The organism is Methanohalophilus mahii DSM 5219, from assembly GCF_000025865.1.
GTDB classification, from domain to species: domain Archaea; phylum Halobacteriota; class Methanosarcinia; order Methanosarcinales; family Methanosarcinaceae; genus Methanohalophilus; species Methanohalophilus mahii.
Genome location: NC_014002.1, coordinates 978,976 through 1,209,661 on the forward strand (window position 1 = coordinate 978,976; position 230,686 = coordinate 1,209,661).

Sequence of the window (230,686 nt, forward strand, 5' to 3'; positions counted from 1 at the left end):
TAAGGGCCAGATCCTTATGTTCACTTATCCCCTTATTGGTAATTATGGTGTCAGCGATGAATGTTTTGAATCAGATGGTGTAAAGGCCGAAGGCCTTGTAGTCAGGGAAGCATGTCCTGACCCTTTTCATCACAGTTCAAAACGCACCATTTACAAACTCATGGAAGATGAGGGAAAACCCGGTATTGCCGGGGTTGACACCCGGATGCTCACCCTGAATAACAGGGAGCATGGTACAATGAGAGCTGCCCTTATTAATGGAAGTGATGACGGCGAGGCAGCTGTGCAGCTTGCAAGGGAGCAACCCAAAATATCTGATATTGACTTAATTTCCAAAGTTACATGTAAAGAAGCATATACTGTAAAGAGTAAGGTTAATACTGCTGATAAAAAACACGTTGTACTTATTGATCTGGGTATGAAAGCCCATATTATGGATAGCCTGCTTGCAAGAGGGATGGATGTAACAGTAGTTCCTGCATCAACACCTGCTCCAGCAATAAGTGATTACGAACCTGATCTTCTTTTCCTTTCCAATGGTCCCGGAGATCCACAGAATGCGATGGATGCCACAAAGGCTGTCAACTATTTTGCATCGGAATTGCCCATTGCAGGTATATGTCTGGGTCATCAGGTTATTTCAAGGGCTATGGGCGCGGATACATACAAGCTTAAATTCGGACACAGAGGGGCCAATCAGCCGGTAAAGGACCTTTCAAGTTCAATTGTACATATTACTTCCCAGAACCATGGATTTGCCGTTGATAACGATTCTCTTGAGGCAACTGATCTATACACTACAGAGCTCAATACCAATGATAATACAATAGAAGGTGTGTCACACCGGGATCTCGATATCCTGAGTGTACAATACCATCCGGATGCACACCCTGGACCAATGGATACTGAAAAACGATTCTTTGATAGAATTTATAAAATGACAGGGGGCGATAAATGATGCCAATAAGGACTGACATTAAAAAGATAATGCTCATAGGTTCCGGTCCAATTATGATCGGGCAGGCCGCAGAATTTGATTTCTCGGGAAGTCAGGCCTGCCGCTCCCTGCGTGAAGAAGGATTTGAAGTCGTACTTGTAAACTCCAATCCGGCAACTATCATGACAGATCCGGAGATGGCGGATGCTGTTTACATTGAACCTCTGGAAGCCCCGCTAATCGGTGAAATCATTGAAAAAGAGCGGCCCGACGGTATAATTGCCGGATTGGGTGGACAGACGGGCCTTAATGTTACAAGTGAACTTGCAGAGCTGGGTATACTTGAAAAATACGGCGTAGAGATGCTGGGTACACCTCTTGATGCAATCACAAATACCGAGGACCGGGAACTTTTCAAGCAGACCATGGAAAACATCGGGGAAAAAGTTCCCCGCAGCAAGGCTATTTCCTCTTTGCAGGAAGCAGAAGAAGTGATAGATGAACTTGGTCTTCCCATTATTGTCCGCCCGGCCTATACCCTGGGAGGTGCAGGCGGGGGAATTGCCCATACAAAGGAAGAACTATTGCAGATCGTGGATAGGGGAATCCGGCTGAGCCGCATAAATCAGGTGCTTGTCGAGGAAAGTGTCCTGGGCTGGAAAGAATTTGAGTATGAAGTAATGCGTGATTCAAATGATACCTGCATTGTTATCTGTAATATGGAAAACATTGACCCTATGGGTGTCCATACAGGTGAATCAATAGTAGTTACCCCTTCCCAGACACTTAATGATGAAGAGCACCAGATGCTCAGGACCGCAGCTATCAAGATAATCCGGGAATTGGGTATTGAAGGTGGATGTAATATTCAGTTTGCAACAAAGGACGGCGAATATCGTGTAGTGGAGGTCAATCCTCGTGTGTCCCGTTCTTCAGCTCTTGCCTCCAAGGCGACCGGTTATCCGATTGCCCGGGTAACCGCCAAGATTGTTGTGGGAATGGCACTTGATGAAATCCTCAATGATGTTACAAAGAAAACCCCTGCATCCTTTGAACCAACCATTGACTATGTGGTTACAAAGATACCCAGGTGGCCTTTTGACAAGTTTGTAACCGCAGACAAGACACTTACCACGGCCATGAAGAGTACCGGTGAGGTTATGGCTATCGGAAGAACTATCGAAGAGTCCATGCTAAAAGCCATCCGTTCTCTGGACAACGATATGGATTTTGATGTCAAAGGCAGGGATGATCCGGAGATTGTCACATTACTCAAAACGCCGACAAGTGAACGGCTTTTTGTAATCTATGAGGCCCTGAAGAAAGGTTATTCCATAGAACAAATTTCTGAATATACGGGCATAGACCATTTTTTCCTGCAAAAAATGGCCAATATTGCAAATATGGAGTCCCGGGTTGCAGAACAACTTTTCCAGAACGGAGAAGCAAACATCGATCTTCTTCTCAAGGCCAAGAGAATGGGATTTACCGACAGCAGGATAGCCAAATGTTGTTCAAAGACCCGGGAAGAAATAAATGATATACGCAGGGATGCGGCTATCACTTCCACTTACAAGATGGTTGATACATGTGCGGCAGAATTTGCTGCAGCGACCCCTTATTATTATTCATGTTACGAAACCATGTGCGAATGTGAGCCCACAGACAGAAAGAAGATCCTGATTCTGGGTGCCGGTCCCATACGTATCGGGCAGGGAATAGAATTTGATTACTGTACGGTGCATGCAGTTCATGCTATCCGTGAGGAAGATATAGAAGCCCATATCATCAATAACAATCCTGAAACGGTTTCTACTGACTATGATACTTCGGATAAGTTGTTCTTCGAACCCCTTACTCTTGAAGATGTAATGAATGTCATTGACAGGGAAAATCCTGACGGGGTACTCGTACAATTTGGAGGCCAGACCTCGGTCAACCTTGCAATCCCCCTGCAGAAGGAACTTGCCAGGCGCACAGACCTGAAGACGAAGATCATGGGAACTTCTCCTGAAAATATGGATGTGGCAGAAGACAGGGAAAAATTCAACCAGCGTCTTGCAAAAATGAATATCAATCAGCCGGATGCAGGCTATGCAACCTCTGAAAAGGAAGCCCTTGAGGTTGCAGATGATATTGGTTATCCGGTCCTTGTACGTCCCTCCTATGTACTTGGGGGAAGGGCAATGGAGATTGTTTATGATTCCGCAGATCTGGAGCGTTACATGATAGAAGCTGTCAGGGTATCACCCGAACATCCCATCCTGATTGATGATTTCCTTGAGGGCGCGGTGGAGATCGATGTGGATGCTGTCAGTGATGGTAAGGATGTCCTGATCGGTGCTATCATGGAACACATCGAAGAAGCGGGAGTACATTCCGGTGATTCTGCATGTGTGATTCCTCCCTATGACCTCTCTGAGGAAATCCTTGAAACGGTTCGGGATTATACCAGAAAGATTGCTATGGCACTTGAGGTAAAGGGTCTTATAAACATCCAGATGGCAACCAAGGATGGAGAAGTTTATGTACTGGAAGCAAATCCCAGGTCCAGCCGTACTATCCCCTTTGTATCAAAGTCTTCGGGGATTCCCCTGGCAAAGATCGCTGCACAGGTTATCATCGGTCACAGTCTCAAGGATCTTGGTTACCTGCAGGACAGGGAACCTCTCCTGAAGCATTATTCTGTCAAGGAAGTCCTCCTTCCGTTTGACAAATTGCCAGGTGCAGATCCGGTGCTTGGCCCTGAAATGAAGAGTACGGGTGAAGTAATGGGTATTGATTATGACTTTGGAAGAGCATTTTTCAAGGCCCAGCTAAGTGCTGATAATCTCCTTCCGCTGAATGGAAAAGTATTCCTGTCCATCAGGGAGCGGGATAAGGAAGCAATTGTGGAAATTGCCCGCAATTTGCAGGAAATGGGACTTGAACTCATGGGTACAAAAGGTACCGCGCGCTATCTTTCCGATAAAGGTATCAGTATGGAGGCTGTCATGAAAGTTCATGAAGGTAGCCCCAATGTGATTGATATGTTAAGGAGGGGCGATGTTGCCTTTATCATAAATACTCCCACATCCCGCCAATCCAGGAAAGACGGATATCATATACGCAGGGCAGCGGTGGATTTCAAGGTTCCATACATTACAACCATACAGGCTGCGCGTGCTTCAGTTGAAGCCATTAAAGCAATGGCTGAGGGCAGCAGCACGATTAAATCAATTAACGAATATCATGAAGAAATCCGCCGTAACAATTAAGTTTACGGCTGATTTCATTCCTTTTTTATTGTTTAGGTTGAGGTATTAATAATGGTCAAAAAGGCAGTACTGGCTTATTCAGGTGGTCTGGACACTTCAATATGTGTTCCCCTGCTTAAGGAAAAATACGATTGTGATGAAGTAATAACAGTGGCAGTGGACGTAGGACAGCCCCGCGAAGATGTCGAGGAGGCTACCAAAAAAGCCCAGGACATCAGTGATCTGCATTTCACTCTTGATGTGAGGGAAGAATTTGTAAAGGATTATATTTTCCCTCTCATAAAGGCCAACGGGGATTATGAAGGGTATGTAATGGGAACATCCATTGCCCGTCCCCTCATTGCTAAAAAGGTCGTGGAGATCGCAGAAAAGGAAGGGGCTTCGATGCTTGCCCATGGCTGTACAGGTAAAGGCAATGACCAGCTGAGATTCGAGGCTGTATTCAGACTTACCGATATGGAAGTTGTGGCTCCGATGCGTGACATGAACCTGACACGTGAATGGGAGATAGAGTATGCAAAGCAGCATGGCATTCCTGTCTCTGTGACATCTTCCAAACCCTGGAGTATCGATGAGAATATCTGGAGTCGCAGTATCGAGGGCGGCAAACTGGAAGATCCGGGTTATATCCCGCCCGAAGAGATCTACAACTGGACAGTGGACCCAACCCTGGCTCCGGATGCACAGACCATAGAAATAGGTTTTGAAAGAGGCGTTCCTGTGTCCCTTGATGGCAAAACCATGGATGGTGTAACTCTTATCGAAAAGATGAACAGGATTGCCGGATCCCATGGAGTCGGAAGGACTGACATGATAGAGGATCGTGTGCTGGGATTGAAAGCCAGGGAGAATTATGAGCACCCTGCTGCTACCGTTTTATTGACTGCCCACAGGGATCTGGAAAAACTCGTGCTTACCCGATCTGAACTCAAGTTCAAGGCTATGGTGGATGCCGAGTGGTCCGAACTTGCCTACCTGGGGCTTGTGGATGAACCCCTGTATGAAGACCTGAATGCCTTCATAGACTCCACACAGCAGCGTGTTACAGGCACTGTGACTGTGAAGTTGTACAAAGGTAACGTCTACATCATGGCCAGGACTTCACCCAATGGTTTGTATTCAGAGGACCTTGTATCCTTTGACAGCAAGGTCATAGATCAGCAGGATGCTGAAGGTTTTTCCAAGTACCATGGCTTCCAGGCACGCCTGTATCGCAGGTTTGTTGCCAATAAATAATTTTAGTGGGGGACTTAATGTCCTCCCAAATTTAGATTGAGGCCTACCACTCCAATTACTACAAAAAGTATAGATACCATTTTTACTGCCGTGGCAGGCTCTTTGAACCAGAATATCCCGATAGCTGTGATCATTGCAGTTCCCATTCCAGCCCATATTGCATAAGCTATGCTTACGTCTATTCCTTTCAGGGCAATCGTAAACAGGGCAAAGCTGATACCGTAAAACAGGAATATCCCGATAGAGGGCAATATATTGGAAAAACCATCAGATAATTTCATGCAGGTGGTGCCAAACACTTCAAAAATAATGGCTCCTATCAGATAGATATAACTCATGATTCTTTTTGGAGTTATATCGTATAAATAGATTCATTCCTCTAGGTGCATAAGGATTAATAGAGAAGGCATAGGTATCCTTTCCTATGCCTCCATTATCGTACCCCACCGATAATTAACCCGCTCGGGTCCCACCCCGACAGGTTATGTTGAGAGAAGTTTTCTCCCAATCACCACATAATCTAATAGTTTGGTTTTGTATATAACATAATCTCTCTTGATTTTTTGATATCAATATAATATTATAGTCCCATTGAAAATTACAAAGAGATATTAAATTCACCGTATGAAATACTTATTCGAAAATAGCTTGCAGGCAATTTTGATATTGTATATACAGCAACATATCTGTGATACTTAAATGTTTTGAATTTTTGAGAAGTTGGATTTGAATATAGTTGGTATTTAGCCTGTAACAATCAAAAGTATATTGAGAACATGGATGCCCAACCATGTTCTCATTTAGTCCTCCACTCCAAGTATCAGCCGTAGTCCCCCAACTCGGCTGATCCAGCCCGGAAAAATGCTGCACAAATCCCGGACAATTCCTACATTCTCATGGACAAATATAACACAACCGCCTTAAAATCCGATAATGGCTTCGTATATTTGTAAAGGGTTAAAAATTTTCAAAGCCGTATTAAGAATCAAGATCATTCCTGCTTCTTTCTGGATTCGATAATCTCCAGACCGCGACGAAGCATCACTTCTCCCAGGAAAAGCAACAGGGCAACCAGAATGAAATACATCTTCCAGCTGACAGGTTCCATACGACTCTGGAGAGAGTTCTGCCGGGCGTCTGTGAGGAGGTTTGCTCTGGCTTCCTTTTGGCTATAAACCTTACCGCCATTTCCGGCAATAAGGGAAGGTAAGTCTTCATTCAACCCAACATCCCTGTACTCAATGGCATAGTTTACAGCAATTGGATAACCACTCACATAATGCATCCCGACTGTTTTCGGGAAAATCTGGGCTTCATAGGTGTTTTCCCCTACAAAAGCCAGTTCAAGTTCATCGCCCCTGTATGTAAGTTCCGGAACCTTCTCATCATACATTGTAAGAGTGAGTGTGGCAGGTAACCCGAACCATGTGTCTGGTGCCTCCACAACTGCTCCCTCTTCGGGTTGTGGATTGGCTACAGCCCAATTTACAGTTGCTGATATCAACTGTGAATTGTTACCGGAATACATCTGTGAACTCCAGCCTCCAGCCTTGCCACTATCTGTGGTGATCGAAGCAACTCTTCCAAGTCCATATCTCCATGTGGTTACAATAGGTTTCCCATTTGAGGCAACGACAAGCCTGTTTGCTCCGGGTTTTGGAGTAACATCATTGTAGCCGGTTATGTTTGCTTTCACATTTGAATTCTGAGTTATGAAATGTGAGGGATTGAATTCGAAAAGCTGGTAAGATGAAGTTGATTCATTTTCATTTAATGGTGGTTCAACCGATTCATCTGGAATAATATTGGCCCGTTGTCCTGCATCCAATTTGAAGTAATTATTGGTTGTACCTTCTATGTTCTCAACAAGTTTTTCAGCATATGCATTACCCGACCCATCTTGCTGGGAAGGAGCTGAAGACCTAATATGAACAAAATAGAAATTCACATTATCTTGCTTCAGGTCTTTGGCTATGTTTAGGCTTTCTTCATAGGAATCTTCTATACCCCCATCAGAGATTATTACCAGGTCCAATGTCTCTGTTTCTGTATTAAGCCATTCTTGTGCAACTTCAAGACCCTCGTGAAGCAATGTTTCACTTGTGGTGCTTGGTCGCAATTGACGCATTTCTTTTTCCAGAAATTCTCTGTTGCCTGCATTACCAAGATACTTCAATCCATCAGAAACATCATGTCCTTCCTTGCCAAAAGCGATGACTCCCATATAGGCTCCTCTTAGTTCCTCCTTCTGGACTAGGTATATCGCATTACCCAGTACTTCTGAAAGTGTGCCATGTTTTTCAGTACTAGGAGATATATCAAGTACGAGGACAATATCCCTGCCTCCTTTCCATTGTGTCGGAGTGGAAGTTACCGGTAATATATCCTCAATTGAAGAATTCAGGTAATCCCCATATTCGTAAGAACGCTCTCCTCCAGTAACAACAACTCCTCCTCCATTGGATACATATTGCTTCAAAGCTGCCACATCAGATTCGGATATTCTGTTGCCGGGCATATTATCGATTACCACAGCTTTTTTGGAATCAAGATCAGATATGTTGGAAGTAGTAGAGGTATCATAAAGGTTGTATAGGATATTGGAGAGCGGTGAGTCCGGTTCATCAGTTATGTACTGTACTTTGGGTTTCGGTACCACGTATACCGATTTAGTGAAATAGTTATTGATAGCCTCAGCTTCATCTGCCTGTCTGCTCAGTTCAACTTTGATTTCATTTGCACCCAGATCATTGAATTTATAAGGAATCTGATAACTTCGTTGCTTGCTGCTCTGTGTGAAGGTGCCGCTACGTATCAATTTATCATCTGCATAGGCCTTGAATGTATATTCCACAGGTACTTCTTCTGCCTGTGAAACAATTATTTCAAACTGGTATTCATTCCCTTTGACTGCGGTCTTGTCACCTTTTATCTGAATACTGAGATCGTTTGATTCAAGTTCCGGTGTAACTGCATATACAGTGGACCCTACATTTTGTGCAAAATCCAGCCCTTCTTCAAGGTCCTTACCATAGTTATTGTTCCCATCAGTCACCAGCACTACCTGATTATCACTGCTGGCATACTGCGCCACAGCATCCCCCAGCGCTGTCTTATCACCGGTCAGCCTGACGAGACTGGTCGGTGTTTTGGTGGCAAGGCTTTCGTAGAGTTCATCGGCCACTCCTTCCTCGAAGAGCTGCATGCTGTTGGTTTCATCCGAAATAATCACAAGATTCGGGTTTTCCTGCTCTGTAACCTGGCTTACCAAGGTAAAGGGAGAGGCTAGGGCTACTATCAACAGGGACAGAACAATTGCCCTGGAAATAAGCAGTTTTTTGTTACCACCCTTAAGCATAAAGTATAGAGCACCTGCAATAACAGGTAATATAAGTGCAAGGACAATGGGTTGTTCAAAGGAAAGCATCAGAGTTCACCCCGGTTGCGTATAATCAGAATCTCAAGTATGGCCAGGAGTATGGCCAGTATAATCAGGTAATTGTCCAGATAGTTCTTTGCTTCATAACTATCCTGACGGACAATATCAGGGCTGTCCCTCTTCTTGTCAGAAACACGTTCCATTACTTCCGATCCTTGCCTGGTAGTGTCCGATTCCCGGTCACTGTACAGGTTGACCGCCACGGTACGTCCTCCTATCTTATAAGTCCCCACTTCTTCGAAAACTACCTTCTGTGTAGTCATTGTACTCGTGGGTGTCTGTACAGTCATTTCACGGGCAAGGGATGTGACGTCTCCTGTCTCCAGGTTATAGTCACTTATATCCCCGCTGCCACCGAGCCAGGCTGTAAGCTTTGCCCAGAGCACTGGATATTCGGGCAGGTTGTGGAAATTGTTCCAGGGCTTGCCCAATTCGTCATTGAAGCCGAAATATACCAGTGTGCCATCTCCCACAGACCAGTGGGCAAGTAAAGGATCTCCCTGCTCAGTTGCAACCAGCACGTTTGCATCATTGCGCGGTGTGGCATTGAGGTATTTATGTATGGCAATCTCGTTGAATTTCACATCATCGGTCAAGCTTGAGGATTGGACAACTTCCAGATCGATACCCAGAACACCCTGCGATTCAGCCACATTATCGGGTATAACAGGAAGCATATTCTGGAATTGGTCTGTGGCATTGCCACTTTCAAGCATCTGGCTGGCCACAACCACAACCCGGCCGCCATTGTTCAGGAAACTGTCAAGCCTTTCCACCTCGTTGGATGTAAGGGAGCGGTTTTTCAGCCCGATGACCATTATCTTGTAATCATCGGTGGAAGAAGGAATCCCTTCAGACGTAGAAATATTCACAGAAGCCAGGGTAGAAAGGGCAATCTTTGATGGTAACTTTTCTTCATCCGAAACAAACAGGGTTTTCGTATCCGATTGGGTTGGAACCATGACATATGCATTATTGTCCGCAGGAAGGTTATCCTCATCTGCTATTGATATTGATGTAACTCCGGTGGACAGGGGATTCACACGAAACTGGGCAGTATCGGAAGGGCCCACATTGAGAGAGCGCTTTACCGAACCGGCCGGGTTTTCAATTTCTATATCAACCCTTTCGGTAAAGTCATTATAATTCTTGACAACACAGGTATACACATAATTTCCATCTTCAATATCTATCCAGCCGTCTATTATTCCCACATTGCCCACTGCTGAGCCTACATCAACAAAGGCAGTATCAATTCCATAGGACTGGGCAAGTTGTTTTGTAGATACCGGATCTTCTCCTTCCCAGCTGGCAAAATCGGATACTACCACAATCTTACCCCCTCTCTGAGAAAGCAGTCTCATCCCTTCAGACATTGCCCCGGAAAGGTCAGCTATCGTGTCGCTAGGCTCGATACTGGCAAGCGCATCGGATGCTTGCGAAGAACCTGTGTTCTCAACAATGATTTCCGGACTGCTTTTGGCCAGTATTACACTGTTCTTCTTGCTGAGATATCCTGCAGCCAGGCGTGTTGCATCATCAAGCCGATTGCCTGCCTGCATACTTGCAGAAGCGTCAATGACAATTACAGTATGTTCATCGCTCAGGTCCTCCTGAGAGGTGTAAAAAGGCGCTGCTGCAGCGGTGGAAAGCAGTATTAGTACAAGCAGCTGGATAAGAAATAGCGGATCCTTCAGCAGTTTCCTTATCGATGAAAAACGTTTTTTCTGCTTTTCCACCTGCATTAAAAACATCAGGGAAGGTATACTTAGCTGGACGGGTTTGGGCCTGAGAAGATAAATTATTATTAAAGGGATCACACTTGCAAGAGCGGCCAGGGCCATTATGTTATCAAAGGGCATTACCATCGCCTCCTGTTGCTCAGTGTTTCAAGGAAAGCCTCAAAGATTGGTTTCTCGGTTGAAAACTGGTAAAAGTCCGCTCCTGCATGGTCACAGGCTTCCTGTATCCTGTAGACATGCTCATTGAGCAATTCCTGATAATTCTTTTGGAAATTCTTGCTGACATAGGTTTGCAATTCTTCACCACTTTCCATATCAGTCAATTTTGCCAGACCATCGATTTGCAGATCCGTTTCAGTTTTATCCATTACCTGTATCACAATGAGTTCATGGACTGAAAGCCTGTATATAGCGGATTCAATGGATTTTGGGTCATCCAGAAAGTCAGAAATTATTATTACAAGCGAGCGTGAATGTATTGCTTTTTCGTATTGTTTCACGCATTCTTCAATGGATGTCTTGCCCCCGGTTTCTGCTTCTGCCAGCCTGTCGATAGCCCTGAGCAGGTATTTCCTGCCACGTTTTGGCTGGCTGAAACTCACATCGGTGGCAAATGTGGAAATTGCAAACTTGTCATTATCTTTTGTTACAAGATAGGCAAACCCGATAGCAAGCATCGCCCCATATTCAAATTTGGTAGGCCCATCCGATGAAAATTCCATGCTGTTGCTTGCATCCAGCAGGATATGGTTAGTAAGGGATTTACTTTCCTCAAATTCCCTGACATAGAGTTTTTCGGTACGTGCATAGGCATTCCAGTCAATAGTCCTTGGTTCATCGCCCCAGTGATACTCCCTGTATCCACGGGTATCCAGTCCCTTCCCACTGTGGATTGAGCGACGGCTACCGGCGTACACACTGGATACTCGCTTGCGTACCATAAAAGAGAACCTGTCAAGTTCCTTCAGGAAACTAACATCAATGCTATGTCTTTTTTCAGTCATTGAAAGGGCCCTTTGTTAGTTGTGGGAAAAGATCATTCAGTTCTTTTGATAATTTCACCAACAACCTTATCCGGAGTGATTCCCCTGCGCTCAGATTCGAACGTCAGCATTATGCGATGCCGCAGAATTGGATAAGCCATTGTATCCACATCTTCCTTGCTTACATAATTACGCCCGTGAATAAGTGCGCGGGCCTTGGCTGCAAGTACCAATCCAATAGAGGCTCGTGGGGAAGCACCGTATTCCAGATGTTCTTTCCAGTTACGTGTTGTCATAACTACCCTGATGGCATAGGCCTTTATGTCCTCGGCAATAGGTACTTCCCGGGTCAGGCGTTGCAGTTCCAGCACCGAACTTTTCTTGAGAACCCTGTTTACTTCAGGTATATCCACCATGGTGTAACGTCGCACGATTTCTTTTTCCTCATCAAAAGAGGGATAATCAAGCAGGACCTTGAGCAAGAACCTGTCCAACTGGGCCTCGGGCAGAGGGAATGTACCTTCCATCTCTATAGGATTCTGGGTTGCCAGAAGGAAGAAGGGTTTGTCCAGGATAAATGTATCATTTCCTACAGTCACCTGTTTTTCCTGCATTGCTTCAAGCAGGGCAGACTGGGTTTTAGGGGATGCCCTGTTTATTTCGTCTGCAAGCACGATGTTGGCAAAAACAGGTCCTGCTTCGAATTTAAATTCCTTGTGCCCGCCGCTTTCCTCTATAATATGAGTGCCTGTGATATCCGCAGGCATCAGGTCCGGAGTACACTGGATTCTACTGAATGTCAGGTCCATGACCTTTGCAATGGTGGATATTGTAAGGGTTTTTCCCAGACCCGGATTGCTTTCCACAAGTGTATGCCCATTACACAGGATAGAAACAATAATCTGCTCCACTGTTTCCTTCTGTCCCACAATTACCTTTGAAATCTCATTGAAAAGATTGGTAAAAATATCACTGGTATTACGGTAGATATCCGCTTCACCTGATTGAGAACTTTTGTCCATATAATTACTCCTGCTACATTATCTGGTTAATTCTTCAAAATATGATTTTATGATTGATTCATACCCCTTTGGTAATTCTTCACGATAAGCCGGAGCTGTCATCTGTCCGACTTCATATGATGAAGAAGGTTTAAATTCCGGCTGGTTTCCATCTTCTTCACCGGTAGGTGTAAAACCGGATTCTGATCCCGGCGGTATACTCAGGTCCACCTCTTCGCCTTCCACCACGACTACCACCGGTTCACCTGTAATATTCTCTCTTCCATCCTCGTTTCCTTCTCCATCAGAAGGGAAATAGTCTTCAGGCGTATCACCATTACCGGGAATCCCGGGGATGTTGTCGATTATTTCTTTCATTCCTTCGGGAGTTATGTCTGTGCGAAAATCCGAATATATAACTATGCCAAGGGCTGAGGTAGTGAAAATTAAAAGGATAAGTGTAACCTTGAGTTTCTTCCTGTCAAGAAAAGCAGATGAATGGATTTCCTTTGTACCTTCCAGTACTGAATGAATCAAATCCTTAACTATAACATTGTTCAGATTACGGTTATCATAGGCTGTCCTGAGCCTTTCTTTCAGGGCCGGATATTTCTCTTCTGCCAGTAAGATAACTGAAGTGCTCTTTTCTCTTCTATAGAGCAGCAGAGTTACTGTCAGGGAAATTCCAATGGAAATAAGAAGAAGGGCAATAGTTGAAAATGAAATTGTCAGTGAAGCAATATCATAACTTTTCCCGGCATATAATTCCAGAGCTCTTACAAGTCCAAAGACATTTTCCATATTTATTAAAAGCAGGACAGTATAAATGGCAAGGGTCAGGATGACAAATTCTGCCAGTTTGAACAACCGCTGGTATTTGCGAACAGCCCTTTCCTGCCGATTGATGAATTGTTCTAGATCCTCTGCCCCGGTCATCGAATTTCACTCTTCCATATAACTTTGGTAGGAACCCAGATTCTTTAACATATAAACGTTCTGCTTCAGGTTGTCAAGCGCTTCTTTTACGTTGGGATCATTGATACTGCCATTCATATCGATATAGAATACATAGTCTCCCAAGGACATTTTGGAAGGACGTGATTCAATCCTTGTCAGGTTGATGCCTCTTGTAGCAAGTTCCCCCAGCATCTCATAAAGGGCACCCGGGTGGTCCCTATTAAGATAAACGATAATTGAGGTTTTGCAGTCATGTGTACAGGTTTGAATTCTTGGATCTTGCTTTCTGGCAATTACTACAAACCGGGTGAGATCAGGTTTCCAATCCTGTATATCTTCTGCAAGAATGTCAAGCCCAAAACTTTCAGACGCCTTTCTGGATGCAATAGCAGCCATTTCCGAAAACTCCGTTGCCAGTTTGGCGGCATGCGAAGTACTTCCTGTAGTCCTGATTTCCACATCCGTGTAATTCTTCCGGATGAAATGGCGACATTGTGCCAGTGCCTGGGGATGGGAAAGAATTATTCTTATATCCTCTTTCCTCCCCCTTGAAAGCAGACAGTGATGGATATGAACCACAACTTCCCCAATGATTGAAAATTCATGCTCCAGCAGCAGGTCAAGGGTAACACCGACAGAACCCTCTATAGAATTTTCTATTGGTACAACACCATAGTCTATGGAATTTTCCTGAAGGACTTCAAATACTTCTGAAATATCCTTCAGATATGAAATATCCGGATTTGTTTCAAGGTGTGCTTTCCATATATTTGCAGCTTTTTCTGAATATGAACTTTCAGGCCCCAATATGCCGATTTTCATTGGTTTTTATAAATGACTGATATTTAAAATAATTTGTGATAAAATAGCATATAGATAGGTCTGCAACTCCCGTAAAAACCTATCAATTGCGCATTATCCTGAAAATCATTGTCAGGCCTGTGAGATTAATAACTCCTATCAAAATTCCTCCCACAAGGTGCATGTTGTTTTCCGGGGAAGTAGTAGAGTCCTGATTTTCATCTTTTTCCTTTATTTCAATTACCCTCTCGTTTTCAATGGATAGCGTCTCTTTGTATGTCTTACCACTGCTATCAATCACTGTTTCCAGAGTGTATTGTTTATTTTTCTCCAGACCGGTTATGTAGTACACGGAATCATTGCTTCCAGAACAAACTTCTTCGCCACTGCTGCTAAGTTTCATACTGGTAATGCTAGGTGACATGACCTTTATCGCTGCAGATTCTTTCAGGTTTTTTTCCTTTCCCTCACAAAAGGAAGGCCTTTCTGGAATGCCAAGTGTACTCAACAGAATTGGTGCTACATCTTCCTGGCCAATAGTTTCCTGAATTCGTTGTTGTTTAATGTTGGGGGACAAAATTATCAATGGCACATTGCGAACCTCATTTGCAGAGGCATATTTGTCTGATTTTGCCCCACCTCTTGCTTCAGCATCAGGAAATGCCATACCATGGTCGGAAGTGATAACCAGTGCCAGATTGTTTTCCTGGCATTTTTTATAAAGAGGCACTATCATAGAATCAAGGTTTTCGATACACTGACTATAACCTTCATAACCCCTGTAGATTCCTGCAGTTTCAAGCGCGGCAATATTGACGGTCATGAAGTATTTTGTATCCCTATCTTCATTTTCAAGGATACTGATAGAGTCCATTGCTGCATCAATAGCCAATTTATTGTATGTATAATATCTCTGGATTGTCCCGGAAGGCGTACTTTCCACTCTGGAGAGTGCTTGGGATGCATGTGATTCAAACTCTTTTTTAAGAAGTGGCAGGACATTCATATCCTTATTCCCGGATATCTCAACCTGCATTACAGGTTCATTTATGGAATTGGTTGTGTCATGGAGAACAATGTCATTTTCTGCAACTACTTCTTCGGAGTCACCTCTCTCAAATATCCCAATTGTCAGGTATCCATGTTTCCTGACAACATCATAAATACTGGCATTATCATAACCCACCATTGTGTCATCTGCATCCCTGTTACCTGTTATGATAACATTGTGTCCGCTGTTACCTTTCAGCTCAGGGACATAAACAGAATCAAAAATCGCAGCCTGATTATATATTTCTGGAAGATTTGACAAACAGGGTTTTTTGAGAACGGAATCATCGATTGCTTTTATATCCAGCTCAGGATTAATGTAACCATTGCCAAGACCATCAACTACCAGTACCACTACACCATCAGGAGTATTTGTATTTCCTGCTTCAATAAATGTTGCACATCCGGCCAGGTTTATTGTTATGCATAACAATAATAAGAGGAGAAGTGTTTTTCCACTCTAATGGATTTGTCTTTTAGAAAATTTCATCAGGAATAAAAATAGTGATTCATATTAATATTTTATGCTATGCTGTTTTATTTTTACGTTGAGAGTTGTTTTCCAGTTTACTATTATATAAATATATTTCTTTATTTTAAGTATATCGACTCTAATTTTTTTTCTTTAATATATAATCAATATCAATCAACATGTTTTACTTATAAATTATAAAATATATATTTTATATAACAATTATATTTATATATAAGTTTGTAATGCACCTATTTTGACTTTATTATATAAGTATTATGTATATGTATAATGTATTTTTGTTTGCCATGCAGATAATATGATTATAAAAGCAATATCAAAAGAGACTTTTTTTCAAAAAATAAAAGTTTTGTTCTTTAATTGACTTTTGCAGAACTTATATATAAAACATATATGTAATACAAATGTTTATATATAATAAAATTACAAATTTAATTGATTATAATGTGCCTCACGCAATGGCACATACTCATAGATTGGAGTGTTGAAAGTATGTCAGAATTGACTCAAAAAACCAGATTAACGAATGCTTTAAAGGGCGAGTCTGTAGACAAAGCCCCGGTTGCCTCTGTTACACAGACTGCAACAGTAGAGCTCATGGAAATGACCGGTGCATCCTGGCCCGAGGCTCATTCAGATGCTTCCAAAATGGCAAAACTGGCATTGGCATCCCATACTGAAGCCGGGCTGGAAGCTGTAAGATATCCATTTTGCCTAACGGTCCTGGCTGAAGCCATGGGTTGTGAAGTGAACATGGGTACCCAAAACAGGCAACCCTCAATAACAGAACATCCCTACACAAAAGGAACTGACGATCTCAAAATGCCTGATAACCTGGCTAAACTGGGCAGGATTCCGGCAGTAGTTGAAACAACAGGTATCGTGAGAGATAGTGTAGGTGAAGATGTGCCGATCATAGCAGGAATGGAAGGACCGGTTACCCTGGCCTCAGATCTGGCCAGTGTCAAAAAATTCATGAAATGGTCTATCAAGAAGCCTGATGACTTTAACACCATCCTTGATTTTGCCACTGATGCATGTATCGAATATGCCAATATCCTTCTGGATAGTGGAGTAGACATGATATGTGTGGCAGACCCGGTCGCATCTCCTGACCTTATGAATCCGGCCACATTCAATGACACCCTTAAACCCTGTCTTGCAAAATTTGCAGAAGCTGTTGATTGTGTAAAAATACTGCATGTATGTGGCAATGTAACACCAATCCTGGATATGATGGGAGATTGTAAATTTGAAGGTTTGAGCATTGAGGAAAAGGTAAAGGATGTAAAGGAAGCCAAAAAGACAGTTGAAGGACGTGCTACACTTGTTGGTAATGTTTCCAGTCCTTTCACAATTCTCAGTGGAACTCCTGATAAGGTAAAAGAGGAAGTGAAAAAGGCTCTGGATGATGGAATTTCTGTAGTTGCCCCTGGTTGTGGTATTGCTCCAAATTCCCCTCTTGAGAATGTAAAGGCACTGGTTGAAGGAAGAGATGAATACTTTTCCTGATTGTATAGGGGATGCCTGATCGCATCCCTCTTTAAACTAAAAGAGGTGGTTATATGAAAGTGGGAGTTGCTATTGATCTTGGAACCAGTGGTTTCAGGGCTCAGAAAATAGATATTGAAAGTGGTGAAATCCATAAAACGGTGATTACCATGAACAATCCTCTTCCGGGGGCCAATGTCATGGATCATTTGGATTTTGCCATGAATTATGGACAGGATCTTGCCCACGAACTAGTAATAGGTGCTTTCCGGAATATTCTTGAGGAACTTGGGGTTCATTCATCTCCTGACAGAATCGCGATTTGTGGAAATCCTATCCAGTTATCCCTGTTTCAGGGAATACCAATTGATGATCTTGCATATGCGGGACAGAGAAAAAAAGCAAAATATAACATAAAAGAACAGGAACGCAAAGCAGCTATTGTAAAAAGTATCTTTATTCCGGGTCTTGAAGATCTTGATAATTGCAGTGTTGTTATTCCTCCTGCAATCAAACATGAAGTTGGAGCTGATGCTCTTGCACTTATTGTTAAATCTGGTATGCTGGACTGTGCAGACATTTCAATTGCAACGGATTACGGAACAAATGCCGAGATGGCTTTGAAAGTAGGAAATGTAATATATACAGGCTCAGCTGCAGCTGGACCAGCCCTGGAAGGACAGGAAATTGAAGATGGTACGATTGCCAGGCCTCATGCGATATCGGATGTGTCTTTTGAAGATAAAGCACTACGTAATTATGTCCTTAATGATGAAATGGATACTGTACAGGGCGACCTCGTAAAACCAGACGATGGCACGGTAATAGATAAGGGAGACATAGAAGCACATGGTATTACAGGAACAGGTGTAATTTCTTTAATTGATGAATCTATCAAAAATGGTCTTGTAGTACTCCCAAAGATCAATCTGAAAAACAGCGTCATCCAATTGCAGGATGGAATAAAGTTTAACGAACATGATCTTGTAGAAGCTGGCAGGGCAATTGGGGCCATAAGGGCAGGTCATATAACTCTTTGTAATGCTGCCGGAATAGGAATGGAGGATATACAAACTGCATATATGTCAGGTGCTGCAGGAACCTATATGGATGCTATTAAGGCGCACAATATTGGTATGATCCCTTATGATGTAAGCAAAATTAGCCAAATTGGAAACACTTCCTTGATAGTTGCCAAAGAAATTTTGCTTTCTGAGGACAGATTATGGGAATTGCAGGAAATTGCAGAGGAAATCGTTGGTACACATGTCATGTTTGCTATGGATGATGCATTTAAGGATGCCTACATTCTCGAACTTTCCTATTGGGGAGAAGGCATGCCTTTCAAAGTCCTTAAAAAATACCTGAAGAAAAAGAAACTACCTACAATAGATGTTGTAAAATCGGTTCCTGATGTTGAAAAGCGTGTAGTGAAAGATATTCCTGTACTGGGAGAAGAAGGCCTTCATGTTCTTGATAAGGTTGGAACATATCTTACAATGGTCATTGAAGGCTGTGAAGCCTGCCATAAGTGTGTAAAGGTCTGTCCTAATGATGCCCTTTCTATGGAAGATAACAGAGTATTGATACGTACTGATCTATGTGATGGTGCTCATTGTCAGAAATGCATACATGCTTGTCCACATGATCTGTTTAAATGGGAAAATCTGGATGTTATGATGCAGGAACCATCAACTGAACAATAATCGATGGAAAGGTTTAAACGAATGAAAGTACTCGTTGTGGGAGGATTTTTAGGAAGTGGGAAAACCACTACAATCCTCCGCATTGGTAAATATCTTGGGGAAAAAGGTCAGAAAGCTGCTATAATAGTAAATGAAATAGGTGAAGTTGGAGTTGATGCTGATATCATCTCCAGTTATGGTTTTGATTCTATAGAGCTCACAAACGGGTGTGTATGTTGTACTCTCAAGAGAGATATGAGGTATACAGTAGATGAAATATATAGGAAAATGAAGCCGGATATACTACTTGTTGAACCCACAGGTATTGCATTTCCTGGTGTAATAAAAGAAGATATCATGCTGATGAATTTAAAAGATGTTGAGTTTGCACCTCTGGTAACAGTAATTGACGGCAGCCGTTTCAAGCAAATAATGAAAGAAACGAAACAGTTTTCCAAAAGACAGATCATTGATGCTGAGATACTGGCCATCAACAAGGTAGATCTAATAGAAGATTTGTATATACCGATAGTTGAATCTTCAGTTCAGCAGATGAATCCTCAGGCACATACAGTCCGTTTTTCCGCAAAAAGCAGGGATGAAGAGTTTGCCGAATTCATTAGTACACTATTAAGTGATGAAACATCCTTTGAGGTAGATAGAAGGAAAGAAAGTATCAATAAAAGCCCTGATGCAGAAGAAATTGTTGCAGCTAGTGGGGATAATTCGATAGAGTATTCAAAAATGGCTACTTATGCATCTGAATACAATCTTAATCATGATTATATTGAGCCTGAAAAAGCCCAATCAATAGTCTCAAACCTGATGGAAGATCTAAAAAAAGAGATAATAGTGATGAATCCGGAATTTGTTGGTCACATGAAAGTGATTTTGCAAGCCGGTACTGTAAATGTACGCTCCAGCGTCACAGGAGCCGAAGAACAAACTCAAATTGAAACTATAGAATCATATTCTTCTCACCCTTCTGTTAAGATTCTCTCTGCAATTTCAAATGTTCCTCGTTCGGAATTAATGGAACTTGTGGATTTCTTTGTCAAAGAAAATTTCACAAATCATGGTATAAAAATAGTGAAAACTGCTGTCCATCAGCACAACCATGAAAGTCACAACCACGACAATCACAATCATTCAGAAGGTGTGTAAGGTGCAATGTTTCTAAAGGATACGCTCACACCTTATGAACACGAATCATCGATTGGAGTGAAGGAAGCGAGTCTGAGGTGTGAGCACATTGCCAATGAAATAGGATATATATAATAGTTACGCAATCCCCTTATATATATGAGACTGATTTGTTTTGTATAATATTAAGTTTCGATGTATTTGCATTGGCAGGAACATTATGGAAAAACCTACTTTAAAAAAAGGGCAAATTTATCTTGAACCCGCATTAGACTTTCTGGATATCGGTATTCTTCTACTTGATAGTAAATTTAACATAATACATGTAAATTCCAAAATGGACAGTTTTTTAGGACATCCTGGAAACCTTTTTGGAAAATCAGTTTTCGATATTGAAATATGGCCTTTCACCAAAAAAGAAATTGTTGAATCCCTCGAAAATATACCTTCTAAAAATGAACCAACGATTTATTCCATTGAAGATAGTGCAGGTGAAGCCTACAATTTTACAGCTCATTATTTGAATCCTGCTTTGCCTGATGCACCGGCATTTATGGTCACACTTGAAAATCATCCTTTTTCTGAAAATGAAACTGAAAAATTTGAAGACCTGCTCTCCATTTTCACATCGGGTATTTCTGAAGGAATAATCATAATTCAAGATGAGCAAATCCAGTTTGCAAACCGTAAATTCGGAACAATTGTTGGTAAAACGTGGGATGAAATAAAAGGTACGCATTTCCTGGATTATTTTCCGATTCAATATCGTCGGATGTTGTACAAAAAATATACCAAACGTATTGAAAAGAAAATATACAGGGAAATGACATATGAGGTCGAATTGCTTTCAACATCAGGTAAAGTCACTCCTTTTGAGTTGTCCTCATCACTTGTTGAGTATGGCAATCGACCTGCAGTGATGGTTGTATTCCGGGATATATCAGCTAAAAAGGAAGCAGAGGAACATCTCAAAGAGGCTGAAAAGAAATACAGGTCGATTTTTGAAAAAACACCGATTGGAATAGTTTATTTTGACAGGAAAGGTAGAATAAGACATTCCAATGAAGCCTTTAAATCTATATTTAAATCTTTTATTGCTGAAAAGGCAGAACCTGAAATTTTTGATTATATTCCTGATAAAGAAGTATCTGGAGAGATTAAACAGGTGCTTTCCGGAAACGCTCTTTCTTACAGGGGAGAATATGAGGTAAATACTCAATATTCATCCAAATCGATAAAAATCACATGTAATTCTTTGCTCCTCGATGGTGTTTTACAGGGGGGGATAGGCATCTTTGAAGATATTTCCCTGCAAAAAAGTGCTGAAAGCACTCTTCAAATGAACAAATCCCGCCTTGAAGCCCTTTTAAAATTAAATCAGATGGAAGTATTTTCTTTCGATGAAGTAGCCCGTTTTGCTCTTGAACTTATAGTTGAATTTACAGACAGCAATAGGGGTTACCTTTGCAAGGTGGGGCTGGATGGCAAAACTGAAAAAATACTGTATACTCCTGATACAGAAGATCTGGAATCATTCGTATCTGGAAGAATTGAAAATCTTGATTTCAAAGATAGAAAATACAATGTTTTGGATGCGGGAAAGACTGTTGAAATACCAATTTTCGAAAATGAGCAGCTCGAAATGGTTGCAGGGTTTAGCAGGAATATAGCCTTCAAAGAAATGGAAAAAGATCAATTAGAACTTTTTATACAGGATATATGGACTACGATAAAACATAAAATGGCCGAGAAATCGTTACGTGATTCTGAAAACAAATATTCTTCTCTTGTGGAAAAGGGCAATGATGCAATAGTAGTAATTCAGGATGGTAAACTTAAATATGCAAATTCGATGTTTTGTGAATTTGTAGACAACGATTGTGATTCAATAATTGATACGGATTTTAAGAATTATGTTGCTGAAGAATACCGCCGCATGGTGGCCAAAAAAAGCCAGCAATATATACAGCAAAAGGAGATGTCTCATTCCAGGGATGAAATTGAACTGGTTACAAGGAATGGTAAAAAAATACCTGTAATCGTAAGCACATCTGTGATCGACCATGAAGGCAAACCTGCAGTAATGGCATTTATAAGCGATATTACACAACAAAAAGAAAAGGAGAATGAACTTCTTGAAACGTTTAAGGTCCTGAAAGTGCTTCAATCTGTAATTCGTACCAGTCCTGCGATAGTTTTCTTTTGGGCCCCGGAGGAAGATTGGCCGGTGGAATTTGTATCTGAAAACATTGAAAATTTTGGTTACAGGCCCGAGGAATTTACTTCTGGAAAATTACAATATGGGGATATCATACATCCTTCTGATCTGGATTATGTCCACCAGAAACTTGCAAAATATTCAGATGAAGGAATGTCGGATTACAATCTGGAATACCGCATAATCACAAAAAAAGGAGAGGTGCGTTGGGTTGAAGAACGAGGTTCCATCCAATATGAGAATAGTGAAATAAGCCATTACCAGGGAATAATCCTTGATATCACTGAAAGAAAAAGAGTAAATCGTTTTTTGGATATTGATACCGATATTGGGAATTTCCTGACTCCCACCGGTGATATGCAGGAAATGTTTGATCAGTTACTCGAGCTAGCTCTTCATATCGAAGGGGTGGATGCAGGTGCCCTTTATATTGTTGACAAATCCAGTAAAGACCTTAATATTGTAGCGCATCGTAATATTTCCGATGAATTTGCTGAAAATCATTCTACAATTGAAAAAGATTCACTTAGAGGGAAGTTCCTGTTAGTACAATATCCCGTATACAAACTCTATTCTGAGATCTATCCCTTCTCTAAATCCAAAAAAGGCAAAGAAAACCTTTTGGCAACAGCCATTATCCCTGTAATAACCAATGATAATTTATCTGCGGTATTGTTTTTGGGATCTCATAAAAATTATGAGATTCCATATTCTATACGTAACTCGCTTGAAACTGTGGCAAACCAGATAGGTTCTGTACTTGACAGGATAGAAAAAGAAGCAGGTATCCAGAAAAGCCAGTATGATTTACAGGTTCTCTTTGACACAATATCTGAGATGATTTATGTAGTGGATTCAGAAGGTTGCATCCTTTACTCCAATCTTAACGTTTCAAAAACCCTGAAATATTCCAAACAGGAAATAACAGGTATGAATTTTATAAAAATTCATTCACATGCTCAGGTACTTGATGCTGCAAATGCCTTTAATGAAGCACTCAAAGGTAACAAACAGCAACACTTGTTCACTTTGATGGACAAAAACAATAATCTAATAAATGTCGATACTACAATGCAAAAGGGGGAATGGAACGGTAGTGAGGTAGTAGTAGTTGTCAATAGAATTGTTGAATGACGATAAATTCATAAATTATTACTACAGAGTAATAGAAAATCAGTAATGCAGTTAGAGTGGGGCAAAAATGATAGATATCAATCCTAAAAACATCTTGATACGCTACAACATATTGGTTGAAAGCGACATGACTCCTGAAGAAGTGGCAGAACAGCTGTTCCCCACAGATCCCCACATTCGCCGAGTTGCCAAATCTGTTTTTGAAGGTGATGAAGATGAAGTTGTTGCTGGTTTGCAAAAAACAATTGATTCCGGAGTAGACCCCCTTTCACTTATAAACAATGCTCTTATGGCAGGAATGGAAGTAGTGTCTACTCTCTATGATTACGGATTGTTGTACCTGCCGGATGTTATTATCTCTGCCCAGGCAATGATTGAAGGTATAGAATACTGCAAGGAACAATCAAAACAGGTTCATGAATCAAAGGGTAAGATCATTTCTTATGTTGTGGAGGGTGATATACACGACATCGGAAAAACGATTGTAACTGTTCTTTTACGTGCCAATGGTTATGATGTTATTGATCTTGGAAAAGATGTGCCTGTTGAAGAAGTTGTGGCCGCAGCCAAAAGAGAAAAACCCATCATGCTTTCTGGAACCGCTTTGATGACCACAACAATGCATGCTTTCAAAGATGTGAATTCGCGACTGCTTGCAAGTGACATAAATGTACCTGTGGTCTGTGGTGGAGGTGCTGTTACTCAGGATTTTATTTCCGATTATGATCTAGGGGTATATTGCGAAGAAGCTGCAGACGTACCAAAAATTGCAGATTCCATCCTGCACGGATTGAATATAAGGAAATTAAGGGATACTTTCCATAAACACTGAGGAGATCCATATTATGTCTGTTAAACGTTATTCTTCCATGGAATATGACAATTTTGAAGACCTTCTTTTTGGCCACTCAAAATATCCTGTGAAAACCGGTCTTGATCTGGAAATCGGTGCTGGATATACCACTGCTGAAGTCAATTATGCTCCCCGTCCGGATGCGGCTGAAAATAAGGCTAAGCTTGTAAACGAATACGAGCGTATTACCCGTGACATAATGGAAAGGATGGTCCAGGTTGGTTTTCCATCAGTAGTACTTGAAACTGAACATGTGCAACAGATGACACACAATCCTGAATGGGGGGCTGATATTGCAACTGCTCAAAAAGCTATCATGGAAGAATATCATGATGAATATGGTATCAAATGTGCCCTCAGGCACACAGTGGGTGATGTCAGGGGAGATAGGGAAAGCATCGATCTGCGGGGAGATGCTTATTCCCGGATACTTGAATCGTTTGAGCAAGTTGCTTCTTCAGGAGCGGATATGTTGTCGATCGAATCCCTTGGAGGTAAAGAAGTATTTGATCATTCTATCCTGAGGAATGACATGCGGGGAGTAATCTTTTCAGTTGGTATACTTGGCGCGCTTGATGTTGAGTATATATGGAAGGATATCTGCAGTATTGCAAAGAAAAATAAAGTAGTACCTGCGGGTGATACGGCCTGTGCACAGGCAAACACTGCAATGTTTGTTGCAGGGGGACTCCTTGACTTCAAATTATCCCATAGTGTGGCATCTGTTGTAAGGGCTATTTCCGCATCAAGATCCCTTGCTGCATATGAAGCAGGTGCAATTGGTCCGGGCAAGGACTGTGGTTATGAGAACAATATCATTAAAGCAATTACCGGTTACCCCATTTCCCAGGAAGGCAAAGGTTCCACATGTGCCCACTCGGATCTGATGGGCAATATGGCCATGCAATGTTGCGATCTATGGTCCAATGAATCTGTGGAATACCGGGGAGATTTTGGAGGAACCACTGTACAGTGTTGGGGAGAAACCCTTTCTTACGATTGCAGCATGATGAATACGGCATTGGAAGCCGGAGTTGGTAAAACCCTGCGTGATGTGCTAATGGTTTCGGACAGATACAGGGATCCACAGGCATTCATACTATCTTATGACAATGCGTATCGTATTGGTGAAATAATAACTGCCCATCCGGATGATTTGTACCTGAGGGGAAAAGAGGCAGGCATAAAAGCTTGTGAATTAATAGAAAGTGGTTCTGAAGGATTCCTGGCGTTATCCAAGTTTGAAAAAGCCACAATAAAGAAAGCCCAAAATGACCTAAAATCATTGGACGAAGACATGGAATCTTTTATTTGTAATTGCCTGGATACCTATTCATCTGAAGTGGAAACCTTTAATGCATCAAATTATGGCCTTTGATTTCTATAATTTTAACTACTAATTTTGTTTTTTCAGGTTCTCCTATATATAGTTATTTCTATTCATTGTGTGATAATTAATTTATTAGTAATGTCTTTTTGAAAACGCTATTCTGCAACGTGTGTATAATTAGAAGTATTTTATGTATATATTAAATAGTAATTATGTATTTATATTATTTATTCAATTGATCTTTATCATTATTATATATAAGTATTGTTGCAACTAAAAGTAGTTATTTTTTGAATAAAGGTGTATATACTGAAAAAAAAAGCAACCTATAGCCACTTTTTTGACTGTATAAATATATAGATATGAATGCAGAATAATCAGCAATCTTTATATATAAGCACCAAACAATAGAAATGTTTATATATGATTATATCGCATTTGAATATGAGGTTTGATTAAACCTCACAATTGATTGGAGTTGGGCCAATCGCCATCAGGCATTGACCCTAGATATATTTAAAACAAATATGGAAGGAAGTGTAGAATGACCAGTTTGGACTTAGACCCCAGTGAAATTCTGGAAAGGTATAACGTCAAAATGGAAAAAGCAATGACGCCGGATGACGCGGCAGCAGAACTTTATCCAAAAGACGATCTGATTCGCCCTATTGCAGAATCAATCTATGAGGGAGAAGAAGATGACACAGTAGAGGGCCTTAAGAAAGCAATTAAAGCCGGTAAGGATCCAATTGCTTTAATTGATGATGCCCTGATGGTGGGAATGGGAGTGGTAACAAAACTCTATGATGAGGGTATAATTTTCCTGCCAAATGTAATGATGTCTGCAGATGCAATGCTTGATGGTATTGATTTCTGTAAATCCCAGGCCAAGGAACCACCTGTATCCAAAGGTAAGATCGTATGTCATGTTGCAGAAGGTGACGTGCATGACATCGGCAAGTCTATTGTCTCAGCCCTCCTGAGAGCAAATGGTTTCGATGTAGTGGATCTTGGACGTGATGTGCCGGTAGATGAGGTAATTGAAGCTGTGAAGAAAGAAAAGCCAATGATGGTAACAGGAACCGCTTTGATGACCACAACAATGTATGCATTCAAGGCTGTCAATGACAGGCTTCTTGAAGCAGGTATAAAAGTCCCATTCCAGTGTGGTGGCGGTGCTGTAAACCAGGACTTCGTATCAACCTATGAACTAGGAGTATACGGAGAAGAGGCTGCCGATGCACCAAAGATGGCAGAGGCAATTCTTGCAGGCGCAGATCTTGGCAAACTCAAGGAACAATTCCATCAACACTGAAGAGGTGAGCAAAATGACAGTAAACAGATACACCAAGATGGCATATGCCAGCGCAGACGATATGATTTTTGGAAACTCTCCCAATCCTGTAAAAGCAGGTCTGGACTTAGAGATTGGTGCGGGTTACACCACACCTGAAGTAAACTATGCACCAAGGCCAGAAGCCGGTGAGACCAAAGAGAAACTTGTGAAGGAATATGAGCGTATCACCCGTGACATAATGGAACGGATGGTTCAGGTAGGTTTCCCGGCAGTTGTACTGGAAACCGAGCACGTTCAGCAGATGACCAATAACCCAACCTGGGGTGGAGAGGTCGCAAACGCACAGAAAGCCATTATGGAAGATTACCATGATGAATACGGCATCAAATGCGCTCTGAGACACACTCCTGGTGACATTCGTGAAGACCGTGATTACCTGCAGCTGAGGGGAGAAAAATACAATACCCTTATGGAATCTTTCGAAGAAGTTGCATCAAACGGTGCAGATCTCTTATCCATCGAAACCATGGGTGGTAAAGAAGTCTTTGACCGTGCAATTCTGAGAAATGATGTGCCAGGTATGCTTTTTGCAATTGGTTGCCTGGGTACTATGGATATGGAATACATCTGGCAGGACATTGCCAAAGTTGCCAAGAAGAACAATGTCGTCGCAGCTGGTGATACTGACTGTGCACAGGCAAACACTGCAATGTTCATTGCAGGCGGACTTCTTGACAAGAACCTTGCCCACACCCTTGCAATAATTGCCAGGTCTATATCCGCCCCACGTACCCTTGCTGCCTATGAAGCAGGTGCTGTCGGTCCGGGTAAGGACTGTGGCTATGAGAACACCATTGTAAAGTCCATTGCAGGTGTCCCGATTGCCCAGGAAGGTAAATCTTCCACCTGTGCCCACTCCGATGTAATGGGTAACCTGGTAATGCAGTGCTGTGACCTCTGGTCCAATGAATCCGTAGAATATCACGGTGAATTCGGTGGTACAACTGTACAGTGCTGGAGTGAATCCCTTGCATACGACTGTGCACTGATGAATGTCTCCCTCCAGACAGGTCAATCCAAGAACCTCAGGGACATGATGGTTCTCTCCGACAAGTACAGGGATCCACAGGGATACATCCTGGCCTATGACAATGCCTACAAGATCGGTGAAGCAATTGTCAAGGATTCAGATGATATCTATCTCCGTGCAAAGAACGCTGCTGTAGAATGTGTGAACCTGCTTGAAAATGCAGATCCCAAACTACAGATGACCAGATTCGAAAAGAACGCACTTGCTGATGCAAGTGAAGCTCTGGCTGGACTTACTGATGATTCAGATAAGTTCCTCAGCGACTCCCTTGAACAATACAAAAAGGAAGTCAAGGTATTCAGGCCGGAGAACTACGGTCTCTGAACGGCAAACATACAGACATTTAGCTGTGGACTCCTTTAGGGGTTCACAGCCCCAATCACCTTGTAATCTTCTATATAGCGTAGCTAAGAAACAAGGAGGAGATATAAAAGCAATGCAATACTTACAACCTCCCTTTACTCCTATTTTTTAGTTTAAATTAATTGTGAGTTATTGTAACTTTTAGTCTGTATCGATCTATTAATTCAAATGATAGAGGTGATATTTATGGAAGGAAATATTGAAATGGTGCAAGCCGATGTAGCCGATAAAACGGCCAACCCGGCACCACTTGGTTTCACGGGTCTTGGGCTTTCAGCAGTTTTACTAAGTCTTACATATGTAGGTTTATTCCCACTTGACTCAATGGTAGTCTCAATGGCAATATTCCTGGGTGGATTCGCCCAGGTGTTTGCAGGTATAATGGCATGGAAGAAAGGAGATGTATTTGCTGGAACTGCCTTTAATGCATTCGGGCTTTTCTGGTTCTCACTTGCAGGGCTGATTATTTTACAGTCTCTTGGATGGGCCGCTGCAGCTGAACCAATGTCAATGGCTGCTTATCTCTTCATATGGGGTGTTTACACCTTTGTGATGCTCATAGGTACCTTGAAAATGTGCAATGGCAGCAGGGTCATACAATTTGTGTTCCTTACCCTGTTCATCCTGTTCATCCTGCTTGCAATTATCAATGCTACAGGAATGACCGGTTTACTTGTTATTGCAGGTATTGATGGACTCCTACTCGGATTTGGTTCACTGTATGCAGCTCTTGCTATGGTACTAAATGAAATTTGTGAGAAGCCTGTGGCTCCAGGTATTTAAAACAAAACATATGGGTATATTTATGTCATTTATTTTGGAGGATTGGAAATGTACAGGAAAACATTGTTGGAAAAATACTTTTTCCTATTTGTATTCCTGATTTTTTTTGTTTCCATACCAAAGATATTGTATGGATATTTTTACGATATAGTCTACCTCGAAACAAGTGGGTATTATTCACTGTTAAGAGGATTTACAATTGTGTTTATTGCCGGTACTTTTTATGTTACTTCCCTCTCACCCAATTCCCTGCATCCATATGGTTATTCTAAATATGCAAAAATGGGTCAGTTTTTGGTGGCTCTTGGAATTGGAATAATTTCGTTACTTTTAATAGGCCATTCGATTATAGGCAAATATAGTTATCATAAAGTCCCCTTTGTTGATATATCAGGATACATTATAGTCCTGCTTTCTGCCATGTTTTTTCTACTATTAGTCCATTCCATGAAAAAGATCCAATTCCCCTTGCAGGAAGATAAAAAATATAATAAGTCTAACAACATCAGAGAAGAAGTGGCTTTAACTATAATTACATTAATAGGTTTGATAGGTATTGAACATGGATATTTTTTTATTGATATCGTGCTTTCAATCTTTTTCTTTTCATTTTTGGTTAAAGAAATCCTTTCTTTAATTTGGGAGAGCAGCATTTTTTTGAGTGATAGATTTAGCCTTGATGAAAAGCAAATCTGCAATCTTGTAAATTCAATAGAGGGGGCCAGCGAATGTCACAATGTAAGGGCACATGGAACTGATTCCGACCTTTATGTTGACCTGCATGTGCGTATGGACCCCAAAATAAAAATCATTCAGACCAAACCAATCGTTGAACAAATAGAATCATCCTTAAAAGCAAGTTATTCATCAGTCAGGGATGTTACTGTACATATAGAACCTAAAAAGAAGAAGGGAGATTTTATATGAAATATAGTCTGGGCATAGATGCCGGCGGAACTTATACTGATGTAGTCATCATTGAAAACAATTCAGGAGAGGTAGTTAGTTCAAACAAAGCACTTACAACCTATCCTGATTTGCTTGAAGGCATTGAAAATTCAATTGATGGACTTGATTTTCAATATCTTGAAGATATTGCAGTAGTTTCTGTCTCTACAACTCTTGCCACAAATACGGTCCTCGAGAATACAGGATATCCTGTAGCACTTATACTGATTGGGGAACACGGAAGTGAAAGTGAAGGTTTTCCTTCCCAGCATATATTTCATGCAAACGGTGGCCATGATCACAAAGGTCTGGAAATGCAGGAACTTGACATAAAAACCATCGAATCCTTTGTTGAGAATGTAAAGGATAAAGTATCTGCCTTTGCAATTTCGTCTCATTTCAGTATCCGTAATCCGGATCACGAAATAAAAACAAGAGAAATGATTCAAACAATTGTTGATATGCCAGTTGTTTGTGGTCATGAACTCTCCCAGGACATCGGAGCTTATGAAAGGGCTGTAACAGCTACACTGAATGCACGGCTCATTCCTGTAATAAAGCAATTTATTGAAACTATAGTTAAGGAGATAAGAAGAAGAGGAATCAGTGCCCGACTCTTGATGCTTAAATGCGATGGATCCGTAACTGGTATTGAAGATGCACTCAAAAAACCTATAGAAACCGTATTTTCAGGGCCTGCTGCAAGTCTCATAGGAGCTTCTCATTTAAGTGGAAGGCATACCTGTGTCACAATAGATGTGGGAGGTACAAGTACAGATGTTTCATCCATTTCAAAAGGAGTACCTGAACTAAGTGAGTCCGGTGGAATTGTAGGAGGATGGAAAACCAGAGTACGTGCAATTCATATGGAAACCTCTGCAATGGGGGGAGATAGTGGTATCTGGACGCGTAAAGGGGGACTTTTCATAGGTCCTCGTCGCGTAATTCCCCTCAGTCTTGCAGCAGAAATGTACCCGGGATTCGTATCGAAATTGAAAAATGCTTCTCATCCACAAAGGGATATCTGTGATGAAAATATCCAACCAGCTAGGTTTTTCGTTAAAAATGGTTCTGGCAAACATGAGTTAACCGACTCTGAAAGAAAAGTACTTGATGTACTTGGCAATGAACCTATGTCTTACAGGGAACTGACCTCCATCTCCAGAAGCCACATTTCATCAAATATGCTGGATTCCCTTATAAGCAAACGATTTATCCGGGTTATAGGTTTTACTCCGACAGATGTATTACATGTACTGGGAGATTATGAACAATGGAATGTGGAAGCCGCATCAATCGGGGCTGACATTCTTGCAAGATTTGCTTTTAGCAGTAAGTTTGAAATTTGTGAAACACTGAAAGAAAAATTCGCTCTCAATATGGCATATGATTTGATGTGCTTCTCCCTACCAAATATAGAAAAAGAGAGTATAATGGATACACTGACCGGTAATTATTCTGCTACCTTTAAGATGAAATTACCTGTAGTTCTTATCGGTGGTCCTGTAGCTCCTTATGTAAAATTACTTGGAAAGATTGTGGACGCTGATATAATCCTCCCCGATCATGCAGATGTGGGAAATGCGATTGGGGCTCTATATGGTAAAGGAATAAAAAGGCTTGAATACCTTATAAGGCCTGCATCTTTATCAGAACCTGATCAGGATTTCATTGTTTTTTCCCAAAATGGAAGAAAGAGTTTTCAAACTTACACGCAAGCCTATGACTATTCCATAGATAATGGCAAAAATGTCCTATTTGAATATATGAAAAGCTGTGGTATCAAAAAAGATCAGATATCCTTCAACATAAAGGAAAAGAAAATAATTCCTGAGGGGTGGAAACATCCTCCTATGGAAACACAATTGACAATTATGGGAATAGGTACATCCCCACTTTAATTTCAAAATGTCGTATCTTTGTAGATTTCAATACCATTCCCTGAAACTCAACCTATATAAGTTTTATTTGATCTTATTTTATAAGTAACAAAAAGGGTCAGGAAAAGGATAATTGCAAAACTCGCAAAGATTGTTTCTAACCCCATTATTCCTGTCAGGGCTCCTGCAAATATAGGCATGATTGCAAGACCTCCGTAGGTATATGTGCTGTAGAGGCCCATTGTGATCCCTTTGTTCTTACTCATTGATGCCAGCAGTGTTGGTAATCCGACCATCGCAAGTCCTGAACCAGACCCCAGCAATGCAAATCCTACAAAAGGCAACTATATGGTCGCCAGGGTTCCTGAAGCTGCTACCACAATACCCATATTGATCATTTGTTTTGATTCCATGGATGTATGTGATACCCAAATGGAAGATATCATTGTGCTGATATAACTTACTGCAATGGCAATTCCCAGTTCGGATTTGGAAAGCATGCCTGTACTGTAATCAGGATACAACGAAAGTAATACACCGTTGGTACCTATTAGTACAAAAACGATAATCCAGATTCCTGTATAAGATCTGTCTACCAGAAACCCGGAGGTCGTAGAGACCTTTTGCCGAATTTCAGCAATGATCGGAGACTTCGATTTTTCTTTATTCCTCCCATTTTGGTACAGGTATCCTATCCCTGCAATAAGGGTCAAGAAAGATATAACAGTAAAGGCCATTATACCATATTTTAAGCCTGTAGTAGCCAAAAGACCACTTAAAGCAACACCTGCAGCAAGTCCTGCATTTAAAAGAAAATTAAATTCTCCCATATACTGTTTTCTCCTGCTGAATGAGCCAAGGTAAGAAAATGCCGCAGGGAAAAATGCACCACATGCAGTTCCTTCCATAAATCTTGCAAGAATCAGCAGGTGAATTTCATTGGTAAAAAGCATTATAATTCCTGAAAAAAATGTCAACAACAGGCTGATCGTCACAAATCTCATGAACCCATATCTTTCTGCCAGTATCCCAAAAGGCAACATCGTAAGCAAAGCTCCTATAAAGTAGGCAGAAAAAAGAAGACTTGACAATTCAACTGCATGATTTCCAGACCCGAATCCTGCAAGTTCAGGAAGAATAGGTATCACTGCATTGGACAATCCCATTATAGTAAATATAGATAAATAAACAAGTAATCTACCCTTTTCCATCCATCTACCGCCTGTTGAACTGACTGCACAATGGAGGAGTGCATTAATAACAGTTGCTATTGCTATCTGAAAATATTATAACAAATAGAAATGTTCAGGAAAATGAATATCTAAAATGGCCAGAATGAGTTCGAAAAAAGTTAGATTAATAAGCCCTTTGTCAACGCAGGACTCGGTATTTTCGGAAGAACATCGAAGATTTAAGTACAGAAACGGTTCCATTATTACGCTTGACGATATAATCTCCCGCTTTGCCATTTACGGTTCCTCTCTTTGTTTCCACGCTGAAGTCGGTCAACATCTTTAAAGCATGACCCACAGGGGTTTTTTCATTTGTTTCCATCATTTCCGAAACTATAGTCTCTTTGCTTAGTTCACTCATATTGAAACCTCCCTAGAATAGACCCGAAAATAATTATGATACTATAACGTATATACCTAACCGATGAATTAAAATTTTTAATTAGTAAATATTCATTAATTTGCAAACATTGCATTTATCCCTTAATAAAACCAAGTGATATTTATGATAATTACCCTAATTGGAATGGCCGGTGTCGGAAAAAGCACTATTGGTAAACTTCTTGCCTCCCATTTAGGCTATAGCTTTGTTGATGTAGATGATCTTATCAAGCAAAGAATCGGTGGACAATTACAGGATTATCTTGATGAAAAAGGAGATTCAGCTTTTATCAAAGTTGAAGAGGATGCCATACTGGATTTGGATTTAAAGGACAAAATGGTGATTGCTACAGGTGGTAGTGCAATCTACTCAGAAACTGCAATGAAAATCCTTTCTGAAAAATCTTTAATTATACTGCTTGATGATACCTTTCCAAATATTAAAAAAAGGATATCCCACCCCTGGAAAAGGGGGCTTGTGGGCTTGCGGGAAAAAGGAATTAGGAAATTGTATCTGGAAAGATGTCAATTGTACCGGAAATATGCAGATATTGTTGTTGACATCAATGAAATGACAAACAAAAAGAAAGTTGTAGATGATATTGTGGAAAAGAGTAAAGTATTCTATAGTTCCACTTTTTGATACTTTCAGTTTGTGAGTGCCTGTATTGGTGCCGGTATACGACCTGCTTTTTTAACAAACCCTTCCGAACTGAATTTGTGGACAGGCATGACCGGACAGCTTCCAAGCAATCCTCCGTACTCAACAATGTCTCCCGTATTTTTGCCAGGTGCAGGAATAATACGCACTGCTGTTGTTTTCCTGTTTATCATTCCTATAGCCATTTCATCGGCCATGATTGCCGAAATCGTAGAGGCAGAAGTGTCTCCGGGAACTGCAATCATATCCAAACCCACCGAACATACAGATGTCATTGCTTCGAGCTTATCCAGTTTCAGTGAACCACGTTTCACAGCCTCTATCATTCCTGCATCTTCACTTACAGGTATAAAAGCCCCACTTAGTCCGCCTACAGAAGATGATGCCATTGCACCGCCTTTCTTTACGGCATCATTCAACAATGCAAGAGCTGCCGTGGTTCCGTGGGTGCCACAGCTTTCCAGCCCCATTGCCTCAAGGATAGCTGCTACACTATCACCAACTTCAGGTGTGGGTGCAAGTGAGAGGTCCACTACTCCAAAATCAGCTTCCAGTCTGCGGGATACTTCCCTGCCGGTCATCTCTCCCATTCTTGTGATTTTAAAGGCGGTTTTCTTTATACACTCAGCAATTTCCCCAAGGTCAGGATTATCTAGGTCCCTTATAGCAGAATTCACAACACCGGGACCGCTCACGCCCACATTTATGACGCAATCAGCCTCACCGACTCCGTGAAAAGCACCAGCCATAAAAGGATTATCTTCCGGGGCGTTTGCAAAAACTACGAGTTTAGCACAGCCAATACCGTCCCTGTCCCTGGTAAGGTCTGCAGTTTCTTTAATCACATTTCCCATAAGATGCACAGCATTCATGTTTATGCCGGCTTTCGTAGTTGCCACATTAACAGAAGAACAAACTTTTTCCGTAACTGCAAGAGACTCCGGGATTGCATTAATAAGCCGCCTGTCGCCAGCTGTCATCCCTTTGTGGACAAGAGCGGTAAAACCACCTATGAAATCTACTCCAATGTCATTGGCTGCTCTGTCAAGAGTCTGTGCAATGGAAACTATCTCTTCCTGTGTGAAAGTTTCTGCAATTGTGGCAATTGGTGTAACAGATATACGTTTATTGATTATGGGTACTCCATACAATTGTTCGACTTCGTCGGCAACATCAACCAATTTGTTGGCGCGATGTGTTATCTTTTCATAAACATTGTCATTAAAAGTATCAATATCAGGATGGGCACAGTCTCGCAGATTGATTCCCATTGTGACAGTTCGTATGTCAAGGTTCATGCTGGAAATCATCTGAATGGTTTCCATTATTTCTTCAGGATGAATGAACATTTATACCACCTCTTTTGGGAATTCAGATACGGTGCATGAAACGGAATACATCGTCTTTCTGTACCTGGATCTCAACACCAAGTTCATCTCCAGCAGCATTTATTGCATCCTGGAACGCATCAAGGTCAAATCCTTTTTCTTTTGACTCTGTAAGCATTATCATGGTGAACAGGTCTTCCATTATAGTCTGGCTTATATCCACAATGTTCACCTCGAATTGGGCCAGTACATTTGTTATATGTGCTACTATCCCTACTTTATCTATTCCAATTACAGTGATAACAAAACGTGTGGATGTCATAATCAGTCCTCCTCGATATGTAGAATACGGTGGAACTACGATTTCATCATATTTAATAGTGCATCAAGTTACATAGCGGGATAACAAAAATAAAACATAATTTAAATAAATTTCCAAATATAGTCCCTTATGTATCAGAGCAATTCTAATAAAGTTTACTTGTTCAATTATAAAAAATAATTTTTAATAAGTGTTATATATGATGCAGTTGCAACTTCTAGTTACACAATAAAAGGGTGGTTAACACATGCCTTGCTGGGAATATGATATAAAACCTATAAGAACTGATGACTGGAGTAAGACAAAAGACGAATTGAATGAAATGGGTAACGAAGGTTGGGAATTAATCAAGTTCTGTGGACCTTTGGATGGACAGGGAGATTCTGATGCTTTTTTCAAAAGGCTGGTTGATGAAGCAAATATCTGAGTGATTTTCACTCTCCCATTTCATCCATATCTTTGCATATGCAAAATTTGCATAATGCAATTTCCACATCTTTTTGTTTGTTTTTTACAGGACAATAATATGCATTGTCCTTTTTTGCAATTTTGCGACCTCCGGGGAATTCCATATTTAAAGGATGGAGGGGTTTACCTGCAACAAATATTAGATATATTGAAGTCAATTTGACCATATCTGTGAACAACTTGTTTTTTTCATTATCCTCCTCCCGCATTAAATCGATACGCTGAATTAGTTCCAGGCAATCTTTCCTGTCAAAGGTTGGGAGTTGAGGGGTTGCCTTGTATTTTCTAATCTCATCTATGGTTTCATAAAGATGCCTGAATAATTCCTCGCCATACATCTGCCTGTATTTTGAAGGGAGGTTTTCAGTACTTTGCAATATTCGGGATCTTATTTTCATAAAATCCGAAGGAGTAAACCGGTTTGCCTTGTTTTTGAGATTGGTAATCAATTCTTGCCCATTGTCGACATGATCGCAGATCATACTTATTTCCAGCCACATTTTCCGGATCTACATATCCCCTTTTTTTCAAAATATTGCTGATGGTAATCTTCTGCAGGATAAAATTCAGAAGCAGGCTTAATTTCTGTAACTATAGTGTTGAATTTGCCTGATTCCTGTAACTTATGAAGAGAACGTAAAGCAATTTCTTTTTGTTTAATGTCATGATAAAATATAGCAGAGCGATATTGTGTTCCAATATCGGGACCCTGTCTATTAGGTGTTGTGGGGTCATGGATATTCCAGAAAATATCCAGCATTTGTTCATAACTTACAATTTGTGGATCATAAGTAACCTCAACAGCTTCAGCGTGGCCTGTGCGCCCGGTACAAACTTCTTTGTAAGAGGGATTGGACATACTCCCTCCAGTGTAACCAACCTGTGTACTAATAACGCCTTCAACTTCTCTGAATGCTGCCTCAACTCCCCAAAAACATCCTGCAGCAAATGTCGCTTTTTCTATCGATTTCAAACTCATGTGTAATCCCCATTATCTCATTGATTTTCTGCCAGATATAATTATTCAATAGTTTCTAGGGAATGGTTTATATACTATGTTCGCATATACTCGAACAATCTATTTTTACTACATCGAGGAGGTAAAGAACATGAATGATCGCAAAAAAGATGACAACAATGGAGATGAAAATAATTCTTTTGAAGACATCGAAGACCTTCTTCAGTATGTTTTTGAAAAGATGAGGGAAGGTAATGACAATAAACCCTTCATATACGGGTTTTCCATTGCTCATAATCCCATGAATAATGATCAATTCAATGAACAGTCACCGTCAGCAGAAGAAACACCAGAGGATGTTTTTGTAAAAGATCAAACTCCCCAGGTTGAGACATTTAAGACTGACGAGGAGGTTTACGTAACAGTTGACGTTAAAGTTGAAGAAGACCTTGTGTCAATTTCTTCACGCCACAATGAAGTAGACGTTGCGGTCCATTTCCCGGATGCTGGACGCACTGAGACACAACACGTAACTCTGCCTGCAAGTGTTGATCCAGATAGTGAGTCAATCAGCTGCAACCACGGAGTAATGGATATTAGGTATAAACGAAGAGTGGCTTCCCCTTCGAATTGATCTTATTTTAATTTATTTCTCCTGTTTTATTTGCCAATTAAAGGGATTTCTTTCATCCCAAGCATAAATTAATAGTGTCAAGTAGCATTCGTGAAGAAGTAGGAATGGTTTTCCAGCACTTTAACCTCTTTCCTCATATGACAGTCCTGAGAAATGTCTCACTTTCTACCATTATTGTGAGAGGGGATAGATAAAAAAAGCAAATATCCGTGCGATGGAACTCCTCACGAAAGTTGGATTAAAGGACAAAGCAAATGCTTATCCAGCCTCCTTTCAGGCGGCCAGAAACAGAGAGTGGCAATTGCAGGAACTCTTGCAATACATCCGAAAGTGATGCTATTTGATGAACCTACTTCGACGTTGGGTCCTGAAATGGTGGGAGAAGTATTGGCTGTCATCCGGGACCTTGCAAAAGAAGGTATGGCCATGGGTTGTCGTCACGCATGAAATGGGTTTTGTAAGAGAGGTAGCTGATAGGGTCTTCTTCATGGACGACGGCTTGATAGTGGAAGAAGGTAACCCTGGGGACCTTTCCACAAATCTTTCTTTTTTATTAGTTATTTATTAAGATTTTTTTGAATTTTTCATTCGGAAAAGTATGTTTCATAAAGTGTACTATCTATAATATATATAATACAATTAATGAATGAACGTTTGTTTTCAAAAGTATTCATTTTGAAGCATATATTGAACTACTATAAAATACCACATAGTATATTTTATAGTAAATATGTTTTAATATACATACTTTTATGTTGTTAGTGCACAACGTTACAAACAAAGCATGCAATTCTCACTTAAAAAACACAGTATTTATGTGACAATCCTGAAAAGTGAGAGATAAAAAAGTAAATAAATATTATAGTAGTATATTTATATATGCATAATTAAGGCAATACTCCTATGAGTGGCGTTTAGAAAAGGATATGAAAGACATAGCAAAATTTCCACTTTCATCTCATACTTGAATAAAGAAGCGAAAGAACTCATGCAAGAAATAATTAAGAATAAAATTATAAGATTATATGTATATATACTTTTATTGTGCGCTACCCATATACCTAATAGACAAAAAAGGCCATATAAAGCATAGGCATATTCACGCCATAATCATAGGGTACTCCACAAAAAATAACTATTCAATCGCCCCCTTATTTTATAGAGGTCCTCCTGGCAAAAGTATCTGCCTTTACCTATATTTTCCTACATTCATATAATATATGTGAATGAATTTGACAACTAGGTGTTAAGCACAGATTCAGTAAACATAATTATTTCATATACTATATGAATAGAGTGGTTCCACTCCACTACCGCCCCATTTAGTGTACAATAAAATAGAAGAAACGCATATTTGTCAAATATAAATATTCTGTTCATATATACTATGTAACAGGTGAGATGTACCTGGCCAGCATTTAATATGCCAACTCTCACTCAATGTTACTTCACTTCACAAGATAAACATAATAATTAAATTGAGGATTTCTCCAGGAAAAACTTTGCACTTTTATTATGCAAAACATTAATAATTAAAAAGAGTGCACTTAAGATGAAATTTACTAATGTAACTATTTTTAATTACTTATACTATTTTAATTTATTGTAATTAATATATAATACATAAAATAAAATAAACTAAATAATTTTAAGTTGTATATTTTATCAAAATAGTTTTAATGTTAGTCCGCAATATTCCATACAAATTTAACATAAAAAATAAAAATGTTTTTGCAAAAAAAAGAGCGCCAAAAAGTGAGAATTAAATCTCCAGGTAATAACCAAACAATTCATTGAATCGTGGATATTTTTTCCTTGCATTATAGAGATACTGGCGAACATATTTTTCACCCTTTGATTTTTGAATCATAGCTTCGATTTCTCGAGAGGAAAATACAGCCTCTAGTTTTATTGCAGCAATGTTTTCAATATCGGATATCGAGTTACTTTCAACTAAATTGGTACAGTCTTGTGAGGCGTTTTCAATAATTGACACCGGATATTCCCCCACCCACTCCCATGCAGGATCGAAAAGAATTATCCTTAGAAGAGAGCAATCTCCACAGCGACATACTACTGCCTTATAATCCTGAAAATTATGATAAGTGAAGGAATACAACAGACCTCCGCATTCACTACACACCCCCATTTCATTTACTTCTTCTTCAAAAGGAGGAATTAACCTATTATCATCTATGCACAATAGTTTATTTGGCAGTGAATAGCGCAAGGTTGATTTATCAAAAGAAACATTCATTATATTAGGCCTCTATTAAAGTTACAGAAACAACATTACATTACAAACATATAAATAGTTTAATTGTATATATATGAATTAATACATAGATAGGGGTAATTCTATGAAAGCTATTAGATCTAAGATAAAAAACCGTCTCAAAAAGTTCGTAGAACTTGACGTGAGCGGACTGCGTACCCATATACTATCTATTCTTCTCAACGTAAAACAGTTTACGGTTGATGATCTTCACGAAAAGATCAACAAGCAGTTCGACGTATCCAGAAGTGTAGTGGCCTCCATGGTTGGTTATATACATTCAAAATTGGGCATTTTAAGGTCCCATAAGGAGTCATACAAGACCCCTACAACGTACTCACTGAAAGAAGAGTATGTGGACTTGATACAAAATGCCATTACCGCGCGAGAAAAACCATCTACATGAATGAGTATTCATGGTATCAATAAAGGATGCCCCACGCACATCCACAACTCTAATAATACGTTCTGATTCGGGGTCCCGGATTACCCATTCCAGAGATCCTTATTATAGCCTTATGCGCAGGCTTTTTCAGGAAGATGCTACCGCACGTCGTGGTCAGCAATTTCTGACTATAATCGAAGAACGCCAAAAGAGTGGCAATGCTGTTAAAACAAGTGAATGGGAGTCAATAATGAAAGAGCTTGACGTTGGACGAGCATCTTTCTATGCAATGCGCAACAAATTACTTGGTGCGGGACTCATATCTAACAAGAATAAGGAATACCGTTTATCCAGTCAGTTCAGTAAGGATCTTATAGATATGGCCAACTGGTGGTCTACTGCTATATTAAATAAAGACCCGGATGAAATATAATTCCCGATAATTTTATATACTAAATATCCAATGTAGGATACGTTTTCGTAGCAGCCCGGTAGTGTAGTGGTCAATCATGTGGGACTCTGGATCCTGCAACCTCGGTTCGAATCCGTGCCGGGCTACTGAACCTTTTTTGTTAATATTTCAAAACTTTTTTACTTATTGCTATATGACTGATCTTAAGTGTACCATATAAATATATACAAGAGATACTGAGATATTAGTCATAGGTAATTAATCTCCAATATACGATGTGTTGGAGGCAATAGCATTAAGAAAAAGAAGGATGAACCGAATACAAAATGTGTCGAAGCTGCATTGAGAAAGCGGACACATGATCTGGAAGAGCGGGTCAAGGAATTAGACTGCCTCTACCAGATATCCAGAATTGTCGAAAAGAGAAGCGATCTGGATACAATTTTACAGGAAATCGTGGAATTCATTCCTTCCGCCTGGCAATACCCACACATAGCTTGTTCAAGGATTATCCTGGAAGAAAATACATTTACAACCCCCAATTTCCAGGAGAGTCAGTGGAAACAGGCCTCCCCCGTAATTATTGAAAACCGACATGCTGGTTACCTTGAGGTCTTTTACCTTGAAAAGAAGCCACATTCAGATGAGGGGCCTTTCCTCAAGGAGGAGCGCAAGCTGATTGACGCCTTAGCTGAAAGAATAGGAGATGCCATCAAACTGATGCGTGCAGAGAAAGAACTCAGCATCTACCGCAAGAAGCTGGAAGAAATCGTAGAAAAGCGTACTTCTGAACTGACCCTTGCCAACCAGCAACTACAGAAGGAAATTGCTGAACGGGAACGTGCCGAAAAATCCCTCCGTGAATTTGAAGATATGAGAATAAAAGAGATTCACCACAGGATTAAAAACAATCTGCAGGTAGTCTCCGGACTGCTGTATCTTGAATCGACAAATTATAATCCCAATAAAGTAGTGGAAGCTTTCAAACAAAGTGAAAACAGGGTGCGTTCTATAGCCCTTATACACGAAAAGTTATACCAATCCTGCGACTGCAAAACCCTCGACTTTTTGGATTATGTTAATGAGCTTATGGAATATCTTATGCACTCCTATGATCTTGATACTAACAAAGTAATTGTAAAAATCAATGTGGACAAAGTCCATCTTGAGATGGACAGGGCCGTACCCCTTGGAATCATAATCAATGAGCTGGTTTCCAATGCCCTGCAACATGCTTTTAATGAAGGACAGGATGGTGTAATCGATATCCATTTCGCTAAGGAAAATAGTGGTTATAGCCTAATTGTGCATGACAGTGGTGACTTCCCAAAAGAAATAGATTTCAAAAATGCAGAATCCCTTGGGCTGCAACTTGTAACAAATCTTGTTTCCCAGATAGACGGCACAATCGACCTGAACACATCTGAAGGTACGACTTTTACGATACACTTCTGACCACAGGAAACTCGTATCTGGCCTATAAAAAGTAATGATAGCAACCCTGGAGAAGGTTGCTGAAATATTTTCATTTCCCAATACTTTTTTCGGTTTCCATCACCTTCAGATATATCCTGAGTATCGAATCCGGATTCAGAGAAATGGAATCAATGCCTTCCTGCACAAGGAATTCGGCAAATTCCGGGAAATCACTTGGCGCCTGACCACAAATTCCGCTGTGCTTATTGTTTCGTTTTGCACCTTTTATTGCCATGGATACAATCTCTTTTACAGCCTCATCCCTCTCATCAAAGGTTGAAGCCAGAATCTCAGAATCCCTATCTACACCTAGTGTGAGCTGTGTCAGATCATTGGACCCGATAGAAAAACCATCGAAATATTTGCTAAACTCATCGATCAGGAGTACATTACTGGGAATTTCACACATCACATATACCTGCAGGCCGTTTTCACCCCTCTTAAGGCCGTGTTTTCCCATCTCTTCGATAACTTTGCGGGCTTCCTCAACACGTCTGCAGAAAGGAATCATCAGAATAAGGTTGGTAAGTCCCATTTCATCCCGAACCTTTTTCATAGCCCTGCATTCAAGGGCAAACCCTTCCCTGTATCTTTCATCATAATAACGCGAAGCTCCCCTGAAACCAAGCATGGGATTATTTTCCTTTATCTCAAAATCTTCCCCACCCAACAGGGTTGCATATTCATTGGATTTGAAATCGCTCATGCGCACAACTACAGGCTTTGGGTAGAATGCAGCTGTGATTGTCGCGACACCTTCGGCAAGCCTTTCCACAAAGTATTCCTCTTTATCCGAATATCCCTGTGTCAATTTTTCAATCTGGTCGACTACATCCAGATCTTTGACTTTTTCCGTATGGACCAGTGCCATCGGATGAATTCCTATATAGCTGTTTATAATAAACTCAAGTCGAGCCAGTCCAATTCCATCATTGGGGACCCGGGACAGTGCAAAAGCTTCTTCAGGATTACCCAGATTCATCATTATTTTTGTTTGGGTCTTGCTGACATCTTCCAGCTCTGTGGTTTCCTTATGAAATGCAAGCTGGCCTTCATAGACCCTGCCTGTGTCTCCTTCAGCACAGCTTACCGTGACTTGCCTTCCCGTTTCAAGGATTTCTGTGCTGTCATCCGCCCCCACAACCGCGGGAATATCGAGCTCACGACTGACAATCGCTGCATGACAGGTCCTGCCTCCTTTATTGGTAATAATAGCTGCCGCATTTTTCATCACAGGTTCCCAATCAGGAGTGGTTGTATCTGCCACCAGGATTTCCCCAGGTTTAAAGGAAGACAAACCAGAGACATCCTTGATAACCTGCACCCTGCCCGAGGATATCCTGGATCCAACACTTCTGCCTGTGACAAGCACCTTGCCTTTTTCATCCATGTAATAGGTTTCAAGCACATCTTTCCTTTTTTGGGATTGTACGGTCTCCGGCCTTGCCTGAACGATGAACAATTCTCCTGTATCACCGTCCTTTGCCCACTCTATGTCCATGGGCATTGCCTTATTCGATCTGCCTGAATAGTGCTTCTCAATAGTGGCAGCATACCTGGCAAGCTGTAGTATTTCCTCATTGTTGATGCAGAAGATTTTCCTGTCACTTTCAGGGACTTCCACATTACGCGTAAGTACCCTGGAATCCCCCCGGCCGTAGATCATCTTAATCTCTTTGCTGCCAACCTTTTTGCGGATAATGGGCTTATAACCTTCCTCGAGGGTTGGTTTGAATACGTAGAACTCATCCGGATTTACCAGCCCCTGCACGATATTCTCACCTAACCCATATGAGCCGGTGATAAAGACCACATCCTCAAAGCCAGTTTCTGTATCGATGGTGAACATCACTCCGCTGGACGCAAGATCGGAACGCACCATTTTCATTATGCCAATAGACAGGCCCACATCAAAATGATCGAATCTGTTATTTATCCTGTAGGAAATGGCCCGGTCGGTGAACAAAGAAGCAAAACAGCGACTACATGCATCATTCAGGGCATGGTAGCCATGGATGTTGAGGTAGGTTTCCTGCTGGCCTGCAAAGGATGCATTCGGCAGGTCTTCAGCAGTGGCTGAACTGCGTACTGCAACATCGGTATCTGCACCATACTGTTCACACAGTTTGTCGTATGCAGTTTTTATTTCATCCCATAGATCTTCAGGGATAGGTGCATCCAGGATTGTATGCCGGGCCTTTTTGCCGACATCAGCAAGGTTGCTGAGATTCTTCGTGTCCAGTTCATCCAGAATCTTTCTTAAATCCCCCACCACACCTGCTGAGTCCAGCACATGCCAGTAGGCTTCAGCAGTGATAGCAAAACCGTTAGGAATCCTTATATCCTTATCAGTAAGTTCCCTGTACATTTCACCCAGGGATGCATTTTTTCCTCCCACCAGGGACACATCATCAATCGTAATCTCTTCAAACCATCGTATGTATTTGTTATCGCTCATTGTAACCCCACTACTATTTTCAATTAGTTGATTATATGATTCAGGAAAGTATTATGTGTTCCTGTGGGTACTAAAAATCTATAGGTGGACAAACTGCGATACTTTTAATAGCTATTAAAAAGAATATAATTGGAAGTTATGAGATTAAATTATCTGGTGGTCAAATTAATTCCATTCTGGTTAACCGCAGGTATAAATGGTTGTTTTGAATTTGTTCAGACTGGAAGGAATCATCCTGCCAGGCATTTTTTATAGAGTTATCATTGGTGCGGTCCAACTATACATCAAGAGGAGAGAAAGGGTGTACGACAGTAATACTACATTCAGGGAAATTGAAAATGAATGGATAACCATGTCTGATGGCTGCAAACTTGCAGCCAAAATATGGTTACCAGAAGGTGCGGATGAAAAGACCGTACCTGCTGTTCTTGAATATATTCCTTATAGGAAACGTGATTTCAAAGCGATTCGTGATTCCAAAATACATAGATATTTTGCCCAAAAGGGTTACGCGGCTATAAGAGTGGACTTGCGGGGTAGCGGGGATTCAAATGGGGTACTGGAAGATGAATACCTGCCCCAAGAACTCAATGATGGTATCGAAATCATCGAATGGATTGCCTCACAACCCTGGTGTACTGGCAATGTAGGAATGATAGGCATTTCCTGGGGTGGTTTCAATGCTCTCCAGATAGCGGCAAAGGATACACCCCATCTAAAAGCGATAATTACAGTTTCATCATCTGATGACCGTTATGCAGACGATGTTCATTATATGGGAGGTTGCCTGTTAACGGATAATCTTTCATGGGCCTCAACAATGTTTTCCTATAACTCTCTTCCACCAGACCCTGCTATTGTAGGGGATAAATGGAAAGAGATGTGGCTGGACAGACTGGAAGGAAGCGGACTATGGCTAAAAAAATGGCTTCAGCACCAGAGAAGAGATGAATACTGGAAGCACGCTTCAGTTGCAGAAAATTATGAAGCTATTTCCTGCCCTGTATTTGCAGTAAGTGGATGGGCGGATGGATATTCCAACACTGTATTCAGGCTCATGGAAAACCTGCAGGTTCCACGCAAGGCCCTTGTCGGAGGATGGGGACACAAGTATCCTAATTTCGGTGGAGAGGGGATCGGAATTGACTTTTTGAGAGAAGCCACACGCTGGTGGGACAGATGGCTTAAAAAGATTGATAATGGAGTAGATAAAGAACCCATGTTACGCCTCTGGATGCAGGATAGTGTCTCCCCTCTTATTTCAAGTTGTCCTGGCAGATGGATAGCAGAAAATAATTGGCCTTCTGCCAACATTGAAAATCAAGAATTTTTATTGTCAAAAGGTAGGATCCATCTTGAAGAAGATGAAATCAAAAATGAAGATATGAGGATTAGGAGTCCCTTAAGTGTTGGGCTATTTGCAGGTAAATGGTACTCATACTCAGAGTCAACAGATCTTCCCCATGACCAAAGCGAAGAAGATGGAGGAGCCCTTGTTTTTGATACACCTGAATTAGAGGAAGATATTGAAATAGTTGGATCTCCGGAAGTAGAACTCGAATTAGAGTCAGACCAGCCTATAGCTATGATTGCCCTGCGACTAAACGATGTATGCCGGGAAGGAACCTCCACAAGAGTTACTTATGGACTTCTGAATCTTACACACAGGGATGGTAATGAAAATCCCGCTGTGCTTGAAGTTGGTAATACGTACAGGATTTGTATAAAAATGAATTACGTGGCACAAAATTTCCCTGCGGGCAATAAAATACGGCTGTCTATTTCAACTTCGTACTGGCCTTTTGCATGGCCGAGTCCTGAACCTGCAGCTTTGACTATAAAGAGCAAAGGTAAACTCATACTACCTGTAAGACCAAAAAGCAAAGAAGATGACAAATTACCAGACTTGGGAGAACCGATATTATCAGAACCGATCCGATCCACACTTCTGGAGCCTGCAAAGAGAGAATGGACAGTGCAACATAATCTTGCAACAAATGAAGTGAAACAACAGATAATCAACAATGATGCCTTCTTACGGCTGGAGGATATCAACTTGGAAATTAGAAAAGAAACAACTGAAGTCTATTCTTATCTGAATAATAATTATGATACAGTTAGGGGAGAAGTGGAAAGTACAAGAAGTCTGGCACGTGGTAATTGGAAGATAAAAACACTTACAAGAACAGTACTTACGTCCACACCTACTCATTTTCAAATTCGGGCAATCCTTGATGCTTATGAGGGTGATACACGAATTTTTAGCAAAAGCTGGGATGATTTGATTCTACGTGATATGATTTGAGGGAGAAATATGAAGAAAAATATTTTTGTTGTAGGAATGGATTCCTTCAATCTGGAAAAACTTAAAAAAGTGCCAGCTGCCGAAGGATGTGTATTTCATTCAGCTATTGATATAGATGAGATACGGAATGTGGAAAATTTTGATATGGATAAACTATTATCAACTGCAGAAAGCAGAATGAGATCGGTTGAAGGTGGACCAACCGGTGTAATAACTTATTTCGATTTCCCTGCACAGGACATGGTTCCAATTCTGGCATCAAGAATGGGTTTACCGGGCCCGAGTTTTGAAAGTGTCCTTAAATGTGAACACAAATACTGGAGCCGGTTAGAGCAGCAAAAAGTAATTTCAAATCATATACCCACATTCTGTGCATTTGATCCTTTTGCTGAAAATATATTTGATACTATAAATATGCCATTTCCTTTCTGGATAAAGCCTTTCAGATCATTTCGTTCATTCCTTGCTTTTGAAATAGAAAACCGTGGGCAATTTGAGGAAGTAATGGAAGAAATACGTGAAGGTATTAATTTTATCCATAAACCATTCATGCAACTTTTACAGGACCAGAATCTCCCTGCTGACATAACTCAAATGAAAGAGAGCTGTATTGCAGAGACACCTCTTTACGGAAGACAATGTACCCTGGAAGGCTATGTGTATGATGGAAAAGTAAAGGTTTATGGTGTTGTGGACTCTGTAAGGGATCAACATTTTTCTTCTTTCTCACGTTATGAATATCCTTCATCATTACCAAAATGGGTCCAGAAAAAAATGATTAATGTTTGCGAACGATTCATCAGATCTATTGAATTTGATAATTCGGCCTTCAATGTTGAATTTTTTTATGACCCATTTCATAAACAGGTATATCTGCTGGAAATAAACACGAGAATATCCCAATCTCATGCTGACCTTTTTGAGAAGGTTCACGGAGTTTCACATCATCAGATCATGCTACAACTTGCACTTGGCGAAAAACCAAAACCTCTGGGAGACGAGGGCAAATTCAAGCATGCAGCAAAATTCATGCTCAGGACATTTGATTCCGGTAAAGTAATTGCAGTTCCGTCAGATGAAGAAATTGAGTCGGTTATGAATGAAATGCCTGGTACAATAATCAAAGTGCTGGTTCAAGAGGGACAGCAACTATCAAAAATGGAGTTGCAGGACAGTTATAGCTATGAACTTGCAGATATTTTTATAGGAGCAGATAAGAGATCCGAACTTGTAAATAAATATGATCGGGTGGTTGAGAAGATAACTTTTAGTATTCAAAAAGAATTTTAATATTATTTAACAATACATACTTGCTTAAATGTTCAAAGGTCTATTGAATATTTAGGTAAGTATACCTCTCTTCAATAAATTTCTATTTTGGATTTCCAGGGATTATGTAGTGATTTTTTAGGATGAGTTATCCTAATCCCTATGTGACACTACAGATTTTGAAAAAATTGTAATCCTTGAAAGCCTGCTTCTCAAAAAAGTAAGGAGCGCCTTAAGTGAGCCTATAAAGGGCCGGGCCTGGCTGGCAATCGCTAAGAGGATATAGAGTTACACGGCAGTACATATTGTTGTTGAAAAAATCCTAAGAAACAGGGTAATGTATTCTGTTTAAGCTTACAATCCAGCCATAACAAATAACTTTTTAACTATCAGGATAGATGTAAATACTTAGAGCATCATCTAGCTGAAATAGTTATTATGAATAATAAGCGGAGGATCACATGTTAGAAGTAAAGGACCTTACTGTTGAGGTTGGTGGAAAAGAGCTGCTAAAAGATGTAAACTTCAAAGTGGAAAAAGGTTATACAAATATCATTCTGGGGCCAAACGGTGCAGGAAAATCTGCTCTTTTGATGACATTGATGGGATTTAGTGGTTACAGGATAGTAAGTGGGCAGATATTATTCAAAGGTGAGGATATTACCCATATGTCTATTGACGAAAGGGCAACAAGAGGAATCGGGATTATGACCCAGCGCCCTCCGAACATGAATGGGGTCAAACTGAAAAACCTCTTAAAACTGATAGCAGGGGATAAGGACATGGAACATATGGCAGAATCCCTTGATATGATGCGATTCATGGAAAGAGATATTAACGTGGGATTTTCAGGCGGAGAGATTAAAAGATCCGAATTATTACAACTTGCTGCCCAGAGACCATGTATATATTTGTTTGACGAGCCAGAATCAGGTGTAGACCTTATGAGCATTGACATTATCGGAAGCACAATTAATAATTTGATTCATGGTGATTCAGCCTGCCCCGGTGACCGTAAAGGCCATGGCAAATCAGCTTTAATCATTACACATACAGGTAAGATTCTGGATTACATAGAAGCAGATCGTGCTTATGTCCTCTGCAACGGAACAATAATGTGTGAGGGTAATCCAAGGGAGATGCTTCAGGAGATCAAAGAAAACGGTTACGAGGAGTGTATTACATGCAAACTGAAGAAAGCCTGAAAAAAAGGGCAGAAGCAGCACTACAAAAGGAAGCTGCATACGGAGAAAAATTTGATCTGGATAAGTATTCGATTGCTCCAAAGGAAACTAAATACACTGATAACCTGAAGGAACTCGATGAAAAATCCCAGAGAACTCTTCTCAATGTAGGAGTGATTCCCAGCGGGGAAGGCAGAGGTGGCAGCCTTGTAATGGTTGATAATGCCATATCCCATTCTTCAGTTTCCGATAAAGAAATTGAATTGATGCCTCTTCACTTTGCAATGCAAAAGCATGATTGGCTTAAAGATTATTCCTGGAATCTGGTGCCAGTGGATGCAGATAAATACACTGCGACCAGTTATCTGGAAAACGCCAATGGTTATTTTATAAGAGCTCCTGAAGGAGTCAAAACAAAATTACCCATCCAAACCTGTCTGCTAATGGGTTCAAAAGACGTCTCTCAGACAGTCCACAACATTGTAATCGTAGAAGAAAATGCCAGGCTGGATGTAATTACAGGCTGCTCCACAAGCAGCGATGTGGATAAAGCTATGCATCTGGGCATTTCGGAAATGTATGTAAAGAAGGGTGGTACCCTGAACTTTACCATGATCCATAATTGGGCAGAGCAAATTGGTGTACGTCCCAGAACAGTAATTCATCTGGAAGAAGGTGCTACCTTCATCAACAATTATGTTACTCTCAAAGCGGTAAAATCCATTCAGAGCTATCCGACAGCACGCCTTACCGGCAAGGGAGCATTTGCCAGGTTTAATACCATTGCAGTGGCACATCCCGGTTCTGAATTGGATATTGGTAGTCGTGTTATATTTGATGCACCCAATACAAAAGCAGAGCTTGTCTCCAGGACGATCACAACCGGTGGAACCGTTATTGCAAGAGGAGAAATGATAGGAAATGAAGTCCAATCAAAAGGCCACCTGGAATGCCACGGACTTGTCCTGAGCAAAAAAGGTACACAGAGAGCAATCCCCATCCTTGAAGCAAACGTGGATGATATTGAACTGACACACGAAGCAGCTGTTGGCAGGATTGCAAGGGAACAGGTAGAATACCTGATGGCGCGTGGTCTTTCCGAAGAAGATGCTGTAGGAATGATAGTGCGTGGTTTCCTGGATGTAGGTATTTCCGGAATCCCGGATGAGCTCCAGAAAGATATTGATGAAACAATTGCACAGATAGGCAAAAGCGCAATGTGATGCAAAAAGCATCACATATTCTCTATTTTTAGATCAATCACTTACCTTTTTTGCAGCTTCATCCAGTTCCCTGAGTTTTGTAGGAATAGGATTGTCCTTCAGAAGTTTTGCCATATAAGCAAGATTGTTTACCATATACCTGACGGTCCTGTTTGTGTAAAGATGCCTGTCTCCTCCTGCATCAATATAACTTGGGCCCGGACCCGCATCTCCCACCCAGTAGCAATCAGCATTAGGTGGAATTGTACAGCCAAGATGGGTCAGATTGAAAAGTGTATTTGCAGAAACATTGTGTGCTCCATCCTCATTGCCCGTCACAATAACTCCAGCTACCTTACCGTAAAGTGGATATTGCCCTGTTTCGGGGTCAGCATCTGCATAAGATCCATCCAGTCTTTCAAGTACCATCTGTGCCACTGCAGATCTTACTCCAAACCATATGGGAGATCCAATTATTAGTATATCACAGGCTTTTATTTTTTCAAGAATCTGTGGCCACTCGTCATCGCCTCCTTCATCAGAAGAAACACCAAAAGCTATATTGTGGTCTACAATGCGTATTACCTCACTATCTACACCAAGATCCTGAAACAGTTCAATTGCTTTATCGATAAGGGCTCTTGTATGCGATACTTCAGGTGATTTTTTCAGTGTACAGTTTAAAAAGAGAGCTTTCAATGACATAATGAATATGTTGGTCAGTTGTGACATATAACCTTTTCCTAAAATGAAATGAGTCACAAATGTAGCAAATTATAAATAATTTTATAAACAAACAAATTGTATCAGGAATTTTATATACTGTCACATATGCTTGGAATCATGCTTGATGATGCCGGATATGATGTAGAGGTGAGAGAAGGACCTGGAGGGACTTTTGTAAATTACAAAGTCCTTGAAAAACACCTGATGTCCTTTAAATATAAAAATACAGATTAAATTTCAAGCATCCTGTCAAGGGCTTTTTTTGCTTTTTCCCTTACACTTTCCTCTACAGTCACTTCATATTGCATTTTTTCCATTGAATCCAGCAAAATAGAAGGTGTAACCATTTTCATGTTTGCACATGAGGCAAAGGGAGATGCAAAATAGAATGTTTTATCGGGATGCTCTTCCTTGAGCCTGCATAGAATACCATTTTCCGTCCCGATAATAAATTCGTTTACATCTGGTTTGCCCGCTCTTTCAATAATTCCCGAGGTACTGAGTACGGCATCTGCCATTTCAACAACGTCGGGCCTGCATTCCGGATGAGCCAGGAATTCAGCATCCGGATGCTCCTGCTTTGCCATTATGATTTCTTCCGGCATTATCTGGTGATGAACCGGACAATAACCTTCCCAGGAAATAATTTGTTTTTCTGTGTGAAGGGAGACATAATGTGCCAGGTTCTTATCTGGCACAAATATTACTTTATCTTCTTTAAGGGAATTTACCACATTGACTGCGTTTGAGGAAGTACAACATATATCGCTTTCTGCCTTTACAGCCGCTGAGGAATTCACATAACATACAACTGCAGCATCAGGGTTTTTTGCTTTTGCTTTTCTGAGGGATGAAACATCAACCATTGCTGCCATAGGACAATGAGCATCCTTTGCAGGCAGTAGTACCTGCTTATCCGGGGAAAGAATAGCCGCACTCTCCGCCATGAAATCCACTCCGCAAAATATAATGACATCGCAGTCATGTTCCACTGCCTGACGGCTCAGTCCCAGTGAATCACCCGTATAATCTGCCAGTTGCTGTATTTCGCATCGCTGGTAATTATGGGCCAGAATAACAGCATTCATTTCTGTTTTCCGTTCTTCGATTTTAGCAATTATTTGATCCATATAAATCATCTTAATTTTTAATTCACGGCGTTAACTATATTTGAGAGGCAAATATATTAAATTGTTGGACAATAACTTAAACAGGTGATATTTTATGGAAAAGATAGATATTAAAGTTAAAGGAATGGCATGCGGCCACTGTAAGATGGCAGTTGAGAAGGCATTACAAAAGATTACGTCTGTATCCAAAGCTGAAGTAGATCTTGAAAAATGTGAAGTCCACGTGGAATATGAACCTGATATAAGTGTAGAGGATCTGAAAAAAGCTGTCAGGGATGCAGGTTACGAGGCATAATACAACCATGGCTGAGATTCTTTTACATGTAAGCGGTATGAGTTGCGGACACTGCACAAAAAGTGTCCACGATGCCCTTGAAAAACTGGAAGGGGTGAAATCCGTAGAGGTTAATCTTGACAGTGGCATTGCTACAATCAATTATGATCCTTCATCCACAAGTGTTGAAACTATGAAGGAGACTATTAGCCAGGCCGGATATTCTGTCGAAGATCAGGAAGAGAATGCATGTGAGGGAACCTGTCCTGTAAGTATTGAAGAAATATCGAAACAGGATGCTGAAAAGACCCTGTCATTGAATATTTATGGCATGTCCTGCACTGCATGTGCCAAACGTATCGAAACCGGCCTTGAAAAAGTAGATGGAGTACGGGAAGTCTCTGTCAACTTTGCTTCTGAAAAAGCGTCTGTGACCTATGATACAAATAAGCTGGACTTAAGGGAGATACGCGATCGCATAGAATCCCTTGGATACGGAATTCGTAGTGACCGTTTGACTCTGAATATTACCGGGATGAGCTGTGCTTCCTGTGTATCCAATGTAGAAAAGGCGCTTAAAAATCAACCCGGTGTACTTGAAGCAAATGTACATCTATCCCTGGAAAAAGCGGATATCATTTTCGATAGTTCCATAATGGACCCTGAAGGGCTTATCAAAGTCATAGAGAACACAGGTTATGGCGCGTCAATACCGGAAGATACAAAAAATAATTTGAAGGACAAACAAGAACAGGAAAGAATTGAGCAACAAAAAAATGTTTTGATAGCCTTTGCTCTGACATTGCCCCTCACCCTTGGTGCCATGCAGGGAATGCTGAGAATTGATCCTTATGTGCCTGATATTCTCGCCAACAACATTGTTCAATTCACCCTGGCAACCCTCACTCTGGTTTTCCCCGGCAGACAGTTTTTCACCGGAGCTTTTCGGGGATTGCAGCACGGGTCTGCCGATATGAACTTGCTGGTAGCCTCGGGTACCGGAGCGGCCTTTATTGCAAGCACTGCAGCAGCCTTCCTGAACCTGGGTGCGGGATATGAACATACGTACTTCGATTCGGCTGCCATGCTTATCACATTCATCCTTTTCGGACGTTACCTGGAAGCCAAAAGCAGGGGCAAGACATCAGAAGCGATACGTAAACTTATGGGACTGCGGGCAAAAACTGCCCGTATAATCATGGATGGTGAAGAAAAAGACATTCCTGTCGAAGAAGTAAAACCAGGTGACATCGTTGTTATAAAACCCGGGGAAAAGATACCGGTTGATGGTGAAGTCATAGAAGGTGATTCTGCTGTTGATGAATCCATGATCACAGGAGAAAGCATCCCTGTCGAAAAAAGCACTGGAGATACAGTCATCGGTGCAACGATAAACAAGACGGGGTCATTCAGGTTCAAAGCTACAAAGGTCGGTGCTGATACCGCCCTATCACAGATCATAAAACTGGTGGAGAGGGCCCAGACATCAAAGGCACCCATCCAACGCCTTGCAGATATTGTAGCAGGGTACTTTATTGTCATTGTGATGACCATTGCCATGCTAGCATTTTTCTTCTGGTTCTTCATAGGCTACGGCACATTTAATGTTGCTGAGCTTACAGGTGTTGCCAGCCCTTTCCTTTTTGCATTGCTGATTGCCATCACGGTGCTTGTTATCTCATGTCCCTGTGCGCTGGGCCTTGCTACACCTGTTGCCATAATTGTAGGTACGGGTATGGGCGCTGAAAATGGAATCCTCATACGTGATGGGGAAAGTCTGGAGACTACTCCCAAAGTAGACACAATCGTGTTTGATAAAACCGGTACCCTTACAATTGGTAAACCCTTCCTCACAGATGTTGCAACAACAGGCAATTATGAAGAAAACTACCTGCTTCAGGCAGCAGCTTCAGTTGAAAAACTTTCCGAGCATCCGCTGGCTGAAGCAATCGTTGAAGGAGCAAAATCCAGAAAACTCCAGCTAAAAAACATATCCGGTTTTGAATCATTTTCTGGAAAAGGAGTTGCAGGAGAATGGGATGATCATTCAGTGATTATAGGCACCAAACGCTTGATGGAAGAAAAAGCAATCTATCCGGGTGATGTAGCCAACTATTCGAATAGGTTTGAAGATGAAGGGAAAACAGCAATACTGGTCGCCATCGATGGTACAATCGCCGGTGTTCTTGCTGTTGCCGATGTATTGAAGGAGGAGGCACCATCAGTAATAGCCCAACTGCAGGAAATTGGACTTGGAGTTGCCATGATAACCGGCGATAACAGCAAAACTGCACAGGCAATTGCAAGACAGGCAGGAATTGATACGGTCCTTGCAGAAGTATTGCCCGCTGATAAGGCAGCAGAGGTTGAAAAACTGCAAAAGCAGGGCAAAAGGGTAGCAATGGTAGGGGACGGGATCAACGATGCACCGGCCCTTTCTCAGGCAGATGTGGGAATTGCCATGGGTGCAGGAGTGGATGTCGCCATCGAGTCTGCGGATATTGTCCTCATCAAGAATGACGTGAAGGATATTTTAAAGGCCCTGAATTTGAGTAAACTTACGATGAAAAAAATCAAACAAAACCTTTTCTGGGCTTTTGGTTACAATACACTTGGCATACCCATTGCAGCAGGTGTGCTCTTCCCGGTATTTGGGCAAACACTAATTACACCGGCAATGGCAGCAGCATTTATGGCTATGAGTTCGGTCTCTGTGATGACAAATTCCCTGCTGATGAAAAGGAAAAGGATTGAGTAATTATGGATAAGAAAAATGAGAATAAGACCAGGATCCTGGCTCTTGCAAGCTCTATGATTACAACAGCCCTTTTTGCGGGAGTTGCCATCTTTGTCAATAATGAAAATCCGGGCAAATTTACAGATGTTGATATTGTCGCAGGCTCGGTTTTTGTATTTCTAATAAGTTTTATCATTTTCCTGCTCATCTGGCCTATACTTTCTGATAGATAATCCAGATTTGTTTTTTTATTTCATTACATTGCAGATATACAATAAACGAGATTGTTGTTACTTGTTAGCATGAATCACGGTCTCACAATTCACAAATATATTTAAAATATTGTTGTTTAAATGATTAAAACTTAAATCATGAATAAATATGATAGTTAAAAGGCAGGGCTTAATATGCAAGAAAAAATAAAAGAAATTTCATCACGTGTCAAAGAGTTGCGTGGTTTATCCGGTATAAGTACAGAGGAAATAGCCTCCAACCTTGATATCTCACTAGAAGAATATAATAAATACGAATCGGGAGAACTTGACATCCCTGCAAGTATCCTTTTTGAGATTGCACAACTGCTCAAAGTTGATATGACGGTGCTGCTTACCGGTGAAGATCCAAGGATGCATATTTTCACCATTACCCGTAAAGATGAAGGAGTAAGTGTGGAAAGAAGAAAACAGTACCAATACGAAGGACTGGCTCCAAATTTCATTCACAAAAAGGCAGAACCATTTGTAGTTACCGTTGAACCCCAATCCAATCAGGATTCCACCCCCAATTCCCATCCCGGACAGGAATTTGATTATGTACTTGAAGGGTCCCTGAAAGTTACCATCCATAACAATGAGATAATTCTCAACGAAGGTGACTCAATATACTTCGATTCAAATTACAACCATTCAATGCAGGCGGTCGGAGACAAAACTGCAAAATTCCTTGCAATAATCTTCTAAATTCCAAAAATAAACAAAACGGGTGCAAGAATGACCTCACTTATAGATAATTTTTTGGCAAAAACAGATTTTGAATCATACGATGATTTCCACGCTAATTTTAAGATCAACATCCCTGAGAATTTTAATTTTGTATATGATGTTGTTGATGTGTATGCCAAGGAGCAGCCTGAAAAAAAGGCTCTTGTCTGGTGTAACGATAACGGTGAAGAAAAGATATTCACTTTTGCTGATCTGAAATATTACAGTGAAAAATCTGCCAGCCTTTTCAGTAAATATGGAATAAAAAAGGGTGATGTGGTAAAACTTACCTTAAAGGGAAGATATGAATTCTGGGTATGTATACTGGGATTGCACAGAATTGGTGCCATCGCTCTTCCCGGCACGCATATGCTAACAACCAGGGATCTCAAATACCGCATTGAAAGAGCAGACATACAAATGGTCGTCAGTAATGCTGATGAAGGGCTTTTAGATCACATAGATGAGGCACACAAGGATTTCAAAGATGTGCTCAAGCACAAATTTGTAATTAACCACAATCGTCCCGGCTGGATTAATTTTACAGAAGAACTGGAAAAATCACCCGCCGAATTTGTACGTCCAAAAGGAGAGGAAGCAACACAGAACAATGACATATCCCTGATGTATTTCTCATCCGGCACAACCGGCTTCCCGAAAATGGTACAACATGATTTTACATATCCCCTTGCCCATATACTCACAGCCGGCTACTGGCAGAATGTAATGGACAATGGTCTGCATCTCACAGTAGCAGATTCGGGCTGGGCAAAATGTGCCTGGGGAAAAATCTACGGCCAGTGGATTTGCGGCTCAGCTGTCTTTGCTTATGATTATGAGAGATTCGATGCCAGGAATATGCTGGAAAAAGCCAGCCATTATGGTGTGACCACATTCTGTGCACCACCTACAGTATATCGCTTCCTGATAAAGGAAGACATGAGCCAGTACGATTTTAGCAGTCTCAATTACTGTGTGGTTGCAGGAGAGCCTTTGAATCCCGAGGTGTATGAAAAATTCCTGAAATATACCGATCTCAAACTAATGGAAGGATTCGGCCAGACAGAAACAGTTGTAGCCATTGCAACATATCCATGGATGGAACCAAAACCCGGGTCAATGGGAAAGCCCTCACCAATCTATAATATACAGTTGATGCGTCCTGACGGAAAACTTGCCGATGTTGGAGAAGAAGGAGAAATTGTAATCGATACATCACAGGGCAGACCCATAGGTCTGTTTGCAGGCTATCGTGCAGATCCTGAAAAGACAGAGGCAGCCTGGCATGACGGTTATTACCATACCGGTGACATGGCATGGAAAGATGAAGACGGATATATGTGGTTTGTAGGACGAGCAGATGATATCATCAAGAGCTCTGGTTACAAAATAGGGCCATTTGAAGTTGAAAGTGCACTTATGCAGCATCCTGCGGTCCTGGAATGTGCAATCACTGCATCCCCTCATCCTGTACGTGGGTAGGTTGTAAAAGCCACCATTGTACTTACCAAAGACTATGAAGCAAGTGAGCAGCTCAAGAAAGAGTTGCAGGATCATGTAAAGAAGGTTACCGCACCCTACAAGTATCCGAGAATTGTGGAATTTGTACCCGAACTTCCCAAGACCATAAGTGGCAAGATTCGCAGGGTAGAAATCAGACAACATGACGACGAAAAGGGAGACAATTGATTTATATTTCTTTTTCCTTTTCTACTTTTCAGATCATTAGAAGGCATCAAGAGTTGATTTTATGAAGGAAGAAAAAGCAGAACCATATCCTCTAATCAATATTATTGAATGCAAAGGCTGTGCCAGATGCATTACTGCCTGTCCAAAAAACGTGCTGGAAATGAGTGATGAACTCAACAGAAGAGGTTACCATTATGCCCAGTATAAAGGCCAAGGATGTACCGGCTGTGCCAATTGTTATTACACATGTCCGGAACCTCTTGCAATAGAAATACATATCCCTGTTAAAAAAAGGTGTTAAGATATGGCTACACAACTTACAAAAGGTAATGATGCGGTGATAATAGGGGCACTCTACGGAGGATGTGACTGCTACTTTGGTTATCCCATAACCCCTGCAAGCGAAATTCTTCATGAGGCATCCAGAACCTTCCCCCAGGTCGGCCGTAAATTCGTACAGGCAGAATCCGAAGAAGCCGCAATAAGCATGGTATTCGGAGCAGCTTCTGCTGGACACAGGGTTATGACCGCATCCTCTGGCCCGGGAATCAGCCTGAAACAGGAAGGTATATCCTATCTTGCAGGTGCACAGCTTCCATGTGTAATCGTTGATATCATGAGAGCCGGACCCGGTCTGGGGAATATCGGTCCGGAACAGGGCGATTATAATCAGGTCGTAAAAGGTGGCGGACATGGGAATTATCGTAACATCGTGGTTGCACCCAATTCAGTCCAGGAAATGTGTGATTTGACAATCAAGGCTTTTGAGCTGTCTACAAAATACAGAAATCCTGTAGTGGTACTGGCCGATGGTGTACTCGGGCAGATGGTCGAACCACTGAAATTCCCTGAAAAAGCAGTCAGGCCGGAAATAGATAATTCCTGGGCCGTAAGAGGAAACAAGGAAACCTACCAGAACCTTGTAACTTCCATTTTCCTTGACTTTAGCGAACTGGAAGAATTCAATTATGAGCTGCAGGAAAAATATGAGACGATAAAGGAAAGGGAAGTCGATGTCGATGAATACATGATGGATGATGCAGAAATCGTCCTTGTGTCCTATGGAATTAGCAGCCGGATCTGTCGCTCTGCTGTTGAACTTGCCCGCAAGGAAGGTATCAAGGCAGGACTTTTCAGGCCTATTACACTTTTCCCGTTCCCCGAAAAAGAACTGGCCGATCTTGCCGAAAAGGGTGTCAATTTCATTTCAGTGGAAATGAGCAACGGACAATTGATGGATGACATAAAACTGGCAACATGTTGCAAAAAACCTGTGGAATTGGTTAATCGCATGGGTGGCAATCTCATTACAATGGACCAAGTACTGGGTAAAATAAGGGAAGTCGCAGGCAAGGAGGAATAAAAATGGAAGAAAAAGTTATAAAGAAACCGGATTCCCTCTACGATGAATTCACACGCAAGGGTGGAGCCGCTCCGACTGCTACCCACTATTGCCCGGGTTGTGGGCATGGCATCCTCCACAAACTTATTGCTGAAGCCATGGACGATCTTGAGATTCAGGACCGTACAGTCATGATCAGTCCCGTGGGATGTGCTGTTTTTGCCTATTACTATTTCAATTGTGGCAATCTGCAGGTAGCCCACGGCAGGGCACCTGCAGTTGGAACAGGCCTTTCCAGATCAGAAGGGGATGCAGTTGTTATCTCATACCAGGGTGACGGTGACCTGGCTTCCATAGGCATGAATGAAACAATCCAGGCTGCCAACCGTGGGGAAAAGATGGCGGTATTCTTCGTCAACAATACCGTATACGGAATGACCGGAGGCCAGATGGCACCCACCACACTCATCGGCGAAAAAACAGTGACATGTCCCACAGGCAGGGATCCCAGGTTTGCAGGATATCCCCTGCATATGTGCGAACTGCTCAATAACCTGGACGGGCCTGTCTTTATTGAAAGGGTATCGGTGTCAGACATCTCCCATATACGCAAGGCCAGAAAGGCAGTCAAGAGGGCTCTTGAGATCCAGAAGGAAGGCAGAGGTTATGCATTTGTGGAAGTGCTTGCAGCCTGTCCTACAAACCTGAAACAGAATGCCGAGCAGAGTACAAAATTCATTAATGAGGAAGTGGAGAAGGAATTCCCGCTGGGTAACCTCAGGGACCTGGCTGAAAAAAGAGAACCACTTCCCTGCCCTGTAAGTGATTTTTCAAAGGAAAGTATCGATCAAATTTACAATATCGGCGATTCCGCATCCCCTGATGCTGTGGAGGATCCGGGATTTACACGTGTACTTACCAAGATTGCAGGGTTTGGAGGCCAGGGGGTGCTCAGTATGGGTCTGATACTGGCCCGTGCAGGATGTCGTGCCAAACGATTCACTTCCTGGTATCCATCCTATGGTCCGGAACAGAGGGGAGGTACATCCAACTGTTCAGTGGTTATTTCAGGAGAGGAAATCGGCTCCCCTGTAGTATATGAATCTGATATCCTGGTTGCCATGAACCTGCCATCACTGGAAAAATTTGCCTCTGATGTCAAACAGGGAGGAATTATCCTTTATGATGCCACTGTAGGTGACTTCAAGGCTCCTGAAGGTGTAAGGGCAATTAAAGTACCCGCCACCCAAATTGCAAAGGAGGGAGGCTCTGAAAGGGCTGCCAATACTGCAATAATAGGTGTATTAATGCAGCTTGGAGTAACAGGTCTTGATATTGGGGACTATATGGAGGCCATTGAAGAGACTTTTGCAGCAAAGCAGAAACTCATACCTCTCAACCAGCAGATATTGAAAGAAGGAGCAAAATGGGCTTCTGAGAATCTCTGATATCATACATGGAAATGATATCAGCACTATTACGACCAATTGATATGGATTATCCGGACAACCGGATAATCGTTTATCTTTCTACCGCGGTATTTGTTGCAGCTATCTCATATCAGATTCTTTCAGGAGAACAGCTGATTGAGGCGATGATATCGGCTGGTAGAGCTGCTCTTTCTATCTTTTTTGCGTGGGCACTTACAAAAGAGATTGACCCTGATTATCCACATGCAGCATTGATTGCTGCTGGCATTGGGATTTGTTGTCTGTTATTTTTAGAGATTCCATTTATATTGCCCCTTGTATTGCTCTTATTCCTTTTTCGAATTACAAACCGAACCACTGGGATAATACCTACGCTGTTTGACAGTATACTGATCCTTCTTACAGGCACATACCTGATATATACAGGAAACTGGATGCAAGGACTGCTAATGGCTTTTGCTTTTTTAATGGATGCCAGACTAAATGAACCCGTCAAAAGACATTTCATTTTTGCTTCTATTGGTCTTATTATCAGCCTTTTTGTTCTTTACGGAAGTAATATCGAAATCCTTTTTCCATCACAATACAAGATTTTTATTTTACTGCTATTAATTGTGTTTTCCATTGTAAAGATTATAGATGCTGAAGTTCCCCGCACTTTATCTGATGTGAAATCAAAACCATTGCCAAAGGAAAGAATAATTGCCACCCGTATGATTGCGCTCTTAACTGGCTTGCTGACACTATTTGTATGTCTGAATTCATTTAGTTCAATTTTCCCTCTCTGGGTGGCAATTGGTGGATCAACTACATATTATATAATACAGAAAATCAAATGAGGGGAAATTGATATCAGTTATCCAATAAAAATAGTCAGAAATATCCTCGCATCCATTCTGGTATTTTTGGCAATTGGAATTATCGTAACTGAATTTTTTGCAGATACTATTTATTTTTCTCTTTTTTGGGAATATCTGCAGGTTTGGTTGCAGCAATCATAGTTCTGGTTTACCTGCAGATAAAGCATACCTGTGGAGAATGGAATTGGTTGAAATACGCTGGACAGAAGGGATTGATGGTTTTAATGAGGTCTATCAGGTACGCAGAAAAGTATTCATCGGTGAACAGAATGTCCCGGAAGAACTCAAAAGCGATGAAAATGATCCGATCGCCAGGCACATAACAATTTTTGATAAAAATAAACCAATTGCAATCGGAAGGTTGTTTGAAAAAATTATATGTTTTACACAGGCAGGGTATGAGGATTTGCCCATGTGCGGATACGCATGTATATGGGATAATACAAACTAATAAATAATATTGGAAATATACAAGATGTAGCATGAATCTTCGGTTGTTGTTTTTAGTAAGTATCATCTTTTTATTGATTCCATCGGGTAGTGCAGGGCAAAATCCAGAGGCGATGCAGAATCAGAGTGACTGGATTTTGCTCAAGCATTCTCATATAAATACAGATGAAGCAGGTTCTTCTATCCAGACCCAATCAGTAGTTCCTTTCGAAAAAGGATACTATATAGTGCAATTTACGGGAATCATCCAGCCAGAGTGGCAAGAGGAAATCCAAAATATCAGTGGTATTTATGGTTATATCCCTGAAAATGCCTATGTTCTCTATCTTAATGATACAAAAGCCAATCACATAAAGGCACTTCCCTATTTCAAATGGATGGGTAAAATAAAGCCTGAATATAAAATAGAACCCGAAATAAGGAAAACAAAGGGAAATATCACACTCAATATCAAATTATACAAAAATGATAGGGCCCTGAATACAACGGATTATATCGAAAAAATGGGAGGAATTGTGCTATCCGGCAATTCCAGATTATTGCAAGTGCATATTAATTCCTCACTTATTGATTCTATTGCTGCTTTAGAAAATGTTGAATGGATAGAAAAGCATCATAAACCTGTCATCTTAAACAATAATGCCTCCAGAATAATGAATGTAACAACCATTCACCAAAACTATAGCCTTACAGGATCAGGACAAATAATAGGAATTGCAGACACCGGAGTGGACACCGGATATAACAATGAATCGATGCATGATGATATAGAAGGACGTATCATCAATATCTCCTCATGGGGAGATGAGGATGCCTCGGACACCCATGGTCATGGTACCCATGTTGCAGGTTCAGCACTGGGCAACGGTTCACTGTCCGGAGGAAAATATAGCGGTACAGCCCCTGCAGCAAATTTGGTTTTCCAGGCAATCGGGGATGAAGATGGTGATCTGCCGGGTGTCAGTACTTCAGAAGATTTATTTGAACTACTCAGCTTTGCATATGCCAAAAATGCAAGAATTCATAGTAACAGCTGGGGAAATTCAAACAATTCCTATACGACTTATTCAGAAGTTGCAGATGAATTCATATGGAACCATACGGACATGTTGGTATTGTTTGCCGCCGGAAATTATGGTGAAAATGGAAGTTACACTGTGGGTTCACCTGCCACCGCCAAGAATATTCTCACAATCGGCGCCACGGAAAATCTGAGGCCTGAAAAAGACTCATTAGGGGATAATCCAGATGAAATAGCTTCTTTCAGTAGCCGGGGACCTACCGCTGATGGAAGGATCAAGCCCGACCTTGTGGCACCCGGGACCTGGATTATTTCCATCCGTTCAAGCAAAACAACCAATGAATCTATTTTCTGGGAACCACTCAATGACAGTTATGCCTACATGGGTGGCACCAGCATGGCTACTCCTCTTGCTGCCGGCACATCTGCTCTTGTCAGACAATATTACATGGAGAACCTATCCATAAGCCCATCTGCTGCATTGATCAAAGCAACCCTGATAAATGGGGCTGATGACCTTGGTTACAACAGAACAACACAGGGATGGGGAAGAATCAATCTCACTGCATCTCTTTATCCACCAGCACCTGCTGAGGTGGCATATTATGACAATATATCCCTGACTACCGGTGAAACATGGCAGACAAAACAATATGTTAAATCAAACCAGACACCTTTTAAGGCAACTCTTGTGTGGACCGATCATCCGGGAAGCACTAAAGCAGAAAAGGTGCTTGTGAACGATTTGGACTTTACAATCATGGTACCTAACGGCAGCATTCTTTATGGAAACGGTGGTGAGGGACCGGATCGGCTCAACAACATTGAACAGGTATTATTGGCTTCTCCTGATACAGGAAACTATACGTTATGTGTAAATGGATCAAATATTCCCGAAGGGCCCCAACCTTTTGCGTTTGTAGTTTCTGCAGATATTGATGTCACACCTCCAGCATCAATTACTGACCTTCATGCATCAAACATTGGATGCACATGGATCAACTGGACCTGGTCAAATCCGGATGATACTGACTTCAACCACACCATGGTATATCTTGATGGTGAATTAAAGGGAAATGTATCCAATGAATACTACAATGCAACCGACCTGTATCCAAATACAACCTACGAAATCGCCATCCGTACGGTTGATGTGAATGGTAACATCAACACAACCTGGCAAAACGATTCTGCTACTACAGATGAAGATACCCTGCTCCCCGTGGTTTACTCCGCATCTCTGGACAATTATACCCCGGGTATGGATGAAACGATCACTTTGAATGTCAATGCCACTGATGCAGAGAGTGGTATAGGAAATATCACCGCATTTATGGACGGAACATCACCGTCAATCCCCCTGGATTACAACACTACCTCCGGAAACTATACTGCTACCTTCTATGCTGAATACGGCTGGCACAGTATGAATATTTCTGTGACAGATAATGCCTCTAACACTCGCTGGGATAACAGTACTTCTTATGAAGGAAAAGATGTCACCTCCCCTGTTATCACTTCGGTAATTCTGGATAATCACATCCCTGAAGTTGGAGAATACATTGCCTTGAAAGTCAATGCCAGCGACAACATCGACATTATGGATGTCACCGCCTACAACGGTTCGATGTCCACTACTGTAGAACTGACATTAAACGATGGCAACTATACTGGTAACCTCCTTGCAAACCCCGGTCTCAATGCAGTGAATGTCTCAGCTACCGATACCTCCGGTAACACGGGTTGGTATAATGATACTTTTTACATTGCAGGAGATGATGAAAAACCCGTTATCAGTAATGTAAGCATTGATAGTCCTACTCCTTTTATTGGTGATCCTGTAATACTAGAGGTAAATACAAGTGATAATATTGGTATCCTCAATGTCACCGCCTACAACGGCTCGATGTCTTCTCCCATAGAACTGATTCTGGATACAGACGGCAACTATACCGGCACACTAATCGCAAATTCTGGAATCAATACCGTAAATATTTCAGCTACTGATGCTTCTGGCAATACAGCATGGGATAATTCCACCATCTATGACGGTCAGGACAAGCCAGGTGATTCCAATAACGAAAAAGGAAGTAGTGGAGGAGGCGGAGGTTCTGCAACAGGTGAGGAGTATTCCAACATAAAATTCAAAGATTTTTCCATTCGATCAGTCAAAGCTGAAGTACCCACCATCTATAATTTCGAAGAAAAAGAAAATCCGGTCATCGATATCGACCTTATATCGTCGAAAAATAGTGGCCAGGCAAAATTAATCATCGAAGTTCTGAAAAACACTTCGACACTAACAAATGAGCCACCAATTGATACAGTGTATATAAATCTCAATATTTGGGCAGGTAGTAGTGGATTTGAAAATCACATCCGGAATTCTTCAGTAACTTTCAAGGTGGAAAAAGAATGGATCACACAAGAGAATATCGACATCGAAAACATTCGTTTGGAAGTTTTTGAAGACGGTCAATGGATTTCACTGCCAACAGAATATATCGATGAGGTTGGTAATTATTTACATTTCAAAACTGCTACCGATAAATATCTAAATTCACCATTTGTAATTGCAGGAAGCGAAATGGAACAAAAGTCCAATGCCGAAAACGATAATGTTATTGCTGAAACTAATAACTTGAATACACAAAAAACAGACACAAATGAAAGTGTCAATAATGTATCAGGAGAAGCAGAGAAAAATGTATTAGGTTCAGAAAAAGTGATGGACAAGATGCTGCCTGCATGGATTTTGATAATAGCATTTATTGTAAGAAGAAAATTGGAATAAAAGATATAATTCTGTTATTTAAACAGATCACATATCTTTCTGACTATTCTGATAATAAATCATATTTTCAACACCTTTGCGTTCAGAGATATCATAGAACAACACCAGTGTACCCAGTAGTTTACCTGCTTCATTACGAATGGGAGAGCCGATTACATCTACAGGAATCCGGGTTTTGTTTTTAGTAACAAGCACTGTATGACTACCAAGGCCGTAAAACATACCTTCCTTCATGACTTTATGGATAGGATCATCTGCCTTTTCACCAGAAACTTCATTCTCAACCACGAAAACTTCTGACAAAGGCAAACCAATTGCTTCATCCTGATCCCAGCCGGTTAGGGCCTCTGCAAATGGGTTAATGAATTTGACCAGGCCTTCTTCATCTGTTGCAATTACTGCATCCCCGATACTGTTGAGCACAGCAGTAAGCCATTTCTGGCTTTCTTTGAGCCTGCGTTCCATTTCATATTTGTATAATGCAATTTCTATGTTTGTACGCAACTCGGACTCTTCAAATGGTTTGAGGATATAACCAAAAGGCTCAGTGAGCTTGGCCCTTCGCATTATACTGTCATCGGCATAAGCTGTAATATAGACTAAAGGAATATCATAATTGATTTTTATGAAATGAGCAGCTTCTACACCATCCATACCGTCTTTGAGCATTATATCCATGAGTATAAGATCCGGCAGGTCATCCTCACAGGATTTCAGTATGTCCAGTGCTTCACTACCACTGTAAGCAGGAATAATGTCATAATCATTCAATAGATAAGCCGTAAGTAATTCGACATTATCAGGCTCATCGTCGACTACAAGAATTTTTGTCCTTATCCCCTCATCTGCCATATTGACACCTGGTTATTATAGTTCCATCTGAACAGTATTGAACAGTATCTATCAAGTAAATTTCAAAAACCTTTGGTATTTGATTTTGTATATACATAGTTAGAGAGGGTAATATATAATGATTACTGATTAAAATCAGCAGTCAGCCTATTACATTCATATTAGATACCCATATTGAAGGGGTAATAATACTACCAACCATCCGGACATCATCTCCGGCACCTTTCACATTCCTGAGCAACTCAAAAATATTGCCTGACACCATAAGTGACTTGATCGGTTTTTCTATCTGGCCATCCTTAATCACAAAAGCATTGCGACCTTCCACTGAAAAATCCCCGGATATCGGGTTTGCGGTATGTGCACCTATTACATTTGTAACAAACACACCATCTTTTATCTCAGAAATTATGTCAGAAGCTGGATAGTCAAAAACTACATTGCGGGTGCCAACGCTTGGAGTGGAAGTATATGAACCTCTTACAGCATTGCCTGTACTGGACCGTTCTTCCTTACCAGCAGTATAGGAATCATAGATGTAAGATTTGAGTAAACCATCTTTGATAATCCCGGTGGATTGTGAAGGAGTACCCTCATCATCAGAAACCGAAGATGCAATACCTCCATTCAGGATACCGTCATCAGTTATTGTAAGGTTTCGGGCTGCAATATCGGTATTCAGTTTTCCTGTCAGGCTGGATCTGCCTTTCTGTATATTATCCGCCTCTAATGAAGATAAGAATGAAGATTCAATTATGTCCGAAAAGGCAAAGGGATGAAATACGACATCTTTCTGTCCGCTTTCCACAGAAACACCATTTTTGCATGAATTGGCCAGGTTTGCGGCTTCTTTCCCGATTCCATAGAAATCAATATCCATATCACGGGATATACGGAAATCGTATGCTGTAGATGGAACATCAGAAGTTGTGATCACATCAATAAAACCCGATACTGCAGTGCCCTTTTCCTCAACTTCAACACTATTAGTGTTCATGATAAGCTGGTTGGAAACCATACGAGAAAAGGAACCCGAAGGGGCCATTATATCGCTAAAAGAACAAACACCATCGATCATTTCTTTTGTCAGGGAGATGCAATCCTCAAGCTCAAGTTCATTGACCTTCTTACTGAAAATGCCATTCACAGCCGGATATTTACCATTAGAAGGTAGATTTTTCCAATCTTCATCTGAATTGCGCACCTTTGCCATTGCAATTGCACTATTCACAGTTTCCTCAAGCCGATTGAAAATGTTGGTACTTGCAAATCCTACTGCACCGTCTTTAACAACCCTTATCCCCAGCCCCTGACCTTGTTGGTTCCTGGCACTTTCGATAAGATTGCGACGGACACTTGCAGAAGTCACCTGATTTTCTGAGATAAATACCTCAGCCTCATCTGCTCCATATTTATTGGCAAATTCAAGGACTTTATTGCCAATATCGTAATTTTCCATTACTGGACACCTCCCACAAGGGCATCCGAAATAAGAAGATGGGGAGAGCCGTCTGATACCGGAACCGCCTGACCGCTTTTGCCACATCTACCCGAATGCATTTTAAGATCGTTTCCTACAAGTACAACATTTTTGAGGATTTGAAGAGTATTGCCAGACAGGGATACATCACGCACAAGGTCTCCGATTTCCCCATCTTCCACAATATAGCCTTTCTCGGCATTAAACTGAAAGACTCCTTCACCTGTATTAACCTGTCCACCACGGGAACCCGCAAGGTATATTCCGTCACCCAGTTCTTCCAGCATTTCATCAAGATTTGAATTTCCATTGTCAACATATGTATTACTCATTCTGACAACGGGTGCAGAATATCCCTGACTGCGACTGTTACCTGATGCGCCACCGAGTTTACCTGCGGTTTCTCTGGAATGTAGATATGAATTTAATATTCCATCCGTGATAATATCCGTTCTATGAGATTGCATTCCTTCTGCATCAAAGGGATAGTAACCGAATTTATGAAGGGTAGGGTCATCTATTATATTTACAAGGGGTGAAGCTATTTCTTCACCTATTCTATCTGCCAGGATTGAACTGCCTTCCAGCACCAGATCGGCTTCTGAGGCGTGCCCAACCGCTTCATGGGCAAATACTCCGGCAAGTTCAGGGTCAAGAATAACGGGACCTTTACCTCCTTTTGCCTGACGGGCACCCAACAAATCCACAGCTGTCTTTCCGGCAGATTGTGCCTTTTCCAGGATTTCAGGGTCACGGAACATTTCATAACCGCATACGTCAAAGTTGCTTTCTCTTCCTACCTGATAAGCTGCACCGTCTGAAGCAATGGCAGAAATTGCAAATCCAACTCTGGTAAGTTCATATTCGCAATCCGCACCTTCAGAATTTGTATAATGAATCTTCAGGGTAGATTCAGAGTATGATGCTGATGTACTGCTAATACCCTTACATGAAGCGTTATTGGAAAGATCTTTTAACAACTCAACCTTTTCTTCAACCGGAACATCCCGGGGATTTTCCTTTATAGAAGGCAGATTGTCAACATTGGGTTCACTGTAAGATGCAAGAGATACTTTTTCTCTTGGACTGTGTTTATCCACATCAGAAGCCAACTCTATAGCTGCTTTTATTGCAGCATCGATACCATCGACACCTTCAGATGAAGTATAACCCCATGAACCGCCACAAAGAGCACGTACCCCACAACCATTACCATAGTTGGTTTTTATGTCCTCTATCTTCCCATTGTCGAGAAGGATAGAAGTTGATTCACCCTCTATCCACCTCACATCATGAAATTCTGATTCTCTCATTTACTGGATTTCCTGTAAGTATTGTTTAACCGGGCACGGAGTCGGGAAGTTCCAGATCAACTTTCATATCTGTCAGCTCCTTGAGTTTTTCCCGCATTCCTTCCTTTTTGGAGCCCACAAGACTGTGCTCTATAACTTCGGATATTGTTTTGACAGGAATTATTTCGACCTGATCCTTGTAAGCTTCTTCAATCAATACATCATCCTTGTTTGTCCAGGGTATAATAACTTTTTTAATTCCACCCTGGGCTGCGGCTTCGATCTTGTAGGTTACACCGCCAACCGGCAATACGTCACCTCTTACAGACAAAGAACCGGTCATAGCCACACTCTGATCAACAGGTATGCCTTCAAGTGCCGAAATTACGGCAGTTGCAATGGATACAGAAGCACTGTCTCCCTCAACTCCTTCATAGGTACCGACAAACTGGATATGAATATCCCTATTCATTATGTTCTCGCCTGTTACCTTCTTGATAACTGCTGACACATTAAGAACCGCTTCCTTGGCAATATCCTTGAGCATACCGGTGGCAATTACTTTGCCTTCAGCATGTGATTGAGGAGGAGTTACTTCTGCCATTATAGGCAAGACGATTCCAGAATCTCCGCCCATTACAGCAAGCCCATTGACCTTACCGACAGCAGCACCTTTCCTGGAAAACAACTGGTAATCTTTTCTTCTTTCAAGATAGCTGTCAGCAAGCTGTTGTTCTATGGAGCGTGCCATGTTCTTGGCTGCAAGTACATGTTTTGCAGAGGTAATCTTTGCACTCTCAGCATGTGCAATATCTCCTGCTACCCTCACAAGTCCTCCAAGATCACGCAATTTCAAAGTTAGATGGCCTTTTCTTCCGGCCCGTCTGCGTGCTTCCTGTACGATTTCATCAACTGCGGACTGATCAAAATCAGGTATATGTCCATCCCGCTTAACTTCCTGTGCCACGAACCGAACAAGATACTTGCGGTTATCAGCAGTGTCTTCCATGGATTCACGCATGTAGAGCTCATATCCATAACCCTTTATACGTGACCTGAGTGCAGGATGCATTTTTTCCACAGCATCCAGATTACCTGCAGATACCATTATAAAGTCACAGGGAACAGGTTCTGTTTTCACAAGGGCACCGGAACTGCGTTCTGACTGACCTGTAATCGGATATTCTTTCTCCTGTATTGCCGTAAGCAGGCTCTGCTGGGATTCAATTCTGAGAGTGTTGATCTCATCAATGAATAGTACACCCTTGTGGGATTTGTGAATGTCTCCACTCTCTACCCTGTCATGGGAAGGAGTTTCCAGACCTCCTGACTGGAATGGGTCATGCCTGACGTCTCCGAGAAGGGCCCCTGCATGGGTACCGGTAGCATCAATATAAGGAGCATTGTCCTGTTCGTAATTTGAAACCAGCAGTTTTGGGACCATCATTTCTTCTTTTGGCATAAAGTTCTTTGCAAGAATCAGCATCATTATAGCTGCAATGATACCCCAGAGAAGTTGACCCACATAGAAAGAATACATCACAATACCAAAAATAAGGAACATCATCAACATATTCCTTGATTGGGATTTCTTTCTGGCCTCCATTTTATGAGCCATAACAATCTCCCTGCCCTTTCCGGCAGGAACAGTACGAATACGTGGATTGTTGTTGTCTTCAACGTTGGGATATGCAAGGATATCCTGCAGTTCCTCCTTTGGAAGCAATTCTGCCATTGCCTTTGCAAGCATGGATTTGCCGGTACCTGGAGTACCGATCATCATAACATGTCTTCGCTGGCTTGCAGCTTTTTTGACAACCTCCACTGCATGCTCCTGACCAATGATCTGATCGATCAATAGTTTAGGCACTTCGATGGAACTGGTGGTGTCAAATGATTCTTCCAATTCCTCATCTTTAGAAGCCATTTCTTCCGCCATAGTTTACTCACGTTTAAATCAATATTAAAAGTTCACAATCTCTAGAGTCTATCAAAAGTATATAATCAATGTATTGGCATGATGCATGAAGTAAACTCATTTCTGATAAATATATTTAACCGTTCAACTTGTCCTTTTCGGGAAAAATTGCATTGCATATTGTGACAATAATGTTTGTTTATTTCCAAGTCCATAACATAATTACAGTGAACATAAAGTACAATAAATTTGTTAAAAGGAAGAAACATTCTATATATAAAGACTTGTATAGTAATCAGCGGTGTACCAATGGAAAGGCTATCTACAGGAATTCAGGGTCTTGACAAAAAGATTGGTGATGGATACCCGGGGAAAAAAGGAATTCTTATCACCGGTGCTCCCGGATCAGGTAAAACGATTTTTGCAATGCACGCAATAAACCAGGCATGTACAGATGGGAAAAAATCTGTAATAATGGCAACAGAAGAGACCGAAGAAGATATTACCCAACAGGCCAAAATGTTTGATTTTCCTTTTGACAAATATATAGAAAGCGGTTTACTTGAAGTTGTAAAAATCCTGGAAATGAGAAGCCGTAGCGTAACTAAAGCTGCTGAAATGATAGATGGATTGAGTTTAAAAGAGGTTGACATCATAAGCCTGCCTGAACTGATACCTTATGATGCCGAAGTAATCGTAATAGACAATATCGGAGTTTTCGCAATTGGTTTAACACCGCGTGAATTTCGTGATCAGTTTGATACACTGAATCTTTTACTTTCACAAAAAGATGTGACAACACTTTTTGTAATGGATGAGGCTGCCCACCAGATGACCCGTGGGGTTGCAGATTACTCGACCTTTGGCAATATCGATTTATTGGTAAAAGAAAATCCATATACAGGAAAAATGGAACGTTTTGTTTTCATACCAAAGATGAGAAATACACCCATTTCACTTGACCCCATCCCGTTTGATATTACATCTAAAGGCATAGATATAAAGGGTAGGAAAGATAATTGACAGCACTTTTTTTAAAAAGACTTATTAATCAAGTATCCCAACCATAACATAGAAAATATGGAAAGCGAAATCCCACCCAAAATACTCATCGTAGATGATGAACCACAAAATCTGGATCTAATGGAAGCATACCTTTCCCACTTATATGAAATTACGCTGGCTGAAAGTGGAGAGGAATGCCTCCAAAAAGTGGAAGAAAAAGACATAGATCTTATTCTTCTTGACATTATGATGCCGGGTATGAGTGGCTATGATGTTGCTAAAACTTTAAAGGAATCAGAAAGTACACGCCATATCCCGATCATTATGGTAACCGCACTATCTGAAAAAGAGGATCGCATTAAAAGTATTGAAGTTGGTGCCGATGATTTTCTTACAAAACCCGTAAACCGTGTGGAACTCCTAACCCGTGTAAAGTCATTGTTGCGCATCAAAAGCCTCCACGATGAGCTGGTGGCTGAAAAAGAACATCTTAAAATGCAAAACCATATTCGCAGGGTTTTGACCTCAATTATTCCCGCACTACTAAGTAGTGCGCCACCTGAACAGAAGAAAATAATCATTCGTCAAATGGTTGATATGGTAGAAGATATTGTACGTAGTTCATGCACTGATTGTGAGAAGGAAATTAAAGATTCACAAGATGTAGCCAGAATTTGCTGTGAGGCCATGAATCAACTGGGAGCCAGTTATTTTGTGGACGGTGACGGTGATCAAAGTGGGTGTTCAACAATAAAAGCACACAAGTGTCCATGGGGAGAAGAAAGTAAAATAAACCCCATTATGTGCAACCTCACTACCGGTGTATTCTCAAAGATGGTAAACGGAGTCACCGATGGAGAAGTTAACGTCAATAAAACAATGGGTAATGGGGATGACCACTGTTGTTTTGATATTTGTATAGAAGGAGAATGAGAGTTCATTCTCCTTTGAGTTTCAGGATACGGATTGCCATATGGGCAGCATTTGCCCCGTTATCAATACCAACAGCTGCAACCGGTACACCGGGTGGCATCTGTGCTGTGGACAATAATGCATCCAGCCCCCCAAGCTTTGCACCAACAGGCACCCCGATAACAGGTTTGCCAGTCTTTGATGCTATCACACCGGGAAGTGCGGCTGAAAGTCCGGCTATCGCAATGTAAACGAAAGCATCGTCCTTACCTACATATTCTTCCAGTTCATCGGGATTACGGTGGGCAGAAATTACCTGTACATCATAACTGTAATCTGTGTTGTCCAATACATTGGTTACACGATTCGAAATCGCCCTGTCCGATTCAGATCCCATAACTATTGCAATATCTACCATTTTTGTACCTCATTTTAGGGAAGATTACCTTCGCCGCTTAATTCATGTTGCCTTTCTATATTCATCTGTATAAGGAGATTGAAAATCTGCTTTACCACAGTGGAGTCTAAACCTTTTTCAATAGCAATAGACACAGCTCTTTCTATCACCACATCATTTTGCCTGTTGTCATTGATAGGAAGGTTGGCCTGGTGTTTGTATTTCAAAATATCATCTGCAAATTCAACTCTTTTTGCAATGAGTTCCACCAGTTCCCTATCAATATTCTCGATCTCCTGTCTTACATTTTCGATTGTCATAAAAACCAACAGTTCCCTGGTTTAAATTGCTCCCTCATTATTGATCTTCGTCCTTATCAGCTTTCCGCCTGTACCACCCTTTTCCCAGGCCTTTGCAACTTTGTCCAGAACGGAGCTATCTCCCATTGCCACATATGCAGGACCGGTACCAGAAAGGGTGACGCCTTCAATACCACTTTCAAGGGCTATCATCATTGGTTCGGTATCAAAACCCAAAGCACCACAATAAAGAAAACCATTTAATGTCATTGCTTTCTCAAATTCCCGATGGATAACAAGGTCATAAGCCATGTCTATCCAGGGTCCAATTAATTTTGATCTTGCTACATCAGTATCCGAACTATATGCCTTTTGAGGAGGAACAAAAACAAGTACTTCACTATCTTTCTTGATACGTTTAAAAAGGATATCTTCCCTGTTATCAGTTACTACCACACCACCAAAAAAAGATGCACAGGCATCATCGAAAGCCCCCGTGATTGTCACTCCGGATTTTTTGGCAGCTTCGACTCCCAATTTCACCATATCCAGAGGTTCCATTGATTCTTTTATGGCATCCAGAGTAGCAATAATAACAGCATTCGCCGCAGCACTGCTACTTTTTAGCCCGCTTGCATGAGGGATTTCACTTCTTGTATGTACCGTACCCTGCATTTTCAAATTAAAAAGATCGAGAGTTATGCCAACTGCATTCTCGATCAGCGTGGTATCCATATCCTCATTTTCTTCAATGCTGCCTTCTATAGGACCATCGCCCTGTGATAATTCAACCCTGGCAAAAGTCTTGAGGTCCAATCCAAAAGCTGCACCTTTCCAGGTAGAAATTGCATTGAGGATGGTGCCTGCACCCAAAGCTTGCCCATATCCTGTTACAGTCATGAAAAATCTCTCCTTATCTCAGAGTTGCTGTTCAAACATTTCTTTAAGCTTACTTATATCAGCAATAACCGATTCCCGTTCTAATTCAACGGGATTTTGCTCCCTGCTGTATTTATCCGTCAACTTGTCAATAAAATCAAGTTCAACATGAGCAGAAGTAAATTCCGGACGGTATGAAGACAAATCTTCAAGCGGTATTACTGCAACACTGCCCTTTGTAGTCTTTGCTTCCAATCCTTTAACTACAAGTGAATAATTGAATTCCAGGAAACCATATGTACGAGCCAGGTTCCTGGAGGTATCCTGAACCTGTTGTGCCCGTTTTGCATTCATACGCCGATAGGCAGCAGTTGAATCTTTATATTCCAGAAAACAGACCCTGTTTTCTCTCCACCAGACAGCATCATATTCTGCAAGAGTGGATGAATTGCGGGAAGCCAGAACATTGAACAATACACCATTTACATCCGAAATGTCCAGATTTTGTCGAAAATCATATTCAGATTCTACAATATCGGGCCTGGTGCGCAGGCTGTAAGGCTCTTGTTTTCTAAATTCCAGCATAGATGGAAATAAAGCTACCTTTTATTTAAAATTGACCAAGGAAGAGAAAAAAGGGAAATTATCTCCTTATATCCTTCTTCCCCATTTTGATATCTCCGACACCCAGGAAAGTAAACCTTGTTTCCATTGGAACACCGACCCCATGCACCTGAACATCCTTGCGGTCAACATCTATAGTAATTTCACCCTCGTCCAGTTCGGCTTCATGCATATAATCCATTATCAGTCTATGACCGATCTCTCTGGCAGCCTCCACAGCCTCTTCATGGGACTTGAAAGTTTCATTTCCGCCGGGATAGAACATTGATACTGAAGAAGGACGCAGATTATATTTGGATTCGCCAAAATTCGGACGAATCAGAACTTCGATACGCTTTATTCCCTTACCTGCAAGCGCCCCTACAGCATTGCCCACCTCGGCATATTCAGGCAGGATTATTTCTGCATCTACTAACCTTTGTATATCATTTACATAGGCCTGTACGGGACCTCCAAGCAGCACCACGGGAACATCCACATGAAATCCGCCATAATGATTGCCACGGACAACTTTATTGATCTGTGAATCCTCGAGATCATGGAAGACATAGGAAAGAAGGTTCTGTGCCATGTTCTTTGCAACTTCATCCTTAACTTTACCGGCGATTTCATCGGCATCCAGGTCTGCAAAATATCCAAGTATTTCTGCACCTACTCTTGATGCTTCAATGTCCCACTCATCATATTCCCCAAGAACATGAAGGGCGTCCGTTGGAGTAAAACCTATAGCCTGTACCAGACGTTTCTGGATCAGGCTTGCCATGACCATAGGCGATGGCAGTGCCTTGCTGTCCCAGTAGATTTCACTCACTGTCAGGGGTTCATCCTTTATTCGAGAAAGAAGATCTTCTTCACGATCTGTAAGTTCAATGGGTTCCTGTTTGGTCCTGATAAAGAATTTAGTGGGCTGGATATTTTCCCCCAGCTGGCTTTTCAGGATACTCTGCCCTTTCTTGAGTTTTGTAACGATTTCCGGATATTTACTGGCAGCCACACAGAGAGGAATGACCCGACGTGGACCTATGAAAACATTATGATTCTTGACCCACACATGACTGTCCCCACCCATTGCAGAGGTTTCCATTCTGATGGCTTCTACCTTGGTTGGCCAACCACCAACAGTTGCCCCTTCATCTGTTATTTCAGGGAGATTATCAATAACCATAGCAACGTCTGTACTTGTACCTCCGACATCAATGACCAGACAATCTTTGCTTTTGGCAAGATATGAAGCCCCAACAAGGCTTGCTGCAGGACCGGTAAATATTGATTCTATCGGGTGTTTGAGAGCTTCTTTCATACCCACTATGGAACCGTCGCATTTGAGCATCATGAGTTTTGCATCGATTCCCCTTCGACCTATCTCAGATGCAACTGTTTCCATAAACCGGGTAGATATGGGCAAAAGCTGGGCGTTTAGATAGGCTGTAACACCTCTTTCATATGCTCCCAGGGACTGGGAAAGTTCATGACCACAGATTACAGGCAAACCGGTCATTTCATCTATAACTTCCCTTGCCTTCAATTCATGTTCCGGGTTTCTTACACTAAAATATGAAGAAACCGCAAATGCTGATACCTTATCCTGAACTTTTCCTACAAATTCTTTTATAGAATCCATGTCAAGGGAATTTTTTTCGTTCCCTCCGGAAGAATGCCCCCCCTGTACTGATATTGAATACTTGATTGATGAGTCGTTTGGAACCTCTTCCCCTATCATGATAAGGGCTACCGGATAACCTGTGCCTTCCAGAATAGTATTGGTCGCAAGAGTAGTAGAGACCGATACCAGAGATACTTTTTCCATGTATGACTGGTCCAGACCGTCAAGCACTTCCTGAATTCCATCCAGTAAATCCGGATAGGTCGTGCGGGCCTTTCCATGATCAATAATCTTCCCATCCGAATCCCGCAGGATTACGGCATCTGTATATGTTCCACCGGCATCTATACCAAGACTGTATTTCATTTGAACCCTCTGGCAATTTTTTAATTAGAAGACTATGATATTTAATTTTAGATCAATTTTTTAATTCCTCTAATGCAACAATACCGTCAACCTGCACAACGATAAAACTTTCGCTTTTTTCAAGTAACAAAGGAGGTTTTTCCTTATTACTTAAACATAATGAAATACTGAAAATACACCTGTATTTCAGCAGTTGTGTTTACATTCAATAACCATCAATTTTTCAAAAAACGAACGTGTCTCAGCTACCACATAGGCACTGAAACCCTCTCGCTCCATGATATCAAATACTTCCCTCCTACCTGTAAGGGAAGAAATGAATAGCAGAACACTCCCACCGGGTTTGAGATAGTCGGATACTTCAGCAAAAAAGGTTGCTATAATATCCCTTCCCTCAACTCCTCCATCAAAAGCATAATTGAGCCACCCCTCTAACTTTTCTTCTTCGGAAGTCGGGAGATAGGGGGGGTTAAACAGTATGACATCAAAATATGCTTTTTTTGTGAGTCCGCCAAAAAGGTTACTGCGGAAAACCTGAATACCGTTTTTATATGCGCATTCAAGAGCATCAGGATTTATGTCACAACCTGTAGGTTCTACGTTCTTATTAGCGGCAACCACTGCAGAAACAAAGCCGCTTCCCACGCCCATTTCCAGCACTTTCATGCCATCACTTATGCGGTCTATTGCAACATCTGCAAGCAGGAAAGAATCTTCCGCAGGTTCATACACATCATTTTCAATGCTAACAAAAGCATTGCGATATGAAATGGGAGCCATTAGTTATCCCTTGCTTCATAGATAATATTTGATATGGTTGCAAAATCTTCAGGGAAAAGCTGCTCGGCACGTTTTCCCAGGAAATCTTCAGGAATTAAACGAAGAATATCTTCCTAGTCTGCCAGAGGAGGATTACATTTTGTAAGAGCATTTTTCATTTTCTTGCGCCTCTGGCCAAAGGCAGCCTCCACAACCCTGAAGAAGAGTTGCTCATTCTTCACCTCAAAAGCCGGTGGCCGGGGTACCACTTCAACTACTGCAGACCAGACTTTTGGAGCGGGAGTAAAAGCAGAGGGAGAAATTTTGCGAAGGAGTCTAACATCAGCAAAATACTGTGTATCCACTGAAAGCCGACCATAATTCTTAGAACCTGGGGCTTCTACCATTCTTCTGGCAAACTCGTACTGATACATTAAAATCCCTTTTTCAAAACCGTGGTTAAGAAGGCGGAAAGTTATGGGAGAAGAGATCGAATAGGGTAAATTTGCTACCACTTTATTGAAGGTAGGCAGTTCAACCTTCATTGCGTCCCCTTCAATTATATCAATATTGGATACATTATGGAATCGATCCTGCAGCACTGCCACCAGACGGGAATCCCGTTCAATCACAATAACCCTGCCTGCCCTGGAAACCAGACGCTCTGTAAGATTACCGATCCCGCCACCTATCTCAAGAACGACATCATCAATTTGCAGGTCTGCAGCTTCTGCTATTGAATCCAGTATCGGTTCATTTACCAAAAAATGTTGGTCAAGGGAGCCACCCCTGATCCCATATTTTTTAAGAATAGAGTATACCAAACCTACACCCTTTATTCATTGTGAGGGCGGCGATGTGGCCTCGTGAAAAGTCTGTACTTGATATTATCGTCTTTCAGTTCTTCGATGATACGATTGACAATAGCTTTCTGGGGCGTATGTACTCCACCCACACGTTCATGGAGTTCTTCAAGACTTTTGAACTCACCTTTCTTACGTTCATCAATTATTGCCCACATGAGTTTTTTGCCAATACCGGGTAAAAGCTCTAGCATGTGCTGGCGAGTAGTTATGGGATGAGCTTCATTGAAGAACTTTACAAAACGTTCCTCATGATGTTTTACCGATTGTTCCAGTACATATGGAAGTTCAAGTTGTGCACCACTGGTAAGATCATGGTAATGAATCCGATGCTTGACATGATCAATTTCTTCCCTGTCACCTTCTCCAATATAAACCCTGGACTGTATCTGAGGAGTGACTTTATCCTTGGGGACAAGTTCCATGAGTACGAATTTAGAATCACCCACTGCCTGGACTAAAGGTATTTTCTGGTATGTGGGACGCGGATCATTAGGATTTCCATAAGGAAGATAATCCAGAACCCATGCGTACTCTTCTCTTTCAGCTTTTTTCCCCTTTGTATTCATTATATCCTCCACGGAGCAAGTAAGACTATTGATATTATCTAAAAGAAAAAGTCGTATATGGAATATAAATTTATTCCATATAATCCATTACGAGTTCAAGGATGGTGTCAAGCTCTTCATCTGTAAGAGTGTATCTCTCTTTGGCATAAAGTGTACGGAGCTCATCCCTGGAAAGTGGCATTGTGTCCACTATCCGAATTGCAATCTCCGGTTTCATTTTCTCCACTTCAAGCAATTTGTTGAAAAACTCGCGTGCCTTTTCAGCACTTGTCCTTGAGAACATGTCTGCATGGTTTATGGCTTTACGCAGCTCATATCCAAGCTCTTCTTCATTATTGACACGTTCTTCCAGAATCTGGTGGAGAATTCCCCTGACCTCGGGTAACGTAAGTAATTCTTCATCAAGAACTTTTTTAACTATCATTGGAAAGCACTCATCCATTCTGCCTTGAGTTGACCTGCCTTAAAGACAGGAATAATGCAACAGACTAAACTATCAGAGGCAAGGCAGATATAGCTATTTCTGCAAGCCTGTGATATTTACATTTCTGACCAGAAATCAGTATTTCTGGGGTTTAAGGTGCTGGGGCAGGACAATTACCTGCTTATTTGCATTTCCTTCACGTACCTCAAGGATGTAGGCACGTCCACGCTGAGAGAGTACCTTACCGGTCTTTCCCTGATATCTGGGATTTGGCATTCCTTTCTGGACACTGGGATCAATATCGATATGAACTCTCTGTCCTTCACTGAAACTCTGGATAGCCCTGCTCACAGGAGAGAGACCTCTTTCCCTGATTGTCTTTTTAAGCTTGTATCTTGTACAGTATCTTTCACCATTTGATTTTGGCATAATGTTCCTCCGTTGATGATATATAAATTATAATTCGGTTAATTAGATCTTCACATCGACCACATCGAGGTCTTCAACCATTGCATCAATTCCAAGCAAACCGGTGAGGCTCGGGGTCGTGCGTCCCTCGTCACTGGATATAAGCTCTTTCACATAAAGCCCGCCTTCACAATCAACCCTGATTATTGCATGATCCTGATGATATTCGAGGAGTTCTATCGAATGCACCTGACGTTTCCTTACAAGATCAGCCCTTCGATGCGACACCCTTTGAGGTGTGCGCTGTTCGATAAGATTACCCTTGAATACCTCAAGAGCAGACCTTATGGCGTCTTCCGTAACAGGGGCATTGAATGTAACTTTAAGCTTATAAACTTTATCCGCCGTAGAGTTCTTAAGGGTCTGAATTCTGGCCTTGTCCGCAAATTTGAGACCTTCAACTTCAATTTTACCGTCAGCTTTGTTGTTTATTTGTTCTTCCAGATCAGAAAGATTGTAGTCACGCCTGCCCGGATTAAGAGCTTCTATCACAAAAGGGCGACCTGCACCAAGCATTAAGGCATCGATGTCTTCCCTTCCCGCACCGTGGAATTTAGTATCGTCACTGTCAAATGCTTCAATTACAGGTTCACTGACCAATTCATCCACGGATTCAGGATATTGCTTACCTGTATCATCGCAGCTCGGACATCCCTTGCCCTTACATTTGCGGCAGGGCCATCGGGTCTGGGGTATGCCGCGCACAAGTTTGCGATAGCGACCTTCCACGTATACCGAGCGGATTTCCAGTATAATTTTTTCTTCTGCTATGTCAAGCATAACAACAACATCAGGCATCTTGATGTTTACTTCCTTGCCGCTGCGGGCTGCCAGGCGTTTTCCTATCTCCCTGTTAAGTTCGGTTTTCAGCTGCTCGGCATAATCAGCCCCGCATTCAGCCCAGAGGATCTCTTCATTCTCAGCCAGCAGTCCACTAACCTTTGTACCCACGACAAAAGTGGAATAATCGACCCCTTCAAGAGCCTTTATAGCTCTGTCCACCCATTCATCCAGATTATCAAAGAGCCCAATGCATACCCAGCATTCTTCTTCCTCGCAGGATTCATTCAGTGTCTTACATGCGTAAGAGTTGGAAGGAGCGAGTTTTTCCAGTAGATCCTTATAACCTTCTTCTTTCATCATACGTGCAGCTTCTAAAGAGAGGGATAGTTTGATAGCCTCTCCTCTTTCAGCATTTGTCAGGCCGGTAAGCAAGCGGGCAAATTGCCTGCCCATACAATTGTCGCATATTGGGCCTTCCTCAATGATTCGTGCTGCTGTTTGCATTATGGTCATGTATTCACTTCCAATAGCAAAAAGGTTAATATTCTTTTTCCCTGCGGTCAAGTTCGTTGTGCAAAATTGTAATGCAATGGTCTGAATGGAGCGATATCGGACCTATATTAAGTTTTATTGCACCGGCTTTTTCTATCTGGGCCTCTTCTTCTTCAGTAACACCATTGTGATCACCCAAGATAAAGACCATGTCCCCTTTGGGAAGGGTTTCTTCACGGATTTCCTTTCCGTCTTCAAGCAGGTAATAAAGGGAGCAACCCCGGGATTTGAATTCTGAAAGAATGGAGGATAGGTTTGCATCACGCACGGTGACACCAGGAGTGGAACGGACCTCAAAGTCAGAAGAATCCTTATCGAGTGCCTTTTTGATCAGGGAGCCGCTGCTTCTTTCATCCGGATTCAGGTAACGTACAGTCTCACCATCGAATTTTATAAGCCTGCCCGGGTCGGGTTCTCCCAGAAGCAACAGGTGGACCTGTACATCCCGGCGCAAGTCATGGGAGAGAAAAAGGGCTGAATTTACACACCTGCACAGTATATCCATCCTGCCGGCAGAACCAGGCAGGTCATTCAGGGAAAAATCATCGGCTGTATGAGCCTTATGGGCAATAATGAGAAAATGTTTCATGATATGTTATCCTTTTAGTTTCTGATGCCGATAAAATATTCAGTACTATTTAAATTTGATTATGTATTTCGCTAATACAACAAGTTTGTGAACTACCACCCTATGAATAGGGTGGCTTCCTGCTTCATTATTGAATCCAGCGACTCAATTCCACAGGCTTAAACTGTAGTCCCTACAGCACCGCCATTCATAGCACCTACAGATATTGTCAAAATTATGAAAGGCGTAACTACAAAAAGAGCATTTCAAAAATTCCCTGAACTGAGAAATAAAGAATTTTGGGGAAAACATTTGTGGTCTCCAAGTTACTACAGAGGAACACATGGTCAAGTATCTGCTGAAACGATCAACAAATACATAGATGGTAATAACAATAGAGGAGCGTAATTCATCCGCCGTTTAAAAACGGTGGTATTCTTACTATGTCTCGATAAATTTAAAGGAAGATTAAATTATTGTAAATCCAACAGGAGTCACACAAATGGCAGACGAAATCGATTATGATATTATTGGGAATGACATGCAGCTTGTAGAGATCGAACTTGACCCTTCCGAAAGTGTAAGGGCAGAGGCCGGAGCCATGATGTATATGGGTCAGGACATCAAAATGCAGACATCAACCGGGGGTGGACTTTTCAAGGGACTCAAGAGAATGGTTACCGGTGAGAGTTTCTTCATCACTTCCTTTACCAATGAGGGCGACGGCAAGGAAAGGGTCGCATTTGGTGCACCTTACCCGGGCAAGATCATTCCTATAGACCTGACAGAAGTGGGTGGAAGTTTCCTGTGCCAGAAAGATGCTTTCCTTTGTGCTGCCAAAGGTATAGAGGTGGGTATTGCATTTTCCAAGAAAATCGGTGCCGGCCTATTTGGAGGAGAAGGTTTCATCCTCCAGCGACTTGAAGGGGACGGTTTGGCTTTTGTGCATGCCGGTGGAACGATAATCAAAAAAGAACTGGATGCAGGAGAGACCATGCGTGTGGATACCGGCTGTCTTGTGGCTTTTTCTGAATCTGTGAACTATGACATAAAATTGATAGGCGGATTTAGGAATGCATTGTTTGGAGGAGAAGGAGTGGTCCTTGCTACAGTATCAGGCCCCGGTACGGTGTACCTGCAGAGCCTGCCATTTTCCAGGCTGGCTGACAGGATTGCAGCTGCAACGGGTCTTGGCCCAGAGAGAAACAGGGGCGAAGGCGGCGGTTTGAGCGGCATTCTCGGCGGCGATAAGAAATTCTAAGGAGTAACAATGATGCGCATACTTGCAATGTCCGATGCACACGGAAATTATACACGCATCCCTGCCATACTTGAGAGGGCAGGGGATGTGGATCTGATACTGGTTGCAGGAGATATTACCAACTTCGGGCCGGATGAGCAGGCCCTGGAGATGATGGGGATGTTTGACAAAACAACCCTGGCCATTCCGGGCAATTGCGACCTGCAGAGTATCTGCAATCTTCTGGATGAGTCAAAGGCCATAAATCTCCACGGCCGTTTGTGGACCATGGGAAATGTGGCTTTCATAGGGATGGGCGGATCCAACCCCACACCCTTCAAAACTCCCTATGAAATCGAGGAAGAGGAAATTGCAGCAACCCTGGACAAACTGGCTGCTGAAGGAAGACAGAAGGGCGATTACCTGGTGCTGCTGTCCCATTCACCCCCTTACTGCACGCTGGATCGCATCGAAGCCGGCAATGTGGGCTGTAAGGCCGTAGCCGATATGCTGGGCAAGGTGGACCTGATCGTCTGTGGCCATATCCATGAGGATAAAGGGGTCATGGAAGTGGAAGGTACAACTGTCGTGAACACGGGTATGGCTTCGGAAGGATCGGCCGCTCTTATTGATCTGGATGAGAAGTCAGGCAAACTGGATATCGAGATGCTGCAGGTCTGATCTCAGGGGTCGATTTCCAGCAGGTCCGAGGCGATATGCACCTCACCTTTGAACCGGCTGCGCAGATATTCCAGTGCTTCCTGTTCACGGCCCTGCATTTGCGGGTAAAGATGGGTCAGGTAGAGTTTGCCGACATCAAGCTTGTCGAGATAGGGCTCCAGCATTTCCGGTGTTGTGTGGCAGTCAACATCAAACCCCAGGGGAAACGAACATTCATGGATGAGAACATCGGCCCCCTGTGCCAGTTCCATGAGGGAGTCGCAGGGCTGGGTATCCCCGGCATATACCATTATTTTCCCTCCATCCTCGAGCCTGTAACCCAGGGAGGGTACACTGTGCACTCCTGCAGCACAGCTGAGCCGACAATCACTACCGTCAAGTGTAATTTGCCGGCCGGGTGTAAGTTCGGTGACACAGAGGTCAAACCTGCCCTGTAAATAGGGATACAGCCCGATCAGGCCGTCCAGCCAGTCCCTGGTACCATGTGGCCCGTAGATGACGCAATCGCTTTTCTCGCACAACCAGCGGCTCTTGAGCAGGGGCAGGACATCGGCCACATGGTCCAGGTGGAGATGGGTCAGGATGATTGCATCAACATCCCGGGGATCACGCCCGCTTTCAAAGAGGCGTTGTAGCACACCGGCCCCGCAGTCAAATAGTAATAAACGGCCGTTCTCGGTCTCAACCGCAATCCCGGACTGCACCCTGCCGGGCCAGGGGATTGCCACACCGCTACCAAGGAATTGTATTTTCATGCTTACCATAATAAGGTTTAAGTAACTTAACTCTAATTATGGATTCCGAATGGCTTTATAAAGCTCATTCATTCAACCACCGGCAAAGGCTAATTCTAAAACATCTTCCTGCGAGGGTTGCCCAGCCCGGTCAAAGGCGCCGGACTTAAGATCCGGTTTCGAAGGAATTCGAGGGTTCGAATCCCTCCCCTCGCATCGCTTTTTTGGGATATAGGTAACTCTATTTTTTTTGTACGCAAAAATTTTAACCAGATGCCATTCAAATTTATTCTCGAAGTTTGTCTGAAATATGCATTAATGAAATTTCAAATCAAGTTGTTCTAACCTTCTAGACCAACTTTTTTCATGCCTCTCTTTTTTCCATTTTTTTGTCTGCTCTGTATCAACAAAAACACCCGGTATATTATCAATCCAAGAAGGGTTACACAGATTGAAAATATATTCTTTTACAGTGTTTTCAAACTTAGGCATAAAATTGGGTAATATTTCGGACTCAATAATTTCTTCTTTCATTTCATCAGATATCTTTTTGAAATTGATATTTGTCATGATTTGAGCTTCAGGAAGCATTTTGTAATTTATGGTTTCTTTTACATCAAATAAGCATAAAATTCCATACCTTGCAAAGTAGAACCCAACTTGTTCAATTGTTGCTCCATCTATTTTTTCTTCGCCAATTCCACCGAGTCTACCGAGAATGTAGTAAGCCATAATCTGATTGAACATATCTTTTGTAATCGATAAATTTCGGCTCGTTTTTATATCAATTATTTTGTTGTCGATAACAATATCTGCTTCAGCACCACCAAGGAGTTTAGATGCATCATTAAATCTAGGACTTAACAAACAGTGTGATTCAGCTTTAAATTGATTAAAATCAACAGCATTTATTAAATTATTTAAGTCTTGGATATCTTTAGGATCAATTTTTAAAAATGGATTTTTTTTATACCTATTCGCTGAATGATAGTATTCATCTAAATGTGCAAGTAAAATAGAACTTATCAACAAATCGGATGTAAGAATACCAGTATCTAAAAATTCCTAATATACTTTTACTGCAAAATTGAAATTATTTTTTGCCTTTTCATAGATTTCATCTGAAACAGCATTATAGATATGTAATTCACTATTGTTTCTTTGAATTTCCATTATATTAAGAGATTCTTTTGCAATGCAATTTTCAAGAATGGAATTTTTGTTGTGATACATTAAATGCGCTTTCAGTAAATAATCAAATGCCGTACCAAGTAAACAATGTTTAGAAGATATAACTGGTGCTCTGATGTCGCCTACTAATTTTCTTTTTGGTTTTTCAAAGGCATTTGAGAATAAAATTTTTGCATTTTTTTGTTTTAAAAACGGTGTTAATCCCATATGTAATAAAAAGTGTAGAATAAATATATAATTATTCCAAACGTATATTTCATATCAACAATTTTCATAGTTTCTAATAATTTTTCTCACATTCCTTGCCTTAAAATTCAACTCTCCTTCCTTTGCTCTTTTTCTTCAAATAAGCCAACGCACTCCTATGTTTAATTCCAATCATTCTTGCCTCTTCAGGAGTCAAACCAAGAATGTATTGTCTGACTTCTTCCTCATCAATGAACTTTTGAGGCTTTACAACATCCAGCTCCTGTTCATCAATATCATTAGCCTCTTTGCCAATATACACAAACCCATCAATATCAATATGCTTCCTCTCAAGAGCTCCAATATCACCCTCAAACTTATGCTCCGGATAGTTCTCTAAGGATAATTTGTATTACATGAAACAGAATGCTAAAATTGATAAGCCATTTACTCTAATACTAATATTAAGGAAAAGCTGGAGATGTAGGAATAATGATAATGACAGGTACAAAAGGAGACACACAGGAATGAACGGAATTAACCTTAATGTCATACCATGTGAAACAAATTTAAAAACCGATATTAAGGACAATGTTAATCCCTGTCCAGTTTGTAACGTTTCAGGTAGTTTTGTAAAAAATATTACTGTAAGACATATGATATATGATGACCTGTTAGAAAATATAGGTAATTTTGACTATTATTTATGTATGAATGAAGATTGCAAGATTTCTTATTATAACAATGATTTCAGAGTTAAATTCGAAAAAAGTGATGTAAAAGTACCAATATGGTTTAAAAAAGGTGCAAACTCGAAATATGCCTGTTATTGTAGTAAAGTAACAGAAGAACAAGTTATAAACGCTGTGATTAATGATAAGGCAACTAATATGAAAGAAGTTTTAGAAATCACAGGAGCAATGACTAATCCAAATTGCCAGATAAATAATCCTTCAGGCAAATGTTGCCATCATACAATACAGGGAATTATAGATAGAGCATTAATTGATTAATATAATTTAAAATATTTCATTGGTGACATGTTTTCCACAGGAAGTCGAAAGGAGGATAAAGTAAATGAGCGGCGATGTAGTTCATTATGAACATAGTCATTTTGATTACGATTGGCTAAATGACAGTATGTACATTTATCCTCGGGACCGCAAATACAAATCCTCATTGATGTTAGATGACATCATCCTTGACGTGGACGAAAATAACAAGTTTGTCGGGATTGAGATACTTGATGCATCCAGGAAATTCAATATTAGTAAATATGAGATGCGTGAACCTGTTGAACTAAATGTAAATTTTGAAGTGGAAGACAGTAAACTTACTCTCAATCTGAAAATGACTTTTGTAAAAAGGAATCATCCCGTTGCAAAGACCGTTTCCGTTACAGGTAACAACGAGATGAATTTGTCCCCGGGGTCAACCACCCTGGCACTGGCATAATTTTTACTTAAATTTCACTTAGTGTTTCGGTCAAAAATATAGCACCTGAGAAACCCGAACTGCTGAATCCACCCGACCCAACTTTGCCTTTTATTTTTCTCACTTCACTTAAGATCTGTTTTGGAAGGATTTCGAGGGTTCGGATACCTCACTAGCATCGCACTAATCACTTGGAATATAGTTATCTTCGATCTTTTGTACGATAGTTTATTTTACATACCATTATGAAGGAAATCAAAAATAAAGTTACTTGCAATACAAAAAAATGAACAGGATTAGCAAAAAAGAACTGAATAAATAAGTGTGCGATGTCTTATGACATTGAACTTCTTTCTTTTATTCTTTTTATTTAGAATTTTTTCTTTTTTACGATAGCAACCTCTATGACTGAATAAAACAATCAGTATTGCAAAAATAAACTGGCATCTCCACAAGTCTATCTAGATAAAATTTAATCAATTTGGTTAAATTTATAAATGTAGGGTTTCTATTCTATCGAAGTTATCAATAACAAATGCATACCCATTTAATCCATCTATGCCTGGGTAAGTACAAAAACGTTAGATTAATGGAGATATACTAAATGGGAAAGATTTCTCTTTCAGAGTTGGAACAATATTTGTGGGATGCGGCTAATATTTTAAGAGGACCTGTGGATGCCTCTGATTTCAAGGCGTACATCTTCCCTTTACTGTTCTTTAAAAGGATCTCAGATGTTTATGATGAAGAATATCGTCAAGCTCTGGATGAGTCCGGCGGGGATGAAGAATATGCATCATTCCCTGAATTGCATGATTATATAATTCCTGAAGGGGCACACTGGAATGACGTTAAGGATACATCTACCAATGTTGGACAGGCACTCCAACATGCGTTCCGGGAGATTGAGAAAGCGAACCAGGATAAATTATACGAGATATTCGGAGATGTCAATTGGGGTAACAAGGAACGATTATCCGATGAACTTCTCAATGACCTGATAAACCATTTTTCGAGTAAGAATCTTTCCAAATCATATGTCGAACCTGACATGCTGGGCCAGGCTTATGAATACTTAATTAAAAAATTTGCAGATCTGACCAATCGCAAAGCTGGAGAATTCTATACCCCAAGAACAGTTGTGCATTTAATGGGCAATATTCTCAAACCACAGGAAAAGGAATCCATATATGATCCTGCATGTGGTTCCGGTGGTATGTTACTGGAAGCGGTCCACTATGTAAATAGTAGTGGTGGAGATGAGAGGACCCTGAAACTTTATGGACAGGAAAAGAATCTCACGACTTCATCCATTGCAAGAATAAATCTGTTTTTACATGGAATTCAGGATTTTCAAATTATCAGGGGTGATACGCTAAGAAATCCTTCATTCCATGAAGGCGACCAACTTTCCCAGTTTGATATAGTTATTGCCAATCCACCGTTTTCTCTGAAAAATTGGGGACAAGAGCACTGGTCTCATGATCCTTTTGGCAGGAATATCGCAGGAACCCCGCCCAAAAGTAATGGGGATTATGCCTGGGTGCAGCACATGATTTCTTCTATGGCCCCGGTTACCGGAAGAATGGCAATTGTACTTCCTCATGGTGCTTTGTTCAGAGGGGCAGCGGAAGGTAAAATCAGGAAAAAACTGATTGAAAACGATATGCTTGAAGCAGTGATTGGTCTTGGTCCGAATCTGTTTTATGGTACAGGAATTAGTGCATGCATTCTTGTTTTCAGGGCCAGAAAAGATGAATCAAGGAAAAACAAGGTCCTTTTTATCGATGCTTCGGAGCAATTCCAGAAGGGACGCAACCAGAATTTCTTCCTTCAGGAACATGCTGATAATGTCCTTGACTGGTATGAGAAATATGAGGATGTTGAGGATATCAGTAAACTGGTAGATATTAAGGAGATTGAGGAAAACGAATTTAATCTTAACATTTCCCGCTATGTCAGGAAAAAACTTGTTGTCGAGGAAATTGACCTGGAAGAAACTTTCCAGGAACTGAATCAGGCCTATGATGAATTCCTTGAATCTGAAGAAAAAATGAAATCATTACTGAAAGAGGTGGGTGTATTATGAGTGAACCAATTTCCCAGCAGCAATTGGAACAGTATCTCTGGGGTGCAGCAACACTGCTTCGGGGTGTCATTGATCCCGGAGAATATAAGAGTATAATATTCCCACTGATGTTTTTCAAACGGATTTCGGATGTGTATGATGAGGAATACCAGCAGGCCCTTGAAGAGTCCGGCGGAGATCAGGAGTATGCTGAGTTTGCAGAGAACCACAGGTTCCAGGTTCCAGCCGGTGCTCACTGGAACGATGTCAGGAATGTTTCCATAAATGTGGGACAGGCGATCAAAACTGCAATGGATGATATTGAGAAAGCCAATCCTGACAAACTTACTGGTATTTTCGGAGATGCGAACTGGACCAATAAGAACAGACTCAGTGATAATATCCTGATTGACCTTATTGAACATTTCTCAACCGTCAACCTTTCTATTACAAATGTACCACAGGACGAATTTGGTAGCGGTTATGAATATCTGATTAAGAAATTCGCCGATGATAGTGGTCATACAGCGGCTGAATTCTACACCAACCGAACAGTTGTAAGACTGATGAGTTTAATTGTGGATCCCAAATCCGGTGAAAGCATTTATGATCCCACATGTGGTTCCGGAGGAATGTTGCTCAATGCGGCTCTGCTTGCCAAAGAAAAGGGGCAGGAATATCGAAATATCAAATTATACGGTCAGGAAATCAATATCATAACTTCTGCTATTGCAAGAATGAATATGTTCCTGCATGGGTTCGAAGATTTCTATGTCATAAGGGGTGATACTTTATCAAATCCTGCTTTTGTGGAAGATGACCGGGTTAAAAAATTTGATATCGTAATTGCCAATCCTCCCTACTCAATAAAGAAATGGAATAGGGATGGCTGGATACACGATTCATGGAACAGGAATACCTATGGCACACCTCCACAGGGTTGTGCTGATTATGCATTTTTCCAACACATCATTGCATCCATGAAAGAAGATACTGGCAGATGTGCGATACTATATCCTCATGGAGTATTGGAAAGAAATAATGAAAAGAAAATGAGAAAAGAAATTATAGAAAATGACCTTATTGAATGTGTCATCGGGCTTGGAAAAAATCTGTTTTATAATTCATCTATGAAGTCCTGCATCGTAATTTGTAACAAAAACAAGCCAGAAAATCGAAAAAATAAAATTTTGTTTATCGATGCAAAAGATGAAATCTCCATTAACACGACACAGGCAAAATTGGAAAGTGAACATATTGATAAGATCCATGCTGCGTATTCGGATTTTAAATCGATAGAAAAATTTGCAAATGCAGTGGACATAGAAGAAATTCGAGACAAAGATTACAATTTAAACATACGTATGTATGTGGACAATAACCCTTACATTGATAGAGTTCTTTTGGATACTCCTTTAGAACAATATGTTGACGATTGGATGAAAAATAGTGAAAAAGTAAAACAATCTACGGATGAATTAAAAGTGGCCTTGAAGGAGGTCATAGACAATGGATGAAAAAATACCAAACGGGTGGGAAATTGTAAAATTTGGAGATGTCGTTGGAAAAGTAAGCGACAAATTCCAAGATAGAAGTGCATGGCATTTTGAACGGTATATTGGCGGGGAGCATTTTGATGAAGGTGCAATACGTGTTACGAAATCCAATCCCATAAAAGGTAATGAAGACGTAATCGGATCTGCTTTCCATATGCGATTCAAACCGGGTCATGTTTTGTATGTATCCCGTAACCCACGTTTACGCAAAGGAGGGATGGTAGATTTTGAAGGAATTTGCTCAAATACTACATATGTATTACAAGCTGATGAATCCAAGCTATTACAATCACTTCTTCCATTCATTATCCAAACAGAAGCCTTTGTGAAACATACTACAAACTCAGCTCATGGTTCTACTAATCCCTTTTTGAATTGGAAAGATATTGCAAATTACAATCTATTGTTACCTCCAATTGAAGAACAGAAGAAGATGGCTGAAATATTATGGTCTATGGAAGATAATATTGAGAAGAATGAGAAATTAATTAAAAAAAATAAACAATATAAAAAAATAATGATAAACCAATTATTGACTAAAGGCATCGGGCATAAAAAGTTCAAAGAAACTGAACTTGGACGTATCCCTGAAAATTGGAAACTATCTAAGTTATCAGATATCATGAATATTATAGGTGGGGGTACACCAAAGACTTCAGTTACTTCTTACTGGAATGGAAATATACCTTGGATATCAGTAGAAGATTTCGATTCTAACTCTAGATATATAAGTTCAACAAAAAAAACAATTACAAAAGAAGGTTTGGATAATAGTTCTACTAAAATATTACCCAAAAAAAGTCTAATTATTTCTGCTCGTGGTACTGTGGGGTTAGTGTGCCAATTAAATAAAGAAATGGCTTTTAATCAATCTTGCTATGGATTAATTGGAAAAGGGGATGTTATTGATGATTTTTTATATTATTCTCTCCTTTTTAATATTGAACAACTAAAGCATAATGCTTATGGTTCTACATTTAACAGTATCACCAAAAATAATTTTGATATTGTTGATGCAGCGATTCCACCAATTGATGAACAAAAATTAATTGTAGAGAAATTAGGTTTATTCGAAAAGGTTTTGTCTGATTATAATAAACAGTTGGAAAAAACTAATACATTGAAAAAGAAACTCACCAACGAGTTCCTATCAGGTAAAATAAGAATTCCAGAGGGGGTACTGGAAAATGTTCAATGAGGCCAATTCAGTCGAAAATTTAGTTCGAGATCTTGTGGCAGAGATGAGGTGGGATTTTGTCCCGGCAGACACACTTCCCAGAGAAGAATCCGAGGTTCTGGTTGAACAGTACCTAGTAAATTCATTGGTCAAATTGAATCCTGCAATTGCTGAAGATCCCGGGCGTGCAAATGAAGTTTTGTATAAACTCCGGGCTATTATCCAGAGTTCCAGAGGAATGGGACTTGTGAGGGCAAATGAAGAATTTGCCGAGTGGCTGCGCAATGAAAAAACCATGCCTTTCGGGGAAAACGGGGATCATGTATCTGTTAAATTGATAGATTATGAAAATATTGACAATAATGATTTCATTGTAACAACCCAGTACACTTTCAAATCCGGCCAGGAAAGACGTCCAGACCTTGTTTTGCTGGTAAACGGTATTCCCCTAGTTGTAGGGGAGGCAAAAACTCCGGTCAGGCCCGCAATATCCTGGGTGGACGGGGCAATTCAGCTGGAAGAATATCAAAAATCCATACCGGAACTTTTTGTACCCAATGTCTTTTGTTTTGCCACCGAAGGAAAAACCTATCGTGTTGGCTCAATCAAATTGCCGATTGAAAAATGGCAACCCTGGAGAAATACAAAAGATGATGTCTTTGAACAGCTGGAAGAAGTCAAAAACTCCATTCGCAGGATGCTCAAACCGGAAATTGTTCTTGAATTACTGAAAGATTTTACCTTGTATAGCACCTCCAAAGGCGGCCAGCAAATCAAAATCCTCTGTCGTTACCAACAATATGAGGCCTCAAAACAGATTGTAAAAAGAGTAATTGATGGTCGGGTAAAAAAAGGTTTAATCTGGCATTTTCAGGGTTCAGGAAAATCCCTGCTAATGGTTTATGCAGCAATGCAGCTTCGCCATAATCCACATCTTCGAAATCCCACTGTAGTTGTGGTGGTAGATCGAATTGACCTGAACTCCCAGATAAGTGCAACCTTCAATGCTTCAAACGTACCCAATGTGGTTATTGCCGATTCAAGAGAGGAATTACAGACACTCTTGCAACAGGATACAAGAAAGGTAATCATTACAACCATCCATAAATTCGGTGAAGCAGACGGAGTTCTCAACGAAAGGGAAAACATTATCGTACTTGTTGACGAGGCCCACAGAACGCAGGAAGGAGATCTGGGTAAAAAAATGCGGGATGGCCTGCCCAACGCATTCCTTTTTGGCCTGACCGGGACACCCATCAATACCAGAGACAGGAACACCTTCTGGGCATTTGGTGCGGAAGAAGATGAAAACGGTTATCTTAACCGATACTCCTTCGAACAATCCGTAAAAGACAAAGCTACACTACCAATCTATTTTGAACCAAGGCCTGTTGAACTGCATATTAACAAAAACATAATTGACAGTTCATTTGATTGGATGGCCCAGGAAAATAAACTGGAATATGGAGATAAAGCCGAATTATCCGACCATGCCGGTAAATTTGGAATTTTAACCAAGGCTCCTGACCGCATAAGTAAAGTCTGCCAGGATATTGTTAGTCATTACAAAAAACATGTGGAGCCGAATGATTTCAAAGGACAGGTAGTTGTTTGGGACCGTGAAGCATGTCATCTGTACAAACAGGAAATTGACAAATACATGGACCCGGAAGAATCGGCAGTTGTAATGACCTTGCGCAAAGGTGATCCTAAAGAATGGCATGAAATGTATGCTTTAACAGATGATGAACAGGAAAAATTACTGGACCGCTTCCGGGATGTCAATGACCCACTAAAACTGCTGATTGTCACTTCCAAATTATTGACCGGTTTTGATGCACCAATCAATGAAGTGATGTACCTGGACAAACCAATGAAAGACCACACTCTTTTGCAGGCAATTTGCCGTGTAAACAGGCCTTACCCAAATAAGGATCATGGATTGGTTGTTGATTATCTGGGTATATTCGACAATGTTGCAGAGGCCCTGAATTTTGATGTGGAAGAAATGCAAACCGTCATTTCCAATATTGACCTGTTGAAACAGGAATTACCAATTGCAATTGAAAGATGTCTCAGCCATTTCCCGAATGTTGACAGGGAAATCGATGGTTACGAAGGCCTACTTGCAGCTCAGGACTGTTTGAGAACTGATGAAGAAAGAGACCGCTTCGCTGCGGATTATTCCTATCTGGCCAGACACTGGGAAGCGCTATCCCCGGACCCATTCCTGAATGAATATGAAGATAATTACAAATGGCTAACTCAAGTGTATGAATCAATAAAACCGCCAAGTGGAAATGGAAAACTCATCTGGCATGCCCTCGGTGGCAAAACTCTGAAATTAATTCATGAAAACGTCACTGTTCAGACAATCAGGGACGACCTTGAAACCCTCATTATGGATGCAAGTATCCTGGAACATCTAAATGAAAAGGATGCAAAAGACAAGGCCAAAAAACTTGCAGTCAAGATTGAATGGAAATTGCATGTTCATGTCGATGACCCCCGATTCCAGGAACTTGGTGAAAGGCTTGAAAAATTGAAAGAAATGCATTATCAAAACACCATTAATAGCATTGATTTCTTAAAGAAACTCCTTGAAATCGCCCGGGAAACCGTTCAACTGGAAAGAGAAACTGAAGCTGAACCTGTGGATGATACAAAAGAATCTCTTACCAAACTATTCCTGGAATGCAAAGTTGAAACAACGCCTGTAATTGTGGAAAAAATTGTCAATGATATCGATAATGTTGTCAAATACACCAGGTTTGATGGCTGGCAATGGACAACTACAGGGGAAAGGGAAATTCAGAAAGCTTTACGTCAGACTTTGTTGAAGTACAAATTGCATAAGGAACAGGAATTATTTGATAGGGCTTATGAGTATATCAGGGAGCATTATTGAAAGGATAAACGTTGCTGATTCGTAATGAGATGTATCCCTCTTTAAATAATCCTTTTACTCAATTAGTTAGGTAGACTTCAAATTGGTTAATCAAATAATTTATCAAATTCTGTTCTATAAACATTTCTTTCATTGATTCTTGTTATATATTCATTTAACTTTCCACGTATTAAGTCTAGAAATTCTGAAGTATCTTCTCCGTAAATCATAAAGCTTCCAGAAGCACAAGTGACATCGAAATTATTACTGTTTATCAAACTTTGAATCACTGGTTGGTGTTCCTCTTGGAAAATTTGTTCAGTAAAATTATATCCGATTGCCTTTGTTGTTTTTTCTTCTACTTTTGAATTGTATTTATTTTCTTGTAACAATAAATTGGCAAAATCAACCTCATCGTAAAATTTAGTGAATTTTCGATTTTGAATATCTGTATAACAATCAGGACTTGCACTTAAGTCAAAAAAGTAAAATTCACTAATTATATCTTGTTTTCTATCTAAAAAATTAATTAGAGTGCTGATTTTGTTGTTATCATAAAGAATTTCGTAGAAGTCATAATCAGACTCCAAATTAATATCGATGTGTGAACAATTGGATATACCTTTTCTCGCTTTTTGGGGAATTATTTCTGCACGAATGATACCATAAGGCGCTTCAGCAACCATTGTTACAAAATAATTATTGTTGAGGTTCTCAAGTATATCATTTTCTAATAAATCATCAATCCAATTTATTACTTCAGATTCTTCAACTTTTACAAATGTATATTCTGAGTAATAAACTTCTTTCTTGTTGCAAACATCAATAAACTCAAAAATAGAATTAACAATTTCAATTTTAGTTTTCAAAGGAATTTTTTTATTCCTGAATTTTATTGAAAGCATTTATTTATCCCTTTCCACAAAATAAACTGGAGAATTTCCGATTTTAAATGGCTTCTCATTATGCTTATAGATCAATAAATCGTTTTTATTTCTATCTCTTTTTAATTCCCTTGCTATTTTCTGAGAAATTTTTGGTGCAGATAATATACAATAATTAACCTGGCAATATTTATTTTCATTGAATTTTGTTTCAAAATAACGTTTAAACTCTTTCAATTTACTTTCGACTTCATGAGTTCCATAATTGATTGACTTTTCTTCTATTAATCCAATTCCCACAGAATAATGTATTTGATCTGGTCTCTTTCCCCTGTAAGATGAAAATAATCCATTTTTTTGATTATTTATTTCATTCTCATTCACAAGTAAACAAATAAAACTAAATTCTTGATTGAAATCATTTATTGAAATTGGAGGAGAAAGGTAAAAGTCCTGAAGCTCAATAGGGAACTCTTCTCTTTCAGGGAAATCATTTTTTGTTAACATTATTTTTCTGCCTAAAGGTTAATTGTGATCTTAATTTATATATTACTCTACTCAAAAGAAACATTAAAAGTATAAATTTTTCTCATATTATATAGGGTTATACACTTTATTAATGATATACTTCAAAGTTCCCAATGCAACATAATATACATTTTGTTACATTTTCAGGAAAAAGTAAATTTATTATCTTAGTAAATTCACATTTCATGAACATCACTTTCTTCTTTCAAGTTTAATTGTAAACATGATTCCAAGAAAACAATCAAAGCTTCTTTGAATTCTTCAACATCTACAAATTCACTAATATATTTATCCTCACATTTTTTAATTATTTCAAGGACACCTTGTTCTTTTGATTTACGAGGTTCAGTTGTATAAAAGTGCTCTAATTCCCCGGTCAATATGAATATATTTAGTTCTCTTAATTTAACAAGATATTGTTCAATTTCCTTTTTCACACTTTCATTTTTGATATCATCCAATCTTTTATATGTACCATTGTTTTTCTTAATAATGTCAAATATTTCTTTAGATCGTTTTTTTGCATTATCCAGATTTTCAGATGAAATATCATTTATTATTTCCTCGCATATATTAGGAATATTCTTAATTTCATCTTCATTTCTTATTGTTTCAATTACCTGAGACTTTAATTCACCTAGCTTTTCTTTTTGTTCAACAAAGCCAGTTTTATTAAAATAAGTATCCAATCCATCTCTGAAAAAATCAAAATCACTTATAACTAAATATGGTATATTTATAGATTTCAGTACATTGGCATACTTCCAGAATTCATGTTTGCCGCCACAACTTATAACAGATACATTATATTCATTCATCCAATTTTTACCAAGTTTACCATCTTCACATTCAAGACGTTGCCCAATTTCTCTTGCTATATATTCTAAAATATATTTGTCAGCACCTTCAACAAGAATGACTGCATCAGCAAAAAACATCTCTGAATTTTGCTTTTTTATAAGAATTTGTTTTGATTTTATATCATCAAAATAGAAATTCGTGGCGACACTTTTGTTACCATCTTTTTTGACAACAATTAGGTTGATACTATCATCAGGAGTACAAACGAACTCTGGTGAATGAGTAGTAATTATGACCTGATTCTTATTATCATCTAAAAAATGATCTAACTTATCAGAAATTACTCTTCTACCATGAGGATGTAAATAAAGTTCAGGTTCCTCAATTGCCAATAGTGAACCATTTGTATGTGCCACATTTCTCACATAGTAATCAAAAAGGGATATTATCACCGAACTTTGAATACCTGAACCTTTATCTTCCAACTTGGTGTTAAATCCATCATTTACGTATATCAATGTACTTTTGTATATATCCTGTCGGGTGTCAGGATTAAATTGAAAGCTGATGGTTGTATTTGGAAATGCTATTTGCGTATTCCCTGAACAGATTCGATTTTGCAAATCTCCAAATACCTTATTTGAAGCTTCTTTTACACATTCAAACGCATAATCTAATTCTGGATTTTCATTCGGGATACATTCCTTTAATAACTTTCCATACCATGTATAATTTGCAATTCTCAACTGGCTTTTTGGATCTCTAAATGATGGAACGATCGCACTTTGCAAGAAAGTATTTCTTAAATTGGCATTCATGCAAACATACCAATCTGATTCGTTTGTTTGTTTATAAAAAAAAGTCATCTCTTTAACATAATTTCCATCTTCATCTTTTTTACAGAAAAAGGCAAATGCAAAATGGCCATAATTTTCCAACTCTTCTTCACAACTTCTGATACAATATGGCTTATCTCCGATCCATTCTTTTTTATATTTTGACTCATATCCCTTATTCAGTTCTGCAGCAAAATCTTCTGACATGTAATATAAAAAAGAATTTTTGTCATTGAAATCAATATTAGTTTTCACATGATTTCCTCTTTTATTCTTTATTTTAAAAAAAGCTCCTTTAAAGTTAGATAGATCTACATGTTCTTCATCATTTTTAATAATTTCACACCAAATGAATATGTCTTCATCTGTATTTCCTTCAAAGAAATCATTATCTGTAATATTATTAGATTTATTCCATGTAGGAGATTTTTCTCCAAGAAGCAAATCAATAGCTTTAATGATATTGCTTTTACCTGAATTGTTTTTTCCAACAATTACATTTTTTCCTTTTTTAAAATCTAAATCTAATTCCTTTATTGATCTATAATTTTCAATGTGGATTTTTGATAAGTACAAGTCAACACCCCAGACAATCATCAATTTTTATCAATCGTACTCACTACATTTTAATAAACCTTTTCAATTTAAACCAAGATATTCCTAAAAACCTATGCAGTTGATGTAGAGGAACGATACTATATGTTATCTGCATCACATATTTATTTATATACAGATGAAAAAGAATACTTTCAGTACGCATCAACTTAATTTATATACCACAAAAATAATCTAAATAGTAAGTAACATCAAATAATCTTCCAAACGAAACAATGGTGAAACTATGAAAGCAAACTCAAGAAAAAAGAAAAGAACCGGATGGAAATCAGGAACAGTAAAAAAATGCATAGATGGTGACACTCTCGAAATGACGAACGGCGACAGAATAAGACTTAGTAAAGTTCGATCTCCTGAAACTTATCAAAAAGGTGGAAACAAATCGACTAATGTATTAAGAGGAATGGTTAATAAATGTAAAAAGAAAATACAATACAAGCCCACTTCAACAAAAGGAAGTTATAATCGAATTGTTGCTGAAGTCAAAAATAAAGATGGTTCAATAAATGAAAGAATGCGAAAGAAAGGTTACAAATCAAAAGGCAGATAAATGTTTATTGGGAACCGTATAAAATAAATGAAAGGAAGAATTTCATTCATTTCTTATTCTTTGAAGATGCGGATTGTGCACGGGATTTGAATCCTTGATTTTTACCCGTTTTATCAGCATGAGATTTGGGCTCTGTAGAAACCCTTTCCTCTTATTTCCACCAAGATGTTATCATTTAGATTCATGCATTTCTCTTCATTGATGGTTGTACCATTCACAAATCCCCTTATAATCACAGAAATAACAGTTCGGCTCTTCCCTGATCTCAAAATCCTCGGCTTTGATGTCTGCCACAATCTCCCTGACACCATCAAGTACTGAATTGATCTGTGATTGGTTCACATCCATTAATCTGAGGTCCCGAATGTTCGGATTGACATACATCAGCCCTGCTTTGACCGGATACTTTCCATACCTCTCCCTGACAGCCTGACAGTACAGGGCAAGTTGTACATCCTCTGGCATTTTGTTCTTGCTCAATGGACTTTTGCTGGTCTTGTAATCGATAACAATATACTCGCCCTCAGGAGTTTGGTCGATGCGGTCTATCACTCCTCCAAACTGTGCTCCGTCAAGTTTCAGATTGAACTTTTCCTCCACAGCAATCGTTTCATTGACATTACTTTTCTCAAACTCAAACCAGTATTCCAGCATTTGCCTGACTCGGTCAAGTTCCTGCTGCTCGTGGGTCTGCGAATCAAAAACAGAACCATCCCACGTTTCATCCAGGATACGATTGGCAAGTTCCATATCAATGGATTTGCCCTGCATCCTGTACCTGGAGAGTTGTTCAAACACAGAATGCACATCAGTTCCTGTCTGGAAGAATGTCTTTTGTGGAATCGGTATATTCAGTACATTGCTATACTTGAACTTCAGGGGACATTCCATGTATTGCCTGACCTTAGAAGCTGAAAAACGCATATCAGAATCTACAAGAGGTGGCATTTCTTCATTGACCAGTGCCTCCAGCTCCTCTATATCCCTGGGTGTAGTCTTCAAAAAGTCTTCAATATTAAAAACAGCCAGATTGCCTTTATCCTCTATCTCTTTTAACTGGGTAAGCACCACCAGTGACTCCAGTGCCTGCTTCATCTGGCCCTGGCCGGCATACATATTCATAAGCCTGAGATATTCATCCTGTTTCTTTTTCAATGGAGATTCTGTGACAACAGTTTCAGTATCCTGCAATCTGTCAGTTTCAATGTATTCAATCAGGGGATTTGATTCATAATCTAACTGTGTTACAAACTCACTGGGTTTGACACCCCGTTTGTTACCTGCATATTTTTCAGGAAATGTGAGATACAGTTTTTCCCTGGCCCGCGTCATGGCTACATAGGCCAGCCTGCGCTCTTCCTCCAGGTGCAGGATCTTATCCTCCACATCCCTCTGCACACCTTTCTCAAGTTCCCGGGGAACTCTGAATTGCTTTTTGGTGAATCTCAGGGGCAGATGCCGGTCAGCCAGATCGCAGACAAAAACAACCTTTGCTTCCTTACCCTTGGACTGGTGGATAGTCATGACCTTGACAGTATTTTCCTCACTGGTTTCCTCATCCCCGATATCCAGGTTGAAGACAAGTTCCAGATATTCAACGGCCCTGGCAAATTCAGAACCTCCATCCACAAGTTCCAGATCTTCCACCATACTGGTCAGGGAATTGAGTATATGAATATTCCTTCTGGAAGTAAAGGTATCTGCAAGCAACTGCGATTTGTAAAGATCCGTTTTCTCAGATAACAGATATTTAACAGTATCAGAGGGAAGATGATTCTTCCTGTAATCGATGAGTTCATTGAGCCGGGTAAGGATGGACTTGACAAGTGCCTTTTGTATTATTGGCACATCATCAAGATAGTGTTGCAGCACAGAATATATGCCATCTCCTTCCAGTTCAGTCTCCCGGCTGAGTTTTTTTGCCATTGTATTGATCTTCTGGAGGTCGTGCTCACTTACTCCTTCCCTTGCCAATATCCTGGCAAAAGCAATTCCATTATTGAAAGGATCAGCGACAATATGCATGTAGGCCAGGGCTTCCTGTACAATGGGATAATTTTTAAGCTGCAGGTTGCCCACATATTCCACAGGGATCATTTTGCCTTTCAATGCATCACTGTACTTTTTCCCGTCAGCACGTTTCCGGGTAAGAACAAATATCTCATCAGGCGCAATATTCTCTTCTTCAATCAGCCGCTGAATCTCGTCTGCAACCCAATTGGCCTCACTGGTGTCATCAGGGGTTTTTACCACCTTTATTTTCTCTCCATCCCCATTGTGGGAATGCAGCGTCTTATCTTCCCTTTCCGGGTTTGTTGCGATCAATTGCTGGGATAATTGTACTATCTGTGAGCTGGACCGGTAATTGCGATCCAGGGGTATTTTTTCAAGGGATGCATAGTAATCCTGCAGTTGTTTGATATTGGAAAGATAGGCACCCCTGAATCTGTAGATGCACTGGTCATCATCGGCCACACAGGTCAGGTTGGTGCCATCGGCAATTAGATTGATAAGATAGAGCTGGGCATAATTTGTATCCTGGAATTCATCTACCAAAACGTAATCATATCTGTTTCGGATCTGATTGCGAACAACTTCATTGCTTTCGAGCAGGCGACATACCATTGAGATCATGTCATCGTAATCCATGAAATTATGATCCCGTTTGTACTCCTGGTAATGTGAATAGAACCTGGCAAGATCGGCAAGTTTGAGCAGATCATCCCTTTCTTGTTCATCAATGTTTTCATCCAGCTTTCGTTTGACATACTCCTGCAACTCCTGCGGACCCACCAGATGATCATGTAACTGCGAAACGCCTTCCAGCAAACTTGTAATGAGATCATAGGGCCTGTTGGGGATCGCAATATTCTCAAAACCAAAAGAATCGATATTGTTTATCCCCCAGACATGCGAATGTTCCTGTGAGATAAGTCTGGTACCCTGATTGATGCCAGCATACAGGGAGAACTCCTTGAGCAGGTCATTGCAGTAGGAATGAAAGGTGGATACCGTAATTCCGCTGGATTCTCCAATACGGTTTTCAATTCTCTCCTCCATCTCCCCTGCAGCCTTTTCAGAGAAGGTTAAAGCAAGTATCCGGTCAGGAGAAAAGCCTTCATCCACAATATTTACGACCTTTTCCGTAATGGTCAAAGTTTTGCCAGAGCCAGGACCTGCGAGTATGAGAAGTGGCCCGTCTGTATAATCAACTGCTTGTGATTGTGAAGGATTGAGTTTAATATCTCCCAATTTTTAGTACCCCATTTACAATTTTATTATATAGCAAATGATTATATTCATTTTGTATAAGTTTTGTTATTTTTTTGAGTGACTGAGGTGTTGCAATATTATTGAGTCAGTATTGATAGTATGTCATGTTTGTCAATATATCAGAGAAATGATTAAAGAAATGGGTGCAGAAAACCTTATTCCAATACATACTGAAAAACCAGAAATGTTTTTCGAGGAAAAATCATAAAGTACTCCATCCGAGCAGCGATCATTCTCCCCAACCAATTGCCCCCCATTGATTGAGTCTATCCTATAGATGTTTATTCAAACTAAACGGTTTATCAATCTTGGATCTACGCTTCATAATCGTGCAAAGTATTCTTAAAAAACCCACCTTCTTCCATTCAGAATAAGACATGTAAAGGACCTTCTACCTCAACTCCTCTGAATTATCCCTTTCACTCTTATAGACAGGATTCACAAACACCAAATTCTTTCGGAAACAGAAGTGAATGAATGGTTTGTTCTACTTTTTGTTCACATATTTATATGGAATCGTCACTTTCTTTTAAGGACACTTTCCTGATCCAAAGTAATGCATGGGATATAATTCCAAGAACAGGCAATTCAATCAACGGACCTATTACAAGGGCCAATGCAATAAAAGGCTCTTCTGGAAATGCAGTTAATGCAATCGCCAGCACTATAGGGGAGTTACGTGCAAGCGTGGTCAGGTTCAAACTGGCAGTATCCTGATAAGAAAAATTGAGATATCTACCGACAATTTGCCCTGTAATAAATACGATAACAAAGAATAACAGAACAGGGAGGATGAGTTTCAATAATATCAGTGGATTCTGAACCAGTTGTTCACCCTGTGAAGCAAACATGGATATTATTGCAAGGTTTAGAAAAGAGAACTGCAAATGATCAAGTTTAGGAAAAATCCTTTTCTCAAGCCAGTATTCGCCTTTTAGTATTGGAATGGTCTTTTTTGTAATAGGGGACATAAGGAAAGGAACAAAAAGCACAAGAAGCACACTTTCAAACAATATGCCAATATCAATTGTTGCGATTGTTCCGGCAAAGATCAGCAGATATACCGGCAGCAATATTAACTGGAGAATCAGATTCATCGGGAGAATAGACGCAGAAAGTGGCACATTGCCACGTGCAATTCCTGTGAAAAGCAGATACCAGTCTGTACATGGAGTAACCATCAACATAATGAAACCTATCCAAAGAGCAGGCACATCTCTTAAAAAGATAAAACCGAGGACAAATGCCAGCAGTGGATTGAAAATGAAATTAATACCGCCACTGACACTCGCAAACTTCCAATTTTTAAAAGAATTTCTCAGTTGGTTAAGAGGAACCTGTAAAAATATCCCATACAGCATAATCATCAGAAAAGGAACAATAAAAGAGGCTGCGTAATTTCGGACAGTAGTGTTTTGCCCCAGAATTAATCCGGCAATAACAGAGCCTAATATGAAGAAAGATTGATATTTTTCAATATTGACCATTTTGTTCCCCTATAAATTATACAGTTAATTTGTTCTCGATGACAGGAAAGGACCGATTATCAAATCTGTTCACACTGTTACAGAAAATATTCCTCCAAATGACTTAAACGTTACTTAACGTTCTATGTCTTCATTACAGGGTATGGAGTATAAGGGGGAGGAAATCCACTATTTTATAGTGAATGATTTACTTTATGAAAAACCGATATGATGGGCCTGGCAATCAGGTTGTCAGTATACTCCATCACTTCGACACAGCCCGGAGGTCCGCAAAAGGCATGGGTTTCTTGTAACGAATGTGCAGAAATATACAATTTTTTTGCACCCATTTCGTTTGGTTTTTTTTATTCACAAGGGCAAACAATTTTTCCAATTCCTTTTCCGCGATTTACATCGATATTTTTAAAGCAAACGTGTTATATACATATCGTTCCAATTACTAATAGTCTAATTTGGGCGAGTAAAAAATGATTAATCATGATCAAGTATTTGATACAGTTATAAGATATGTCACTTTTTCCATTCTTTATATACTGTTAATAGCAATAATTGTGGGATTGTTAAATCTTATCTATAATGTTGGATATATCACATATGAAATTCTTGGCGGCAATTTTATCCATATAAGTTTCATCGATGTAGTTGTTGGCGTTCTTACAATTTTTATCCTTATTGACCTTTTCAAGACTTTCGTTGATTATCGCGAACATAAACGAATCAGACTTGTATACATAACAGATGCTACTATTTTGATAGTTATGCGTGAAATAGCAGTGGGCGTTTATGTAAGTCGAATCGAATATGAATTTATTTTAAGTTTATCAATATTACTACTTGTATTAGGTATAATACGACTATTATCTGTAAAATATCCTAATACTGACGGCAAAAATAACTAATACTGATTGCGACACTGGACACTGTTCAGTCAAGAAATAAATAGGTTTTTCATCCACTATTTAAAGGGGATGAAAAATGGAACTGGATGCATTATTGGATTTAATGCCGGTAGACATTAAATCTTTCGTGCAAAGGAAGAGTAGGACCTAAAAGCCATAGCACTATCCATACTTGTGTACCAGCACGGACTGAGTTTGAGGAAAACTTCCGAACTATTAGCATATCTTGGTTAACCGATGAGCTACGGGGAATACATTACTGGGTACAGAAATTCAGCTGGTGCGTACAGTCTTATGATGGTAAATTACCAGAAACAATAGTAGTTGATGAGACAAAAGTACAGATTGGAAGCGAGTAATGGTTCTTATATGCGGCTATAAATCCCGAATCCAAAAGAATAGTATATCATAGCAACATTATACTGCTCAAAAATCAGGTTTTATCTTTCTTAAGGCAAATGTACCAATCGGAACATTTCAATTCCTTATCTTCCATACGCTTCTTTGCATCTTCATAGGAAAGAGGAGTAGGTACTATGACATCATCACCGGGATTCCAGTTAACAGGAGTATCTACTTTTTCCGAATCTGTTTTCTGGATTGCCTGAAGGATACGTTTTATTTCATCAAGGTTTCTGCCATTGGAAATTGGATAAAAGGCCATATAGCGGATGCGTGACTCCGGGTCGATTATGAATATTCCCCTAACCGGTTGGGTATTTATGATTTCGTTTTCATCAGTTGCCTTGTTCGCCCGAATGTCCTGAATGTCCTGAATATATCTCATATACCTTTTGTTCTCAGAAGGCTGGAGCATCCCATATTTTTTTACTATTGACAACCCCTGGTCTTCTACTATAGGAAATTCCACATCTATGCCCGAGATATCATTGAATTCCACCTTTTCCTTTATAGAGCGTAACCAGGAAATGTGTGATTGTACACTGTCAACTGACAGGCCAAGAAGTTCGGTATTTAGCTGCCTCAATTCTGCCTGCATCTTTGCAAACATGATAAATTCAGTGGTACATACAGGCGTAAAATCTGCAGGGTGGCTGAAAAAAATTACCCATCTACCTTCATAATCTTTTGGAAAATTCACTTCCCCATGTGTGGTACGGGCCCTGAAAGAAGGAGCAATTTCCCCCATCATTGGAATTCTGATAGTCATATATTCATTTTGTTCCACAATAACACCCCATTTGTCTGATCATTCTTATATTCAGTTTGTAGTTGTATATTTAGGTTTTTACAATTTTTACTTCGTCTATTTATAACAAGGGTTGCATTTTTATCCTACCATAACCCGCATTTCAAAAAAGTGAACGTGCTATTTTTGATTTTACCCTCTTGGAATTAGTGCATATATATATTTAAACTTTTTTTAAAATTTAGATATGTTGATATATATCAAATGCCTATTCTTAACTAACTAAACAAATCTGAAAGATATAATAAAGTATCTGACAGATTGGGAGTGGTATAAATGGTGGAAACAAGTTTAACGGAGAGTTTATACACGGCTATAGGGGATGCCTTTTTTTACATTCCTGCAGTAATTGCCGTAATTATCTTTGTACTGATTGGCTGGATAGCAGGCAGAACACTGGGAAAAATAGGAGCGAAGCTGATTGAGAAAACCGGTTTGGATGCTACGGTTGATAACACATTTATAGGAAATATGTTGCAAAGGGCTGAAATTACAACGAAAGATTTTTTCGGCGCTGTAATTAAATGGTTCGTATACATTATATTTGCTGCAATAATTATTGATTATCTGGAGATCGGTGTAGTAGCAGATTTCATAACCTTGTTACTTGCTTATGTACCGCTGGTTATAGCAGCATCCATAGTACTTGTAATCGGTCTCATAATCGTTGATTTTGTTGCCCGCACAACCGCAACTATACTTTCAGCAACAGGCGTGGATGAAAAACTGGAACAGGGACCCGCAGGCGGACCTATAAAGGCATCAAATATGAAACCCTCGGCAATGATCGCCGGAGTAATAAAATTATTTGGTTACCTGTTTTTTATTGCAGCCGCAGCCAACATCTTACAGCTGGAACTGATTACTGATTTCCTGGTTGCTGTGACAGCATATATTCCAAGATTGCTACTGGGTGTTTTAATTCTCGCTCTCGGTTTGCTATCAGTGGATTTCCTTATGGATTACGTAAAGGCCACGATCCAGGAAATGGATGTAGAAGGAGCTGAGGTATTTACTCCATTGCTTAGAGGATTTTTGTTCCTGGTAGTGATCCTCATTGCACTGGATACTATGCTTGTGGATACAGGTATTCTATATACATTCCTGGAACCATTGGGATGGGGTATTGCTGTAGTAGTAGCCTTTAAGTGGGGTATAAAGGACGCTCTTGTGGAATACGCAAAGCAAAACAAGTAAAACCCCTCTTTCTTTTTTTCTTCAAATAACTAATGTTCATGTAATGCAAAGCACCCTGGAGGACCTTCTCTTCTTTCAGTTAGAATCGGACATATCCAGAATCTGCTGATAGACTCATCTGAATTGTCCTTTTCAATCAGATTCAGAAACTGTAAGTGCAACAATCAACCTGAAAGGCTCCTGCAAAAATCCTGAATGAGCAGCAAGACCATCAGTATTAATATCCTCAGTCATTCTATCTCAATTAAAGCCTGCCCATAATTGAACATAACATTAATTTTATACATAATAAGATTAAAAATTATACGAGGAATCCTGAATTTAAAGGCGCTGGCAATTAATATTTCTGGTAACGTTCATTGCGGTAATAATTGCATTCATTCTTTTGCAGGCAATTGCTACACCCCTCGAAATGATCGAGAGAGCGGCAGGTCTTTTTGCATATTATTTCATCTTTCTGGCAATCCTGTCCTCTGAATACATGAAATAATATGAAAAAGGTGTTCGGACAGGGTTTTATCAGGGTTCACCATCATCTTGCACGTCCTGGGATTTCACTGATGCTGCTTCATCCAATTGCATTTGCATTTGAAAAACAAAGCATATCGGTCTTTATCCCTGTATTCTATCCGTTAATGGACTTTCTGGAACTTGCAGGCAGACCGGCTTTTTATCTAATTATAATAGCAGTCGCAGCAGGTATTTACAGGAAACATTTATCCGTAAGTAGAAAAGGATCCACTACTTGAACTATCCGGCCTTTTTGCTGGTCTTTATCCATTCCTGGTTAATTGGAACTGACCTGAATTCCGGTATTATGCAGTTACTCTGGGTTTGCATGGCCCTGATAATCACAGCAATATTTGTGCACAAGCACATCATACCAAAAAGAGTATGTGAATTGTAACGTGGTCCAAACAATAAAGTATTCAAATTAAAAGACTTAACATCCTTTGCATTCTTGCATTCTGTTTCATGTACTACAAAAATACTAAAACCCAATTTCTTCTTTCAAACCCATTGGTCCCATTTAAAAAGAGGTGTTTCTAATCTATAAATGCGGCTATTTATTCACCTCACAGCCATGTATATATTGAGGAGATGATACTTCCCAGGAATTACGGTGGATCTTCCATACCAGACCGCTAATATTTGTCTGGTGAAATTAGTTCTTAATAGCAATGCCTTGTGTATTATCCGGATATTACCTTAACACAAAGCATGAAATTTTAAAGCCGGTTTAACATTTCAAAACAAAGAGTATATATGTAATATTCAACTACATTAATATTAATCAGTTCGCTTAATAATGGGGTGATATGAGCGGGCTGGGGAGTGGGGGTACTAGAAAAGGTAATTACCCGCTCATCAATAAAGAATGGGTTTTCGCTGTATATACATGTTTTGCCCGAATTTCTAACCTTAATAATAATTAAAGGCATCTAGCTAAAGCATTGTACATAAATTCATACAAATACATCATAAAGGCAGTAATAATATTACATACAGATCTAAACCAATTCATAATGAAATGAGCATTAAATAATTATTCTGAATGAACATAATATTGTCATTGATGATTGCATTTCTAGATCATTAAAAGGGAATATCGAAATGCCTGAAGAAAATAAGCGCAGGACAGCATTCATAATAGCTATAATAGTAGGGTTTCTTGATATCCTTATACTTTATCTCGGGACAATCAGGCCGGCCCACATAGGCTGGGCGGTAGCCAGTACAGGAATAATAACTTTCCTGGGAACACTGATGTTGATCAACCATCTTTCCAAATCCACAGATTTCGATAAAGGAGAAGTCAGGAAAGCAATGACAGGATCTTTCATCGTGGTTTATTTTTCACTTGTATCCCTGCTTACATTAACCGATATAGGCATCTCAGATACAGAGTTAGCCAAAACCATAATCGCGCATTTCACCTACCTTGTAGGAATCGTTGTTGTATTCTATTTTGGATCCAGAGCAGTTGAGAACTATTTAGATCTGCCTCAGAAGCCGGAAAAATAATAATCATTTCAAATATTTAAAAAAGAAGAGACACAAAAATACCCGTCCCTTCTTCTGCATTTATTCCAACAACAGATATTCAGTAATGTTCACTTTTACCGGGAATCATCCTGTGGACCCGTTGTTGATACTTCCTGTATTCATCACCAAACTGTGCCACCAGCCTTGTTTCCCAGTGCAGCGACCCCAAGTAAAGGTATATGCTCGCCAGCAGGTATATCACAAGCAGGTTTACCGTCATGAAGGGAGTAAACCAGATGATAATCAATCCCGTAAGCAGGAAAGGGTCCCTCACCCACCGGTATATACCCTGGATTTTCAGGGACTCAGCATTATTGGCATTGGGACCGGCCAGCTGGGCACCAATTCTGAACCTGTGTGGAGCATCCTGCAGAGCCCTCGGTGCAACCAGGGCGGCAGCCAGCTGTACCCCTACCATCAGCCACCTCCACGGAGAAGGTACGATGTATAAAAGAGGGCCCGGATTTTTGTAGAGCAGGTAGACAAGCGGCAAAATCGTAATAACTGCAATGAGGCTGTATGCCGGCATATACAGCGTTTCTGCCCGTGAACCCAAAACCCGCATGAGTCGGCGTTTGAATGGCAGGCTGGCCAAGAAACTGTGAATGGCTGCAAACGCCACAAGACAAAAAACAAGGATAATCGTAGATGAAACCAGTTCCAGCACTCTCCTTTTTTGTATGAATAAACCTTTTTATTATTTGTAATCTAACAGTAACCTGTAATATCTTTGGATAAACCAACTATCTAAATGTTACGAAAAATATTGTGATTTTGTTCTGGATGCAATAACTACAAGATAAAGATAATATTTATTTCTGTTTTTCTTTTACATGACAAAAATATATTAATTTAGCCCTAGTTCATTACAAATCAATTTATCAGGCAGCAAATACCACATTGAATATTTATGGTTGGTGAACAATTTTTCTATTGGATTGGTGAAAACACTGCTACGATCACTTCTGTTGTCAGTATAATCACAGTAGGAATATGGGGTTTCTATGCACATCTTTTGTACAGGGATTGCAGTAACTGGATTCATCCCAGGATATTAATACAGCAATCCCCGGCAGCAGGGCAAATTCACTTTGCTTGCTTACCAATATGAGTGAAAAGATACTGAATGTGACATGTGTATTTGTGGTTGGATACGGAGAAAAGAGGAGTATCTATAAAAAGAAAATTACTGATTACGAACAATTCACTACCGAAACCCAAACAGGTCAGATCACACATATAAAAAGTATACAGGAAAGGTCCCTGTATCCGGGGGATTTGATCTGTCTGGGTAGATTTGACTCACTGTTGCAAAAATTAGAAAATACAGACAATGATCCGATTCGTAGTCTGGAAATACGGGTTGTAGCTTTTTTTGGTGCCAGGGATGAACCAATAGGAGCCTATCGAAGATTTCTGGTTCATTCAGAACAGGGAGGATTTATAAGGCAAATTAGTCCAAATGGTCTGAAAACAGAACAGATGACCACGTTTTTACAAAGAAGGGAAATTGGATACTGGATACAGGATTGTCTCAATGAAGAACCCGACTGAGAAAACTTATTCAAATATTAACAAGTTACTCCAAAAAACTCCTGGCAACGTAGTTTGTTATTGCCATACTTCTATAATATACTACACCTAAATTTACCTTAACCTGATAATTCGTTTTATGAGGAAAAGACAGTATTTACAATTTAAGAAAGACAAATATCAAACCTGATCTTACTTACAGAATTTAAGCGGAAGCACATATATACAATACTGAACGATATTTTATATGGAATAAATACAGCAAAAATATTCTTCGTTTGGGGAAATGGGGATGAAAGTGTACTGGGCTACCATGCCTTTGAAAACAAAGTTGATCCTTTCAATAGTCATAGGCCTTTTCTTGGTACTGGCAGCTACAACTGCAGTCATTATTTCTACAGCGACCTTCCAGCAGGAAAAACTGGCATACCAGCAATCGATTGAAACCACAAAAAACATCGCTAACAAGTTTAACGGCGACATGCAAAGTAATCATGCAATCGGACAGACAATTGCTAATTCCATGGTGGAGTACGAGTCGGGAAACAGGGATGAAGTTAATGCTATCCTGAAAAGATTGCTGGTTGAAAACCCCAACCTTATCGGAACTTATGTTGCTTTTGAACCGAATGCCTTTGACGGCAAAGATGAATTGTATGCCGATACCTTCGGGCATGACTCTACCGGCCGTTTCATACCCTACTGGACCAAAATCGGCGGGTCCCTACACCTTGAACCTTTACTTGAGTATGAAACACTGGACTATTATCAGGAGCCAAAGAATACAAAAGCTGAAGTTATTACCGAACCATATCTGTACCAGGGAGAATTGATTGTAAGTTATGTTACACCGGTTATCAGGGATGGGAAATTCATAGGCATAGGTGGTGTGGATGTTTCCCTGAATTACATTGACGAGGATGTTAACCAGGTAAGGGTCTTTGACACAGGATATGCACTTGCAACCAGTAAGACGGGAATCCTATTGTCCCATCCTGTACATAAGGAATGGATCGGAACAAAGACATTGACAGATTTTGAAGACCCGGAAATCGTTTCAATGGCAAAAGATATCAAAAACGGGACTGGGGGCAACATTGAAACTCTGGACCCTACTACGGGTAAAGAAGTAATAATGTTCTATGAACCAGTTAAAACCGGAAATTATTCTTTCATCCTGGTGGTACCAAAAGACGAAATGCTTGCGGGAGTAACGGCTCTCAGGAACAAACTGATTATTGTTTCTGTTATCGCTCTTTTTTTCATGGGGGGTCTGGGTTACATGATTGCATTATCCGTTACAAAGCCGATTGAGGATATTGTTGATGATTTCAAGCATATATCGGATGGTGCCCTGCATGGTAAACTTGATTCGAGAGCAGACACTGAAGTTGAGGTTGATTTTAAAGAAATACCTGTAGGTTTAAATGAGATTCTGGATGCACTCAAGAAGAATTCCGATGAACTGAGAAAAGCAAATGAGGAACTTAAATCGCTGGACAGGATGAAGGATGAGTTCCTTTCAAATGTCAGCCATGAACTGAAAACACCCCTTACATTAATCAAAGGATATACAGAACTGCTTTGTGAAGGAAAAATGGGACAACTCAATAAAGAGCAAATCGAAGTGCAAAATAAAGTTGTTCGCAATGCAGAAAGATTAAAGAGATTGGTTGATTCCCTCCTCTATCTGAGTAAGATACAGGCATCAAATGTAGAATATGTGTTTGAAACAGTACATGTTAAGGAAATTATAGAAATTATTTTAGAAGATATGAGAATGATAGCGGATCTAAAAGGGATTGAGCTGGAAATGAATTTGGAAGAAGATCTTCCCAAAATCAATGGTGACAAGGACAAACTCACGGACATGATTACAAACATCGTAGATAATGCCATCAAATTCACTCCCAGCGGAGGCAAAGTAACCGTTACCAGCTTCAAAAAAGAAGGGGACATACATATTGTTGTGAAAGATACAGGAATCGGTATCCCTGAAGACATGATCGATAATCTTTTTCAGCGTTTTTACCAGCTGGACGCCTCACGCACACGTAAGTATGGGGGAACCGGCCTGGGCCTTTATATTTCAATGACAATAGCACAAGCACACCACGGGGATATATGGGCCACAAGTGAGGGTGAAGGAAAGGGTACAGAAATGCACATAGAAATTCCCATATCAAATCGTAATAATCATTTATAATTTAAAAAATCAATCATACCCCCTAGGCGGGGAATTATCCTGTGAACCCGTTGCTGATACTGGCGGTATTCGTCACCAAACTGTGCCACCAGCCTTTTTTCCCAGTGCAGCGATCCTAGGTACAGGTAGATGCTCGCCAGGATGTATATCACAAGCAGATTGACAGTCATAAAAGGAGTAAGCCAGATAATAATCAGTCCCGTAAGCAGGAAGGGATCCCTTACCCAGCGATAAATCCCCGGATATTCAGGGAATCTGCTTCAGGGGCATCTGGTCCAGCCAGCTGTGCACCTATCTTAAACCTATGGGGTGCATCCCACAAAGCCCTGGGAGCAACCAGTGCAGCAATCACCTGGCCACCAACCATCAGCCAGCGCCAGGGAGACGGTATTATGTAGAGGAACGGACCGGGGTTCTTGTAGAGGAGGTAGACCAACGGCAATATTGTTAACACTGCAATGATACTATAGACCGGCATATACAATGTTTCTGCCCTAGAACCCAGAACCCGCATGAGTCGGCGTTTGAAAGGCAGGCTGGCCAAAAACTGTGGATCGCTGCAAATGCTACCAAACAGAAAACAAGGATGATTGTGGATGAAACCAATTCCGATACTCTCCATTTTTTGTTTGAATAAACCGTATTCAACATTTGTAACCTGAAGAATCTGGCAAAGCTTTTGATGTTAACCAACTATCTAAATGTTACGATAAATATAGTGTGATTTTGTTAAATTTACGTAAAGCCAGAAGAGCCATGAAGTTCAATAATAATAATAATAATAATAATAATAATAATAATAATATGTATTGAAAGGAAATACCAAAAAGCACGGGCTGCTACAATGATTCATTCAGCCCCTAGATTTTCAGGGCAAAAAGATATTAAATTCGATTTTTTGCTATAACAAATCATTTATTAGGCAGCAAACTCTTTGATAAACATTATGATCGGTGAGCAATTCCTGTTCTGGATTAGTGAGAATACGGCTACTATCACATCTATGGTCAGCATTATCACAGTCGGGATATGGGGGTTCTATGCACATCTTTTGTACAGGGATTACAGTAACCGGAACCACCCCAGGATACTAATACAGCAGTCACCGGGCACCAGAGCAAATTCACTTTGCCTGCTCACCAATATGAGTGAAAAAATACTAAGCTTCCCCTGCGTATTTGTGGTTGGCTACGATGAAAAGGACAGCATCTATAAAAAGAAAATCACTGATTAAGAACAATTCGCTACTGAGACCCAAACAAGCCAGATTACACATATAAAAAGCATTCAGGAAAGGCCCTTATATCCCGGGGATCTCATCTATTTGGGGCGATTTGACACCCTTCTGCAAAAAACGGGAAATAGAATACTGGATCCACGACTGTCTCAATGAGGAACCCGATTGAAGAAGGGGAATTCTAAAAAGGCATTCACCCATAAGCTAAAGGAAATAACCTTTGCCATTGAAATTTGCTACTGGTATATGTCTATATAGCAAACCCTTAAAAAAGTGAAGCTGTAGCAAAGCTCGTCGGTTTAAAAGAGGGAATGACCTTAAGGAATCCTTGAGCTTATGTTCTACGACTAAGACTGGTTTTTGGAAGATAGTGATCTTGAGAAAGGAATATAAGAATAAGATCCTTTTTCTTTTCATTATTTTCAGGTAAAGCTAACATGGGATGACATGCATGATTTTGTGAAAAGCCATAAATAGACAGAGGCATCACTCAAATGTGGGAGTTGAGGGTGTATTATGTCAATATTCAAGAATAGGACAGATGCCGGCCGGAAACTGGCCAAGAAATTATCAGCATATGCAAATCGGCAAAATGTGATTATATTAGCGCTTCCAAGGGGAGGGGTGCCGGTTGCATATGAGGTCGCACGACAGCTGGGGGTAGGGATGGACATTTTTCTGGTTCGCAAACTCGGGTTCCCGGGAATGAGGAACTGGCAATGGGTGCCATTGCAGCCGATGACATCCGGGTGCTGAACGAGGATATAATCAGATCCTTCGGGATATCCGACAGGACCATTGCCGAGATTGCGGCCGATGAGCGCCGTGAACTGCAAAGAAGGGAGCGAACCTACAGCAAGAATCGTCCCCGTCCAGATGTGGAAAACCGAACCGTGATCCTGGTTGATGATGGACTGGCCACCGGTGCCACCATGTGGGCCGCTATCACAGCAATCAGAAGCAGGCACCCATCGCAGATAGTGATTGCTGTCCCAGTTGCTTCCGCCGATAAGTGCAGGGCCTTTGAGGACGAGGTCGACCGGATCATCTCCGTTGCCACCCCAGATCCTTTCTATGGCATAGGTGCTTGGTACGGGGATTTCAGGCAGATAACGGATGATGAGGTCAGCGATATGCTGGAAAAGGCCTCAGACCTGCCAGCTCACAGGGAAGTTAACCATGGATAGAGCCGGCAAGAATTATAAGTAGCAGGAATTTCAAATATATAACTGAGTAAATGGGGGTAGATCAATTTGCAAAAGGACAACAAGAACTCATCAATTCAGCCGGAGCCGGTACCTAAGCCGGAGCCTGAACCAGAACCATCTCCTGAACCTCTTCCGCATCCGGAACCTACGAAAAAACCAACAGATAAGGACAGAACTAAATGAACAGTGGGGGACAAAGGCAAACCAAATGCTACTGCCGAAATACCAGCTGTGCCAGTGAAGTCTGCTCGGAAAAGACAGTATTCAGGTACGATTGCGTAAACCATGATATCCAGAATTTATATTGCTCATTGTGAGCGGGATGAAAAACTTGCCCAGGAATTGGCCCGTACCCTATGGGCCGTGGAACTGGAGAATTTTTCCTTCCTGTCTAAAAAAACTGTAGGACTCTCAAGAGCGGAACTAATAAATTTTGGTATAAATCATTCAGACTGTGTGATTGCCATCCTCAGTCAGGAAGGAGTGGAATCTCCAGCTGTGAATCAGGAGGTCGGCCTGGCGGTTGGAAGGGGTCAACTGATAATCCCCCTGCTGGAAACCGGGGAGGAACTGCCTGTCCTGATACGTCATCTGCACTCTATCCGTTTTTCCAGAAAGAACTATGAAAATGCACTGGGACAGGTAATACACACTATAAGGCAGCTCACCCGTCTGAACTGGCTAAAGATAAAATGTCCAAACTGTGGAGAAGTAATGACCCAATATATAGCTCCTGAAGAAGAAGTCGAAACAGCCCTGCTCGCAGGAAATGCTCTTAAAACCATATGCACCTACTGTGAACAACACCTTAGCCTGAATCCTCAGACACTGCGTCCTATATTAGCAGATTCCGCACAGCCTTAAATCGTAATATTACAGAATTTATTTCGGAACCTATTTGCAAATAGGTGTCTGGTATGAGGAATTCGGTAGATTAGTGACTAAATGGTCTGTGATTACTGGATAAGGCTACCGACCTGTTGGCAACACCAAAAGGGATTATCAAGTAGTCAGAGAAGACATTAGCCCAATTTACAATAAAAATTAAAGGAAAAGAAAATAGTTTATTCACCAGTTAAATGGTGAATAATCAAATCATTCAATACAGCAGTTATTTCTCGCCTTTTCTCAGGCTTTTCATCTTCTCAAGTTCCCCCTCAAGTTCCCGAATCTTCATTTCATCTATCGAATCCGCATAATCTGCAAGTTCCTTATCGGCTGTCTGAAGCGTATTGTGCAGCCTTTCCACTACATTCTTCTCCAGATTCAACCTCTGTTTCCTGGTCTCGCTAACAAGATCCTCGACAAGTACCTTACCTTCTTCCTTGCTGATGGCACCTTCCTCGATCCTTGTCTTTACAAATTCCCTTATTCGCTCTTCGGACATAGCTGCCAATCCTGCACCAATCAATGCAGTTGCGCCTAAAAGACCCATCTTCTTTATCTTTTCCATGCATAATACCCCATTACTGATCAGATAGGATTCACAATCGGCATGAATTAAAGTCAACCAGTAAGTCAATCAACTATATTTGAAAACAGGGAAAACCTTCCATCTGTCTTTATAATAGCAACGGGTGACCAAATGCCGATTCAGAAATTCACAACTCCCCGATTTGTGTTTCCCATCCAGATAATAATAGGTACAACTAAATATATATTTGTTGGCCCTCAAAGAAGAGGCTACAGTTTAATTTTATAAGTATTTATTATGTTTATCTCAGGAAGAAGATTCTTCCTGATTATTGAATACCTGATTACCCAGTTCAGTTACATCGTAGGTATCCGTTTCAGGATTGTATTTTAACAAACCATCCTTTGCCATTTTATCCAACATAGACTTCATTATATCGTCTGTCATTGTTTTGACCCTTTACTCATTATTAAATAATATTCACAAACCCCGCCTGGGGGACCATAGGCATTAAGGCAAAATTAATACGTGTTGTCAGAGTATAATTAATATAGTATTTCAGAGGGGATTAAATGAACGGAATAGGGTATTATGGTTATGGATACCATAATGTGGTGGGTTTCTTTGTATTTGTCCTGATTATAATAAGTATCGGTTTATTGATTAAATGGTACCTCGGGAAAAATAAATAAAATACAGAAATTAATTTGCAATTACCTAAAATATAAATTGTGATTATAAGAGGTGAAACAATGGACAAAGGATTTTCAAAAGATTTGAATGAATTGATGCAATTTCCCACAGAGGGAATCTTCAGTACAGTACTGGCAAAATCAGACAACTATAATTACACACTGATGTGTCTTGCAGGAGGAACGGATATTGATGAGCATACATCCACAAAAACAGGTGTGGTTCAGGTCCTGAAAGGAAAGGGTGTCTTCCGTTTATCTGGAAATGAAATCGAAATGAAAGAAGGTACATTCATATTCATGCCTGCAAACGCACCTCATTCCCTTCAAGCCCAGGAAGACCTCGCAGTACTTCTGTGTCTGACCAAATAAACCAATTACATGATAAAAAATTATGATTTGACCTGCCATTCATAAGAATAAAAGGGAGTCGGGGATGTATGAAGATAATACTCATAAATGGTTTTCCGGGAAGCGGGAAGACGACCACAATCAAGGAAATCGCAAATAGTTTTGCTGATAAGGGAAAAAAGTTGTTATAATATTTACCGAGGAAGGGGAAGTCAGTTATAGTGATATCAAAAACACAAATATAATCACAAAAGAAGTGATAAATGCCTGCGTTCCCTGCAGTCTCAGGTTCAATCTGGAAAGTACCTTGAAAACTGCAACCAGTGGATCAAATCCTGATTTTGTGATTATCGAACTTCTATCAAGTGCATCCTCGTCCCAGATAAAAGCAAGCCTTGAACCGATGAATATCCCTGATATGTCCTTTGCTCCTATCGTAAATATTGTAGATCCTAAAACTTTCATCACTGATGTTGATAAATTGCCCAAATTTGTCATCGACAGGATTAGAGAGGCCGATATAATCTGTTTGAACAAAACAGAATCTTCAAAAGATGAAAATATCAGAGATGTAAAAGATTTTCTCCGTAATGCCAATCCTGATTCAATCATAATGGATATTTCTGCACATAACCCTGATGACGATTTTAAATCTTTCATGGATCAATTAGTAAATTATGATAAATCATAATCACAAAAAAGAGTCATTATAAAAGGTGGGGAAAACATGATATTCGAGCGTATTAAATCAGAAGGGATTGCACATCTGTCATATTTCCTGGGTTTCGGGAAGGAGGCTGTGGTAATAGATCCACGCAGGGATTGCCAGATTTATGTGGATCTGGCGCGCCAAAATGGAATGAATATAAAATATATTTTTGAAACACACCGCAATGAGGATTACGTGATCGGTTCACAGCAATTGAAAACTCTCACAGGTGCGGATATATACCATGGAATATATCTGGATTTTGAATATGGGAATGCCTTAAAGGACAAACAAAATTTCACATTCGGTTCACTGAAACTAACAGCCCTGCACACACCGGGCCATACAGATGAAAGTATGTCATATGTGCTATCAGATCTTAATTCAAATGAGGTTCCTGTAATGGTATTTACAGGTGACACATTGTTTGTGGGGGATGTGGGAAGAACAGACCTAAATGGGCCCGACAAAACTTCACAGATGGCATCAAAACTATATGACAGCATTTTTAACAAAATACTGCCACTGGGAGATGAAGTAATACTTTGTCCCGCCCATGGTGCCGGTTCTGTTTGCGGTGGTGCTATCTCACAAAGGGAGCACAGTACTCTGGGACTGGAACGCATTCATAACCCCGTATTACAGAAAACTGACAGGGACGAATTTGTAAAGCATAAACTTGCAGAGCATCACGAGTATCCCCCTTACTTCAGGAAAATGGAAGAATACAATCTCAGGGGGCCACCAATCCTGGAATGCCTGCCTATTCCCAAAATGCTTTCCCCACAAGAGTTCAGGGAAGAAATGGAAAAAGGGGCTGTAGTTGTGGATACACGTATGCCTCATTCATTCGGCGGAGCCCATATCAAGGATACATACAGCATATGGCTGGAAGGCCTGCCTTCTTTTGCAGGCTGGGTTCTGTCCTATGATAAACCGATACTTCTTGTCATGGAAGAAAAAGAGCAGCTGGATAAAGCTGTAAAATATCTGGTACGTTTGGGCTATGATAATATCAAAGGTTTCCTGGAAGGGGGAATCTCCGCCTGGTATATGGAAGCTTTACCTGTAGACGGATTCCACCTCATATCCGTGCATGACCTGAAAAGGAAACTGGATGAAAATGAAAGGATGGTTATCCTGGACGTGCGGGGCCAGGATGAATGGGAAGCAGGACACATAAAAAGATCCACACATATATACGTAGGGAACCTGGAAAATAACCTGGATAAGCTGCCCGATAAATGTCAGGTAGTTGTGTATTGTGGTTCTGCAAGACGTTCCAATATAGCGGCTTCAATTTTGAAAAGAAACGGATATAAAAAGATATATAATGTACTTGGTAGCATGGCGGCATGGAAGACTGCGGGATATGAAATCGTGAAATGAATTTATTATGATTACATAGAAGTTGGATAGCACCGATATCTGAAAATGGTTAAATAATTGAATTGGTTAACAGGTAACAATGAAATTCATAAAACCAATTGTTGCCATTTTCTTCCTTTCTGCAATACTACTTACCAGTGGATGTGCAGACGACACAACTCGATCTATAGTCCAATCCGGTGTTGTGGAAATCGAAGGGGAAAATATCAGGGAAACCGTACAGTATGATGAGGAAAACATCGATCTGTACATAAATGGTGACTCCATCAAGGTAGTGGTTGAATGGGGTACCCGCGTTGATAGCGCCATTATTACCGGCAACAATATCGAAGTTCTATTCAAAGATGGAGCAAGTATTGAGAAAATTTACCTGAGTGGGTCACGCATAACCGTCATTGTGCCAAAAGCCCAGTATCCGGTTGTACAAAAGGAAGGCAATGATCTGGGAGTTATATACTATTAATCCACTTTCCCTACTCAAAACATAGATGCGAATAATCTTCTAATCAGCGTTTCTGTCTCTTTACATTAGGCCCTTCACAGGTATCCTGCACAACAAATCCCTCTTGCGCAATTTTTTCCCTTAAAGCATCTGCTGTGTCCCAATCCCTGTCCTTTCGGGCCTGCTCACGTATCTTTACAAGTTCCATGATCTCTTCTGGCACTTCCTCACCTTCTTGTGCAAAAATACCAAGGGTATCTGCAAACTTCCTGTAGAGGGAAAGAAGCTTTTCAAGTACATCCTTATTCCTGCCGGATTCAAGGTACTGGTTGGAAATACGGGATAATTCATGGTAAACTGCGATTGCTTTCGGGATGTTCATATCATCTTCAAGAGCGTTCCTGAAATCATCTTCAAGATTGCCAGACAGGTCTATCATTTCCTTATCAGAAGGATATTCATTATCATCCGCTCCCTTTATAGCGAATTGCAGATTTTCCAGTGTTTCCCTTAACTTGAAATAGCTATTTTGTGCATTTTGGGCAAAGGAGTCGGAAAAATCCAGTTTCTTCCTGTAATGCACGGACATAAACATGAAGCGTACAACTTCTCCCCCATATTTTTCAACCAGTTCGGGAAGAGTGAAAACATTACCCTTTGACTTGCTCATTTTCTCGCCGTCAACTATCAGGTGTTCCCCGTGTATCCAGTACCTTACAAAGGGTTTACCTGTAGCCCCTTCAGACTGGGCAATTTCATTTTCATGATGGGGAAATATCAAATCCACTCCGCCTGTATGGATATCAAGGGAAGGCCCAAAATGATTCATGGACATTACCGAGCATTCCGTATGCCATCCAGGCCTAATCTTACCCCAGGGACTTTCATAGTAAATGCCCCTTTCAATCTCTTCCTGTGTGGATGCTTTCAGCAAAACAAAATCACGGGGATTATCCTTATCGTATTCATCGACATCAACCGATGCCCCCACCTTTATTGAATTGAAATCCAGTTTTGAAAGTTTGCCATATTCCGGAAAAGCCGCAATCCTGTAATACACCGAGCCATCCTTTTCATAGGCAAGTCCTTTTTCCATCAGTGTTTGGGCCAGCTCTATCATTCCATCCACATTTTCAGTGGCCCGGGGATAAGAAGAAGCACGTTGTATATTTAGCATATCAAGCCCACAGAAAAATTCTTCCGTATATTTTTCTGTAAATTCCTTCAGGGACATGCCCGCTTTCTTTGAATCACGGATAGTCTTATCGTCGATATCTGTTATGTTCATTACAAGATTCACTGTGTAGCCCAAATACTCCAGGATACGTACCAGATTATCGGTCATCAAAAAGGTTCGGTAATTGCCTATATGCGGAATATTGTACACCGTAGGACCACATGCATAGATCGAAACTTCCTCTTCCTTTAAAGGATGGAAGACTTCCTTTTTCCTTGTTAAAGTATTATACAATCGTAACATTCAAACAACCACGTGTTACCCTAATTTACGCCTTTCTATTTTAATCAATACATTTTATTTTCAACGGTTTGATGGCTGCACCAACACTACCCATAAATTTTCCTCTTTAAATACAGAGAATTTGACCTTCAGGAATCTTTTCACAATATCCATGTTTGTTCTGGCATGACTGGTTACAGATGTTACTTTAAAGCGCGATTGTCCATTGGCCAGTGCCATATAGGGGATTACTTGATCGCACATAAATTCATCAACTGTTGCACCTGCATTTATGCACCGTGAAAGATTTTCTGCAGCATCAATTCCTACATCCTCAGCCTTTACACCACGCTCCCCGAGACTATCCGTCCCAACAATGGAATTTTCAAAAACTGCCCAGAGGACTACTCCTGAACCGGTGGAATAAGAGGGGGAATATTGTGCATCAATGTTTATTGGTACATCATATCTCTGCGCAAGGTAATCCTGTATAGCATCAACTTCCCTTACAGACACATCTGCTCTTTCGAGGTCCGATGATGAATGAGCAACTCCCTTTATCTCCAGCAGTTTTCCTCTTTCATAAAGGTCAATGGCTTTAATACCATCTTTAGGTGGTTCTACATTGACCAAAACCTTGGCCCCTCCACGAGGATAGTAACCCTCCCTGAGAATCCGGATAGTCACATTGAAACCCATCCTTGAAAGAAAGGGACAGAAAACATGCTTTATATAAGCAAGTGGCGGACTCCATTTCCCATGGGTAGCACCTCCATGAATGGAGACCTGTATTTCTTGGCCTGCCATGGTCATCGGAATCAGAAGTGCCTGCAGGACAAGGCCGATTGAACCTGCTGTAGGGATTTCTATTTTTATGTGATCGGATGTTATTGGACCAGGAACGAACTCAATTTCCGTTGAACTTACCGATACTCCACTCACTTCTGCATTACACAACTGTGCAACCGCCATAATTCCGGCCACATGCTGGGCTCGCAGACCCGGAACTTTCCTTTGTGCACGGATATTGATGATTTTCACAGGTATCCCTGTGACCGCAGAAAGGGCTACAGATGTTCTTATTATCTGTCCGCCTCCTTCTCCAAAGGAACCATCTACTAAAATACGATCACGCATAAAAATAAATCACACTTCTTTTTTTACTATTTTACCTGAGCACTCTTATAATTACCTTCTGAGTTACCCTATGAAGACCCGGGCAGGATTGTTAGGCATAACCAACTCCTTCTATTCCCTTTGCCTGCTTTGTCCTCAATTCTCCTCTGATATTTTCATAGTATCTTGTGGTTTCGGGAGTTACTGAGGGACCTGTTTCTTCCAGAGCTTTCTGGAAATGTTGCATCTGAACTTTACTGGCATTAATATCCTCACGTAAAGCAAACCTTCCGGCCTTTTTACACACAGCCGCAATATCCGCACCCGTAAAACTGTCTGTCTGTTTCACCAATTCACTGAAATCTACATCACCAGCAAGCATCATATTGCGGGTATGGACTTGCAGGATTTTGTTCCTTGTTTGTGAATCCGGAACAGGAACCATTATCAATTCATCAAACCGACCCGGCCTTAGAAGAGCCGGATCAATGATGTCCGGACGGTTTGTTGCACCGATGACCACAACACCCCTCAATTCCTCAAGCCCGTCCATTTCCGAAAGCAACTGGTTCACAATACGCTCTGTCACCTGTGGCTCACCTGCTGCTGCACCTCTCAAGGGTGCAAGGGCATCCAGCTCATCAAGGAACACAATAGATGGAGCAACCTGACGTGCCCTTACAAAAACTTCAGCTATTCTTTTTTCTGATTCACCATACCACTTGGAAAGAAGATCACTACCTTTGGCAGAAATGAAATTCACATTAGACTCATGGGCAATCGCTTTTGCTAGCATAGTCTTACCTGTGCCGGGTGGTCCGTAGAGCAATACTCCTTTGGGTGCATCCACACCTATACGACGGAAAGAATCCGGATACTTGAGTGGCCATTCCACAGCCTCTTTGAGAAGGCTTTTTACCTCTTCAAGTCCGCCTACATCCTCCCAGGTTACATTTGGAACTTCAATAAGAATTTCCCGCATCGCCGAGGGTTGTACTGTTTTTAATGCCTCATTGAAATCTTCTCTTGTGACCTGTAATTTATCGATGATTTCCCGGGGAATTTGTTCAGCTTTAAGATCAATTTCCGGCAGTATCCTGCGAAGAGAGCTCATCGCCGCTTCACGACATAATGCTGCAATATCCGCACCTACAAATCCATATGTAATATCAGCCAGTTCTTCCAGGTTCACATCTTCAGTTACGGGCATCCCTCGAGTATGTATCTGAAGGATTTCAAGCCTGCCATCGGTATCCGGCACACGCAATTCAATTTCACGGTCAAATCTACCCGGTCTTCTCAATGCCATATCCAGGGCACCTGGCCTGTTGGTTGCCCCTATTACAATCACGTTCTTACGCTCTTTGAGACCATCCATAAGGGAAAGTAGTTGTGATACAACCCTCCTTTCTACTTCCCCGGTAACTTCTGCCCTCTTTGGGGCTATAGAATCAATTTCATCAAGGAAGATAATAGAAGGTGCATTTGCTTCTGCATCTTCGAATAGCTGACGCAAATGTTGCTCCGATTCTCCATAGAATTTCGACATAATCTCCGGTCCGTTAATAGAAATAAAATAAGCATCAGACTCATTTGCCACCGCCCTTGCGAGCATTGTTTTCCCGGTTCCCGGAGGACCCTGCAAAAGAACTCCTTTGGGAGCATCAATTCCCAACCTGTCAAATAATTCCGGATGTTTAAGGGGAAGTTCAATCATTTCCCTGATCTTACCAATAGCAGGTTTTATGCCTCCCAGGTCTTCGTACATTACAGTAGGAATAGCATGTTCCGGAGGAAGTTCAACCGCTTCGGGTAAAAGTTCGATCTCTGTCCTATCTGTTATCTTTACTATACCATGAGGAGATGTTGAAATTACCTGCAGCTTTATTTCTCCCAGTCCAAAGGAAGAACCAAAAATATCCTGGAAGAAGTCTTCGAACATAAGGCCGCCACCCAATGCTTTCTGTTGACTGCTGCTTGTAGTTGATATGAAATCACCTTTTGAAACAGGTCTGTTCTGTAATACCGAACGAAGCATTTCTCCAGAAGCTGCTATCTTGACTCCCTTGCTTACAGGTGATAATTTCACATTCTTTGCTTCCTTCCATTGGGCTTTGCGAACCTCTATATAGTCACCGATACCTGTATTGGCATTTGTCCTGACAAGACCATCCATACGTATTATATCCAGACCTTCATCCGATGGGTAAGCCCTTGCAGCTAATGCTGGCGTGTTACGACTGCCAATGACCTCAACCACATCAAGCCCCTGCAATCCAAGTTTATTCCTGAAAGATTCATCTATTCGGACAACGCCTTTCCCCACATCTTTCTGTATTGCTTCAGCAACTTTTAGTTTTACAGATACATTCTCATTTCCAGCAATAATAACCACCACCCAGCTTACAAGTAATCTGTAATATAATCGACAGGATCTGAATAATTATCGTATATTTTTTGCCGACATTACCTGTCAAATTAGAATACAACTTTTCCCCATCTAATGTTTGGGTTTTAATATATTAAGCATTTCGGCAAAATATTTTCCTGCCATTTATTTAAATAAATTAATACAAAATCTACAGAAAAACACAGGAGAAATGAGAGTAAGGAGTTTGATCCATTACTCTCAATCGTACCACCACTCCCATCAGCCAAAACCCGTTTCAGGCTGAATACAAGGTGAGAGTCATGCTGCTAACTCCCCCTTACAAGAAATTGATAGACAGATTCCTATATATAATAAATGGGTAAAAATACAATGAAGCGGTTTAAAACATAAGTGCTATTAAAATTTTTAAACCTATATAATCCAGTAAAGTTACAGTATATCATAACCCAATCTGGAAAATTCTACAAGTAGCACTATAAGTACGAAATTACCCACAAAAAGAGGTGGAATCAATTTTTTCACTGAAAATCCACCAAATGCAAGACCTATCGCCAAAATATCACTGGGCAGAGGGGTCAAAGAATATAGAAATATAATAAGAATGATCAGTTTATCATTGATTTGTTCCAGTTTTGCAGCCAGCTTAATTACTTTTGCCTCATATTTTCCCGGTACGCATTGTTTCCCTTTCCTGCCCATGTAATAGAATAACAGGTCACCCAAGGTGAGACCAAGACTTGCAATCGCCCCCAACCAGACCGGATTTACTTCAGACAAAGCTATTGTTATAAGAACAGTATAAAATGTAGTAGAAGTAAATGTGGAAACTCCTCCAATCAAAGACAACAGGAAAATAGCCAGATAAGTATTGTTAATACCCAAAGTTGATACTATCAATTTTGGAGGATAGTAATGAAGAAAAATTGACCACGTAATAATAAAAAGAGCTATTAAAACAAAAATAATAATATTATTATGTCGACTGGATGTATTATTCATCCGTTTTTTGCATAACCTTAACAGATAATCTGAATAATCTGCTCTCTTTCCTGTCTTTTTTGCCAACATTGGTCCCTGCGAAACATTGAATAGTAACTAAAATTTGGTTTCAGAAACCAAAAAGACAACATAGAATATTCAATTAATTAATGCCTGTGTATGACTACAATACCCAAATTACCATCAACTGTTACTTCATCACCTGTTTCAATTATCCCGGTCGCATCAGGAATACCGGTCACACAGGGAATCCCGTATTCTCTGGCTATTATAGCCCCATGTATAAGCATCCCTCCCCTTCTCTCCACAATCCCTCCAGCAAGCGGAATGACAAATGTCATATTGGGATCGATGGAATCACATACCAAAATTTCACCGGCATGAATATTGAAAAGGTCTGTATTTTCGTTTATAACCCGCGCAATCCCTGTAACAGAGCCTTTACCTGCAGGCTGGCCCTGGATCTGCCTATCTCTGGCCTTCTGTTTTGATAGGACATTTTCCTGTGTTTGTTTGACGAGAGGAATGTAGGTATCGTTGAGGAGTGCAGCTATAACTTCGCAAGTTTCGATTTTATATTTTATACCCCTTTCTTCCAGCCTGAGTTTGCCATCCCTCACAGAAGATAGGTATTGTCCTTCTATTCTGCCAAGGTATATGTTATCATCATCCCGTAGCCTGTAACTTGCCCGGCCCAGATCTAGGAGTTGGCTGGCCCATTCCCTTTCTTCATCTTTAAAATTAGAAAGAAAATCCATTTCCATCTTTTTTACATCTTTTGAATTTGTCCCTATTGAAACAGGAGCAACCCCAAGTTCAAGGATCAAACGTATGATATCATTTTCTTCTGCAACATAAGCAGACCTTCCGAAATTATCCATGAAATTATCAAAGAGCTCTTTGAATTTTCCTTCCAGAATACCATTTTCTACTTTTCTTCGCAGAGCCGTATCTTTTCTAATCAATTCTGCCATATGTTCAAGTTGCCCATTGCGCCGGATACTCAGCAATTTAGAATCTGCGAGTAAATCCACAAATTCATAAGGATCCTGTGGTTTTACAACATCATTGTAAACCTGGCCAAATAATCTCATCCCATGGGCAAAAGGTATGAACTCTCTGGTGTAGACTTCATCCCATTTTTGGTATATTTCCTGTCTACGAGAGATCTCAGCTGCAAGCTCAACATTGTTGAGTTCATTTAAATTCAAGCCAGATAGAGCATTAGATTGGGAAATCATTGCAGGAATTAAATCCTGTTCTATACGATCGCGTAATTGCTTCAGGTTCTCGAAAGTCCTTTTCAGGGACATGTACCACTGTTTTTCATTGTTTTGTACATTTGTTATTGGTCTTGACTGGAGAGTATACAATTCATTGTTAATTATTGTCCATTCCATGTCCTGAGGCAAACCAAATGTTTTTTCAGAAGAGAGGGCCATTTCATAAATCTGTTTGACCTCATCGGTAGTAAGAGGGGTTTTGTGGGATAATAACTGTGGAATTGACCCCATAGTTGTGCCTTTTTTTGACAATGAAACAATCCGATCCCTGCTTGAAGGGACAATATGCTGCACAATTGAACCTGATAACTTATCCAATTGCCAGCGATCGGGCTCCACATCTCCTTCTACCAATCCCTTGTTAAGCCCGTGAATGGCTTCTATTGTCAATTTGTCCGCATTATTAGGATCTGTGCTGAATACAATTCCTGAAACATTACCTTCTATCATTTCCTGAACCATAACAGCCATTGAACTGTGCTCTATGTCAAGCCCCAGTTCCTGCCTGTACAGAATTGCAGCATCAGACCAGAGGGAAGCCCATACGAGTTTGATGTTTTCCAGTATTTCTTCTATACCTGTCACATTTACATATGATTCGTGCAGACCTGCAAATGATGTTTTGCTTGAATCTTCGCCGGGTGCAGAGGATCGTACAACCACTGACCTTTTAAACAAATTTTTTGGTACCTGTGCTTTGATTGTATCGACTAAAGCCGCAGGCATCGGAGTGTTCATAAACATATTCCTGATACGCAAACCTGCATCCCACATTTCCTCCCATCTCATCTTTGAGAAATCCTTTCTGGCAAATTCTATTGTGAGTTTGCCCTTCAGGCCACTGCAATCCAAAAATTTGTTATATGCATCTGTTGTGACACAAAAGTAGGCAGGAACCCGGAAGTCATTTTCAAGAAGCCTGTGCAAAGAGTAAGCTTTGCCTCCGACAATATTCATATGCTCTTCCCGGATTTCTTCCATGGGAATTACAAGATCTGTCATGACATATCGATCTCCACAACATTCTGGAAACTTGTCGCCACAATATATTTTTCGACCTGAAATTTCATCAGTGCAGATGAAGAGTTCTTAAGAAAACTGCTAAGATAGGGGTGTTTGTTCTGATAGAGATTGACCATTTCAGGGTCTTTATCTATTTCTTCCACCTTTCCCATTGCGTTCAAAACAGTGGCTTCCTTAAAGTCAGATACCGTATTGGATCGATCATCTATCATCAAGGATGCTTGCCGGGAAGAACTCAAATTTGAATATTTCCTTGTAAACTTCGGCGTAACAAAAAGAAGGTACTTGAAATTTTCACTTGCAGCAAAGGCCACAAGATTGGTGTAGGGTTGACCATTATTCTCTGTAGCCAGCACTCCAAGTAATTGATCTGTAAGCAGGCGAGACATTATTTTCTCAGGATCTGATACTTCCATTAGAAACTCCTCATTAAACCCTAAAATAAGATGAGTCGTGAGTATTTATGCGTTATCGATAAGAAATGTGGTTTCAATTGCAATGATTAGGGGAAAGTTTTTAGCCTAATGTATTGAAAATGATTTATAGGGTAATCAGTGCTTTTTAAAATAGAGGAGGGTACAGGAATGAAAATCGTCAAATGCAGGGACCTGGGTTTCAAATGTAATTTCATGGCCACAGGCACTACACAGGAAGAAGTAGAAAAAAAGATGCTTGACCACATCAAACAAGTCCACGGAGATGAACTGGAAAAGATGTCTGAAGACGAAGTAAAGGAGATAAAGTATCGGATATCAACTCTCACAGGACGTGGGTGTGGCTGTGGTGCACTATAAATAATATTCTTTGAATTAATCAATCCGTATTACATCACTTATATTCAAAATTAGCAGGAGCAATTAAAATGACAGATGATCCCCTCGACACTATAAAAGAAGCAGATTCCGAACTTTTTGGTTTAATAGGACAAAGCGGTGAATTGACATTCTCCGAAGAGGGAATACCCCTACAATACAAATTCCTGATTGCAATGGCACTTGATGCATCAGAAGGAGCGGAGAACGGAGTCAGAAACCTTGCAACACAGGCAATCAATAACGGAGCTACAAAGAAGGAAGTGATGCAGGCAGTACGGATAGCCAACTATATTTCAGGAATCGGAAGCGTATATACTGCTGCAAATGCATTGAAGGATATTGTCTGAGACTGCGAGGCAACATCCTTCAGTATACCTTTTGGTGAATTACAGGGTTTTCAAATATTCAATCAGGTCGTTGAGATCCTTTTCTGACATATTCCAGCGCGGCATCGTATAATCCAGTCTTTCCCCCGATGGATCAATTCCTTGTTTAATAGCCATCTTGATGGTTTCATCAGTATAAACCGGATGGCCTTCGTGTTCATCCTCATGATCTTGCTCAGCAGTCAAAGTTTCATAAGTAATATCAGGAGGCACTGCAGTACCCATCATTATCGGCACACCACCTTTTCCATCAACGCCGTGGCAACTTACACAGCTGCCACCATGTACGCTTAACCAGCGAGGACCGCCCTGAAATGGTATTCTTTGTCCATCTTCATTAAAACCCGTATAATATATCATTTCACCGTTACTATCAAATTCGCTGATAATGTCAAAATTCGACGGTGATGATGGAGACGTTTCAAAACCATCCGGATACATAGTTCCCGGCTGTTGCCATCCGTACTGCTGGTATGATGATGGAGTATAAAGGAGATTCATCATTCCAACAAAGATAAACACAACCCCAATAAACAGTAGTAATATCAACATATTTCTTGACAAATTTAATCCCCCATTACATTTAATTCGCTGAACATTAAATAGTAAACGGGCAAGAATCTTATGAGATAAGAACAAACGAAATATATAGACTTCATAGGGAGTAAATACTTGTACTTTGCAAAAATATATGATACCAGAAATAAGAATATGATCGGTGACATATTAAAATAAATAATATTTTCCTTTCATTCAATCAGTTGGATAAATATGAAACCAGATCTTATGGTGGAATTGGTTTTGGGTTTGCCCTTGTTAAAAAGTATATAGAAATACATGGTGGACAAACCTGTGTGGAAAGTGAAGTTGAAAGGGGCAATATCTTCCATTTGGCTATACCTATAAAGGAATATGGTGTGAGATGATGATAAGGAATTTCAGGGGAAAGGAACCGACAATACATGACAGTGTATTTGTTGCAGAATCTGCGGAAATCATAGGAGATGTCAGGGTTGACAGAGACTCAAGTATCTGGTTTAATGCCACAATACGTGCGGATATGAATGAAATAAATATAGGAAAAGGGACCAGTATCCAGGATAATGTGGTAATCCACAATGACACGTCCCGAATGGTCAAGATTGGTGATTATGTCAGTATTGGGCACGGAGCGGTGTTACATAGTTGCAAAATCGGAAATAATGTGCTTATAGGTATGAATGCAACTGTACTTGAAGGTGCGGAAATAGGCGATAATTCAATTGTTGGCGCCAATGCACTGATAGCACCCGGCAAAAGGTTTGGGCCTGCAAATGTAATTACAGGAATCCCGGGAAGAATTAGAAGGGAAGCAAATGATAAAGATATAAAGATGATTGAAGAAAATGCTGCATCCTACATCGAACTTATGAAAGAATACAAGGAACAATGATACCTCCAGAGAAGAGATATCAAACCTCAAGTGCAATTTGCCTGGCAAGCGCAATTCTACATTATCAATATTGTTCATGTATGGTCATATCATAAATGACAAAGTAGTAGGACATCTGCATCAATTTCCTGATTGTTTCTTCGTTATCTACAAGATCCTTTTTCACCAAGCGGGTTCTCTGAAGCCTACGCCTACGGTTGTGGTCCATAAGATTTAAACCTGATTCTAGAAGCTCGTTTTCGATATCGTCTGTTTCTTCAAGTTTTAATCGCATGATCAGGTAACTCTTCCTGGCTTTAAAATTACAAAATTATCTGCCGAACCGTCTTTTGCCAAACCAATATAATATTTGAAAAATTGCATTTGATCACACTGATAAAGCAATTCAGCACTGAAAGGAAAATATTTATATTCACGGCGAAGACAAGTATTACTTGGTAAGGGGGTATTTTATGGTCGATAACGAGCAAGAAATTTTGGACACGGCGTACGATAAGGGTTTTGAGTACGAAAGAAAATATGGTTACTGCTCTCAAGCAGTTCTTTCAGCAATTCAGGATATTTTTGGTGGAATAGATGATGAAGTGATCCAGGCATCCCACTCCCTTGCTGGCGGAGGTTCACTGGATGGTGATGGAACCTGTGGTGGATATGGTGGAGCTATGATGGCTATCAGTGCCTTTTTCGGCAGGAAAAGGGATCAGTTCGGGCAAGGAGACGTTGCGGATTGGATGGATTCATCTAAATTATCAAAAGAAGTTAGAGAAAAATTCATTGATGAATATGGTAGTATCATCTGTAATGATATCCAAAAAGAAATATTTGGTAAGTCCTACAATCTGTGGGATCCCAGGGAGTTTGAAGCTTTTGAAGAAGCTGGAGGGCATGATGATAAATGCCCAGGTGTAACGGGAAATGCAGCAAAATGGACGGCAAAAGTCTTGCTGGATGAAGGCATTGAACCAAAACTGTGAAAATAAAGGTGCCAGATCTATAAAGTGATAATAAAGCACCAATATCTAAAAATTAAATAATGATAAATTTATGATTATGGTCCTATACATTCCTTTTTTTGAGAGACCATCGATTTTGCAAATTTATGCGCTTTTTGCAATCTGATTCTGTCTGGCTGCTCTTTGGCCAAAACACACATATTAGCAAAAGCTCTCATTTCCGGATCATCAGAGTCCTGTAGAATATCCAGTACTTTCCGGGCAACTTTACCCTGACAGTTGAAAGTACCTATAATATTTGCCTCGGATGCCATTTCTTTAGCTGTGGATATCCAATCCAATATCAATCCTGTACCCTCGGGTACCGCATGAGTCATGAACAAAGCAATATCTTTACCAGAAGTTTGATTACTTAAAAATTTCTGCGCTTTTTCTGGCGGATAGAATTGATTGATCGGAAAACCAATAAAGGTTAAATTATAACCATCCAGATTATTAACTTCATCTAATGGTTTCATTTCTTTTTGTTCATCAATCCCATCATAAATTGCTTCTGCAACTTTCTTTGTATTTCCTGTTCGAGTTATGTATGTTATTAACACTTTCATTTACTCGCACCCCACTAAATCCCACAAATCATTAGGGACCAATCATATAATTCATTTTGGATTATACACATTATTATCCGGTATATAGAAAAAACTCATTTATAACTATAAAAAACGAGCATGAAAATACACTGTATTAATATTTAACTTTTTTAAATAATAGTTACCGAATTTTAACCAAAAACTATATAGGTACATTTCTCTGTATAATAAATGGGGGTATATAATGAGTGAGAAAATTGAAAATATACTAATCGCTACTGATGGATCTGAGAATGTAAAGAATGCGGTAGATTGGGGTATAGATCTTGCAAAATCAACCGATGCAAAGGTCAAGGCCCTGTTTGTCATACCGCCTGTAGGTGTTCCTGCTGCAGTCCGTGGAGAAAGTTGGGCTGAAGGAGCGCGTGCCCATTTGGAAAAAGAAGGCAAGGAAGCCACTGAATATGTTGTTGAATTGGGTAAAGCAGCTGGAGTTGAAGTAGAACCAGTTACCGTTGAAGATCATCCATCTGAGGGGATTGTCAACTTTGCGAAGGAAAACAATATGGACCTCATCGTAATGGGAACACTGGGTGCAACAGGTCTAACCCAGCTCTTATTGGGAAGTGTAGCAGAAAATGTCGTCCGTCATGCGAAAACATCGGTGATGGTAGTCCGATAAATAGACAAACAAACTATAAATAATTCAAAGATGGAGTTTTCCATCTTACTATTTTTTAAATCATAATCAGCTAGCGAGTCTCACTTTTTAAAGCAAGTAATCTTAAGCTATCCCGGGAATAGATAAGAAAGTTCCGAACTCTTCGTTCTGCTAATTATATCCCAAAAAAATCATATAGATATAGTGATGAGCAGGGTAATAATGCAGGATAAAATTGTTTTATCCACCACCAGACCACAATGAAAGGAGTTTATAATACCTGATGTAGTTTATTTCCTTGCCCACCAATATATAACAATTGTATATAACTCTTCAAAGTACTATTATCTTATTATTTTTGCCATTTTATTTCTATTTCAATCTCTTTTTGTCCTTTTTCAATTTTGAAACCAAATTCTACGTCCATGTTGCCATCAGGTATCTCAACATGTTCTTGTCCGATCTCTATTTTTCCAGCCTCAATCTGGGTCTTAAACTCATCCAAAAATCCAATAAGTTCCTGTTTATTGTATGAATACTTCTTTTCAATTTCCTTATCTGGTTCTGTCATATTCCCACTCCATGTTTGAAGAATCAGTATATGATATTTAACATAACCTGATATATATTATAATGGGTAAGAAGAGTCGGGAAATTAATCCTCGACGCTGCCACTTAAAAGATAAAACATAAAGCCTGGCATATTGAAGAATATGGGCGGTGTTTGGGAGTGGGGGTACTAAGAAAAAGAATTATCCGCCCATAAACCTCGTTAACCGAAATTGAAGGCATATATTGTATATACATTTTTCTATTGCCAATTTTAATTAAAGTCAAAACATACATAAAAACCAATTAAAATGCTATTGAAAATTCTAATTACATACAATATTTCTGGCCCTTTTGTATATATATAAAGACTTCATTTACTAATTTGGAGTGAGAGGAAAGGGAACTCTCACAAAAACCAGTCGTAATAGGGGTTGCGACTGAAAAGAGGAGTGGGGTACGAGTTGAGAGCATTGGGTAAGGGCCCCTTTGCTCTCAAATCCTCTTGACTATTTGACTTGTTGAAAAGCTAACTGTATTTTTACCATTGCCTGCTTCAGCAATTATTACAATATCCATGCCCGGAAAATAGGAGCGATTAAACGGTTTACAACTCTCAATCAATTAATCGTTTCAGTTCTTTCAGTGAATAAGTGTTAGCAACATCATCCTTTGTAAGCCAGCCCCTACGTGCTTGTCCAACACCGTATTTCATGAAATCCAGTTGTGCAGAAGAATGACTGTCGCTGCTGATGCAAAACTTAAGGTCATATTCTTTGGCTTGTAAAATCAGGTTGTCATTAAGGTCAAGCCTTTCCGGCTGGCTGTTTATTTCCAGAAGTTTACCGTTTTCTGCAGCTGTTTCGAATATTTTGTCAAGGTCAACCTCGTAGGCCTCCCGAATACCAATCTTGCGACTTGTAGGATGCCCCAGCACATGCAGGAATTCATTTTGCAGGGCAGTAATTATCCTTTCCGTCATTTTCTTTTTGGGAGACTTATAACCGGAATGAATAGATCCCACGACAATATCCATTTCCTCAAGAATATCATCCGGACAATCCAAACTTCCATCAGGAAGGATATCGACTTCAATACCTTTCAGGATTTCTATATCAAAATCATCGCGGAGTCCATCTATTTCCTTCCACTGCTCTTTTACCTTATCGGTCCCCAAACCACCGGCGATCTTGCGGGATCTGGAATGATCAGTGATACCAATATACTCATATCCCAGTTTATCGGCCTGTGCGATCATAGAATTGAGGCTATCCGTTCCGTCACTGTAAGAAGTATGGACATGCAGGTCACCCCGGATATCTTCTAACTCCACCAGTGAAGGAAGTGTATTTTTTGCACATTCCAACTCCCCCCTGTTTTCCCGCAGTTCCGGCGGAATGAAACTTAGACCCAATTTTCCGTAGATTCTATCTTCCTTTTTTCCTTCAAGCTTTTTTTTGGAATCCTCTTTAAACAATCCATATTCCGAAAGCTTATAGCCTTTCGAGAGGGCAAGATTTCTCAGTTCGATGTTATGATCCTTCGAGCCTGTAAAATACTGTAATGCTGCTCCATAACTGCTTTCAGGAACCACTCTCAGATCTATATGACCGCCGTTTTGCAATATTATTGTACTGCGCGTCTTGCCCCGGGATTCAACCTCGTCCACATTTTCAAAATTGACAAAAGCATCCATGACTTCTTCAGGATCCGAAGCAACAACCAGTATATCAATATCCCCAATCGTTTCCTTCATCCGCCGCAGAGATCCAGCGTAATCTATTTTTTTCAGGGTAGTATTTTCTTCCATATAGGATATAATTTCTTCAGCCAAATCCGTTGCTTTTGGCAAAAGCATGCGTTCATGGCTTTTTTCGTATTGGGAGATTGCTTTATCCAGATTTTCTTCAGTCTTTTTTCCAAAACCTTCAAGTTTGCGAATTTCCTGATTGTTAATTGCCTCTTTCAGATCGGGGATTGATTGTATGTCAAGTTCATCCATGAGTTTTTTTGCTTTTTTAGGACCAAGCCCTCTGATCTTTATGATATTACTGGCACCTCTGGGAGTTTCCTTTCTGATTTTTTCAAATTCCCGCACAGACCCGGCTTCAATATATTCAACAATGTGGTCTGCAATACGGCTGCCAACACCGGGAATGTTTTCCAGTCCTTCCCTGCCCTTTTTTGAGTAAAGCCCTGAGATGTCTTCCCTCATATCCCCTATTTTTCTGGCTGCTTTGCGGTATGCACGGGGTTTCCACTCTACTTCTTTATATTCAAATATATCCGCAATCTCATAGAGCAGTTTGGCTATATCCCGATTGATCATTTCAGATGTTTCACCTCTTCAACTGTAGTGGCATCCCCAGGCCCTTTGTCATACCTTATTCTAAGGAAACGTGGAAAACGTAGCGCATATCCATTCCCGGAATTTTCCTGACCTGATGTATGAGAGGGACTTGAAGTAATCTCCGATCCAATTACTTCGATGACAACAGCTGGTTCAATATAGTTATCTGGCTGCATATTACTGTCTATCAAGATGTTGACAGGTTTTTTTTCAATGGAGTATTTTTTTAGAAGATCGTTGATTTCCTCAAAGTCTTCATCTTTGAAACCCGTACCTACTTTAGCCAGAGTTTCATACCTTTTTTCACTTTCATTGAGCACAGCACATAACAATGCTCCAAATGAACCTTTGCGCCTTCCTTTACCATAATAACTTCCAACAATCACCAGATCAAAGGTTTCTCTTACATCTTCAATATATTCCTTTTTCCACTTGACCCACAACCAACCTCGTTTTCCCGGCCTGTAAGTGGATTTAGCCTTCACTGACTTGATAATTATACCTTCCATTCCCTTCTCCACACAATCATCGAAAAAATGCTGTATCCGGGAGAAATCTGCACTCACAACCCGACCTGCAAGTTTTACTTTTTCTGTCTCTACGAGATTTTCTTCCAAAACCTGCCTCCTTTCAGGATATGACCATTTCATCAGAGATTTGCCATTGAGATATAAAACATCAAAGAAAAAAACGGTAACCGGGATTTTTTTCACGTATTCCTCAACATGGTACTTTCGCCTGCGCTGCATAAGTTCCTGGAAGGGACGAAACTCCCCTTGCCTATAGGCAACTATTTCTCCATCTAAGACAATTTTTTCAGCTTTTACACTTTCGCGAGCAGCCTCGATGACATCAGGAAACTGTGCAGAAATATAGGTCAACCGCCTTGAAAATGCCTTTATATTATCTCCGTCCACATGTACCTGAACCCTTTCACCATCATATTTTTCCTCAGCTGCCATTGTTCCGGAGAATTTCTCATTAAGCTCCTCCATAGTATCTACCCTGCTGGCTAGCATCATCTGGACAGGTCTGCCAATTTTAATGGAAAACTTACCCAGTGAATCCATCCCGTGATTTGCCAGAGATTCGCCGAGCTGACCGATATCAGTACATATATTGTATGTATCTTCCACTTTAGATGTATTATCCCGGCTACCTGTAAAAGCCAGGGCCAGAGCTTCCAGAAGAAATTTCTCACCAAACCCGAGTCTCAGATTTCCCTGTGCAATACGCATTATATACCGGGATTCCAAAGGCCTGGCCTTTGACAGAACTTCTGCGAGTAAGTTTATCTTTCTTTTTTGACTGCCCTTTCCCGAAATGTCCCTTATCTGCACAAAATGTTGAAAAACATAATTGAGTGTAAGTGAACTTCGCTGTCTCTCATTAAGAGCAGAAGCCACATCTCCCAGATCCCCTTGATTCCCAAATGCTATCTCTACTTTTTCCTTATCCACATTATAGGCCCGGGAGATGGCTTGTATACCGTATTTATCTCCAATTCCCAGGTCGATTTTTTCAAAACGGGGACCGATTGTACCCAGTGCAAGATATGCAGTTATTTTCACTTCTGCCGGCTCAAGACTTTGAAAATGCTCCGCCAGCAATTCAATTATTTTCATATGAGATGTGGAATTGTCTAGTTCTTCATAAAGTTCCACAAGTTTGCGAAATGATGCCATGCCCCACCTCAAAAAATCCTGTATAATCCTTGTGTTTACTACCAGAAATAGTTTTAGATGGTCTCATAGGCGATAATTTTAACAACCATCAAAAAAGAATGATGTATGGAAGGTATGGGGATAATTTATAACTGCGGTGGAAGTAATTATTTCATTCTGGTTTAACCGCAGGTGTCAGAAAGCATAATAGTCTATTCGCATGCCTTTCATTTAATAGGAGTGGGAAACATGAATGGAAGTGCACCTAAATTTTTATCAGCAAGTACTATCGAAAAAGACAAAGTCGAAGACCTAAATGGTGAAGATATTGGCCATATAGAAGAACTGATGATTGATCTTGACTTTGGTACGGTTGCCTATGCAGCCCTTTCCTTCAAGGACAAGTTATTTGCAGTTCCCTGGGAAGCATTGTCTCTGAAAGAAGGAGAGCATAGGTTTGTATTTCATCACGACAGGTCTCTGCTTGAAGAGTCGGAAGGATTTGACAGAGATAATTGGCCTCTGTCCAATGAGCGCAAATGGCTGACAGATGTCTATTCAAAATATGGATTTGCTCCTTACTGGGAGAAATAATCTCCCAGTTAAGGTTTGTACTGGATAGTATTTCTCACACTACACTTTGTTTTCCTATCAGAAGATCAGTGTACCAATAATACGTGCAATACGATAAGTTTCTTACAAACAAAAAACAGCGTAAGCTCTGGCCTTTTGCATAGCATTGAATGAATTGTTAGTATAACTATATTTTTATTCAGAAAAAGCAAACTTTAGAATAATACATACATATAATTTAAGGAAAGTATGAGATAGTGGGAACATCACCGCTATAATGTTCCCACTTTCGTACCACCACTCAATTCAGCCGCTCCTTCTCTAAAAACGATCGGCTTCACATATAGAGAGTTACATACCCACTACTCTCCTTATTATATGATGTGAATCCATCAATAAATAAATTATGGACCATATTTATTAGAATGTTATTCTTTGGACAGCGAATGCTACTGAAAATTGTTTTTCAAATTCAGTCAGTCCTTGATTAAATATTCCATAAACCAATTTCCTGCAACCTTAGCTACCTCTTCCAGTGCTCCTTGTTCCTCGAAAAGATGAGTAGCTCCAGGGATTATCTGGAGTTCTTTCTTGCAGTTTAACATTTTTAATGCCTCACGATTCATATCTATAACCTGATAATCTTTCCCTCCAACTATCAGAAGGGTAGGTGTTTCTACATCCGGAAGTGCCTTTTCTGCCAGATCAGGTCTGCCCCCTCTGGAAACCACTGCACCAATTTTGTCTGAACGTTTACTGGCTGCACTAAGGGCAGCTGCAGCACCTGTACTGGCTCCAAAGTAACCGATATTCAAATTTTTGGTAGCCGGGTTTTGGAGGACCCAATCAGTGGTTCCTATAAGACGTTCAGAAAGAAGATCTATATCGAATCTCAAATGTGCAGTAACATTGTCGATTTCTTCCTCTTCTGGAGTTAATAGGTCAAAAAGAAGTGTGGCCATTTTGTTCTGCCGCAGCATTTTTGCAACAGTTTTGTTACGTATACTATGCCGACTACTTCCACTACCATGGGCAAATATCACAATTCCCTCAGCACCTTCAGGTATTTCCAAATCACCCTCAAGGATAAAAGAATCCATCTGGATACGTACAGTTTCCTGGATTTCATTAACAACCATATTTAGTCCTCCTCTGATTTTTGTAATGCCATACTTTTTTCCAGCATATCACAGACTTCCTCATCGGTTACCTGCCTGAACTCCTCATACCAGGCACCTACACCATAGAAAGGTTCCGGAGTGGCGCCACAAATTATATCGTCAACTTCCCTTTCAAAAGTCTTACATGTATCTAAGGAGGCAACAGGCACAGCAATTACTATCTTTGATGGGTTTTTGGAACGCAATGCTTTAACCGCAGCTAGCATAGTGGCCCCCGTAGCCAAGCCATCATCAATCAGAATCACAGTACGATCCTTTACTTCTGGACGTTTACGGTCTCCCCTGTATAACCGTTCTCTTCTTTGAAGTTCTCCACGTTCATCAGCTGCAACTTTGGCAATCGTTCTATCGGAGATACCAAAAGACCTGATTATATCCTGATTCAGTACACGGATATCTTCAGAAGCAATAGCGCCCATTGCCAGTTCTTTATTCTCCGGGACTCCGAGTTTCCGAACCAGGAATATATCCATAGGTACATTCAGTTGTTTTGCAATTTCATATGCAACCGGAACTCCACCCCTGGGAAGAGCAAGCAAAATAACGTCCCTTCTGTTTGCATACTCACTTAATTCACCAGCCAGTTTGCGCCCGGCATCCACCCTATTCTTGAATATCTGCATGATCTACCCTCAACTCCCATATTGATGTGGGTGACACAGCTATTTAGGAATTGTCCATCAATAGATTACCTGTAATAATTATAAATGCAAATATTTTGAAATTGGAATTCATAACTTTTTGCAGTATGGCTTGCAACGCGATTTCTGCTAACATTAGCCCAAATATACCAGCTTTTACTTGTACAATAGAACAAAACTTAAAATTGCAGATTTATGCTATTTTAACTGATAATTAGCAGCAACAACTTACAGCAAAAGCAGAGATATTATCAGTAGCATCTAGTATCCCTAATTCGATTAAAACAATCACACAAAACTATATGCGGAAAATATGTGTCTATCATTAAAAAACGACAGGCAGCATCATTCCTGAATAAAAAAGAAAAAGATTTTTAAAAATAAAACAATTATGCCAGAGAATTATTCTTATCTGCTATTTCATCGTTTAGTGGATTAAGTTCATCGTGATATGATTCTATATAATTAGAAACCTCTTCTGCTTCTGGATATCTGGCAATATGATAGATAGCATCCCCTTCATGAACCAACGGCAGATTTGTCTTTCCGATTACAATCCCAAAAACTGAACTCATAACTTTTGTTTCAAACTCACCCAGAGGGTCACCTACATATGCCAATAAGTCTCCTTTTTTAACCAACGCCCCCAGAGGAGAAATCGAACGTAATATTCCGCTTTTAGGAGATCGAATCCATTGAGTTGATTTGGAAATGACAGTCTCGTAACCTTTCCTTTTTCTGGCCTTTGTCCTCATACCTAAATGATGCATAACTCCAAGTACACCCCTTACACCTGCTCGAATTGCAACCTCATCAAAACGAAGGGCTTCACCTGCTTCATATAATAGAAATGGTATATTTTTCTCACGGGCGGCTTCACGCAATGAGCCATCACGCAGTTCAGTATTAATTATGACCGGGACGCCAAAAGCACGGGCTAAAGATTCTGTTTCTGTATCATCTACCAGGCATGCACGTATCTGAGGTAAATTATTCCGGGCAACAGCTCCCGTATGAAGATCGATTATATGACTGCAATGCTCTACTATTTCTATCATCAAGATGTTTGCCAGTCTGGATGCCATTGAACCTTTTTTAGAACCCGGAAAAGAGCGGTTCAAATCCCGCCTATCCGGTAAATAACGAGACTGGGAGACAAAACCAAATACATTTACAATTGGTATGGTAATAAGAGTGCCTTTGATATTATTGATTGTCTTATGTGCAAGGACACGACGAATAATTTCTACACCATTAATCTCATCCCCGTGAATAGCAGCACACACGAGTAGGCAGGGCCCGGGTTTGCGTCCATGTATAACATGAACTGGCATTGAAGCCGATGTATGGGTATAAAAGCTGGGAATCGGCAATTCGATGGATTTCCTTGTTCCTGGCTGGATCGTATACCCTGCTATTGTTATTGGTGGTTGCATCGATTAACCTTTTCCTCTAGTTCTAGTCTTACCAAATTTACTGTTTTTCTCAATATAGTCTATTACCATGCCTGCGATATCTTTACCAGTAGTCGATTCTATACCTTCCAAACCGGGACTGGAGTTTACTTCCATCACCACAGGGCCGTGATTGGAACGTAAAAGATCAACACCTGCAACATTAAGCCCCATTATTTTTGCAGCACGCACAGCAGTAGAACGTTCTTCAGGTGTGATCCTTATAGAAGTTGCCGTTCCACCCCTGTGAATGTTTGAACGGAATTCACCTTTTGGCCCCTGTCTTTTCATGGATGCCACAACCTTACCCCCAATAACAAAACAGCGTATATCAACTCCCTTGGATTCCTTTATGTATTCCTGCACCAGGATATTTGCATTTACACCCATAAATCCTTCAATAATACTTTCTGCGGCTTTTTGTGTTTCTGCAAGTACTACACCTATACCCTGTGTACCTTCAAGAATCTTAACAACAAGTGGAGCGCCACCAACCATCTTCACCATATCTTTTACATCATCGGGTTTGCTTGCATACACAGTCACAGGCAAACCTATACCCCTGCGGGAGAGTAACTGTAAAGAGCGTAATTTATCCCTGGAACGGGTAAGCGCAACTGATTCATTCAAAGGAAAAACACCCATCATTTCAAATTGTCGCAAAACTGCAGCACCATAGAATGTAACAGATGCACCTATACGGGGAATTACCGCATCAAAATCGTTCAATTCTTCACCTTTATAGTGAATGGAAGGTTTGTGAGAAGTAATATTCATGTAAGCACGCAATACATCTATAACCTGAATTTCGTGCCCTTTCTCTTCTGCTGCTTCAATTAAGCGACGAGTTGAATAAAGTTTCTTATTCCTTGACAATAAAGCAATTTTCATTCGTTTACCTCAGGTTTTAGCCCATATAATTCATATAATGATCTTTTATCCAGTTTTCCACACATAAATGATGCAGTCGGATTTACCATTACTCTATTCTTAAGTGCATTACGCCCCAGTAACATCTTGAAACGCATAGTATCCCTGCCAGTAAGCGTTAGTTCAATGGGGTATATACAAGTGTCAAAAACAACAGGTGTTTCGATGACATAACGCATCTCCTTATGACCACCAGAATCGGTCACCTGACGTCTATCCTTTAAAGGCGTTTTGCATTCGACATAGAAATTCAGGTTTTTTTGAATGGGGTGAACCAGAAATCGGACCATATCAATATTGTTCTCTCTGTAAAGCTCGATATCAAACGCATGTAATGCAGATGTTCTGGCACCTGTGTCGACTTTCGCTTTTATGGCATGCAGTCCTAATTCGGGTAGTGCAACCCACTCTCTCCATCCAAGCATTAAAGCCTGTTCTTTTTTATTCATAAGACATCTTCGCGGTGAAATTTTTTCGACCTATCATTCTATGGAAAAGGATCTACTCCTTAACAAAAATTATTTTTACACAGATCATATATCAATTTCTATAATTTTGAGATGCAAATCCAATTTGGAGTATATATATGTTTTTACAGGTGCATTTATTGATTTGAATATACACTTAATTCAAAATGTTTAATAAAACAGGCGATGTCAGATATTGCAAAAAATCAGATTGTGGATAGAGTGGTAGTACGAGATAAAAGTTACTTTTCGTTTTGTTTATCGCCAATTGTGATATATCTATTGGAAATCGTGCCTCTAAGGAATCATAAGCCTGTACTTTATCTTATTGAAAGCATAGTAGCAGGATATTCACAAAATAGCAATTGTTTCAAAGACACAGGAGAAGAATAAGCCCCAATTGCACTATAATCCAATGAATTGTTCATGAATAATATTGTTCATAATTAATGAATCCAGATTTTTTTATATAGATGCGAATCCTAGTGTATATTATAGGAATTATATGTGGAAAATCATGATCCAAAAAAGCAAAAGCTCCGGAAAGGGCACTTTTAAAAGCCATCCAGCATGTTATCTTACAGCAAAAGCAGGAATATTGTCAGTAATATCCATATTTTTCTGGCACATATTTACACATACAGGTGCTAAAATGGTCCATACTTTACAAGCTGCTGGTATCATGATAGAGCCCGCCATGTTTGGTGAACTGTTTCAGTATCCGATATACGCAGCAATAGGACTCTGTGCATGGGCAATGATTATAATTGCACTGGCAGCCACACCAATAATATTCAATAGTCGTTTATTCTCATACAGGAAAAATATTCCTATCATTCATCCCGGAAATTAAGCCAATCTCCAGGAAATATGGGTATCATATTTTTGACGAAAATTTTCCATATTGCCTTTTTTATGATCAAAATCACTTTCACTGAATTTCATAGTGAATGTACGATCCCATAATCACTCAATGAAGACTGAAAAGTGGTGAAATTGAGTGTTAACTAAATCCAACCAATGTTTTCCGCTAACTTCATCAGGAAAACCGATGGAACATAATCAAAATTAACCTGAGTGGTATTGAAATATTAAACTACAGAACAGAAATAAAAATAGGGATTTGGGAAAGTACCCAAATCTTTTTTTGAATGAACAGAAGATTTAAACTACTTCACCGAATGCGAATTTACGCATTACTTTGGTGACTTTAACAGTAACTTCATCGCCGACTTCGGTGTTTGGAACAAAGATGACAAAGCCGCTAACTCTTGCGATGCCGTCTCCTTCTCTTGCGATATCTTCGATGGTCACTTCATAACTTTCGCCAGCTTCTACTGGTGCACTTGAATCCATATTGTTAAACAAATATTACACGTCCTTTCTAATGAAGCTTAAAACAGATAAATAACTAGTTGGAAAACATAGGAGAATAGTAAATACGGTAAAAGTAAAAACGTATAAACCTAATATTTATCTCAGTAGCCTTAATCCATTGAAAGCAATTCTTAGTACGAGGTTATGGTATATATACCTTTTGAATAGGGAGGTGTGAAAATAAAACCTCCCTGTGGCAGGATTATTTCTTCTCTTCCGACAACAGAATTTTCACAAGGGCAGCTGCAACATCTACTGAAGCATAATCTTCTTCCAGTAAGTTTTCGACCCAGTGCTCATAATTGCCAATGTGTCCATAATCAATAATCTTCTTGACGTTTTGTGACAGCATTTCTGCTCTGATATCTTCAACATCACTCTGGGAAGGAACATTTTTCCTTACGATCTTCACATTTGTGTGTTTCTGTATAGTTTTGATCTTACGAATGTCCTTACCAAAAGCAAAGGTGATTGCAACTCCCTCTTTGCCTGCCCTACCGGTTCTGCCTATCCTGTGGACATATGATTCCTCATCCTGGGGAATGTCATAGTTGAAAACAGCCTCAATACTCTCCACATCGATACCACGGGCAGCAACATCAGTTGCAACGAGTGTCTCAATTTCCCCTTTCCTGAAATTGGACATAACACGTTCCCTTTGTGCTTGCCTCATATCACCATGCATGCCATCTACAAGATAACCTCGTGCCTTGAGGGTTTCAACCTGTTTATCGACATTTTTCTTGGTATTACAGAAAACAAGAGATGACTTGAAATTGTAAATATCTATTAAACGGCACAAAACTTCGGTCTTTGCATTGTCTTTGACTTCAAAATAGTATTGTTCAATCTGGGGGACCGTGAGTTTCTTATGAACCGTCTTTACCATCTGGGGATTTTGCTGGTATTTCTTTGTGAGTTTAATGATTGGCTTGGGCATTGTGGCAGAAAATAGAACTGTCTGTTTCTTACCGGGAGCACGACTGAGAATGAATTCAATGTCCTCCCTGAAACCCATGTCAAGCATTTCATCGGCTTCATCCAACACCACCATTTTCACATCATCAAGTTTCAATGTCTTTCTCTGGAGGTGGTCCATAATTCGCCCGGGAGTACCAATTACAATGTGTACTCCTCTTCTCAATGCCTTAATCTGCCTGTCTATTGGCTGACCACCGTAAACAGGTAACATTTTAGTATTCTGATATTTGGCAAGTTTGCTCATCTCCTCAGCAACCTGATTTGCCAGTTCTCTGGTTGGACAGAGGACCAATACCTGGACTTTCTTACTCTTGACATCCAGCATTTCAAGAGCAGGTATCCCGAAGGCAGCAGTTTTACCGGTACCGGTTTGTGCCTGTCCGATTACATCCTTACCTTCCATAAGATAAGGAATCGATTGGGACTGAATAGGGGTGGGTTCCTCAAAACCCATGTCTTCAACTGCACGTTCAATGTCTTTCGATAAATTCAAATCTTTAAAAGTTAATGATTCCATGTTAAAGTTCCTTTTATATTCTGTTATCACAGTATCCTGAAAAATTGCCTGACACAGAATAGGTGCCTGTATAGGCATCTTTAGGGATAATGATGATCAATTAAATGTACTTGTTCTAAATGTTTCTTTAAACAAAAAGAGGCATGGTCCATAACAACGGCAAGTATATAAAGGTTGCCGGTAAGCAAAGCAATCCCGTAAATTAATTTTACTAAACCCCTATATGTTTCATAACATTCCGCAAAATATTTATACCAAAGTAGCCAAACACACCAGTCTAAAAGCAAAATAAACAGGCAAACCTGGCTGGTTTAAAGTATTCTACCATTTTATTTGAGCGTTTTTTCTTTTTGCCATAAGACGAAAAACATTACCTCAGTATCCTTAGAATTCAAGATTGCCTCATCCTGTCACTGCACCTTTGGAACCGTAACATTCAACCAGAAGATTCGACCCTTTTTACGTAACCATCGATATAATCTACACTATGTAAACATAATCTTCTGGGAAGGATCACGTCATTTTCCCAATCCGTCACATGGATCTTGTTTCTCCTCAATCCCATCAGTTTCAATGAGAGAATAATCCGAGAAACCCGGCGAGTTGCCAAATTTCCATTTGAATACCTTTCTAGAATTTCTTAGCCCTATCCACCTTATCCGAAGCCACATCAGAATGTACTATTGCAGGCATGCTTAATCCCAAACAAATTGAGTATTCTCGTATATAATACAGATGATACTCAACTGGACAAAATTTTATTTCAAAACAACGGGAACAAGACCCTTATATTCAGCAGCTGTCATTATACTGACATCCATTTCCTCTGCAATATCCCACACTTTTGCAGTCCGCTCCCTGTAAAGAGGATCCCTGAGCAGGTGATGGTCGTATATAATAAGCTCCGGGACACTTTCCTTAATAATCCGGATGATATTATTTATGCTGCGATCGAGATTTGTCCTGTTGAAAAGGTAACCCAATAGATAGGTTGGAGGACCATCAAGTATCAATATATCCGGATTTTCATCAATAATCCACTGAGCATGGTCTTCGATGACCGGCCCCTGCAGATCCGATGTATGAAGTAACTTTTTACCTCCATATTCTATAATAGTAGCAATCACCCATCCTGTAGCAGAATACTCGATCCCATGGAAAAGTGGACGGCTAAAGCGCACCCTGGTATTGCCAATTTTAAATTCACAGCCATCTGAAAAATGTATTTCAGCAGATACAGGTTCTACCCATTTCTCAGATGACCAGTACTTTTGCATTTTCACAAATCGTTTTCGCCATCTTGAAATTAATTCGTCTCGTCTTTTTTGGTAATCACCAAAATCCATGGAAAAAGCTAGAGGTAAACATTCCACCGGATCTTTGTAATGACATTGCATCGGAGGAGAGTATTTTAGAGTGGTCCCTTTAAGCCGACTCAACGATTGCAGGAACTTACGGGACCTCCCCCACTGTGAATGGTTTATCCACCTGTTAGGATCCTTTATCCACATATTGCTATTGAGATATGTTTTACAGGAATCTTCATCCACCATATAATGATCAAAGTGATAATGACTGATTATGATATGTTCCGCTTCTTTCATTTCTTCTTTGATTTTATGTATAGCACTGCACAGATAGAACTGTTTTTGAGAATCCGAAAGCGGAAAACTCTTTTGCAAAATTGCAGCTCCAGGATCTATGAGTATACTTGTATCAGGAGTTTTTACAAAAATACATGATGATTTAGCTCCCATTGAATCAAAGGACACAAGCCGAAATTCCAGTTCACTCGCCTGATTCATCATAATACACCCCGTATGTAAATAACCGATTGCCGTTATACTATTAAATTCAAAACCGATTTAAAATGGATTGAATCACTGAAAAATAATCAAATACCCACAGACTCATCTTTCTTACTGCCTGTTTCCTGTTCTTTCACAACATCTTTCTGCTGTGCGACTGCTTCTGCATGCGCAACTGCCCCACGAAGCCCTTTTCGCCTTCTGTCAAGGGAGCGCAAGGATTTACCTCTGCCGTATAGCAAGAGTACATCATTAACTTCAATACGTGTGGATGCTACAGGGGCCCCAATATATTTACCCCCGGGTTTCTGGATACCAAGAATCAACACTCCCTCATCCACAAGGTTCAACTCCTTCAGGATTTTACCGGCCAGCCAGTCTTCAGAACCAACTTCCAGTTCTGAAACCTGATAATCCCCACCCAGATAAATCAAACTTGCAGAATCTGATGTCTGAATGTCGGTCCATCTGGTAAGAGAAAAAGTGATAACACGACTGAGGAACCTATCAACTTTATTACTACGTGTAAAGATTAAAATTGATAACATACCAAGTGTAATGACTACGACATAACTTAGCAATGTATCAGAAGCAGGATTCAGGAAGACAAGTACCATAGAAGCCATCAGAGTAATTATTCCTGCATTCCCCACAAGCATAAGTAACATCAGTATCCTGCGGCGTACAGGATGATTCATTATTTTTTCGGATTCCGTGGTTGTAAATCCCGCACCTGAAAGTGCAGATCTCGCCTGAAAACGTGCGACTTCACGGGAAAGGCCGGTTAGGGTTAACGCAATCGTGGCTATACGATTGATAAAAAGAGACAAAATAATTACCGCAAAAACCGTAATAAATGCCGTGATCATTTCGAGTTTGCTCCTTGCATCCTATTAGAACTAAAGACATTTATCATTATCTAAATCAAAAAGAGCAATGAAATTTAAGAAAAATAATAGGAGAGGAGGAAAATTATGGCAATTCAGTGAATTGCCCTTTAATGATCAGCCGATAAGATTGGCATAAGCGGTCAACCTGTACAGAGAAAACAATCCAAATGCCAGGATAACCATTATGAAAACCATCTCATTACTCATCATGCTATGGTTTGCCTGTCTGGTAAAATCCCCATTCTCAAGTACAGATTCATTTTGGTAAATTTCCATTTACTAACCTCCGTTTATCAATTATCACATATACTGTGATGTTTAATCATTACAAATATCTATAATGATTTATCATTAATAAACTTTTCTACCTCTTATAAATCACACCAAAAATTTGCCGGTATCAGCAATTAAATACTGTGAAAAGCTCGCATGTATGCCATTTACAGATAATCCAATTTTTCTGTATCCCAGAATGGCAACTACATTATGTGCAAAGCCTCATCAATTCGACAAAGGCTTAAGAAAAGATAGCAGCAAGCAAATCTTTGTGTCGAGTATGTATATCTGGAATAAATAAAAACAGTTATACATGGATAAATGGGGAAAATACCGAATCAATGATGCACATTGCCATTACGGAACAAACTCGATCTTCATGACAATGGCTTTAAGGCCCACCACCAGAATCAGTAATAACATACAGAGATTGCAGGAGAACATGGACAGGAATAATGTCAAAAACTGTGTTCTTTTTGCACAACCCGAACCTTCAAACACTTTCGGACATTTCTGGAAAGGCCTATTATATCATCTCAAAAACAAATCTCCAGACCCTGATGAACCATACTCTGGCTGGAAGATAGATTATACCAGAGCAAACGATGAAATATGGGCAATTGATGATGATCGGGTCGCGTTTATACCATTCATAGCTGCAAATGATAGTGCCAAAAATATTGCAAAATATGAAGATGAAAACGAAAATCCTCCTGCAGGGATAAAGTATTACGGAATCTATGGAAACATGCCTGATGATTCAATTCTGAGTTATATGAATGAAAACTGTATGAACCTTCTTTTGCACATCCCGATGGCGTGCAGTAAAAACCCTTATCGATTGCTGGATAAAGTAGAAAAATACCCGGATATTAATTTTCAGCTTGCACATCTGGGGGATGGTATCCCTGAAATTATAAAAGCAGTTGGCGATCTTGACAATCTCTATCTGGATACTGCAATGTCAAACCATGAAGCATACAGGTACATGTACGAAAATAATGGCACGACTACTGAGGATATAATAACCAGCCAGCCCGAAGGAAAAGTCCTTTTTGGTTCAGATGAACCCTGGGGAAACCTGCAGGAACAACTCCAGGTCATAATTAAACTACAGGAAGACGGAAACTTTTCAGCGAAGGATGTTGACAGGGTGTTGTACCAAAATGCAGCACATCTATGGGATTTCTGAACTGCAGGATAACTTAAAATAATAGCACATCCCAAACTATTATTGCCGTACTCTATTTAATTATGATTCTTTAAAGGAGGATAAGTATGGCAAAAAAGATGTGTGCCTGGAAAAAAGATGATATAAAAGAAAATACGAAGGAATTTAAAAAACTGATCAAGAATCCATCTTATTACTGTATGAAATGTGGCCGGGCCGCAAAGGATGACAAGAACCTCTGCAAAGCCAAAAAACTTTGAACAGGTAGTCAAAAGTTACCCAAAACAGTGGATTATCAGATATCCAGATCTTCTATGTTTTCCCTTATGCTTGCTGAAGATTCTTTTAGTGCATGTTCCTGTTCTTCTGTCAGTTCCAACTCTATTATACCTTCAATACCATCACAACCAATTTTGGCAGGTACACCGAAATATATTCCTTTCTGGCCGTATTCCCCTTGCAGGTAAGCAGAAACAGGCAGGATTCTCTTTTCATCTCTCAGGATTGATTCCACCATCTGCACTATGGCAGCTGAGGGCGCATAAAAAGCGCTACCCTGTTTGAGAAGAGCAACGATTTCAGCACCGCCATGAATTGTACGTTCTACAAGCCCTGCAATAACATCTTCTCCAAGCAATTCTGGCAGAGGCGTCCCGAATACTGAAGAATGCTGGGGCAGGGGAAGCATCTGGTCCCCATGACCACCTATCACCATTGCTTCAACATCTCTTTTGGAGTAGGCAAGCTCATCGGCAATAAAACTGGCAAAACGTCCCGTATCAAGTATTCCACTCATTCCAAACACACGATTTGGTTCAAAGCCAGTTATTTCCAGGGCCACATAAGTCATGATATCAAGAGGATTGGTAACAGCAATAACAATCGATTTAGGTGCATATTGCTTGATTTTCTCACAAACATCTTTCATGATCTTAGTATTGATATTTATCAGATCAGCTCGGCTCATACCGGGTTTTCTTGCAGCACCGGCAGTTATGATTACAATATCTGAATCAACAATGTCCGCATAGTCATTACTGCCTTTAATTTTAGTATCATATCCTACTATAGCTCCTGCCTGCATCAGGTCCAGGGCTTTTCCCTGAGGTAAACCTTCAACTATATCCACAAGGACAATGCTACCGAACTCCATTTCGGCAAGTCTCTGCACAGTAGTTGCACCAACATTCCCTGCTCCTATTACTGAGATTTTAGCCATTGCAAAAGCACCTTTGATGTGATTTTATTAAGAGAATACCAAATTAGAATTTTTTATAATTAAACCTATTCTTTTGCTATTAATATTGCTTCTCCATATATATAGAGGTGTTTTTTGAAAACATTGGTTTAAAATATGCAGAAAATATAACTGGAGATGGTATATCGAATGAGAATTAACCAAAAACGGTGATAATGTGCAAGATATCCTGATTTTCGTAATAACCATCGTATTAATAACAATTCTTCTCTGGAAGATTAGATTGCCTCCTTTCCTTGTCCTGACAGGTGCAGCCCTTTTTTACGGTATATTCAGCGGGATGCAGCAAAACGCAATCGCAATGGCTACACAGGGTGCAGGCAGGATATTTGCACTCCTTGCAATTCCTATTTTTTCAGGGTCACTGATTGCCCTGGTAATAAGACAGGAAAATTTTGCTCAGCGGATCGTCTCGGATATGCAAAAAATATCCTCACGACCCACCCTCATATCTGCTATTACAGGTTACCTGCTATCCATCCCCCTCATGTGTTGCCTGACAGCTTATGTGGTAATGATTCCTCTTGTTGAAAACCTGAAAGTAAACTCCGGGATCAGGAAGAAATGTTATTATGCGACCGCGATAGGAAGTACACTTTCATTTGTCCTTCTGTATCCCCTTCCTGTTATGTACAGTATTACAAGAAGTCTTAATTTTAATGTTGATGCTGGCTTCAACCTGGCTGCGATCACTATATCTATACTTCTTTTTATCTTTGGATACCTGCTTATTTCAAAAAGAGGTAGCCACAAAGATAGATGGAAAGAAAGAGAATTGACAGGAAAAGAGTCACCTATTGGTTGGGTTCCATTAATACTGCCCATTGTTTTCCTGACAATTGGCCATTTTTTGCCGGGAGCTTCACTACTGGCGGACATCAATCTTGCTATTATTATTGCAGCCAGTGCGTCCCTGTTACTGGTAAAAAAGGAAAATCTGGATATAGTTTTTGAAAAAGGCACCCGCAACGCCGGCATTATATTGCTGGACCTTTGCGGTGCCGGGGCACTTGGAGGAGTGATTGCTGCAAGTTCATTTGCAGAAAATACCTATAATCTTATCGGACACCTAATACCTGCTCTTTTCATTCCGTTTCTTTTCGCCGCAATAATCCAGACGGCGCAGGGCTCCAGGGCCGTTACTGCGATAATAACTTCATCCATACTCGCCTACAGCCCCTATGTTTCAGATGTGGCAACCATTCCCCTGATATTGATGATTTCAGCGGGCACAATGGTATTTTCCTATGTTACAGATCCGTTTTTCTGGCTGATCCAGAGAACCACGGGCGATGATGTGAAAACGGTAGTATCGAGTTATACTATTCCACTTGCCATACTGGGTATATTACTATTCACTTCAGTCCTCCTCCTTGATTACTTCCTGTTCTGAAGTGACAACAAATATTAACCAGTAAAAAAGACCAAAGATTATGGATAAACAAATAATCAAAATCATAAAAGGCGACATCACCGAACAGAAAGTTGATGTTATTGTTAATGCGGCCAACAATTCCCTGCTAGGCGGAGGAGGGGTTGATGGAGCAATACACAAAGCTGCAGGACCTAAACTGCTGGAAGAGTGCAGGGCACTGAATGGATGTCCAACAGGTGAAGCAAAAATCACACACGGCTATGACCTGCCGGCAAAATGGGTCATACACACAGTGGGACCTGTCTGGCACGGCGGAAACAATGACGAGGACAAAATGCTGGCCAAATGTTACAGGAATTGCCTTAAGCTGGCGGCAGAAAAAGGAATAAAAACAATCGCCTTCCCCTCAATAAGCACCGGAGCCTACCATTTTCCTATACAGCGGGCAGCTGAAATAGCGATAAATGAAGTGATCGATTTTCTGGAAGAAAAACCGGTTTTTGAGAAGATAGTATTTGTATGTTTTAACGATGAAGCATACAGTAATTTCAGCAGGACACTTGATGAGAGAATAAAATAAACAAAGCAGTATATAGAAATGATCGGAATTATTATGATTTACCTGCAATGTAACCTTCAGATAGAACAATGGATTGGACTTTCATACAGGAAATTCAACATAAAGCATTATAAAAAGGAAAGTTAAGAAAGGAGTCCAGTGAATCTATTCAGCAAAAATGATTTTATTTCAGCCCACCTTCGTGGAAACATGTGAGGAAGTGTTACAAACAAAATAACAATCATTGCAAATTTTGCGATATTCCAAATCAACCCAATTTGGATAGGAGATTTTGATACAATATCCACAACACCCGCTATACCTGCTAACATGGAGATGATGCCCTCTGCAAGTAAAAAAAAACTCTGAATAAGATGCTGATACCTTTCACCATTTAACTATTGAACTTTTTTAAGTTGAACCCCTATTTGATCAATAAATGTGTTTTCAGTAGACGTTTGAGCGTCTCCATTATCCCACTCAAAGAGCTGATCAATCGCTGATTTCTCATTTATATAAATCTTTGATCTGACAAACATAAGTGCAGACTCATAAATACTGAAAAATAAACAAAACAATGCCAAAACTATGAAAGCAAACGACCAAATCCCTATATTATTTTGTGAATGTGTTATTGCTTCTAGGGTTTCTGTTAGTACTATGCTCAACGATGTTAAAAAGAAACCAATAATAACACTCGAGATTGTGGCAATATATTTGGCCTTAGTTTCTAAATTCCGGCCTCTTTCCCATTCCATTTGAAAAAGGTTAAATGCGCGATCATCTGCATCCACAATATCACTCACTTGATTCAGCAATTTGCTCAAAGTATATGTCATCCAATAGATGGAATTGATCTACTTTATTCACCAACTTCTTGTTCAATCCATGCGAAAAAGCTGCCAAATATACCTGCTTACCCATCCGAATTGCTTCGTTGATTACCGGCAAATAGTCTCCGTCTCCAGCAAATAAATACACGGTATCAATGTTATTATTGTATACTTGAGATAAGATGTCTACAGTCATTTGGATATCTACACCTTTGCTCTGCGCCCGTTTTTTCGGTTTCTTAAAAACCACTGGATAAAGGTTATGTGGTAGTTTGGACCTAGGGGGTCTCGCATAGGCCAATTTCTTAATTTGATCTATTATGGTTTCATCGGATCCTGTAATATAGGTATAATAGTTTGCCCTGATAATTTCATGAAACTGTGGGTTGACAACCGAATTAATGTGCCAAACAAAGACATCTTTTTCATGTTGAACAGGATCATTAGGTACTTTTCCATTCTTTAACAAACTTAGATAATTGAAGACAAGGTTTTCACCGTCTATGAATACCATCATTCTTCTGTAAGAAGGGACAGGGGTAGGTCCATATACAGGATTTGATAGTGGCAAAATGAGTACATCCATAATTGATTGTATCTACATCAATAATACAATAATAACTAATTAATTTATCCTTAAATTGACCACTGTTAATTGTACAAAATTATTCAATATTACTACTCGTTTTAAAATAGGACATATATACATAAAATTTTAATGTATGGAGTGATCAGTTTGTTATATGGTCATATGGAACAAAATTCGTCATTATCTAACAAGAAACAAAATTTTTTTTGAAACTTTGGTTATGGTTACAATTGCATTAATGTCAATTTGGGTAGGATTGAGTGCAAATGAAATCGCGGACAGTCAATTGCGAGTAGAAAAACTCAATCATCAGCCTATTTTTGAATTTGATGAATACAAAGATTCCACAAAATCATTTATGTGGCTAAGCATTTACAACAATGGTTACCCAGTTGAAAGTATAGAAATTTGTGAACCAATTGTTCTATTTGAGATTCATTATAATGATGAAGATCAATTTGATAAAACCAAATCATTTGTGTTGAAAGGTTTCTATGATGTATCTAAGACAGTAAATCTCAATAATGGTGAATTATTCAGATTTGGAAACACTTGGAATGACCACACTTATAAAAACTTCAATTCTACCTATAAAGGAGAAGAGGGCAATTTTTATAAATACATGGAACTTGTACAAAATATATGTGAAGCTGATGAAGGAAACCACGTATATAGTTGTAGCATTTCCACTTTTATTCAAATAAAATATACAGATATGTATGGTGATACATATGAAAGACTTTATTCCACTAATGGCGTGACTCTCTATAAAATAAATGATAATAATTTTAAAAATACAATGAATTATATTTAAAAAATAAAAGATAATGGATATGTTATTGATCTCAACAATTATTCAACTGAACATCTACATAAAAATTTATAAGAATTGATTTGTTTTTATACTACATATAAAATAAAATGCTAAACATGTGCAGCTTATGTAAATTACGATAATGGCGAATACGGTATAAAAATCACAAATGCGAGCTATGAATCTCGTTATCCAATTCGTCTGACTTTAACAGAAACAATGAAAGCAGAGAAATTTAGGGGAAATGATAAACAACATCACGCAACAATGAAGGTTTTGTCATCAAGTCCTTTTCCCATTCTTCACTTTCAAATATGCTCCACATGATTTTGCAAATGGGCATGTTTGACGGTCTTCTCGTTCAAACCAATCATAAGAATTACAAACTCCACTATTGAAATCCGTTGCTTCATAAGGTGAAACTAACCTTTGATACAACAACCCTCCAAAGATTCCACAAAATTGAACTGTTTGGTTATCTTCTAGAGTTTTATTTAATTCATGAAAAATAGTATTAACAAACAAAATTATTTGCTTTTCATATGTTGTGAGGTCACGAAACACATCATTTGTCACAAGTGTGTTGGTAGGCATTTGAGCTATGTTGGTATGAAAGTATTCTATTTTTCCAGCTTTTCCTTTGCTACAATCACCAATTCCTTTATGCGTAATAGCCGTTCGGATTTTCCTTAATTCTAAAAACCAATCCTTATAGGCTTCTTTTAATGCTTTTCTTATTTTAAAAGGGACACGTTCATCAGTAATTTCTTCTGACGCATGCTTAAAGTATTTTGAAGTTTTGCGACCTTTCATACCATCGTATTTTCCATAAACAAGATTTAGTACTCGTGTTGTACAATCCAAAATGGAGTAAAGCTCACAGTACATTGTTTCAATGATTGCGGCTAGTTTTTTATGTTGAGAATAAGAACTAAAACCTTCTTTTTTCACTTGCTCAGTATCGATATCTAACGTAATCATCAAGTCATCTGCCATTTTTTTCAAAAAACTATATTTCAAATGATGGCCGCAAACTCCCTGCAATACTGAAGAAGCATCTGAATAAAGTGGATACTCATGTTGAGTAAATTTAACATATTTATCTACTTCACTCCATTTTTCAGGACAGAAGTGAATTAAAAGTGGTGGTGGTGGGGTTATTTTTCCATAATTAATCTTTTCTACTTCCTCATTTTAAGTTTTTTAATGCTTCAAACTGAAAAAAACTAAAATTATTTTATTTTAAACCAATTTCCCCTCTTGAAAGTAGGTATCCAATTGCAGCGCCCAAAAATCCTACCAACGCTTGCCCCTCTACAATACCCCTTAATGCAAGAAATGATGCAGCAGCAATTATTCCAGCAACAAGAAGATACATGCCAATTAGATTGATAGTCCTCTCTGTTGTTCCACGATGACCCCAATCCTTTATCAAATCGAGAACTTCATCCCACTTTATTTTATCAACCGCTGGCTGTAAATTGACTGCAGGAGCAGGACCATGGTTTAAATTACCTTTTTCGTCAATAAAGTAATTACCGGGTTCAAGCAAATGATAATCATTGTTTTCATCCACATAATATGTTCCAGATTTAATCTGCTCTTGTGACTCAGCCATGCTCATTCCCCGTTATTTTTAAATAGATAAACTTTAAACATTTTATATAAATGTTTTTGTGAAAATACATAACGTGAATGTCAGTATTGTAGTTGTTTTCTCATCCTTCTAACACCCAACTAACCAGAAAACTCATTATATTGGCTTTTCATAGAGGAATATAGAAAGGAAAGTTGAAATAACTTTAAACAAATTTTGACACATGCTATATTGGTCAATGTTGAATGATAATTCAGGAGGAATAGTTGCAATCGCCACGGTAGTGCTTGTAGTTGTTACAATTGTATATGCATGGCTAACTCATGAAACAGTTGAACAATCAAAAAAACAGCAAAAGGCAGCATACATAGAAAAACAACTTGAGAAATTATATTACCCATTGGATGACGTTATAAATTCAAACTATATGTTTTACCTCATCGACATGAACGCATATATTGAAGAGGAAAATCTTGGATGTTTAAACCCCAACACTAAGTGGCATGATATTGATGATCTAGTCCAGTATCAACATCTTGCCAGTAGTCGCTTAGAAAAACCGCTTAATGAATTGTTAGAGATGCTACGAAAATTCAATCCACAGGAAGCTGCAGAGGGTACTCACTTGAAACACTGTGTCAATGAATTAAAACAAATAGTAGCCCAAGACATTAAAGAGCTAAAAGAAGAATTACACAATTTAAATTATTGATACAATCAAATCCTCATCCCATCAGTCGCATCAAATACCCCAGATAACTTCGGTACCCTCAACTTTTCACATTGAAAGTATTAAAAGCCTCGAAAAAGCATCTACATGATCATTGGTTGGCCTCTCCGGCAAGCCTTCTAGTTCTACAAGAAACCCATTATTCCAGAAGCCACGCACTATTTGAGATTCCTGTTTGAAACAATAGAAAGTAACAATGGATAACCAAAAATATTCAATTCGTGCCCTTCCACTCAATTGAAAACCAATTCATCTTACTTTTTGGAAAGAACAAAAATAATATTATTCCAGTGACAATTACTTCCAAAAACATAGAAGTTATATACGTATAAAATATTCAAAAGTTATTTATCTTAGGAACTCGTAGGGAGTATTGCAGATAAAGATAGCCTGCTCTATATGATGGGGGTATATGAGCGGGCTGGGGGAGTGGGGGTACTAAAAAAGATATTTTGTGCCCGCTCATTAATGAGCTTAACAAGAGTATAGTAATATATATAGATTGTGATTTTATATTCATCAATTATAAGCCTGATATATTCAAGAGTTGTGACCCATTCATAGACTACGCACATAGCACAATAAATAAAGTCATGCTGTAGTTGTAATTTCATGAAATCAGGCTGATAAAATATTATAGGAGTTGATGATCTTAACACGAAAATATTTGGGAATAATGGCTGATTCCCACGACAATTTAGATATGATACGCAAAGCTATGGACTTCTTCAATGAAAAACAGGTCTCTGCTGTGCTCCATGCCGGAGACCTCGTATCACCTTTCAACGTAAAAGGATTCACGGAACTGGAGGCTCCTCTTCACCTTGTATTTGGAAATAACGAGGGAGACAGGATTACTATAAAGGAATGGTTTGCAAAACAGGGAGCAAACGTATGTGGTGATTTTGGCACAATGGATATAGAGGGTTTGCATATTGCCCTCCTACACGGGATCAACGAAGAAGAAATTGAGGCTCTTGCTGCATCCGGTCATTTTGATCTCATTGTCAGGGGACATACCCACCAGGCAGGCAGCCACATGATCGGCAACACACGAGTGATAAATCCCGGGGAAACTGCCGGAGTACTTACGGGAAAAGCTACTGTTGCACTGGTGGACCCCAAAACAAAGGAAACCGAGATAATTGAACTATAAAAGAAGGAAGGAGGCGTGGTCTGACAACAACGCCCTTTAAGGTCTGCAAAACAGACATAGTATTACAAAAAATGTCTATTGTAATACTTAATTTTACTTTTCTGTTATTTTTCGATAAATACCTTTTGGCCCGTTTGTTTAATCCCTGTTTATCCTGCTCTTTTCGAAAAGTTCAAGTATGTTACTTGCTAACACCCCCCATCATAAAAGAGGTGTAAAAATGTTAGGCATAGAGGACCCCTACATATGGAGTGCATATGTTCTGTGCATAATAAGTGCCATCGCCTGCATGGCATATGGAATTGCAAAATGGAATGAAGAGGAGGAAGAGGATTGCCTGTAAGCCCGGTAGTTCTTGGTGTAATCGTTCTGGTCTATCTGATGATAGTCTTCTATTGTGGATGGATAGCCTACAAACGTACAAGAGAAGTTGACGATTACATGCTTGCAGGGCGGAAAGTGCATCCTTACATACTTGCCCTTTCCTACGGAGCGACATTTATCAGTACATCCGCAATCGTTGGTTTCGGAGGAGTTTCCGCAACGTTGGGAATGGGTACCCTCTGGCTTGTCTTTATGAATATCGTGGTCGGGATATTTGTGGCCTTTGTCCTTTTCGGATCACGCACACGGCGTATAGGTGTGAACCTGGGGGCCGTCACATTCCCCGAACTGCTGGGAAAACGTTTCAACTCAAAATTCATACAGGGTTTTTCGGGCACCCTGATCGGAGTGTTCATGCCCCTTTACGCAGGTATTGTACTCATCGGAGGAGCCCGGTTCATGGAAACATCCCTGGGAATCAATTATGACGTGGCCGTATTTATCCTCACTATTATTGTTGCAGCCTATGTAATAACAGGAGGGTTGCTGGCAGTTATGTACACAGACGCCATGCAGGGAACCCTGATGCTTGGGGGCATGACTGTACTGCTCATACTAACCTATGTTAACCTCGGTGGAATTACACAAGCCCATCAGGCCCTCACCGACATGGCATCAATGATACCGGCAGGTTTAGCCGCTGGTGGACATACTGGCTGGACATCAATGCCTGCATTTGGCACACCGATATGGTGGACAATGGTATCTACAATTATACTTGGCGTGGGAATCGGTGTACTGGCACAACCCCAGCTGGCCGTGCGATTCATGACAGTAGATAGTAAAAAATCTCTCAATAGGGCAGTATTTGCCGGTGGACCTTTTATTCTCATGATGGCCGGGGTTGCCTATATAGTAGGTGCCCTTTCCAATGTGTATTTCCTCGATACGCAGGGCCAGATTGCATTGGATGTGGCAGGAGGTAATATGGACCGCATCATACCGGAGTACATAAACAGTGCTACACCGGACCTTTTCGTTGCAATTTTCATGGTAACCCTGCTAGCAGCTGCTATGTCAACTCTCAGTTCCCAATATCATACCATGGGAACTGCTATCGGCCATGACTTTTATAAAGAATTCCTCAAGGGTGGTAGATCCGGAAAGACCATATCCGTAACCAGACTGGGAATCGCTGTTACAATCATACTGAGTGTTATCCTTGCCTACATGCTACCAATCAGCATAATTGCCCGTGGCACAGCTATTTTCTTCGGCCTGTGCGCGGCTGCCTTCCTGCCCGCCTATGCAGGAGCGCTGTTCTGGCCTCGTATGACCAGGGAAGGAGCGATTGCAAGTCTTCTTGCGGGAACATTCAGCAGCCTTTTCTGGCTGACCTTTGTACATGCAAAAGAAGCCGCTCCCCTGGGGATATCAAAGGCTATTTTTGGAACAGAAACCCTACTTACCGGTACATGGACAGTTGTGGACCCGATACTTGTTGCAACTCCCATTGCTGCCATAACCGCCGTTTTAGTAAGCTTGGCTACCAGGCCAATGCCAGAGGAACATCTCGACAAATGTTACAGGGGATGTATCAAAAGATAAGGCCAAAAGGCGCAATCTTAAAATCCTTTCCCTTTTCTTTTTTATACAGGTGATTTAACCTGCCAACCCTAACAATAATAGCCTGCAGGATGTTCGAAGATGAGATAACATGTCTCATAGAAGAGGACAATTCGGTAGACAATGTGATCATAGTCGAAAATGATGAATCATATGGCATCAGGGATAAACTCAGCAAAGCAGGAGTGGACGTTGAAACAAAAACCATGGTGAGTTTGCTGAATAATCCATTGCCCGATAAACAATTCAATATAGTTATCCAGATACTTGAATTTGCCCTGCATGCAACCCCAAAGAAACTCAAGGATGAGGTATACACAAATACCAGGAGATTGACACCCATATCTGATGGTATATTACTTTTTTACGGTTTGTGTGGCAATGTACTGTCAGATATAGAGGAAGATTTTGCCGACCATCCATGTCCGGTAGGAATACTAAAAGAAAATAACGGGGAAACAATCGATGACTGTATCGGTGCCGTGCTTGGCGGCAGACAGGAATATCTCGACACCCTCAAGAGTTTCAAAGGAGAAGGGGCTTTTTTCCTGACCCCTATGTGGGCAGCCAACTGGAGGGATATGCTGGTTTCTTCAGGATTTAGCAAAGATAAAAACGACATTGAAAAATCGAGATATGTCTTTAATGAAGTCGGTTACAAGCATGTAGCAAAGGTTGACACTGGATTTAATTATGAAAAGGATTTCCATCAAAAGGTCGATGAGTTCGCGGATTTATTTGACTTTGATATACTGCATGTACCGCCAAACCTGAATACTTTGAGGCAGTGCTACAGTAATTTCAAAAAAGAATTATATTGACCCAAAGGATACGGGTGTTTTCCATAAAGTTATTAAAGGTAATTCCTATTCTTTAGCGGACAATTAATCAGGTGATGAATTGACACGCATACTTGCAACAGGAACCTTTGATATACTGCACCCGGGACATCTCTACTATCTGGAACAGGCCCGGAAGTATGGTAATGAATTATACGTCCTTGTTGCACGGGACTCAACAATCGAACATAAACCTAAACCCATAGTTCCTGAAAAACAGCGGCTTGAAATGGTTAAAGCTTTAAGGGTTGTGGACCATGCCCTTCTGGGAAGTGAAGAGGATATGTTCAAACCTCTCAAAGAGGTACAACCTGATATTATCGTACTGGGACACGACCAGGTATTCGATGAAAAAGAACTTGAAGATAAACTTCAAAAAAGAGGATTCAATACAAAGGTAGTACGCCTGGGAAAACCCCATCAATGTACCCTTTGCAGCAGTGGTAGAATTATAAAAAGAATTCTGGAAAGGAAGAGAACAGAATTATAAAAGGCAATTCTCAATCCTTTCAAGTGCCTCTCTTATCCTTTCCTGTGAAATAGCATATGAAAGCCTCACGAAATTGTTACCACTTGAACCGAAAGCTGAACCCGGGGTAGCGGCAACGTGGGCATCAGAAAGCAATTTCTCAGCAATCTCTTCACCATTCCCATATTCGCTTACATCCGCAAATGCATAGAATGCACCCGTGGGACGGTTACAATGTATACCTATATCATTCAATCCATCTACAAGGATATCCCGGCGTTGCCTGAATTCAGCTACCATGTCCTCAACAGGTTGCTGGTCGCCTTCCAGTGCCTCAATGGCACCATATTGAGCAAACGTTGTAGCACTGCTGACAGAATGTGACTGGATTTTCTGGAAATCATGAAGGAAAGTTTCATTTGCAGCTAAATATCCTAACCTCCAGCCTGTCATCGCATAGGATTTGGAAAAGCCATTTACAGTAATAGTACGGTCCTGCATCCCTTCCATGGCACCGATACTGTAATGTTTTTCATCATAAAGTATCTTTTCATATATCTCATCAGAGAGGACCAGAAGATCATGATCAATAGCAAGATCTGCTATTTCCTTTAATTTGTCCTTGCCAAAAACACCACCTGTAGGATTGCACGGGGAATTGACAACTATCAGACGTGTTTTATCTGTGATGTGATCTCCAATATCATAAGGAAGAAAGCCATTTTCCGGGTCTGTAGGCACCCATTTAGGGTTTGCTCCTGCAAGTTTGATGCATGGTTCATAGGAAACCCAAGCAGGATCGAACAGTATAGCCTCATCACCATCATCAAGTACAGACATCATCACTTCGAATATTGCCTGCTTGGCTCCCGGTGTGACCATCACATTGGATGCATCCAGATTCAGATTGTTCTCTGTTTGTAGTTTCTTGGCTATAGCTTCGCGCAGCGGTTTGATGCCCGGAGAGGGAGAATAATGAGTTTCTCCGCTATAAAGCGCCTTGCATGCAGCATCACTGATGTGTTTTGGTGTATCAAAATCAGGTTCACCCAAACTAAAGCTGATTACATCAATGCCATCCTGCTTGAGCTGATTTGCTATATTGGCTATACGGATTGTCGGGGATTCAGCCACACGGGCCAGTCTTGAAGATGCCATTGATAGCCCCTATGAATTTATTTAGAGACGCCTGATAAGTTTTACCGCAGCCTCTACAGCCCTCTTGGAATAATCGACCCTCTGGTGAGCCTCCATACGACTCATACCGGGACCTGCAATGCCAAGAGTAACGGGCTTGTTGTATTCCAGAGACAGGTCAGTAATCTTTCTTGAAGCATGCTGGACCACTATGTCATCGTGACCCGTTGCACCTTCTATCACCGAACCAATGGTTACAACTGCATCGATATCATCCTTTTCACAAAGTTTCTTGATTGCAAGCGGCATATCGTAAACACCGGGCACAAGAATGGTATCTGTCACTTCTGCCCCCAGGAATTTCGCATGTTCTATACCAAGCAATTCCATCTGGTAGGTAAGATCCCTGTTAAACTCCGCTACCACAAATCCCAGTCTGATTGTCATTATATTGTTCTCCAATGCAGATTTTGCTTCCTAATCATACTTATAAATTATAAAATCAATTTCTCATCCACGCAGGCTTCCAACGTCCTCAAAACCCTGCCTCTGGCCCGTACCTGCCTGTTTTACAAGCTTCTCAGGCTTAAAGAGAAGGTCCACGACATTACGGGCATGCTCACGTGCACGGTTCTCCATCAGAAAAGCAAGCTCCTTCTCATCCTTGCCTTCATCTTCATGAACAAAAACCTCAATAATATGCGTATTTGTCATAAGCTGGGCCTGGATGATACCCGTGGAAGCCTCATGTGCACACATTTTATCTTTTTCCGCAGCACCGGGCATTCCCAGAGCCATGACTATTTCACAGCCCTGCTCTTCGATAAGCTTTTTAGAAGCCACCGGCAGGTCCTTTATACCCGGAACTGTGATCCGAATTATACGGGCTGAAACATACTGCTTGATCTCATCCACAGCAGCACTGCCCATATCAAAACGTGCAAATGTCGTGTCTACAATACCTATGATTTTCATAATATCTCATTTATCTAATACTTCAATTGCAGCTTCTGTTGCAGGACCCAGTTCTGAAACCACTCCACTCTTTTTGAACACTATCTCGACCTGCTGGAGAGTACTGAGAATATCCCTGTAACTTACATTGGCCATACTTCCAATACGGAAAATCTTGCCCTTAAGATGGGCCTGTCCGCCTGCAATTGTAATTCCGGCTTTCATCATTTCCTTTTTAAGGGTCTCACTATCCATACCCTCTGGGGCCTTCATTGCTGAAACAGTATTGGAATAAGCACTGTATTCATCGAGTTGTGGGAACATTTCGATACCCATTGCATCCATCGCTGCACGCACAGCAGCTGCACCAGTACAGTGTCTCTTTATCCTGGCATCCATTCCCTCTTCTTCAACTATATGAAGGGACTCCTGCAAGGCATAGAAAAGGGGAATAGCCGGTGTGTAAGGAGTTTGTGTTTTTTCCTTGTCAGCACTCTTTTTGCAGGCTTTGAGATCAAGATAATAGGGAAGGTTTTCTTTTTCCATTGCGTCAAATGCAGCTTCACTTACAGAAAGCATGGAAAGACCTGGTGGTGCACCAATACATTTCTGGGAACCAACCACTGCTACATCAACCCCCCAATCATCAACAAATACATTATCTCCACCCAGTGAAGTCACACCGTCCATTATAAACAGGGCTCCATATTTCTTCGCAAGTTTGCCGACCTGTTCTGCAGGATTCAGGATACCTGTGGAGGTTTCGTTGTGAACCATGGTAACGGCCTTTGCTCCTTCCTTTAGTTGTGCTTCAATCAGATCCAGGTCCACTGAATTACCCCATTCAAACTCCAGGGGAACAACAGAACCGTATCTTGAAGCAAGGTCTTTGAAACGCTCCCCGAATTTACCATTCTCAATGGAGATTATCCTGTCATTTTTGTCTGCGATACAACCTACAGCAGCTTCCATAGAAGCGGTGCCTGAGCCGCTTAACACAAAAATGTCATTTTCTGTCTTGAAAACGTCAGCAAGGATTCGACGACAGTCATCATATATTTCAGAAAATTGTGCTCCACGATGATTGATCATCGGCTTGGCCATTGCCCTGAGAACCCTGGGGGGTACTGGCACCGGGCCTGGCATCATTAATAGATTATCTTCAAGGTCCATAGACTTTCCTCTAATAGCTTTTTAACTAATCCACACCTAATGTAGCGCTAATATTTAACTGTAGTTAAACAGTCAGAATTAAGATTAACCGTGTAGCAACTTTATTATATCGTGCTTGGTGATAAACCCGATAGCAACTCCTTTTTCAAGCACCAGGACTGCAGGATAGCGTTCCAGCAGTGTAGATACAATACCAATATCAGCTTCAGGGGAAACTGCAGGGAAAGATTCACCCATCATATCCCCCACTTTCATTTTGGATATCATGGCGGTTTTGTTCTCAGCCATTGACCTGACAAACATGTCCTCTGAAATACTGCCTACAGGCACACCATTATCGATCACAGGAACCTGAGAATAACCATGCTCCTGCATGATACTGACTGCATGGTCCACCGATTCATCAGAAGATACAAAAACCACAAGTGTATGCATGATGTCCCTGACACATATTTTTTCTTTTTCGGATTGGTCAAAAGCAGCAAATATTTTTCTCAAGGTAGATAACCTTGGATCAACATCACCCGCCTCTATTCTTGCTATAAGGGGCTGACTGACACCGGCTCTTTTTGCCAGGCCGCTTTGTGTAAGTCCTAGCTCTATCCTCTGCTGCTTTATGGATTGGGCAGTTGGCAGTATCATTTAGTAATATTAATGTGAATTTTATTATTTAAGCAATTGCTTATTTATTGCATATAGAAAAAGAAAAGGCCGCCTATATAGGCAATATAGGTGGCTAAGATAACAGCCCCTTCCCAGCGTGCAAGTTTGCGGCCTGTTAAACCAAAAACAACAATCATACCCATTATCAATAACATCGCCGGAAAATCGTAATATAAAGATTGCTCCTCTATCGGAAGATCACTGATAAGGGAAGAAACTCCCAGAATTAAAGCTATATCCATTGTGTTGGCTCCAAGTATGTTGCCAACTGCTAGATCATTATGGCCTTTTTTAGTAGCTGAAAGAGCAGTAACTAATTCAGGAAGTGATGTGCCAAATGCTATAAGGGTCAATCCGATAACCATCTCAGGAACACCAAGCCACATAGCAATATCAGTACCGGAATCAATCAGGATGCGACTGCCACCCACCACAAGAGCAGCACCCAGGACAAAAAAGGCCACATCTTTTGAAATAGAACCGGATACTTCTTCAAGGTCTTCATAAACTTCTTCATTCATCCCAAAGATCACAGATTGTCGTCTGTAATTGTAATACATAAAAGCGACAAAAACTACCAGTAAAAGCATACCATCAACAGGTGTGAGTACGCCATCAATGGATGTTACAAGCAGCAACAAAGCCGATACAACCATAAATGCACCCCTTTTCAAAAAAGAGGAATCCTCTACAGGAATCGAGCGTAAGACTATTACGCCTCCGAGGATCAGGCCGGCGTTGCATATGGCAGAGCCCACAGCATTACCCACAGTCAACCCGGTCTGACCTAAATAAGCAGCATATACAGAAACTGTAAATTCGGGAGCTGTGGTTGCAAAACTTACAATTGTAGCCCCGATTAACATCTTGGGAATACCACTTTTTTGGGATATTGAGACTGCAGACTCAGTAAACCAATCAGCACCTTTTGTAATAAGAATCAGACCTACTATAAAAAGAGGTAAAGTATATTGTTGCATTTTTGGGACCAGCGCAATATAGTTGATACAGAATATAAAATTTAACCTGTTAAAATATTTCAGTCATCGGAAGTGATGACAAGTACCGGCCCTATATCAGCAGCAATCAACCATCGTGTGAGACTTCCAAAGGGATCGCTACGCAATGATTCTGTCCCCATTACAGTAAGATCGATCTTGTTTTCCTGTGCAATTTTGATAATTTCACGACCCGGATTCCTACTCTCAACAACCTGTGTATGGATAGCTATGCCTTGTATTTCAGCTTGCTTTGCCGCATACTCCAGATTGGCTTCTATACTTTTAATAAACAGATTGGCAAGTTTTTCATGAAACTCATCCGGAAATGATTTCAAGTTGCCTGGCTCTTCCACATAAATTATAATAATGCGCCCATTCTCCACAGATGCAATATGCAATGCGTTATCAATTACTTTTTTGGAAAGTTTCGTTTCATCAATTGGAACCAGAATGTTACGATAAGTTATGTCTTTCATTTTACCACCATCCATCTCATGTAAGTCCAAAAGCAGTTACAACAATAACAACAAGTATTCCAAGCCCAACCATCCTGACAGAATGTAGTATCAGGTTTTGCCGGGCTATTTTGCCGGAAAACATACCAAGAGCAGCCAAAACGATTATACTTAATCCAACTGAAACTTCCAGTGCATAGTTTTCCAGAAATACAAACGGCAATATAGGCACAAGAGAACCAATCAGACTGGAACCGCCATGAGCCAGAGTGTCATACAATATATTATTGCGCGTTTCTTTTTCAAGACTTGTAGATCCAAGATTGCGTAAAAGAGGTTTTTCAAGGTCAGCAAGATGGCCATACTCTACCGCACTTTCTGCAAGGTAAGATCCAAGCCCATTGGTCATTGCAAGAGCAACCGCGCCACCTAAAGCAGCATTTATTATGAGATCAGGGTTAGAAGAGACATTCGAAGCACCAATGACAACACCAAGTACTGCCAGTACTCCATCGATACTGCCAAGGATAATATATCTACTCTGATCGGGTTTTGGTTTCATTTAAGACACTCAACAGTTTATGAGTATGTATCAAGACATAGATATATGATTACAAAAAATATAACAATTTTGCATACAGGATTCGATTTATTCTGTCATCCCAACAAAGAACAAGAATCAGAAAATTCCAAAGAGCCGGAAGAGGATCTATATTCAGACAAAGCATCTTCTATCATAGTGCGCAGCTGTGAGTCATCAAAAGGTTTCATTATAGTCCCCACTGGTTTTAGTTCATGGACACGCTGCAAAATGGCCTTGTCAGATATACCGGTTAGGAAAATAAATTGGGTAGTCAACTTCTGTTTGATTACTTTGGCAGCTTCAATTCCGTCCATATTGCCTTTGAGAATAATATCCATCAAAATCAAATCCGGTTTCAAATGTGATGCCATATTTATAGCCGTTTGTCCGTCTGCCACAATTGCGCAAACAGTATACCCCATCTCCTCCAGTTTGAGTTTTATGCCCATTGCAACGATCATTTCATCCTCAACTACCAATATGCCCCCGGATTTCATGATTACTTCCTCTATTTACTAAATGCATTAAAAATTGTACAAAGTATATTTTTAGATGAGCTTTTCTTTTTGTTGCAATCAAATAAAAAAAGTACCGGCAAACCCGGCACTTCAATTCCACATATAGATAATTAAGCTTTCCAGCTGCATTTTTTGCCAGGCTTTTGTTTTGAGGACATAACTTCCACTTCCATGGAAGATTCCCAGAGACCGTGGACATTGCAGCTTTCAATTGCTTTAAAGTCTGTAATTACAGAAGTTAGACCACAATCGCCGCAAACATTTACACCCCGGATGTGGCATACTTGAAACTCTGTGGCACCTATTAATTCCTCCTGAGGAGTTACATTAAAGGTTGCTTCTGCCTTTTCTGCCGATGGTCCCAGATCCATCCTGCCTATCTTCTGATCTGCAAGATAGAGGTCTATCCATTCGATGTAGTGGTCTTCTTCCATTACATGCGGTTCAATTCCAACAGAAACCTTGACCTCATATGTACCCCCTGCTGTCATCATTGAAGGACCTTCAATAACCGGTATATGTTTCTTTTCAGTCTCCGTTGGATTATCCTTGTCTTTTAGACGGTTGATATTATCAGTCATCGCATCACCTACTTATATAATTTAAAATAATAAATTGCCAGCAATGCTGGCAACTTCAGAACCTGTAATTCTTAACCGAGTGGTAAAGTACCACTATAAAGAACAAAAGAATTACAGCAACCAGGCTGAAATAAGACACCGGGTCCCAGATGAATTTCATGCCTCCCGACTCTCCCCAGCCTACAAGGACGGTACCCTGCAGGATAACGGGTAGTACAACACAGATACCTGCCACAATGAAAATAAATAAAATGTCAAATATCTGCAGGAAAGCACTTCTTTCTTTTCCCCTGCTAGTAACTGCCATATTTAATCCTCCTCAGTCATAATATCTGAATGTATACATGTGTTCCTTTATAGAACTATACACCCTTAGACATGCAGCGGTTCCGACACCCAGTACCAGTAGCAAGAACAGTACATAAACCGGGAATATACTCGAAAGTTCGGGTGTACTGTCCCATACCGTGGTAATTATGGTGTAGAAGATGAATGATTCTGAAAAGAACAATACACCCATCAACGCTACCACAACAAGGGCATCCTGTCGTAGTTTGCTCATATATCGTGCAGTGTCAACATTTGCTTCTGTTTGTTTATCGTCCAAAATCATCACCTCCTTATGTCCTCACTGGTTCGGGCCAGCCCATCTCTTCGCCCCAGTCATGAGTGGATTCCAGGCTGCGGTATCTCCAGTTGAAATAGAAATACGCAATTGCATAGAACAACAGGCCAAATATCAGGTTATACCTGTATCCCCACTGTAGGGTTGACATGATCACAATTGCCAGGAATATTGTGAAATATGCAATCCAGGGTTGCAACGGACCAACGAATGGACGCACTTTGTTGCTGTGCTGCGGGAACATCTTCCTGAAACGAATCAGGGAAAATGGAATCATCACATAGCATACAAGTCCGGATGTTATCGAAAATGTGATAACCTGATCCAGGAAACCACTGAATGCAAACGCAATCGCAATCGGCATGGTGAAAATAACAGCCCTGTAAGGTGTTCTATATTTCGGATGTACAGCAGAGAACCATGGTGTAAGGAATTGATCTTTTGAAAGGGCATACCATGATCTGGATGAGTCACAAATAGTACCGTTGGCACTTGCAAGGCATGTAAAGAGAGTACCTATTGCAAGGAGTACTACAAGCAATTGCACACCACTGTTCGTGGCTGCCTCATATAGTGGATATACGGATACACCAAGTTGCTCGGTTGGTATAAGTCCAGAACATACATACAGAGTCATACCGGCTGCAAGCAAAAGAGTGATCATCCCTGCCTGCTGGCCCAGAGGTACTGCTCTGGAAGGATGTTTGCATTCTTCTGCACTCATAGCCGCTCCTTCTATACCCAGATAGAACCAGGGACCAAATTGCAGTGCAGCAAAGATACCTATAAATCCGTTTGGAATAGCACCGGATATTAAGTTACCCGGATCCCAGATACCTCCAAAACCTGTTACACTCATGGCAAAGAACACAAGTATTGCCGCAAATGCAGTAAAGGTCAGTGCAAAGTTAAGATTAAGCGCTGCCACAACACCCCTGTAATTTACAAATGTCAGGAAAGTGATCACTAAAAGCGTGACCGGGAATACCTCTATCTCCGGGAATACTGATTCTGCTATTGATGCCACAACAATGGCATCTGCGGCTTCCAGAGCGATGTATTCCATATAAACAGCAAGTCCAACCAGTGCCGCTGCACCGGGACCTACGAATAAACGTGCCCAGTCATAAGGCCCACCTGCACTTTTGGTAGATGCACCTAGTTCACTTGCACACAGAGAAACCATCAAATACATTGTACCGGCAACAAGTAATGCCAAAAGGGAACCAAGTATACCACCTTTGGCAACAGTAAAGTTCCATCCCATATATTCACCCACCAGCACAATCCCGACACCAAGTGCCCATACATGGTATGGTCTTAGTGTCTTGACAAGGCCGGTGGATTCTTCCAAGGGATCTTTAGTAATTTCATCTGTCATTCAATATTCCCCCATTATTTTTTCGCTACCTTCATTGCATCAAGCAACATCCAGCCGATCATGGCGAAACATACCAGGTAAATGACGCCGTTAATTATAGTCCAGGTCATTCGGATGCCTCCTATTTGTTTGTTATATCTCTACGAAAAAAAGAGCCATAAAAATGGCTCTTTCACACTCAGAATACCAGACCCAGTTCTTCGAGTTTCTTCTTTGCACCGTCATAGACCTTGACGTATTCTTCGGTCGGTGTCACGGTTGCAACATCATAGCATTCCTGGAAAGTCTTGCCTGCAGGTGCATTGGCATAGTCCTTCTCATAGCTTGCTACAAGTTTATCCAGAATCTGGTTGACAGTATTGATATCCATACCAGCGGTTGCACGTGCGACCTCACCCATCATACGGGCTTCCATACCGGTTGTCTTGTCAGTGATGACACCCTTGGCGGCTGCAACACCGGACAGGATCTCACGGCCGGATGCGGTATCTGTAATGGACTGGGCTGCAGCCTCAAGCAGGCACATCTCGGTACATGGACCGGCACATGGATAGTACTGGTTACCGGACAGAAGATCTGTGAACTCGGAGATGGTGGCACATGCCCAGCCTGCGATCATAAGGGTCTCACGAGTGTTGGTGGAACCCCAGCGGATGTGGACAGGACCATCAAGATGCCAGCTGGCACTGCTCATGACCATGGAGTTGAGGTGAGTTGCGACATCGACTATGGTTGTTTCCTCTACACCGCCGGCGTAACCACCAAAGATGGGCATCTGTTCATCCATGATGATGTCGCTGTTACCCTTGTAGTGGGCAATGACAGCGATTGCGTCAAGATCGATCTTGAGCTCGTTCAGCTGGGAGACTTCGTGGCTGTCGTTGGAGTTCATACCACCGACACAGTCTGCACCGATGTTACCCTGTGCAGACAGGGAAGTCTCAGGGCCCTAAACAGCCATACCTGGACGACCTGCCATGGAAGCGGCGGTCCTGATCTGGCGGGTTTCGGATTTGGATGCAAGAACTTCGTAAGGACTGCCGGGGACAGGAGATTTACCACGGGCAGAGGTCATTACACCGTTGACGATGGTATCACATTCTTTCTCAAGAGCGTAACTCATGTGCACGGGCATGAAGACATCTTCGGAGATTGGGGAACCGGTTGGACCACCCTGTACGATTGGTTTGACCTTGTCACCCACACTGCGCTTGCGGCAGTAAACGGCGTCACGACCACTGCCAAGCTGGAATTCCCTGTGTGGATTGTTGATTGCATCCCAGATCTCGTCTTCTGTGTATTTGACGATACGATGGGTGTCTGTACACCAGATACCACATTCAAGAAGCATCTCGAAACCGGCTTTGAACAGCCTTTCCATCTGATCCTTGTCGGTTGGAACGAATTCCTTACCAAAGTCAAGGTTGTATTTCTGCTTCAGTTCCATTGCCTTCATTGGAATGGTCATCAGGTCCCAGTCATCCTGGGTGCATTTCTCACCGGTCTGGGCACGGTCATAAAAATCATAGCAAGTTACGGATTTGGTAAATGTCATAAATTATCCTCCCGGTTTATTTTTTCATTAATTCAAGAGCAACGTTGGCTGCCTCAGCTGCGTTTTCTGCTGTTGCGTCAGCACCGATTTCCTTAATCCAGGAATCTGTGACCGGAGCGCCACCGAACATTACTTTCACAGAGTCCCGCAGACCTTCTTCTTCAAGCAGACGCATGACGTCTTTCTGACCGAGCATGGAAGTGGTCATAAGGGCAGAGCCGGAGAGCATAAGTTTCTCGCCTTTGTGGGCTGCTACTTCTTCAATGACCTTGTCGTTGGGTACGTCTACACCCATGTCGATAACGGTGAAACCGTTTGCACCGAGCATGGTTGCAACAAGCCTGTGACCGATGTCATGGATGTCGCCTTCCTGGACGAACTTGATGCAGGTTCCGACGGATTCTGAGGTCTCATCCTCTGCAAGGATCGGATCAAGAATCTCCATGGCGGCTTTCATGGCCTTGGCAGACATCATGATCTGTGGAAGGTAGACTTCGGCGGCTTCGAATTTGTCACCGATGATCTTCATACCGACAGACAGACCATCATTGATGATCTCGAAAGGAGTAAAACCTGCATCCAGGGCTTCCTGGACGAGGGGGCCAGCACCATTGATGTCCTGGTTGACAATCGCATCTCTGAGTTTATCATACATTTCCTGTTTTCCCATTAAATCACCTATATCTAACTGTACAACAGCTGTCATATCATGGACTGCTGTTACCATGAATTTAAAAAGCAATTGTATATAACCTAGCCGACCACGATTTTTCAATCTACATAAAAATAGTAGACACTTCAATAATTCAAAAAGTAATTCAAATTGACAGACGTTAACAAAGCGATCATGGCATTAAAATCGACAACGTTTTTTAAAAACTAAGATACAGCCATTTCACTATAAAGTAGGATTTGTAACCAATTTCTGATATGGAATTTCTGGAGACTAAGTAAAAATAGGGATTATGTACAATCCATAATAAGCAAACACTTATCCATAAAACCGAAACGAATATGTATCGTTCTAACTGTATCATTTGTACTTGTTAGATTTACATTAAAGTAATCTAAAAGTATATGGTTAATTCGTGAAAATATCCACGGGTGATAATGTGATTAGTGTTAATGAAAAGGGACTTGCAATAATTGATGAAATGCTGGACTGGGAAGATGAGATCAATGTCGAATCCAAACAGCTCGAAAATGGCGCTACAATAATTGATTGTGGAGTCAATGCCCAGGGGGGGTATGACGCAGGCATGTATCTTTCACGCCTCTGTCTTGCCGATCTTGCAGAAATTACCTACACCAAATTCAACCTAGACGGACTCCCTGTGCCTGCAATTCAGGTCGTAACCGATCATCCTACAATCGCTTGTATGGGTTCCCAGTATGCAGGCTGGAGAATTTCTGTTGGTAAGTATTTCGGAATGGGCTCAGGTCCTGCACGTGCCCTTGGACTCAAACCAAAGGAACTTTACAAGGAAATCGATTATCAGGATGATGCCGAAGCTGCCGTACTTGTAATGGAATCCGGCAAACTCCCGGATGAGGGAGTCGTAGAATATATCGCCAAACACTGCAGCGTTGACCCGGAAAACGTCTATATCGCTGTAGCACCTACTGCATCCATTGCAGGTTCAGTCCAGATCTCTGCCCGTATAGTGGAAACAGGTATCCACAAAATGGAATCCGTAGGTTTTGATATCAACACAATAAAGAGTGGTTTCGGTGTGGCACCAATAGCACCTATTGTTGGAGACGATACAAAATGCATGGGTTCAACCAATGACTGCGTAATCTACTGCGGAGAGACCTACTACACAGTGGACTACGGACAGGATGATCTTGAGGAATATGTCAAAAAGACACCATCCACAACTTCCAGAGACTTTGGTAAACCTTTCTATACAACATTCAAGGAAGCAGAATTCGACTTCTTCAAAGTAGATGCAGGTATGTTCGCCCCGGCAAGAATTACCGTAAACGACGTTGCATCCAAAAAATCATACACTGCAGGGCGTATCAATCCCGGGATCCTGCTCGAATCCTTTGGAATCAAGGAGGTATAATCCTCCTTTTAATTTTGGTGATCTAAGTGGAAATACTTGAAAAATCCGAAGGAATAGGTGCATTGTTGAAAAATTTTGCATCCCTGGCCAGAGAATCGCAAAAAATCATTTTTATTGGAACTCCGGGTTTTTGTACTCCTTTTGCAGAAATTGCCGCTTATTCCCTGCGTAAAAGTTCCAAGCAAATGGGATTTATAGGCAATACTGATATCGAAAATGCAAAACAACTAATTCCCACGGATATGGGAATGCAACTCGGTGATACTATTGATTATCATGCTGATACGGTCGTATTGCTTGGTGGGCTTGCCATGCCCAAAATCGGAGTGGAACCAGAAGAATTGAAAACGACTCTTGATTCGATATTTGAAAAATCGCAAAAGAAATTGCTTATAGGCATCTGTTTCCAGTCGATATTTGAAAATCAGGGATGGACCGATACCCTGGATTTCGATTACATAATTGATTCGGACATGACAGTTTCCCTGAAGAAAATATAATAAATCATCTTTACCATATACGTGCGTCCACGACAACATGCCAGACACCCGGTGAATATTTTTTTATACTCCGACACTCCATAATCTCCACAGTTCTCCCCTGCATTTTTGCTTCCTTTTTAATCTGCCCAATCGGCCTCTCAAACATTAAATTTTCAGCCAGTGCTTCATGAAAATGCAATATGCCCCCATTTTTACTTAATGCACCAATTGCAGCAGGCAAATAATCCGCTGTTCCTCCTACATATCCCATAATTACCCGGTCAGCAACTCCCTTTGGCGTAATTTCTGCACAATTGCCATGCAGGGGTTGTACAATATGTTGTACATTATTCAACCTTATGTTATCTTTGAGGTAGCCAAATGAGACAGGATTCAGTTCAATCGAATATATTTGTTCAGGTTGGGAATGCACTGCCATAGGGAGGCTGAAATAACCAATTCCGGCAAACATATCAACAACAATTTCCCCGGTTCCAAGTTTACTCATCCTGTTTTTTTCCCTGAGGTTGCCTTTGGAATACATGACCTCCGTCACATCAAGTTTGAAATAACAGCCGTTCTCTTTGTGTATTGTTTCTGTGGTATTGCCAATCACAAGCTGTCTTTTTGGCTGGCGTAAACTTCCCTTGATACCCAAATCCCTTACAACAGTGTCACAGGCAGGATACATATCCAATAATTCTTCAGCAATTTCCAGTCTCCTGTGTATTATTTTTTCAGAAATGGTAACTACTATAATGTTTCCAAGGATTTGCCAGCCGGATGGGATTATTTCCAGTTCCTCCGGATTCATTTTTCCGGCAAGCCTTTCTTTCAGACTCATTTGTTGACGGTAGAACTCCGGTTGTTCCTGAAGTTTTATTTCATATCCACTTACCAAATCTGTGACGGGAATTTCAACAAAACTTCCACCTTCAACAATGCGAGATACGAATTTTCGTCTCCGGTCCAGCAACCCCCTGGATTGTAATTCAAATCTTACTTTTTCAGTATCCCTGGCGGGTACTATAACTGCAAAATTTTCTTCCATTCAGTTCATTGAGAGGTATGTTTTATTATAAAATTCATTCGGAATGGAGCGAACATTTATATACACCACTCCCCTTATAATTCATCTGGATGAACGCTACGAACCGCACGGCCCTTTTCGCTACGAATAATGGTTTCATTGCAATTAACGGTGCCGTTAAATTGCAGATAATGGATTTACTGGACAAAAGGCCATGTTCTTTCGATGAAATTGTCCAAAATACAGGGAAGGCCAAATCCACTGTATCAGTACATCTTAACGATCTTAAAAAAGCAAACCTATTGAGAGAATCAGTAGATGCGGTGGATAGGCGAAAAAAGAATTATAATTTATCCTCAAAATACGTAGCTTGTTCACAAAAACCTCTGGATACTCATTACTACCAAAGCCTGGAAAATTTCTCCAGCACATTTTCCGGTGAAACTGATTTTTTCCAGAATGTTTTCTGCGCTTTCAAGGCAGGCTTTGAAGCCCAGGGTATTAATCATAATCCTATCGTCAAACATATAGGAAGTGACATCGGCACACAGATCGCAAATACTTTTGAGCAAGGGGATTTCTTTGACAGCCTTGAAGAGGTACGTTCTTTCTGGGAATGCTATAAATTGGGAAAAGTACAGATCGAAGATACAGATCCTCTTACTATCGAAGTGAAAGATTGTTTTGAATGTATGTCAATGCCTGTTATTGGTCACCCAATATGCTCTTTTGATGAAGGAATGCTGGAAGGCATCTTATACAAGATCACCGGTGAGAGGCATTCAATAAAAGAAATAGAGTGTTATGCAACAGGGGATAACCATTGCCTTTTCATCAAGGTATGATTACTTTTCTGAACGGATTACACCCATATCAGCATTGAGTTTTGGACCAATCTCTGCAACAATACCCGGCCCATCCGTATTTTCCCTGCATATAACGCAATGTTCCATAATTCCCAACCTTTCAGTACCATAAATATCCCTGCTATGACCTGTTTTTTTCAGCACAGACTTAAGCTGGGAGCGTGTAACTGAATTCACAATAATCCTGTCCGTAGAAGATTTCTTCCATTCCCATAATTTATCGACCTGTTGACCGGTAAATCGTACCTGTTCACCTTCATTTGTTTTGACAATTTCCACTTTAACAGGCATATATGGAATCAGACCAAAACGAGTTGCTACCTGATCCGGACTGCCGGTTCCCAGATTTTTCAGTCCGTTTGCAGTGATGGAGAACTTTTTACCAATATCTACAACAATTTTATCTTCTTTTATGGATTGTATGTAGCCGCGGTATTTTTTCCCTGCTACTGGTTCATATACCGGAGTGCCATATTTTTCCTTCAGGAAATGAATCGCAAATTCCGCATCATCTCCATCCACATCCACGACAACCCATTTATTTTTAGAAAAATCTATTCCCAACTTCACGTCAAGGTCCTTAAGGTCATCTGCAAATTTAGCAGCAATTGCATCAAGGTTCTGTTCAGTATTTGAATACACTTTTATTGCCAGTTCGGTTTGCATATAATCCCGCACAAGAGAAGTAAAAAATTATTTCCTGCCCAGCAGTTTATCGAGGACATCTTTGGTGTTACTGTAAGCAATGAGGACATCATCATGTATGGGCTCCTCTGAATTTTCAATTCTATCACCTATCATATGTATTTCCCTGCTGAAAGGCCCCAGTTTCAATTTAATACGGTCTTCACTGGCATTTGCTTCTACCAGTTGTCCGTAGATATCCTCTATCTTACTTCTTAATGTTTTAATACGTTCCAGTATTTCTCTGGACTCCCGATTAAGTTGTGTTCCTTCACTCTCTTCTTCCTCAACTGCTTCAACCAGTTCACTGTACTTTTCAGGAAGATTATCCCCAAGTGTTATAATAAAATCCCTGAGAGTTGTTACTACATCTACACCATATTCTGTCAGTTCTACATATTTTATTCTTCCTTCAGATGTGAACTGTACCAGCCCCATATCAGCCATCTTGGAAATGATTTTTGTAGTATGTGCAAAAGTCGAATTGATTTGTTTTGTAATAACAGAAGCGTACGTCTTTTTAAGAGACCATATAGTAAGGAGTGCCAGAGTTGGTTTTTCCTGAAGGAACAGGTTTTCTACTTCTTCGCGGGACATTAGAAAATCACCTGATGATATCTTGAGGACTACCTCAATGCCTATTCTTTATATATATCTTTTTGTTGTATATATATCAATACATATTAGAGAGTATTTGCTTAATCACACTGATAGGGGCATTCGTCTTAAAGGACATCCCACTGAAATGTGTCCTGCTGGCCTCATACCCTTTATCCCTCAGGTCCTCAATGGTTTTTTCAATACGTGGAGCTGCCACAGAAAGCTGTTTGCATAGCCTGTGCTGATCATAAAAGAAGGGAATATCAAGTTCATCCAAACAGGTCTGGATTATTTTACAGGCTTTTTTCTTCTTGCCAAGTGGTCTTTTTTCAATTTCTTCCATGACCTTTGAACAAAAAATATTCTCATGCAACTTCCCAAGCCAGAGAAGTCCCCCGGAATTCATTTCATTTCCACATTCCGGGCAGGTTTGTTCCATGAAAACAGAGTAGCCTTTTTTCCATTCACGGTAACTACAATTGCCACAATGTGTGACATAACCCAGCTCTTTAAGTGTGCGATCAGCGTTTTTGGCCCCGCTTTTAATTCCTACATAAGCCCTTACATAATGGCGCGTGGCGTGAGAGAGCAATACTTCCATTCCTTTCTCATGGCGTGCCAGATGACGGGCAATAGACCCCAGAAGGATCCTCAGTCCCATTTCACTGTGATATTCATTGTTAAGTGCAACTGCAGCGTACTTACGAATGCCGGAATTCAGATGAGCCCCGCAGAGAGGAGCAGTGTCAGTAGCTGTAACCTCCAGCAGGTGTACAGCAGAGCGACTGGCAGCATCCAGATAGGGAGCAGGACTTCCGAAAGGGTCCAGATCCACGATATTGAATCGTTTTTCATGGAGGAGGGCATTTGCATTTCTGCAGGATGTTTCAGCAATGTCGGACAGGCCATTGAGTTCAATGTTTTGCTCGATAAACTCACAGGCCTCTGCATCCCAGTCATTAAGTGTCGTCCTGAGACATATCTCATTTGCTATGCGCAGCCCTCTGATTCCGGAAGCTGCCATTGCATCCACATAATCGATCTCTGAAGGAGGTCTTTCTTCAAAATCGAAATGTTCCTTAACAAAAACAGAAGTTGCTGCCACGGTAATATCCCGGTTAAGTTCCATATGGGAATTATAGAATACCGGTGAGTTCACAGGCAGTTTGTCTTCAATAGCAGCAGAAGGAACCTCCACTTCGGTGGTCCCTTCTGTTATTTTTCTTGTATCCATGTCTTCCACATGACATGGTTTTTTTATTTAACCGTAATTGTCACATTCATGCCATTCCAGGGAGGAACATAGGCTTTGAATTGGCCGGTTTCGTTGAATGTATAACGGAAAGTTTTGCCAAAAGCCAATTTCTGGTCGTCCCAAAGGCCTTCTTCACTTTTGATTGTGAAAAATCTCTTGGGATCGGACTGTTCATTTCTCCAGATAACCGTATCTGTCCTGTTTATATCCAGTGACCTGGGAATTGCATTGTAGTTTTTCAAAAGAATTCTGTATTCCTGCGGAGTATATTCCTCCAATTCCGTTTCATCGGCTTCACTTACATTATCTTCTCCATTCACATCTTCATCTGGCTGGTAATCTTCATCTGACTGATTATCCTCACCATTTACAGGAACCTGCTCACCCTGATCTGTAGCATCCTGTGTTGTACAGCCCAACCCCAGCAGGGATATTACAATTAAAAGTATGATTATTTTTTTCATCCGACCACTCCTCTAATTATTTGTTAAATAATAATTATCTCTACAGTTATCAAACTTTCTGGCAGAAATAAACAGCAGAGATATCTATTTAAATATATATGTCAATTTGTGCCGCGGTCATTTTCATTAATGTATAAAAGGAGAATGCATCAATGTCTGTAAAAAACCCCCTCGGCGAAAAGATAAGCCAGCTCAGACAATCCAGGGAGATGTCACAGGAAGAACTGGCAAAAGCAAGTAACAACGATGTTGAACTGATAGATAAACTGGAAAACGGAGCTCTTGTTCCCTCACTGACACCTCTTTTTAACATTGCAAGAGCCCTGGGCGTCCGACTTGGCACTTTCCTTGATGATGCACCCCAGAACGGCCCGGTACTTGTAAAATCAGGTAAATCAAAACATGTTGTCCGCTTCTCCGGCAAATGTTCCAATTGCAAAGAGAGTTCACTTGAATTCAACTCACTGGCAGCTGACAAACAGGACCGTCATATGGAACCTTTCATAATTGATGTACATCCACAAAAAGGAGAACATCCCCTATCATCCCACGAGGGAGAAGAATTTATTTATGTGCTGGAAGGTGAAATCGAGATTCTCTACGGAAAAGAAACCTACAATCTTGAAGCCGGTGACAGTATCTACTACGATTCCGTAGTTCCCCACGACCTGCATGCGGTTGATGAAGATGCAAGAATAATGGCAGTTGTATACACCCCTTACTAAGGAATTCCTATGTTCACACTAACAGTTGCTCCGCGTTTTGGAGATATTGACGGACTTCGTCATGTAAATAATACCGTAATTCCCGAATGGTTCGAAATGGGGAGAAATCCCATATTCCGGATATTTACTCCCGATCTGGACCTCACTCCGGAAAAATGGCGTCTTATTATGGCTCGCACAGAATTCGATTTCCTGGGAGAGATGTATTTTGACGGGGATGTCGAAATACGCACCTATATTGCCCGCCTGGGTAATTCTTCTTTTACAATCGGGCATGAAGCCTGGCAAAGAGGAGAATTAAAAGCAAAAGGTAAAGCAGTAATTGTACATTATGATTTCATGGAAAAGAAGTCTTTACCAATTCCACCTGAGATACGTACAAAGCTCGAGGAACACCTGATAGAGGAACAGTAAACATAAAGGAGCTGGTACTATTCGTTTTGAAAACGAGACTATAACAGATGTCTTCGAAGAGATGGTAAAAAAATATCCTCAAAAGGATTTTATGGTTTATCCAGACCGGAATCTTCGTTTTAATTACAGTCAATTCAATGAGCGTGTGGATGACCTGGCAAAAGGTTTGCTTGCCCTGGGACTTAAAAAGGGAGATCACATAGGCATATGGGCACGTAATATTCCCGACTGGCTGACTTTCTTTTTTGCCGCTTCCAAGATCGGTGCAGTACTTGTAACTGTAAATACCGCATACCGAAGCCACGAACTTGCGTATGTGGTAAAACAGTCCGATATGAAAGCACTGGCTATAATTGATGGATTCAGGAATGTTGACTATGTTCAAACTGTATATGACATTGTGCCTGAACTCAAAACACAGCAAAGAGGCAATCTTAACAGCAAGGAATTCCCCGAACTGAATCATGTTATCTATATCGGACAGGAAAAACACAGGGGTATGTACAATACCCGTGAATTGCTTCTGCTTGGAAAACATGGTTCTGACGGCGAACTTGCAAAAATAAAGGCATCCACTACCGCTGATGATGTGGCCAACATGCAGTACACATCCGGTACAACCGGTTTCCCAAAAGGGGTAATGCTGACCCACAAAAATATCCTCAACAACGGTTATTACATCGGTGAAAAACAAAAATTCACAGATCAAGATCGCCTGTGCCTGCCTGTGCCCCTATTCCACTGTTTTGGGATTGTCCTCGGGGTACTTGCAGCGCTGAGCCATGGGGCAACGCTGGTGATGCTTGAAACATTTGATCCGCTCCTTGTACTTGCAGCGGTCCAGAAGGAGAAATGTACGGCCCTCTACGGCGTACCTACCATGTTCATTGCAGAACTCAACCATCCAATGTTCGACATGTTTGACCTGTCATCACTGCGTACAGGAATCATGGCTGGTTCACCGTGTCCCATCGAAACCATGAAGAAGGTCATTTCGGATATGCACTGTGATGAGATCACAATTGCTTACGGTCTCACGGAAGCCTCTCCGGTAATGACCCAGACCAGTACCGATGATACCATTGAAAGGAGAGTCAGTACCGTTGGTATAGCAATGCCACAAATAGAAGTTAAGGTCGTTGATCCGGATACAGGAGAAAAACTCGGCCCGGGACAGCAGGGCGAAATCTGCTGCCGTGGATACAATATAATGAAAGGTTACTACAAAATGCCTGAAAAGACAGCCGAAACAATCGATAAAGATGGATGGCTTCACAGCGGTGATCTGGGGACAATGGATGAATATGGATACTACAAGATAACCGGACGTATCAAGGATATGATCATTCGCGGCGGGGAAAATATCTACCCAAGAGAGATAGAAGAATTCCTGTACACCATAGACGGTGTCCGGGATGCACAGGTGATAGGTATCCCGGATGACAAATACGGTGAAATCGTGGGTGCTTTTGTAATGATTCAGGAAGGGTCTGACCTGAGCGAAGAAGACATACGTGATTACAGTATGCAGAAAATTGCAAAATATAAGGTTCCAAAACACGTCTTCATCGTGGATGAATACCCAATGACAGCAAGCGGTAAGATCCAGAAATTCAAGTTGCGCAAGATGGCGACTGAGTTACTGGAAAAGAAGCAGAAAGAAGAGCAAATTTAATTCTCGCTCTTTCTATTTTTACTCATAAAGCGATATATCATAATCCAGCGCCGTTGTTCTTTTAGCACATTCACTGCCATTATGTATCATTTCATCTATACTTCTTTTCAAATTGGCAGGATGCATGGCTCCAACATGTGTTTTTATGAGATTTCCATCGCAGAAGTAGAGAAATGTGGTAGTGCCCCGAATATTATATCTTGTTGCAATACCGGGATTTTCTCTGGGGTTAACCATCACAAAATTAACTGAATCCCCATACTGTTTTGAATACTCTCTGAAATGAGGTTCAATAGCCCTGCAATGAGAGGACATGTGGGCAGGAATGCCATAACAAGGGTCGGTTTTTCTCTCTGTGCAACAATATCCAGCAGTGTACTGTCGGTGGCAGAAGCTATTGATTGATTGATTCATCACTTAATTCTTTTGTATGAACAAAGATAAAGTTTTCTCAAACCTTCAGGCATCATCCCGGGAATTATAATGTTCTCAATTTTCTTTTTCTTTACGGAATTTGTGAAGCGCGATCTCAATGGTAGTACTTAGATCCTTTTCAGTAAAAGGCTTAAGTATATATCCATCCGGATCTGTTTCTTTAGCTTTTTTAAAAGTTACATCATCCGAATGGGCCGTAAGATAGACCACCGGAAGGGAAAATCTATCTCTGATTATTTTGGTTGCTTCGATACCATTCATGTCCCCTTTAAGCCTGATATCCATAAGCACCAAATCCGGGAATGTCCCTTCTACCTTAGTAATAGCATCCCTTCCTGTAGAGGCAACGCCTGAAACAATATAACCCAGATCTTTCAAACGGCGTTTTATTACCATTGCCACTATAGCTTCATCTTCTACAACCAGTATTCGTGATTTATTCAATATCACACCTCTTTTTCCCTAAAAGTAATCCTGAAACAGGTCCTGTAATCTGTAGTATCAAGTTCAATATCCCCATCGATCTGGCTTACAAGATTGGAAACAAGTTGTAAGCCCAGTGAGTCGGTATTTCTGAAGTCGATATCAGCCGGGAAGGCACCTCCCGAATCTTCAACCTTTAGTATGAATTGACCTGCATACTTAAAAAAGTCAATGTTAATAACTCCATTCTCACCCTCAATAAAAGCATGTTGCAAAGCATTTGAAGTCAATTCATTAATGATAATGCCCAGAGGTACGGCAGAATCCATATCCAGATATAGATTCTCGACATTAAGATGAATTTTGATAGTATCCTCGTCAACATTATAGGAATTGATGAGATGTTCAACAAGATCTTCGACATAATCCGATAAATTGAGACTGGTGAGGTTTTCTGAATGATACAGCTTTTCATGGATCAGGGCAATTGAACGTACTCTGTTCTCACTTTGCTTGAAGGCCTCCATAACTTCATCCGATTTAAAATTGAGAGATTCAAGGTAAAGAAGACCGGAAACGACCTGCAAATTATTTTTAATCCTGTGATGGATCTCCTTAATTCGAATCTTTTCCATCTTTTTCAAAGTCTCTTCGGCCTTTTTACGTTCATTGATATCCAGAATAATCCCCTGTAATTTATTTGATGAATTTGCAGAAAAACTACCAATAAAAGTTCTCTCCTCAACCCACTTGACCTCTCCGTCCCTTGTAATTATGCGATATTCATAATTAAATTCCTTATCGCCTCTGTTAACTGCTTCAAGGAGTTTTTGCTCAACATTTTCAAGATCTCCAGGCACTACTATATCCGCATAGGTAATATGACCATTTGTAAACTCATCCTGAGTATAACCAAACTGGGAAATGTTCCTGGATACAAATTCTACCGGCCAATTCTTCTGGGACTTCCACTTGAATACGACTACAGGGCTGCGGTTTACTACAGCTTCCATTTCTGCACGCAACCGGTTTGCGTCCTGCAAGCTATCAAGGACCTCATTGAGTCCTTCCGGAATCTTCTTGAAATCAATGTCTACATCAGTATTTGCCCTGATGTCAAGATCGCCTTTAAGAGCTGAATCCGAAATAGTCCTGAACTCATCCACAATCCCGTTTATCCGATTGGTAAAAGAGGCTGCAATAAGATATGCCATCAGTCCCATAAAAACGATGGAAAATGTATAGATCGTGAACAACATCGACCTTAAGGAAGCTACACCTGCAAATATTTCATCCTTCGGAACAGAAAGAAGAATTGAATAATTGCCCGTGGATATGGGTTCATAAAAGAGTATCACATCTTCCCCATTTGACGGGTCAATGATATCGACATGACCATTTTTGCCCTTTTCAATATCACTGGCAACCTCATGAAAGACGGGATTGTCAAAGTCCCTGAGCGTTTTGGAACTAATCCAATCCTTCCTTGTTGGATGGGAAACAATAATCCCCGTATTACTTACCATAAACAGATAACCGGTCTCAAACGCTTTGACACTACTAACCGTATTGTCTACGTAATCCAGACTTACATCCACCCCGCCTATACCTATGAATTCATCGTTCTCAATTATCGGAGAGACATAACTCACAAGAAATGCACCCTGATAATAATAGGGTTCGGTTAATTCATCCTGTTTTGTCCGTTTGGGCAACTGGTAATAATCTGATGTACTGTAATCAACAAGCGGCTCAACATCTACATCCCCCCCAATCCTGTTCCAGTAGGGAAGAAACCTGCCCGTTTTATCATGAGCGATGGTATTTATGTACCGTTCATCCTCTCCATCAAAAGCATCAGGCTCAAAGCCACTATAAGTTCCTATCAGCTGAGGATTATCCTCAAGTATACAGCGTATTACATCGCTGGCTTCCTCTCTTGTAGAAGAGTCATGAATAACGCCCATTGTGGTGGCTATATCCCTTGCAATGGCCATATTGGACTTCATATCTGCATTGAATTGATTGGCATAACTTTGTGCCATTTTAGAAGACTGGTCATAAGCAAGCTGTTCCTCCTGAAAAGTAACCGTTGATATGACTACTGAAGATGAAATAGACAGGATCAGAAAAACACTTACCACAATATACAGAACAAGTTTAAACCTGAGTGACAGGTCTTTCCATGCCAAATCACTCACTTCCATTTATGATTTCAGCCAGCATCTCAGAGGAAACAGGAACAGAAAGATCACAACAATAAACAAATAGTTGTGTCCCCCATTCAATTGAACCTTCAGTGAAACTTATTATGTCCCTGTGGTCATACATATGTGATTTATTGAAAAAACAGAAGTAAGTAAAATCGTCACCAATAGTTAATGAAGGAATGTAGTCGTTTTCCCGCAAAAGCCTGACATCAACATTTGACCGCTCGATCAATTTTTGCATATCTGAAGGCGATTGTGCCAGTATTCTCTCCATTACTGAACCCGTAAAAACCAATTCCAGATTCTTGCCTTGAGAAGAGAGGGAATTAAAAACTTCAACATGATCAGGATGGAAAAAAGAAATCAGAGATTTAATGTAGTTGGATTTAAGCATATTTGAATGCAACTGCGGCTGCAGATCATACATGTGGTCAAGATCGGGTTCAATGACTTCAACTGCACCCAACTGACCTATATTTTCCAGTAAATGACGGGGAATTACATCCATATCACGTGTTTCCCAGTAATATTCTTTGGAATCAAAAACATCAAGCATACATACAAGGGGTGACAGGTTTTCAACTATTAACCGCCCGGTAGTCGTAAGATCATAGATTCCCTCGTCATCTTTGGAGACAAGACCTTTTTCCCTTAGTTTTTTGATTTGAGGAAGAATGGAGGATGAGGTTACATTAAGGTGGTTTTTTACCTTTTTAATATCAGTGGGACCTTCAAGCAAGAGCAAAAGGAATCTTTCCCTCTTGTCGGAAAGAAATATAGTGTCAATAAGTTCCTCTGGAGCCATTCAATATCCCTCAAATTTCAATCTTTTCACAAAGAGAGCAATAATAGTCGAAAAGCTCCCCTCCCCATTTCAGGGCACTCTCATCAAAACTCATTATATCTTTATGATCATAACGGCCGTTTTTATCAAGAAAACTTATGTAAGTAAAACGATCTGAAGTGTCAAGGCCCGGGGGTCTGCAATTTTCCGGGAAAATATACACATGAATATGTGGAGCCCTTATAAGACGGGCCATTTTAGAATCACAGGACTGTTTCATTCTTTCAAAAACCGGTGGCGTCATGATCAAAGACATGCTCTCTGCATGTTCCATTAATTCACAATAAATATCAGGATATTCCGGTCGGTAAAAGGAGATTATCGATTTTATATTTTTGGACTTGAGCAGGTTTTCAGTGAATTCCCGGGGGATTTCAAATGTATGGTTTAAATCAGGTTCAATCAAAAGGTAATTCCCAAGTTCATACAGTCTGCGAAATAATTTTGGTGGTAGTTCACTTAAGTCATGTGCTTCCAGATAGGTATCATCATTGCTCACCATCTCTATCGTATTCAAAAGAGGAAGCATTTTCTCAACAATTAGTTCTCCGATGGTGGAAAGACAGTATTGTTCATTCTCTTCGACTATAAGGTACTTCTCTTTCAGTTTTTTAATCTGGGGCATCATCCCCCTGGAAGTCACATTCAGAGATGTCTTTATCTGATCGATGTTCCTGGGGCCTTCCATTAAAAGAAGCAAGAGATTCAATCTCTTATCGGAAAGCCAAACTGTATCACTTAGCGAAGAACCCATTATATCAGAATAGCTGTTGGAAGTGGATATTATTAATAGTTTCTGTATAAAAAAGGAAAAACAAGATCGGTATATGACACCGATCTTGATCAATGGTCTTAGAATACCAGACCCAGTTCTTCGAGTTTCTTCTTTGCACCGTCATAGACCTTGACGTATTCTTCAGTCGGTGTCACGGTTGCAACATCATAACATTCCTGGAAAGTCTTGCCTGCAGGTGCATTGGCATAATCGCCTTCATAGCTTGCTACAAGTTTGTCCAGAATCTGGTTGACAGTATTGATATCCATACCAGCGGTTGCACGTGCGACCTCACCCATCATACGGGCTTCCATACCGGTTGTCTTGTCAGTGATGACACCCTTGGCGGCTGCAACACCGGACAGGATCTCACGGCCGGATGCGGTATCTGTAATGGACTGGGCTGCAGCCTCAAGCAGGCACATCTCGGTGCATGGACCGGCACATGGATAGTACTGGTTACCGGACATAAGGTCGGTGAACTCGGAGATGGTGGCACATGTCCAACCTGCGATCATAAGGGTCTCACGAGTGTTGGTGGAACCCCAGCGGATGTGGACAGGACCATCAAGGTGCCAGCTGGCACTGCTCATGACCATGGAGTTGAGGTGAGTTGCGACATCGACAATGGCTGTTTCCTCTACACCGCCGGCGTAACCACCAAAGATGGGCATCTGTTCATCCATGATGATGTCGCTGTTACCCTTGTAGTGGGCAATGACAGCGATTGCGTCAAGATCGATCTTGAGTTCGTTCAGCTGGGAGACTTCGTGGCTGTCGTTGGAGTTCATACCACCGACACAGTCTGCACCGATGTTACCCTGTGCAGACAGGGAAGTCTCAGGGCCCTAAACAGCCATACCTGGACGACCTGCCATGGAAGCGGCGGTCCTGATCTGGCGGGTTTCGGATTTGGATGCAAGAACTTCGTAAGGACTGCCGGGGACAGGAGATTTGCCACGGGCAGAGGTCATTACACCGTTGACGATGGTGTCACATTCTTTCTCAAGAGCGTAACTCATGTGTACGGGCATGAAAACGTCTTCGGAGATTGGGGAACCGGTTGGACCACCCTGCACGATTGGCTTTCTCTTGTCGCCTACTTCACGTTTTCTCATGTAAACGGCGTCACGACCAGTACCAAGCTGGAATTCCCTGTGTGGATTGTTGATTGCATCCCAGATCTCGTCTTCTGTGTATTTGACGATACGATGGGTGTCTGTACACCAGATACCACATTCAAGAAGAAGTTCGAAACCGGCTTTGAACAGCCTTTCCATCTGATCCTTGTCGGTTGGAACGAATTCCTTACCAAAGTCAAGGTTGTATTTCTGCTTCAGTTCCATTGTCTTCATTGGAATGGTCATCAGGTCCCAGTCATCCTGGGTGCATTTCTCACCGGTCTGGGCACGGTCATAAAAATCATAGCAAGTTACGGATTTGGTAAATGTCATAAATTATCCTCCCGGTTTTATTTTTTCATTAATTCAAGAGCAACGTTGGCTGCCTCAGCTGCGTTTTCTGCTGTTGCGTCAGCACCGATTTCCTTAATCCAGGAATCTGTGACCGGAGCGCCACCGAACATTACTTTCACAGAGTCACGCAGACCTTCTTCTTCAAGCAGACGCATGACGTCTTTCTGACCGAGCATGGAAGTGGTCATAAGGGCAGAGCCGGAGAGCATAAGTTTCTCGCCTTTGTGGGCTGCTACTTCTTCAATGACCTTGTCGTTGGGTACGTCAACACCCATGTCGATAACAGTGAAACCGTTTGCACCGAGCATGGTTGCAACAAGCCTGTGACCGATGTCATGGATGTCTCCTTCCTGGACGAACTTGATGCAGGTTCCGACGGATTCTGAGGTCTCATCCTCTGCAAGGATCGGATCAAGAATTTCCATGGCGGCTTTCATTGCCTTGGCAGACATCATGATCTGTGGAAGGTAGACTTCGGCGGCTTCGAATTTGTCACCGATGATCTTCATACCGACAGACAGACCATCATTGATGATCTCAAAAGGAGTAAAACCTGCATCCAAGGCTTCCTGGACGAGGGGGCCAGCACCATTGATGTCCTGGTTGACAATCGCATCTCTGAGTTTATCATACATTTCCTGTTTTCCCATTAAATCACCTTATTTTTCATATTATAGATAACCGGCGCGTCGTTAAAAGAAACTATTTACCGGCTAACAACTACTAAGAATCTGATTATTTATTTTATATAAATGTTTTCATTATTGAACATAACTTTTTATACTTAAAAACGCAATCAAAGGACATGTCAAAAAAAGAAATGTATCCTATTAAAGAAAAGATGAGCATGGAAAGCCTGGAAAAAAGGATAAGATACATTGAATACCTTACAAAAGTTTTGACCAGATTGTACTTCATAAAATATCGATACAAAGGTTTTTCAGTGGAAGAATCTGCAAAAAAAACAGGCGTCACAAAAAGGATTGGCTACATATGGCAGAGAAGATGGAATCGTGATGGATATCCCGGATTATTCCCAAAATATGGGGGTGGCAGACCTTCAAAGCTCAGTGAAGAACAGAAATACGAACTGAAAAATATACTTCGGGAAAAAAAGAAATGGAAAACTTCTGATGTAAAGGCAATTATAAAAGAAAACTTTAATGTGGATTATTCATTAAAACAAGTAAAAGTGATAATTGATTCCTTATCCTGATAGTATACGAAGTTACGTGATATACAGATTAAAATTAATTAAAAACTAAGTGATGGCATTATTATCAAATTCAGAATCCAGAGTTCTTACTAAATGTTAAAGCCAAGCCGTAAAGAACATATCATAAACTACAAACAAAGTTTGGATTAAACCCATTAAAATCCTGTAAATTGTATTATATCTAACAGAGCAGGAAGTAAAGAAGGATAAAGTTTTAAAATATCTTTTCGCCTATTCCAAGGGCATATTCATAAAACCTGGATGAAAACAATGAAAATGGACCCACGCTGTACTTACTGCCTTCTTTCAAGAGTACACTACGAAGCAGAACTTGCAACAGACGACAAAGATAAAATTTACAGGGCGATTACAGAATGCATGGATGTAATGCGGAATACCTACAAGCCGGGTGTTGCTGCAGGAGTGGTATCAACAGCCGTACACAGAAAAGCCTATGAAATAATTGAAAACAACGATCCATATTATAACTTAAAGGAACTTAGCAACAGCACTGCACAAAAAGTATATCCTGCTGCTAAAGACCTTATCTATCAAAATGAACCATCCCTGAAAGAAGCATTCAGAAGAGCGATACTTGCAGCGGTCATAGGAAATTATTTTGATTTTGGTGTCATGGGTTTTGATGTTGGAGAGGATGTTTTTGATGAGACATTCATGAACGTCTTTTACAAAGGACTTGACGTTGACGATACATCCGAAATGTTCAAAATGCTTGATAACGTGGTTTATGTAGCGGACAATTGCGGCGAAATTATTCTTGATACATTTGTTTTTGACCTCATCAAAAAGACAGGAGGAAATATAACACTTGTCGTTCGGGGAGAACCAATATTAACCGATGTAACTATGGCAGACGTCAGGCAGCTCAATCTGGAAGATAAAGTAGACAGGGTTTTGACTACAGGATGTAATGCAATTGGAGTTGCTTTTGATGAGGCACCGCAAGAATTACTGGAAGCCTTTGACAAAGCAAGTCTTATTATCAGCAAAGGTATGGCAAATTACGAAACACTTTCAGAAAGGAAAATGGGCCCCATTGCCTACCTGCTGCAGACAAAATGCGAAAGTGTTGCCCAAGACATGGGTCTTGAGAAGGGTTATTCGGTTGCCAAACTCATGAGGTGAGTTTATATGTGTGAACTAAAAGCAGTTCTGGAAAGTGGAGAAGGAAATAGAGACATTATTATAGAATCGGCTACACGCGTGGTTGTGGAAGGAGACGAAATTGAACTTACAGGCATATTCGGTGAAAAAGAAAATGTGCAGGGTTCGATAAAGGAAATCAATTTCTCAAAGGGAGAACTTATAATACTCGGAAATGATTAAATATCAAAATCGGGGGATAGTAACAAATCCCTTTAACTGCAGATATAGCCGACATTACAGGGAGGTACATAAAATGACAGTCAAAGTTGCAATTAACGGTTACGGAACTATCGGAAAGAGAGTTGCAGACGCTGTAAGCGTCCAGGACGACATGGAAATTATTGGTGTGGCAAAAACCCGCCCTAATTTTGAAGCTTTTATGGCAAAGAAAAAGGGATTTGATGTATTTGCACCTGAAGATAGAATAAGGGGAATGGAAGAGGCAAACCTTGAGGTTGAAGGTTCCATTGACGATATGATTGAAAGAGCAGATGTCGTTGTAGACTGTACCCCCGGTGGAATTGGTGAAAAGAACAAACCAATTTATGAAAAAGCAGGCGTCAAAGCTATCTGGCAGGGTGGGGAAGACCACGAACTTGCAGGTTGTTCATTCAATGCACAAAGCAATTATGAAGAAGCACTCGGAAGGGATTTTGTGCGAGTGGTTTCCTGTAATACGACTGGACTCTGCAGGGTCATCAAACCTCTTGATGACGAGTTTGGAGTGAACAAAGCAAGAGTAACCCTTATGAGAAGGGCTGCGGATCCCGGAGATATCAAGAAAGGACCAATCAATGCTATTGTTCCCAATCCCATAAAGCTACCTTCCCACCATGGCCCGGATGTCAAAACCGTCCTCCCAGGCATCGATATCGCTACTACAGCTGTGAAACTTCCTACAACCCTTATGCACCTGCACACTGTCAACATGGAACTAAATAGCGAATGTACGGCAGAAGAAATAGAAGATTTACTGGCCAAACAATCACGTGTGCGCTTTGTTGGACAGGGTATCACATCCACGGCCGAGGTCATGGAATTGGCTCGTGACATGAACCGCCCAAGATGTGACATGTGGGAAAACTGTGTGTGGAACGAATCCATCACGATATATGAAGGAGAACTCTACTTCTTCCAGGGAATTCACCAGGAATCAGATGTAATTCCCGAAAATGTCGATGCAATAAGGGCTATGATGGAAATTGAAAAGGACGGAACAAAATCCGTAGCAAAAACTAACAAAGCAATGGGTATCTAATACCCATCTTTTTTATGCAATCGATACAAAGTCTTCTTGAAGTTTGCAATCATGCTTCAAAAGAGGCTAACAAGTCCATTAAAGACCTTGTCGGAAAAAGAAAAGCATACAAATTTGTCTATATGGGAGCAGACGGGACCCGTACAAGGCTGATCGATGACAGGGCTGAAAAGGCAATTTTTGAAGTGTTAAAAAGTTATGGCAATTGTCGCATCCTCAGCGAAGAGTATGGGGAATACATTCCTGATAAAAAGCCTGAAATCACTTTTGTAATTGACCCTCTTGACGGCACATATAATGCAGCCCATGGAATCCCGTTTTATTCAACTTCCATTGCTGTTGGCAATGCAGACCTTTCTTCTATCTACTTTGGATATGTCAAAAATCTCTGCACGGGTGATATATACCATGCATATAAGGGAAAAGGCGCATATCTAAATGGAAAACCGATAAATACATCCAACCGAAAACTGTTAAAAAATTTCAGTGTCAGCCTTTATGGTTACCATAATAATGTAGAAGATACCCTGGAGCTTTCCAGAAAAGTAAGAAGGGTTCGAATACTGGGAAGTGTGGCCCTGGAACTGTGCTATGTTGCCTGCGGCAAACTTGATGCTTTTGTAGATATCAGGAATTCACTGAGACTCATTGATGTTGCCGCAGGAAAACTTATCCTTGAGGAAACAAATGGAAAAGTAACCAACGGAAAAGGTACAGAGTTATACCTTCAGGACAGTGTTGTAAACAGGCTTTCCTTGATAGCATCAAACGGACATGCCCACAGGGACATACTTAATTTTGTGGGGAGAAAAGATGAAAGTAAATAAAATCGGTATAATCTCCAAATATGATAGCCCAAAAGCCCTGAAAATGGTTGAGACTATTGTGAAAAGGTTCACTTCACAAATCCAAATTGTGCTGGACGAAGAATCTTTTGATATGCTAAATCTTCCTGAAACAGAACGACTGCCTGTGGAAAAAATGGAAAAAGCAGGTGTCAACCTGATAATTTCAATTGGAGGAGACGGGACAGTTCTGCGCAGCATATCCAGGATGGATGATCCACTGCCACTTATGGGAATTAACATGGGCATGCTGGGTTTCCTTGTAGATGTGATGCCTGATGAGGCAATTCCTACAATCGAGAAAGTACTGGAAGGATTCGAATACACCGAACGTTGTCGTATTGCAGTCAACCTTAACGGAAAAGAATTACCCTGTGCCACCAATGAAGTTGTACTGACCACAGCCAGACCTGCCAAAATACTGACATTTCGGGTGACTGTTGACGAATGTATGATAGAAGAATTCAGATCAGACGGAGTAGTAATCGCAACCCCCACAGGTTCCACAGCCTATGCTATGAGTGCAGGGGGACCTATTCTGGACCCCAGGGTCAATGCTACCCTTATAGTCCCTCTCGCACCCTTCAAACTTTCAGCCCGGCCCTGGGTGGTACCTTCTGACAGACCCATAAAGGTCGAAATAACTATTCCGGAAAAGGAAGCTGCTGTTGTTATTGATGGACAGCATACTTACACAATGAAAAAAGAAGATGCCATTCATCTTACAAAAGCAAAAAATCCTGCTCGTTTTGTAGTGACTGAACGTAGTGGTTTCTATGAAAAAGTACAGTCAAAACTTCGATGATACAAACACATATCTTTAAATATAAAAGTAAAGATAGGACCGGAAAGCGATAACATGGCTCCAAATAAAGAGTATTCCAGAAATGAAATGATGGATTTTATTGATATCGAACCTCTTGACATAGAGATATGTGATGTTACCCTCAGGGACGGCGAACAAACCCCTGGTGTTGCATTTACCAAAGAAGAAAAAATTGACCTGGCAAATGAACTGGATGCAATTGGTGTCGAGGTTATTGAAGCCGGATTCCCTGTCGTTTCTTCTTCTGAAAAAGAAACAGTTAAGGAAATTAGCAATATGGGCCTGAATGCAAAAACGTGTTGCCTGGCCCGATCCATCATAGGGGATGTGGATGTTGCTATTGATTGTGATGTTGATATAGTAAGCATATTTATAGCTCTTTCAGACCTTCACTTAAAACACAAATACCACCGCTCCTGCAGCGATGTACTTAGTTGCTCGATGGAAGCAGTAGAGTATGCAAAAGACCATGGACTCCAAGTAAGGTTTGCCGCAGAGGATGCCACTCGTACACCCATACCCACCCTGCAACACGCATTCCAGGAAGCGGAAAAATACAATGTTGATTATGTGAGCATCGCTGATACCATCGGAATATTAAATCCTTCTACTACCAAATACCTGGTTGAAAAGGTAAAAGAAAAGGTACATACACCCATATGCATTCACTGTCACAATGATATCGGACTTGCCACTGCAAATACTTTAGCAGCAGCCGAAGCAGGGGCAAAGCAACTTCATACCACCGTAAACGGTATCGGAGAAAGAGCGGGAAACGCTCCTCTTGAAGAAATACTTGTAGCCCTTCGTGTCCAGTACGGAATCGAAAACTACGATATCACACATCTTAACGGCCTTGCAAGGAAAGTTGAAGATTATTCCGGCCTGACGACCCCCGTAAATAAAGCTATTGTGGGCAAACATGCCTTCACGCATGAATCCGGGATACACGTGATGGCAATCCTGGAAGAGCCGCGGACTTACGAACTCTTTTCCCCGGAGATGGTTGGCGGGGTCCGAAACCTCATAGTAGGTAAGCATACAGGCTTGAAGGCCTTAAAAGGGATAATTAAGGACATGAGAATTTCCCTTGAACACGAAGAATTATGTGCATTAATGGAAAAAGTAAAGAATTGTACAGAAATCAAACGTGGAATCTCAAGACCACGTCTGGAAGAAATGATCGATGATATTAGGTCCTGTAAAAGAGATGATGAATAATTCAAGACATCTCTTCTTCAGGTATCGAAACCTCTCCTGTATTCAAAATTACAACATAGTCAGAAGAATTTCTAAGGGCAGTTGAAAATCCAGGTTCTACACCAAAGATTATAGTTTCTTTGCCGTGTTCATTTGCTTTATTTAACAAGGGTTTAAAGTCGGCATCCCTTGTCACAAGTGCAAGAGTATCAATATTGGGGTTATGAACAAGATCCATTCCCTCAACAGCAAGCCTTACATCCACATCGCTTGAACAAATAACAGGTTCAAAACCATTGTTTTCCACGGCTTCTACAAGTTTATTAGAAGCATATTGATTCAGGAAAACACGTCCTATCTTGACATTACCGTACTCTTTCAATACATCCCTTATTTCTTCTAAATTTACATCAAATTCCTTTCTCAGGACATTGGGACCATCTACAAGAAGTCCAATACTCCTTCGTCCCACTTCCTTTTTAGTACTCAGGTATTTGACTATGGAACTAAATCCGGTTTTTACATTCTGCATATTGCCTCTTATTGCAGGTATAAACATTATAATAACACATACATGCAACCATAGTATCAGCAACAATCAACCATAATTACAAATAATGACTATAATAACAACTAAGGACCTGCAAACCTTATAATCTTTCAGCAAGCAACCATTCATTTACATTCTTTTTGGAATATGAATCGTCCACAAGTACGAAATAGTTTTTGTACCTCCTTCCTTCTTTCTTTCTCCTGTACCTAATCTCTCCCCTGTATAAGAGAAATTTGTTGAAAATATCCTCAAATTGCATTCTTTCGTCATTTGTCAACTCAATGATAGATTGACCATCACGGTACCAGTTATACACCCTTAAAACAAATACTTCTCTTATTCTTTTTAATCCTTCGGCCTGTTCAAAAGCTTCAAAGTATAAAGTCTTTCTAATTTCAGGTGACCAAGCTGCAATCTTTTTTTCCATATCGATTAACTGTACAGGAATTTCTTCCCCTTCACGGGGCTTGGGATATAGCAAAGAAAGATGCTTGGTGGAGCCCAATATCACCACCGCCTGTAAAAAGAACCCCGGGAAACTTTTAGGTTCTTCTTAAGTCTGCGCCCCACAATGATACCGACAAAAACTCCGCTCAAGTGGGCTGCATGAGCTATCATATCCCCGGAAATATTCACGTACATGAAAAATAAGTCCACAATCACAAAAAGTATTAGGGCAGATTTGATAGTCATCGGGAAGAAAAAAACATACACTGGCAAATTTGGTTCAAGAACTGCAAGAGTTGCAAAAACACCCATTATTGCCCCACTGGCTCCGACCATGGGGTAACTAGTAGAGGTCGTTGCAATGAAACCCAAAGCTGCAACTACCCCGGAAATGAAATACAGGTAGATAAACATTGAATTGCCAATGCGCCTCTCCAGTATCCTGCCAAAGAAATAGAGAACAAGCATGTTGAAGAACAGGTGACCAAGACTTGCATGGAGAAACATATGAGAAATCAAAGTCCAGGGCCGTGATAGGATATTACCCGGTTCAAGCTGGAATAAAGTGTAATAAGGCTGGCCCAGCAGGAGCTCCAGGAAAAAGGAAAATATACATATAATTATTATGGCCATCGAAGGGCTAGCATAAAAGGAGCGTTTAGTCCTGTTAAATGCACTCCCAGCCGCACCCTTTGCAGCATTTTTGGTGGCTTCTTTTAAAAAATCCTTCACAATTTTATCTGAACCGGAAGTACTGCGGTCTCTACTACCACCACTTCCTGCTGCACCTTGTGGAGAGTGGAAACGTGTTCCATCGTCCAATCCTTCACATCCGTGTCTTTCAGGAAGGCGGTGGTCAGAACAGAAGGTTTTGCCACAATAGCGGCAGTTATACATCACAGGCTCTTTCTTACCGCATATCCAGCATTGATTATCCAAAATATCCTCCTACCTAAACACATATGCAAAAGTAAATAAATCTATTTCCATAATCAGAAAGCAGTTTGAATTAACGCCGCAAACAAATAAAAAGATTTGTCTATTATAATCATGATAAATACCAGAAAGACTTATATATTGGATACACAATAGTTATGTCACAGTCGATTAACTGTATAAATTATTACGAAATGATTTATTTGTAACACTCCCTTTTGTCACCATACATTTATGACAATGGGATACCCAGGAGGACATACACAGATGAGTGAACTAAAAACAGGGACTTTCTCTATCAGTGATCTGGAAAATGTCCAGATCAATATCGGCAGCATTGTAGGTGCTATCGAAAAAACCGCCGCTGAAGAAGGAGAAGTCGGACCCACTGTAAAACCCAATATCTCCGGCCTGAGGGATTGGGACTACAAACTTTTTGAAAGATATAATGCAGTCTACACACCAATGTGTGACCAGTGCTGCTACTGTACATTCGGTACCTGTGACCTTACCGGGAACAAGGAAGGTGCATGTGGTATCAATATGGAAGGCCATAACGCCAGGGAGTTCATGCTGCGTGTGATCACAGGAGCATCAGCCCACTCCGGTCATGGAAGACACCTGCTTCATCACCTGATAGACAAATACGGGGCAGATTACCCGCTTAAAGTTGGGCAAACAAATATAATTGCTCCCAATGTCCAGATGGTAACAGGTAAAAAACCTGAAACCCTCGGCGACCTTGAAGACGCCTTGAGTTATGTCGAGGAACAGCTCGTCCAGCTTCTTGCATGTGTCCATATGGGGCAGGAAGGAGAAGCAATCGACTTCGAATCCAAGGCAATGCATGGTGGTATGCTCGATCATGTGGGAATGGAAGTCTCCGATATCGCTCAGGTTTCCTGTCTGGAAATGCCAAAAGCGGATGAAGAATCACCATTGTCCGAAATTGGTATGGGAACCATCGACTCCGAAAAACCTGTCCTGCTTGTAATCGGCCATAACGTTGCCGGAGTAACCGACATTATTGACTATATGGAAGATAATGACCTGACCGAAAATATGGAACTTTGTGGTCTGTGTTGTACCGCCCTGGACATGACAAGATACAGAACCGAAGGAGGAGACGTTCCAAAGGCCAAGGTTGTCGGAACCCTTGCCAAGGAACTCAAGATGATACGCTCCGGTGTTCCTGATGTTATTGTTGTTGATGAGCAGTGTGTACGCGCCGACGTGCTAAGGGAAGCACGGGAACTGATGATGCCTGTCATCACAACCAATGACAAGATTATGTATGGACTGCCTGACAGGTCCGAAGATGATGTTGAAGATATCATAGATGATCTCAAATCCGGCAGGGATGACGGTGCCCTAATCCTTGACTTTGAAAAACTTGGTGAAGTTGCCCCCAGACTTGCACAGGAAATGTCAAAAATACGCAAGGAAAAAGGTGTTGTATCCCTACCTACTGAAGAAGAGTTCAACGAACTTACCTCCAGATGTGTACATTGTCTTGCATGTGAACTCGAATGCCCGACAAACCTGCCAATCAGCGATGCCATGAACGCCGCTGAAGAAGGTGATCTAAGACCTTTCGAAATACTTCATGATAAATGTGTAGCCTGTGGCAGATGTGAACAGGCGTGTCCAAAGGATATACCTGTACTCAATGTAATTGAAAAAGCATCCCAGAGAGTAATCCGCGAAGAAAAGGGCAAGGTTCGCGTAGGACGTGGCCAGATCAGTGACCCCGAAATCCGTGAGGAAGGTGTCAACCTTGTTATGGGTACCACACCAGGCATCATTGCAATGGTCGGATGTTCAAACTATCCAGATGGAACAAAAGACCTGTATAGGATAGCAGACGAGATGCTGCGCCGTAATTACATCGTCCTGATGTCCGGGTGTTCTGCAATGGATCTTGGTATGTACCAGAATGAAGACGGAGAAACACTTTACGAAAAATATCCGGCAAGGTTCCAGAAAGGAAACCTTATCAACGTGGGCTCATGTGTTTCCAACTCCCACATTACAGCTGCTGCCATAAAGGTTGCCGCGATATTTGCACAGCGTAATATCACGGGTAATTATGAAGAAATCGCCGATTATATTCTCAACCGTGTTGGGGCTGTTGGTGTTGCATGGGGTGCATATTCCCAGAAAGCATCTTCAATTGGAACCGGCTGTAACAGGTTGGGAATACCAGTTGTTCTCGGACCACACGGTTCAAAATACCGCAGGGCACTCATAGGCAAACCCTATGAGGAAGATAAATGGAAGGTTCTGGATGCAAGAAACGGGGAAACAATGGATATCCCGGCAGCTCCGGAGTTCTTGCTGACAACCGCAGAAACCATTGAGGAAATGATGCCTATGCTTGCAAAGAACTGTATCCGTCCAAGTGATAACAATATGGGCAGAATGATCAAACTTACGCATTACATCGAACTCAGCGAAAAATACCTCGGAATAATCCCTGATGACTGGTATAAGTTTGTCAGAAGTGAAACCGATCTGCCACTTGCAAGACGTGAAGAATTGCTGAAGAAACTTGAACAAGAGCTGGGATGGGAAATAGACTGGAACAAAAAGAAGATTTTGTCTGGACCCACCAGTAAATTGGATGTTTCGGCCCAACCCACCAACGTGAAAAGATTGTGCAAGGAGGCTTAAAAAATGGCTGATGTTTCAAAAAACCTGAAGGTCTATACAACATATGGGCCTAAAACTGCCAAGGGTACAAAACCCTCAATTGTAGCAAAGATGATCGAAAAAGCTAAAAGGCCTCTCTTTGTTGTTGGTTCTGAGGTTTTGGAAGAAGAACTCCTTGCCCGTGCAAAAGCAATAGCAAAGAAAGGTATACCTGTAGCTGCTACCGGGCATTCCATAAAGGGATTTATCGATGAAGACGGAGTGGATGCAAAATACATCAACATCCATTTCCTCGGTACTTTTCTTTGTGACCCAAAGTGGGCCGGATTGGATGATAACGGATGTTATGATCTGATAATCCTGCTTGGACATAAAAAATATTATATTAATCAGGTCCTTTCAGGGCTGAAGAATTTTTCAGACCTGAAAACAATTAACATAGGAAGACATTATACCCAGAATGCTACCCTGTCTTTTGGTAATATTACACCTGAAGTACATCTGGAAGCACTGGACGAACTTATTGATAACCTTTGAATTTTAAAGAGGGAGGATATTAAGAATGGCTGAAGATTTTCCTTTTGAAATTTCTCCAATGTTTGAAGGAGAAAGAATCAGAAAAAATGATATGTATGTGGAACTTTCAGGTCCCAAATCCATTGGTTTTGAACTTGTAAAGGCAGCTGAGATGGATGACGTGGTAGACGGCAAGTTTAACATGATCGGTCCGGACGTCCAAGATATGGAAGAGGGAGGAAGATACCCCTTTGCCATGATATACAAGATTGCCGGGGAACTCGTGGAAGAAGACCTTGAATCCATTGTGGAAAGAAGGAACCACGATTTCCAGAATTACATACAGGGGCTTATGCACCTGAACCAGCGTTATGATGTGTGGGTTCGTTTAAGCAAAGAGGCTGTGGAAAAAGGGGTCACCTCCTTTGAATCCATTGCACAGGCAATAATGATGCTTTTCAAGAACGAACTCCCTTTCATAGAGAAGGTGGAAGCAACCTATATCACGGACAAGGACGAGATTGAAAAACTCATGGACGAGGCAAAAGCCAAGTACAAGGCCAGGGATGACAGAACACGCAACCTCCATGATGAGGATGTCGATACTTTCTATGGATGTACCCTCTGTCAGTCCTTTGCACCATCCAATGTCTGTGTGATAACCCCGGACAGGATATCTCTATGTGGTGCTATCAACTGGTTTGACGGAAGAGCAGCTGCCAAAGTAGACCCCGAAGGACCACAGTTTGCGATACCAAAAGGTGATGTAATCGATGACGAGTCGGGTGAATATACCGGTGTTAACGAGACTGCAAAATCCCTTTCAAGCGGGGAATATGACCGGATAAAACTACACTCATTCTTTGACTATCCACATACATCCTGTGGATGTTTCGAAGTTGTAGGGTTCTATATACCCGAGGTTGACGGTATCGGATGGGTAGACAGGGACTTCACAGGAGCCGCACCAAACGGACTCCCATTCTCCACAATGGCCGGCCAGACAGGAGGAGGTAAACAGATAAGCGGATTTTTGGGAATTGGTATAAATTATTTCCGTTCTCCCAAGTTCATCCAATCTGACGGCGGATGGGAACGCGTGGTCTGGATGCCCAAACATCTCAAGGACCGTGTAGCTGATGATATCCCGGATGATATAGCAGACAAGATCGCAACTGAAGAGGATGTATCGGATCTGGAAACCCTCAGGAACTTCCTGAAGGAAAAGAAACATCCAATTGTCAATAGATGGGAAAAGGAAGAAGAGGAAGAGGCTGCAGAGGAAGAGGAGACTCCACAACAAACCGCTCCCGCCATGCAGATGCCTGCCTCCATGCCAATGAATATGCCAGCCATGCCAAGTTCTGGAAGTGGCGGTGTAAAGGTTATTCTCAAAAATGCAAAGGTATCTGTTGATAAGATAATCATTAAGAACAACGAGTAATACAGAGGTATCTCTGTGACAAAAATCATTGCGATTACAGGTAAAGGCGGCACCGGGAAGACAGCTATAACGACTCTTCTCATGCGCCAACTGACAAAAAGTGAGAAGGTTATCCTGGCAATCGATGCTGATCCGGATACCAACCTCCCGGAAACCCTGGGATGTGAAGCAGACCGTACCATCGGTGACATCAAGGAATACATGATGAATGAACGGGACAACATGCCACCCGATATCAACAAGGAATCGATATTCGAATCCAAGATATACGAGACACTCAATGAGTTACCTGACTATGACCTGCTGGTTATGGGAAGACCCGAAGGATCAGGTTGTTACTGCTATGTTAACAATCTGCTGCGTGGAATCATGGACCGCCTGACCGAAAACTATGACGTAGTTATCATGGACATGGAAGCAGGTCTTGAACATTTCAGCAGGAAGACCATCAGGAATATCGATGATCTTCTTGTGGTTACCGATGGTTCCCGAAGAGGAATGAGGACTGCCGAAAGAATCAGTGAACTTGTCCATGAGCTGGAAACAGATGTGCGTAATATCCATGTGGTCGCAAACAAAGTCACAGAAGACAATAAAGAACAGATCCAGAAAACTGCGAATGAACTTGGCCTGAAATTAATAGGCCTTGTTCCAACGGATGAAAAGATCGCAGAGAGAGATCTCGCAGGGGAAGCTCTCTATGATCTTCCAGAAGATTCAAAAGCCGTTATCGAAGTTGAAAGAATCGCAGCAAAACTTGGATTGCAATAAATAACCGGATGGTGGAAGTGGAATGTCAGATAAACTCAAACTTTCAGAACTTAACAGTATCTTAAAAGACCTCGATGTGGAATCCCTGGAAGGGGTTACTATCGAAGGTGACATAGAACTTGATATACAGGGAGGTGGGGGAATGAACCCGGCGATGGCTTATGCCCTTGGCCATGAAGCCGCCCAGATCTCCCTTCATGTGGCAAACATCGCCAGAATGCTGGGCTATCCTGTAGACCAGCTCTTTGCACAGTGTCTTGGAACCGGAGGAGAAACTGCGGCATTACAGACAGAACCTACAATAGAGGAACTGTTGCAGGCTAAATTCGATGTTGCCAGAAGTAGCGAATGGAACACACCTATCGGGGAAGTAACCCTTGGTGCAACTTCCGCAGATGGAGGAAGCCGAGACCACACCATAACCCTGGGTGGTGAAAAGGCAATGCCATTCTATTTCGATGCAGAAATGCCCAACCGTAATTATGTCACAATGGATGTTTTTGACATGCCTATCTCAATGGCAAAATCTGTCAAATCCAATTATGAAGACGTTATGGGAGACCCGGCAGAATGGGCAAAAAAGGTTGTCAATGAGTATAATGCAGATATGGTTACAATTCACCTGATTTCTACAGACCCTCTTATCAATGATACTTCCCCAAAGGAGGCTGCAAAGGTAGTAGAGGATGTATTACAGGCAGTTGATGTGCCTATCGTAATCGGTGGTTCAGGAAATCCACAGAAAGATCCTGAAGTACTTGAAAAAGCCGCAGAGGTTGCCCAAGGAGAACGTGCCCTGCTTGCATCCGCAAGTCTTAACCTGGATTATGAAAGAGTGGCAAAGGCGGCAACAGATAACGGTCATGCAGTCCTCTCCTGGACCCAGCTTGAGATCAATGCACAGAAGGAACTCAACCGTAAGCTCATGAAGCAGTGTAATGTCCCACGTGACAGCATTGTGATGGATCCGACAACAGCAGCCCTGGGATACGGTCTTGACTATGCTTACAGTAACATGGAAAGGATTAGATTGTCCGCCCTTATGGGTGACGATGAACTAAACTTCCCGATGTCCTCCGGTACCACCAATGCCTGGGGTGCACGTGAATCCTGGATGAAAGAATCACCCCTTAAGGAAGATTCTGACTGGGGACCCAGAGAATATAGGGGACCCATTTGGGAGATTGTTACTGGACTTTCCCTTGCCCTTGCAGGCAATGACATGTTCATGATGATGCACCCAACATCCGTACAGGTGCTCAAAGAGATTACACAAACTCTCTATGGCAATATTGAAGCAAAGACTCCCGACATCACCAACTGGATCACTGCGGAGGTATAAAATGAAGATTAATAGCCCCCTTGATGCTTACAAATACCTGCCGGGAACAAACTGTGGCAGGTGTGGTGAAGATACATGTATGGCCTTTGCCTCACACCTTATAGACCGTTCCAAAAGTGCCAAAGACTGTCTTCCCATGATCGAGGAAGATAAGTATGCCAAAAAGCTCGAGGAACTGGAAAAACTGCTTGCCCCGGAAATCAGGGAAGTTACCATTGGCACTGGTGAAAAATCAGTCAACATTGGCGGAGATGATGTTCTATTCCGTCATAAATTGACCTTTTTCAACAAGACAGCCTATGCATACGATGTCACCGACACCATGGATGATAAGGAACTTGAGGAAAGGATCAATACCATCCAGACTTTCAAGAAATTCTATGTGGGAGAATTCCTGACCCTTGATATGGTAGCGGTACGTTGTGTATCCGGCAAACCCGAAACTTTTGCTAGCACCGTGAAAAAGGTGATCGGACTCACAGAATTACCACTTATACTCTGTTCTTTTGATCCGGCAGTATTAAAAGCCGCTCTGGAAGTAGCAGCAGACAAAAAGCCACTAATGTATGCGGCCAACCAGGAGAACTGGAAAGAAGTTGCTGGCCTTGCAAAGGAATACGAGGTGCCTGTAACCCTGTTCGCACCGAATGACCTGGACCTGCTCAAGTCAATGGCAAAGACATTTGCAGAAATGGGAATAGAAGACCTTGTACTTGATCCGGGAACATTCCCTACAGGCAAGGAACTGAAGACAACGTTCGAGAATTTCCTGAAGATCAGAAGAGCAGGTATCGATGGAGATGGCGAAATCGCCTATCCGATAATGGCCGTTCCCCTGACTGCATGGATGGCCTACGATGACGATGTCAGTGCATCCTACTGGGAAACCGTGGTAGCCTCCGTACTCACTGTGAAATACGGCGACATAATGATCATGCACAGCATTGAGCCTTATGCACTGCTGCCGGAGATGCACCTGAGAGATACCATTTACACAGATCCAAGAAAACCTGTAACTGTGGATCCGGGTGTATGGGAAGTCGGTTCACCTACTGCCGATTCACCAATTATAGTGACCACCAATTTCGCTCTCACTTACTACACCGTTGAAAGTGATATTTCTTCCAACAAGATAGATTGCTACATCGTGGTGGCAGATACCGAGGGTATAGGCGTAGAGGCTGCTGTTGCCGGTGGACAGCTGACCGCAGACAAGATCAAGAAGACCTTGGAAAATGCCAAGTTTGACCTGAAGGAAAAGACAAACTACAACACCGTCATTCTGCCCGGCCTGTCCGCACGCCTGCAGGGTGATGTCGAGGACAAGGTGGGTTCAAAAGTGCTTATTGGACCTGCAGACTCCGGCAGACTTCCTGGATGGCTGGAGAAAAACTGGCCACCGCAGGATAAATAAATCAACCAGCATCCGCTTAATGCGGATGCACATCTCTTTTTGCACCAAATTTATTAGTGCTGAATATAGATTTAGCATTCATGAAAAGCAAAGTATTTTTTGTCGACCTGAAAGTACGCAGAGATTGTGAAAATACAGTCCAGAAGATCAAAAGGCTTTACGATACGGCAGGTTTTGACAGAATAATCGATGAAGGCGAACTCACCGCCATTAAACTGCATTTCGGGGAAAAGGGGAATGAAGGCTTCATAAATCCGGTAAACGTTAGACAGGTTGTGGATAAGATCCATTCCTGCGGTGCCAGGGCATACCTTACCGACACGAACACCCTCTACTCAGGATCCCGCAGGAATGCAGTGGACCATCTTACAACGGCAATTGAGCACGGTTTTGGCTATGAGGTCACCAGGGCACCATTGATAATAGCAGATGGATTGCTGGGCAACAGTTTCCGGCAGATACCAATCAAAGGGAAACATTTTGATCATGTTAAGATAGCAACCGAACTGCTTGAATGCCAGAGTATGATAGTGATGTCCCATTTCAAGGGCCATGAACTTGCAGGGTTTGGAGGCGCTATCAAAAACCTGGCAATGGGCGGAGGATCTGTGGGAGGCAAAATGGAGCAGCACAAGGGCCTTCATCCGGAAATTGATGCAGAAATTTGTAACGGATGTGCCACCTGTGTGGAAGTATGCCCCTGCGATGCAATGGAGATTAATAATGACAATATATCCACAATAGACGACGACAAGTGTATAGGCTGCGGAGAATGCATGACAGTATGCCCTGTTGAGGCGATCGGGTTTAATTATGAAAATATACCGGATTTCATGGAAATGATGACCGAATATGCCCTTGGTACTGTTGCCAGAAGGCAGAATAAAATAGGCTACATGAACTTCCTTGTCCGTATCACACCGGAATGTGATTGCGTGCCCTGGAGCGATACACCTCTTGTACCGGATATCGGCATCCTGGCCTCCACAGACCCTGTGGCTATCGACCAGGCAAGCCTGGACCTTGTAAACAAACAGCAAGGATTTACTGCATCCAAACTGGAAGAGAATATGGAGCCCGGAGGGGACAAGTTTACAGGTGTCTGGAAGAACAGTATGGGAGATATCCAGTTAAGTCACGGAGAAGAAATCGGGCTTGGAAATCGGGATTATGAACTTATCGAAATCTGAGAAGTAAGGACAAAAAAGAGGAGTTTTTGCAAATTCTTCTGATGATAATACTATTATTCTATGTATATACTATAATGCAGCAAACATCCTTATGAGTGAATAGCAGATTATTGGTGAATACTACAGCTTTCAAAAAATTCACCATTGTTAAAATATCAAAAAAATCGGGACGCATCTGATTGCCCGACAGCTAACGGAAGATGAAAATGAGTTACAAGATTGGAATTATGGGTGCTACCGGTGCGGTAGGCAGAGAAATTATCGAAGTATTGAGTAACAGGGATTTTCCAGTAGAAGAATTGAGACTCTACGCATCACAGAGAAGCGCCGGTAAGGTAATGGAGACTCCCTTCGGAGAAATTACCATCGAAAATGCAGACATGGTAGACTACTCGGAACTTGATATTGCCTTTTTCGCAATAAGCGGCTCGTGGAGCAAGGCAAATGCCAGAAAGGCAACGGATGCAGGATGCTACGTGATCGATAACAGCAGTGCGTACAGGTATGATGATAATGTGCCACTTGTGGTCCCGGAGATCAATGCCCATGCTATCGGGGATTCAAAGCTGATTGCAAATCCCAACTGCACAACCGCAATTGCGGCCATTCCGCTGTATGCCCTCCATAAAGAGTATGGTCTGAAGAAGGTCATCATCAGTACCTACCAGGCAACCAGCGGTGCAGGAGCCGCTGGAATGAATGAATTGATCAATGAGACAAGGAATTATCTGGAGGGCAAGGAGGTCAAAAATGAGGCTTTCGTCCATCCCATTGTTTTCAATACGATCCCTCATATCGACAGTTTCCAGGAGAACGATTACACCCGTGAGGAGATGAAGGTTGTCTGGGAAACCCACAAGATATTCGAAGAGCCGGACATCCCCATCAGCTGTACATGCGTGAGGATCCCGACCCTCAGGGTCCACGGGGAAAGCATTGTTATCGAAACTGAAAAACCAATTTCTCCGGCGTCTGCCAGGAAACTGCTGGCATCAGTTGAAGGTGTTGAATTGAAGGACGACATCGAGAATAACGTGTACCCGATGCCCCTGACAGCCACCCAGAAATGCGATGTGGAGGTCGGCAGGATCAGGCAGAACATCGTGTTCGGTGACCACGGGCTGGAATTCTTCATCTGTGGGGATCAGATCCTCAAGGGTGCCGCCCTGAATGCAGTACAGATCGCAGAAAAACTTGAGTTGAATTGAGTTGAGTTGAATATAAAAATAGAGGGAGATCCTGTGAGTTAAGGATATCCCCATCAGTTCTTTTTTCTGTCTTCAATTCTCCTTCATTAAACAGAAATAAAGGGGAGAAAACACCCCTAAGGTGCTCACAACTTACATCTGTCTTCTCCTGAAACCAATATACATAGCACCTACTGCTGCAAGCACCAGTACGGTTCCAACAATGTCAGCACCCGAGAATGATGAGCCACCGGAATTGTCATTTCGCGGGTTTTCCTTGGTCATCTCATAGCCCTCCACGTAATCACTGCTGGATTCTGCTGACTCGGATGTTGGTTGTTGTGTAGATTCACCGTAACCCCCATCCGAAGTACTGGTGGTCTGGTTTGAGGCTGAACCGGTGGTTGAAGTGTTCACTATCTGTGCACTGCCCACACCACCACTGCTGAAGGAGGTTGAAGAAGTAGACGACTTTTCGGATGATCCGATTGCAGCTTCCAACTGTTCCTTGTATTTGTCCATCGTTTCCTGATCTACAACATCAGCACCTGGGACAGACATTATTCCATCTACATAATCGTCCAGCAAAGGGTTTCCGCAGGTATGATGACAACATGCAGCACCATTTTCAGCAACTGATTCTACATATTCACTAACAAGGGTTTCCTTTACTTCATCGGATGGTTCCCAGTAACCTTTTCTTATGGCTTCAATCATTCTTCCGGAGATCGACTGATAAGCTTCTGCATTATTAGCATCGAACCACTCATTCATATCTTCATTTACATATAACTCATAGGTCTCCTGCCATACACTATCATCCACAAGTTCAGGATTGGAAACTTCCCATCCCCACAGGTTGTCCACAAACTCGGCCATCATGCGTCCTCCGGAATAGCCGGATTCCTGCATGCCATCCATCCATTTAGGATTCCAGTAACGTGAACGCAGGTTTTTCATCAGGTATTCCTGCATACCCGCCATGGTGGCTGCATCCGGATCACGGGTGTCGGAGACGTACATCTCAGGAGTAGTACCCGAAACATACCGTGTTGCAAGATTCAATGCACCGAAGTACTGGAAGAAGTCATCATTGTCCAACGTATCATAAAGATTGGATGAATCCGAGTGGATTGAAGCATCCACATTACGCAGGTTTGATGTGAGCAACTCAGAACTTTTGAAGCCCCAGAGATCGTTTCCGTATACATATCCCATTTTCTCAAGGTATATTTCAGCAATCTCACCTTCATCATTCCAGGAACCGCTTGCGCCAATTGCATTACCAGTTCCGATCTCATAGGTGCCATCCATTACGGCAAAGCATCGCATGTTAGCAAGTTGACGTGCAAGCTCATCTGCTTCCTCCTCAGTCATTTCCTTTGAAAACTGTGCATATAGTTCATCATAGATGGCAGATGTACTCTCATTCACATAGTTTGAATAATTTCCTGCAGGTGCTTCATTTGCCATTGCAACAGCATGGTCAAGCATCTTGATCTTGCCAGGGAAAGCGTCACGCATACCCGCAGTAGCATAGACAATATCAATTCTGGGTCTTCCCGGATAGTCACCATAGGAAGGCTGAAGTTCTTCTTCAGGTATCACTTCAAACTTACTCAGGTCAATTCTGCCGTTGGCGTCCCATCCCGGTTTTATACCAAGTAAGTAGAGGGCTTCTGCTTCCAGGGTGCCATGATCCCTTATGAATTCCACACCAAAACGCGAGAAGGACACTTTACGCGGATATTCACCATGTTTGTCATGATAATCCGTGAGCATCTGTTCTGCAAGGTATTTACCCAATCTCCATGTTGCTTCGGAAGGATATAACTGCGGATCCACTCCATAGAAATTCCTGCCTGTAGGCACTGCAGAAGGATTCATCACCGGATCTGTACCTGGCCCGGGTTCAACATAACCAGCCGAAAGTGCAGACATAACCCTGTCCATCTCAGCTGCCGATCCAATTAGCCTGTCCCTGTAGACAATACCCCTTTCCAGATCACTGGAAACTGAAGCATTTATCGCATTGTATACACGCATCTGGGAATCATTCACACTGGTACCATTAGTTACCACTTCCCAGACCAGTTGATTTACCTTAGTATCATTTGAAGGAATGCCAAGAGGATATTCACTTTCTGGATAGAAGGCTGCACTTACGTTTTCTTCAAACTTGTTACCCATCATGGCCCGAACCATACAGGAAAGTTCATCCTTTTCTGGATCAGTCATGTTGGTAGATGGTACCTCTCCCAAAACATGCATGCCATAAGGGATGTTTTCTCCCTCTACTTCTTCCACATATTCATGGAGTACATTCTTGATGAAATCCCCAAATTCAGTGGTATTATAATTGTAAAGTTCAGTGACATTCAGTCCCAAATCCACACTCAGGTTCAGATCAACTATTTCATCAATTATATCAACCTGATAAGCCTGTTTTGTCTGTTCACTCATTTCCGGTCCATAGTATGCCTGCATGAGCTGGGATAGGTTGGCAATTTCACCATAACTACCGGACCTAACAAGGGTAGGTGTCAGGTGGTCGATGATCAGTGCATTGCCCCTGTATTCCGCTGTAAGGCCTTCCCCGACATTAGCAACTATATATGGGTAAATATTGGGTAAGTCCTGCAACAATATGGGTGCCCATTCTTCAGTCCTGTTGAGACCATATGTCTGCCCTGGCAGCCATTCATGAGTACCGTGTGTTCCGAAATGAATTATGGCATCAGGATTCCACTCTTTGTTAAGCCAGAAGTAAAATCCAATATACTGATGGGGCGGTGGTACAAGTGCACTATGATACAGGGTATCATCATTCTGCATCATTCCACGTGCAGGCTGCGGCATGAGCCAGACATTATCATATTGTACCGCCGGTATAACCAGATATTTGCCGGTCTCATTTTCCCATATCATCAGGGATTTATTCTGTGGTAAATCTTCTTCCCATGGAGCGCCCCATTCTTCTATCACCTGATTCTGAAGATTTTCAGGAACTTCCTGTTCAAACCATTCATGATAGGTTTCCATAGGAATTAACTGCAGTCCCCATTCAGTCCTGTTTTCAACCATCTCATTCATTACTCCGGGTGCCCAGGAACCGGCGTTTATTCCCTGGGATTGTAATTGTTCAAGCAGGACTGAATTATTTTCAGGGATATTAGAAACCGTATAATTATTGGAATCCATTCTTTCAAGCAAAAGTCTCATGCTTGTTATGGTATCAAGGTAACTGGCCCCGATATTATCCTTACCTGAAGGATAATTATAGTAAATCACAGCAACTTTCTTGTCCTTATTTTCCTTAAGTTTTAGATTAGCCCATTTAATGGAACGATTGCTAATCCAGTCAATCTGGGAATCAAGGGGAATATACCGGGTACTCTCACTATCCGGATCATATACAGCATTACCTATCAATATGTATTCGAATATCCCATCCACGTTGGGTGCAATGGTCTTATACACCATCTGGGAATTGGGAATACCCCTGTTGGCATCCGCAGGATCAGGATTTGTGGGAACATCGGCAACTATACCCCGCAGCACTGACACATTAAGGGCTTTAAGTTCCTCAATTCCTTTTTCATTGTCCCAATAATTCAACCTGAAACTTTTTAGAGATATTACAGATTGAACAAGCGGTGTACCGTTCTCATTACAGTAATATTCGGTAATATTATTGAAGGTATCAAAACCAACCAGCACATTGCAATCCTTGTTTTCAATATCCTCTATCAGGGCATTTACAACATCCAGTTGTTCCTTTGTGATATCCGATCTATGGAACCACATTCCTATAGTGGGCTTTTCAGGATCATAACTATGATTGTCTGCAGAAACATTGGAATACCATTGAATATATTCCTCGGTTGTCTCAAAGAAACGTTTCTCTGAACCAGGATGATAGAGACCTACCTCAGGGATAATATCACTTTCACCCGAAATTTGCCACCCCTCGGTCAGGAAATTCATTTTTCCATATTCCTTTGAAGAATAGATCAAAAGGTTTTCAGCATTAATCCTGCCAGAAGAACTTTCACCCATATTAGCATAATACAGAGCAATCGTATCATTTTCCGACCCATTGGATACATAATCAAAAAAGGCAGGGGCGTTTCCTGAGTTTATGTCAAGCAGGGAAGAGCCGTTGTCATGTGCCTTAAGGAAAGTGCTGTTAAATTCACTGTCATAACCTATCATGTCACAGAAGATGACATCCTGTGTGGAAAGAAAAAAAGAATCAGAAGCATTGTGAAGTTCATCACTCATACCACTCCAGTCAGGTTTATAGGAAGGTATATATGTGAAATTTATGAATTCTGCATAGGGATTGGTAAGACTTGCCTGCTCAATGGGTTCATTATGAGTGTAATAGACATAAGTGAAGTTCAGCTGTGGCCACTCATCTGTAATTTCCGGATGATTACCATAGTTCCTTGAGAGGTGAAGCAAGAAGTTCTCAGCGCTCTTCAATCCGTTTCCTGAAGATTCCATATTGTTATAATAGTTACATATAGGATCATTGACAGAACCATTTGAGACATAATCAAAATATGCAGGTGTTAAACTAGATTTTACATCAAGCAAAGATGTACCATTTTTATGTGGTCCGTAAAAAGTATTGTTAAAGTCCTCATCATACATAATCATGTCACAGAATATAACATCCTGAGTAGATAGAAAACCTGAGTCAGAAGCATTGCTAAGTTCATTACTCATTCCGCTATAATCAGATAGATAAGAGGGAATATAAGTAAAGTTTATAAATTCAGCATAAGAGTTGGTTCTGCTTGCTTTGGAAAGTGGGGTGCTCGAAGAATCAGCTATATAAGTAATATTGATCATGGGCCAACTGTCAGTGACCTCAGGATGGTTGCCATAATCCCTTGAAAGATGTATCAACAGGTTTTCAGCACTTTTCCTTCCTGAATATGAGGAACTATCCATATTATTAAAATATGTGCATATTTTATCTTCTGCCCACATTTCTTCTGTCCCATCAGGTTTGTAATCAAAGTAAGAAGGAATACTGGATGACCTAATAGCTAGTAAAGAGGTTCCATTCATGTGAGCTGCATATAATGTATCATTTAAAGGTTCCCAGCTAGGTTCCCACAACATATCACAGAAAATGACATCCTGAGTCAGCAGAAACTCGTTTAAACCGTTGGTTGAAGCATTTTGAATCTCATCGCTTACCTCCCATTCGTCATATGCAGGCACGAAAGTATAATTTATCTGGTCAGAATAAGGATTTTCCAAAGAAGCATTTCTCAAAATCGATTTTTGATCTTCAAGACCTATATATGTGATATTAATCTGTTCATCTGCCGATACCGCCGGCATTGCAACTGCCAGCATAATCAATATGCTTAAAACTAATAGACTCATCTTTGTATGTTGCATATTATCGCCTCGATAGTATGCCACATCCCGGGTCCCTGTTTGGTAGCAGAACCGGGATGTGTACATTTACTTTATTATAATAAATTTAATTTGTTCTTCGATTCATAGCATATTCCATATTTATGAAATAAAGAAAAAAACACCCAAAGGGGTGCTCATCACTTACATCTGTCTCCTTCTGAAACCAATATACATGGCACCTACTGCTGCAAGTACCAGCACGGTTCCCACAATATCAGCACCTGAGAAGGATGAACCACCGGAGTTATCGTTCCTTGGGTTTTCCTTTGTCATTTCATAACCTTCCACGTAATCACTGCTGGATTCTGTGGAATCGGGTGTTGGATCTTGTGCGGATTCACTATACCCACCATCAGAACTGGAAGTTGTCTGATTAGAAGCAGTGCCTGTACTTGAAGTGTTCACTATCTGTGCACTGCCCACACCACCACTGCTGAAGGAGGTTGAAGAAGTAGACGATGATTCAGAAGATGTGGTAGCCTCATCCATTATCTCTCTGTATTTTTGAGCTGTTTCCTCATCAACGACCCCGGGCATTGAGAGATAACCATCAACATAATCCTGCAGAGCCGGATTTCCACAGGTATGATGACAGCAAGTAACATCTCCTGTTTCGGCGATTGATTCCACAAATTCACTAACAAGGGATTTTAATTGTTCATCAGATGCATCCCATCCATTTTTACGGGCTGTTTCCAGCATCCTGGCATTCATAGACTGGTATTCATATGGATTTGTCTCTTTTATCCATTCACGGTTTTCACCTGTGAAATATGCGTCATACACATCATTCCAGACATGATCCGCAATAAGATCGGGATGCAGAGCCTCCCATCCCCAGAGATTCTCAATAAAATTACCCATTTTACCTGCACCCTCAAAGCCATGCTGTTGCATACCTTCAAACCAGGTTGGGTTCAAATATCTTGTTACTATCTCCCTGGAAAGATAGGTGCTTAGAGTCTCTATCTTTTCAGCATCTGGGTTTTGCAGATTCATTACGTATGTTTCCGGTGCCATGCCGGAAGCTTCACTGACCACCAGATTCAAACCGCCGAAATACTGGAAGAAATCGTCCGTGTCCATTGCACCATAGGTGTTAGAACTACGGCTGTGGACAATCGCCCCGACATCTTCCAGATTGTCATTAAATACATCTTTATTGTCGATTGAATCATCCGCTACATCCCACTGGCTGGCAATTTCCTCCATACTTTCTCCCCAGACATACTCACCATAAGCATTGCTCATCCTGTCCATGTAGAGGTCAGCAAGTTCTGTGTTGTTTTCCCAGGTATCACTGGCCGAAACAGCATTGGACATACCCGTTCCGTAAGAACCATCTGCAGGGCCAAATATCCTGAGCAAAGCAATGTTCATTGAGGCAGTTTCGTTCTGCAATGTAGCATTTAAACCATCATAGATATTGTTGGTGTTCTCTCTCACGTAGTTAGTGTTGTCCGCCGAATCATAGGAAATGTATTCAGCTGCAGGTCGCTCTTCATCCTTAGTACCATCATAGCCGTTATCCGGTGCGTTGTAGGCGAGATATACCGCCTTGTCTATCAGTTCCACCTTGTGAGGGAAACTGTCTCTGTAAAGCCCTGATATCTGGACAAGCACATCTATACGTGGACGATCCAATTCAGAAGATGGAATGAGTTCTACATCCTCCACCTTATCACCACTGCCCCATACAGGCCTGACACCCAGAAGATAAAGAATTTCTGCTTCCATCACACCCTCATGACGAGTAGATTCTCCGGCCCATAGAATGAATGCTGCTTTACTGGGATAAGCATCATCTCCGTGTTTTTCTTGATAAGCATCCATCGTTTCATTGGCCATCTTCTTTCCGAGCTCCCAAGACTGTTTTGTCGGAATTAGCTGTTCATCAAAAGCATAGAAATTCCGACCGGAAGGTAAAGCATCAGAACGTTGTATTGGGTCTCCACCCAAATTGGGTTCAACATACTTGCCATCCATAGCCTTGAGTAACTGTTGAAGCTCGTCTTCAGTTAAAGATAATTTATCAGAATATTCGGTTGCTTTGGACAGGTAATTGTCCATTGTATCAGAGTTATTGCCTTCTCCCAAAATCTGCAATTGGGCGTCAGTTGAAGATGTATTCTGATTCAGAACAAGATCCAGAAGTAAAACCGGAGCTTTTTCTGAAGTATTGTATTGTGCAACTTCATCTTTGAAATCCTTACCTAACATGGAACAAACCATTTCACTTAGTTGTTCTCCTTTTGGAGCCTTGCCTAATATATGCAAACCATAAGGCATTGAAGTTGTTCTCAATTCTCTGAGCACATCATCAAGTTCATCCAGAAAATGATCTCGTAAATCTTCATCTTCTGCCTCTGCATATGTCATGTTTATTCGTTCATCAAGATGTAACTCATAAGTCAGATTCACGATTTCTTCAAAACGTGTTTCCTGTGTATCTGGATCCGAGTCAAGTGCATGGTATTGTGAGATTTTTTCATTCAAATCTGTATAGTTACCATAACTCCCAGACATTACAACAGGCGGTATCAGATGGTCTATTACAACTGCACTACCCCTGCGTTTGGCTTGCATACCTTCTCCCATTCCATCCATTACATAAGGATAGACAACCGGGATATCACCGACCATAAGAGCCGGCCATTCTTCGCTGAAAAGACCGAACTCCTTACCCGGCAACCATTCAACCGTGCCATGTCTGCCCATATTAACCATTACATCGGCATCAAAATCATTCTGCAACCAAAGGTAGAAAGCAATGTACTGATGATGGGGCGGAAGATCAGCATCATGATAAAGGGCATCAAGATCATCAAACCATCCACGTGTGGGTTGTGGGGCAAGAATTACATTGTCACTTATCTCTATTTTGGGAATTACCACGAATCGGTCACCTGAATCATCTTCATAGACCATTATTTCACCGGGAGCTTCACCCCATCTATCCGTTACTTCCTTTCTTCGTTCTTCAGGAAGAGTGTCAAACCATTTTCTGTAGGTATGCTCGGGAATTAGTTCCACCTTGTTAGTTTCCACAAGATCTTCCAGTTCGCCGGGTGCCCATGTACCTATATTCGTACCCTGTTTCACGAAAAGGTCTACAAGTTCGGTTTTGTTGGGAATGCTCGAACTTTGTACATCGTAACTTTCGTTTGCCATTGCCCCAAGTAGATTGCCGATACTTGGTACAACTTCCAGATACGAGGCACCAATGTTATTCTTCCCAGCACCATGGTTATAGTAGAGGACTACGACTTTTTTATCAGAATGGTCTTTTGCAGAGAGATTTGTCTGAGCTTCTGCCCGATCAACAAGCCACTCAACCTGAGTATCAACAGGTTCATATATTTTATTACCCTGTGAATCGAATTCTGTTGAGGCAATCATTATCGGATCTATCCAGCCCCAGGTTTCAGGCCTGTATAATCTTATCATATAAGTATTTGGCAATGGTGAGCTTGTCTCTTTCCATTCGGTCAGATTCATGTAACCATTGGTAACCGTATTCATCACCGGTACACCCAGATTTTCTATATCGAAATACTGACTGCGGTAGGTGGACGATAGAATAAGGTCCACTTTGGTTTCAGGAGTATGATTGAAGAAAGGATCCACATAATCACTGCTGGAACCATAACATGCAATGACATTCATATTTCTTGATTCAAGTTCAGCTATGAGAGAATCAAATGGGCCCATACGTTCCGGATAATAGGAGCTGTAAAACGTGAGACCAACGGTTGGTGAATTTTCATCAAAGGCATGCCCATCTTCCCTGTTTCTATACCAGTCAAAATACTCTGTTGAATTTGATGTGAAATTGGATTTCTCCGTCATATTGGGATGATAGATAGCTTTTGGAGAGCCATCCGGCGCTTTTACGTCAAGATCATTCCTATCCACAAATGTTTTGGCAAGATAATAGATCATATTATCAAAATTGGATTCCTCGGTAGCTCCGTATTTCCAATAAGCTTCAAGTATTTCTATAATTTCGTCCCTATCATCCAAGAACTCAGCAGGAATGTTTTCCGTCAGAGCAGCATTATCTGTAATAACAATTGTTCCATTGGATATTGCCGAATCTACCTCATTTTCAATTTTACTGGCACTATCTGTAAACATTTTTGCATAAATTACATCAACATTACTCAAATCGGTTTCATCATCAATTGTAGATGGCAAATGGTATGAAACACTTAAATTAAGAGTTGAATCATTGTTGATCCTGCCTACCAAACTTTCTAACTGAGGTTCGTAACTTGAATAACCCGTTATTATGGAAACATTGACCAGAGGATATGATGAAGATGTAGCGAGACTTTTTAACAAGACTACATTACTGGATTTATTGTATTCATTCCCCATACCAGTACTGTAAGTACGACCTGATATGTTATAACCATCAATATAAGAATTGATCCAATTTTCATCAATCATGGAAGATGATGAAATTTCTAGGGATTGATTGGTAAGGTCGGAACCGTTTACCTCAACATCAATCTTTCCTTTGTACCACTTCCATTCACCCCTGCTTTCAGAATAATTGGCGGCATATAGTTCATATTCACCAAAAGGAATGTCATCAAGGACAAAATTACCATTCTCATCACTGGTAGTGCTTAAAACAAAATTGGATGATTCACGAGTTAGAAGAACTACATTACTGGATTTATTGTATTCATTCCCCATACCAGTACTGTAAGTACGACCTGATATGTTATAACCATCAATATAAGAATTGATCCAATTTTCATCAATCATGGAAGATGATGAAATTTCTAGGGATTGATTGGTAAGGTCGGAACCGTTTACCTCAACATCAATCTTTCCTTTGTACCACTTCCATTCACCCCTGCTTTCAGAATAATTGGCGGCATATAGTTCATATTCACCAAAGGGAATGTCATCAAGGACAAAATTACCATTCTCATCACTGGTAGTGCTTAAAACAAAATTGGATGATTCACGAGTTAGAAGAACTACATTACTGGATTTATTGTATTCATTCCCCATACCAGTACTGTAAGTACGACCTGATATGTTATAACCATCAATATAAGAATTGATCCAATTTTCATCAATCATGGAAGATGATGAAATTTCTAGGGATTGATTGGTAAGGTCGGAACCGTTTACCTCAACATCAATCTTTCCTTTGTACCACTTCCATTCACCCCTGCTTTCAGAATAATTGGCGGCATATAGTTCATATTCACCAAAGGGAATGTCATCAAGGACAAAATTACCATTCTCATCACTGGTAACATTGTTAATTTTCATCATATTTTCAGAAGCCGATACCGCCGGCACTGCCACTGCCAGCATAATCAATACACTTAAAACTAATAAACACACTTTTCCATATCGCATATTATCGCCTCGATAGTATGCCACATCCCGGGTCCCTGTTTGGTAGCAGAACCGGGATGTGTACATTTACTTTATTATTGTCAATTTTACTTGTTTATTTTCATACATTTCTTCTTCTTTGAGTAGAAAATAAAGAAAAAAGAACACCCAAGAAGGTGCTCAGAACTTATATCTGTCTTCTTCTGAAACCAACATACATGGCACCTACTGCTGCAAGTACCAGTACGGTTCCAACAATGTCAGCACCCGAGAAGGATGAACCACCGGATTCCTCATTTCTGGGGTTTTCCTTGGTCATCTCATAACCCTCCACGTAATCGCTGCTGGATTCTGCTGACTCAGATGTTGGTTCCTGCGTAGATTCACCATAGCCCCCATCCGAAGTGGTGGTGGTCTGGTTAGAGGCTGTACCCGTGGTTGAAGCATTCACGATTTGTGCACTGCCGACACCACCGCTGGTGGAGGAAGAAGACTTGGAAGTCTGTGAATTTGCAGGTTGTGTGGCCCCATCCATCAACTTCTTATAAGATTCCTGGTCTTCAGCACTAACACCCGCAACAGACATCATACCTTCAACATATCCATCCAGTGTGGGGTTACCACATGTGTGGTGGCAACAGGTCACACCATTCTCAACAACTGATTCAGTATATTCCTTTACTAAATTGTTGAGAACCTCATCGGATGCTTCCCAGTAACCTTTCCTCTCGGCTTCAATCATCCTTTTAATAGTTGACTGATAGGCATAAGCATTATCACCGGATTTCATAAACTCGTCAACACCAAGATCATATTTGTCTTCCACATAGACATCATAGACCTCATCCCAGTCGGAATTCTTGACCATATCAGGTGTTGTTACATCCAGTCCCCAGATATGCTCAACGGTCTTCATGAATTCCCTGGCGCCTGCATAATCGTACTCCATCATACCGGAGATGAATTTGGGATTGAAAAGCGTTGAACGGATATCCTTCCTGTAGGCCTCTTCATATGTGATTACCTGCGGGTTATCCACATTTTTGAAATCGGCAACATACATCTCGGGAGTATCGCCAGAAAGGGATCTCACAGCAAGCCCGAGTCCTCCAAGATACTGATAGAAATCGTCGTTATCAATGATTCCGTAGAGGTTGGAAGAATCACTGTGCATCGCAACCTTCACATCCTGGAGATTCATCCTGAAGACATCTTCGTAGCTGTCTCCCCATACATCCTGTCCGTAGATATTGGACATACGGGAAATATAGAGATCCGCCAGTTCGTCCTCACTGTCCCAGGTGTCACTTGCGGTCACTGCTCCAGGCAGACCGGTTCCATAGGCTCCAGGTGACTCACTGAAAATTCTGGAGCGGGACAATGCGAGGGCAGTACTTTCATTGTATCCTGCTTCAAGCAATGCCTCTTCCATTTCCAGGGAATTCGCCCTCACATAATTGGTTTCATTGCTTTCATTAAGAGCTGCAACGGTACGCACCGCCTCATCTATCAACTGAAGATGATTCGGGAAAGTATCCCTGTAAAGCCCGGAAGGAGTTACAACTACATCAATTCTTGGATGGTCCATCTCATCCTGTGGAATTACCTCGAACCCAGAAATATGGCCATAGGTTCTGGTCGGTTCAACACCCAGGAGGGAATAGATCTGCGCCTCCATCAAACCCTGATGACGCATTGTCTCAACTGCCCACAGGACGTAGGTTACTTTTTTTGGATATGTATCGTTGTGAGTGGATCTATACTGTTCAAGCATTTGGTTGGCAAGAATGCCACCCAACTCTACAGTTTCTTCATCCGGAACGTCGCGCGGATCAAAACTATAGAAGTTCCTTCCTGTGGGAACTGCATCCGGATTTCTGATAGGATCGTTACCTGGTCCTGCTTCAATGTAGCCTCCATTCAGAGCACGGAGTGTCTGATCAATTTCACGGGTGGTATTCTGTAGAGCCGCGGAATAATTGAGTGCCGTATTCAGGTCTGCAGTGACGTTGGAATCAGTCTTTCCCAAAACATCCTCCTGAGCCTGTGATACATTTGTACCGTTGAGCAAGGTGGCATTCAACAGATCAGTAGCGTGGTAATTGGATGCGTTCTCCCAATCCTCTTCATGCCATTCATCATTAGGATTAGTTTCTTTGATGACATTCACTATGTGGTCGATGAAAGCACTACGTAGCATGGATTTGACCATGAACACAAGTTTGTCATCCTCAGGTGCAACACCGAAAACATGGAGCCCAAGAGGCATAAGGGTCCCCTGCAGTTCATGAAGGTAGTTATGCACGTCATTTGTGACAAAGTTCTCAAATTCCGTGTCATTCATGGAACGCATTTCTTCAGGAGTAACACCAAGGTCGTACTCCATTGAAAGGTTTTCATATTTTTCAATTGTACTGTTGCGATAAAGAGCCATATTCACAGTATCATTAGCAGTTGCTGCCTCTTCATATTCATGTATTTTGTCATGAATCTCGGCAAGTTCCCCATACAGACCTGAATCTGTTATCGGAGGGGTCAGATGGTCTATAATTACCGCATTACCCCGGCGTTTGGCCTGAGTACCCTCTCCAACATTGTCCATAATATAGGGGTATACTACAGGTGTATCAGCTACCATTATGGACGGATAATCATAGCGCCATAACCCCACTTCCTTACCCGGCAACCATTCTTGTGTGCCATGGGTTCCGAAATGGATCATTGCATCTGCATCATAGTCCTGATTGATCCAGAAGTATGTGGCCAGATACTGGTGAGTAGGTGGAAGGTCCTTGTCATGATAGGTCACCGATTCATCCGAGAGGTCTCCTCTGGTGGGCTGGGGTATGAAATTGATATTACCCATCTGGACTGTAGGTATGACAAATTTATTATTATACACCATTATGTCACCCGGAGCTTCACCCCATCTGTCTTCAACGTCATCCCTTACGGATTGTGGAAGGGTGTTGTACCATTCCATATACTCGTCGACAGGCACAAGCGTGACATTACCTGATTCAACGACCTTTTCAAGCTCACCGGGGGCCCAGGAACCTACATTTCTGCTCTCGATGAACAGATCGATGAACTCACTGCCGTTTGGAATACTGCCATTGCCTGTATCATAACCACTGCTATTCATTTCATCAAGCAACACCTCGAAACTGGAAGCTATATCCAGATAACTGGCACCAATGTTGTTCTTACCACCTTCATGATTGTAGTAGATGATGCTGATCTTCTTATCCGAATTATCTTCATTGCCAAGTTCTGCCCAGGAGATGGCACGGTCACTAATCCAATCAACCTGCGAATCCAGAGGTTTGTAGTAATATTGTCCGGTTTCTGAATCCTGTACTCTGCCTGCTACCCATATGTAATCAATCAAACCCTCAAGTTCCGGCATCGTAACCTGGTATGATAGGGATGAAGTGCTCAATCCATGCACACTTGCATTGTATTCATCCGGTGTATGGTAACGGTCGAGTAATCCCTTTATTACAGGAACATTATATTCATTCATGGACTCAATTCCCAGAGCAGGGTCGTTGTATTGGAAATTGAATCCTTTCAGCGATATCATGGAATCCACAAGAACCGTGCCATTATTGACAAAGTATTCAGATGTGTCGTCTGTAATTACCTTATAAGTTGAAAAAATTACATTACAACCCTTGGATTCCAGATTCCTGATTAGCTGGTCTTCCGTATTGAAAGCAAGAGAATTCTTTTCAATATTATAACTGGCTATTATACCAACGGTTGGTGCGGATTCATTGTATCCATGGTATTCATACCATTTAAGATATTCACTACTATTTTCGAACACCTGCGGGAATGCATCTGGATGATAGATACCATGGTCAGGTATAGATGGCTGGAAGGCTTCAGAATATTCAATATAGGCACCTTCAAGAGTGGAACCTACAGAACGTATCCAGTGTTCCATGTTGGAGTAACCATTGTTGTACAAATACTCCTTCATAAAGCTGTAAGGTGGATTTGCCATATCAAAGGTGGCAATGCCATAACCATCATCCATACCAAACATTCCTATCTGGGCACCATTGTCCTTGGCATCCAGCAGCACATCTTTGAATTCCGTAATCTGTGTGCCACCTATCATGTAAAGGATAATGACATCCTGATCGGAAACATCGGTCAGATTTGCAACCGCTTCCGTTCCGTCCATAACCGTGACATTGAAACGATCGTTTATTACAGCCCTCTCCGAAAGGACATTGTTGAGATGGGAGATACTGTTATCGGAGTTAACTATATAAGTCACATTAATTACTGTATGTACTATTTCAGGATCAGAGATGGTCTCACCAGCCCATAGCTCACTGAATTCTTGCCCCATGAGCCTGAGCATGGATTCCATATTGGCATCCCCGCCCTGTATCCAGTACCTTTCGATGTCAGTATATTCATCCGAATACAAGTCGACATTGGGTACGGTTATATTGGATGAAAGGTTGTAACCCATAACCATTGCACCGCCTGCTTTGGCAGATTTTATACTGGAAGTCCATCCGTCTACCACGGATTCATTCTGTGACTCGATGAAAATTACTCCATAGTCGGAGAAATCGAAGTCTGCTGGTGCAGGATTGTCCTTGGTGAAAATGGTTATGTCCAATTCAGAGGAGATGCTGGCATCCAATGTAGCATTGTTCAGGGCAGCCTCATTAAAGTCGGTACCCAGAACAAACAGGTATTTACTGCTGTCTACTTTTGCATTATTAAGAATATTTTCCACCAGTTTGGGAGATTCGGTTGCAAGATAAGTCAGCAGGTTTTCCGCATTCTCAAGACCTTCACCTTCAGTTCCCATATTGCTGTAATAGGTGGCAACAGGGTCACTGGTAGTACCATCGGAATGATAATCGAAGTAGGAGGGGGGAGTATAAGCTCCCATCGGGTCTATACTGTAGATGACAGTACCCTTATCATGCGCTGATTTGAGAGTGGTATTTACTGTGGTGTTATCAGTAAATGCATCATATATGCCCTGACAAACAATAACATCTTGGGTTTCAAGGAAACCACTCTCTGAGGCATTTATCATTTCCTGGCTTATACCTGAATCTGAATAATCGATGAAGGTATACTCAATCAGATCACTGTGATCATTACTCTCACTGGCTGTCTGAAGGGCATCATTTGCACTGTAGGAAATGTAGGTGACCTTTGACTTCATTGTGAGATAGGTCAGCAGGTTTTCCGCATTCTCAAGACCTTCACCTTCAGTTCCCATATTGCTGTAATAGGTGGCAACAGGGTCACTGGTAGTACCATCGGAATGATAATCGAAGTAGGAGGGGGGAGTATAAGCTCCCATCGGGTCTATACTGTAGATGACAGTACCCTTATCATGCGCTGATTTGAGAGTGGTATTTACTGTAGTATTATCAGTAAATGCATCATATATGCCCTGACAAACAATAACATCTTGGGTTTCAAGGAAACCACTCTCTGAGGCATTTATCATTTCCTGGCTTATACCTGAATCTGAATAATCGATGAAGGTATACTCAATCAGATCACTGTGATCATTACTCTCACTGGCTGTCTGAAGGGCATCATTTGCACTGTAGGAAATGTAGGTGACCTTTGACTTCATTGTGAGATAGGTCAGCAGGTTTTCCGCATTCTCAAGACCTTCACCTTCAGTTCCCATATTGCTGTAATAGGTGGCAACAGGGTCACTGGTAGTACCATCGGAATGATAATCGAAGTAGGAGGGGGGAGTATAAGCTCCCATCGGGTCTATACTGTAGATGACAGTACCCTTATCATGCGCTGATTTGAGAGTGGTATTTACTGTAGTATTATCAGTAAATGCATCATATATGCCCTGACAAACAATAACATCCTGAGTTTCAAGGAAACCACTCTCTGAGGCATTTATCATTTCCTGGCTTATACCTGAATCAGAATAATCGATGAAGGTATACTCAATCAGATCACTGTGATCATTGGTCTCACTGGCTGTCTGAAGGGCATCGTTGGGAGTGTAAGAGATATAAGTTACTTTTGTTACTTGTTCTTCTGCCGATACCGCCGGCACTGCCACTGCCAGCATAATCAATACACTTAAAACTAATAAACACACTTTTCCATATCGCATATTATCGCCTCGATAGTATGCAGCACATCCCGGTCCAAAAGCCCGCCAGCCGACGGGTCGGGATGTCACCACAATATTTTCAACTGAAATTTATCCACAATTTCTCCTTACATATAATCAATAAACTTGCTTTTATATGACAAAAAAATAAAACGGGTTATCCTCCCGATTCATTTTTCCCTTCAGGTACATACACAACACGCCCGTCTGCCAGCTGATAGGCCGTACCCAGCGCCTCACCGGAACCCCCGCCGATCTGTTCGGTCATATTGAGCACTTTGATTTCCTGCCCCTCTTTGGTAATGATCTGCATGTCTTCTTGCCCGGGGTTTTTCACAATGGTCACATCATCCGTAGGAGACAGCAGTTCCGGCAACTGGAATGACATCACCAGAGCCACCAGCAGAGCCACGGAGAAGACCATGGCTATGTCGAAAAGGTTGGCCACGCCTGTTAAGGGGTTCTGTTCATCTCCTTCATAAAGCAAACCGCTTCGCCTGTATTTCTTTTGCTTCCTCATTCCTCACCCTCCATACACTCAAGCAGATAATTGATATCAGCCATATCCTGCCAGTACCATCTTTTACGTACCACGGTCAGGACATATCCTACGATACCGGCAAACAGACCGAGTACCGTTGTCGCAAAAGCCACCATAAGATTATGAGCCAGCTGGAGGATGTTGCCTTCTGCAAGTCCTATAAGAGCCGGACCGAGAGGAATAAGGGTACCCATAAGACCAATCATAGGGGCAACCGTGGAAAGGATCTTGGTATACTCGAGGTTCTTGGTCATTCGCACTTCATACTCCTCGGAAAGCCAATCGATAGATGTGGCAGCACTGCTGCCAAGATGGGCAGCAGCATCCCGGGCAAATGACATTACAAGGGAATTTTGCTTCAGTTCACCCAGGTGTGTAGCGGCAAAATCAAAATCCGAGGATTTCACGGAATCCTGCACCCTTTTCCCCACATCCTCAAGCTGGGTGACATTGCGATGCCTCTTGGAATATTCGGAAATGAACTCACCAATCAGAGCCAGAGATGATACAACTGCTAACAAAAGCAGTATAATAACAGGATACAATAGTGACGAAGAAACGGTATACATTATCTGGAATAACGAAGAATCTATTGCCATTTTTTATTATCACTCCTTAAATTAATACTGGGTTTTGATACGATTAAGTGCAAAGCCGGCCGTTATGAGGATTGCAAAGCCGATGAAGGGTATGATGTCAAATTCCGGGCCGCTGAAAGTCGGCAGACCCAGCTGTTTTGCCTGCATGTAGGCAGGGGCAATTACTGCACCCATCAGGTAGAACAGACCCAGAAACGTCATGGCATTTCCAAGGGTTGTAGGGTCTTTTTTGAATCGCCTGAAAACCAGGGAAGAGGAAATGATGGACACGAAAAAGATGACACCTACCCCAAGTCCCAGAAGTGCACTGCTGATCTCAACAGTATTGGAAAGCAGCATGATTGACATGAAAAGGGCAGCAAGGCATACCGGACAGGGAAGGGAGATCACAAGGAAGGTCTTATGGGATACATCCACCCCGCAAGTCCATTTTTTGGATGTGTATATACCCACACCGAGAAGTAAAAGGGCCATCACAACGTGCAGCCCCATTCCAAGCTGGGAAGCAGTCAGCAGGTAGGATATATCGACATAATTAAGAATAACACCTATTATTACTGATAATACAAAATACATCCCTGCAATGCCAAACAACTGCCTGCGATTGATAGTCGAACATCCACATCCCACTCCGGCCTTAACTGCAAATACAGCTATTGCCAGAAGGATCCCTACAACCGTTAAATATACTGCACTCATTGATATACAACCACCATTATCGGGAAGATGAAACTTACTTCATATATTTACTATGTCTTCTGCGGACCAATAATTAATTCACTTGAACTGTTAACAAATCAATCACACTTGCTATATCGAATATATCCATACCATATAAAAGAAAGTTTTAGGATAACATGTGTAACCCATTTGGGTAACATAGATTGATCATTTATGAGAAAAAAGAGACTATCCTGAAAGCAATTAATATAAAAATAAGGTAATAACTGGGTATTAAAACAGAAATCTCAACAATATGTCCAAAAGACTAATATACAACACAACATCAAATGCAGCGGCTAATGAAAGAACTTATATGCCCAAAATGTGGCAGTACTACTCACAATCTTTATGAAAATGTGTGCAAGAACTGTTTTTTCAAACAGTTCAAGCTGGCCGAATTAGACCCGGTCATAAGCACCCAGATCTGTGCCAGATGTGGCTCCAAATTCGAAAGAGGACAGTGGACAGATACAAAACACGATACAAATACAGTACTCGAGAAAGTCGAAAGCGAATTGTTGCTTCATGAAAACGCAGACATAATTGAACTTGGGTTTGAACCTCAAAAACTGACCCCCTACCAGTATATTGTTAATGTTTACATCCAGGCAGAAATCTACGGCATGCCTCTGGAAGAAAAACTCACCACCGAAGTTCGTGTCCAGCGCAGTGTCTGTGATGCATGCAGCAGAATAGCTGCCGGCTACTATGAAGGAATCATCCAGCTTAGGGCAAGTAACAGGAACCCTACGGATGATGAAAAGAAAAAATGTGATCACCTGGTCCGCGAAACCCTTACCCGGATGGAGAAAAAGGGAGACAGACTGGCTTTTATTTCAAACATGTCTTCATCAAAAGAAGGGACAGATTACTATATCGGCTCCTCCGGTGCCTGCAGGCAGATCTGTAAAATTATAACATCCAAACTCGGAGGAGAGCATCAGGAATCCCCCTCCCTGTTCAGCCAGCGGGATGGTAAGGAGCTCTATCGTGTATCCTATGCGGTACGCCTGCCAAAATATGTTCCCGGAGATATCCTCTATTTTAATAATCAGGTATTGCAGATAAAAAATTGTGATAAGAAAGCCAAATGTATAGATCTGCAAACCGGCAAGAAAGTTATCGCATCCATAGAAGATATAGAAAAGGCCGAGTTTCTGGGGGTATACAATGATGCAAAACGGGCTGTACTGGTGGCAATTGAAGATAATTCCATAATGGTACTTGATCCCACAAATTACCAGACAGTGACTCTCAAGAAACCCTTCTTCCTGACTGCCAGCGAGGGAGAGGAAATTCCGGTACTCAAGACCGAATATGGCATGATACCCATCCCTGAAGAGCTTAAAGCATGAAAGACATCCTGGTAATTGGATACAGCAGCAGGAATATTGCATGTTCTGCAAGCAAGGCAGGTTATAATGTATATGCAATAGATGCTTTTTGTGACCGGGATCTGGAATATAATACCTGTAAATGCCATGCTTTGATGGAAGAAGATATCCATGAAGTGGAAAGGGAAGAAATTGTCCGTATAATGGACAATTTCGAAAAGGATTTTGACGGAGTAGTCCTGGGGTCGGGGTTTGAAAAAATTGACAGGGAAATCTTTGACTGCCCCGTCCTGAATAATTCTGTAAGGCAGATGGAAACCGTATCGGATAAGAAACGTTTTGCAGAAGAATTACAAAAAATTGGTATTCCCCATCCTCAAACCCATGCAGCTACGAATCCTCCACAAATAGACACCCCCATGATACTCAAGCCAGCAATTGGAGGCGGTGGGGTCTTCAATAAAATAGTAACCAGTGCAGATGAATTGGAATATCAGATTGACGATATATGCAAAGCCGGAAATTTCAAACCAGAGGAACTTATTCTGCAGGAATTCGTACACGGCACTGGAGCAAGTGTATCCATGACAAGTAATGGAAAACAGGCTACTGCGATAGCGGCTAATGAGCAACTTATAGGAATTCCCTGGCTT

The 230,686-nt window shown here is 41.0% G+C and carries 213 protein-coding genes, 2 tRNA genes and 5 pseudogenes (2 of these 220 running past the window's edge); 108 read left to right on the forward strand and 112 right to left on the reverse strand.

The features are described 5' to 3' along the window. The 3 genes in view from carA to MMAH_RS04840 are tightly spaced (at most 51 nt apart) and all read left to right on the forward strand, a layout consistent with a single transcriptional unit that may run on beyond the window. A protein-coding gene (gene carA, locus MMAH_RS04830; protein ID WP_013037422.1) for a glutamine-hydrolyzing carbamoyl-phosphate synthase small subunit crosses the window boundary here: on the forward strand, window positions 1–958 show its 3' portion. 140 nt of this gene lie to the left of the window's left edge; only the last 958 of its 1,098 coding nucleotides appear in the window; the start codon falls outside the window, past its left edge; the stop codon is at window positions 956–958. After that, entirely contained in the window at window positions 958–4,194 is a 3,237-nt protein-coding gene (gene carB / locus MMAH_RS04835) for a carbamoyl-phosphate synthase large subunit (RefSeq protein WP_048902263.1), read from the forward strand. The genes carA and carB overlap by 1 nt, the downstream gene beginning before the upstream one ends. 51 nt (window positions 4,195–4,245) lie before the next feature. Beyond that, the gene (locus MMAH_RS04840) at window positions 4,246–5,430 is read left to right on the forward strand and encodes an argininosuccinate synthase (protein WP_013037424.1); all 1,185 of its coding nucleotides are present in this window, start codon (window positions 4,246–4,248) and stop codon (window positions 5,428–5,430) included. A gap of 14 nt (window positions 5,431–5,444) precedes the next feature. On the opposite strand, the gene MMAH_RS04845 is transcribed toward MMAH_RS04840, so the two are convergent. From MMAH_RS04845 to MMAH_RS04880, 8 genes are all read right to left on the reverse strand, one after another. Continuing rightward, window positions 5,445–5,768, reverse strand: coding sequence for a DMT family transporter (locus tag MMAH_RS04845; protein WP_013037425.1), 324 nt, complete (start codon window positions 5,766–5,768; stop codon window positions 5,445–5,447). 653 nt (window positions 5,769–6,421) lie between these two features. Beyond that, window positions 6,422–8,857 carry a vWA domain-containing protein gene (locus tag MMAH_RS04850; RefSeq protein ID WP_013037426.1) on the reverse strand — a complete coding sequence of 812 codons (2,436 nt, stop codon included), beginning with the start codon at window positions 8,855–8,857 and terminating at the stop codon, window positions 6,422–6,424. Next, the gene (locus MMAH_RS04855) at window positions 8,857–10,731 is read right to left on the reverse strand and encodes a vWA domain-containing protein (RefSeq protein ID WP_013037427.1); all 1,875 of its coding nucleotides are present in this window, start codon (window positions 10,729–10,731) and stop codon (window positions 8,857–8,859) included. Before MMAH_RS04855 ends, MMAH_RS04850 begins: the two co-directional genes overlap by 1 nt. Then, entirely contained in the window at window positions 10,731–11,615 is an 885-nt protein-coding gene (locus MMAH_RS04860) for a DUF58 domain-containing protein (RefSeq protein ID WP_013037428.1), read from the reverse strand. Before MMAH_RS04860 ends, MMAH_RS04855 begins: the two co-directional genes overlap by 1 nt. Window positions 11,616–11,647: 32 nt before the next feature. Beyond that, a complete protein-coding gene (locus tag MMAH_RS04865) occupies window positions 11,648–12,616 on the reverse strand; it encodes an AAA family ATPase (RefSeq protein ID WP_013037429.1) in 969 nt (322 codons plus the stop codon). Window positions 12,617–12,634: 18 nt separating this feature from the next. After that, window positions 12,635–13,531, reverse strand: coding sequence for a DUF7502 family protein (locus MMAH_RS04870; protein ID WP_013037430.1), 897 nt, complete (start codon window positions 13,529–13,531; stop codon window positions 12,635–12,637). Between the two features lie 6 nt (window positions 13,532–13,537). Continuing rightward, complete coding sequence (gene pheA, locus MMAH_RS04875) at window positions 13,538–14,374, reverse strand: prephenate dehydratase (protein WP_013037431.1); 837 nt, start codon at window positions 14,372–14,374, stop codon at window positions 13,538–13,540. A gap of 82 nt (window positions 14,375–14,456) precedes the next feature. Continuing rightward, window positions 14,457–15,836 carry a sulfatase-like hydrolase/transferase gene (locus MMAH_RS04880; protein WP_013037432.1) on the reverse strand — a complete coding sequence of 460 codons (1,380 nt, stop codon included), beginning with the start codon at window positions 15,834–15,836 and terminating at the stop codon, window positions 14,457–14,459. 552 nt (window positions 15,837–16,388) lie between these two features. Here MMAH_RS04880 and mtaA point away from each other — a divergent pair. The 11 genes from mtaA to MMAH_RS04935 all read left to right on the forward strand — a co-directional run bounded on the left by mtaA (window position 16,389) and on the right by MMAH_RS04935 (window position 32,132). Next, window positions 16,389–17,408, forward strand: coding sequence for a methylcobamide:CoM methyltransferase MtaA (gene mtaA / locus MMAH_RS04885; RefSeq protein WP_013037433.1), 1,020 nt, complete (start codon window positions 16,389–16,391; stop codon window positions 17,406–17,408). Window positions 17,409–17,461: 53 nt separating this feature from the next. Beyond that, window positions 17,462–19,093: a methylamine methyltransferase corrinoid protein reductive activase gene (locus MMAH_RS04890; protein ID WP_013037434.1), complete on the forward strand. Its 1,632-nt coding sequence runs from the start codon at window positions 17,462–17,464 to the stop codon at window positions 19,091–19,093. Window positions 19,094–19,114: 21 nt separating this feature from the next. Then, the gene (locus MMAH_RS04895) at window positions 19,115–20,236 is read left to right on the forward strand and encodes a GTP-binding protein (RefSeq protein ID WP_013037435.1); all 1,122 of its coding nucleotides are present in this window, start codon (window positions 19,115–19,117) and stop codon (window positions 20,234–20,236) included. A gap of 316 nt (window positions 20,237–20,552) precedes the next feature. Continuing rightward, window positions 20,553–23,567 (forward strand): PAS domain S-box protein, encoded by a 3,015-nt coding sequence (locus tag MMAH_RS04900; protein ID WP_172632578.1) that lies wholly within the window; start codon window positions 20,553–20,555, stop codon window positions 23,565–23,567. Between the two features lie 67 nt (window positions 23,568–23,634). Beyond that, complete coding sequence (mtaC, locus tag MMAH_RS04905) at window positions 23,635–24,399, forward strand: methanol--corrinoid protein MtaC (protein ID WP_013037438.1); 765 nt, start codon at window positions 23,635–23,637, stop codon at window positions 24,397–24,399. A 13-nt stretch (window positions 24,400–24,412) separates the two neighbouring features. Then, window positions 24,413–25,798 carry a methanol--corrinoid protein co-methyltransferase MtaB gene (gene mtaB, locus MMAH_RS04910; RefSeq protein WP_013037439.1) on the forward strand — a complete coding sequence of 462 codons (1,386 nt, stop codon included), beginning with the start codon at window positions 24,413–24,415 and terminating at the stop codon, window positions 25,796–25,798. Between the two features lie 496 nt (window positions 25,799–26,294). Further along, entirely contained in the window at window positions 26,295–27,065 is a 771-nt protein-coding gene (gene mtaC, locus MMAH_RS04915; protein WP_013037440.1) for a methanol--corrinoid protein MtaC, read from the forward strand. 13 nt (window positions 27,066–27,078) lie between these two features. After that, complete coding sequence (gene mtaB / locus MMAH_RS04920; RefSeq protein ID WP_013037441.1) at window positions 27,079–28,461, forward strand: methanol--corrinoid protein co-methyltransferase MtaB; 1,383 nt, start codon at window positions 27,079–27,081, stop codon at window positions 28,459–28,461. A 225-nt stretch (window positions 28,462–28,686) separates the two neighbouring features. Continuing rightward, window positions 28,687–29,283 carry an acetate uptake transporter gene (locus MMAH_RS04925; protein WP_013037442.1) on the forward strand — a complete coding sequence of 199 codons (597 nt, stop codon included), beginning with the start codon at window positions 28,687–28,689 and terminating at the stop codon, window positions 29,281–29,283. 48 nt (window positions 29,284–29,331) lie between these two features. Then, window positions 29,332–30,210, forward strand: coding sequence for a cation diffusion facilitator family transporter (locus MMAH_RS04930; RefSeq protein ID WP_013037443.1), 879 nt, complete (start codon window positions 29,332–29,334; stop codon window positions 30,208–30,210). After that, window positions 30,207–32,132, forward strand: a complete 1,926-nt coding sequence (locus tag MMAH_RS04935) for a hydantoinase/oxoprolinase family protein (protein ID WP_013037444.1) — start codon at window positions 30,207–30,209, stop codon at window positions 32,130–32,132. Before MMAH_RS04930 ends, MMAH_RS04935 begins: the two co-directional genes overlap by 4 nt. A 47-nt stretch (window positions 32,133–32,179) precedes the next feature. Here the strand turns inward: MMAH_RS04935 and MMAH_RS04940 are convergent, their stop codons facing one another. From MMAH_RS04940 to MMAH_RS04950, 3 genes are all read right to left on the reverse strand, one after another. Beyond that, window positions 32,180–32,407 carry a hypothetical protein gene (locus tag MMAH_RS04940; protein WP_013037445.1) on the reverse strand — a complete coding sequence of 76 codons (228 nt, stop codon included), beginning with the start codon at window positions 32,405–32,407 and terminating at the stop codon, window positions 32,180–32,182. Between the two features lie 48 nt (window positions 32,408–32,455). Next, entirely contained in the window at window positions 32,456–33,322 is an 867-nt protein-coding gene (locus MMAH_RS04945; RefSeq protein ID WP_013037446.1) for an MFS transporter, read from the reverse strand. A 160-nt stretch (window positions 33,323–33,482) separates the two neighbouring features. Continuing rightward, complete coding sequence (locus MMAH_RS04950) at window positions 33,483–33,704, reverse strand: hypothetical protein (RefSeq protein ID WP_013037447.1); 222 nt, start codon at window positions 33,702–33,704, stop codon at window positions 33,483–33,485. Window positions 33,705–33,848: 144 nt separating this feature from the next. On the opposite strand from MMAH_RS04950, the gene MMAH_RS04955 reads away from it, so the two are divergent. Continuing rightward, complete coding sequence (locus tag MMAH_RS04955; protein WP_013037448.1) at window positions 33,849–34,367, forward strand: shikimate kinase; 519 nt, start codon at window positions 33,849–33,851, stop codon at window positions 34,365–34,367. A 5-nt stretch (window positions 34,368–34,372) separates the two neighbouring features. On the opposite strand, the gene MMAH_RS04960 is transcribed toward MMAH_RS04955, so the two are convergent. Both MMAH_RS04960 and MMAH_RS04965 read right to left on the reverse strand, forming a co-directional pair. Beyond that, window positions 34,373–35,734, reverse strand: coding sequence for a PFL family protein (locus MMAH_RS04960; protein ID WP_013037449.1), 1,362 nt, complete (start codon window positions 35,732–35,734; stop codon window positions 34,373–34,375). A gap of 22 nt (window positions 35,735–35,756) precedes the next feature. Further along, window positions 35,757–36,035, reverse strand: coding sequence for an ACT domain-containing protein (locus MMAH_RS04965; RefSeq protein ID WP_013037450.1), 279 nt, complete (start codon window positions 36,033–36,035; stop codon window positions 35,757–35,759). A gap of 247 nt (window positions 36,036–36,282) precedes the next feature. Here MMAH_RS04965 and MMAH_RS04970 point away from each other — a divergent pair, with 247 nt between their 5' ends. Continuing rightward, window positions 36,283–36,462 (forward strand): hypothetical protein, encoded by a 180-nt coding sequence (locus tag MMAH_RS04970; RefSeq protein ID WP_013037451.1) that lies wholly within the window; start codon window positions 36,283–36,285, stop codon window positions 36,460–36,462. A gap of 7 nt (window positions 36,463–36,469) precedes the next feature. Here the strand turns inward: MMAH_RS04970 and MMAH_RS04975 are convergent, their stop codons facing one another. After that, window positions 36,470–37,003: a DUF2115 domain-containing protein gene (locus MMAH_RS04975; protein ID WP_048902125.1), complete on the reverse strand. Its 534-nt coding sequence runs from the start codon at window positions 37,001–37,003 to the stop codon at window positions 36,470–36,472. Continuing rightward, on the reverse strand, window positions 36,988–37,482 hold the full coding sequence (msrA, locus tag MMAH_RS04980) for a peptide-methionine (S)-S-oxide reductase MsrA (RefSeq protein WP_013037453.1): 495 nt from the start codon (window positions 37,480–37,482) through the stop codon (window positions 36,988–36,990). The genes MMAH_RS04975 and msrA overlap by 16 nt, the downstream gene beginning before the upstream one ends. Window positions 37,483–37,612: 130 nt before the next feature. Here msrA and MMAH_RS04985 point away from each other — a divergent pair, with 130 nt between their 5' ends. Both MMAH_RS04985 and MMAH_RS10870 read left to right on the forward strand, forming a co-directional pair. Beyond that, window positions 37,613–38,095, forward strand: coding sequence for an Hsp20/alpha crystallin family protein (locus MMAH_RS04985; RefSeq protein WP_013037454.1), 483 nt, complete (start codon window positions 37,613–37,615; stop codon window positions 38,093–38,095). A gap of 294 nt (window positions 38,096–38,389) precedes the next feature. Continuing rightward, window positions 38,390–38,542, forward strand: a complete 153-nt coding sequence (locus tag MMAH_RS10870; protein ID WP_281033867.1) for a hypothetical protein — start codon at window positions 38,390–38,392, stop codon at window positions 38,540–38,542. A gap of 1,315 nt (window positions 38,543–39,857) precedes the next feature. Here MMAH_RS10870 and MMAH_RS04995 read toward each other — a convergent pair. Beyond that, window positions 39,858–40,352 (reverse strand): hypothetical protein, encoded by a 495-nt coding sequence (locus MMAH_RS04995; protein ID WP_013037455.1) that lies wholly within the window; start codon window positions 40,350–40,352, stop codon window positions 39,858–39,860. Window positions 40,353–40,455: 103 nt separating this feature from the next. Between MMAH_RS04995 and MMAH_RS05000 the strand changes: the two genes are divergently transcribed. From MMAH_RS05000 to MMAH_RS05015, 4 genes are all read left to right on the forward strand, one after another. Continuing rightward, window positions 40,456–40,776 (forward strand): DUF2551 domain-containing protein, encoded by a 321-nt coding sequence (locus MMAH_RS05000; protein ID WP_013037456.1) that lies wholly within the window; start codon window positions 40,456–40,458, stop codon window positions 40,774–40,776. 10 nt (window positions 40,777–40,786) lie between these two features. Next, window positions 40,787–41,188 carry a hypothetical protein gene (locus tag MMAH_RS05005; protein WP_013037457.1) on the forward strand — a complete coding sequence of 134 codons (402 nt, stop codon included), beginning with the start codon at window positions 40,787–40,789 and terminating at the stop codon, window positions 41,186–41,188. A gap of 52 nt (window positions 41,189–41,240) precedes the next feature. Further along, window positions 41,241–41,313, forward strand: a tRNA-Gln gene (locus MMAH_RS05010). 196 nt (window positions 41,314–41,509) lie between these two features. Continuing rightward, the gene (locus MMAH_RS05015; RefSeq protein ID WP_013037458.1) at window positions 41,510–42,622 is read left to right on the forward strand and encodes a sensor histidine kinase; all 1,113 of its coding nucleotides are present in this window, start codon (window positions 41,510–41,512) and stop codon (window positions 42,620–42,622) included. A gap of 70 nt (window positions 42,623–42,692) precedes the next feature. Here the strand turns inward: MMAH_RS05015 and ppsA are convergent, their stop codons facing one another. Next, the gene (ppsA, locus tag MMAH_RS05020; protein WP_013037459.1) at window positions 42,693–45,101 is read right to left on the reverse strand and encodes a phosphoenolpyruvate synthase; all 2,409 of its coding nucleotides are present in this window, start codon (window positions 45,099–45,101) and stop codon (window positions 42,693–42,695) included. Between the two features lie 301 nt (window positions 45,102–45,402). Here ppsA and MMAH_RS05025 point away from each other — a divergent pair, with 301 nt between their 5' ends. The 4 genes from MMAH_RS05025 (at window position 45,403) to MMAH_RS05040 (ending at window position 51,082) form a co-directional block, all read left to right on the forward strand. Further along, window positions 45,403–47,406: a CocE/NonD family hydrolase gene (locus MMAH_RS05025; RefSeq protein WP_216579807.1), complete on the forward strand. Its 2,004-nt coding sequence runs from the start codon at window positions 45,403–45,405 to the stop codon at window positions 47,404–47,406. A 9-nt stretch (window positions 47,407–47,415) separates the two neighbouring features. Then, window positions 47,416–48,696: an ATP-grasp domain-containing protein gene (locus tag MMAH_RS05030; RefSeq protein WP_013037461.1), complete on the forward strand. Its 1,281-nt coding sequence runs from the start codon at window positions 47,416–47,418 to the stop codon at window positions 48,694–48,696. Window positions 48,697–49,136: 440 nt separating this feature from the next. Further along, window positions 49,137–49,880 carry an ABC transporter ATP-binding protein gene (locus MMAH_RS05035; protein WP_013037462.1) on the forward strand — a complete coding sequence of 248 codons (744 nt, stop codon included), beginning with the start codon at window positions 49,137–49,139 and terminating at the stop codon, window positions 49,878–49,880. Next, window positions 49,859–51,082, forward strand: coding sequence for a SufB/SufD family protein (locus MMAH_RS05040; RefSeq protein ID WP_013037463.1), 1,224 nt, complete (start codon window positions 49,859–49,861; stop codon window positions 51,080–51,082). Before MMAH_RS05035 ends, MMAH_RS05040 begins: the two co-directional genes overlap by 22 nt. Before the next feature lie 33 nt (window positions 51,083–51,115). On the opposite strand, the gene MMAH_RS05045 is transcribed toward MMAH_RS05040, so the two are convergent. Then, entirely contained in the window at window positions 51,116–51,766 is a 651-nt protein-coding gene (locus tag MMAH_RS05045; RefSeq protein ID WP_048902266.1) for a flavodoxin family protein, read from the reverse strand. A 251-nt stretch (window positions 51,767–52,017) separates the two neighbouring features. Beyond that, entirely contained in the window at window positions 52,018–52,926 is a 909-nt protein-coding gene (gene nadA, locus MMAH_RS05050) for a quinolinate synthase NadA (RefSeq protein ID WP_013037465.1), read from the reverse strand. 85 nt (window positions 52,927–53,011) lie between these two features. On the opposite strand from nadA, the gene MMAH_RS05055 reads away from it, so the two are divergent. The 11 genes and pseudogenes from MMAH_RS05055 to MMAH_RS05105 all read left to right on the forward strand — a co-directional run bounded on the left by MMAH_RS05055 (window position 53,012) and on the right by MMAH_RS05105 (window position 66,494). Then, complete coding sequence (locus MMAH_RS05055; protein WP_013037466.1) at window positions 53,012–53,212, forward strand: heavy-metal-associated domain-containing protein; 201 nt, start codon at window positions 53,012–53,014, stop codon at window positions 53,210–53,212. Continuing rightward, on the forward strand, window positions 53,193–55,949 hold the full coding sequence (locus MMAH_RS05060) for a heavy metal translocating P-type ATPase (RefSeq protein ID WP_245526194.1): 2,757 nt from the start codon (window positions 53,193–53,195) through the stop codon (window positions 55,947–55,949). Before MMAH_RS05055 ends, MMAH_RS05060 begins: the two co-directional genes overlap by 20 nt. 2 nt (window positions 55,950–55,951) lie before the next feature. Continuing rightward, entirely contained in the window at window positions 55,952–56,161 is a 210-nt protein-coding gene (locus tag MMAH_RS05065; protein ID WP_013037468.1) for a hypothetical protein, read from the forward strand. A gap of 174 nt (window positions 56,162–56,335) precedes the next feature. Next, complete coding sequence (locus MMAH_RS05070; protein ID WP_013037469.1) at window positions 56,336–56,887, forward strand: helix-turn-helix domain-containing protein; 552 nt, start codon at window positions 56,336–56,338, stop codon at window positions 56,885–56,887. A 30-nt stretch (window positions 56,888–56,917) separates the two neighbouring features. Continuing rightward, a pseudogene (locus tag MMAH_RS05075) lies at window positions 56,918–58,597 on the forward strand (AMP-binding protein). 61 nt (window positions 58,598–58,658) lie between these two features. Then, a complete protein-coding gene (locus MMAH_RS05080) occupies window positions 58,659–58,898 on the forward strand; it encodes a 4Fe-4S dicluster domain-containing protein (RefSeq protein WP_013037471.1) in 240 nt (79 codons plus the stop codon). 3 nt (window positions 58,899–58,901) lie between these two features. Then, the gene (locus tag MMAH_RS05085; RefSeq protein WP_013037472.1) at window positions 58,902–59,960 is read left to right on the forward strand and encodes a 3-methyl-2-oxobutanoate dehydrogenase subunit VorB; all 1,059 of its coding nucleotides are present in this window, start codon (window positions 58,902–58,904) and stop codon (window positions 59,958–59,960) included. 2 nt (window positions 59,961–59,962) lie between these two features. Next, on the forward strand, window positions 59,963–61,387 hold the full coding sequence (locus tag MMAH_RS05090; RefSeq protein WP_013037473.1) for a 2-oxoacid:acceptor oxidoreductase family protein: 1,425 nt from the start codon (window positions 59,963–59,965) through the stop codon (window positions 61,385–61,387). 8 nt (window positions 61,388–61,395) lie between these two features. Then, window positions 61,396–62,208: a hypothetical protein gene (locus tag MMAH_RS05095; RefSeq protein ID WP_013037474.1), complete on the forward strand. Its 813-nt coding sequence runs from the start codon at window positions 61,396–61,398 to the stop codon at window positions 62,206–62,208. A gap of 199 nt (window positions 62,209–62,407) precedes the next feature. After that, window positions 62,408–62,680 carry a GNAT family N-acetyltransferase gene (locus tag MMAH_RS05100; protein WP_048902126.1) on the forward strand — a complete coding sequence of 91 codons (273 nt, stop codon included), beginning with the start codon at window positions 62,408–62,410 and terminating at the stop codon, window positions 62,678–62,680. Between the two features lie 112 nt (window positions 62,681–62,792). After that, complete coding sequence (locus MMAH_RS05105) at window positions 62,793–66,494, forward strand: S8 family serine peptidase (RefSeq protein WP_013037476.1); 3,702 nt, start codon at window positions 62,793–62,795, stop codon at window positions 66,492–66,494. A 27-nt stretch (window positions 66,495–66,521) separates the two neighbouring features. Here MMAH_RS05105 and MMAH_RS05110 read toward each other — a convergent pair whose 3' ends face one another. The 4 genes from MMAH_RS05110 to lonB all read right to left on the reverse strand — a co-directional run bounded on the left by MMAH_RS05110 (window position 66,522) and on the right by lonB (window position 72,057). Then, a complete protein-coding gene (locus tag MMAH_RS05110; RefSeq protein WP_013037477.1) occupies window positions 66,522–67,346 on the reverse strand; it encodes an ATP-binding response regulator in 825 nt (274 codons plus the stop codon). Window positions 67,347–67,488: 142 nt separating this feature from the next. Next, window positions 67,489–68,805: a TldD/PmbA family protein gene (locus tag MMAH_RS05115; protein WP_013037478.1), complete on the reverse strand. Its 1,317-nt coding sequence runs from the start codon at window positions 68,803–68,805 to the stop codon at window positions 67,489–67,491. Further along, the gene (locus MMAH_RS05120; protein WP_013037479.1) at window positions 68,805–70,139 is read right to left on the reverse strand and encodes a TldD/PmbA family protein; all 1,335 of its coding nucleotides are present in this window, start codon (window positions 70,137–70,139) and stop codon (window positions 68,805–68,807) included. The genes MMAH_RS05115 and MMAH_RS05120 overlap by 1 nt, the downstream gene beginning before the upstream one ends. Before the next feature lie 25 nt (window positions 70,140–70,164). Further along, window positions 70,165–72,057 carry an ATP-dependent protease LonB gene (lonB, locus tag MMAH_RS05125; RefSeq protein ID WP_048902127.1) on the reverse strand — a complete coding sequence of 631 codons (1,893 nt, stop codon included), beginning with the start codon at window positions 72,055–72,057 and terminating at the stop codon, window positions 70,165–70,167. A gap of 288 nt (window positions 72,058–72,345) precedes the next feature. Here lonB and MMAH_RS05130 point away from each other — a divergent pair, with 288 nt between their 5' ends. Both MMAH_RS05130 and MMAH_RS05135 read left to right on the forward strand, forming a co-directional pair. Beyond that, window positions 72,346–73,059, forward strand: coding sequence for an RAD55 family ATPase (locus tag MMAH_RS05130; protein ID WP_013037481.1), 714 nt, complete (start codon window positions 72,346–72,348; stop codon window positions 73,057–73,059). 57 nt (window positions 73,060–73,116) lie between these two features. After that, window positions 73,117–73,974, forward strand: coding sequence for a methanogen output domain 1-containing protein (locus MMAH_RS05135; RefSeq protein ID WP_013037482.1), 858 nt, complete (start codon window positions 73,117–73,119; stop codon window positions 73,972–73,974). Between the two features lie 4 nt (window positions 73,975–73,978). On the opposite strand, the gene MMAH_RS05140 is transcribed toward MMAH_RS05135, so the two are convergent. The 12 genes from MMAH_RS05140 to trmY all read right to left on the reverse strand — a co-directional run bounded on the left by MMAH_RS05140 (window position 73,979) and on the right by trmY (window position 83,128). Then, complete coding sequence (locus tag MMAH_RS05140; RefSeq protein WP_013037483.1) at window positions 73,979–74,371, reverse strand: 5-(carboxyamino)imidazole ribonucleotide mutase; 393 nt, start codon at window positions 74,369–74,371, stop codon at window positions 73,979–73,981. A 14-nt stretch (window positions 74,372–74,385) separates the two neighbouring features. Then, complete coding sequence (locus MMAH_RS05145) at window positions 74,386–74,670, reverse strand: chorismate mutase (protein WP_013037484.1); 285 nt, start codon at window positions 74,668–74,670, stop codon at window positions 74,386–74,388. 21 nt (window positions 74,671–74,691) lie between these two features. Continuing rightward, window positions 74,692–75,549 (reverse strand): shikimate kinase, encoded by an 858-nt coding sequence (locus MMAH_RS05150; protein WP_013037485.1) that lies wholly within the window; start codon window positions 75,547–75,549, stop codon window positions 74,692–74,694. 18 nt (window positions 75,550–75,567) lie between these two features. Further along, entirely contained in the window at window positions 75,568–76,113 is a 546-nt protein-coding gene (locus MMAH_RS05155) for a hypothetical protein (RefSeq protein ID WP_013037486.1), read from the reverse strand. 58 nt (window positions 76,114–76,171) lie between these two features. Next, window positions 76,172–78,121, reverse strand: a complete 1,950-nt coding sequence (locus tag MMAH_RS05160; protein ID WP_013037487.1) for a hydantoinase/oxoprolinase N-terminal domain-containing protein — start codon at window positions 78,119–78,121, stop codon at window positions 76,172–76,174. A gap of 186 nt (window positions 78,122–78,307) precedes the next feature. Then, window positions 78,308–78,901, reverse strand: coding sequence for a HemK2/MTQ2 family protein methyltransferase (locus tag MMAH_RS05165; protein ID WP_013037488.1), 594 nt, complete (start codon window positions 78,899–78,901; stop codon window positions 78,308–78,310). A 113-nt stretch (window positions 78,902–79,014) separates the two neighbouring features. After that, window positions 79,015–79,704, reverse strand: coding sequence for a 16S rRNA (adenine(1518)-N(6)/adenine(1519)-N(6))-dimethyltransferase RsmA (gene rsmA, locus MMAH_RS05170; RefSeq protein WP_013037489.1), 690 nt, complete (start codon window positions 79,702–79,704; stop codon window positions 79,015–79,017). Between the two features lie 11 nt (window positions 79,705–79,715). Continuing rightward, window positions 79,716–80,312, reverse strand: a complete 597-nt coding sequence (locus MMAH_RS05175) for a DUF655 domain-containing protein (protein WP_013037490.1) — start codon at window positions 80,310–80,312, stop codon at window positions 79,716–79,718. A 70-nt stretch (window positions 80,313–80,382) separates the two neighbouring features. Then, the gene (locus MMAH_RS05180; protein ID WP_013037491.1) at window positions 80,383–80,736 is read right to left on the reverse strand and encodes an RNA polymerase Rpb4 family protein; all 354 of its coding nucleotides are present in this window, start codon (window positions 80,734–80,736) and stop codon (window positions 80,383–80,385) included. Window positions 80,737–80,871: 135 nt separating this feature from the next. Then, window positions 80,872–81,165 (reverse strand): 50S ribosomal protein L21e, encoded by a 294-nt coding sequence (locus MMAH_RS05185; protein WP_013037492.1) that lies wholly within the window; start codon window positions 81,163–81,165, stop codon window positions 80,872–80,874. Window positions 81,166–81,207: 42 nt separating this feature from the next. Beyond that, window positions 81,208–82,500 carry a tRNA pseudouridine(54/55) synthase Pus10 gene (locus MMAH_RS05190; protein WP_013037493.1) on the reverse strand — a complete coding sequence of 431 codons (1,293 nt, stop codon included), beginning with the start codon at window positions 82,498–82,500 and terminating at the stop codon, window positions 81,208–81,210. A 25-nt stretch (window positions 82,501–82,525) separates the two neighbouring features. Then, entirely contained in the window at window positions 82,526–83,128 is a 603-nt protein-coding gene (gene trmY / locus MMAH_RS05195) for a tRNA (pseudouridine(54)-N(1))-methyltransferase TrmY (RefSeq protein ID WP_013037494.1), read from the reverse strand. Between the two features lie 174 nt (window positions 83,129–83,302). Here trmY and tnpA point away from each other — a divergent pair. The 3 genes and pseudogenes from tnpA to MMAH_RS05205 form a co-directional block, all read left to right on the forward strand. Then, window positions 83,303–83,515 (forward strand): annotated as a pseudogene (gene tnpA, locus MMAH_RS10335) (IS200/IS605 family transposase); the annotation flags it as partial. A 94-nt stretch (window positions 83,516–83,609) separates the two neighbouring features. Next, on the forward strand, window positions 83,610–84,368 hold the full coding sequence (locus tag MMAH_RS05200) for a TIGR00266 family protein (RefSeq protein WP_013037495.1): 759 nt from the start codon (window positions 83,610–83,612) through the stop codon (window positions 84,366–84,368). Window positions 84,369–84,377: 9 nt separating this feature from the next. Then, on the forward strand, window positions 84,378–85,028 hold the full coding sequence (locus tag MMAH_RS05205; protein ID WP_013037496.1) for a metallophosphoesterase family protein: 651 nt from the start codon (window positions 84,378–84,380) through the stop codon (window positions 85,026–85,028). 2 nt (window positions 85,029–85,030) lie between these two features. On the opposite strand, the gene MMAH_RS05210 is transcribed toward MMAH_RS05205, so the two are convergent. Then, complete coding sequence (locus MMAH_RS05210) at window positions 85,031–85,792, reverse strand: MBL fold metallo-hydrolase (protein WP_013037497.1); 762 nt, start codon at window positions 85,790–85,792, stop codon at window positions 85,031–85,033. 101 nt (window positions 85,793–85,893) lie between these two features. Here MMAH_RS05210 and MMAH_RS05215 point away from each other — a divergent pair. Beyond that, window positions 85,894–85,978: transfer RNA gene (locus MMAH_RS05215), tRNA-Leu, on the forward strand. Window positions 85,979–86,077: 99 nt separating this feature from the next. Here the strand turns inward: MMAH_RS05215 and MMAH_RS05220 are convergent. The 3 genes from MMAH_RS05220 to MMAH_RS10620 all read right to left on the reverse strand — a co-directional run bounded on the left by MMAH_RS05220 (window position 86,078) and on the right by MMAH_RS10620 (window position 87,461). Further along, window positions 86,078–86,791, reverse strand: coding sequence for a hypothetical protein (locus MMAH_RS05220; RefSeq protein WP_048902129.1), 714 nt, complete (start codon window positions 86,789–86,791; stop codon window positions 86,078–86,080). 36 nt (window positions 86,792–86,827) lie between these two features. Then, window positions 86,828–87,160 (reverse strand): hypothetical protein, encoded by a 333-nt coding sequence (locus MMAH_RS05225; protein ID WP_048902130.1) that lies wholly within the window; start codon window positions 87,158–87,160, stop codon window positions 86,828–86,830. 100 nt (window positions 87,161–87,260) lie between these two features. Further along, window positions 87,261–87,461 (reverse strand): hypothetical protein, encoded by a 201-nt coding sequence (locus tag MMAH_RS10620; RefSeq protein WP_048902131.1) that lies wholly within the window; start codon window positions 87,459–87,461, stop codon window positions 87,261–87,263. Window positions 87,462–87,666: 205 nt separating this feature from the next. Between MMAH_RS10620 and MMAH_RS05235 the strand changes: the two genes are divergently transcribed. The 6 genes from MMAH_RS05235 to MMAH_RS05260 all read left to right on the forward strand — a co-directional run bounded on the left by MMAH_RS05235 (window position 87,667) and on the right by MMAH_RS05260 (window position 96,282). Next, entirely contained in the window at window positions 87,667–88,152 is a 486-nt protein-coding gene (locus MMAH_RS05235; RefSeq protein ID WP_013037498.1) for a Csac_0668 family 2Fe-2S cluster-binding (seleno)protein, read from the forward strand. A 64-nt stretch (window positions 88,153–88,216) separates the two neighbouring features. Next, window positions 88,217–88,594, forward strand: coding sequence for a DUF2283 domain-containing protein (locus MMAH_RS05240; protein WP_013037499.1), 378 nt, complete (start codon window positions 88,217–88,219; stop codon window positions 88,592–88,594). A 583-nt stretch (window positions 88,595–89,177) separates the two neighbouring features. Continuing rightward, entirely contained in the window at window positions 89,178–90,662 is a 1,485-nt protein-coding gene (locus MMAH_RS05245; protein ID WP_013037500.1) for a type I restriction-modification system subunit M, read from the forward strand. Further along, window positions 90,659–92,158, forward strand: coding sequence for a type I restriction-modification system subunit M (locus MMAH_RS05250; protein ID WP_013037501.1), 1,500 nt, complete (start codon window positions 90,659–90,661; stop codon window positions 92,156–92,158). Before MMAH_RS05245 ends, MMAH_RS05250 begins: the two co-directional genes overlap by 4 nt. Beyond that, window positions 92,151–93,395, forward strand: a complete 1,245-nt coding sequence (locus MMAH_RS05255; RefSeq protein WP_013037502.1) for a restriction endonuclease subunit S — start codon at window positions 92,151–92,153, stop codon at window positions 93,393–93,395. The genes MMAH_RS05250 and MMAH_RS05255 overlap by 8 nt, the downstream gene beginning before the upstream one ends. After that, window positions 93,385–96,282, forward strand: a complete 2,898-nt coding sequence (locus MMAH_RS05260) for a type I restriction endonuclease subunit R (RefSeq protein WP_013037503.1) — start codon at window positions 93,385–93,387, stop codon at window positions 96,280–96,282. The genes MMAH_RS05255 and MMAH_RS05260 overlap by 11 nt, the downstream gene beginning before the upstream one ends. A gap of 86 nt (window positions 96,283–96,368) precedes the next feature. Here the strand turns inward: MMAH_RS05260 and MMAH_RS05265 are convergent, their stop codons facing one another. The 3 genes from MMAH_RS05265 to MMAH_RS05275 form a co-directional block, all read right to left on the reverse strand. After that, entirely contained in the window at window positions 96,369–97,166 is a 798-nt protein-coding gene (locus tag MMAH_RS05265) for a hypothetical protein (protein ID WP_013037504.1), read from the reverse strand. After that, a complete protein-coding gene (locus MMAH_RS05270; protein ID WP_013037505.1) occupies window positions 97,167–97,652 on the reverse strand; it encodes a hypothetical protein in 486 nt (161 codons plus the stop codon). A gap of 197 nt (window positions 97,653–97,849) precedes the next feature. Next, a complete protein-coding gene (locus MMAH_RS05275) occupies window positions 97,850–99,907 on the reverse strand; it encodes an ATP-dependent nuclease (RefSeq protein ID WP_013037506.1) in 2,058 nt (685 codons plus the stop codon). Between the two features lie 244 nt (window positions 99,908–100,151). Between MMAH_RS05275 and MMAH_RS05280 the strand changes: the two genes are divergently transcribed. Further along, window positions 100,152–100,475 carry a thermonuclease family protein gene (locus MMAH_RS05280; RefSeq protein WP_013037507.1) on the forward strand — a complete coding sequence of 108 codons (324 nt, stop codon included), beginning with the start codon at window positions 100,152–100,154 and terminating at the stop codon, window positions 100,473–100,475. A gap of 195 nt (window positions 100,476–100,670) precedes the next feature. Here the strand turns inward: MMAH_RS05280 and MMAH_RS05285 are convergent, their stop codons facing one another. Together MMAH_RS05285 and MMAH_RS05290 are read right to left on the reverse strand one after the other, a co-directional pair. After that, window positions 100,671–103,727 carry an ATP-dependent helicase gene (locus MMAH_RS05285; RefSeq protein WP_013037508.1) on the reverse strand — a complete coding sequence of 1,019 codons (3,057 nt, stop codon included), beginning with the start codon at window positions 103,725–103,727 and terminating at the stop codon, window positions 100,671–100,673. 527 nt (window positions 103,728–104,254) lie between these two features. Continuing rightward, entirely contained in the window at window positions 104,255–105,235 is a 981-nt protein-coding gene (locus MMAH_RS05290; protein WP_013037509.1) for an arsenic resistance protein, read from the reverse strand. Window positions 105,236–105,702: 467 nt separating this feature from the next. Here MMAH_RS05290 and MMAH_RS05295 point away from each other — a divergent pair, with 467 nt between their 5' ends. Further along, window positions 105,703–106,134 carry a phosphate-starvation-inducible PsiE family protein gene (locus MMAH_RS05295; RefSeq protein WP_013037510.1) on the forward strand — a complete coding sequence of 144 codons (432 nt, stop codon included), beginning with the start codon at window positions 105,703–105,705 and terminating at the stop codon, window positions 106,132–106,134. Between the two features lie 433 nt (window positions 106,135–106,567). On the opposite strand, the gene MMAH_RS05300 is transcribed toward MMAH_RS05295, so the two are convergent. Beyond that, window positions 106,568–107,305 carry a redoxin domain-containing protein gene (locus tag MMAH_RS05300; protein ID WP_013037511.1) on the reverse strand — a complete coding sequence of 246 codons (738 nt, stop codon included), beginning with the start codon at window positions 107,303–107,305 and terminating at the stop codon, window positions 106,568–106,570. A 315-nt stretch (window positions 107,306–107,620) separates the two neighbouring features. Here MMAH_RS05300 and MMAH_RS05305 point away from each other — a divergent pair, with 315 nt between their 5' ends. From MMAH_RS05305 to MMAH_RS05320, 3 genes are all read left to right on the forward strand, one after another. After that, window positions 107,621–108,541 (forward strand): mechanosensitive ion channel family protein, encoded by a 921-nt coding sequence (locus MMAH_RS05305; protein ID WP_013037512.1) that lies wholly within the window; start codon window positions 107,621–107,623, stop codon window positions 108,539–108,541. Between the two features lie 491 nt (window positions 108,542–109,032). After that, on the forward strand, window positions 109,033–109,290 hold the full coding sequence (locus MMAH_RS05310; RefSeq protein ID WP_048902133.1) for a hypothetical protein: 258 nt from the start codon (window positions 109,033–109,035) through the stop codon (window positions 109,288–109,290). Between the two features lie 865 nt (window positions 109,291–110,155). Then, window positions 110,156–110,566: a hypothetical protein gene (locus MMAH_RS05320; RefSeq protein ID WP_013037514.1), complete on the forward strand. Its 411-nt coding sequence runs from the start codon at window positions 110,156–110,158 to the stop codon at window positions 110,564–110,566. A gap of 79 nt (window positions 110,567–110,645) precedes the next feature. Here MMAH_RS05320 and MMAH_RS05325 read toward each other — a convergent pair whose 3' ends face one another. Then, window positions 110,646–111,245 carry a methyltransferase family protein gene (locus MMAH_RS05325; protein ID WP_048902268.1) on the reverse strand — a complete coding sequence of 200 codons (600 nt, stop codon included), beginning with the start codon at window positions 111,243–111,245 and terminating at the stop codon, window positions 110,646–110,648. A gap of 449 nt (window positions 111,246–111,694) precedes the next feature. Between MMAH_RS05325 and MMAH_RS05330 the strand changes: the two genes are divergently transcribed. Continuing rightward, window positions 111,695–112,141, forward strand: coding sequence for a hypothetical protein (locus MMAH_RS05330; protein WP_013037516.1), 447 nt, complete (start codon window positions 111,695–111,697; stop codon window positions 112,139–112,141). A gap of 271 nt (window positions 112,142–112,412) precedes the next feature. After that, the gene (locus tag MMAH_RS05335) at window positions 112,413–114,326 is read left to right on the forward strand and encodes a sensor histidine kinase (protein ID WP_013037517.1); all 1,914 of its coding nucleotides are present in this window, start codon (window positions 112,413–112,415) and stop codon (window positions 114,324–114,326) included. On the opposite strand, the pseudogene MMAH_RS05340 reads toward MMAH_RS05335, so the two are convergent. After that, window positions 114,317–114,932: pseudogene (locus MMAH_RS05340) on the reverse strand (methyltransferase family protein). The gene MMAH_RS05335 and the pseudogene MMAH_RS05340 sit on opposite strands and share 10 nt — an antisense overlap. A 340-nt stretch (window positions 114,933–115,272) precedes the next feature. Between MMAH_RS05340 and MMAH_RS05345 the strand changes: the two are divergent. From MMAH_RS05345 to MMAH_RS05360, 4 genes are all read left to right on the forward strand, one after another. Continuing rightward, complete coding sequence (locus tag MMAH_RS05345) at window positions 115,273–115,560, forward strand: hypothetical protein (RefSeq protein WP_013037518.1); 288 nt, start codon at window positions 115,273–115,275, stop codon at window positions 115,558–115,560. 519 nt (window positions 115,561–116,079) lie between these two features. Continuing rightward, on the forward strand, window positions 116,080–116,319 hold the full coding sequence (locus tag MMAH_RS10760; protein WP_281033868.1) for a phosphoribosyltransferase family protein: 240 nt from the start codon (window positions 116,080–116,082) through the stop codon (window positions 116,317–116,319). Further along, complete coding sequence (locus MMAH_RS05350) at window positions 116,283–116,750, forward strand: phosphoribosyltransferase (protein WP_281033869.1); 468 nt, start codon at window positions 116,283–116,285, stop codon at window positions 116,748–116,750. Before MMAH_RS10760 ends, MMAH_RS05350 begins: the two co-directional genes overlap by 37 nt. Window positions 116,751–117,056: 306 nt before the next feature. Next, on the forward strand, window positions 117,057–117,635 hold the full coding sequence (locus MMAH_RS05360; protein ID WP_013037519.1) for a toll/interleukin-1 receptor domain-containing protein: 579 nt from the start codon (window positions 117,057–117,059) through the stop codon (window positions 117,633–117,635). 247 nt (window positions 117,636–117,882) lie between these two features. Here MMAH_RS05360 and MMAH_RS05365 read toward each other — a convergent pair whose 3' ends face one another. Continuing rightward, window positions 117,883–118,224 carry a hypothetical protein gene (locus MMAH_RS05365; protein ID WP_013037520.1) on the reverse strand — a complete coding sequence of 114 codons (342 nt, stop codon included), beginning with the start codon at window positions 118,222–118,224 and terminating at the stop codon, window positions 117,883–117,885. A gap of 267 nt (window positions 118,225–118,491) precedes the next feature. Further along, entirely contained in the window at window positions 118,492–118,632 is a 141-nt protein-coding gene (locus tag MMAH_RS10480) for a hypothetical protein (protein WP_013037521.1), read from the reverse strand. A gap of 305 nt (window positions 118,633–118,937) precedes the next feature. Between MMAH_RS10480 and MMAH_RS05370 the strand changes: the two genes are divergently transcribed. The 5 genes from MMAH_RS05370 (at window position 118,938) to MMAH_RS05385 (ending at window position 121,789) form a co-directional block, all read left to right on the forward strand. Further along, window positions 118,938–119,249, forward strand: a complete 312-nt coding sequence (locus MMAH_RS05370) for a cupin domain-containing protein (protein WP_013037523.1) — start codon at window positions 118,938–118,940, stop codon at window positions 119,247–119,249. Between the two features lie 68 nt (window positions 119,250–119,317). Next, on the forward strand, window positions 119,318–119,419 hold the full coding sequence (locus tag MMAH_RS10845) for a GTP-binding protein (protein WP_157198700.1): 102 nt from the start codon (window positions 119,318–119,320) through the stop codon (window positions 119,417–119,419). After that, window positions 119,416–119,919 carry a GTP-binding protein gene (locus MMAH_RS05375; RefSeq protein ID WP_083774841.1) on the forward strand — a complete coding sequence of 168 codons (504 nt, stop codon included), beginning with the start codon at window positions 119,416–119,418 and terminating at the stop codon, window positions 119,917–119,919. Before MMAH_RS10845 ends, MMAH_RS05375 begins: the two co-directional genes overlap by 4 nt. A 36-nt stretch (window positions 119,920–119,955) precedes the next feature. Continuing rightward, window positions 119,956–121,326 (forward strand): MBL fold metallo-hydrolase, encoded by a 1,371-nt coding sequence (locus tag MMAH_RS05380; RefSeq protein ID WP_013037524.1) that lies wholly within the window; start codon window positions 119,956–119,958, stop codon window positions 121,324–121,326. 79 nt (window positions 121,327–121,405) lie between these two features. Continuing rightward, complete coding sequence (locus tag MMAH_RS05385; protein WP_013037525.1) at window positions 121,406–121,789, forward strand: hypothetical protein; 384 nt, start codon at window positions 121,406–121,408, stop codon at window positions 121,787–121,789. A 43-nt stretch (window positions 121,790–121,832) separates the two neighbouring features. Here MMAH_RS05385 and cysS read toward each other — a convergent pair whose 3' ends face one another. From cysS to MMAH_RS05415, 6 genes are all read right to left on the reverse strand, one after another. After that, entirely contained in the window at window positions 121,833–123,248 is a 1,416-nt protein-coding gene (gene cysS / locus MMAH_RS05390) for a cysteine--tRNA ligase (RefSeq protein WP_013037526.1), read from the reverse strand. Window positions 123,249–123,308: 60 nt separating this feature from the next. Continuing rightward, on the reverse strand, window positions 123,309–124,364 hold the full coding sequence (gene rtcA / locus MMAH_RS05395; RefSeq protein WP_013037527.1) for an RNA 3'-terminal phosphate cyclase: 1,056 nt from the start codon (window positions 124,362–124,364) through the stop codon (window positions 123,309–123,311). A 91-nt stretch (window positions 124,365–124,455) separates the two neighbouring features. After that, entirely contained in the window at window positions 124,456–126,741 is a 2,286-nt protein-coding gene (locus MMAH_RS05400) for a CDC48 family AAA ATPase (protein ID WP_013037528.1), read from the reverse strand. 423 nt (window positions 126,742–127,164) lie between these two features. Beyond that, entirely contained in the window at window positions 127,165–127,803 is a 639-nt protein-coding gene (locus MMAH_RS10815) for a VTT domain-containing protein (protein ID WP_013037529.1), read from the reverse strand. Window positions 127,804–127,880: 77 nt separating this feature from the next. Next, entirely contained in the window at window positions 127,881–130,019 is a 2,139-nt protein-coding gene (locus MMAH_RS10675; protein ID WP_013037530.1) for a PEP/pyruvate-binding domain-containing protein, read from the reverse strand. Further along, window positions 130,016–130,456 carry a pyridoxamine 5'-phosphate oxidase family protein gene (locus MMAH_RS05415; protein ID WP_013037531.1) on the reverse strand — a complete coding sequence of 147 codons (441 nt, stop codon included), beginning with the start codon at window positions 130,454–130,456 and terminating at the stop codon, window positions 130,016–130,018. The genes MMAH_RS10675 and MMAH_RS05415 overlap by 4 nt, the downstream gene beginning before the upstream one ends. A gap of 168 nt (window positions 130,457–130,624) precedes the next feature. Here MMAH_RS05415 and MMAH_RS05420 point away from each other — a divergent pair, with 168 nt between their 5' ends. Then, window positions 130,625–130,834: a DUF1059 domain-containing protein gene (locus MMAH_RS05420; RefSeq protein WP_013037532.1), complete on the forward strand. Its 210-nt coding sequence runs from the start codon at window positions 130,625–130,627 to the stop codon at window positions 130,832–130,834. A gap of 68 nt (window positions 130,835–130,902) precedes the next feature. After that, a complete protein-coding gene (locus tag MMAH_RS05425; RefSeq protein ID WP_013037533.1) occupies window positions 130,903–131,202 on the forward strand; it encodes a carboxymuconolactone decarboxylase family protein in 300 nt (99 codons plus the stop codon). A gap of 39 nt (window positions 131,203–131,241) precedes the next feature. Here the strand turns inward: MMAH_RS05425 and MMAH_RS05430 are convergent, their stop codons facing one another. After that, window positions 131,242–131,805 carry a c-type cytochrome gene (locus tag MMAH_RS05430; RefSeq protein WP_245526197.1) on the reverse strand — a complete coding sequence of 188 codons (564 nt, stop codon included), beginning with the start codon at window positions 131,803–131,805 and terminating at the stop codon, window positions 131,242–131,244. Between the two features lie 176 nt (window positions 131,806–131,981). Between MMAH_RS05430 and MMAH_RS10340 the strand changes: the two genes are divergently transcribed. Both MMAH_RS10340 and MMAH_RS05435 read left to right on the forward strand, forming a co-directional pair. Then, window positions 131,982–132,167, forward strand: a complete 186-nt coding sequence (locus MMAH_RS10340) for an ATP-binding protein (protein ID WP_281033910.1) — start codon at window positions 131,982–131,984, stop codon at window positions 132,165–132,167. Further along, window positions 132,167–132,673: a gamma carbonic anhydrase family protein gene (locus tag MMAH_RS05435; protein WP_048902138.1), complete on the forward strand. Its 507-nt coding sequence runs from the start codon at window positions 132,167–132,169 to the stop codon at window positions 132,671–132,673. Before MMAH_RS10340 ends, MMAH_RS05435 begins: the two co-directional genes overlap by 1 nt. A 64-nt stretch (window positions 132,674–132,737) precedes the next feature. Here the strand turns inward: MMAH_RS05435 and MMAH_RS05440 are convergent, their stop codons facing one another. Beyond that, window positions 132,738–132,947: a hypothetical protein gene (locus MMAH_RS05440; RefSeq protein WP_013037536.1), complete on the reverse strand. Its 210-nt coding sequence runs from the start codon at window positions 132,945–132,947 to the stop codon at window positions 132,738–132,740. 178 nt (window positions 132,948–133,125) lie between these two features. Here MMAH_RS05440 and MMAH_RS05445 point away from each other — a divergent pair, with 178 nt between their 5' ends. Further along, window positions 133,126–133,647, forward strand: coding sequence for a C-GCAxxG-C-C family protein (locus tag MMAH_RS05445; RefSeq protein ID WP_013037537.1), 522 nt, complete (start codon window positions 133,126–133,128; stop codon window positions 133,645–133,647). 74 nt (window positions 133,648–133,721) lie between these two features. On the opposite strand, the gene MMAH_RS05450 is transcribed toward MMAH_RS05445, so the two are convergent. Next, entirely contained in the window at window positions 133,722–134,234 is a 513-nt protein-coding gene (locus MMAH_RS05450; protein WP_013037538.1) for a flavodoxin family protein, read from the reverse strand. A 226-nt stretch (window positions 134,235–134,460) separates the two neighbouring features. Here MMAH_RS05450 and MMAH_RS05455 point away from each other — a divergent pair, with 226 nt between their 5' ends. Further along, window positions 134,461–134,898: a universal stress protein gene (locus MMAH_RS05455; RefSeq protein ID WP_013037539.1), complete on the forward strand. Its 438-nt coding sequence runs from the start codon at window positions 134,461–134,463 to the stop codon at window positions 134,896–134,898. A 331-nt stretch (window positions 134,899–135,229) separates the two neighbouring features. On the opposite strand, the gene MMAH_RS05460 is transcribed toward MMAH_RS05455, so the two are convergent. The 3 genes from MMAH_RS05460 to MMAH_RS05470 all read right to left on the reverse strand — a co-directional run bounded on the left by MMAH_RS05460 (window position 135,230) and on the right by MMAH_RS05470 (window position 139,461). Further along, on the reverse strand, window positions 135,230–135,448 hold the full coding sequence (locus tag MMAH_RS05460) for an amphi-Trp domain-containing protein (RefSeq protein WP_013037540.1): 219 nt from the start codon (window positions 135,446–135,448) through the stop codon (window positions 135,230–135,232). A gap of 594 nt (window positions 135,449–136,042) precedes the next feature. Continuing rightward, window positions 136,043–137,755 (reverse strand): DNA polymerase/3'-5' exonuclease PolX, encoded by a 1,713-nt coding sequence (gene polX / locus MMAH_RS05465; protein WP_013037541.1) that lies wholly within the window; start codon window positions 137,753–137,755, stop codon window positions 136,043–136,045. Then, a complete protein-coding gene (locus tag MMAH_RS05470) occupies window positions 137,752–139,461 on the reverse strand; it encodes an ATP-dependent DNA ligase (protein ID WP_013037542.1) in 1,710 nt (569 codons plus the stop codon). Before MMAH_RS05470 ends, polX begins: the two co-directional genes overlap by 4 nt. Before the next feature lie 228 nt (window positions 139,462–139,689). Between MMAH_RS05470 and MMAH_RS05475 the strand changes: the two genes are divergently transcribed. Next, complete coding sequence (locus MMAH_RS05475) at window positions 139,690–140,034, forward strand: PRC-barrel domain-containing protein (protein WP_013037543.1); 345 nt, start codon at window positions 139,690–139,692, stop codon at window positions 140,032–140,034. A 455-nt stretch (window positions 140,035–140,489) separates the two neighbouring features. Here the strand turns inward: MMAH_RS05475 and MMAH_RS05480 are convergent, their stop codons facing one another. From MMAH_RS05480 to MMAH_RS05500, 5 genes are all read right to left on the reverse strand, one after another. Beyond that, the gene (locus tag MMAH_RS05480) at window positions 140,490–141,152 is read right to left on the reverse strand and encodes a dienelactone hydrolase family protein (RefSeq protein WP_013037544.1); all 663 of its coding nucleotides are present in this window, start codon (window positions 141,150–141,152) and stop codon (window positions 140,490–140,492) included. A 2-nt stretch (window positions 141,153–141,154) separates the two neighbouring features. After that, a complete protein-coding gene (locus MMAH_RS05485; RefSeq protein ID WP_013037545.1) occupies window positions 141,155–141,817 on the reverse strand; it encodes a phosphoribosyltransferase in 663 nt (220 codons plus the stop codon). Between the two features lie 407 nt (window positions 141,818–142,224). Continuing rightward, the gene (locus tag MMAH_RS05490) at window positions 142,225–143,271 is read right to left on the reverse strand and encodes a succinylglutamate desuccinylase/aspartoacylase family protein (RefSeq protein WP_013037546.1); all 1,047 of its coding nucleotides are present in this window, start codon (window positions 143,269–143,271) and stop codon (window positions 142,225–142,227) included. 3 nt (window positions 143,272–143,274) lie between these two features. Next, a complete protein-coding gene (rimK, locus tag MMAH_RS05495; RefSeq protein WP_013037547.1) occupies window positions 143,275–144,180 on the reverse strand; it encodes a 30S ribosomal protein S6--L-glutamate ligase in 906 nt (301 codons plus the stop codon). Further along, window positions 144,177–144,668, reverse strand: coding sequence for an ATP-dependent zinc protease family protein (locus MMAH_RS05500; protein WP_013037548.1), 492 nt, complete (start codon window positions 144,666–144,668; stop codon window positions 144,177–144,179). The genes rimK and MMAH_RS05500 overlap by 4 nt, the downstream gene beginning before the upstream one ends. Before the next feature lie 535 nt (window positions 144,669–145,203). Here MMAH_RS05500 and MMAH_RS05505 point away from each other — a divergent pair. After that, window positions 145,204–145,539, forward strand: a complete 336-nt coding sequence (locus MMAH_RS05505) for a hypothetical protein (protein ID WP_157198701.1) — start codon at window positions 145,204–145,206, stop codon at window positions 145,537–145,539. Window positions 145,540–145,850: 311 nt separating this feature from the next. Here MMAH_RS05505 and MMAH_RS05510 read toward each other — a convergent pair whose 3' ends face one another. The 5 genes from MMAH_RS05510 to MMAH_RS10490 all read right to left on the reverse strand — a co-directional run bounded on the left by MMAH_RS05510 (window position 145,851) and on the right by MMAH_RS10490 (window position 150,535). After that, window positions 145,851–146,042 (reverse strand): TRAM domain-containing protein, encoded by a 192-nt coding sequence (locus tag MMAH_RS05510; protein ID WP_013037550.1) that lies wholly within the window; start codon window positions 146,040–146,042, stop codon window positions 145,851–145,853. Between the two features lie 223 nt (window positions 146,043–146,265). Continuing rightward, the gene (locus tag MMAH_RS05515; RefSeq protein WP_013037551.1) at window positions 146,266–147,561 is read right to left on the reverse strand and encodes a DEAD/DEAH box helicase; all 1,296 of its coding nucleotides are present in this window, start codon (window positions 147,559–147,561) and stop codon (window positions 146,266–146,268) included. Between the two features lie 758 nt (window positions 147,562–148,319). Then, on the reverse strand, window positions 148,320–149,369 hold the full coding sequence (locus tag MMAH_RS05520; protein ID WP_013037552.1) for an MBL fold metallo-hydrolase: 1,050 nt from the start codon (window positions 149,367–149,369) through the stop codon (window positions 148,320–148,322). An 86-nt stretch (window positions 149,370–149,455) separates the two neighbouring features. Beyond that, entirely contained in the window at window positions 149,456–150,238 is a 783-nt protein-coding gene (locus MMAH_RS05525) for a TrkA C-terminal domain-containing protein (protein ID WP_013037553.1), read from the reverse strand. A gap of 135 nt (window positions 150,239–150,373) precedes the next feature. After that, complete coding sequence (locus MMAH_RS10490; protein WP_013037554.1) at window positions 150,374–150,535, reverse strand: hypothetical protein; 162 nt, start codon at window positions 150,533–150,535, stop codon at window positions 150,374–150,376. 313 nt (window positions 150,536–150,848) lie between these two features. On the opposite strand from MMAH_RS10490, the gene MMAH_RS05530 reads away from it, so the two are divergent. Next, the gene (locus MMAH_RS05530; RefSeq protein WP_048902141.1) at window positions 150,849–151,727 is read left to right on the forward strand and encodes an amidohydrolase family protein; all 879 of its coding nucleotides are present in this window, start codon (window positions 150,849–150,851) and stop codon (window positions 151,725–151,727) included. An 86-nt stretch (window positions 151,728–151,813) separates the two neighbouring features. Then, entirely contained in the window at window positions 151,814–151,966 is a 153-nt protein-coding gene (locus tag MMAH_RS10595) for a hypothetical protein (RefSeq protein ID WP_013037556.1), read from the forward strand. 35 nt (window positions 151,967–152,001) lie between these two features. On the opposite strand, the gene mdh is transcribed toward MMAH_RS10595, so the two are convergent. Next, a complete protein-coding gene (gene mdh / locus MMAH_RS05535; protein WP_013037557.1) occupies window positions 152,002–152,925 on the reverse strand; it encodes a malate dehydrogenase in 924 nt (307 codons plus the stop codon). Window positions 152,926–153,121: 196 nt separating this feature from the next. Between mdh and MMAH_RS05540 the strand changes: the two genes are divergently transcribed. Beyond that, window positions 153,122–154,357 (forward strand): GntP family permease, encoded by a 1,236-nt coding sequence (locus MMAH_RS05540; RefSeq protein WP_013037558.1) that lies wholly within the window; start codon window positions 153,122–153,124, stop codon window positions 154,355–154,357. A gap of 40 nt (window positions 154,358–154,397) precedes the next feature. Next, a complete protein-coding gene (locus MMAH_RS05545; RefSeq protein WP_013037559.1) occupies window positions 154,398–154,919 on the forward strand; it encodes an O-acetyl-ADP-ribose deacetylase in 522 nt (173 codons plus the stop codon). 377 nt (window positions 154,920–155,296) lie between these two features. Here the strand turns inward: MMAH_RS05545 and MMAH_RS05555 are convergent, their stop codons facing one another. After that, entirely contained in the window at window positions 155,297–155,704 is a 408-nt protein-coding gene (locus MMAH_RS05555) for a hypothetical protein (protein WP_048902144.1), read from the reverse strand. After that, complete coding sequence (locus MMAH_RS05560) at window positions 155,697–156,317, reverse strand: NYN domain-containing protein (RefSeq protein ID WP_013037561.1); 621 nt, start codon at window positions 156,315–156,317, stop codon at window positions 155,697–155,699. The genes MMAH_RS05555 and MMAH_RS05560 overlap by 8 nt, the downstream gene beginning before the upstream one ends. 223 nt (window positions 156,318–156,540) lie before the next feature. On the opposite strand from MMAH_RS05560, the gene MMAH_RS05565 reads away from it, so the two are divergent. Next, a complete protein-coding gene (locus MMAH_RS05565) occupies window positions 156,541–157,134 on the forward strand; it encodes a hypothetical protein (protein WP_157198702.1) in 594 nt (197 codons plus the stop codon). A 282-nt stretch (window positions 157,135–157,416) separates the two neighbouring features. Here the strand turns inward: MMAH_RS05565 and MMAH_RS05570 are convergent, their stop codons facing one another. Next, window positions 157,417–158,139, reverse strand: a complete 723-nt coding sequence (locus MMAH_RS05570) for a hypothetical protein (RefSeq protein ID WP_157198703.1) — start codon at window positions 158,137–158,139, stop codon at window positions 157,417–157,419. Between the two features lie 232 nt (window positions 158,140–158,371). Then, a complete protein-coding gene (locus MMAH_RS05575) occupies window positions 158,372–158,752 on the reverse strand; it encodes a hypothetical protein (RefSeq protein WP_013037564.1) in 381 nt (126 codons plus the stop codon). A gap of 217 nt (window positions 158,753–158,969) precedes the next feature. Between MMAH_RS05575 and MMAH_RS05580 the strand changes: the two genes are divergently transcribed. The 6 genes from MMAH_RS05580 to MMAH_RS05600 all read left to right on the forward strand — a co-directional run bounded on the left by MMAH_RS05580 (window position 158,970) and on the right by MMAH_RS05600 (window position 163,896). Beyond that, window positions 158,970–159,443 (forward strand): hypothetical protein, encoded by a 474-nt coding sequence (locus MMAH_RS05580; RefSeq protein ID WP_013037565.1) that lies wholly within the window; start codon window positions 158,970–158,972, stop codon window positions 159,441–159,443. 694 nt (window positions 159,444–160,137) lie between these two features. Beyond that, window positions 160,138–160,617 (forward strand): metallophosphoesterase, encoded by a 480-nt coding sequence (locus MMAH_RS05585; RefSeq protein WP_245526265.1) that lies wholly within the window; start codon window positions 160,138–160,140, stop codon window positions 160,615–160,617. Window positions 160,618–160,837: 220 nt separating this feature from the next. Further along, the gene (locus MMAH_RS10765; RefSeq protein ID WP_013037568.1) at window positions 160,838–160,960 is read left to right on the forward strand and encodes a symporter small accessory protein; all 123 of its coding nucleotides are present in this window, start codon (window positions 160,838–160,840) and stop codon (window positions 160,958–160,960) included. Further along, window positions 160,951–162,549, forward strand: coding sequence for a sodium:solute symporter family protein (locus MMAH_RS05590; protein WP_013037569.1), 1,599 nt, complete (start codon window positions 160,951–160,953; stop codon window positions 162,547–162,549). Before MMAH_RS10765 ends, MMAH_RS05590 begins: the two co-directional genes overlap by 10 nt. An 89-nt stretch (window positions 162,550–162,638) precedes the next feature. Next, a complete protein-coding gene (locus MMAH_RS05595; RefSeq protein ID WP_013037570.1) occupies window positions 162,639–163,388 on the forward strand; it encodes a DUF1638 domain-containing protein in 750 nt (249 codons plus the stop codon). 79 nt (window positions 163,389–163,467) lie between these two features. Continuing rightward, window positions 163,468–163,896 (forward strand): adenylyltransferase/cytidyltransferase family protein, encoded by a 429-nt coding sequence (locus MMAH_RS05600; RefSeq protein WP_013037571.1) that lies wholly within the window; start codon window positions 163,468–163,470, stop codon window positions 163,894–163,896. On the opposite strand, the gene MMAH_RS05605 is transcribed toward MMAH_RS05600, so the two are convergent. From MMAH_RS05605 to MMAH_RS05680, 15 genes and pseudogenes are all read right to left on the reverse strand, one after another. Continuing rightward, window positions 163,891–165,033 carry a pyridoxal phosphate-dependent aminotransferase gene (locus MMAH_RS05605; RefSeq protein ID WP_013037572.1) on the reverse strand — a complete coding sequence of 381 codons (1,143 nt, stop codon included), beginning with the start codon at window positions 165,031–165,033 and terminating at the stop codon, window positions 163,891–163,893. The two genes, MMAH_RS05600 and MMAH_RS05605, sit on opposite strands and share 6 nt — an antisense overlap. Before the next feature lie 21 nt (window positions 165,034–165,054). Continuing rightward, the gene (gene ribH / locus MMAH_RS05610; RefSeq protein ID WP_013037573.1) at window positions 165,055–165,459 is read right to left on the reverse strand and encodes a 6,7-dimethyl-8-ribityllumazine synthase; all 405 of its coding nucleotides are present in this window, start codon (window positions 165,457–165,459) and stop codon (window positions 165,055–165,057) included. A 63-nt stretch (window positions 165,460–165,522) separates the two neighbouring features. Continuing rightward, entirely contained in the window at window positions 165,523–165,987 is a 465-nt protein-coding gene (ribC, locus tag MMAH_RS05615) for a riboflavin synthase (protein ID WP_013037574.1), read from the reverse strand. A 6-nt stretch (window positions 165,988–165,993) separates the two neighbouring features. Then, window positions 165,994–167,139, reverse strand: a complete 1,146-nt coding sequence (locus MMAH_RS05620; RefSeq protein WP_013037575.1) for a pyridoxal-phosphate-dependent aminotransferase family protein — start codon at window positions 167,137–167,139, stop codon at window positions 165,994–165,996. An 84-nt stretch (window positions 167,140–167,223) separates the two neighbouring features. After that, window positions 167,224–167,781: a CBS domain-containing protein gene (locus MMAH_RS05625; RefSeq protein ID WP_013037576.1), complete on the reverse strand. Its 558-nt coding sequence runs from the start codon at window positions 167,779–167,781 to the stop codon at window positions 167,224–167,226. Between the two features lie 44 nt (window positions 167,782–167,825). Continuing rightward, complete coding sequence (locus MMAH_RS05630) at window positions 167,826–168,782, reverse strand: calcium/sodium antiporter (RefSeq protein WP_013037577.1); 957 nt, start codon at window positions 168,780–168,782, stop codon at window positions 167,826–167,828. A gap of 59 nt (window positions 168,783–168,841) precedes the next feature. Next, the gene (locus tag MMAH_RS05635) at window positions 168,842–169,279 is read right to left on the reverse strand and encodes a universal stress protein (RefSeq protein WP_013037578.1); all 438 of its coding nucleotides are present in this window, start codon (window positions 169,277–169,279) and stop codon (window positions 168,842–168,844) included. A 16-nt stretch (window positions 169,280–169,295) separates the two neighbouring features. Beyond that, window positions 169,296–169,820, reverse strand: a complete 525-nt coding sequence (locus MMAH_RS05640; protein ID WP_013037579.1) for a VIT1/CCC1 transporter family protein — start codon at window positions 169,818–169,820, stop codon at window positions 169,296–169,298. Window positions 169,821–169,915: 95 nt separating this feature from the next. Next, on the reverse strand, window positions 169,916–170,338 hold the full coding sequence (locus MMAH_RS05645) for a response regulator (RefSeq protein ID WP_013037580.1): 423 nt from the start codon (window positions 170,336–170,338) through the stop codon (window positions 169,916–169,918). Window positions 170,339–170,469: 131 nt separating this feature from the next. Beyond that, window positions 170,470–170,940: a class II SORL domain-containing protein gene (locus MMAH_RS05650; RefSeq protein WP_013037581.1), complete on the reverse strand. Its 471-nt coding sequence runs from the start codon at window positions 170,938–170,940 to the stop codon at window positions 170,470–170,472. A gap of 55 nt (window positions 170,941–170,995) precedes the next feature. Then, window positions 170,996–171,247, reverse strand: a complete 252-nt coding sequence (locus MMAH_RS05655; RefSeq protein WP_013037582.1) for a hypothetical protein — start codon at window positions 171,245–171,247, stop codon at window positions 170,996–170,998. A 12-nt stretch (window positions 171,248–171,259) separates the two neighbouring features. After that, window positions 171,260–171,547 (reverse strand): hypothetical protein, encoded by a 288-nt coding sequence (locus MMAH_RS05660; protein WP_013037583.1) that lies wholly within the window; start codon window positions 171,545–171,547, stop codon window positions 171,260–171,262. A gap of 13 nt (window positions 171,548–171,560) precedes the next feature. Beyond that, on the reverse strand, window positions 171,561–172,946 hold the full coding sequence (locus MMAH_RS05665; protein WP_013037584.1) for an APC family permease: 1,386 nt from the start codon (window positions 172,944–172,946) through the stop codon (window positions 171,561–171,563). Window positions 172,947–173,124: 178 nt separating this feature from the next. Continuing rightward, window positions 173,125–174,501: pseudogene (locus MMAH_RS10345) on the reverse strand (monomethylamine:corrinoid methyltransferase). A 16-nt stretch (window positions 174,502–174,517) separates the two neighbouring features. After that, window positions 174,518–175,171: a methyltransferase cognate corrinoid protein gene (locus MMAH_RS05680; RefSeq protein WP_013037586.1), complete on the reverse strand. Its 654-nt coding sequence runs from the start codon at window positions 175,169–175,171 to the stop codon at window positions 174,518–174,520. Between the two features lie 442 nt (window positions 175,172–175,613). Between MMAH_RS05680 and mch the strand changes: the two genes are divergently transcribed. Both mch and MMAH_RS05690 read left to right on the forward strand, forming a co-directional pair. Further along, entirely contained in the window at window positions 175,614–176,573 is a 960-nt protein-coding gene (gene mch, locus MMAH_RS05685; RefSeq protein ID WP_013037587.1) for a methenyltetrahydromethanopterin cyclohydrolase, read from the forward strand. Between the two features lie 26 nt (window positions 176,574–176,599). After that, a complete protein-coding gene (locus MMAH_RS05690) occupies window positions 176,600–177,073 on the forward strand; it encodes a DUF2124 domain-containing protein (RefSeq protein WP_013037588.1) in 474 nt (157 codons plus the stop codon). Window positions 177,074–177,083: 10 nt separating this feature from the next. Here the strand turns inward: MMAH_RS05690 and MMAH_RS05695 are convergent, their stop codons facing one another. Then, entirely contained in the window at window positions 177,084–178,106 is a 1,023-nt protein-coding gene (locus MMAH_RS05695) for a class I SAM-dependent methyltransferase (protein WP_013037589.1), read from the reverse strand. An 89-nt stretch (window positions 178,107–178,195) separates the two neighbouring features. Here MMAH_RS05695 and MMAH_RS05700 point away from each other — a divergent pair, with 89 nt between their 5' ends. Then, on the forward strand, window positions 178,196–178,930 hold the full coding sequence (locus MMAH_RS05700) for a V4R domain-containing protein (RefSeq protein ID WP_013037590.1): 735 nt from the start codon (window positions 178,196–178,198) through the stop codon (window positions 178,928–178,930). On the opposite strand, the gene MMAH_RS05705 is transcribed toward MMAH_RS05700, so the two are convergent. From MMAH_RS05705 to MMAH_RS05720, 4 genes are all read right to left on the reverse strand, one after another. Continuing rightward, window positions 178,931–179,617, reverse strand: coding sequence for a DUF2110 family protein (locus MMAH_RS05705; RefSeq protein ID WP_013037591.1), 687 nt, complete (start codon window positions 179,615–179,617; stop codon window positions 178,931–178,933). Window positions 179,618–179,644: 27 nt separating this feature from the next. Continuing rightward, window positions 179,645–180,232, reverse strand: coding sequence for a hypothetical protein (locus tag MMAH_RS05710; RefSeq protein ID WP_013037592.1), 588 nt, complete (start codon window positions 180,230–180,232; stop codon window positions 179,645–179,647). A 76-nt stretch (window positions 180,233–180,308) separates the two neighbouring features. After that, entirely contained in the window at window positions 180,309–181,469 is a 1,161-nt protein-coding gene (locus MMAH_RS05715; RefSeq protein WP_013037593.1) for a tRNA (guanine(10)-N(2))-dimethyltransferase, read from the reverse strand. A gap of 23 nt (window positions 181,470–181,492) precedes the next feature. Continuing rightward, window positions 181,493–181,954, reverse strand: coding sequence for a cupredoxin domain-containing protein (locus MMAH_RS05720; protein ID WP_013037594.1), 462 nt, complete (start codon window positions 181,952–181,954; stop codon window positions 181,493–181,495). Between the two features lie 152 nt (window positions 181,955–182,106). On the opposite strand from MMAH_RS05720, the gene MMAH_RS05725 reads away from it, so the two are divergent. The 3 genes from MMAH_RS05725 to MMAH_RS05735 all read left to right on the forward strand — a co-directional run bounded on the left by MMAH_RS05725 (window position 182,107) and on the right by MMAH_RS05735 (window position 184,768). Further along, window positions 182,107–182,679 (forward strand): helix-turn-helix domain-containing protein, encoded by a 573-nt coding sequence (locus MMAH_RS05725; protein WP_013037595.1) that lies wholly within the window; start codon window positions 182,107–182,109, stop codon window positions 182,677–182,679. Window positions 182,680–182,688: 9 nt separating this feature from the next. Next, window positions 182,689–183,093 carry an acyl-CoA thioesterase gene (locus MMAH_RS05730; RefSeq protein ID WP_013037596.1) on the forward strand — a complete coding sequence of 135 codons (405 nt, stop codon included), beginning with the start codon at window positions 182,689–182,691 and terminating at the stop codon, window positions 183,091–183,093. Between the two features lie 61 nt (window positions 183,094–183,154). After that, window positions 183,155–184,768 carry an AMP-binding protein gene (locus tag MMAH_RS05735; protein ID WP_216579809.1) on the forward strand — a complete coding sequence of 538 codons (1,614 nt, stop codon included), beginning with the start codon at window positions 183,155–183,157 and terminating at the stop codon, window positions 184,766–184,768. An 18-nt stretch (window positions 184,769–184,786) separates the two neighbouring features. Here the strand turns inward: MMAH_RS05735 and MMAH_RS05740 are convergent, their stop codons facing one another. Then, the gene (locus MMAH_RS05740; protein ID WP_048902153.1) at window positions 184,787–185,083 is read right to left on the reverse strand and encodes a thioredoxin family protein; all 297 of its coding nucleotides are present in this window, start codon (window positions 185,081–185,083) and stop codon (window positions 184,787–184,789) included. Between MMAH_RS05740 and MMAH_RS10770 the strand changes: the two genes are divergently transcribed. Beyond that, on the forward strand, window positions 185,051–185,173 hold the full coding sequence (locus tag MMAH_RS10770; RefSeq protein ID WP_281033919.1) for a hypothetical protein: 123 nt from the start codon (window positions 185,051–185,053) through the stop codon (window positions 185,171–185,173). The genes MMAH_RS05740 and MMAH_RS10770 overlap by 33 nt on opposite strands. An 84-nt stretch (window positions 185,174–185,257) precedes the next feature. On the opposite strand, the gene MMAH_RS05745 is transcribed toward MMAH_RS10770, so the two are convergent. The 6 genes and pseudogenes from MMAH_RS05745 to MMAH_RS05775 form a co-directional block, all read right to left on the reverse strand. Then, window positions 185,258–185,647, reverse strand: a complete 390-nt coding sequence (locus MMAH_RS05745) for a response regulator (protein WP_013037599.1) — start codon at window positions 185,645–185,647, stop codon at window positions 185,258–185,260. Between the two features lie 2 nt (window positions 185,648–185,649). Further along, window positions 185,650–187,833 carry a histidine kinase dimerization/phosphoacceptor domain -containing protein gene (locus MMAH_RS05750; protein ID WP_013037600.1) on the reverse strand — a complete coding sequence of 728 codons (2,184 nt, stop codon included), beginning with the start codon at window positions 187,831–187,833 and terminating at the stop codon, window positions 185,650–185,652. Next, window positions 187,820–188,641, reverse strand: a complete 822-nt coding sequence (locus tag MMAH_RS05755) for a helix-turn-helix transcriptional regulator (RefSeq protein ID WP_013037601.1) — start codon at window positions 188,639–188,641, stop codon at window positions 187,820–187,822. The genes MMAH_RS05750 and MMAH_RS05755 overlap by 14 nt, the downstream gene beginning before the upstream one ends. A 10-nt stretch (window positions 188,642–188,651) precedes the next feature. Further along, complete coding sequence (locus MMAH_RS05760) at window positions 188,652–189,380, reverse strand: helix-turn-helix transcriptional regulator (protein ID WP_245526199.1); 729 nt, start codon at window positions 189,378–189,380, stop codon at window positions 188,652–188,654. A 152-nt stretch (window positions 189,381–189,532) separates the two neighbouring features. Beyond that, window positions 189,533–190,909, reverse strand: a pseudogene (locus tag MMAH_RS10350) (monomethylamine:corrinoid methyltransferase). A 17-nt stretch (window positions 190,910–190,926) separates the two neighbouring features. Further along, window positions 190,927–191,580: a methyltransferase cognate corrinoid protein gene (locus MMAH_RS05775; RefSeq protein WP_013037586.1), complete on the reverse strand. Its 654-nt coding sequence runs from the start codon at window positions 191,578–191,580 to the stop codon at window positions 190,927–190,929. Window positions 191,581–191,735: 155 nt separating this feature from the next. On the opposite strand from MMAH_RS05775, the gene MMAH_RS05780 reads away from it, so the two are divergent. The 7 genes from MMAH_RS05780 to MMAH_RS05810 all read left to right on the forward strand — a co-directional run bounded on the left by MMAH_RS05780 (window position 191,736) and on the right by MMAH_RS05810 (window position 197,463). Next, the gene (locus tag MMAH_RS05780; RefSeq protein ID WP_013037603.1) at window positions 191,736–192,146 is read left to right on the forward strand and encodes a helix-turn-helix domain-containing protein; all 411 of its coding nucleotides are present in this window, start codon (window positions 191,736–191,738) and stop codon (window positions 192,144–192,146) included. A 270-nt stretch (window positions 192,147–192,416) separates the two neighbouring features. Then, complete coding sequence (locus MMAH_RS05785; RefSeq protein ID WP_013037604.1) at window positions 192,417–193,292, forward strand: damage-control phosphatase ARMT1 family protein; 876 nt, start codon at window positions 192,417–192,419, stop codon at window positions 193,290–193,292. Between the two features lie 6 nt (window positions 193,293–193,298). Continuing rightward, window positions 193,299–193,493 (forward strand): CooT family nickel-binding protein, encoded by a 195-nt coding sequence (locus tag MMAH_RS05790; RefSeq protein ID WP_013037605.1) that lies wholly within the window; start codon window positions 193,299–193,301, stop codon window positions 193,491–193,493. Between the two features lie 73 nt (window positions 193,494–193,566). After that, window positions 193,567–194,571 carry a type II glyceraldehyde-3-phosphate dehydrogenase gene (locus tag MMAH_RS05795; RefSeq protein ID WP_013037606.1) on the forward strand — a complete coding sequence of 335 codons (1,005 nt, stop codon included), beginning with the start codon at window positions 193,567–193,569 and terminating at the stop codon, window positions 194,569–194,571. A 14-nt stretch (window positions 194,572–194,585) separates the two neighbouring features. Beyond that, window positions 194,586–195,398 carry a bifunctional fructose-bisphosphatase/inositol-phosphate phosphatase gene (locus tag MMAH_RS05800; RefSeq protein ID WP_013037607.1) on the forward strand — a complete coding sequence of 271 codons (813 nt, stop codon included), beginning with the start codon at window positions 194,586–194,588 and terminating at the stop codon, window positions 195,396–195,398. Beyond that, window positions 195,385–196,221, forward strand: a complete 837-nt coding sequence (locus tag MMAH_RS05805; RefSeq protein WP_013037608.1) for an NAD(+)/NADH kinase — start codon at window positions 195,385–195,387, stop codon at window positions 196,219–196,221. The genes MMAH_RS05800 and MMAH_RS05805 overlap by 14 nt, the downstream gene beginning before the upstream one ends. A 54-nt stretch (window positions 196,222–196,275) precedes the next feature. Then, window positions 196,276–197,463: a homocitrate synthase family protein gene (locus MMAH_RS05810; RefSeq protein WP_013037609.1), complete on the forward strand. Its 1,188-nt coding sequence runs from the start codon at window positions 196,276–196,278 to the stop codon at window positions 197,461–197,463. Between the two features lies 1 nt (window position 197,464). Here MMAH_RS05810 and MMAH_RS05815 read toward each other — a convergent pair whose 3' ends face one another. From MMAH_RS05815 to MMAH_RS05825, 3 genes are all read right to left on the reverse strand, one after another. Further along, window positions 197,465–197,974 carry a TIGR00288 family NYN domain-containing protein gene (locus tag MMAH_RS05815; RefSeq protein ID WP_013037610.1) on the reverse strand — a complete coding sequence of 170 codons (510 nt, stop codon included), beginning with the start codon at window positions 197,972–197,974 and terminating at the stop codon, window positions 197,465–197,467. A gap of 118 nt (window positions 197,975–198,092) precedes the next feature. After that, window positions 198,093–198,476: a hypothetical protein gene (locus MMAH_RS05820; protein WP_245526200.1), complete on the reverse strand. Its 384-nt coding sequence runs from the start codon at window positions 198,474–198,476 to the stop codon at window positions 198,093–198,095. A 26-nt stretch (window positions 198,477–198,502) separates the two neighbouring features. Next, a complete protein-coding gene (locus MMAH_RS05825; RefSeq protein WP_013037612.1) occupies window positions 198,503–199,381 on the reverse strand; it encodes a rhomboid family intramembrane serine protease in 879 nt (292 codons plus the stop codon). Between the two features lie 264 nt (window positions 199,382–199,645). On the opposite strand from MMAH_RS05825, the gene cdhA reads away from it, so the two are divergent. The 8 genes from cdhA to MMAH_RS05865 all read left to right on the forward strand — a co-directional run bounded on the left by cdhA (window position 199,646) and on the right by MMAH_RS05865 (window position 209,915). Continuing rightward, the gene (cdhA, locus tag MMAH_RS05830; RefSeq protein ID WP_013037613.1) at window positions 199,646–202,051 is read left to right on the forward strand and encodes a CO dehydrogenase/acetyl-CoA synthase complex subunit alpha; all 2,406 of its coding nucleotides are present in this window, start codon (window positions 199,646–199,648) and stop codon (window positions 202,049–202,051) included. A gap of 3 nt (window positions 202,052–202,054) precedes the next feature. Further along, window positions 202,055–202,567 (forward strand): CO dehydrogenase/acetyl-CoA synthase complex subunit epsilon, encoded by a 513-nt coding sequence (gene cdhB, locus MMAH_RS05835; RefSeq protein ID WP_013037614.1) that lies wholly within the window; start codon window positions 202,055–202,057, stop codon window positions 202,565–202,567. Window positions 202,568–202,592: 25 nt separating this feature from the next. Further along, window positions 202,593–203,990, forward strand: a complete 1,398-nt coding sequence (gene cdhC / locus MMAH_RS05840) for a CO dehydrogenase/CO-methylating acetyl-CoA synthase complex subunit beta (RefSeq protein ID WP_013037615.1) — start codon at window positions 202,593–202,595, stop codon at window positions 203,988–203,990. Window positions 203,991–204,005: 15 nt separating this feature from the next. After that, the gene (locus MMAH_RS05845; protein ID WP_013037616.1) at window positions 204,006–204,761 is read left to right on the forward strand and encodes an ATP-binding protein; all 756 of its coding nucleotides are present in this window, start codon (window positions 204,006–204,008) and stop codon (window positions 204,759–204,761) included. Between the two features lie 22 nt (window positions 204,762–204,783). Continuing rightward, a complete protein-coding gene (gene cdhD / locus MMAH_RS05850) occupies window positions 204,784–206,103 on the forward strand; it encodes a CO dehydrogenase/acetyl-CoA synthase subunit delta (protein WP_013037617.1) in 1,320 nt (439 codons plus the stop codon). A gap of 1 nt (window position 206,104) precedes the next feature. Beyond that, on the forward strand, window positions 206,105–207,517 hold the full coding sequence (gene acsC, locus MMAH_RS05855) for an acetyl-CoA decarbonylase/synthase complex subunit gamma (RefSeq protein ID WP_013037618.1): 1,413 nt from the start codon (window positions 206,105–206,107) through the stop codon (window positions 207,515–207,517). Window positions 207,518–207,597: 80 nt separating this feature from the next. Further along, window positions 207,598–208,707, forward strand: coding sequence for a DUF362 domain-containing protein (locus MMAH_RS05860; RefSeq protein WP_013037619.1), 1,110 nt, complete (start codon window positions 207,598–207,600; stop codon window positions 208,705–208,707). A gap of 206 nt (window positions 208,708–208,913) precedes the next feature. Continuing rightward, complete coding sequence (locus MMAH_RS05865; protein ID WP_013037620.1) at window positions 208,914–209,915, forward strand: aspartate-semialdehyde dehydrogenase; 1,002 nt, start codon at window positions 208,914–208,916, stop codon at window positions 209,913–209,915. A 132-nt stretch (window positions 209,916–210,047) separates the two neighbouring features. Here the strand turns inward: MMAH_RS05865 and MMAH_RS05870 are convergent, their stop codons facing one another. The 6 genes from MMAH_RS05870 to MMAH_RS05895 all read right to left on the reverse strand — a co-directional run bounded on the left by MMAH_RS05870 (window position 210,048) and on the right by MMAH_RS05895 (window position 228,675). Beyond that, a complete protein-coding gene (locus MMAH_RS05870) occupies window positions 210,048–215,315 on the reverse strand; it encodes a cobaltochelatase subunit CobN (RefSeq protein WP_013037621.1) in 5,268 nt (1,755 codons plus the stop codon). A 162-nt stretch (window positions 215,316–215,477) separates the two neighbouring features. Next, window positions 215,478–220,676 (reverse strand): cobaltochelatase subunit CobN, encoded by a 5,199-nt coding sequence (gene cobN / locus MMAH_RS05875; RefSeq protein WP_245526202.1) that lies wholly within the window; start codon window positions 220,674–220,676, stop codon window positions 215,478–215,480. Window positions 220,677–220,887: 211 nt separating this feature from the next. Beyond that, window positions 220,888–226,791 (reverse strand): cobaltochelatase subunit CobN, encoded by a 5,904-nt coding sequence (locus tag MMAH_RS05880; protein ID WP_245526203.1) that lies wholly within the window; start codon window positions 226,789–226,791, stop codon window positions 220,888–220,890. Window positions 226,792–226,993: 202 nt separating this feature from the next. After that, complete coding sequence (locus MMAH_RS05885; RefSeq protein WP_013037624.1) at window positions 226,994–227,356, reverse strand: DUF2149 domain-containing protein; 363 nt, start codon at window positions 227,354–227,356, stop codon at window positions 226,994–226,996. Next, window positions 227,353–227,976, reverse strand: a complete 624-nt coding sequence (locus MMAH_RS05890; RefSeq protein WP_013037625.1) for a MotA/TolQ/ExbB proton channel family protein — start codon at window positions 227,974–227,976, stop codon at window positions 227,353–227,355. Before MMAH_RS05890 ends, MMAH_RS05885 begins: the two co-directional genes overlap by 4 nt. Window positions 227,977–227,997: 21 nt before the next feature. Then, the gene (locus MMAH_RS05895) at window positions 227,998–228,675 is read right to left on the reverse strand and encodes a DUF2162 domain-containing protein (protein ID WP_013037626.1); all 678 of its coding nucleotides are present in this window, start codon (window positions 228,673–228,675) and stop codon (window positions 227,998–228,000) included. 323 nt (window positions 228,676–228,998) lie between these two features. On the opposite strand from MMAH_RS05895, the gene MMAH_RS05900 reads away from it, so the two are divergent. Both MMAH_RS05900 and MMAH_RS05905 read left to right on the forward strand, forming a co-directional pair. Next, window positions 228,999–230,054, forward strand: a complete 1,056-nt coding sequence (locus MMAH_RS05900; protein ID WP_013037627.1) for a 60S ribosomal export protein NMD3 — start codon at window positions 228,999–229,001, stop codon at window positions 230,052–230,054. Further along, window positions 230,051–230,686, forward strand: partial view of an ATP-grasp domain-containing protein gene (locus MMAH_RS05905; protein ID WP_013037628.1) — the 5' portion only. The gene runs 504 nt beyond the window's last position; the window shows 636 of its 1,140 coding nt (coding positions 1–636); it begins with the start codon at window positions 230,051–230,053; the stop codon falls past the right edge of the window. Before MMAH_RS05900 ends, MMAH_RS05905 begins: the two co-directional genes overlap by 4 nt.

What these genes read in the sequence shown, in the direction of transcription:
- MMAH_RS05630 (WP_013037577.1), bottom strand. Translation starts at nt 168,782, where the DNA reads ATGCAACAATATACTTTACCTCTTTTTATAGTAGGTCTGATTCTTATT.
- MMAH_RS04945 (WP_013037446.1), bottom strand. Translation starts at nt 33,322, where the DNA reads ATGGAAAAGGGTAGATTACTTGTTTATTTATCTATATTTACTATAATG.
- mtaC (WP_013037440.1), top strand. Translation starts at nt 26,295, where the DNA reads ATGACCAGTTTGGACTTAGACCCCAGTGAAATTCTGGAAAGGTATAAC.
- MMAH_RS05295 (WP_013037510.1), top strand. Translation starts at nt 105,703, where the DNA reads ATGATTAATCATGATCAAGTATTTGATACAGTTATAAGATATGTCACT.
- MMAH_RS04900 (WP_172632578.1), top strand. Translation starts at nt 20,553, where the DNA reads ATGGACAGTTTTTTAGGACATCCTGGAAACCTTTTTGGAAAATCAGTT.
- MMAH_RS05120 (WP_013037479.1), bottom strand. Translation starts at nt 70,139, where the DNA reads ATGAGAGAATCAGAATTTCATGATGTGAGGTGGATAGAGGGTGAATCA.
- ribC (WP_013037574.1), bottom strand. Translation starts at nt 165,987, where the DNA reads ATGAAAATCATAGGTATTGTAGACACGACATTTGCACGTTTTGATATG.
- MMAH_RS05480 (WP_013037544.1), bottom strand. Translation starts at nt 141,152, where the DNA reads ATGGTTGTTAATGAAATCCAGGAAACTGTACGTATCCAGATGGATTCT.
- MMAH_RS05645 (WP_013037580.1), bottom strand. Translation starts at nt 170,338, where the DNA reads ATGAAATCCGGGGGCATATTGGTAGTTGAGGATGAAATGATCGTTGCA.
- MMAH_RS05150 (WP_013037485.1), bottom strand. Translation starts at nt 75,549, where the DNA reads ATGACTGTAACAGGATATGGGCAAGCTTTGGGTGCAGGCACCATCCTC.
- MMAH_RS05720 (WP_013037594.1), bottom strand. Translation starts at nt 181,954, where the DNA reads ATGAAAAAAATAATCATACTTTTAATTGTAATATCCCTGCTGGGGTTG.
- MMAH_RS05085 (WP_013037472.1), top strand. Translation starts at nt 58,902, where the DNA reads ATGGCTACACAACTTACAAAAGGTAATGATGCGGTGATAATAGGGGCA.
- MMAH_RS05260 (WP_013037503.1), top strand. Translation starts at nt 93,385, where the DNA reads ATGTTCAATGAGGCCAATTCAGTCGAAAATTTAGTTCGAGATCTTGTG.
- mtaC (WP_013037438.1), top strand. Translation starts at nt 23,635, where the DNA reads ATGATAGATATCAATCCTAAAAACATCTTGATACGCTACAACATATTG.
- MMAH_RS05210 (WP_013037497.1), bottom strand. Translation starts at nt 85,792, where the DNA reads ATGGTAAGCATGAAAATACAATTCCTTGGTAGCGGTGTGGCAATCCCC.
- MMAH_RS05450 (WP_013037538.1), bottom strand. Translation starts at nt 134,234, where the DNA reads ATGAAAGTGTTAATAACATACATAACTCGAACAGGAAATACAAAGAAA.
- cysS (WP_013037526.1), bottom strand. Translation starts at nt 123,248, where the DNA reads ATGTTACGATTGTATAATACTTTAACAAGGAAAAAGGAAGTCTTCCAT.
- MMAH_RS05130 (WP_013037481.1), top strand. Translation starts at nt 72,346, where the DNA reads ATGGAAAGGCTATCTACAGGAATTCAGGGTCTTGACAAAAAGATTGGT.
- ppsA (WP_013037459.1), bottom strand. Translation starts at nt 45,101, where the DNA reads ATGAGCGATAACAAATACATACGATGGTTTGAAGAGATTACGATTGAT.
- MMAH_RS05455 (WP_013037539.1), top strand. Translation starts at nt 134,461, where the DNA reads ATGAGTGAGAAAATTGAAAATATACTAATCGCTACTGATGGATCTGAG.
- MMAH_RS05200 (WP_013037495.1), top strand. Translation starts at nt 83,610, where the DNA reads ATGGCAGACGAAATCGATTATGATATTATTGGGAATGACATGCAGCTT.
- MMAH_RS05470 (WP_013037542.1), bottom strand. Translation starts at nt 139,461, where the DNA reads ATGGCATCATTTCGCAAACTTGTGGAACTTTATGAAGAACTAGACAAT.
- MMAH_RS05530 (WP_048902141.1), top strand. Translation starts at nt 150,849, where the DNA reads ATGGATAAATGGGGAAAATACCGAATCAATGATGCACATTGCCATTAC.
- rimK (WP_013037547.1), bottom strand. Translation starts at nt 144,180, where the DNA reads ATGAAAATTGCTTTATTGTCAAGGAATAAGAAACTTTATTCAACTCGT.
- MMAH_RS05620 (WP_013037575.1), bottom strand. Translation starts at nt 167,139, where the DNA reads ATGGACCTTGAAGATAATCTATTAATGATGCCAGGCCCGGTGCCAGTA.
- MMAH_RS05635 (WP_013037578.1), bottom strand. Translation starts at nt 169,279, where the DNA reads ATGAAAGACATAACTTATCGTAACATTCTGGTTCCAATTGATGAAACG.
- MMAH_RS10845 (WP_157198700.1), top strand. Translation starts at nt 119,318, where the DNA reads ATGAAGATAATACTCATAAATGGTTTTCCGGGAAGCGGGAAGACGACC.
- MMAH_RS04865 (WP_013037429.1), bottom strand. Translation starts at nt 12,616, where the DNA reads ATGGACAAAAGTTCTCAATCAGGTGAAGCGGATATCTACCGTAATACC.
- MMAH_RS10480 (WP_013037521.1), bottom strand. Translation starts at nt 118,632, where the DNA reads ATGACAGACGATATAATGAAGTCTATGTTGGATAAAATGGCAAAGGAT.
- MMAH_RS05190 (WP_013037493.1), bottom strand. Translation starts at nt 82,500, where the DNA reads ATGACCATAATGCAAACAGCAGCACGAATCATTGAGGAAGGCCCAATA.
- MMAH_RS05370 (WP_013037523.1), top strand. Translation starts at nt 118,938, where the DNA reads ATGGACAAAGGATTTTCAAAAGATTTGAATGAATTGATGCAATTTCCC.
- MMAH_RS05180 (WP_013037491.1), bottom strand. Translation starts at nt 80,736, where the DNA reads ATGATAGTTAAAAAAGTTCTTGATGAAGAATTACTTACGTTACCCGAG.
- MMAH_RS05145 (WP_013037484.1), bottom strand. Translation starts at nt 74,670, where the DNA reads ATGACAATCGAAAATGTAAGACAGGAGATCGAGAATATTGATAGGGAA.
- MMAH_RS05045 (WP_048902266.1), bottom strand. Translation starts at nt 51,766, where the DNA reads ATGTCATTGAAAGCTCTCTTTTTAAACTGTACACTGAAAAAATCACCT.
- MMAH_RS04895 (WP_013037435.1), top strand. Translation starts at nt 19,115, where the DNA reads ATGAAAGTACTCGTTGTGGGAGGATTTTTAGGAAGTGGGAAAACCACT.
- MMAH_RS05070 (WP_013037469.1), top strand. Translation starts at nt 56,336, where the DNA reads ATGCAAGAAAAAATAAAAGAAATTTCATCACGTGTCAAAGAGTTGCGT.
- MMAH_RS05725 (WP_013037595.1), top strand. Translation starts at nt 182,107, where the DNA reads ATGTCTGTAAAAAACCCCCTCGGCGAAAAGATAAGCCAGCTCAGACAA.
- MMAH_RS05030 (WP_013037461.1), top strand. Translation starts at nt 47,416, where the DNA reads ATGAAGAAAAATATTTTTGTTGTAGGAATGGATTCCTTCAATCTGGAA.
- MMAH_RS05300 (WP_013037511.1), bottom strand. Translation starts at nt 107,305, where the DNA reads ATGACTATCAGAATTCCAATGATGGGGGAAATTGCTCCTTCTTTCAGG.
- MMAH_RS05750 (WP_013037600.1), bottom strand. Translation starts at nt 187,833, where the DNA reads ATGGAAGTGAGTGATTTGGCATGGAAAGACCTGTCACTCAGGTTTAAA.
- MMAH_RS05290 (WP_013037509.1), bottom strand. Translation starts at nt 105,235, where the DNA reads ATGGTCAATATTGAAAAATATCAATCTTTCTTCATATTAGGCTCTGTT.
- mtaA (WP_013037433.1), top strand. Translation starts at nt 16,389, where the DNA reads ATGTCAGAATTGACTCAAAAAACCAGATTAACGAATGCTTTAAAGGGC.
- MMAH_RS05515 (WP_013037551.1), bottom strand. Translation starts at nt 147,561, where the DNA reads ATGGAATCATTAACTTTTAAAGATTTGAATTTATCGAAAGACATTGAA.
- MMAH_RS05545 (WP_013037559.1), top strand. Translation starts at nt 154,398, where the DNA reads ATGGATAAACAAATAATCAAAATCATAAAAGGCGACATCACCGAACAG.
- acsC (WP_013037618.1), top strand. Translation starts at nt 206,105, where the DNA reads ATGAAGATTAATAGCCCCCTTGATGCTTACAAATACCTGCCGGGAACA.
- MMAH_RS05650 (WP_013037581.1), bottom strand. Translation starts at nt 170,940, where the DNA reads ATGACTGATAATATCAACCGTCTAAAAGACAAGGATAATCCAACGGAG.
- MMAH_RS05175 (WP_013037490.1), bottom strand. Translation starts at nt 80,312, where the DNA reads ATGAATACAAAGGGGAAAAAAGCTGAAAGAGAAGAGTACGCATGGGTT.
- ribH (WP_013037573.1), bottom strand. Translation starts at nt 165,459, where the DNA reads ATGACAATCAGACTGGGATTTGTGGTAGCGGAGTTTAACAGGGATCTT.
- MMAH_RS04975 (WP_048902125.1), bottom strand. Translation starts at nt 37,003, where the DNA reads ATGTGGCTGGAAATAAGTATGATCTGCGATCATGTCGACAATGGGCAA.
- MMAH_RS05380 (WP_013037524.1), top strand. Translation starts at nt 119,956, where the DNA reads ATGATATTCGAGCGTATTAAATCAGAAGGGATTGCACATCTGTCATAT.
- MMAH_RS05710 (WP_013037592.1), bottom strand. Translation starts at nt 180,232, where the DNA reads ATGTCCCGCGAAGAAGTAGAAAACCTGTTCCTTCAGGAAAAACCAACT.
- MMAH_RS05715 (WP_013037593.1), bottom strand. Translation starts at nt 181,469, where the DNA reads ATGGATACAAGAAAAATAACAGAAGGGACCACCGAAGTGGAGGTTCCT.
- MMAH_RS10770 (WP_281033919.1), top strand. Translation starts at nt 185,051, where the DNA reads ATGAGGTTCAATAGCCCTGCAATGAGAGGACATGTGGGCAGGAATGCC.
- MMAH_RS05280 (WP_013037507.1), top strand. Translation starts at nt 100,152, where the DNA reads ATGAAAGCAAACTCAAGAAAAAAGAAAAGAACCGGATGGAAATCAGGA.
- trmY (WP_013037494.1), bottom strand. Translation starts at nt 83,128, where the DNA reads ATGAAACATTTTCTCATTATTGCCCATAAGGCTCATACAGCCGATGAT.
- MMAH_RS05730 (WP_013037596.1), top strand. Translation starts at nt 182,689, where the DNA reads ATGTTCACACTAACAGTTGCTCCGCGTTTTGGAGATATTGACGGACTT.
- MMAH_RS10490 (WP_013037554.1), bottom strand. Translation starts at nt 150,535, where the DNA reads ATGGAAATTTACCAAAATGAATCTGTACTTGAGAATGGGGATTTTACC.
- MMAH_RS04860 (WP_013037428.1), bottom strand. Translation starts at nt 11,615, where the DNA reads ATGACTGAAAAAAGACATAGCATTGATGTTAGTTTCCTGAAGGAACTT.
- MMAH_RS05575 (WP_013037564.1), bottom strand. Translation starts at nt 158,752, where the DNA reads ATGGCTGAGTCACAAGAGCAGATTAAATCTGGAACATATTATGTGGAT.
- MMAH_RS05235 (WP_013037498.1), top strand. Translation starts at nt 87,667, where the DNA reads ATGAACGGAATTAACCTTAATGTCATACCATGTGAAACAAATTTAAAA.
- mdh (WP_013037557.1), bottom strand. Translation starts at nt 152,925, where the DNA reads ATGGCTAAAATCTCAGTAATAGGAGCAGGGAATGTTGGTGCAACTACT.
- MMAH_RS10675 (WP_013037530.1), bottom strand. Translation starts at nt 130,019, where the DNA reads ATGACAGATCTTGTAATTCCCATGGAAGAAATCCGGGAAGAGCATATG.
- MMAH_RS05490 (WP_013037546.1), bottom strand. Translation starts at nt 143,271, where the DNA reads ATGCAACCACCAATAACAATAGCAGGGTATACGATCCAGCCAGGAACA.
- MMAH_RS04925 (WP_013037442.1), top strand. Translation starts at nt 28,687, where the DNA reads ATGGAAGGAAATATTGAAATGGTGCAAGCCGATGTAGCCGATAAAACG.
- MMAH_RS05360 (WP_013037519.1), top strand. Translation starts at nt 117,057, where the DNA reads ATGATATCCAGAATTTATATTGCTCATTGTGAGCGGGATGAAAAACTT.
- MMAH_RS05335 (WP_013037517.1), top strand. Translation starts at nt 112,413, where the DNA reads ATGAAAGTGTACTGGGCTACCATGCCTTTGAAAACAAAGTTGATCCTT.
- MMAH_RS05385 (WP_013037525.1), top strand. Translation starts at nt 121,406, where the DNA reads ATGAAATTCATAAAACCAATTGTTGCCATTTTCTTCCTTTCTGCAATA.
- MMAH_RS05265 (WP_013037504.1), bottom strand. Translation starts at nt 97,166, where the DNA reads ATGCTTTCAATAAAATTCAGGAATAAAAAAATTCCTTTGAAAACTAAA.
- MMAH_RS04890 (WP_013037434.1), top strand. Translation starts at nt 17,462, where the DNA reads ATGAAAGTGGGAGTTGCTATTGATCTTGGAACCAGTGGTTTCAGGGCT.
- MMAH_RS05365 (WP_013037520.1), bottom strand. Translation starts at nt 118,224, where the DNA reads ATGGAAAAGATAAAGAAGATGGGTCTTTTAGGCGCAACTGCATTGATT.
- MMAH_RS05105 (WP_013037476.1), top strand. Translation starts at nt 62,793, where the DNA reads ATGCAGAATCAGAGTGACTGGATTTTGCTCAAGCATTCTCATATAAAT.
- MMAH_RS05060 (WP_245526194.1), top strand. Translation starts at nt 53,193, where the DNA reads ATGCAGGTTACGAGGCATAATACAACCATGGCTGAGATTCTTTTACAT.
- MMAH_RS05505 (WP_157198701.1), top strand. Translation starts at nt 145,204, where the DNA reads ATGATCCAAAAAAGCAAAAGCTCCGGAAAGGGCACTTTTAAAAGCCAT.
- MMAH_RS10815 (WP_013037529.1), bottom strand. Translation starts at nt 127,803, where the DNA reads ATGTTGGCAAAAAAGACAGGAAAGAGAGCAGATTATTCAGATTATCTG.
- cdhC (WP_013037615.1), top strand. Translation starts at nt 202,593, where the DNA reads ATGGCTGAAGATTTTCCTTTTGAAATTTCTCCAATGTTTGAAGGAGAA.
- MMAH_RS05865 (WP_013037620.1), top strand. Translation starts at nt 208,914, where the DNA reads ATGAGTTACAAGATTGGAATTATGGGTGCTACCGGTGCGGTAGGCAGA.
- MMAH_RS05185 (WP_013037492.1), bottom strand. Translation starts at nt 81,165, where the DNA reads ATGCCAAAATCAAATGGTGAAAGATACTGTACAAGATACAAGCTTAAA.
- MMAH_RS05040 (WP_013037463.1), top strand. Translation starts at nt 49,859, where the DNA reads ATGCAAACTGAAGAAAGCCTGAAAAAAAGGGCAGAAGCAGCACTACAA.
- MMAH_RS05460 (WP_013037540.1), bottom strand. Translation starts at nt 135,448, where the DNA reads ATGACAGAACCAGATAAGGAAATTGAAAAGAAGTATTCATACAATAAA.
- MMAH_RS05205 (WP_013037496.1), top strand. Translation starts at nt 84,378, where the DNA reads ATGATGCGCATACTTGCAATGTCCGATGCACACGGAAATTATACACGC.
- MMAH_RS05475 (WP_013037543.1), top strand. Translation starts at nt 139,690, where the DNA reads ATGAATGGAAGTGCACCTAAATTTTTATCAGCAAGTACTATCGAAAAA.
- MMAH_RS05035 (WP_013037462.1), top strand. Translation starts at nt 49,137, where the DNA reads ATGTTAGAAGTAAAGGACCTTACTGTTGAGGTTGGTGGAAAAGAGCTG.
- MMAH_RS05740 (WP_048902153.1), bottom strand. Translation starts at nt 185,083, where the DNA reads ATGTCCTCTCATTGCAGGGCTATTGAACCTCATTTCAGAGAGTATTCA.
- MMAH_RS05255 (WP_013037502.1), top strand. Translation starts at nt 92,151, where the DNA reads ATGGATGAAAAAATACCAAACGGGTGGGAAATTGTAAAATTTGGAGAT.
- MMAH_RS05110 (WP_013037477.1), bottom strand. Translation starts at nt 67,346, where the DNA reads ATGGCAGATGAGGGGATAAGGACAAAAATTCTTGTAGTCGACGATGAG.
- mtaB (WP_013037441.1), top strand. Translation starts at nt 27,079, where the DNA reads ATGACAGTAAACAGATACACCAAGATGGCATATGCCAGCGCAGACGAT.
- MMAH_RS05420 (WP_013037532.1), top strand. Translation starts at nt 130,625, where the DNA reads ATGAAAATCGTCAAATGCAGGGACCTGGGTTTCAAATGTAATTTCATG.
- MMAH_RS05345 (WP_013037518.1), top strand. Translation starts at nt 115,273, where the DNA reads ATGATCGGTGAGCAATTCCTGTTCTGGATTAGTGAGAATACGGCTACT.
- cdhB (WP_013037614.1), top strand. Translation starts at nt 202,055, where the DNA reads ATGGCTGATGTTTCAAAAAACCTGAAGGTCTATACAACATATGGGCCT.
- MMAH_RS05880 (WP_245526203.1), bottom strand. Translation starts at nt 226,791, where the DNA reads ATGCTGGCAGTGGCAGTGCCGGCGGTATCGGCAGAAGAACAAGTAACA.
- MMAH_RS05115 (WP_013037478.1), bottom strand. Translation starts at nt 68,805, where the DNA reads ATGGAAAATTACGATATTGGCAATAAAGTCCTTGAATTTGCCAATAAA.
- MMAH_RS05245 (WP_013037500.1), top strand. Translation starts at nt 89,178, where the DNA reads ATGGGAAAGATTTCTCTTTCAGAGTTGGAACAATATTTGTGGGATGCG.
- MMAH_RS05775 (WP_013037586.1), bottom strand. Translation starts at nt 191,580, where the DNA reads ATGGGAAAACAGGAAATGTATGATAAACTCAGAGATGCGATTGTCAAC.
- MMAH_RS05595 (WP_013037570.1), top strand. Translation starts at nt 162,639, where the DNA reads ATGTTCGAAGATGAGATAACATGTCTCATAGAAGAGGACAATTCGGTA.
- cobN (WP_245526202.1), bottom strand. Translation starts at nt 220,676, where the DNA reads ATGCTGGCAGTGGCAGTGCCGGCGGTATCGGCTTCTGAAAATATGATG.
- MMAH_RS05755 (WP_013037601.1), bottom strand. Translation starts at nt 188,641, where the DNA reads ATGGCTCCAGAGGAACTTATTGACACTATATTTCTTTCCGACAAGAGG.
- MMAH_RS05485 (WP_013037545.1), bottom strand. Translation starts at nt 141,817, where the DNA reads ATGCAGATATTCAAGAATAGGGTGGATGCCGGGCGCAAACTGGCTGGT.
- MMAH_RS05000 (WP_013037456.1), top strand. Translation starts at nt 40,456, where the DNA reads ATGAAAGCTATTAGATCTAAGATAAAAAACCGTCTCAAAAAGTTCGTA.
- MMAH_RS05785 (WP_013037604.1), top strand. Translation starts at nt 192,417, where the DNA reads ATGAAAATGGACCCACGCTGTACTTACTGCCTTCTTTCAAGAGTACAC.
- MMAH_RS05095 (WP_013037474.1), top strand. Translation starts at nt 61,396, where the DNA reads ATGGAAATGATATCAGCACTATTACGACCAATTGATATGGATTATCCG.
- MMAH_RS05160 (WP_013037487.1), bottom strand. Translation starts at nt 78,121, where the DNA reads ATGAAATACAGTCTTGGTATAGATGCCGGTGGAACATATACAGATGCC.
- lonB (WP_048902127.1), bottom strand. Translation starts at nt 72,057, where the DNA reads ATGGCGGAAGAAATGGCTTCTAAAGATGAGGAATTGGAAGAATCATTT.
- MMAH_RS05435 (WP_048902138.1), top strand. Translation starts at nt 132,167, where the DNA reads ATGATAAGGAATTTCAGGGGAAAGGAACCGACAATACATGACAGTGTA.
- MMAH_RS05330 (WP_013037516.1), top strand. Translation starts at nt 111,695, where the DNA reads ATGAGTGAAAAGATACTGAATGTGACATGTGTATTTGTGGTTGGATAC.
- MMAH_RS04845 (WP_013037425.1), bottom strand. Translation starts at nt 5,768, where the DNA reads ATGAGTTATATCTATCTGATAGGAGCCATTATTTTTGAAGTGTTTGGC.
- carB (WP_048902263.1), top strand. Translation starts at nt 958, where the DNA reads ATGCCAATAAGGACTGACATTAAAAAGATAATGCTCATAGGTTCCGGT.
- MMAH_RS10765 (WP_013037568.1), top strand. Translation starts at nt 160,838, where the DNA reads ATGTTAGGCATAGAGGACCCCTACATATGGAGTGCATATGTTCTGTGC.
- MMAH_RS05415 (WP_013037531.1), bottom strand. Translation starts at nt 130,456, where the DNA reads ATGGAAGTATCAGATCCTGAGAAAATAATGTCTCGCCTGCTTACAGAT.
- MMAH_RS05100 (WP_048902126.1), top strand. Translation starts at nt 62,408, where the DNA reads ATGGAATTGGTTGAAATACGCTGGACAGAAGGGATTGATGGTTTTAAT.
- MMAH_RS05870 (WP_013037621.1), bottom strand. Translation starts at nt 215,315, where the DNA reads ATGCAACATACAAAGATGAGTCTATTAGTTTTAAGCATATTGATTATG.
- MMAH_RS05695 (WP_013037589.1), bottom strand. Translation starts at nt 178,106, where the DNA reads ATGGAAGAAAATTTTGCAGTTATAGTACCCGCCAGGGATACTGAAAAA.
- MMAH_RS05155 (WP_013037486.1), bottom strand. Translation starts at nt 76,113, where the DNA reads ATGCTGGAATTTAGAAAACAAGAGCCTTACAGCCTGCGCACCAGGCCC.
- MMAH_RS04970 (WP_013037451.1), top strand. Translation starts at nt 36,283, where the DNA reads ATGCCTTGCTGGGAATATGATATAAAACCTATAAGAACTGATGACTGG.
- MMAH_RS04940 (WP_013037445.1), bottom strand. Translation starts at nt 32,407, where the DNA reads ATGGTCGGATTACCAACACTGCTGGCATCAATGAGTAAGAACAAAGGG.
- MMAH_RS05090 (WP_013037473.1), top strand. Translation starts at nt 59,963, where the DNA reads ATGGAAGAAAAAGTTATAAAGAAACCGGATTCCCTCTACGATGAATTC.
- MMAH_RS05625 (WP_013037576.1), bottom strand. Translation starts at nt 167,781, where the DNA reads ATGATACTGCCAACTGCCCAATCCATAAAGCAGCAGAGGATAGAGCTA.
- MMAH_RS04840 (WP_013037424.1), top strand. Translation starts at nt 4,246, where the DNA reads ATGGTCAAAAAGGCAGTACTGGCTTATTCAGGTGGTCTGGACACTTCA.
- MMAH_RS05440 (WP_013037536.1), bottom strand. Translation starts at nt 132,947, where the DNA reads ATGCGATTAAAACTTGAAGAAACAGACGATATCGAAAACGAGCTTCTA.
- MMAH_RS04985 (WP_013037454.1), top strand. Translation starts at nt 37,613, where the DNA reads ATGAATGATCGCAAAAAAGATGACAACAATGGAGATGAAAATAATTCT.
- nadA (WP_013037465.1), bottom strand. Translation starts at nt 52,926, where the DNA reads ATGATTTATATGGATCAAATAATTGCTAAAATCGAAGAACGGAAAACA.
- MMAH_RS04930 (WP_013037443.1), top strand. Translation starts at nt 29,332, where the DNA reads ATGTACAGGAAAACATTGTTGGAAAAATACTTTTTCCTATTTGTATTC.
- MMAH_RS05580 (WP_013037565.1), top strand. Translation starts at nt 158,970, where the DNA reads ATGTTGAATGATAATTCAGGAGGAATAGTTGCAATCGCCACGGTAGTG.
- MMAH_RS05350 (WP_281033869.1), top strand. Translation starts at nt 116,283, where the DNA reads ATGGGTGCCATTGCAGCCGATGACATCCGGGTGCTGAACGAGGATATA.
- msrA (WP_013037453.1), bottom strand. Translation starts at nt 37,482, where the DNA reads ATGAGTTTGAAATCGATAGAAAAAGCGACATTTGCTGCAGGATGTTTT.
- MMAH_RS05310 (WP_048902133.1), top strand. Translation starts at nt 109,033, where the DNA reads ATGAAAAAGGTGTTCGGACAGGGTTTTATCAGGGTTCACCATCATCTT.
- MMAH_RS05270 (WP_013037505.1), bottom strand. Translation starts at nt 97,652, where the DNA reads ATGTTAACAAAAAATGATTTCCCTGAAAGAGAAGAGTTCCCTATTGAG.
- MMAH_RS05055 (WP_013037466.1), top strand. Translation starts at nt 53,012, where the DNA reads ATGGAAAAGATAGATATTAAAGTTAAAGGAATGGCATGCGGCCACTGT.
- MMAH_RS05805 (WP_013037608.1), top strand. Translation starts at nt 195,385, where the DNA reads ATGAAAGTAAATAAAATCGGTATAATCTCCAAATATGATAGCCCAAAA.
- MMAH_RS04850 (WP_013037426.1), bottom strand. Translation starts at nt 8,857, where the DNA reads ATGCTTTCCTTTGAACAACCCATTGTCCTTGCACTTATATTACCTGTT.
- MMAH_RS05665 (WP_013037584.1), bottom strand. Translation starts at nt 172,946, where the DNA reads ATGACAGATGAAATTACTAAAGATCCCTTGGAAGAATCCACCGGCCTT.
- MMAH_RS05165 (WP_013037488.1), bottom strand. Translation starts at nt 78,901, where the DNA reads ATGGCTCCCATTTCATATCGCAATGCTTTTGTTAGCATTGAAAATGAT.
- MMAH_RS05640 (WP_013037579.1), bottom strand. Translation starts at nt 169,820, where the DNA reads ATGAAACCAAAACCCGATCAGAGTAGATATATTATCCTTGGCAGTATC.
- MMAH_RS05795 (WP_013037606.1), top strand. Translation starts at nt 193,567, where the DNA reads ATGACAGTCAAAGTTGCAATTAACGGTTACGGAACTATCGGAAAGAGA.
- MMAH_RS04960 (WP_013037449.1), bottom strand. Translation starts at nt 35,734, where the DNA reads ATGTTCATTCATCCTGAAGAAATAATGGAAACCATTCAGATGATTTCC.
- MMAH_RS04995 (WP_013037455.1), bottom strand. Translation starts at nt 40,352, where the DNA reads ATGAATGTTTCTTTTGATAAATCAACCTTGCGCTATTCACTGCCAAAT.
- mtaB (WP_013037439.1), top strand. Translation starts at nt 24,413, where the DNA reads ATGTCTGTTAAACGTTATTCTTCCATGGAATATGACAATTTTGAAGAC.
- MMAH_RS05445 (WP_013037537.1), top strand. Translation starts at nt 133,126, where the DNA reads ATGGTCGATAACGAGCAAGAAATTTTGGACACGGCGTACGATAAGGGT.
- MMAH_RS05780 (WP_013037603.1), top strand. Translation starts at nt 191,736, where the DNA reads ATGTCAAAAAAAGAAATGTATCCTATTAAAGAAAAGATGAGCATGGAA.
- cdhA (WP_013037613.1), top strand. Translation starts at nt 199,646, where the DNA reads ATGAGTGAACTAAAAACAGGGACTTTCTCTATCAGTGATCTGGAAAAT.
- MMAH_RS05320 (WP_013037514.1), top strand. Translation starts at nt 110,156, where the DNA reads ATGCCTGAAGAAAATAAGCGCAGGACAGCATTCATAATAGCTATAATA.
- MMAH_RS05900 (WP_013037627.1), top strand. Translation starts at nt 228,999, where the DNA reads ATGAAAGAACTTATATGCCCAAAATGTGGCAGTACTACTCACAATCTT.
- rtcA (WP_013037527.1), bottom strand. Translation starts at nt 124,364, where the DNA reads ATGCGTGATCGTATTTTAGTAGATGGTTCCTTTGGAGAAGGAGGCGGA.
- MMAH_RS04955 (WP_013037448.1), top strand. Translation starts at nt 33,849, where the DNA reads ATGATAATTACCCTAATTGGAATGGCCGGTGTCGGAAAAAGCACTATT.
- MMAH_RS05700 (WP_013037590.1), top strand. Translation starts at nt 178,196, where the DNA reads ATGAACGCTACGAACCGCACGGCCCTTTTCGCTACGAATAATGGTTTC.
- MMAH_RS05080 (WP_013037471.1), top strand. Translation starts at nt 58,659, where the DNA reads ATGAAGGAAGAAAAAGCAGAACCATATCCTCTAATCAATATTATTGAA.
- MMAH_RS05520 (WP_013037552.1), bottom strand. Translation starts at nt 149,369, where the DNA reads ATGATGAATCAGGCGAGTGAACTGGAATTTCGGCTTGTGTCCTTTGAT.
- MMAH_RS05240 (WP_013037499.1), top strand. Translation starts at nt 88,217, where the DNA reads ATGAGCGGCGATGTAGTTCATTATGAACATAGTCATTTTGATTACGAT.
- polX (WP_013037541.1), bottom strand. Translation starts at nt 137,755, where the DNA reads ATGATCAATCGGGATATAGCCAAACTGCTCTATGAGATTGCGGATATA.
- MMAH_RS04855 (WP_013037427.1), bottom strand. Translation starts at nt 10,731, where the DNA reads ATGCCCTTTGATAACATAATGGCCCTGGCCGCTCTTGCAAGTGTGATC.
- MMAH_RS10760 (WP_281033868.1), top strand. Translation starts at nt 116,080, where the DNA reads ATGTCAATATTCAAGAATAGGACAGATGCCGGCCGGAAACTGGCCAAG.
- MMAH_RS05225 (WP_048902130.1), bottom strand. Translation starts at nt 87,160, where the DNA reads ATGGGATTAACACCGTTTTTAAAACAAAAAAATGCAAAAATTTTATTC.
- MMAH_RS05500 (WP_013037548.1), bottom strand. Translation starts at nt 144,668, where the DNA reads ATGAATAAAAAAGAACAGGCTTTAATGCTTGGATGGAGAGAGTGGGTT.
- MMAH_RS05065 (WP_013037468.1), top strand. Translation starts at nt 55,952, where the DNA reads ATGGATAAGAAAAATGAGAATAAGACCAGGATCCTGGCTCTTGCAAGC.
- MMAH_RS05510 (WP_013037550.1), bottom strand. Translation starts at nt 146,042, where the DNA reads ATGGATTCAAGTGCACCAGTAGAAGCTGGCGAAAGTTATGAAGTGACC.
- MMAH_RS05605 (WP_013037572.1), bottom strand. Translation starts at nt 165,033, where the DNA reads ATGGCATCTTCAAGACTGGCCCGTGTGGCTGAATCCCCGACAATCCGT.
- MMAH_RS10595 (WP_013037556.1), top strand. Translation starts at nt 151,814, where the DNA reads ATGGCAAAAAAGATGTGTGCCTGGAAAAAAGATGATATAAAAGAAAAT.
- MMAH_RS05800 (WP_013037607.1), top strand. Translation starts at nt 194,586, where the DNA reads ATGCAATCGATACAAAGTCTTCTTGAAGTTTGCAATCATGCTTCAAAA.
- MMAH_RS05810 (WP_013037609.1), top strand. Translation starts at nt 196,276, where the DNA reads ATGGCTCCAAATAAAGAGTATTCCAGAAATGAAATGATGGATTTTATT.
- MMAH_RS05305 (WP_013037512.1), top strand. Translation starts at nt 107,621, where the DNA reads ATGGTGGAAACAAGTTTAACGGAGAGTTTATACACGGCTATAGGGGAT.
- MMAH_RS05005 (WP_013037457.1), top strand. Translation starts at nt 40,787, where the DNA reads ATGGTATCAATAAAGGATGCCCCACGCACATCCACAACTCTAATAATA.
- MMAH_RS04965 (WP_013037450.1), bottom strand. Translation starts at nt 36,035, where the DNA reads ATGACATCCACACGTTTTGTTATCACTGTAATTGGAATAGATAAAGTA.
- MMAH_RS05895 (WP_013037626.1), bottom strand. Translation starts at nt 228,675, where the DNA reads ATGAGTGCAGTATATTTAACGGTTGTAGGGATCCTTCTGGCAATAGCT.
- MMAH_RS05275 (WP_013037506.1), bottom strand. Translation starts at nt 99,907, where the DNA reads ATGATTGTCTGGGGTGTTGACTTGTACTTATCAAAAATCCACATTGAA.
- MMAH_RS05680 (WP_013037586.1), bottom strand. Translation starts at nt 175,171, where the DNA reads ATGGGAAAACAGGAAATGTATGATAAACTCAGAGATGCGATTGTCAAC.
- MMAH_RS05250 (WP_013037501.1), top strand. Translation starts at nt 90,659, where the DNA reads ATGAGTGAACCAATTTCCCAGCAGCAATTGGAACAGTATCTCTGGGGT.
- MMAH_RS05525 (WP_013037553.1), bottom strand. Translation starts at nt 150,238, where the DNA reads ATGATCACGGCATTTATTACGGTTTTTGCGGTAATTATTTTGTCTCTT.
- MMAH_RS05565 (WP_157198702.1), top strand. Translation starts at nt 156,541, where the DNA reads ATGGTTACAATTGCATTAATGTCAATTTGGGTAGGATTGAGTGCAAAT.
- MMAH_RS05860 (WP_013037619.1), top strand. Translation starts at nt 207,598, where the DNA reads ATGAAAAGCAAAGTATTTTTTGTCGACCTGAAAGTACGCAGAGATTGT.
- MMAH_RS04950 (WP_013037447.1), bottom strand. Translation starts at nt 33,704, where the DNA reads ATGAGTGAACTAAGCAAAGAGACTATAGTTTCGGAAATGATGGAAACA.
- MMAH_RS05790 (WP_013037605.1), top strand. Translation starts at nt 193,299, where the DNA reads ATGTGTGAACTAAAAGCAGTTCTGGAAAGTGGAGAAGGAAATAGAGAC.
- MMAH_RS05890 (WP_013037625.1), bottom strand. Translation starts at nt 227,976, where the DNA reads ATGGCAATAGATTCTTCGTTATTCCAGATAATGTATACCGTTTCTTCG.
- MMAH_RS04935 (WP_013037444.1), top strand. Translation starts at nt 30,207, where the DNA reads ATGAAATATAGTCTGGGCATAGATGCCGGCGGAACTTATACTGATGTA.
- MMAH_RS05735 (WP_216579809.1), top strand. Translation starts at nt 183,155, where the DNA reads ATGGTAAAAAAATATCCTCAAAAGGATTTTATGGTTTATCCAGACCGG.
- MMAH_RS05815 (WP_013037610.1), bottom strand. Translation starts at nt 197,974, where the DNA reads ATGCAGAATGTAAAAACCGGATTTAGTTCCATAGTCAAATACCTGAGT.
- MMAH_RS05140 (WP_013037483.1), bottom strand. Translation starts at nt 74,371, where the DNA reads ATGGTAGATATTGCAATAGTTATGGGATCTGAATCGGACAGGGCGATT.
- cdhD (WP_013037617.1), top strand. Translation starts at nt 204,784, where the DNA reads ATGTCAGATAAACTCAAACTTTCAGAACTTAACAGTATCTTAAAAGAC.
- MMAH_RS05560 (WP_013037561.1), bottom strand. Translation starts at nt 156,317, where the DNA reads ATGGATGTACTCATTTTGCCACTATCAAATCCTGTATATGGACCTACC.
- MMAH_RS05135 (WP_013037482.1), top strand. Translation starts at nt 73,117, where the DNA reads ATGGAAAGCGAAATCCCACCCAAAATACTCATCGTAGATGATGAACCA.
- MMAH_RS05425 (WP_013037533.1), top strand. Translation starts at nt 130,903, where the DNA reads ATGACAGATGATCCCCTCGACACTATAAAAGAAGCAGATTCCGAACTT.
- MMAH_RS04870 (WP_013037430.1), bottom strand. Translation starts at nt 13,531, where the DNA reads ATGACCGGGGCAGAGGATCTAGAACAATTCATCAATCGGCAGGAAAGG.
- MMAH_RS05705 (WP_013037591.1), bottom strand. Translation starts at nt 179,617, where the DNA reads ATGCAAACCGAACTGGCAATAAAAGTGTATTCAAATACTGAACAGAAC.
- pheA (WP_013037431.1), bottom strand. Translation starts at nt 14,374, where the DNA reads ATGAAAATCGGCATATTGGGGCCTGAAAGTTCATATTCAGAAAAAGCT.
- MMAH_RS05585 (WP_245526265.1), top strand. Translation starts at nt 160,138, where the DNA reads ATGGCTGATTCCCACGACAATTTAGATATGATACGCAAAGCTATGGAC.
- MMAH_RS05885 (WP_013037624.1), bottom strand. Translation starts at nt 227,356, where the DNA reads ATGAGGAAGCAAAAGAAATACAGGCGAAGCGGTTTGCTTTATGAAGGA.
- MMAH_RS05655 (WP_013037582.1), bottom strand. Translation starts at nt 171,247, where the DNA reads ATGGCAGTTACTAGCAGGGGAAAAGAAAGAAGTGCTTTCCTGCAGATA.